The sequence below is a fragment of the Bacteroides fragilis NCTC 9343 genome, assembly GCF_000025985.1.
GTDB lineage: Bacteria > Bacteroidota > Bacteroidia > Bacteroidales > Bacteroidaceae > Bacteroides > Bacteroides fragilis.
The window spans coordinates 1557128-1787813 of sequence record NC_003228.3 but is presented as its reverse complement, the minus strand read 5'-3'; the positions used below and the strand labels follow the sequence as shown (position 1 = coordinate 1787813).

The window sequence follows — 230686 nt, the reverse complement described above, 5'->3', positions numbered from 1 at the left end:
GCAACATATATATCTTTTTATTCATATTATTCATACCATTAATTTTTTTGTTCTTAATTTATAATATAATTTTTGTTTTTCCCCCAAGAAAGGAAAATCTTCCAGTCTGATTCCTGCCGGAAGTGAAGCTGTGGATGCAAAGATAATCATTCTTCCCAAGAATCTCACCCAATTCTCTATTTTTGTAAAATTGATCGTTCCCGAGTGCTGTCTGAACTCCACTGTCCTGTGGCGTGAATAAGCTTCAAGGTTTACTTTCATGTACCTGCTGCCGAAGAGTCTTTGTAGTGACTCGATACTTTCCGCCGATCTGATATCTTCATCGGAGAACCCTCTGAGAGAACGGCAATAGGTATTTCTGTTTCCCCTGCGTGAGGCAGGCATGAACTTGTCTATTTCAGTTTCGGCATGTTTGTAGGAAAGGATTAAGTTCTGCCAAGTTGTAAGATTAAAGTCACCTGCATTAAAATGTACATGGACTCCACAGCTGCTATTTATCTTTACATTGTATGCGTCCAGCACCCAGCATACCCTCTCCAGTACCTCCAAACCCTGCTCACCGCAGAGGATCGGGCTGACCAGCTCAAAAGTATGGCTTCCCTCCAAACTTCCGTCCGTGGTCAGTTTCCAGTTGCTGTTGGTCTCGGCATTACGGCTTCCAATTTCCACAGGGATGCCAGCCTCCCGAAGCGCATCCGTCAAGGTCTGTCTTGGGCAGTTGTAGGCTTCGATCTCAACCCCGAAGCAACGATTAAAAGTATAGTCGGGTTCTGGTCTTAAGACAGTCGCTGTCTGTGAAGCGGGAAGCAGACCCTCGTCCCTCATTCTCTTATAGACGTTCCACACGAAGCCACGGTTTCCACGGGTAAGGAGGTCGGCAATTTCACGGTGTGAAAGTCCGATCAGAAGAAGCTTACGGATTTTTGAGGTTTTTGTTCCACTCTCGGCTAAAATGCGTCTAATTGTTTCATTCATAACTTGTTATCTCCTTTATTATTATATAACAAAGGTAATGATTTTTCTCCGTTCTTGCAAATTCAAGCATGCTCTTTATCAGCATATTAGCTTACTTTCGCTTCTGCTAAAAGTTGTATCCGTCCCACCGGAAACAGGGTGTTTTTTCTTTCATGGGGAGGATTTTTTTGGGGGGCCCGTCGCTCTCCCTTGCAGCCTTCCCACCCTTTTGCGATGTCATGTCTTTTCAGGGGAGGAAGTTCACCGGCAGCCATGCCCCTGCCTGATGTTCCGGGCCTCTCGGAAGCGTCCCGGGCTAAGGGCCGGAGGTCCCTTAGTAAATTCCTGATAAGGAAGAGCAAGAGGAGTTCCCGCACACGGGAACATAAATCAACGCAAAGCGCTGATAATAAACAGGATATTAAAATCTTTGTTAACCGATAATAAACATGTTGTAAACATCATGCTCGTAACATCTTGTTAATAAGCCTTTAAATCGTGTAAACGCATCGTTTACGGAAATTAATAAACCATTGTTTATCAATATATTGCGATGTTTTTGAAAAAATAATAAGTTTACCTTTGGTACTTATTTTTTTATAAATAACTTTGTTTCAAAAAGATAGATGTTAAAATGAAGCAAAAAGGAGTGGAAAAACTGACTTGTTTTCTCAGAGTGTCTCCCAGCGTTAAATATCGGCTTGACATAAACAGCGGTACGCAATCTAACAATGCTTACATCAGCCAGATGATGGAATATTTTGAAGTGTCCGGACTGACCCCGCAACAGATAACCAAGCAGCCGATAGTGCAGATCCAGAAAAGGATGGAGGATGTTATTAAAATACTCAGAAGTTATGAAAGGGATTATTTTAAGCCGGATCGTGAAAAGGAATCGAAAGACGGCAAGTTTGCGGAGGACTATGCCCGGGTGATGAACGAGCTCCGGGATCTGAAAGATGAAAACCGGAAATTGAAGGAAAGGCTGCAGGCGGATGATCTCCATACCCAAGACGCCGCCGTATACCAGGACAAGCTCAAACGGCTGGGCGAGCTGATGAAATACCAGCTCGATCCGGAGAAGTTTCCAAGGATAAAATACAGCGATGATGTAAGAGTCCCCGTCAACACCCTGCAGCTGCTTATCAAGAAGATCAACGAGGAATATGTATTGTAAACCGCATAGGCCGGGAAACACTCCGCAGGTACCGGATAACAAGGGAAAATGCACCCGGCTGGTAGACTACCTGAGTAAGGAGTCCCAGGTCGAGCGTCCCTATTATGACAATTTTTTCTCACAGCAAAAAGATTATGTTATACCCCTGACTGTCAAGAATCATATAGACAACAACCACAGGACCCTGAAAAGCAACGATGACAAATTCTATATGCTTTCCATCAATCCCAGCGGTGACGAACAGAGACATCTGATAGAAAGGGTGACCGGACGGAAGGTCGGGGAGTTCTCGGAACTGACTCCCGGGGAGCAGGAGAGTGTGCTGGCACAGATGAAGAAATTCACCCGCGAATGTATGGATGAATATGCCCGTAACTTCTACCGTGAGAAAATAAAATCAGGGGATGACCTGGTCTGGTACGGCCGTGTGGAAACGGAACGCCACTATAAGAATGATGATCCGGAGGTTAAGGCCGGCAGGGTAAAGGCGGGAGATAAGAAGCCCGGGCTCCAGCTTCATGTACATGTGATCGTTTCCCGCATGGACAGGACGCAGACCGTATCACTCTCCCCGCTGTCAAAAAGCAGGGGAAACCGGCAGATACTTGAAGGCAGGGAAGTCGTGGTAGGTTTTGACCGTTCCCAATGGTCCTCCCGGTGCGCTTCACGCTTCAACCAGTCATATGATTATTTCCCTAATTACTATTCCAGGGATGAAAGCCTGAGGAAGTATTCCGAGAACTGGCAGGCCAAAAACGAACTGAAGAACGAGGCGGTCTCAAAGCTCAAACAGGAAGTTCTCAAAGGGGAGCTGAAGGAAGAAAGACGTCTGTATGCCAACACCTTCCGGATTTACCGGTTTGTGGTAAATCCCAGAAAGGCAATTATTCAGGAACTTAAAAGGCTGGGGACGGATCTTCTTTCCGGAAGGGACCTGTAGCCCCGGCCTGTCCTTACTATTCACATGGGAAAAGGGAGCGTACCTCCTCAAGGATCCTGGCAAAATTCCCGGATATTTCTCCCGGTTCCAGGACCCGGACGTCGGGCAGTGGTTTTTCATCCTTTTCTTTAAACTCCCCGAGCATCACCTTGAAGTATCTGACATTGGCACGGGTGGCGGATCCGATGAACTCTCCCGGCTCGAGATCCGCAAAATCCCTGCCCTGGTAGATATCCTCTTTCTGGGAAGAGATGGTAACGCTCCGGTTCGAACTGCTGCCGCTTTTTCCCGTGCTCCGGGATTTTCTTTCCTTTTCCTCTTTACCGAACATCTGCGGATAATATTTCAGGGCTTCCACATCCTTGGTACGTCCGAAGAACTGGATTCCGAAATTGGCTTCCACGGAGGACCGGTCGAGTTTACCATACAGGGCTTCCAGTTTTGCGCCGGACTGTGTAAGCAGCACAAAGCCGACCTTGTATTCGCGCAAGACCGAAGGCAGCGTCTCAAAGTTCTTGATATTGACTGTTGTCATTTCATCCAGGAAATAGACGAAAGGCACTTTGTTCTGCATGGTGAACTGGCGGGTGGATATGCTCATAAGCATGCCTATCACCGGGGCATAGACCGAATTCTTGGAAAAATTGTTGCTGATGGCGAACAGTTTCGGATCTTCCGGATCGATCAGGTTGAAGTCAAAATCATCCCCTGAAAGGATATAGGCTATCTCTTCATTCTGTGAAATGGTCGACAGGTTGTTACACAGGGTGGAAAGGTAGGATGCCTGGGTCTTTTCGGAACCTTCGGCCTTGAGATACGCGCCGGCCATCATTTCCGCAACGAGGTTCTGCTGCAGGAATATGGACAGCTGCCTGGTAGAGGCGGTCATGATAAAGGCCATGATATGGGGCAGCGTGCAATACTCGGGAAATTCATCCCAAAAGCGGAAGGCTACCCCGCGCAGGATACCCAGCCCCCCGGCCACCCATTCATTCTGCTTTTCCCCCTTGGGAAGCAGTGCGAGCAGGACATCTTCCATGAGCTGCATCAGCTCGGTACGGTCCTTTACCACCTTGAGCGGGTTGAACCGGTATGAACGTTCCGGCTTGTCGAAACTCACGTAGTAAAACTTGTGCGGGTAGCCGTACTTCTTTGTCAGGTTATAGGCCGTCTGCGTGTAGTCCACGTCCTTAAAATCGTAGATGAACCCTGCGAAGCCCAGCCTGATATATTCCTCCAGCAGCCATTTGCCGATACTCTTTGTCTTTCCCGAACCGGCCCCTCCATAGACCAGGAAATTGGAATAATAGTAATAGAATTCCAGATGGCGGTATGGAACCCCGGAAATGACGGGCAACCTGATCGGGGACTTGTTCTCTTTCCGTCCTGAAGGCTTGAGATGTTCCCATGCGGTGGAGAAAGCGAATATGGCCACCGAACCGCAGGCCGGCCATAATGCGTATGCGGGAAAGAACAGGTATGCCATGAAGGTCTCGCCCGCTATGCATATAAGAAAGACAGGCAGGTTGACATACCATTTCCGGTTCAGGGTGCAAACTCCCGTCACCAGGCAGGCCAGTGCCAGAATAATAAGCTTGATATAAGGAATAAGATTCTCCATAACAATTTACTTTAATGATTTACTTCAATAATCTGATTACTTTAATTTGATTGATATACGATTTACTCTTTAAGTATTTACATGTGTCATACTACATTTCCGTCTGGAAAGCCCTGTTCCTGCCCCTGGTTATTTCCAGGCACCTGAGAGTATATCCGGATGGGGCTTTGAACAGCATGAACGGCTTTTCACAACCCGGCAGGCGTGTAGGCTGCCCCCGGAGCAAAGAGATCCACCTGGCGGGAGAGAGTTTCCCGGGATCTACTCCGGATCCGCGGAGAATATCCAGCATCGGCTTCGTGTCATAGGGTATGCCCCCCACATACAGGCTGATTTTGTCTGAGGAAATGGTAAACTCCCTGTTTCCCCAGGAAAAGGAACGCAGGGTCGTATGTCTGCCCTCCTGCAGGGGCCCGTCGAAAGAATCATTCTTATCCATATTCATAATCCAAATCTTATATTTCCATTTCTGCCGTTTTGATACTCCGGAGAGCCGGAGCGGTTATCTTCAGTCCATATCCGGCCGGTTCCTTTACGGCCATAAGCATCCTGCCGTCGGGAAGCGCTATTCCTTTACCGCTGAAAAGAGATTTCCATTCCTCCGGACTGAGGGAGGCCGGCTTCAGCCCGGCCCTCTTCATCTCCTTCAGGAACGGTGTGACATCCCGGACTCCGTCTTTACTTCTGAGAGATCCGGCGGCATATCCGGGGGTAAGCTCAAGTTCTCCTTTCGGGGTCTGTATCTTTTCCGGTATGCGGGTGGCCGCCGTTCTCTTCAGGTTTTCCCGGCTGGCCGCGAGCAGACCCTTCAGCTCCCTGTCATCAACCTCGATGCTGAAACCTAACTTCCGCAGAAGGTTCCTGAAGGCAAGGCGGATCTTGTCCCATACACGGGCATCCGCCCCGCTTTCGGCCATACATGCCAGGTATTCTTCCGTTGCGGTACGTATATCCATTTTTCCCGTACCGGCCAGCCGGATAATCTCCCCGCGCACCTTTTCCCCGCATCCGGCGAAGATGTCATCCAGGAACGCGTCCATATGCTTCCGCCCGGCCAGTCTGCGCAGGCCGTAATGCCCCACTCCTTCGTGCAGCAGGGTACGCTCGATATCCTCCTTGCCGCGCGCTTTGGGCAGGTACAGGCAGATACGGTCCGAAGGGATGTCATACCAGCCCCTTATATCCTTCCCGCCCGCAATAAGGGCACGTACTTTGGGAGAATCCACCTCGCCGATGGAATGGATGATGTTCACGGGGATGTGCTGTTTGCGGGCCAGGAAAACGGCATGGCGGGAGAGTTCCGCCATCCGTTCATCCCCGGAAAGGAAAACCTGCCCGCTTGCTGTACAGGCAGGAGTGAAGGCTCCCGTCCCACCCGCAAGCCGGAACCGTACACCTTTAATTTCCGACGCCAGTTTCACAGCCTCGTTTCTCGAGGATTCATCCTTGGGTTTATAAACAAACACTTGCAGCCCGCTTTCACGGACCGCTTTGGAAACGTCTTCACTTACATTCTCCGGCACGACCGCTGCTACAAATTCATTCAAATAGACCGGACGCTCGAATTTGGTTTCAAAATACATGGCGGGATATTCATTTTGTATGGCATCAACCATCTCTTTAAGTTGCCGTACATCCTCCCCGGTAAGTTCCACCCCGTACTCACGTTTGGCAAAACTCCCGGGATCAGGTTTCAACGCGATATCCTCCACACGGTAAAGGCCGGTATCATCAAAGGTGCCACCGCCCGGGTTAAGCTTGATTCCCAGATCAAAGTAGACCTCCTGCCATTTGTCCCTGAATGCCTCCAGATCACTATGGTCAGTGGTCAGTCTTCCCTTCTGCCGGCGAATACCGTCCAGTGTGCCGACCGGCTTCATAAGAGCGGCCGCGAATTCAGAGAAGGAACCTCCCCAGCCGGTTGCAGCGGCCAGGCCCTGCCGTTTCATTAACCCGGAGACATTCTCCAGGGTATGGGGAAGGTAGATCCTGGCACCATCCGGAGTATAACCTTTGAAAAGTACCTCCTTGATACCATATTTGTCCGCAAGGCTTTCCTTCCACTCCGCATACTGCCTGCTCAGCGCTTCCGATCCGTTGATCTTATCCAAGGCATCCTGCAGGGTATGGTAGGTATCAACACTGCCGGCCTGGCGGATATCTGCCTTCACCCTGTCATAGAAGTCTTGTACGGAACTGTATTCATAGCCCCTTTCTTCTATATCATTCAGCTTCTGGACCGCTTTTCTGTAAGCCAAACCTTTTTGTTTTTGTTCCGGGAACGCTTGTATTTTATCCTGTAATACCCGTTTCCTTGTTTCGATATAATCTTTAAATTTTGTTTGATCACCACCGAAATTCTCTTCTATATAAACCTCCAACAGGGCCGTGTTGCGTTCATCATAGTCATCGAGCGCGTCGATGGCGGATATCCGGTTCCGCAGATGTTCCCCAAAGAGCGGCTCTATCTTCCTGAATTCGGGTGCCTCGCCTCTTTCATATAAAAACTGATAAGCGAACGCACTCCCCTCGTCGCGCCCGTCCATGTAGCTGTTCCAGGCACTGCGTACATTCGGTTGCATCTCTTGTGGCAGCCTGGAAATGGCATCCCGGACACGCCCGCTACCGTCACCGGAAAACTGCCTTTCTATTTGCGGATAGACGGGGGTCCACGCGTCCCCGCTGAATGTTCCGGCATTCCTTCCGGTACGTTTGTCAATCATGGAAGAAGGGAGTATCAGGGAAATCTCCCCGTATCCTTCATGTGACTGCCTGGCTATATCAATCACGGCGGCACTGGGATTGGCAAGCCCTCCAAGCTTCAAGGCTTTAAGCAGCTTCTCCTCACTGATATTATGCAGGCCCACCAAAGATTTGCCGCCGTCATTTTCTTTGACCTCACGAAAGAGTATATCACCATTCTCTTTTTTGAACGCTTCCATTACTTTTTCATCAGCGGCATTCAATGCCGCAACGGCTTCTTCTTTCATCTTCCTGAGTGTTTTGTCTTTTTTCATTGCCTCCCTCTCCTTCAGTCCTTCCGGAGATCTTGTCTGTGCGGAAACGGTCGTTTGTGTAGGATAATTCTCTGCGATATAATCAAGAATCCTGTCCTGCCATTCCTGTTCCGTATCCTCCAGCTTCTCACGGAGGGCAGCTAAGACGGCAGGAATATTGTCATTGCGGACCGTTTCCGTTTTCATACTCCTGTAACCGGTAAAGGAAGCGGGGACGCCATGATGGACTTCCCGGAAACGTATGTCGTTGTTGCCCGGTGAAAAAACACCTGTGTTCCGTTCGGAATATAAATATTTACCGGATGCCTTTAATTGGTTTGGAGCGAATACCGCCATATATTGAACACCTTCATCCAAGGCATGGATGGCGTCATATCCTCGTGACCGGATGATTTCCTGCATGGAAGGTGTCTCAACCACACGCCATGAATTTCCCCCTTCCAATATCTTTTCCGCCTCTTTCCGGGAAACGGGAACTTCCATGCCAAGATAGAAATCATAGGCCGTGAGCTGTCCTTCTAATGCGTCCAGGATATCTTTTACGGCATTTGGATTCTTTACGTCAAACGGTTGCCTGGCATTGACGAAGAGGTCATACACATAACTGTCTGTGGTCCACTGTTCCCTTCCGTCTTCACTGTCCGGGATACTCATGCTGCGCGTTTCACCGATACTTCTGGCTTTTTCTTCCGTCAAAGAGGTAAAGATCAGTCCATTGTATGCACCACCCCTGAACGTATGGAAAGGTGCGTTAATTGTTTGAATCTCCCAATCATCGGCAATTCTGAATTTACTCCTGTCAGCCGCCTGATCCCGTGAAATCGGAGTGCCATGATACACCACCAGAGGCTCCCCATTGGCATCTCTGACCTTGGATGCTTCATCCGGATTGTTCTCCCAATCCCCGAACCACTCCCTGAATGCCCGGGTACGTACCTGTGCCCACTGCTTTTTATTCAGGTTGGTTGCCTGTCCGTTCGGAGCTTTCATGTAACTGCCTTCCGCCTTACTGCGGGCTATGATTGCCTGCTCCTCGGTTGTGAAAAGATGTTCGGATATCTGTTTCATCCCATGAAAGAATAAGTATGTTACTTGATTGGTCATTAAAGAGAAATACTTGTTTACTTAAGCAGGACTCAAGTAAACAAGTAAATTCAAAAAACATGTTTTTATCGGTCGTACATTGGTACGTTACATATCGGCACTGGCCTGCCGGGTAAGGCTGTTGACCGTATTCACAGCTTTTACCGCATACCCGACCGGAGTCTTGGTAAGCATGAAAGAGGCTCCCTTTGCGGCCGGCTTGGACGCTCCGGATATAAGGGAGGGTTGTATGGCCTTTCCATTCATCAGGGAGTGCCACTCTTCGGCTTTCATGGCTTCCACCTTGACTCCCTTCCCGCGAAGATCCTTGAGGATGCTCTCCACGTTGCACCCTTTCTTTTCGGGGACGGCGGATGAATTGAATTCCTCAAAGGCCTTGATAAGTCTTTGCTCCCTGTCCTTACCCTGTGGGAGTTCCCGGATTTCCCGGAGCTCCTTATCCAGTTTGGTTATTGCCGTCTTAACCTGCCTGGCGGAAGGTTTTCGCGTGGATTGCGTACTCTGTTCGGTCTTTTTTCTGGGTGTGCGCCGTGTTGCGGAAGATTCCGGCGCTTCGGATGACGGCTCCGCTTCCCGGTCCGCCGGCTTCTCCTGCTTCTCCAGCTTCAGCCCGTACATCTCTTCGGCCTGTTTCCTGACTGCCTCTGAAGGAGAGCTGATAAGCGCAGCCGCCTCCCTGTCGGCATGCAGGACGGAGAACTGGACTTTCTCCGTAGGATTTTCAATATACCGTATATTCAATGGATTGCTTCTGACGGCAGCCAGTTGTACCACCTCCGAGGGTTCGGACACATACCTGATGGTTTCTCCTTTGGCTTGGACTGCCGCCAACTGTACGGTATCTGCCGGGGACTTGATGTGCCGCAGGGTATCCGCGTTGCCTTGAATAGCCATATGCTGTACTTTCACCGTAGGTGATTCAATGTGGCGGATGTATTCAGGGTTCTTCTGGACCGCCGCCAGTTGTACCTTCTCGGCCGGTTCTTTGATGGAGGCGATATGTGCCGGATCTTTCAGGACAGCCATTAACTGTACCTTTACCGCAGGCTTGCTTATCAGGGAGATACATTCAGCCCTCCTTTCAACGGCTGTCAATTGTGCTTTTTCCGTTGGATTGGAAATAAAGCCGATGTAGGCCGGCCTGCTCCTGATAACGGAGAGCTGCACCCTCTCACCGGGCGAAGCGATGAAATGAATATTGTGTGGTGCATTCCTGACTGCGGCGAGCTGTACTTTTTCCACCGGCTTGTCTATAAAGCAGATGACACTTTTATCCCTCCGGATGGCGGCCATCTGGACCCGTATGGAAGGATTCTCGATCATACTGATGGCACGCGGATTGCGGAGGACGGCCCGCATATCCCGGCTGAACAATGCGGCCAGGCGTTCTAAAATGGTAGGCATGGCGATTAGTTTTTAATGGGTTTGACTTCATCCAGGAATTTCTCAATGGCGGCTCCGCTTGATCTTCCATCGGCTTTATCCTTCTTCATCTGCAGTATCAACTCCCTTGCCGCATTCAGGACACCCGGCACGGGAAGAAGTTCCGCTTTGAGCATCCGTTCCACGGCCATGAAGCAGGCGGCAGGTGCGGGAGTATCTACAAGCAGGATGCTTTCCGGGCAGGCGATAACCGCCGCAAGCTGCACCTTTTCTCCCGCAAGCGGCAAGCTGGCGATCAGCTCAGGTTTCTTCTGTACGGCAGCCATCTGCTGCTTCAGGGAAGGATTCTCAATTTTCAGGATCATGTCTGGATCGTCCAGGATCCTCTCGGTCAGGATCCGGTCCGAGGACCGGTTGTTTTCATTCAACATAACATGGTTTGTTTGGGGTTATACATTTATGATTTCGGGGACAAGATACGGCAGTTCGTTGCAATTATATTGCGACATACGTTTTTTCTCAGGAAAGAAGCATTTTTATCGTTAGAACAGTTTTCTGTAATTGGCTGATAATAAAAAATGCCTGAGCCTATCCGGCCGGACACAAAAAAACGGCAAGGTACTGAACCTACTGCCTAATGTTATTTTTTATGGTATCTTTTTATTATTCTACAATTCGCGATCGTTTTCCCAAACTGTTGTGGATCCTAGATTGAATCATATTCTATATAAAAATGTAATATATATATTGTTATAAGAAAAAAATTTGTGATCGCCCCCAATGATTGGAATCGCAACAGCTTCAATTGTCAGCTGCTTGATATCACCGAATAATAAACAATAGGGAAAAGGCATATACATGTAAACGTTTTTAGGGGGTAATACTACTTTCCTCTAGTTAAGAATGAATACTGAAAGAAATATGCAGTCAGATTGTTACTTTTGCAAAAAAAAACTATTTTTGCGAATTGTTTATCTTAAAAATACATAGAATGTCGACACATGGTAGCCTTTCGGAAGTGGAACGATTCAATCTTTTGTATAAAAGTTCGTTTAATAAGGTTTGCAACTTTGCATGCTTTTATGTGCGCAATAAGCAAGCTTCTGAAGACATCACTATGGACGCCTTCCTGCAACTGCTCGAAACCATGAAGGTGGAATCGGTTGATAACCCCATGGCTCTCCTTATCACCATCGTGAAACATAAATCGTTGGATTATCTCAAAACACAAGTACGACGGGAAGATACCAAAGATGATCTTATACAATGGAAACAGCGCGAACTAGCTATCCGAATCTCAAACTTGGAAGGCTGTAATCCCAGCTATATTTTCTCACAGGAAATCAAATCTATCGTAATGAAAACCCTCAACCAATTACCGGAACAAACCAAAAAGGTATTCATTATGAACCGCTTTGAAAATAAATCGGGAAAGGAAATTGCCCAAACTCTGGGCATCTCGGTCAAAGGGGTAGATTATCACATGAACAAGGCCCTTAAAGAACTTCGTGCTGCCCTCAAAGACTACCTCCCTATCTTAACTTGGCTCTGTTTTATGAACCCAATCAATAAGGGATGAATTTCTTAATAGAAGTTAATTTCCTGAATCAACACTAGGGAATCCCTTCCTTCAGTCGCCATTATTACAAACGATAAAGAATTATGGACGACGAATTATTAATAGCTTATTTTAAAGGAGAGGTTTCGGATGAAGAAACTCAACGAATTACTGAATGGATAGAAGCGGAGATAGAACACCAGCGTTACTACCAACAGCTTTGCCGTCTGTTTGAAATGAGTTACTGGATTGAGGACATGTCCGAACAAACAGAAGTTGCCCTCCCCAAAAAAGCTAAAATCCTCCCGTGGAAACATTATGCCATATCTTTCATGAAGGTAGCGGCTATCTTCGTGCTGGGCTTTGCCCTGCACTTCTTCTTGAACCGGCAGACAACAACAACCCACCACGAACTACAACACCAAATCCATGTACCAACTGGACAGCATGTAGAAATAATGCTGGCCGACGGATCCAAGGTATGGCTGAACTCCGGCAGTACCCTGACCTTCCCCTCGAAATTTAACGGAAAAAAACGCCTGGTAGAACTTGACGGTGAAGGATTCTTCGAAGTAAAATCCGACAAGGAGCATCCCTTTATCGTTTCTACTTCTAAATATCAAGTAAAAGCGGTAGGTACTTCCTTTAATGTATACGACTATCAGGATTCTCCTCAATTTGAAGCGGCCCTATTGAACGGTAAAGTGGAAGTCACTACTAATGCAAAAAAATCATCGGCCGTAATTCTTACCCCCAACCAGCGTGCAGCGCTATGCCAAGGAGTATTGAAGGTCAAACCGATTGAAAATACTAACAATTATCTGTGGCGCAAAGGGATACTCTATTTTAACGAACCTCTGTTGGAAGTGTTCGACAAACTGCAAGAATACTATGATGTTGAATTCCAAATCAGAAATACTTCTTTAACCAGAAAATCACCCTACTGCACCGGTAAGTTCCGTGCCAAAGATGGACTGGAACACATCATACGAGTGCTGAAAGAAACCAATCATTTTGACTATCAAATTGATTACGAAAATAAAAAAATTATCATCTTATAAATTGTGTAACTTATAAATTATAAAATGCCTATGTAAAACACCCTATTGTAGCGTAACGTAAGGCGGTTCCGAAAATAATACCGCCCGTGGCTTGAAGCCATCTGATCTTAAACAAAATACTAATGATTAAATTAAAGTAAATTATGGATTTTAATTCCTACAAAAAAGTTATTTCAAACTGTAACCATATCGTTAAAGTTGGTATGGTTTCGGCTTATGCTCTTTTTTTAGGCGTAAATACTGCCCTGGCGAGTGTAACCGAGTACATGGATCAAAAAGTATCCCTTAAGACACAGAATTATACCATTGAATCTGTGATTCAACAAGTTGAGAAACAAACGGATTATTTGTTTGTATATGACAAGAACGATGTGGACGTAAAACGCACCGTATATGTAAATGGAAGCAATACCGATGTAATAGAGCTGCTGAAAGGCATCTTTGACAACACCGATATTGATTGCAAGGTGCTAGGTAACAATATAACTCTCTCTAAAATTACTAACGTAGCGACTAGAATTGCTCAACAAGACAAGAAAACAGCCAAAGGTAACGTTATCGATTCTACTGGTGAACCGGTAATCGGTGCTTCAGTAGTAGAGCAAGGTACTACCAACGGCACTGTGACCGACATCAACGGTAACTTTACACTGAATTTGAGTACCCCAAATGCCAAAATTGAAATTTCTTTCATCGGCTACAAAACTCAGGTACTGACTGCACAATTTGGCAAACAGATGGCTGTAAAGCTGGTGGACGATACCGAATTACTGGACGAAGTTGTTGTAGTAGGTTACGGTTCGCAGAAGAAAGTTAACATGACCGGCGCTGTTGCTACGATTGACTCTAAATCATTGGCTTCTAGACCAATATCCAATATATCTCAGGGATTGCAAGGTTTAGCACCGGGTGTAACTGTAACCAATGCCGGCGGTCAGCCAGGTCAGGATACCGGTAAAATTCTAATCCGTGGTTTGGGTTCATTCAATGCTTCTTCTCCGATGGTTTTGATTGACGGTGTAGAAGGCGATATGAACGTGGTTGACCCGAGCGATATCGAAAGCATCTCTGTATTGAAGGATGCTTCTTCAGCTGCCATCTACGGTTCTAAAGCTGCTAACGGTGTAATCTTGATTACTACCAAGCGCGGACAGAGTGGTAAACCCAAATTGACTTACAGTGCTTTGTTCGGATGGTCAAAACCTGCCGATTTGATGGACCGTACCAACTCTGCTGAATTGGCTGAATTGACCAATGAAGCTGAATACTGGGATGCCATCTCTCAAGGCGCTTCTTCTGAACAAGCTGAAAAGAGAAAACCCTACACTCAAGAAGACATCCGTAAATATGCCGAGGGTTCTGACCCATACGGTCATCCCAACACTGACTGGTACGACTTGTTCTATACCGGCTCTGGTTTCATGAACCGCCATAACATAGGTATGGACGGTGGTTCTGAATGGGCGAAGTATAGAGCTTCCCTGGGTTATGTAAAACAAGAAGGTATCGTTGAAAACGCTTCTAACAGACAGTTCAATGTTCGTACCAACTTAGATCTGAAGCTGACTGAACGCTTGAAATCAAGAATCAATCTGGACTTCGCTAATACATTGATGAAAGAGCCTACTGACCCGATTTCTTGGTCAGACGGTGCTGCTTATCAAGTATTCAGACAAGTAAACCGTATCTCTCCGATGGTTCCTTACAAAAATGAAGATGGTACTTATGGTGCCATTGCCGATGGTAACCCCATTGCATTCCAAGACTTGGGTTCTACCGGTGATACAGACAAAGATTACTTGAATGCTTTCGCTGAATTTTCATACGATATCTGGGACGGTTTGAAAATTACCGCCAACGGTTCTTATAACATAGTGAACAAGAGTTACAAGCTGTACAGAAAAGACTTGCAATATAATGCAAACAAATACGACGGTCCAATCCGCCTGACTAAGAGCCACACTAAGGAAATCCGCAGACAAGGTGATATCTTGTTGAACTACGACAAGACCTTCGCCCAGAAGCACACCGTAAACACTTTGGCTGGTTTCCACACAGAACTCTATTCTTATGAATATGATGATGCTTACAGACAAAACTTCCCGTCATCAGACGTAACTGATATGAATGGTGGTTCAGTAGTAGGTATGAGAAACTCTGGTTATACTCGTGAACTAGCAATGAATTCTGTATTCGGCCGCTTGAAATACAACTACATGGACAAATATCTGTTCGAAGCTAACGCGAGAGGTGACGGTTCTTCCCGTTTTGCAGAAGGCAACCGTTGGGGATGGTTCCCCTCATTCTCAGGTGCTTGGCGCGTAACTAACGAAGATTTTATACAAGGTACTGCTTTCAACGAAGTAGTAACCGACATGAAAGTAAGAGGTTCTTGGGGAATGCTCGGTAACCAACAGATTGGTAACGACTACTATCCGTACATCAATACATATGCTACCAACGCGAAATATCCATTCGACAACAAGGTAAGCGGTGGTGCAGTACAAACTGAAAATAAAATCCAGGATATCTCTTGGGAAAAGACTACTACTTGGGGTGCAGCTGTAGACATGACTTTATTCAACGAACTGCAGGTCACTTTGGAATACTACAACAGAAAGACAACTGGTATCTTGATGCAGGTAAATGTACCGAATACTTATGGGTATCCTGGTTACTGGGACAATGTGGGAGCTATGAGAAACCAAGGACTTGAGGTTTCTTTGGCTTGGCATAAAACACTGGGTGGAGTTCAGCTGAACTTTGGCGGTAACTTTACTTACAACAAGAACGAAATTTTATCACTGGGTAATGTAGACGTTCAGAAAGATGCCCGTACTATTCGCATGGTAGGTAAGGAATTTAATGCCTTCTATGGTTACAAATCAGACGGTATCTTCCAAAGCAAGGAAGAAATAGCAAATGCTCCGAAATACACAATGATAAGCAACGACCGTTTAATTCCTGGTGATATCAAATTGGTAGACATAAACGGAGATGGTGAAATCAACCCTGATGATAAGGTAATCTTGAGCTCAGAAAACCCGAAATATACTTTCGCATTCAATCTGGGTGCCAGATGGAAAATGTTTGACATCAACTTGTTCTTCCAAGGTGCCGCTGGCGTATCACGCTACTTCACTGATGAATTCTACGGTGAATTTAACGGTGACTCTGGTCATCCTTCAAATCACTGGTTAGGCCGCTGGACCCCGGAAAACCCAACCAACAAATGGCCTAGAGCTTCTAAATTCAGAACATATAACTTGCCGGAAACTACCTGTTCAGACTTCTGGTTGGTAAATACCAACTACTTGCGTCTGAAAGATATCCAAGTTGGTTTCAATGTTCCTAAAGAATGGCTGCAAGCTGTACGCTTGGGATCTGCTAGAATTTACTATAGCGGTACTAACCTGCTTACATTCAGCAAGACTCCTCAAGGTATCGACCCTGAAGCTCCGGCAGGATGGGGTGCATACTATCCGCACGTGAAGACTCACTCTATTGGTATTAATATTACATTATAATTTAGCAACTATGAGAAATATATATTTGTCACTTATTTCAGGTCTCTTATTCACAGCTTGTTCGCTGGATAGAGTGCCGTACGATGCCTTATCTACCGCTACTTTCCCAAAAACAGAAGCAGATGTAGAAATGTTAGCTGTAGGTTGTTATGATGACTATGCCAACCAAGATTATACTATATACAATGACGTGTTCAGTGATAACGGTTATTGTGCCATCAATACTAACTGGGCTGTTTTTGCCAATGGTACAGCTACTCATGCCGTTCCAGGCATCAACTGGTATAACTACACTCTAATTACCCGTTGTAACAACTTCTTGCATCAGGTTACTACCAAAGAAATTCATTTCAATGATCCCAGACGTTTGGAAGTGTTGAAAAACGAAGTTCGCTTTCTACGGGCTTGGCGTTACTACATGATGGTAACTGCATATGGTGACATCCCCTTGGTTACAGAAGTGGTTCCTTCTTTGGAAGATGCCAAACTGCCGGCTACTCCAGAAACTGATGTAGTGGAATTCATCCTTGATGAACTAAATGACATCACCAAAGACGGAGCACTGGACGTAAGTCCAAAACAGAAAGGAAGAATTACACGCGGTGCTGCTTTGGCCTTGAAGGTAAGATTGTGTCTGTTCTACAAAAAGTATGATGAAGTGATTGACGCTGCCAATGAAATCAAGAGCTTGGGTGTGTATAATCTGTACCAAGAAGGTGAAGTTCCTTACTCTGAATTGTTCAAAGAAGCCAATGAAGACAACTGCGAAATCATTCTGGCTGTAAAGAAAGTAATGAACGACTACAAAAACCAAACCATCATTGAATTCTGTAACGTAATCGATGGCGGTTGGTCGGCATTCGTACCCATCCAATCTCTGATTGATGCATATGAAATGAAGGATGGTCTGACAATCGAAGAAGCTCAGGCTAAAGGTGAGTATAATCCAGAACATCCTTACAAAGATAGAGATCCTCGTTTCTATGCTACAATCCTTTACTCGGGTGCTGATTGGATGGATAACAAGGGTAGAAAGAGAATCTATAATACGCTGGACAGAAACATTAACGGTGAACCTAACAAAGATCATCGTCTTGATTCTAGAAATGCTTCTCAAACTAGCTATTCTATCTGTAAATACATGAAACCACTGACTCAATATTCAGATATAAACAACACTGGTCTGGATATGATTGTGTTCCGTTATGCTGAAATCCTACTCTCAAAGGCTGAAGCTATGATTGAAAAGAATACAGACCTTTCGGGTGCTACTGACTTGATTGACCTGATCAGAGAAAGAGCTGGCATGCCAAAAGTAGACAGAGCAAAATATAATACACAAGCTAAACTGAGAGAATTGCTCAGAAGAGAGCGCCGTGTAGAATTTGCTTTCGAGGGCTTGAGAAGAGATGATATCATCCGTTGGGACATTGCCAAGGACGTACTGAATGGTCCAATCTATGCTTCTAACCAAGGTACCGTAGATATGGATACAAGCATTCCCCAAGAGGAGCGTGCTACAATTTTCCAAGGTGAAAAGAACCAGGTGGTACTCGAGATCCGTAAATTCAGGAACCGTTACATGCCGATTCCACAAGCTGAATTGGATAAGAACCCGAACTTGAAACAAACTAACTTCAAAATATAATTTTATTAAGTAGTCCTAATATTTGTTGGGTCCCTATGCTATGATGGATGCTTGGTGTCGTCATCGAGTATAGGGACTTACTTTTTAATTGTATACCATGAGAAAAATATCAATTTTAATTGCGGCTTTAACCCTCAGCATAAGCCTGAAACCACTTGCCGCTCAGAATAAAAAGGTTTTTATCATCGATAAACAGACCGTCTATCAAGAAATAGACAACTTCAGCGCCTCAGACGCTTGGCGCTGCGCCTTCATTGGTAAAAACTGGCCTCAAGAGAAAAAAGAAAAAATTGCCGACTTACTATTCAAACGTGAATTTGACGAAAAAGGTAACCCCATCGGTATGGCCTTGACTAACTGGCGCGTAAACATCGGAGCCGGAAGCTACGAAAACCGTGAAGCAAAGGAGGTGGATAACTCCTGGAACCGTACCGAATGTTTCCTCTCACCCGATGGTAAATATGACTTTACCAAACAAGCTGGACAACAATGGTTCATGAAAGCGGCCCGTGAACGAGGCATGAACAACTTTCTGTTTTTCACGAACTCAGCTCCCTACTTTATGACTCGTAGTGCTTCTACAGTTTCTACTGACCAAGATTGCATCAATCTGCAAAATGATAAATTCGATGACTTTGCCCGTTTCTTGGTGAAGAGTGCCCAACATTTCCGTGAACAAGGCTTTCACGTAAATTACATCAGCCCGAACAATGAGCCAAACGGGCAATGGCATGCCAATTCCTTCCAAGAAGGCAGCTTTGCCACCAAAGCCGACCTTTACCGCATGGTAGAAGAATTGGATAAAGCAATCAGCGAAGCTCAAATCGACACAAAAATTCTAATTCCAGAAGTAGGTGACATGAAATATCTATTTGAAATTGATTCGATAGCTAAAACTCCAGATGATATCATCCACTCTATGTTCTACAAAGACGGACAATACAGCGTGCTGAAGTTCAAAAACCTGTTTAACTGTGTAGCAGCACACGACTATTGGTCGGCCTACCCCGCTACCTTGCTGGTGGATATACGTAACCGAATTCACAAAGAGCTCTCAGCCAACGGTCACAACACCAAATTTTGGGCATCAGAATACTGCATTCTGGAAAAGAATGAAGAAATTACTATGCCAGCCTCTCCGGAACGCAGCATTAACCTAGGCTTGTATGTAGCCCGCATCATCCACAATGATCTAACTTTGGCAAATGCTTCGGCTTGGCAATGGTGGACTGCCGTATCACTAGGCGAGGATGTGCCCATTCAGCTATTGCCACTTGAAGGTTCAAACGGATTGTCACTACAATATGACGGTGAAATCTCTACCACCAAAATGCTGTGGACTACTGCCAACTACAGTTTCTTTGTACGTCCGGGTATGAAACGTATCGCCATAAAACCTACCTATAAGATAAGTGACTTGGAAGCCGCTACTTCACTGATGATTTCATCGTATACTGATGGGAAAGAAGTGGTGACCGTAGCCATCAACTATTCAAAGGAAAATCAGGTGATTAGCCTAAACTGTGACCATGCCCAAAAAGGAAAAGTTTATCTGACCACCATCGACAAGAATCTGCGATACATGGGTGAACAACCGCTGAAAAAGTTGCAGCTGCCAGCACGTTCGGTAGCTACCATTGTAGTCGAAGACAACTAATTAAACCCGTTGGCGGAATTAACTTAGTATATATTTAACTCTGCCAACGGGTATCTTAAATAAAATAGAATAATAAAAACGAACTCTATTGATCTGTAAATTGGCCATTCCAAACGGAGAGCCACAGAAAAAAGAATAATTCAAAAGATTGGATAATCAATGCACTAAAGAGAAAAATAAAAGATAAATAATTAATTTTACATATTAACTTTTAATCATTTCTTTTGTATACTTGTGAAATCTCATACCTAAAAATACATAATAAAAGCCTATTGTTTATTTTTATCTTTTCTTTATTAGTTCTTGTAACAAAAACTCTTTAAATGAGAATGTAGCTCAATAAGAAGAAGCTAAGTTTTCTATTTCTAAAGGTGATAATTACAGAAGCTATCAAACAACTTTTTTCTTCTCACACATCCCAAACGCTCTCCCTTGAAAGTAGGACATTATTAGACGAATATAATTTCACAAAATCCATGATAGCAAATCTTTTGGATAAACAAGAAAAACTCTACCTTGTACCCTCTACTAAAAAGGAAAATGAACTTTTAGCAGGGATTATCCTTAATGATGAAATTATTTATCTACTAAAATTTTCAAAGGCATCTGATAACATTTATACTCTTTACAACGAAACAAACGAACCTATATGCGATGTCAAATATGATTTTGAAAAACAAAATATAGTTATTATTAGCAACTATGGAAATGATGCTATCCCCCCTACAACACAAGTTGGTACAGTTTTGTTTGTAATATAGGCATTGGATCGCTGCAGGTGCACTTGTGGCACCAACAATGAGAGCCAGTGTTGGTATGGTTGTATATAAGGTATTAGTACAGATGTTGATGTGCTAATAGCTACTTTTTTATTCAAGTCGCTTCAAATATAAAAAATGAAAAACAAACAATTAAAATAAAAAGCGATATTGATTATATTGGATTCTATCGTTTTTTTACACTATCTACATTGCAATACCTATTTCCAGAACATAAATTATCTCTGTTCTCCAACTCATAGTCAATACCGACTTCCTATTCCGCCTGCACCACTCCTGTTAAAGGATCAGTAGCTATTTTATCACTTTCATTTCCACCGGTTGCTCCTTCGTTTCATCCAAAGGATCCGCTTGATATTTTACATTGTCGAAATTTATCGTTTTCAAATCAATGCAACGGATGTTGCTGTTGTACATGGTACGATAATAAACCTTCTGGTCCCGTATATCGCACGCAACGGTAAACTGGGTGGCACTCGGTACATTGGCTGACGCCTTTCCCCAGGGCTGTTCACTACCCGTCGGAATATCAAAGTTGTTCAGAATATGGAACGCTTGGAACACACTTCCTTTTGCATCGGGTTGTTGTGGTGCCGTAAGTTGGAAAAAGGTGGCACGCACAAAACGGGATGGAGGTGTAAAATCACCGGGAAGTCCCAGCAGACCACTGCCATGCCCGAAAGACTTCGGCTCCAACGGCCCGAAGTTATGTTCAGGTAACGTGCCCGGTTGTAGGTTGATGTAATTGTTCAGATTGGTCCAATGCCATTCAAGACCCGGTGAATTGGTTAACACGCCCAATGGATTGTCGTAGAAGTTCATCATTTCATTTACAATCTCCAACACCACCTGTCTTCCGGATGCTTCGGTAAAGCGCCAATGCACCGTGGACGAACGGGGATCAATATTGATGACACGCACCTGCGAAAGGGCCTCCTTCACTTCATCTACCGTGCTGCATTCTGCCAGCACATATGATACCAACTGAAAATCCGCAAGACTCTTGTCCCTCTGTGCCGCATCATAAACAGGATACCTACCATAGTTCGGAAAATAGTATAATCCGGCGGAAAGTCCCTTTTCGTTCATGCCCTCCACCACAAATTCCTTCTGCTCTACCGCCAGGCCCACAAAGCCATGCTTTGCCCTGAACTTAAGTCCATCCATACCGGAGGGAGTCAGTGACTGCAACTCTTGAGCGCGCGGCACAACCACATACATACAGTTCATTACACTTTCCGCCCATTCAATGGTACGTGCGACAACGGTTGCACCATCCTTGCTCTTCAAGGTAATACCCGTACAGGCTCCCGCCGGTATTTGCGGAACGCTACATAAAACTGACATCAATAATGCTGATAATTTTGTATTCATACTTTCTATTTTAATGGTCGTTTATGGTAGTGTAACACATTCCATTCCCGAAAGGTTGATTACAATAGAGAGTAATTATTCATTTTAAACAGACAGGGAGATATGAATATATTTTCCTTAAATGGCAGCATACAGCAGAAAAATGCAAGGAAGAGGACATATCCCCAAGGAATAGACCACTCTAAATATTACATTTGAGTATTATTTGTAAAAGCTGGTTTTACAAACTTATCTTTTGTCGTGGTGAATTTTACCAGTGGTGAGATACGAATATCAAAATTAGATGTCTGAATATCACGAGGTGTTACTGCCCGACCACAGATAGGGCCCATAAAACTGTCATCTGTAATTAGTTATTTACAATAAAAGGTGACAAAATTGAATCAAATTGCTCTTCTGTATATTCCAACCCTGTGTGGACTGTATACGTCATTTGTTGCTTTCGTTGTGCTGCAACATAGCCAATCTGCTAACCACAGAACTGTATACATGGCAAATGGTAAAGAGAATGTCAAGCGTAACCGTATGAAAGGGTCGGACAAGACAAAGTACTAATTTTACGATATGTACAAAACGGAAGCTGGCAGGTACGGTAATTGAAGCGTGTTTGTTGCCAGCATGAAACGGCAGGGTGTAGAAGTGCATTTCAGGCACATGGAACAGAGCAATAAGCTACAGGACATCGTATTCACTATGGACAGCTACCATTTCAATGGTTCCAAAGTGGGCAGGCGTTTCAGTTATTCTAAGTTTGGTACAACTCTTTTTTCGTGGGCTGTACCGCCTCTGTTTGCCAGTGGAAGCCTCTGCTGCCGGATATGAGTTTATTTCCATATGATATGTCTCTTTGGCTGTACTTCTTGCGACATGCCCAAAAACAGCGGTCCCCGTCTACATCCGGAGTATCCGCTGGAGAAGAATTCAAGGTGGAGTATAGGGCTTTCTCAGGCCGCCCTTGGCAGGTCTTTGTAGAGCATGATATCGGTATAGGAGGAGTTGTAATTCATCCGTGCGGTAAGTGTGGACCGGCCGGCTCCCTTGAAAGGATTACCGATCCCGGGATGCTCTTCCATCCAGCGGCAAAAATCCAGTATGGGGGATTTCCCGGAAGTGAAATAGACAAACGGGTGTCCTTTCAGTACCAGCAGGACATCCAGGTAATCCGCCAGCTTCCAGTCCATCTTGTATGTACTGATATCCGTTCCCATATAGGGGGGATCAACCAGGAATACCACTCCCGGAAACACCCCGTATGTGTCTGCCAGTTCCTTATAGTCGTAGCAGACTACCTCAAGCCCGTCCAGATAGCCGTCACACCGGTAGTCAGACTGGCGTATCTTGTTATAAAAATACAATCCTTCAAGTTCCTCCATGTTTTGTGCGTATTTTCCGGAAAACAGTAGGGAAGTAGAGAGGGTAAGATAGTCCACGAAACCGGTTGTCTCCTCCAGCCTGATGCGTTCAAGGAAAGCCTCGCGCATTTTTCCGGTAATCTTCTGATGGCGGGGATATATCCCGACTATTTTACGGAGATCTCTCAGCAGGGTATTGGTCCGGTCAATGTTTTCCAAACGCTCGCGGTAGTTGTCATGGTCATTGTATATGACCACCGCATCCGGCCTTTCACGTTTGGTAATGTGTGATAGCAGGCCGGAGCCGCCGAACAGGTCGACAAATATCGTTTTGTCATCAAAATGTTTCAGGATCTTTTTGAATTCCGATACGAACATGCGCTTCTGCCCCACGAAAGGGAGCGGAGCACGGGAGTAAGTCTTTTCCTTTTTCATAATCATTTTGTCGTGTAATATATGTGTTTGTATTTCCGGGCAGCAAAATTCTTCAGTTTTTCCCATGAAAACAAAAAACGGACGGCATTTATACTGCATGGAACGTACACTCCTTTTTGAATCTTCCGACGATTTCATAGATCTTCCGTTCACAGACGCCGTGCCGGATGGAGAGAACGGCGACGCAGTACGTCACCTTATCACCCTGCCGGCGCATCTGTTCATACTCCTTGTACAGGTCGATATATTTATAGTCATCCGGTTTGAAACCCATGCGGGTCAGACGTTCCAGTAGTTCTCTATTAAAATTTAAAATCTCAAATAGTGTCATAGCGAATATTTTTTTATCTTTGCAAAGCCAATCATTCATATACAGATAAAAGCGCATCCCGCGACAAGGGTATTTACCCCCGGTCGTGCGGTGATGCGCATCTGTATGTTAACGAGTGATTGGCGTTGCTTTTTAACAGGCCGGGGGCTTTTTCTTGAACTGCCCACAGTGAATTCCCTGATCTGGAAATCCCCGAAACTCCTGTCCGTATATGACCTGATGTCTTTTGCGCCCGCAAGATAAGACAGAAAGTCGCAATTTTATTGCGATGTAGCTTTTCCCATGAAAGAAATACGTTATTTAACCAAGTATTCTACTTAAAAGAGTATATTACTAATATAGCATAATACATCACATATACATTGTTACTATTAAAGTATTATACTATTAAATGTATTTAAATATAAATACTATTAAAGTAAAACATGACAAAAAGTTTGGTCAGCTCCCCAAAAACAGTTACATTTGCAGGGTAATAATCAAGGAGGTGCAAACGTATGAAAACAATTACAACGGCATGTGTGAACCATAAGGGAGGTGTCGCAAAGACAACCTCGCTGCTGAACCTGGCAGCCGGGATCGCACGGATGTATAAGAAAAGGGTCTGCATTATCGATGCGGATCCGCAGGCGAATACGACAATGGCAGCGTTCGGGGAGGAAATGGCAAGCCTTCCCCGGGAGGTTCTGCTCGAGAGTGCGCTACAGGACTGTATGCAGGACACTCCGCCGGAGTTAAAGCCGCAAAAGTGGCTGGAGAAGGTGGACATACTGCCGGCCTCCCTGGATCTGGCGGCTACGGAAGTGATCATGTACACCACACCCGGAAGGGAATTCCTTTTCAGGGAAATAGTAAAGGGGCTGGAAGAGAAGTATGACCACATACTTATCGACTGTCCCCCATCATTGGGGATCATCACGCAAAACGCGCTGATGGCAAGCGATTACGTGATCATACCTACGGACGGAAATTACTTCGCCATGAAAGGAATTGAAAAGATACACTATATCATCGGCCTGCTCAAAAGGAAGCTGGGAGCCGATGTCCGGGTACTCGGATACTTTATGACCAAGTACAATGCCAGGAGAAAGCTGGATGTGGATATCAGGGAGAGTCTGGTAAGAAGTTTGGGAGATGGTGTCTTTGAAACGGTAATACGAAGCAATGTTGCCCTGGGAGAGGCACAATACAAGGCACAGAGCATATTTGACTATGCGCCTTCGTCAAACGGGGCTGATGACTACAGGGAGCTGGTCAAGGAGTTCCTGGGCAGAATTAAAAAAATAAATAAATAGAAGAAAGGCAGGATTATGAAAGACTTTACATCGAAAGGAATATCCCTGGAAAACATGGTGGGAGAAACCCCGGGAAAAGAAAAAGGTATGACAGGAAAAACATCACCCAAAACGAACCAGACCGTCGCGCTGACGGAAGATCTGAAATGGGAGTTACGGACGTTCGCTTCGGACCATCGCTGCAGGGGAGTCAAGACACTGCTTGAAACGATGATAGAATGTTTCGTCAGGGAAGACGGTACGCTTGACCGGGATAAGCTGGAGAGATTCTGGCGGGAATACGTTAAGAAGTAAAATTTGAAAACGCATAAAGAAGTAATTTCAAATAAAAGTAAAACACTGGGTTTTGTAAAAAGTAAAATAATGAAAATATTTAGATATATATTGCTCGCCTCGCTAACCTGCACGCTTTTCTCATGCGGCCCGGATGAACTGATACCGGAATCCGTGCCACCGGTGGTGAATCCCGGGGATAAGGACGAGCCGGGTGAAGAACCGGAAGAGCCGGAAGAGCCTGAAAAGATACAGTTAGCCATCACGGCATCGTTGCAGGACATGCAGCAGACCAGGGGAATCATAGAGGCTTTTGCTCCCGGGCATGAAATGGGAGTGTTTATCAGCACAGACCGGACGGATGAAGCGGCAGGTACAAAGAATGCCTCCTATCTCTTTGACGGGAAGGTATGGAATGCCGGGCAAGATGTACCGGTGGAAGCGGATGCCGATGTGGTGGCCTACCTGCCATACGATAAGGGAGTGACCGATTTCAAGAGCGTGCCTTTCGACCTGGCGGATCAGAATGACATCCTGTACGGAACGGCCAAAGTGACCAAAGATGTACCGACGGCCAGCCTGATGATGCAACACGCCATGACACTGGTACGTGTGCGGCTGATGAAAAACGAATATATGGGCACCGGGCTTGTCTCGGATATGACATTCGCCGGTGTATTGACATCAGGAACAGTCGACGCCCTGACCGGAGCGGTTACGAAAGATTATAATCACGGCCGGGGTTCGGTAAAAGTCGGAGGAAACTATATGCTCAATGACGAAAGTCCCGTCATTGTCGATGCCATCATGATCCCAAGGGCAGCGTATGACGAACAGGCCTCCGTCAGTTTTGTCATTGACGGGCAAAAGCACACATATGCCTTCCCGGTACAGCATGAATGGAAAGCCGGCATGAAATACACCTACACCCTGAAAATGACAGGAAACTACAATGCGCCGGTCAACAAGGAGCAGGTGGATATCGACGTCGAATATTGGGGACAGTATGGCAAGACCGATGATATTGTACTCAATCCGAATCCGGAAGATTACGAGTTTACCATCTGGCCCAATTATACGGAGTACGGATATGACTGCTACCAGAATGAAGGCAAGGTATTCGGGACATTCTATTACCCTTGGTGCGGCACTTCGGAAGGTGAACTGCGTTTCGTGTTCATGAAACAGGGTACGAATGAAATTGTGGAAAAATTCCAGCCGATTGACATCAAGACGAATGGTGGATGGGGTGGCAAGCGCATCCAGTGCTACGTCACATCCGCGCCGGGAACATACCAGCTTGTTCCGTTGTTCCGCAGGAAAGGAGAAACCATGTGGTGTAGGGCGGCGGGTTATGATTACGGCAGTATGGATCAGGAGTGGCTCTATGAAGTCAAAGCACCCGCACCGGATGACCTGCCGGCATTGCGCATGATGGAGGTGGAGGGACAGGGATTTACCTCAATTCTTGCATATCCTGTCCCTGACGATACTTCATGGAATCTGGTATATACTTTATCCAATAAGGGAGAAAAAGCCCTGAGGGGCGAAATAAAAGCGGTCTGGGAGAGGGAATTCAAGCTGAAGTCTAACTCGTACCGACCGAGCAACAAAAAAGAAGGTGCTATTAATGACGATGAATGGAGAGATGAAATAGGCAGTGTATCGGTTAATGTTCCGGTAGGAACCCGTTTTTGGAAGGGAATTATGAGTTGCCAGTTTCCGGTAAAACGGTTAGCCCCGATGTATTTTACAGGAAGCGAATGGGTGAAGTATGCAGGTCCTATTGTACACTTGTATTGGAAAGCCGAAGGCTCAAACGAATGGATATTGCTTCGTTGTGATGCTGACTATCTGTTCAATCGTAATTACGGTGAAGGATATATTTGGGATGAAACGACAAATTCTATATCTATTATCCCCAAAAGTTGGTAACAAAAATAGTTATGACTATATTTACAACAGATAATCAACTGAAGTAAGCAAAATATAATGTAATTCATTTGGCATAAAATGAATTTAAGGTGGAGAAGTCCCCGCTGCAGTGATGCACCGGGGCTTCATTATTTATGATGATTTATGGCATGGCACTCTTTTACTTAAAGAGAGTGCGTCAAAACTTACCTTTTATGCCTTCTATCGTCGTTGCAACCTCCTGTCTTGCTATTTACTACTTCCAGGCGGCCGGTACAGCACTGTAATTAGAGGCCTTATTGCAATTTTTCGCAAATGCATTATAAGTCTTTATTTTGGGATAGAGGGAGGTATTCCACATTTCCGGCAAAGATGTTATCCAGGAACAGTTCTCAAAGCAGGAGGATACATTTTCAATCGCCCTGCAATTCTCAAAAACATTACCGGGTACAGTAGTAACATGGGACTGCCGGAAAGTTCCCCTGAAAAAAGTCGCCTTTACGCATTTTGCGAATAAACGTTCGGGGACCGTACTTATGTTCAGCAGCTCAAAAGTGGAAGCAAACTCTTGCGCATTTACGCAATCATCAAACAATCCTGCCGGAATTGATAAAATATTAGGTATAGCCGAGAAGGTAGAATTAAACTTTACGGCAGAGGAACATCCCCTGAATGTATTGGCAGGAATAGAATTTAGGGCTGTGTAATGGAATGCTAAAGAGAAATCAGTGCATTTATCAAAGCCTTCAAACAATCCATTATAAATGGTATGCAAATTTGTACATTGATCAAAAATATTAGCGCAGGTTGTCACTCTTCCTTTACAACTTTCAAACAAATCACATTTTATGCTTTCCAATGATTTCATTCCGCTAAAAGCATTCTCCAGTGACGTTACACAACTTATATCAATCGTGTTCTTTAAAATAGACTTTGCCGGACAGGGATTTGTATACTGAAGATCACTGTTACGTGTACCTCTGAATGAAAAAGCAGTAGCAGCCGGTCCCTTGATTGTAACAGTGTACTCCCCATCTGCTGAGTATGTATGGTAACTGCCTGGATATTGGGTATATCCGGGAGCACGAAGGTCTACCTCTTGGGCTACTGTACCATCTCCATAATCGATAATATAAGGACCGGAACCCAGAACCGGCATCGGTACAATTTTATTTGCACTGGCACGTACGGTAAATACCAACTCTGCGCCGGATTTAAAGTTTGCAGTAATCGTACTGTTATCATTATGCAAGGTTGCGGTGGTAGCCGGGCTGCCAGGATTCTCAATCGTTACATCACCCTCTGTGATCGTCCAACCGGCAAATTCGTACCCGCTATCCGGGGTGGCCGTAATACTGATCGCTTTTTCCACCCGGTAGCTGTTTGTGCCGGCTGGGGATACCGAGCCTCCGGTTCCGGTATTCACAGTCAGATTACGTTTCTTTTCTTTGAATCCACAGCGGAAAGTATGATCTTCACCCTTCAATTTTACATCAAAAGTAGATGATCCTGATTGTGCATAATCATATCTGTGGAGTTCGTTTTCCGGACCGCCATAGAAATAATTAACTTCATAGCCAGCATCAGGATGGGCTGCCACTTTAGGTTGAGCATCTCCATTATACAGCCCCGCTCCGGTTGCATACCCTCCTTCAAACTCCACTTTCCCGTCCGAGGATCTGGTTACCGGGCCTATCATCCCTTCTCCCTCGATGATGATACGCGTATCACCGGTCGGGGTCGGTTTGTTGTTATCCAACTCCTGTTCCGCCACTTCTTTCTGGCAGCCTGTAAACATGGCCACCATTGCGGCCAACAGTAAAAATCTTACTTTCTTCATAATGAATCGTTTTTTTAATGTTTGTTATAATTGTATATATCGTCCTCTTTTTCGTGAGGCTTATCCAATACATCGGCATCGATACGGGCTTCAACCGTTGCATGTAGTACGAAGTTATTTCCAAAGTAATACGTATTACGCCTCCTGCTGAACCTTATCTCGGCTCCCATCAGGCGGAGCTCCTCCAGATAATTGTTGATTGTCCGCCTGCTTACCCGCAGCAAGGAGGCCAGTTCGTCCAGGCTTCCGGTCCTTTCCATCCGGATCAGCCGGTACACCCGGTTGATCCTCTCTATATAGCTGATAACTGAAAGGGTGGTCATAATTCATCCTCCTGTCCGGTTGATTCCAGGAACTTGCGGAAATATCTCTCTTCCAGGTACAGGCATTTCATCAGCTCCGCTTTTCCTTCCCGTTCATACTTCTGCCGCAGCAGGGGAAAATCCGTCGAATAGAGGTACCATCTGATCAACCCTTTCGCCTTACTGTCGAGAACCGTCGTATCCGTCCCTTCCATCGCGTATTCCAGGGAAAAGAAATACAGGTTCTTCAGTCCGTATTTCTCAAGGAAGGCAAGGTCTTTCGGGCAGGCCTTCAGCCCGTCCAATGCGATACACTTCAGTACCAGCTGTTCTATTTCCTGTTCAATCGTCATAGCCATACCAGTATGGTTTTATAGGTTTACCGTTTTTTCTGATTTCATAATGCAGGTGGTAGCCCGTACTCTTTCCCGTGCTTCCCGCAAACGCGATTACAGCCCCTCTGTCGACTTTTTGACCTTCGGTGGTGTAATACGCGGCCAGGTGAGCGTACAGCGTCTCAAAGCCGTAGGAATGGCGTATAATGACGCATCTTCCGTATCCACCCTTCCTTCCCGCGAAAGAAACCGTTCCCGAGGCGGTGGCGTACACCGGGGCTGCCAGCCCTACGGCCATGTCAATTCCCGAATGGAAACTGCGTTTGCCGGTTATGGGATGAATCCGGATGCCGAAGCCGCTACTCTTCCTGAACCTGTCTTTCAGGGGACAGGTGAGCGGAATCCTGTCGGACACTCCGTACCGGGAGAGTATATCCCGGTAGCTTTCCAGTGTCTCCAGGCGTTCGCACCTTTCCAGTGCCTTGTCGAGTAGTTCCTTTCCGCCGTTTGATCCATTGAAGGGGAGACAGGAAAGCAATAGGGCCAGCAGTAGTTTCATCGGGCTATCCTCCTTAATATTTTGTCGGCTTCATCCTCCGTTTCCTGTTGCTTTCTGCTTCTGAATACCTCCTCCGCTGTCAGCAGCGACTTGTTCTTCAGCTTGTACAGGAAGTGCCGGCCGCCGTTCCTCTCCTGGATCTCGATGATAAGCCGTTTCTTATCCGGGATGGTGAACTTGTTCATGGCCACAGTGAATGTCCGGCTCTCATGCGCCGGTATCTCTTCCGGATAATCGAAAGTGAACAGGATGTTCTGCTCGAGCTGCTGCACCGCCGTTTTTTTGCGGATCTTGGCATCCTGGATATAGAAGCGCATGAAATCCGTCGTATAGCCGATCTGTGTACGGTTTGTCAGTGTCATGCGTAGCAGCAGGACATCCCCGTCGATGAAGATGTTTCCGACTTCGAACTCCATGCCGGAATTCTTGTCCCTGAGTCCCAGATCCAGCGGGGTACGTTTCGCGACAGCCTCCCTGATCCTTTCCTTCTGCCCGTAAGAGCGTTCCTTCTCGTCAAGTATGGCCACCCTCTGGGTATCCTCCTTGTCGATGACGAAGCTGAAACGCTCCGGAGCGGGCACATAGCGCAGGTCGAAAGTGTAGAACTTTCCCCCTTCAAGTACGACCGATATGTTCGTATCCTCCTTATAGGGCTGGACGGCTTTTACGGCCAGGATATTATCCACCCCCTCGGCCTTGTCCACCTCCACGTTCGTGCTTCCGTAATCGACGTAGGTGATACCGGCAGGGAAGATCAGGAACAGCTGCTTTTCTTTTCCTACCGGCAGCGTATGCGGTGTGGGGGCTTCTCCGCCTATACGCACATAACTCTGGGCCGGATGTGCGTTGTAGCTGATGGAGTACGAATAGAACTTTGTGTCGGCCGTTACCACCGACAGGGTTGTTTCCCCCGGGAAGTTCTCTTCCGCCGCTTTCAGGCGTATGATCCCTGGGCAATTGACCACTTTCTCACCGATGACGTAATCCCCTCCGATGCTGTAATACTTCACTTCGGTAGGGAAGATCAGGTGCAAGGTCTTTTCATACCCGATCTGCAGGGGGACTGCGGTGAGTTCCTCGATCTTCTGCGCTCTCCCTGAAAGGAAAAACAGCAGAAGCAGGGTGGTGATGTAAATTGGTTTATAGTTCATATTTTTTTAAGATTTTGTTTTTAATTATTTTGTCCGTTAGAGTTATTACAAAGTTTTATTACTTTTGTACCCTGTTAAGTATTCATCATAAAGACAACCTTATGCCGATAAATTATAACCAACTGCTGAAATCTTTAGAGATTGGTTCTGATCATTTCAAAGTTTTTATTTGCTTTCTATGCAGCACTTTAGTGTTATATCCTTTATTATTTGTCAGTCTTCCCTTTTTAAGGGATATCTCCATATATCAGCAGTTACTGTTTGTATCAGGGTGTTCAGTCATATATACAGGCTTGGGAATACTATTTTCAGCACCCGCGATTAAATATCCAGGAATGTTTTATTTGCCGATACTGGTATTGGGATGTATCAGCGTTGTCTTTTATATCAAGAAAGTCCTCCAATCTTCTGATTCTATGTTAATCATGTTACTGATTTTACTGATTTCAACCTACTCTTGTCTTTTCGTTGGAGGAATCATTGCAGTTGTAGTTAAAACCAAGAAATCAAAGAAATCAAAGCCTATTCCTAAAAAAGAAATATCCCATTAATATTTTTCATTCTGGAGTTTTATTGTTAAATATTGTTACTATAAACACCACAAACACAAGGCACATTACAATCATCAGGAAATCTCCATATTCACTCTTCATGAAGTCAATGATTCTACTTATAAATTCTTCCATTGTATAATTTTTGTTTTTAGTTGTTGTTTACTTTTCAGGTTCCGGACCATTATCCGGGACTTTTTCTTCTCCATCCACAGATGCCTTTTCATCACTTCTTTGCCCTGACTGTTCGTGGCGTGAAGCATAAAGAGGGGCTATCATTATAAGTATATATGCAATTCCCATTATAATGCAGCATAATATCCGGCTCAGGTAATCCACTTTTTCCCAAATAGTTTCCATATCACATCGTTTTTAAATTCTTTATTTGATCAAACTCTTTCAGGAGCCGGGCAGCATCTGCCATCATCGGACAGCCCCGACAGGCTCTTTCCTTCCTCACTCTTTCGGTTGCCTGAGCAGTATGCGGTAGTTGGTCTTGATTGTCACCTTTACCTTCCGGATATTCTTGCTTGCCGCCGACTTGGTGGCGTTGATGACGCTGTTGGCCGCGCCTGCCACGAGCTGGCTTCCCATATCGAATCCTCCGGAGATATTGGTGTTCGCGCCGCTTATTCCCGCCGCTCCGGCTTCCTGTGCTGTCTCCGCCTTCACATTGCCCGGTACATAGATTCCTTGTATTGCGTCCTCGGAATAGACCTGCTTTTGAAAGGGAAGTATGTTTCCACCCAGGTTTACCGAGGTGATCTTTACCAGGACGCGCTCCCCGTCGATGCCCGTCACCTCCCCGAATACGGGAGTCCCTTTACGGATGCGCTGCCCGTCATCGGTCAGGCAATTCTCGGCCAGCTGCATCTTAAGGGTGGAACCGACCATAACGGTCTGTGTGGAGTGTACGAACGCCTTGATGGCATTCCTCTCTTCCTGCCTCACGAGCCGGACCGTGTTGAATCCCCTGCGGGCCGGTGCCCGGGGCACACTATCCATGGCTTTGCGCTGCTCGGGCCGTACTTCCTCTTCCTTCTTTTCCTGCAAGGCAGGTTTTTCCTTTCCCCTGGAAGCAACCGGCTGTTGTACCGGGACCGTAATTCCCGCTCCGAGCTCCCGCTCGTTATCCCGGATCAGCTCCTGTATGCGCCGGATCTCCCTTTCATTCCCGGCCGTATCCGCAGGCTCCTCCGTTACCGGGTCGAAACCTGAAAGGGAAGCGGATTTGCTTGTGTTCTCTTTCCCGACTTTCTGGAGCATGTCATCCAGAGTAAAGCTATCCTTGATCCGGGTTCTGAGGATCACCTCACCCGTTTCCGGCTCCTTGCTCCCAGAGGCCGGCAGGCTGGCGATGAATGCCCACACCAGCAGGACAACTACAATCCCCAAGCCCGCCAGTATGGCTATTCTGCTTTTCCCGTCCCGTGTCATAAGAGCTCGTATTGTTGGTCATAGGTACGGAAGAAGAAACCGGACGTATTTTCCGGAAAGCGCGGAGTGGCATGGATAGCGGTACCCTCACTCACAATCCGTACTTTCCTGATGTCATCGCCATTAATAATGCTCAGGATGGAGGAGAACCTGACATGGTACTCCTCACCGTCGGCGCGTATGTCGATGATCTTTTCAAACTCCGTCTTGTAGACAACCCCGAGTTCCAGCGCATCGCCATAGGCACGGTCCGCCTGGTATTTGGCAAATACGGTATTTGCGTCCGGCTTATTGACCAGGAACAGGGCACGGGCACGGTTCTCCTGAAGGGAGAGCCTGTCGAAGCTGTTCAGGAAATAGGCCGTGCGGCGGCAGTGACCTTTCAGGAGGCTTTCATACAAGAGGTCCTGCTGCATGGACTTGAAATGGACGAACTCCCCGCCTTCGTTGACCACCAGGATCTTGTTCATCGCATTGTTCACCACGCTGTGCGCGAAGAACAGGACCATCGCGATGGTCACCCCGCAGAAAATGAATACCAGCCTGGTGCGCAGCGTATAGCTCTTCCTGGCTTCGGCCAGGCCGGAGAAATCCTTGAGTATGCTTTGTATATTGAGTATGCTTTTGGTTGCTTTCATGAAAGTTTCATTATATAATTTATAACCATTTGTTTACTGTGGCCTTTACCGTGCCGAGCATCGTAAGCTTGAGCAGGAAAGAAAAAATGACCATCAGCAGCACCGACCAGGACCTTTGCAGGACATAGTTCGTGACGATCAGGTCCGAGAAAACGCTGGCAAGGATAAACCCCGGATAGAGCATGTAGCATCCCAGCATCTGCTTGACCCATGTGTAGAAGGAACTGCGTGTGTCCTTATTGTACAGGCAGGCTATCGCTATGGGAGAAATGATCTCGAGCAGGAGCAGTATCAGGTAACGGGTACAGAGGAACAGCAGCATGATGTAATCGTAGGCCACTCCGAAGAGACTGCCTATCGTTCCCGAGATAAGGGACCATTTCAGGGTATCGAGCCCGTTGACGGCTATGTCGGTGATGTCCCCGTTCATCAGCTCGTCCAGCATGGCACTGATCGGATCTTTCCAGATATTGTGCGGGTTATATACCCCACCGTTGGCGAGTGACTTCATCAGCTCGTCGGCGCCATAGGCCAGCACCGTCTCGAGCGTTCCCAGCAGCACGGGCATGATGCAGATCAGGCCTATGCAGAAGATGTACTCCCGTCCCAGCTCGTAGAAGTGCTTGGCGTTGAAGCCTTTTCCCTCATTGATCATCTCCTTGATAATTCCCACGAGCTTGAAGACGAAAGTCGTTATGACAAACCCGGCGACAAGCGCGTAGAACCCTTCTATGACTACCATACCCTTTATCTGCAGGTACGCGGCGTTCAGATTTCCGTATGCTTCTTCCATTCCTCTTACCTCAATGCCCTTTTGAGCCGTTCGTACTGGTTTATTACCTGGGAGATCCTGGCTATTTTCCTTTCCTCCTCAAGGGTCTGTTTCTCTATGTTCTGCAGGGTGGACAACCGCTCGGCGTCATTCATCCTCACGCTTGTGGAGAGGATCGTTCTCGACAGCTGTATCAGGCGCCTGTTACCGGCCATGATCTGTTCAATACTGCCGGTGAGTGTCTGCAGTGTCGAGGAGTTCAGCTGCTTCCCGCTGAGCAGATCGACGCATTTTTGGGAGAGCCTTGCCTGGCGTTCGATAATATACCGGGTCGTCTCACAGTCCGACACCACGGAGTTGACCTTGCGCATCATGTCCAGGCTCTCGTCCAGCAGCTTCTTCTGCTGCTGAAGGTAACCGACCTGCTTTTGCAGTTCCTTGAAGTTCTTAAGGTTCTGGCTTAAATTGCCGGCATCCGTCACGGCCCATTGTGCCGATGCGGTGGCTGCCGTCATCATCACGATTAAGGATAAAAATAATTTCTTCATACGTTTCTTGTTTTAATGTTCGTTTATATATTCTTCGATGGCCTCCTGCATGGACTTTCCGCTGCCGGTTTTGTCCTCGAGGTCCGACCAGATCTCGCCTTCCGTCTGGAAAGCGAGGAACTTCTCCCTGGAGAACTCCAGGCGGGTAACCGTCGCGTAATTCTCACCCATGCGCATGAAGCATTCCGAGTAGGGACGGGAACAGGAGAAGTTGTTCCGCATGGATTTCATCAGGGCTATCTGCCCGGCCTGCGTCAGCTTGAATTTGTCAATGATGCTCCGGTAGATGACCTCCTTGGTAGGCAATACGAACAGCATGTCCGTGTTGCCGATGATGTTTTTCGTGTTCTCGTCATCGGGCAGCTGGTCAGGGGTCTGTACAATGGTATATACGGCCCCGTTCTCCTTGCGGATCTTCTGGTAGCAGAAGGCCACGGAGCTGTGTATGCCGCTGCCTGTGGCCGTATCCACCATCTGCGCGGTTTCGGCATACTCGTCGAAAATCAGTATGCCGCGCTTTCTCCTGTCACTGAGCAGCTTTTTCTGGATGACGGTGAATATCATGCTCATGACCAGGTTTGAAAGGAACCTGTCCTGCTTGATCCGCGTAAGCTCGAACACGATGAACTTCTTTCCGGAGAAATCGATCTTCATATCCTTGCAGACATTCTCATACCGCTGCCCGGGCATGAATTCCCCGCAGTTCAGTTTGAAAGACTCAATGGTGAAATACGTACCGGGGATATGTTTTCTCTCGAGGATCTCATTGTAATTGTCTATGACGTAATTATAGAAACTCTCAAAGTTATGCCCTTGCCGGACATGTTCGTAATAGTCCTGGATAAACCGTGTCAGGGCGACTTCCTTCTCCGACTCGTCCTTGGTGAACATGTGCTTCCAGTATCGCTGTACGATGCCGGAGAGCGTTTCCAGGTCATTATTGTCCGGTTCCCCTCCCTGCAGGTCAAACGGGTTGATCCCCAGGGGAGTCTTGCCGTCATAGTCCACATGCAGGGAGATATCCGGATAGAGCTTGCACAGCTGGCTGAATGAGTTTCCGAACTCCACGACGATGGTCGTATAGTCCTGCTCGATCAGCTGCTGCGTAAAATTCAGGGTGAAGGCTGATTTTCCCCCGCCCGTGCCGGCAATGACCATCCCGTTTCGGGCATTCACCCTTTTTTTCGCCGCGTCCCAGATATCCTTTCGCAGGGGCACCTGGTACATCCTGTCATGCACGTAGATCCCTTCGGCGTCATTGCTGAACTTGCTGCACTGGAGAAAGAAACAGAGCGCTATGGGCAGGGTGGTGAGGAAAAGATATTCCACCGGCATCAGGCTGATCTGTCCGGGGACACAGGCGAAGTGCATCCTTGCCAGGTTCCCGTAGCCCGGTATGTAATATTTGAACCGGTTCAGGTTCAATATTTCCCTGATCCTTTTGTCAGCCTTCTCCAGTTCGGTATCCGACCCGTCGAAGACACAGACCGAAAAGAAGGAGCGCACCAGCATCTGGTTCTCCTCGAGGATCTCTGTCTGGAGCTTGTCCAGCTCTTTAAATTCCCTTTCGATGCCCTTGTTCATGGAAGAATTGCTCCCGTAAATGTCTATGTTGCGTGCGATCCGGGAGCGCAGCCTCTCGTTTCCCTCGAAATAGATGACCTGGTTGACGATGTGGTTGTAGGGAAGGTACATGCCTAACTGTTCCATCAGGGGATGGTACAGTTGTGAAGCGGCCGGTGGCAGCGACTCGTCCCTGACATAGGACTCGATGTTTCCTTCCGGAAGGAAGGTCTCGTCGCACACCGCATAGCAGCGCGCATGGTTCTTTCCCACATGCAGGCTCCCGTCGACGTGTATATCCACCACGGCGTCCGTATCACCGAACAGGCCGGAGTATGCGCGGGTGAATCCGGATATCCCTTCACAGGACATGGGCAGCACCGAGTTCCCGCGCATGTTCTGCAGGATGCTCACCGCATTGTCCACCCCTTCGAGAAAGGCTTCCAGCTTTCTGTAGTCTTCCCTGTGCAGATGTTCCTTATAGGCCAGGGGTGAGGATACATACGCCTTTTCCAGGCTTTTCAGCCCTGCAAGTACAAAGTGCAGGATACAGGTGTGGTCGATGTACAGGCGTCCTTCAAAGTGGCGCGCGTCGGCACGGTCCAGGAAAGAGCCGGTGCCTTTGCCCGGGTGGTACTCTTTTTTAAGGAACACGTCCTGTTTGTGTACGTAGGTACCGTCGGGCATGTGCCTGAAGGCTTCCCGGTACATCCCGTCCCTTTCGTCGATCTCTTCCGGGGAAAGGGAATAGCACTCCGGCTGCCGGAGCTCGAACGGGATACATATGCTGCCGCTCCGGGTCAGGATCACGCTTTGTCCATCGGACTCGCTGATAATGTCAAGTATGCTGTATGCCTCTTCCTCTTTCATCTTGTTTCTTCTTCAGAAGTTGTCTGTTTATGGTTAAGTTACTCACGGTCATGCCGTACTTCGATTCCCTGAATTTCGTTGGCCGTGCCTTTTTCCTGAGTTTGTGCCCCAGTACCGGCAGCAGCGGCAGCGAGACCGAAAGGACCAGTAACGTCAGGGTCCAGTCACCGGTCATGATGCCTGTACGGACACTCAGGAAAAGCAGGACAAGCGCGGCGGCACAGCATCCCACAAAAATCCAGTAGTCCGATGAAAGGAAGCCCCGTATCATGCAGGGGCTTTCCAGTCCTTTCCTGACAGTGTACCTCATATGGTCAGTTTAATGCCGGATATCGCGGCTTTGGCCGCTGTTATCACGACTCCCGCAAGCAGGGAGAAACCCACATACCAGCCCAGGGCAAACAGGCCGTCCCTGCGTGTTCCCCGGTTCTCCTTGTCGATGATGTTATCCAACTGCTGGACCACCCCTAAGGCAAGCCCCACAAGCATACAGGCCAAAAAAATCGGCAGGGTGTAACCGTCCAGGATCTGGTTCATCGCGCCGCGGGCATCCTGTGCATATCCGCGCAGGGTGGACGCAAATAAAAAAGCGGACAGTAGAAATTTTCTTTTCATGATGGTTGCTTATTTTAGGGTTGTATGGTTCCGGTATAGTCTCCTCCCGTTTCCCAGGGACGGGCACTCACACCGGAGAGCATGAGTACCCCTTCCTTGCTCAGGGTCAACGCGTAATCGTATCTTTTACCGGCTTCAAAGGTGTTTGCCGGAAGATACCAGTCATAGGTCCGGTCCAGGTAGCGGATCTGCGCTTTCCTCTCTTCAAGCCTGCCTGGCAGGAGCAGCAGGATGTTCTCCTTGGAAGAAACGGTGCCGCTTCCCTCGTTTACGGACAATGTACCGCCTGTAAGGTCGTATGTGGCCTCTGTCGGTACGGCTTCCACATTCAGGCTGCACGCCCGGCTCCCGTCCACGGTAAAGGCCAGCAGGGAGAGCAGGTGCTTCATTTCGATACTCGCCCGGCGGTTCTGCCAGTCCAGACGCACTTCATCCGATGCCAGGTAATCCGTCTGGGGACTCAGGCTGACAGCCACTTCCTTTCCCGGGATACTCCGGAACGGGGAGAAAGCGAACAGCCGGCAGGTTTTCTGGGTAAGCGTCACCTGCGGAAAATTCCAGCTCTCCCCATAGGTCACATGCAGCGGATTGCTGACACCGGTATATGAGCCTCCCGTTTCATCGAGCAGCGCCATGCCGAAGTCCTTTACCGGAACATGGCCCGTATCCGTACCGGCACTGCGGCTGAAACAGTTTTCTATCTCAAGTCCCACCTCTCCTGTCCCGGGGAGGGAATCTTCTTTGCCGGAACAGCCCGTAAGGGCCGCCGGCAAAAGAAACATGACTATGTGTTTATACACTTTTATTTTCATTTTTTGCTATTCGTTTAATTAAGGATTGATATCAATTGAAGTTTTACCCTTCTGTCTGACGGTCAGTGTCAGTGTCTTTCCGCTTTCCGCCTGTGTAAGGGTCACGCTTCCGCTGCGGATCTCCTTGGTCGGATTCTCGTCATAGCTGACCGAGCTTCCCGATACGTGAATCCAGCTGTCACCCGATGCGCTCCAGGAAAGGTCCTTCCGGCTGTTACCCGCTATCTTATAGCTTGTAATGCTCAATGTAAATGAGCCTGAGCCTGCTTCCACGCGTTCACTGTGGGTCGTGCTTCCGTCCCCATAGCTGAAATAGTAGCTGACCGGAGCTGCTTCCTGACTGATGGTGACCGTTGCGGAACTACCGCCATGACTTGCCGTAAATACGCAGCTGCGCGTGGATGCCGTATTGTTCTCCGATACGCTCACCGTATTACCTGAAAGGAAAAATCCCTCCGTACCTCCGCTGATAGAGGGTGAGCCTCCCTGGAGAGTCTCTTTAACCCCATTGACGAATACGTCCCGTGAGGCGCCCGCACTGAGCGTCGAAGTCCCCCCTTTCCAAGAAATGGCGGAAGGATTGGCCGTCAGGGTAACTCTCCAGGATCCGTAATTCCGGTATTTGGGCTCGAGGGTACGGTCCGCAAGCACCTCAAAGCTGTATTGTGCGGTACCGGATACAATCCTTCCCCCTTCATACCAGCCGGCAAACTCATAGCCCGGCTTCACGCTCGCCGACACCGTACAGTTACTTCCCGTATTGTACAGTCCCGCACCTGTGGTGGTTCCTCCGGGTGCATAATCCAGGATGGTGACCTGTTTTTTGTAGTCCATCCGGTAATTATGTATTTTCCCCTCTTCGGTAACCATGTCGGAGGTTCCGCGTAGCTTTATGGGAGTGGTTCCCGTAAGGGACACATAGTTGGAGGAGGTCGTAAGCCTTTGTGCGGGGATGGTTACCCGAAACACTGTGGTTCCTCCCGCCTCCGAGTACTTGTACATCGTACAGTTTCCCTTGCTTTCATCCGTGCTGATTCCCCCGGTAAGAAGATTGAAACGGCTTGTACGTTTCACATTCTCCATCGTGGCTTCCCTCACACCGTCATTTCTATCGATCCTGACCTCTACGGTCGACATCCTGTGTTTGAAATTCAGTGGGACCGTGTAGTCCCGGATAGGATCGGTATAGGTCGCTGTCATGAAGTCCGCGGAAATCCAGCCCGCCTTTTCGTTCTGGTTGCCGGCGGTATGGGAGATCCCGGTTATATCGGTCTGCCCTGTCTTGAAAGGGTAATACACATAAAAATCAAAGTCGGTTCCTACCGTTACTATGATATTGTCCGCTTCCGCCTCCGGCTTGAATTTCTGTCCGTCATACGTATACTTGTTGTTCACCGCCCAGTACACGCCGGTCTTCGGTTCGATGGCGAATACGCCTATGGCATCGCCTGTCTCGAAACTGCCTTCCTGGCTGCTCCGCGTTTCCCCTTGCCCGGTCATGGCGGTAAATGTCACGATCCCGCTGCCCGGAATGGTTTCCTGCGGCCCGGTATCTTCCCGGCTGCAGGAAAAGGACAACAGCAGAAGGAGACTGCAGACAATCGTTGTTATTGCTCTTACCATTATTCTCTTTTTTATGGGGGAACCGGAAGGCTCCCCCGCGGGTTAGTAATCTATTTGACCGGAACAAGGGTGATGTCTTCTTCAGTGGAAGTCCAGCCTTCTATGGTTACCGACTGTCCGTTCTCTCCTCCGATCTCCGCATCGTTGGAACGCATGGTGATCGAGTAGATGTATCTCTTTCCCGCCTCCCAGGTGATTTGCGGGATGGCATAGGTATAGGTTGCACCGTCGATCACCACTTCAAGCGACACCTCGCCCGCGGCCAGCGTCATCGGATAAATGGCTGCGGCATAATCCACCGCCTGCTGTCCCTGTGCCGGAACGGTCGTGTTCGGGCTCCAGGTCAGCTCCGTGCTGGTAGGTTGGAACGTAATTTTTCCCCCGTCGTTCAGGTTCATGGTTCCGGTAGTGGCGAACTTGGCACCTGTCGCCTTGAGTTTGGCCGAGGTCAGGTTTCCGTCGTTATGGTACTCGGGTGAAACTTTCAGCCGCACGACAAACTGTGAAAGCGCATGCTTCATCGGAATCCTGGCATCGGTCTCGATTACGGATACCTGGTTAGTGCTTTTGCCCCACATGTAATCAACGGAGGTACCAACATTGATAGGAACCGGTATTTTGGTACCGTCCGTCACGGCCTGGTTATACGGATAATAGGCCCATATGGTGGCCTTGTCTACCAGCAGGTACACCGGGCTGGCCTGTGACCAGCCGTTCGCCTGCCTGGTCGACTTGTTGTTCTGGGCATCATAACGCGGGTAGGCGTCTCCCCAGCCGCTGGACTTGTACATGAACAGGCCCAGCGCGTCGCCTGCCGCCCAATCTGTCTTGGGATCGAAACCGGCCCTTGTTTCGGTGCTTTCGGAACTTACGGTAGGTACGATATTCAGCTGTGCCCCCGAATGCTCGCCGTCCGTCACTTGCCCATTAAAAATTTCTTCACTGTTGCTGCATGAAGCCAGCAGGCCTGCGGCCATTACCGCTGAAAGAAAAAAACTTGTTTTCATTTTCATCTGAAAAAAATAAATAATTAATTATAGTTTGGTAATTCTGTTTCCGGGATATCCTCCCAATCCGGAATGACAACCGGTTCTCCTATGGTCAGTTCCTTGCCGATGTGCAGGTCCAGTTCCAGAGAAAGTTCATCGCTGTCAAATCCCCGGAGATACGGGGTCAGGTCCACCTTCTGCTCTTCGTTGAATACCGAATCCTTCCCGTCCATTTCAATCTTTACCGAAAGGATATTCTCCGCTGCGGGGTTGAACCCGAAAGCGTACAGGCTTGTCTTCCACCGGTCGGTTTCCGGTTTACGCGAGAACAGGCTTGTGACACTTGCGTTTCCTGTCCTTTCCCGGGAGACAAGGTACCGGCCGGTGGAAATACCGGTGAGGGTACCTTGCAGGCCGGCCAGGGGAGTGATATTACCCGAGACGTTGATCTGGATATTCAGCCGTTGGACGAATGCGGACGGTGTTATGGGAACGCGCTTGGGCCTCTGGTACTCCAGGCGCTGGCTGAAACCGGCCGAACAGCAGAACTTCTGCACGCCGGAAATGTATACCTCGCCCTCCAGAGTATCTGTCCGTGCCATAAGGCGGGCCTCGTGATAATCCCGGATGTCGCTCACTTCATAATTCCCGGTATAAAATAGGAATTGGTATTCACCCTGTGGAATGCTTTGGCGCAGGGTATCCTGCGTAAATGTCATCTGTTCCCCGGAAGGAATATCCATACCGGAAGGGAATGCTATGATGTGCCTTTCCTCCGGTACGGGAGGTGTTTCCCGGATCCCGCTGAAATCACACCAGGCGACCAGCTCCCCGTTCCTGATACAGAAATCCTCGTTGAACTCGCAGCCGCTGAGAACGGCCGCAAGGACTGTAAAAGATATGAATCTGTTAGTATAGTTCATCTTTATATAAATTATAAGTTACTATCAGTTTGTTGATCTCCGGATCGAGCTTGCCCCTCCAGATCTTGGAGTCATCCTGGTCACAGGACCTGACATACATCTTCAGGGCTTCTTTCTCCCGTCCCAGACGGCTGTAGAGGATAGAGAGCAGGTAGTTCCTGTCAGAGGTATCCGGCTGTTTGAGCATGACATCCAGGGCACGGCTGTCATAGCCTAAGGACATCAGGCAGACCGCCGTATTGTAGTCCTCCCCGTAGGACTCTTCCAGCATGGACAGCGCCTGCTTGTATTGCCTGTTCTCGATCAGGCTGACCGCGTGCATGTAGGTACTGTCGATGACCGGCATCACAATCGTATCCTGGATCATATCCCGGCGGTGGAGGTGGAAATTGAATTCCACACAGCGCAGCAGCGGATAATACCTTTCCCGGATGCGTTTGTAGTCGGAAGCATATTCGCGCAGGGCATGTTCCCGGCTGTCGGGATTCTTCGTCTCTTTCAGGATACGTAAAATGCCGGCCTTGTTTGCCAGGCTGTCATCTGAAAGGACCAGTTCGTGCAGCCTGCTCCAATCCTCACCGGTCCAGCGCGGGCGGAAAAGCGTATCGACCCCTTCCCGGTCTTCCGTGCGTGCAGCAAGGTATTTCTTCAGTGCCAGCGCACGTTCCCTGGAAAGGAAAAGGTTCATTTCGGAACTGCCCTCGGGGGATGAAGTGGCCGTCATGCGGATGCTGTCTATGAGGAACTCTCCCGTATAATTGATTCCACGGATGGTCTCGAACACCTTGTCGATCTCAGCCTTGTTGTTCCCGGTCTTTTCATCGAACCCGGTACTTCCGCTCTTATAGGTCACATAGGCCCGCAGGCTGACTTCATCCTTGCGGGTGATGATCTTCTTCCTGTAACGCGGCGTGCGGTCGAGGAACTGCACCATGCTGGAGATATAATAGGTGATCGTGTCCGATGGCGGAAGCTGGGTCCGTACCTCGTCCCTGGAGAGGATCTGTCCGTCAAGCGTCAGCTCTATCTTCTTCGTGTTTTCGGTGGCGGGAAGCTCCTGCTTGTAATAATACACGAAGTTGCTGCCTTGCCTGATGACCGTATCCAGGCGTGCGGGTTCATAAGGAAACCGCACATACTTTTCATAGACCTCACTGGCTTGCTCCTTTCTTTTCTGGTTCTCGGCTATCTTCTTGTAATCGGTAAAGCGTTCCGTTATGGCCGCCGAATCTTCCGGGGTGATGCTTCTCGTGCGGATTTTATAATTACCTTCGGCAAACATCTTCCATTTGGAAGGAATGTATTTGCCGTCTATTTCCCGGCGCATCCAATAGGCGGGAAGGTACTCCAGGATGGAATTGTATCCGGCAATGGCCTGCCGGTTACGTTCCATCTTGTAGTTGAACAGTGCGAACCGGGCATTGGTCTTGTCTGACCAGTCGACCCAGCGCTCCTTGGCGATGACCTCGTGCTTCCAGGCCTGGAAGTATTCCTCCTCCAGCTCGGCCAGTGCCTTCTTGTAGCCTTTGCTGTCGAGCAGTTTCTGCATATACAGGCTGTCGGGTATGATGGAGTTCATAAAGGCCCGGTAACGCATGTACCCTTTTTCCTGCATTTTGGCAAAGTCGGCCCCTGAAAGGAAGATCTTGTCCAGGTACAGGGTGTCGGACGGTTTATAGGCTACGGGAGTGAGCTGGACCTGCCACTTGTTGTTGATCAGCTCACCGGGAACCGTTACGAGAAAGTCCAGGTTGATCTTTCCGTTTCTCTCGGCTACCTGTTTGCTCTTTGCCATGACAGTAACTTCCGAGAGTTCGATCAGGGTCATATTTTCGCCCGTGACACTGTCATGGGATACCTGTTTGACCAGGTGTTCTTCACCTTTGTCATCCGTCCAGGCAATTTGACCGGGCAGCTGTTTGCCGGTATCCGCAACCGTCTCCTTCATCTGCGGCTGAGAGATACGTACGCGTGCCAGACGGCGCTCGGTGGTGCATGAAATCAGTAATCCGCAGAAAACAAAAGGTATGATACGTCTCGTCTTTCTCATTTTCTTAAAAGTTAGAACAGGTACACCAGATTCACCGCTGCACGGGTGGGAAGGAAATGCCAGCCATAATTTTTGGATACAAGGTCGCCACAGCGCTTACACAGGTACTTGTCATGGCCCAGCCATACCGCACCGGTACCGACTTCCCACTCAACGTTCCAGTGCGTACTGAGCTGGTAGGCTTTGCCTATGCTCACGCCCACACCGTAGCCTTCACCTTCATAGCGGTACCTGCTGCCGAAGAGGTTGCCCACACTGTATGTACCGGCGGTGCCGTGCATGCCGATAAATGGCCCCATATAGCTCTCGAGCAGCCAGTAGCGTACACCCGGAGCGACATATAGGTTACGGAACTGCCGGTTCTTGCTGAAGCGGAACGGGTTATACTGCACGGGCAGGTGAAGCGACCATTTACGGCCCAGGGTCATGGATGCCTCCAGGTTCAGGTTGGTCGTAGCCAGACCCAGGACATTGGTACGCAGGGAATAGGACTGGGCCGATACTCCCAGAGTGAAGGCAAGCAGGCTTCCCAAAAGAAATGATCTCTTTTTCATGCCGGCTGTTCCTCCTTTTGCTTAATGACAGTCACTTCCCAGGCTGTCAGCGTATTGAACCAGCGGTTCTCCCACTGGCGGGCGGAGATGTCAAACCGTACGTGTACGGTCATACCTACCTCGACGGCGTACCGCTCGATGTTGGCGTTCATCAGCTGCAGGCATACGCTCTGCGGTTTGCTCTCTTCTGTCTCCAGAACGAATTCCCGGCTTTTCCATTCATTGCCGGTAGTCTTGCCGATCCCGTCCTTGACGGGAAGTACGGCGATGATTTTTCCTCGTATTTCCATTTTTATCAATATTGGGTTTTTAATGGTCTGTTTATTTTCGCACTCCCTCCGGCAGGCTGTCACAGCTTACCGCAGGGCTGCGAAAAGGAAAGGATACACCCTGACTGTTTTATTTGAGATGAAAGAATGAATGTGTCACTTTAAACAGGGGTATCCTGATTCTATATATTACTGGTTTTTAGATCGCTGTTTTATATTTGGCCGGCACGCCTATTCTTTCCATACGGCCAGAAAACGCCTGTACCGTTCCCGGGCCCTGGCTTCGTCGATAACCTCCATTTCTATAACCTTGCAACCCTCTGACCTTTCTCCGGTCTCTTTATGAAAGGAACCGCAGGAAATTGGGATGCTTAGCGGGTAGAAATAGGTTTCGAAGCTCTCCTGCCTGTTCAGGAACCGGTCGGATAGCAATACGTATTCAATGAGATTCTCCCTGCCACCGTGCATGACCTTCCCGAATTGCCCGATTATCAGCTTGTCGGGAGAATATGGAATGTAGTCGGCCTTTCCGGCTTCTTCATTTAGTTCGGCATATAGATCAGCCTTAAGATCATCCGGCGGAAGATCCTCTTTTTTATCAGGCATGACCGCACCTGTCCTGTCCCCGATTGGCTTGCCTATTGCTGTCGCGGGCTTTCTGCGGGTTCTTATCCGCATATATATAATGTAGGGCAGAACGACAGTTAAACCGCCTATGCAGCCACAAATGATGGTTTCTATGATATTCATCTTTTTATTTATTAATTAACTTCATGTATTTAATTTATAATCTATATTTGTATCCTAATATTTAATGTTTTTGTCAGCTTGGTCTGGGAAGATAAAGCTATGTATTGTTTGTTTTGTTTGTGTAGTCTCCGGTTGTTAAGCGTAATGGCCGGAGATTTTTCTGTGTTTATTTTATTCATATTTTTCACATTCATATTTTGCTTCTCTGATTTCTTTTTCATATCAGGAACACCAATAGTAGGGCTGATATAAATCCGGTGAACTTACACGTATCACATAAATGGATTTGAATCATTCCTTATCAGTTTCTATCCTTGGTACAAAGCAGGTATGTGCCATAAACGAAAGGAAAACATATACTCAGTAAGAGGAGTATCCGGCTTCCTATGGAAGGGGTGGAGGACAGGACCTCCGCTCTTGCGGCGAATCCGCAAAGCTGTACTGTCCCATGTATCCAAAAAAATATTCCTAAGCATTTACGGCTCATAATCATCTTATAAAAGAGGCTGTTCCCCTTCTTTCGGGGGATGCCCTTGTTTTTGTCACAATCTTGTTCCTTCATTTTTTCAATCATTTGTTTTTTCTTTCCGGGGGAAACGGAGATATTTTCTCAGGATATAACCGCAGTTCTTTGACAGGCGCAGGCGGAAGGTCTCCTCACAGGGTAGTACCTCCAGTGTTACCACTACGGGTGAGTCCTGCCAGGTGATCTTGGGGAATACCTCCCGGAGTGCCCCTTGGGAAACCTGCAGGGCCTCCTCCCCGTTCCAGATCCCCGCATCCCTTTCGGGCTTGTAGGTAAAAAGATGCCCCGTGCCGGCATAGTCCACGGCATACCAGTATGTGCCCTTCATTCTTTACCTCCTGTCTTTTCCCCGAGAAAGAAACCGGTTCCTTCTCCCAGCAGGTTTCTGACTTTCGTAATCGAAATAATACATATCAGGTTATCCGGCTTGCCTTTCACGTGGATGATCCATTGGATGCTATCCCTGCCGCTTGCCGCATCCAGATGCAGGGGTTGTGTACGAGGATACTTGGCGTCAAGCTCCACGATCCGGCAGTGGAGCTCCTCTTTCAGGTCATCCAGGACCTCCCTGTTCTTTATCAGGCTGTCCTTGAGCTGCAAGACATATTCCTGGAGCTCGCTTCCCTTCCGGTTCACCGATGCGTATGTCTGTATGTAATGTATGAAATACATATGGCTGTTATTTAATGGGTTCCTGTCTTTTATCCTGTATCTCCATTCTCCGCGTGATACGTCTACGGTTTATATGTCTCAGACAGACCGTCAGTAAGATCAGGACTGCGATAACCGTAAATCCGGCCGGCACAAGAGGGGATCGTTTCAGATTAAACGCAAAGGGTGCCGTCAATATTCCGAAAACCGAAACGAGGGAAACTGCAAACAGAAGCAGCCCGAAGACGGAATTCACGAGTCTTTCCTTTTGGATCATTCCCTCTATGGAACTGTCCCGGAGATACTTCCCGCCGGGCAGTATTTCCTCAAAGAGGATGGACTGGTTGTACCTGCAGCGCAGCTCTCCTCCTGAGACTGTCTTGAAAAAGCACACTGCACTCCCCACAAAAGGGGTATCTCCATTAAAGGAGATATGAAATGTGACCACTACGTTCCGTAGCTCTTGGTTCATTCGGGAGATTGTATCGGAGCACTCCCGGCTTTTGGCTTCCAGAAAAGAGCGGAAGTCGGGGGTTGACAAGGCATACTTCCAGATACGCCGGCTTACTTTCCGGGAGAACCTGTACACTTTCGTGCTGTCCTCGGGCATGTTTTCGTTGCGGTATGTGTAAATAGTCTGTATGTTATATGTAATTTCCATTCCTGTTCACTTGATGCATTATTCTATTTCTTCGCCCCATAACTCCACGTCAGTGGGGGCATGTCTGATTTGGTATCCCATCCATAAGATGACCGGGATATACAGGACGGTAAGCGGTATCCATACTGTCATCATACATTTCCTCCGTTTATTTGCCGGTGCAGGCTGATACTCCGTCCGTCATCCATTCCGGAGTGGTAAGCCGAATAGTCCGTCTTTGTCTGTCTGGGCTGTACTTTGGCAATGCGCGTCCCGATTGTTTCCAGGTATCTCTCGATAAGAGCGTTATGGCAATGCACCAGGGCGGTTTCACGTACTTCCTCCGCCGGAGCGCACCGGAGCGCTTCAAACTGGTCTCTTAGTCCCGGTGTCACGCCTTCGAGGTACGAACGTATATACTTCTTCCTGTACTTCTCGGTACGGTAATATCCCCGTTTGGTCGATACATACTCCATGTGCCTTTTATCTGCCAGCCGGCGGAAAGCGGTGCGTAGATAATCATACAGCACGGTTACGGCTGCAATATTCTCCTGCGTACCCACAATCAGCATGTCGGTGGTTCCCCGGTAACGGAGCATCCGGCAGTAATTGTATTCGCACAATACGCGCAGCAGGTCACGCTTCCAGTAGTTGCCGAAGCTGTCCTTATAGCTGATCGCTCCGGATTCCCTGATTTCAAACACCGTCTCCGGCCGCTTTTCGTTCACGTCAAGCAGGGAAAGGTTATATTCCTTCAGAAGCCGTTTCACATGGGTGGCGGCAGCTTTGGCCTCGCCTTCCGAGGTGGTCGATTCCTTCAGGCGTATCAGTTTCCGGATACGTTCCAGGATCTTGTCCGGTATGTCATTTTCCTGTTTCATTATTCTGTTTTGTTATCGGTTCGTAAATCCGGCCGGTTAAATGTTCCGTTTTCCGGCTCTTCACATTTCCCGCCCGCTTGCCGGGCACTTGATTTTCTGCAAAAACTCGTTGAAGTCATTGCATGACGGATACAGGCGTTCCGCCTCGTTCACCAATACCGTGTCCTTGGGAAGGAAATGCCGCATCTTTCTCAGGGCCTCGCGTCCCGGAGCATCGTTATCCAGGAAAGCGTGTACCTTTTCATACCTTGAAAGAAAATCCTTTGACCGCTCAACGATGGAGGTGGAATTCAGGACGCACAGGTCCAGCTTTCCCAGTGCCGGCATCTCGGGATGCTCTTTCGCGTATTGCTTGAAACTCAGCAGGTCGAAGAACCCTTCAAAAACGGCACAGGACCTGTTGCCTGCGGCCAGGCCGGTAATATCCTTGGCGGCGGCACATCCCTTGAACATGCTGTTACGCAGTTCGAAACCTCCGTGGTCGTTGGCGAAGCCCAGCGCGTATTTCTCGCGGGGATTCTTCTCGAAGCAGTAATGCACCTCCACGCAGTGTTCACGGACGATATCCGCGTCGATGCCCCGTGAAGCGGCATAATCAAGCAGATGCCCGTTTTCCACCGGAATGATTTTCAGGAGAGTCATCCCGGAGGCTTTCTGCGCCGTTACCGGTACCGGCCTTGGCTGCGGAATCATGCCGGAGGAAAAGCCCAGTCCTTCGATCTCTTTCATAGCCTGTGGGAAAGAGCAGTTCTGGATGCGCATGACCAGATCCACAACCCTGCCGTGGCTGCTGTCTCCGAAGTCATACCAGCGGTTCTCGTTCCTGAAAACCTTGAAGCTCGGAGAGCTGTCGCAGCGGAAAGGGGAGCGGTACATGTCGTATCCCCCGTACCGCCGGGAAGGTTCGTAACCGTAGCGGGAAAGAATATCTTCCAAGGGGATTGAATTGGCTTCCTGTGATGTCATAAGCATATAATTGTTATAGTTCTCAAAGAATTCACTCTTCAGGCTCTCCAGGACAAATCACCTGTAGCGATAAAAACATTGCCGTAAAAAATGCCATTATGGAAGGCACATACAACCAGAATATTGTCGGACTGAGCCCGAAAAGCGGGACAACAGCAAATCTGGCAAGCAGAAAAAGCAGAATCGCTGCCAACATGAAGTACCTTCCTTCTTTCATGGCACGGGAGACGGATTCCTGCGTTTTTCCGAAGAGTTCCTCCAGATAATTTCTGAATTCCGTCCCGGGAAAGGCACAATATTCATACCGGCAAATATAACCCGGAAATAAACTCTTGTACCGGTAGAAACTGATACTGACTACCGGGTCCCCGGTATCCCTTGCATCCACCCGCAGAACGGCATATACCCTGGCAAGTCTTTCGTCACCTCCGGACTCCCGAATGTTCCTTGTGAAGAATTCCGGAAAGTCCGGCTGACAGACCACTGACTGCCATACCTTCTCCAGACTTCCATCCGACAGATAGATGTTTCCGGAAGGAAAGTTGCAACTTCCCCTGAGTATTTCGACTTGTATTTCTTTGAATTCCATATGATTAATCTTTTGATATTTATGCTGAGACAGCCCTCCGCATCCGACTCAGGAGGAACATGGTGGGGCTTTTGATCTTTTTGTTTCCCCAGGTCTCCTTCAGAGCTGTATCCAGTACCAAGGGTGCAACGGAGGCAAGCTGGAGGATTTCCTGCTGGTCCTTCACCGGAACGCCCAGGAGCTCGAGGGTTTTACGCCGGGTGCGCAGGATCTCCTCCTGTTGCCTGGCACGCTCTTCACTTCCGTGCTCGGCATTATACTTGGCTATATAGTTCTTAATCAGGGGATACAGGTAATTTTCCTTGGTCAGTTGGAAATTGCTCTGCTCCATGTCACGGATCGCCTTTTCGATAGGGAAATCCGGATAACGGCTTTTCAGGAGCCGTACCCATTGGATGATGTTGGAATCCACACCCAGGTATTGGAGCTTCCCTGAAAGAGAGTTTCTCTCCTCCTCCCTCTCCGGAGTGTAGCCTCCCTCTCTGGAGGGGTTTGGGGAGGATATATTTTCTTTTATTTTATTTTGTGGTCTATTTTCGCGAATTATTCCCGATTCTTCGCGAACTACCCCGGCGGAGCTTTCCGGTTCTTGCAGCCTGCGTTTAAAATCCGCAATGGCTTGCATCAGTTCCGTATCCTTCTCTTTTTCGCCACTCCGCGCGGGTTCCGCAACAGGTGCCGTATGCGTGGCGGGACAGGGAGCGGCAACCTGCGGGGAAGAGGTGGCGGCCGGGGCAGCCGCGTTCAAAAGCAGGTAGTCATCCGAGATGGAAGGCTTGCGGTGGATAGACTTGCAGATGCCCATATACCTGTTCTGTATCTCCTCGCTGGTAAGAACCTGACGGCTCCGCCAAAGCCCTTTGTCGAAAAGCCCCAGCTCGGCGCAATAGTCGACAATACCCGCGATGCGTTGCTCGTCCATGCGGGAATAGTCCGAGACGTCGAACAGGCCGTCGGAGTCCATGATCATGTAATAGCCTTCCACGCGGTGGATCTCGTTCACGATGAAATGGAACACGGCCCAGCCCTCCATCCCGAATTTATTTTTGAGTCTCTTGACTTTGGGGTCATAAAAATGATCGGTATCGAACCCGTAATAGGTGAAACCTTTTTTAGCTGTTCTTGGCATAAACTTATGTATTTATTAGTGGATAATAACCTTATGAATCAACTGGCCGAAAGAGCGAACTCCTCCTGGATATAGCCCATGCCGCATAACTTGAGGTAGTCCTGCTGGATGGCGGCCGAAGTCAGTACTCCGTGCTTCCTGTACAGTTCGTCATTGAACAGGCCGACCTGTACGCAACCGTCCACGATCCGGGTAATGTCTTCCAAAGAGGCATTCCAGTAAGAGGCAACCGCACGCGCGGTCTCCTCACACCAGGGAAGGAAATACTCCCCCTTGTAGAGGGCCTCACTCACCAGATAACGGTAGATGCTGTATCCACCGAATCCGTAAGTACGCGTCAGTCTCCTGACTTTCATATCAGAAAATTGCGAAGTGCTGATCTCATAAGAGGGACGGACCTCGCACCCATGCCGCTGTGCATGTCCCGAAAGAGAGCGGCAGGTACCGGTTTGACGTTGGGTATTCATATATTTAGTTTTAATTATTGTTTCTCTCCATGAAATAAGAGGATAGCCCTCTGTATTTTCAATAGCCATTCAGGGAGGTTGGTTTTTGCGTCTGCCCATCCATTTTTTTATCTGCTTTCTGAGTGTTCAGGCCCAATATCCGCCGAAACGGTTGTGCCCTGTTACTACCTCTGATTTCAGTTGTCGGCGACGAAACTTGTTGATTGAACGTTTCGCGTGCTTCCTGCCTGATGGATTACAATGTTTCTTATCAAGTCGGCACTGGCGACAATGGCAAATGCCTATTCCGGTATGTGATTCTTTCATTAATCGCTCTTTTTATCACATTTATTAATCGGAATCCTCACTTCTTTCCCATACCACGAACACCAATAGTAAGGCTGAAACAGATTAGGTGAATGTGTACAATACTTACACATCTCACATAAATGGATCTGAGTCATTTCTATTCGGTTAGGAATTAAGTTTTGATAAAATAAAATCAGCTAATTCTTGCGTCTCTTTTTCGGTTTCTTGTTTTTGAACTTGACAAATGAACCTCTTTATATTAAAGAAAGTACCATCAAATGAACCTTCAATGATATAAGTGCCTTTACGGTCTGTCTCTTTTACAAATTTGGTTTTCATTTCTGTATGGTTATTAGCTATTTGACTACTATCTTGTTATTGCTTGTTGGCACGATAATCATAGAACCGTCATCCGTTTTAGACCATGATATTTTGTTTATGCTTATCCCTCCATACCCTTCTTTTACAGACAGTTCCAAAGATCCTCGTCTGATTTTTAAAGAGGTTACTTCTTCCCATTGCAGGGTGAATTCGTTAAATATTTCCATAATGTTCCTTTCTGTACCGTTTTGAAAGTTACTCTATAGCTTTTTTTATTGCTGCTTTAGCTGCATCAATCTCTTTGGTGGCAAAAGAATAAATTGCCTGATCATTATAATCAAACCGTTCCAGCATACCCTGTAATGCTCTCAGTAATTCGGGGGCAGCAGCCATTAACTTAGCTCTCTCTCGTTGCTTTTTAGTCCCATTCTCATGCCCTCCAAGTGGAAAAGCGACCATAGCTAACGGAAATTCTACAGGTGTGTCTTCTTTTATGAAGATTACACCATCGGGATAATTGGGAGTAATTGTCTCGACCGTTTTCCATTTTACTAAATCTTCTTTTTCATTCATTGTATATTCCGCTATAATGTTTGCTATATTAAAAATGTGTACACGAAGATTCGGGTTCCGTCATAAACGACAGGACCGGAATGGAAGATGGTGTTTCTTCCGGATAAACTGCACGTAATTGTGCACAGTCTTATCACAGACTTTTGGAAAATCAGGATAATGTTCTTTTAAATAGTCGTGGACACGACTGCTGGAAGTGGAAGGAAAGGTGAAGAGTAAGGATACGACGGCCTGCTCATAATTCTGCAGCTTGCACCGGCGTGACTCCTGATACTTCCGGAATAGTTCATCGGAACTCAAAGACTGCAGACGTTTGACCGTATCGCGGGAAACACCAAGACGCTCTGCTGTTCTCGTAATATTGACTCCCCGAGAACGAAGATCAATGATATTACTCCATAAAGTGTATTTTTTCCTTAAATTTTCCGTATCCATAACCTATTAAATAGACTTCGTAATTGGTGTATGTCCGATTACGAATGTTTGATACGGCTAAGGTACTACTCACACCATTATAGAAGTTACTAGCACCTGTTATGTATGGGATTCCATTTTCTTCTGAATTATACCTGTCAGGAGTCAAATCCCTACCAGACAATAGAGTTATAACACTTGAAAGTCTACACCAGCTCCACGATTGTGGAATTTCAAAAGGAATCTCATCTGATATATCAATCTCAGATTTGCCCACCCTCTCATAATACTTGTTATCGTCACCTTTATAGATAACGGAATCGGTCAAGATTGCCTTCTTTAGTTTGCCCTCTTTTACGAGACGTTCTTTCTCTTTGTGAATCTCGGCAAGCAGTTTGTCAGCAGTTCCTTCCTCTGCAATTTGTGGTACTAATTTACCTCTGATAGCTTCTTGAAGAATAGATTTAGATAACAATATATTGATTTCGTCATTTATTTGATTTTGTACTTTTTGTACTTTTGAATACTTTTCTACCAATGGTAATACTTCAGACAACTTTAACGAGATACATTTTTGTTCCTTGAAAGGTGGAATAGGTATCAGCAATTTTCTAATAGTCTCCATTGATAGGCTTGGTTGAGCTGTGGATTTCTTGATTGCATTTACTCCTCTTTGACCGCAAGGACTCATTAGCGCAAAAACTGCATAATCTAAAAAAATGCTATCATCAAGTGGTTCTATTTTTGCAACATTTGGAGCTAAGTGATTTTTTCTTTCAGCAGGAAAAATGCAAGTATCACCTATACCTGCACCAATAAATGTCATTAACAAACATTTTTTGTTCAAAGCACTTCTTTTTAACTGATTTGATAACATTTCAGAAATAGCTTCATTCTTATTTTCCTCAAAAAATCCCATACGAACATTTTGAGCACGCACTATTGGAATGGGGTTAAATGCAGATATGGCTTCTTTAGTAAAAAACTTTGTGTACTCAAATCCAGCCAGCTTCGTAACAAAAAAAATATTACCCACCCGTTCCCATTCCCATCCATTCGGAATCTCAAACGGAATCTCCTCATCAATGCACTTAACCTCACCTGTAGCAATAATCTTCTCATAATAGGAATTATCGTCACCACGGTAAATGATTGATTCGTTCTTATCTTTCTTGATTTTTTTCTCCTTAACCAGCTTAGCTTTCTCTTCTCTAATATGTTCCAAAAGCACCGATGCCGGTTCGTCATTAGGGTCCTGCTGTACAAGTTTTCCCTGTATCGCCCATTGGAGTATGCTGTTCTTTAATTGCTTTCCGTTCATTGTTCGTAATCCTCTTCTTGTATTCCTTATTCACCCTTGCTCATGGCATTGGCTATATCTATTTTTAATTCCTCGTCATAGTCTTTACTCATCATAAAGCTATTAACGATGCGTAGCAGCAAATCTTGGTCAATATTGGATGCTGCCACATGATAAATGATAGACTCCAATGTACGCATACAAATGCAAGCTTGCCAGTAGTAGTTATTCTTATGTAAGAAATATGCACCCAAAGTCAGTGCAATACGCTTATTCCCATCGTTGAAGAAGTGCCCCGAACAGAATCTATACATCAGATAGGTTAGCTTGTCGGCAAAGGTTGGATAGTATAAATCATTCTGCACAAAATCAAGCGCAGCACGTATCCCACCTTCATCACGCACTCCTTCAAAGCCACCATCGCTGGCATCAATCATTTTGCCATAGATGTTTAAAGCTTCATCGTAGTCTATGTAAATAATCTCCTTACTCATCTTCCGCCTGCTTCAAGCGTTTAAGCACATCTTTGTTGTCAGCTAAGATATGGTCAAAATCAATAGACTGATCACCAATGAACCGTTCAAACTCTTCGGGTGTGACAGCTTGCAGGTATTCCGCTATATTGCCGTGATATGCTTCTCGAAAACTGAAATCTCTTGATGTCATTTTTGTTCTGGCATCATTCAGATAAGGCTTTTGCATGGGATGCTCGGCAAGCTCTTCTACAATATGCTCAACTTCATATATGGTAAGCATTCTACCGCCATTCTCCTTAAAGCGTTCACTGATGGCTGCACCCACGCCATTCTCGAATGAAGAGATAACCAATAGTACCTCTGCATATAAAGTGTGCCGGACATTGTCTTTTAAATCGAGCTTCAATATCTCCCTGTATTCCTTTGCATTTTCTTTAAAAACAGCTTTGTAGATAAAATCTGTAATCTGAGAATACTTGTATGTGGGGTGTCCATCCACATATTGATTGATGGCGGAAGTGAGGTTTTTACGATAATTCTCTTCTGTTATTGCAGCAGGAAGATAGTTTATATCCCTACGGTTAATGTATTTTGTTCCACCACCCGTTTTTTCATTGATAGTGACAATTACAAAATCCAAAATAAGGCTGCGGACTTTCTTGGCTTGCTCACTTTCTGTAAGCAGCATACCCATATTTAAGAATGAGCGGAAATTAAATAATCCGAGCTGAGTCGTTTTGCTCCCGACATTTATGACGGGAGCAAATTGTAATTTCAACTCTTTCAAATGTTTACCCTTACATAAAACATAACCATTAGCCGATAATTCATCTGAATATTTTTCTAAATAGCGTTCTATTGTCCGCTCTTCTACTTCATAAAAATCTGCAACCATTTTTTTTGTAAAGCGGTATTCCCCCTCAAAGAGTATTCCTTCAATATCAAGATGCTTCTGCACTTTACTAACCGCAAAACGGTTGTTAAGCACATTCTGTCTTTCAATATTCGAAATTGTTAAATCTTTCATATCACTCTACAATTATCAGTTACACGATTTTATATCTATGCCGAGAATCTTTTGAATCTCAGAAAGTGTTTTGTCTATTTCATAGTCAAGTGCGGCACGTTTCTCAAAATATTGTTTGAGCAATTCTGCCGGAGGCAATATCTCTTCTTCTTCCTTCGGAAATTTGCATTGGTCAAAATTGCAATTCAAATCAAGCAACTGTTGAGCAGTAAACACACGGCTCTTTTCTCCTGTTTCACTACTGACAATCTCTTTCCTGTCATTCCACCATTCCTGAATGGGCAGAGTGTGCTCAACCTTCATCGGCTTGTTTTTTGAGAAGTGCTTGTACCCCTCCGGCATATCAAGACGATAAAACCATGTTTCTTTGGTCTTGAATCCTTCTTCACAACCCTCTGCTTCTTCATTGTTAAAGAAGAGGATATTGGTAGCAATAGATGTATATGGAGAGAATATAGAACCCGGCAAACGAATGATGGTATGCAAATTGAACTTGCGTAGAAGATTCTCTTTAAGCGCAAGTTTTGCTCCGTCCGTACCAAACAAAAAACCGTCAGGAATAATCACACCACATCTGCCACCTGCTTTAAGACGGTACATGATAAGTGCGATAAACAAATCAGCAGTTTCACTTGAACGGTAGCGCAATGGAAAGTTGTTCTTTACGCTATCTTCCGTACTGCCTCCGTATGGAGGATTCATACCGATAACATCAACCTTATCGGTTTCCTTGAAATCCGTTACGTTTGTTCCAAGCGAATCACAGTTAGCTATGTTTGGTGCCTCAATATCGTGAAGCAGCAAGTTTGTGATGCTCAAAAGATAGGGTAACGGCTTCCATTCTTGACCAACAACTGCATTTTGCAGTTTTTCTCCATCTTCGGCTGAACGTACACTCTTTCCCATATAATTGAGGGCAGAGGTAAGGAAGCCCCCTGTACCACTGGTAAAGTCACCAAAGGTCTCACCCAACTTCGGGTCAAGCATCATTACAATAAAATCAGTCAAAGCACGTGGAGTATAGAACTCACCTGCGTTCCCTGCCGATTGCAGGTCTTTCAATATCCCTTCGTAAATATCTCCGAATGTGTGACGGTCGTCAGCATCATCAAATTCAATCTCATTTACAATATTGACTACTTGACGCAAAAGCGTTCCATTCTTCATATACTGGTTCAAATCGGCAAATGTTTCCTGGACAATACTCTTAGCTCGTGGTGTGTTGGCATCTACGGGAAGATTTTTCAATGCAGGAAATAGCTTTTCATTGACGAAGGAAAGTAGAGCTTCACCTGTTAATGCTTCGCCGTCTTTCTCATCTACCGCCCAATTACGCCAACGCAAATCTTTGGGAATAATAGATTGATATGTTTTACTCTCTCTGGATGCTTTGTATTCCCATGTTTCTTCTTGAGTGTCGTAAACTTTCAAGAAGATCATCCAAGTCATTTGCTCAATTCTCTGTGCGTCACCATTGATACCTGCATCCTGACGCATGATATTCCGGATTCGCTTTATAATGTTATTTACTGCCATTTTTATGCCAATTTATATATCTGATACTCTAATTCTCTGATAGCTTGCTCATAACCGGCAATGCCACCAAATAGTTTTATAATTTTAGTTGGTTTTCCTATGCTATTGAATGGAGGTATCTCCAAGATGTTTGCTTTTTCAAAGTCGAGAATACCATTCTCTGCATATTTTTCAAGAAGAGCCTCCAACACTTCACGTGCTTTACCTTCATATTTTCCGAAGTAGTTACACTTCTTCACATTATTTGCTCTCTCTTTCCTTGTTAATGGAGGCTGGTCAAACGCAACGTGACATATCACATCGAATATGTCGGCATCCTTTAATGCCGGATTTGCTTCACGGACAGCGTCTATCAGGATGGCATACTCCTTTAATTCATCCATTATAGCTTGCTTGCGTTCAGCTTCTGTCCACGTCTGTATGAAATCATTCAGACTTTGGTAATGACGCAATAATTGCGTTCTTGCGAATGATTGAATACTTTCTGTTCTCATCGTCTTGCCATCTTCGCCTAACACAGATACTATCTCATGGGCAATACGGATATCCTTTCCATTGATAATATATTTTTCATGAGGCTCGGAAACTACGGTTGATGGACCATCAATTATTTTATATGGTTTGGGCTTTTTACCACCTCCCTTAGGAGGTTCAGGATCACCATCGAATGTAGGGTCTTTGAATTTTGCAGTAGCATTGCGGAAATCAAGGATTTCCAAATGCCACTTTCCCTTATCTTTTCTGAGTCGTGTACCACGCCCTATAATTTGCTTAAATTCAGTCATAGACCCAATTTCTTTGTCTATGACGATTAAGCCACAGGTTTTACAGTCCACACCAGTAGAAAGAAGTTCGGAGGTGGTTACAATCACTGGATAAGGCTCATCCACACTAATAAAGTTATCCAATTGTTTCTTACCCTCCTTATCTTCACCGACAATGCGTGTTACATAGTAAGGTGATTTCTTGCACAAATCGCTATTCATATTGATAAGCAAAGTTCGCATTTCTGCTGCTTCCTCAATATCAGAACAGAATACAATCGTTTTTGTCATACGACCGATGTCATGCAGCATTTTGGTAATTCTGTTTGCTACAACCTTGCGTCTTAACTTAATAGCAAGGTCACGCCCTATATTTTGTCTTTGATATAATTTCTGCTCAATCTCCTTACCTAACAAATCTATCTCACCCTCTTCAGGAGTCCAGCCTTGCAGGTCAACGTTGATAAAGTCAGCAGTAACCCTATACGGAGCCAAAAAGCCATCGTTGATACCTTGAAGTAGCGAGTAGGTATACACAGGTTCACCGAAATAATCAAGGTTATTCGCCCCTTCATCGGCTTTAGGAGTAGCTGTCATACCTATTTGAGTAGCCGTATTGAAATATTCCAAAACTTTGCGCCATGCTGAATCGTCCTTGGCACTTCCTCGGTGACACTCATCAACTATAATCAAGTCAAAGAAGTTTGGCCGAACTTCCAAGAAGGGGTCGGGCCTACCTTCTTTTCCAACCAACTGATGATACAGAGCCATATACATCTCATACGATGAATCAATTTTTTCTTCACCCTCTCCAACTGAAGTTATCTTAGTCATAAACTTCTTGAATGGCTTGAAATCCTGAGTCATAGTTTGGTCTATAAGGATATTGCGATCTGCAAGATAAAGGATTTTCTTCTTTGCTCCACTCTTATGGAGCCTATGGATTATCTGGAATGCCGTAAAAGTCTTACCCGTACCGGTAGCCATTACCACAAGTACACGTTGTTGCCCTTTTGCTATGGCTTCAACAGTGCGGTCAACGGCTATACGTTGGTAATATCTTGGCTCATGACTATGGGCATCATAGTAGAATGGGGTCTCTATAATATTAAGTTCATCAGGAGTATAGTTTTTGGATGCAAGATAACGGTTGTACAGCTCCTCTTCTGTCGGGAAGTCTTCTAACTTAATCTCAGTTTCTTTACCTGTGATAAAGTCATGTTCCAAGAAAGCATCACCATTACTGGAGTATGCAAATTTCAAGTCAAGGATTAAAGCATAATCCATAGCTTGCTGCATACCACTTCCAACAGTGTGCTTGTTGTCTTTTGCTTCAACCACTGCGATAGGTTTACCGTTGTGGTACAATAGATAATCAGCCTTTTTACCCTCTGCTACTGAGTGCTGGTTGCCAACAACAAGTACTCGACCGTCCGTAAAATAGTATTCTTCACGCATATTTATGCTTACTGCCCACCCTTTTTGTTGAAGTGCAGGAGTAATTAACAGAGTGCGTATCTCTTGTTCTTTAAGTTTTTTCTTGTTTACCTCCATGACAATAAGTTGTTTATGATTTGTTACTGCTGACAATCAAATCTTTTACATCAATATTAAGTTAAGGGCATTGCCTATGTCGTTGAGTGTCTTAATATCCGGTTGAACTGAATTACTACACCATTTACTCACAATGCAGTTGGATTTCCTAATTTGTCCTGCAAGCCATTTTCCTATTTTCTGTTGTTCTGCAAGTACTACTTTCAGTCTATTCAAATTAGCTATAGGGTAAAATGTTTTAATCAGAGAGCAAATTTATATAATTTATCTGATAGTGAAGCAACTTCCGATAATAATAAATTATTAGGAAGTAAAAATCTGGCTTAATTCCGGCTAAAACATGAGATTTTACAGATAGAAGAAGAAAAATTATGGATACAAAATAATTTTTCAAGGGTGGTTTTACAGAAGGACTACCCATTTTTTACACTTACTGTAATATTACTTATGTCAAAATTGATAATTCCAGATAACATATCTGACATACTTATAGTATCATTATTAAAATTAACTAATTATTCCGATTAAGTTATCTTTGAAGGATTGGCAAGCCACCTTATTCACAGAGACTAGACTGTAATGGATGGTGAACTACATATCGACACGTTCCCCAACTTAACTCCGGTCTGAGCAAAAGAGAGAACTAACAGAGAAACAGCCGAACTTCTTGCACGAAAAAGAACGGTGTTATAAAACAGAAGCCCACTCTTTCTTCACGACCTTCTATAATCTGAACTGGAATGCAAATGGTAAAATATCGGCGGAAGAAGTAGCCAACAGAGTAAATAGCACCCTTGAAAAGCATCTTGTAAATGAAGAAAAGTTCGGTGTAAACAATGTATTGCAAAAGAATTTTATAGTCGAACAAAAGCAAAAATAATAGACTTGGTTTGGTTATACCAGCACTTTCTTTAACAATAGAAGGCATGTCTATTATAAAATAGGGAATCTAAACGAACCGCTGAAAAGAGTATTAAAGTTCTCCATGACTATGTATAAAAGATTCGGACAAATCCGATTATTGGCGCATTATTGTAAAAGCATAAACAAAGGAATAGTCCTATGATAATATTTATACCAACGTGAATCCGATATAGCCACTCAAAACAGTTTCCCCCTTTACAAACTCATATTCTCTAAGCTACATCCTAATAACTACGAGAGGCAAATTTCATTTTCTGAACTAATCATCAAATCATACTTCGATACTATTTGCCTAATGCCCTCTGATCTTTCATAGTCTGGAAATACTTCTATCTACATAAACTGTCATAGCTTACATTCATAGTTACAACAAAGAATATCTCTCTGTATATCAAAAAACTTATCAAAGGTACCCTTTCATCATTACTCTATCTCCGATTTCCTATCTTCATCAGCACCAGCCCAATAACAATCCAGACCATCTCCCGCACCCGCGTAATCAGAGCGGCAAATACCCCATATGCTCCGGACAAAGACAAGCCGGCTACCGCCAGGGCAAAGCCTCCTTCCCTACCCCCTAATTGCATGGGAAGAAAGAAAAGCAGATTGGCCAGTAGGGAAGAGAAAGCGACGATCAGGATGCAACCGACAAAACTGACATCCGTAGTCAATACATTCAGAATCAACCAGACTTCGAGACACCCCACTATGCGAGCGGTATACTCTAAACCCAATGCCAAATAAAAGGTACTTTTTCGCTGTTGATGAAGCAGAGCTATCTGACTGTCTATAGTCTCCAGTTTTTCTTTATGAAGTTCCGCGAAGCGGACTGCACGCTTCTTCAAAAAAGGGATATGACTACCCAGACGTACGCATGCCACAGCCATACCGTTCCGGTAGCCTTTGATAAAAAGAGTGACAAGTAAGAGGCAGAAGAGTGTGGTCAACCCCAAGACAATGCCCATCCCCCAACCGACCGGATAAAAAAAGACATAAATCAATACCGAGCTGAGCCAGAAACAGAAATGCGAAAAGATATGCATCATCACATACAGGATGACCGAAGATGTGGCACACTCCACTCCGACATAGGGGGTAAGCTCCATAATCCGGTAGGGCTCCCCTCCCATCAGTCCCACGGGAGTGACATAATTCAACGCAAAACCGGAAACCGTGAATTTATAGAGCCGGGCGAACGACAATGAATTCACCGGACCGCTACTACGAAGAATGATATACCACGAAAGGGTATTAATCAGATAAATAAAAAGCCAAAGGACCAGAACCAGCGGCAGATAAAATCCGGCACGCCGCAGGTTGTCCAGCAGCTCATCATAGGACACATCGAAAGTGAACAGCATGATGATGACGGCCAGGATGCCAAAGGCCAAAAACAAATTACGAAATTTATTCTTCAAAACAATATACAATTTAACGCATCAAAGATAACGTTAATAATGTATACAATGATACAAGAATAGATCGTTTAACAAAACACTTTCTTGCACAGGCTGTTTTTAATGAGAAATTAAACCTAAACAAATTAACTATGGATTGGATTGTACATCAACTTAGGGTACACCCCGAGCTGGCTATCTTCCTGACCCTTTTTGTGGGCTTTTGGATTGGAAAAATCAAAATCGGAAAGTTCAGCCTGGGAGTTGTAACAAGCGTATTGCTGGTAGGAGTCCTTGTCGGACAACTCGACATCACCGTCGACGGACCTATCAAATCTGTTTTCTTTCTGCTTTTTCTTTTCGCCATCGGCTATAAGGTCGGTCCTCAGTTTTTCCGCGGACTGAAAAAGGACGGACTCCCTCAAATGGGGTTTGCCGCCATCATGTGTGTATTCTGCCTGATCATCCCTTGGATACTGGCTAAGATTATGGGGTATAATGTAGGTGAGGCTGCCGGATTACTGGCCGGATCGCAAACCATCTCTGCCGTAATCGGCGTGGCCGGAGACACGATTAACGAACTGAACATCTCTCCGGAAACCAAAGAAGCATATAATAACATTATCCCGGTGTCGTATGCCGTAACTTACATCTTCGGTACGGCCGGCTCTGCATGGGTATTGGGTTCACTCGGCCCGCGACTGCTGGGAGGACTCGATAAAGTGAAAGCTGCCTGCAAAGAACTGGAAGCCAAAATGGGAAATAACGAAGCGGATCAACCCGGATTCATGGCAGCCGCCCGCCCCGTCACTTTCCGTGCTTATAAAATAGCCAACGACTGGTTTGGTGACGGCAAACGGGTGTCAGATCTTGAAAGTTATTTTCAGGAAAACGATAAACGCCTGTTTGTGGAACGGGTGCGCCAGGCAGGAGTCATCGTAAAAGAGGTTAGTCCGACTTTTGTACTGAAGAAAGGCGACGAGGTGGTGCTGAGCGGCCGGCGCGAGTATGTGATCGGTGAAGAGGACTGGATCGGTCCTGAAGTATTGGACCCGCAGTTGCTGGACTTCCCTGCCGAGGTATTACCCGTTATGGTCACCCGCAAAACGGTTGCCGGAGAAAAAGTCAGCACCATCCGGGCCCTGAAATTTATGCACGGTGTCAGCATTCGCCGCATCAAACGGGCAGGTATCGACATACCGGTATTGGCCCAGACCGTGGTCGACGCCGGTGACATGGTGGAACTGGTGGGTACCAAACATGAAGTGGATGCGGCAGCCAAACAGCTGGGATATGCCGACCGGCCGACCAACCAGACAGACATGATCTTTGTCGGACTGGGCATTTTGATAGGAGGACTGATCGGCGCACTCAGCATTCACATGGGAGGAGTCCCCATCAGCCTCAGCACCAGCGGAGGAGCCTTGATCGGCGGATTATTCTTCGGATGGCTACGCAGCAAACACCCTACTTTCGGACGTATTCCCGAACCCGCTCTCTGGATACTGGACAACGTGGGACTGAACATGTTTATTGCCGTTGTGGGCATTGCTGCAGGTCCCAGCTTCGTGCAAGGGTTCAAGGAAGTGGGTTTAAGCCTGTTCATCGTAGGCGCACTGGCCACTTCCATTCCTCTGATAGCAGGCATACTGATGGCAAAATATATCTTTAAATTCCATCCGGCACTGGTATTGGGATGCACAGCCGGCGCACGTACCACTACGGCTGCATTAGGAGCCATCCAGGAAGCCGTTGAAAGCGAAACTCCTGCTTTGGGATATACTGTGACGTATGCTGTCGGGAATACTCTTCTGATTATCTGGGGAGTAGTGATCGTATTACTTATGTAGAAACAGATTTTTAATATTAACTAAACATAACTCTTGATATAATGATGAAAAGTAATGAAAACAACGGAGCAGTAACTAAAAGTTTTGCTAAAAAGATGGAGAGCATCAGTCCTTTCGAATTGAAGAACAAACTGATTGAAATGGCTGACGAGAGCATCAAGAAGATAGCCCACACCATGCTGAATGCCGGACGTGGAAATCCGAACTGGATTGCTACCACTCCGCGCGAAGCGTTCTTCCTTTTAGGTAAATTCGGACTGGAAGAGTGTAGGCGTGTGATGTACCTGCCGGAAGGAATAGCCGGTATTCCGCAAAAAGACGGAATTGCCGCCCGCTTTGAGACTTTCCTCAAGACCAACCACAGCCAGCCGGGGGCAGAGCTGTTGAAAGGGACGTATCAATACATGTTGCTGGAACATGCCGCCGACCCGGATACCCTTGTCCACGAATGGGCGGAAGGAGTGGTAGGCGATCAGTATCCGGTGCCGGACCGCATTCTGCAATTTACCGAAATGATTGTGCAAGACTATCTGGCACAGGAGATGTGCGACCGTCGTCCGCCGAAAGGCAAATACGATTTGTTTGCCACCGAAGGCGGAACAGCAGCCATGTGCTACGTTTTCGACTCTCTGCAAGAAAACTTCCTGCTCAATAAAGGGGATGGAATCGCCTTGATGGTACCTGTCTTCACTCCTTATATTGAAATTCCTCAATTGAGACGCTATGAATTTAACGTTACGGAAATATCTGCGGATCAGATGACGACAGACGGATTGCACACCTGGCAATACAAAGACGAAGATATAGACCGCCTGAGGAACCCGCAGATCAAGGCACTCTTCATTACCAATCCCAGTAACCCGCCCAGTTATACACTGAGTCCCGAGACTGCCGCACGGATTGTAGATATCGTGAAAAAAGACAATCCGAACCTGATGATTATTACAGATGACGTATACGGAACATTCAGTCCGCATTTCCGCTCACTGATGGCCGAATTACCACAAAACACTTTGTGTGTCTACTCTTTCTCCAAATATTTCGGAGCCACGGGATGGAGGGATGCCGTGATCGCTCTGCACGAAGAGAATATCTTCGACCGGATGATAGCCCACCTGCCGGAAGAGCAGAAGACAATTCTCAATAAGCGTTACTCCAGTCTGACTCTTACACCCGAGAAACTGAAATTCATCGACCGCATGGTGGCTGACAGCCGCCAGGTAGCTCTGAACCACACCGCCGGATTATCGCTGCCACAACAGACGCAAATGAGCCTGTTTGCTTCTTTCGCCATTCTGGATAAGGAAAACCGGTATAAAAACAAAATGCAGGAGATTATCCGGCGTCGCTTGAAAGCCCTGTGGGATAACACCGGATTCTCACTCGTAGACGATCCGCTGCGTGTAGGTTACTACAGCGAAATAGATATGCTGGTATGGGCCAAGATATTCTATGGAGAAGAATTTGTCAGTTATCTGAAGAAAACTTACAGCCCGCTGGATGTTGTTTTCCGCCTGGCCAACGAAACCTCACTGGTATTGCTTAACGGAGGAGGTTTTGCCGGACCGGAATGGAGCGTACGTGTATCACTGGCTAACCTGAATGAAAAGGATTATGTGAAAATAGGTCAGGGAATCAAACGGATACTGGATGAATATGCCGTGAAATGGCAGGAATCACGGAAATAGAATCCTGAATCTTGTCAGTCCGTCGGCGTATGTACGCAATGAAAACGTGCAGCCATGACGGCTCAGAACTTCGCGAATAAAAATCAAGCCGATACCTTGTCCGTTGGGTTTGGTAGAAAAGAAGGGACTGAAGAGTTTTGCTTCAGTCTCTTTTGATATACCGGGTCCGTTATCCACCACTTCGATAGCTGTAGGCAATGAAGTACGAATGATGATCTGCCCGTCCTGTCCGATACTCTCGGCTGCATTCTTAATAATATTTACCAATACTTGTTCAAACAGAGACGCATCCAGCTTCACATCGTCCAGAGATTCGTCACATATCAGTTGCAACCGGATGTTCCGGTCATTGCACATCCCTTCCATAAAGCGCTTGCAGGTAAATGCAAGGTCATTCAGGTTGGTCGGAGTAAAACGGGGCTCGGGAATCTTCACCACATCGGCAAAGCGGGTAATGAAATGGCTCATAGAAAAACAACGCTCGGTACATACGCGCATCACATCGCAAATATCCTCCATACCTTCCGACTCGGACAATGCCTGCTCTACCGTATCCAATGTGGAAGTGATGCCCGCTGTTGTATTATTCACCTCATGCGCAATCATACGGATCACTTTCTCGTATGCCTTCTTTTCAGCTTTCATCACTTCATCGGTCAATCCTTCCATCAGATAGAAAGGATGCTGGAAGCCGCGGTCCACAAATGAAGAGTGGGTGCATTTATAGATACTCGAGTCGTTCAGCCGGACGGTGCTGGTTTCTCCATTCGGAATGGCGGCCAATTCCAAGGCAAGCGGAGAATCGATTTCCGACAATTTCCTGCCCTCGGCTTCTTCCGGACGGACTCCCATCATCTTCATCGCCATGGGGTTGAGTTGAGATACCTCTTCGTCCAGCGTCATGATAATAACGCCCATGGGGGAAGCATTAATCATCAGGTCGAGAAAATGATTCTGTTCTCGCAAGCGCAGCCGTTCGTTTTTCAGTTGTTCCATCATGCGATTGAAAACATTTACCACACGGTCGGCCTCCTGCTGCCCCACATGGCTTAACCGGCTACTGAAGTCCTGTTCTCTGAGAAGTTCCATACCACTGCCGATGGTGTTCATCGGTTTCACGATTTTCCGGTAAAACAAAATAAGATACAGCATCAGGAGCAGCATCAATGCTTCGGCAATATAGAGATACTTCACGACAACGGTTTCGGATATATAAATCAGAAAACCCATGATAGCGACCAAGAAGAAAACAAGTATGAAGAAGAATCCCTTTACTGACATGTGATTGATGATTAACGATTAACGGACCATGATAAGCAACGGGTTACTTATCACCGATATCATATTTCTCCAAACGGCGATACAATGCTGCACGACTGATGCCCAATGCGGTAGCCACCTGGCTGAGATTTCCTTTATAGCGTTCCAGTGCCTGAAGAATCGTTTGCTTTTCAATTTCATCCAAGGTCATTCCCGCAAATGAAGAAGAAGTTGCCACACTTTCGTCATGACGTTGGTATTGGTTCTCGAAATCGATTGCATCCAACACTTCCTTCCCGCTGACCAAAATCGTACGTTCTACCAGGTTCTTCAATTCACGGATATTGCCCGGAAAAGGTAAACGGCTCAGGAAGTTCAACGCATCCGACGAGAATTCTGTACGGGGCAGATTGTTAATCTCCGCCTGACGGTCGGCAAAGTGTCTGGCAAGCAATGGTATATCTTCTCTGCGTTCTCTCAGTGCAGGCAGTTTTACGGTTATCAGGTTGATACGATAGAACAGGTCTTCACGAAAAGTGTGTTCGCTCACCATCTTACTCAGGTCGGCATTCGTAGCCGAAACCACCCGGATATCCGTCTTACGCGGGCGACTGTCTCCCAACACCTCAAAGGTCTAGTCCTGCAATACCCGCAGCAGCTTTACCTGGCACGACGGATCGAGATCCCCGATTTCATCCAAAAAAATAGTTCCTTTGTTCGCCATTTCAAAACGCCCCATACGGTCGGCAGTGGCATCTGTAAACGCACCTTTTTTATGACCGAACATTTCACTTTCGAAAAGGCTCTGCGAAATTCCTCCCAGATTGACTTTTACAAAAGGCTGGCGGACACGTTGGCTATTGATATGGATGGCTTCGGCTATCAGTTCTTTACCCGTTCCGCTTTCACCCGTGATCAATACGGGAGCATTGGTAGGAGCAATACGTGCTACCGTATTCAATACCTCCATCAACTCACGGCTTTTGCCTATGATATGGCTCCGGTTGAGTGTTCCGCTTTGCTCTTGCGGAGTGTCTTTGGGAGTGGCAGTCAGTTCGAGTGCCGTCTCGATGCGCTGCAACAGAGCAGCGTTATTCCAGGGTTTCGTGATAAAGTCGAATGCACCGGCCTGCATCCCTTGTACAGCCAACTGTATACTGCCCCAGGCAGTCATCAGAATGACCGGGACATCGGGACGAAAAACCTTTACTTGTTTTAAAAGCGTCAATCCTTCTTCACCGGAAGTGGAAAGTGTAAAATTCATATCCATCAGGATCAGAGAAGGAGCTTCCGAACGAACTACTTCCATCGCCTCACGCGGGCCGGTCACTGCAATTACCTGATAACCGGCGCGTTTCAGCATAAAACTCAGGGAAGAGCGGACCCCGCTATCATCATCTATAATTAAAAGCATAGGCATCAATTTTTGAGTTGCAAAACTACTCTTTTTTGGTTTAAAACCAAAGGTACGTTGGTTTAAAAGGTAAGACCTCTTGGTTTAAAACCAAAGAGGCGTTGGTCTGAAACCAACAGCCCTCCTGTTTAAAAAGAACAAACACACAATTATTTTTTTACAATATCTTCAAAATCAGCTTCCAGGGGAGTATTGTTTTGGAAATCCCACAACGTCAGGCTACGGAGTTGATAATAGTAATACCAATACCAGTACAGTTCGTTGATATGTTTTTGGCGCGCATCGTCTTTCGAGTTCTGGGCGTCGTTCAGATCGAGTGTATTGATCTTACCGATCAGGAATGTTTCGACACTCGTCTTATAGCGCTGTTGCGCAATCTTATCGGCCTCATTGGCTATGGAAAGCTGCTGTGCCTGATTGTTGAAATGCTCGACCAGCAGGAAGATGTCCTGATCGAAATCCATCTGTTCCTTCTTTATCTTGGACAGGGTAACGTCCCGGTTACTCTTGGCTACCCTCACTTTTCCACGGCGTTTGCCCCAGTCGAGGATTGGAATTTTAACACCGACCTCAACCACCTGATTGTCTAGCAAATTGTGATAGGCAGGAGATAAGTCTTTATTCAGTCCCGTATAACCTACATTGGCAAAAAGATCGACGCTCCTGAGATTTCCCCGGGCTGTTGCAACTTCATATTCGGCCTCTAACTGACGACGACGAATATTGTGGGCAAACGAATTGCGTTCCAGTGCTTTGTTCAGCACTTGGTTGTATTCCATCTTTAGGTTGGGAGCCGATTCCGGTACCACAGGTTCCAGTATCAGGTCGTTTCCTATGGCCAGGAAAGAGCGCAAACGGAACATATGGGCATTGAGATTGCTTTCTGCATCCGTCACGGCAGCCCGGGCTTTCAGGGCGGCAAGCTTCAGTTGCAGAAGTTCATTTTCTGAGATTTGACCCATTTTTCGTTTAGCCCCGGCCACCTCGTACAAACGGTCGGCATTCACCTGATTCTGTCGGGCAGTGCCCAGTGTCTCCTTTGCCGACAGCAAATTGAAGAAGTAAGTGATCGCATTCATGGTCACCGTCTCCGTCGCAGTAATAAAAGCGGCTTTCGCCTCTTCGTAACGCACCGGTTCGATACGGCGGTTCCACTTCAGGTTGTTTACTCCGAAAATGGGCTGAGTCAGTTGAAGGGCGATAGGGACAGACATGAACTGCCGGCTTCCTCCGGAACCTAACTGTTTCATAAAGTCGAGTGAAGAGGACAATGAAACTTTACCTCCCGTAAACCAGATGTTCTGGTCGATAGACAAAGCACCGTTCAATCCTAACTTATTACTGCGGACAAACGAGTAAGAGCCGTCTTCATTCTGATAACTGTTATACTGCTTGCTGTAACTGGGCAATGTACCGCTGAAATTTACTTCCGGAAGAAGATCGGCGCGAAACGTGCGGTACTCCCAATAAGCTGTCTTCAGCTCATTCAGAGCTACTGCTGCATCTACAGACTGTGTTCGTGCCAGTGCAATGGCTTCATTCAAGGTGATTTCCTGCGTTTCCTGCGCACTCAGCGCCAACGAGCAAAATGCAAAAGCAGAAAGTAGAAAGTATCGTTTCATATAATATTCGTTTATTTACCGGCTGAAAAGCAAACCCCGTGCCAAAAGTGAATACCGGGAAAACGGGAACACGAAACAAGGAGCAATGAGTAAGGGAGGTTGAGGGAGTAAAAGGGAAAATAAACGGGAAAAGAGAAAGGGTATAGGGAAAGAAACGATGGATGCAAAATAGGAAAAACGATAATGGAGCAGCCTCTTTCGGACGGGTAACCACGCTGTAAATGAACAGAAAAGAGAGGGATACACCCTCCGGTGAAAGGTAGCGGCTACTGATCTTTTAGCATCAGGAACATCCACCGTCCGTTCCCTCCGTTCACCGCTCTTCATTCATCGTTCATCGCTTATCGTTCACCACTCATCATTCACTGTTTATCGTTCACCGCTTATCGTCCATCGTTCTTTCTGCTGTCCGAAAATGAACAGTTTGTTCGGAGACGGACGTCCTCCGGTATCATTATTCGCAAATATCCGGAAGGCGGACAGTGAAACGGGTTCCGTGCCCTTCTTCTGAAGTGACGGTAATCGTCCCGTTCAGACGTCCTACGATAGTCTGGCAAATACTCAGTCCGAGCCCCGCACCCTGAGTAAAGCTATCTACCTTATAGAAACGTTCAAAGATATGCCTCAATCCATCTTCCGAAATACCTTTTCCGGTGTCTTCGACAAAAAGAGAAGTGTAGCCGGGTTCTTCTTCGGTATATCCGAATGTAATCGAACCTTGGGTCGTAAACTTAACGGCATTGTTGATCAAGTTGTTTACCACTTGTTGGAGGCGGACATTATCCGTCACCAGATACTTTTTGCTATTCTCCGGCAACTTCAGCACCAGCTGCACTCCCGGAGGCATATTCAAACGCTGTGAATCGTATACATTCTTCATCAATAACGGAAGATTGTGACCGGCAAACTGAAAATCCATTGTGCCGGATTCTATACGGGACAAATCGAGAATATCATTGATAAGTGCCAGCAACAGTCCGCAATTCTTATTGATAGTCTCTATAAATAGCTTAACCTCTTCTTCGGTAAACCCGCTGGTATCGCTCAACAAATCAGAGAAACCTACAATCGCATTCAGCGGCGTACGTATCTCATGACTCATATTGGCAAGGAAAGCCGATTTCAATTTATCCGCCTGAAGTGCTTTATCACGCGCTGCGGTTAATTCCTCTTCGGTTGTCTTATAGCGTTGTATACTCTGGCATACTCCCAAAATACTGTAGGGCGTATCTGTTGTCAATCCTGCAAGCACCGACGTCCGATATTCCCACCACTCATAATTACCGTCACCACTAAGCTGACGGAAACTCATACGCGTACTCTGACTGAGGCCCGCCAGTGCCCGGTTGAAAATCTCATATGCCGATTCCTGATCGTCCGGATGAATCATCCGGTCCATCTCGCCACGTGAAATGGTAGTCTTATTTTCCGCAAAACCAAAACGTGTCAGAAAGCCCGCAGGGAAAGTAAACAGGCCGGTGCGGATATTATATTGCCAAGGGTAGATAGAACTCTCGTCTACCGCCATACTGAAAAAACGCTTCTGCATCTCTTCATCCGATATATTACGGGCAGAGAGAGCCATTCCCGTAATTTTTCCATGTGCACGGATAGGAACAACCTCTCCTGAAACCGGGAAATAACTTCCACTGTGCACCTCTTGCATAAATGAATTTTCCGGAATGACTACGCTGCTTTCTTCAGTCACCACTTGCTTGAGCATAGGACGGAGAATCTCTTTACCATTATTGTAGATCTTAAAAATACTGCCTGCCGGCAAGCCTTCGTAAGGTCGAGCGGCTTCATCTTTGGGCAAATGCAGCATCTTCAATAAAGAACGATTGGTAAAATGAATACGGAAATCGGTGTCGTAAGTGATCACACCATCACGGATGGAATGAAACACATTATCAAATTCATCACGTTGGGCCACCAACCGGTTTTGTATCAGCAGGCGGGTCTGGGCATGGATGCGACGGCGGGATTCACGACGGTTTATACGATACAACCACACTATCAGGAACACCAGTAAAGCCAATATCGAACTATACAACAAGATGTACAGCATACGATATTTCTCCATGTATGGCTCGTTAATAATGGTTCCGCCGATAGCACTCGCCTGCTTGGGATCTACCTTAAAAAACACAAGCTGCTTGAAATCGTACATAAACTTCAAAGGAGATTCAATGATTCCCACTTCCGAGGGAGATTTGCCACGCAGCACATCGGCGGCCGTCCGCCCTACTTCATGCGCCGAAGCATACGAATCGGCATCATACGCGCCAAAGGCACCATTAGTCAACGCAAGGTTCTCGCACGAAAAGAAAGGCGCTTTTGAGTTACGACCGATAAAGGACATAAAAGACGACCACTTAGGAGCGATGATCAATGTCTTATGTGTATTGCGGGGATAGCAGGTAGAAGCAATAATTTTATTGGTTGTATCGGTCTGCGAATTATAAAAGGTCACCGTATATTCCGGATGCTCCTCCACAAAGCCTTCCCATTCGTTCATAAAATCATCTTTCCCTTTCGAACTCAGCAGGCTGTTGTCGGAGATACAGACCACCTCCGTCCGGGTAGGAAAAAGGCGACTCGCCTGCCTCAGTAATTCTCCGAAATCGGGATTCGCCGTATATCCACACACATTGGGTAACGAATCGATCAGGCTGCCTTCCGGATATTTTATATTAAAAAAGACAACGGGCAACTGCAAGGCTAACGAGTCTCCGCATGTCAGTAAAGTATGAAAAGCCTCATCACTGACGGTAACAATCAAGTCTGTTCCCCTTTCACGGGCCCGTTCGCAAAAACGACGCATAATCAGCTTTTCGGATTGATAAGTCCAGAAATTGGCATCCAGAAATTCGGTTGTAATATTCACTTTCAATCCCGATTCACCGAAACCGTCCTTCAACCCCCGGACCAAGTCATTATGCCAAGGTGTTTCCGGAGCATACGACTGAACGAAGAGAACATTATAAATACGTTCCGCAGCAGTGGAAAATCCCGGGAGTAATAAGAAGACAGATATAAGAAATATAGTATATAATCGTTTGTTCATAGCAAAAATCTGCGTTGTATCAGGATTGTGAACGCAAATATACGTTATAATCTTGAAAACAACGCAGATAGATGATAAAATATTGCGATAAGCTTTTATTCTTCGTGCAATGCCTCCGCCGGCTGGATTTTCATAGACTGACGGGCCGGGAACCAGATACCTGCCAGGATCATCAGTGCCATCAACAGTAACGTGATGCCTTCGCACAACATAAAGCGACCGACAGAAAAAGTAGAAAAGTACCACGAAGGTGTCAGTTCACTCTTTGCGATATAGAAATCGACACCAATAGCCAACGGAGTAACCAGAAGAAGCATCAGCCAACCTTCGCTCAGCAAACGAAAGAATACGCTTTGCTTACTCCCTCCTACTGCCATCATCAGCGCCATCTCACCTTTACGCTGCTGGGTGCGGAACCAGAATGTTCCCAATAGCCCCAGAAAAATATTGAGCAGCAAAAAGCCCATACCTACCAGATAGTTACGTAAAGTATTCACATCGTCCAACTGGAACGTATGCCGTATGTCCCGGAATGAACTTACCTTAGTCAGAAAAAGATTGCCCACCCGATACTGGGAGGGGGCATCCTTCATCAATTGTTCGGCAAAGGCGGCAGATTCGTTTTTGTTCGTACGCAAACAGATTTCATTGCCCGAAGCCAACCGATTCTCCGGTAACAAGATGACTGCGGACCGGCTATAAGCACCGGAGGAAAAATCATCATAACGGACCACTTGGAGCGCTGCCACCAATTTGGATAAATGGGCAGTATCCTGATCCAGACAAAACTCTTTGCCTACATAGTCTTTCAGATCAATCTTATAACGTGACTCGAACACATTACGCGATACCATAAAAGTACCCTCCTTCAACAGAGCAGCTAATTGTTCCGGAGTTTCTCCGTTAGCTCCCTGATAACGGAAAACACGGAAGAAGTCGGGCGTCACCCAACGACGGATGTTGTACTTGCTCTCCATGGTATCCAGGCGTACGTCCATCCCACTGTTACTTCCGTTGTACGGGAAAGAATTTTGCGACATACTCACCGCCTCGACTCCGGGACGACGACGAAGGCGATCCAGTAACTCACGCATATCTGCATGTGCTTCCTCATCCGTACGGTTGGCTATGTAGTCGGGACTTTTCTCTGTCAGGTAATCGAACTCCACCCGATAGGTATTCTCAATATCGAACCCGCGAGGTTCAAAATAGGTATAAAGGGTGACAAACATATAATCGACTACATACCAAAGCACAATGCTTACCAGCAGCAGTTCTATGAACAGCCAGGAGTTAGAGCGCCGTTCGTTTACTATTTGTTTCAACAGTTTCTTATTCATCGTTTGTGTAGTGTTTAGTTAAGCTTTCCGCTAAGAGCATTTATAATAGACATCCGCGATGCCCTCCAGGCCGGCCATCCACTACTCAGCAGATTCAGTGCCAAACAGAAAAGTAATGCATAAATAAAAGTAGAAAATTTAAAAAGCATTTTCCACTCGATAACCGGAGCCGTGTTAAGGTACATCAATCTGCTATCGGCAAAAAGCGTACCTCCCCAACAATAAGATATGATCAGACAGAACAACAGTCCGACCACTCCGGCCATCAAAGTCAGTACCAGATTCTCGGCAACAATTTGCCCCATCACTCCCCCACGGGTAGCTCCGAACGAACGCCGTACACCGATCTCGGCAACGCGTTGTCTCAAACGGCTATGGGTCATCGAGCTCAGATTGATGGCAGGTACCAGTAACAGAATCAAAAATATAATGACTTGCTGACGAAAATAGGCTGCCATATCCGGCTGCACATTTGCCCACTTATGCTGCGACATCGTCAGTTGGTCATCCGGCTGCCCACGGTAGAAAACAAAATAATCACCCAACCCGGCGTTATAAGCCAAGCGGCGACGTTCGCACTCTGCACGGATAGCTTCGAAGTCGGAAGAACTGCGGGCCAGGATCACAACCCGCATCACTCCCATAATCCCGTCACACCAGGTATTGTCTCCTCCCGTAATATGGGTCGATGAATATGGAACCCAAATCTGTGCATAGGCTGTCGAAGCCATTGAAGACACATCTTTCACCACTCCGCTTATCCGGTAGACCGCATCATTCACCAAGATCTCCTTACCGGACACCTGATGGGACGTACCGAAAAGAAGACGTGCGACACTCTCTGTTATAACAGCTACCGGAAGCCCGGATTTTACTTCCGCATCCGAATAAGGCTTACCGTCTATAAACGAAAAGTCGAATATCCTCCAGAAAGCTCCATCGGTCTCGAGGGCATCGATCCCCGTACGTACACCACGGGGCAAAGCTACCTGCATAGTTTCGGGTATCGTATAGATACTGACTTCCTCGGCCGTCGTTAATCCTTCAAAACATCCTTTTGCTGTCTGCAGCCCCATCGGACCGTTACTCGATCCGTCATCACTCCAGTTTTTGTTGCTCGTGCTCATCTGTTTGACATGCAATAGCCGGTTACGGTTACTCTCCGGAGCAAAAGGGGTGGTTTTTATTTGCTGTTGCATGACCACTACCATAATCAGGCAAATGGTCAAAGCAGTGCCCAACACACTAATCGTAGTCAGCAAGGGCTGCTGTCTGAGTTGTGCAAGGGCCTGCTTGAAATATTGTTTAATCATTTTGTGCTTGTTACTATTTTCCTATTTTCAGTCCACCGGTATTGACACCGCCAACCCCGTTTCTTGATATTTTTGCGGTACCGGCTTTACCATTCAGGGTCATGCTTCCCACTCCATTGGCTTGGGCTTCCAATGCGTCACAATCAACCTTGACATTTACACAGCCCACTCCATCCAGTTTCACCGTGAAATCCTTACACTTCAAATTGTCGATATTAACATCTCCAACTCCTGAAAGGATCAGGTCGAAGCGCCTTGACCGAAGTGGTTCCCGGCAATTAAAGCTACCCACGCCTTGCAACTTCACATTGTCCAGATTGGGAGCCGTAATATACAATTTTATGTGTTTGGAATTATTGTTGTTTTTTTGATATCCGATCACTAAAACACCATTTTTCACAACTGTAGTAGTTTGGGATACGTATTCTTGCGGCCCCTCTATCCGGACGGAACAACGGTCGGACTGAGTGAAAAAAATATCTCCGACAGCCTCCAGTCGGATCATGGAGAAATCGGCAACTTTACGGTTACCGACAGCCAAGGTTTTATCTTCGGTAGTTTTACCACATTGGCAATCGGCACTGCATTGAGCTTGCACCGTATAACCGATGGCTCCCAGGAAAAGAGCCAAAGCTACGAGTATAATTTTTGCTTTCATTGTACTTTGTATTATTTATTGCACTTGACGTCCGTCGAAGAAGCGGATGGTGCGAGAGGTTTGTTTGGCCTGTTCTTCATTGTGAGTAACCATTACGATGGTACGTCCGTCTTCCTTATTCAGGCGATGAAGCAGTTCCATTACTTCGGCACCCATCTTAGAATCCAGGTTACCGGTAGGTTCGTCGGCAAGGATAATCTCGGGATTACCGATGATGGCACGGGCAATGGCAACACGCTGGCACTGACCACCGGAAAGCTGTGTCGGGAAATGACGCATACGATGGCTCAAACCCACCTTCTCGAGAACCTCCTGCGCCAACTTTCTACGCTCGGACGAACTGACACGACGGTAGAGTAACGGAAGCTCCACATTGTCCAGTACGTTGAGTGAGTTGATCAGGTGGAAAGACTGGAAAACGAAACCCAGTGTCTTATTACGGAAAGCAGCCAATTCTTTGTCTTTCATGCCTTCTGTATGTGTACCGTTTATTTCGATCGTACCCGTCGTAGGAGCATCCAGCAATCCCATGATGTTCAACAAAGTAGATTTACCACAACCCGAAGGGCCCATGATACTCAGAAACTCACCACGGTCGACTGTCAGATTCACGTTTTCGAGCGCTACTGTTTCAATCTCGTTTGTACGATAGATTTTAGAAAGAGAAGTTAATGTAATCATCACTTATAGTTTTAAATATTTCTTTTATTAGATTCTTGTTCAAATGATATGCCAAAAAATTAATTCCTTTAAATACAACCGCTTATGTTCCCAACGAGGTGTCCGATAATGAACACTCTGCCCGTAAATGAACTCGGGAGTGTCCCTCAACAGACATGCTTATTCTTCGTGCAGTGCTTCTGCAGGCTGAATACGCATGACCTGACGGGCAGGTATACAAATCCCGATGACGATCATGACAACTATCGACACAAACGTCATAGCCTGCACAATCAGGAAACGGGTGACGGTAACAACCGGCATCGTATCGGTCAGCAAATCCATAAAGGCAAGATTCAGACTTATGACAGCAGCCGGCACCGTGGCCAGTATTAATAATAAAACCCCTTCACCGATCAGCAAACTTCTGAGGTTCGCACGGGTAGATCCCAAAGCCAGCCGAAGTCCCATCTCCGAACGCCGTTGCTGTGTCCGTATCCAAAATGTACCGATCACTCCCATCAGAATGTTCAGCAAGAAGAAGCCTAAAGCGGCAATCCGGGTTTTCACATCATTTATCTTCCCGTTGCTGCGGTAATAGTTCTCACGAAGATCGTCAAAAGAGGTAATATCCAGAAGATAAAAATTACCGACCCGAAGCTGTCCTTCATATCTTTACGGAAACGGGACGGAAAGTCCACACCATCCGCATCCGGACGGACACGCACACAAAACTCCGCATTATTCCCCCTCCACCCTAACAAAGCAGCCTCCGAATGACATTCGATATAAGTAGGGTAAAGCGGATAAAAATCATCAAAGCGGATGGTATTGCATATACCGCGAATGGTATGTGTCGGTTCTGTCTCGCCCCAATTCTTCACTCCTTTACCCAGTGCATCGGTTCCCTTAGCGGAAAACTCACGTTCGGTTTCGGCAGAAATGATCCATGTGTTTTCCTGAGTAGCCGCCTGTACAAGTGACTCGGTTTTTCCCTGCTTGTCAGTGATGCGGAATACCCGGAAATAATCGGGTGATACATTATACACATATCCGTGTACCCAAGTGGTATCTATCCCCCTTGAACCGCTGGAACTGTTTTGATTGTAAGGATGCGAACCAATACTCAGCGATACGGCCTCTACTCCCGGATAAGCCCTGAGGCGCGAAAGGATGGAGAACCATTGTTCTATCTTCAAGCTATCAGTATCACCGGGTTTATATTCCTTTCCTCCGGGAGGTATCGAAGCTAGTTTTACCCGATAAACGTGCTCGGTATCAAAACCGAGCGGAGTGGCATACAATCTTCCGGTTACGTACAGATAGTCCATTACATAGAACAGGCAGACTGAGACAATCATCAGTTCAAACCACAACCAGGCGTTGACAGAGCGCTGGGCCCATATCTGTTTCAATAAATGTTTTATCATGATTTCTTCTATTTAATGGCATTGACAATGTTGGTGCGCGATACACGAATGGCTGGAATTCCCGCACTCAGCAGATTCATCAACAAGCAGAACAATAACGCACAAACAAATACAAACGGTTGAATGACCATACCTGCGGATACTTGAGTGTCCACTCCATAATACCCCGACATAGAAGTATTGAGCAACCAGTCACGCATGCATAGCACGGCTATGTACGACAAGATCAGTCCCAATACACCTCCCATCAATGTAACAACCAGATTCTCGGCGAGCACCTGCCGGAGAAGTTCTCCACGAGTGGCACCGAAAGCACGTCGCACACCGATCTCTTCCATCCGCCGGCGCATACGCGAAAGTGTGATACCGCTCAGGTTAATGGCAGGCACCAACAACAGGATGGTAATCACTACGATATAAATCAGAACCAACCGCGATGTATCCGGATCATCAAACGGATTATCACGGGCCAAAGACATCAGGCGGGTGTCGGGCGCACCTCCAAGCAACAATTTCAGTTCTTTCTGATTGGCGTTCATACGGTCTACATTCTGTTGTGCCTCGGCTCGAACTACATCCGGATCGGCCCCCTTGGGTACCAGGATATAACATGAATATCCTCCTTGCAGACCCTCGCTGACACTACGTTCATAATCCGGCAATGCCGTATAAGGGGCCCAAGCCTCGGCATAAGCAGCCTCGGCCAATACCGACACATCGGCCACTACTCCACAGACGGTATAATCGACAAATCCTAATGAAATGATACGTCCCACCGCATTGTCGATGCCAAACAGACGACGAGCCAACGAGCGGGTCACTACCAGTTTCTTCTCGCCGGACACAAATTCCTGCCCGTAAGGTTTACCATGCAGAAAGCGGAAACCAAATACACGCCAAAAATTATCATCCGTATAACTGACCGCACACTTCCCTTCCCGGGTTCCGTCGGGAGTAGCCGCCAAAGACGTCATGCTGTAGTGCACGGCGCTCACCGCTTCCGCCGTAGTCATTGGATAGAAACATTCTTTAATGGTACGCAGTGATAACTGATTCCCCATATTCCATCCTTTATCATCTATTTTCTGAGCAATCGTCATCTCGATCGATAAGGTACGGTCGCGATTTATCTCCGGTTCATAGTTGGCTGTTCTTGCTTGATAGATAAGTACAATGCACATTATCATGGCAATGGCCAGTGCCGTACCAATAATGGCAATAACACTCAGCAACTTATTCTGCTGAAGAAGAACAAGTGACTGCTTAAAGTATTGCTTAATCATAAGCTCTTTTTATTAGATTGTATTTTGCATTCCTTTATTGCTTACTGTACCTGACGTCCGTCGAAAAACCGGACGGTACGTGAAGTCTGTCCGGCCTGTTCCTCATTGTGAGTTACCATTACGATGGTGCGTCCGTCTTCTTTATTCAGGCGATGAAGCAATTCCATCACCTCGGCACCCATCTTAGAGTCCAGGTTACCGGTAGGTTCGTCGGCAAGGATGATCTCAGGATTACCGATAATGGCACGGGCAATGGCAACGCGCTGGCACTGACCGCCGGAAAGCTGTGTCGGAAAATGACGCATGCGATGACTCAAACCGACCTTCTCAAGAACCTCTTGTGCCAGTTTACGACGTTCGGAAGAAGCTATATGACGATACAACAAGGGAAGTTCCACATTATCCATTACGTTAAGTGAATTTATCAGATGGAAGGACTGGAATACAAAACCAAGCGTTTTATTACGGAAAGCGGCCAGTTCTTTATCTTTCATACCCTCTGTATGTGTACCGTTTATCTCTATTGTCCCTGCGGTAGGGGCATCAAGCAAACCCATAATGTTCAGTAAAGTCGATTTGCCACAACCGGAAGGTCCCATAATGCTAAGAAATTCACCACGATCAACTTTCAGGTTGACATTCTCAAGGGCTACTGTTTCAATCTCGTTTGTACGATAGATTTTAGAAAGAGAGGTTAATGTAATCATAACTTTAGTTTATTTAGATGTTTCATTTTGTTCTATATCGATTCCACACAGACGAGATAGAATCAAATGGTATGCCAAACAGATAACTTCCTCATAAATCGTATATTAAGCAGAGAGTTGGGTGTCCGAAAATGAACATACTGCCCGTTGGTGAACTAAAAGTTCTATTAATTTCGGGTACATTGGCAGGAAAAACGCCGACGATACAACCCTAATTACGGATATTTTTACCCCTATTCCTGTTTTAATCTCCTCACCCATACTACATATAATGAAAATTCTTACATTTGTCACAGAATAAACAACCAGATGTCCTATGGAAGAAGTAATCAAGCTCAACTCGGTAGACCAGTATAATAAAATGTATGGTCTCGAGACATTGCACCCTTTGGTAACGGTAGTCGACTTGTCGAAAGCCACAGTGTTTCCCACACATTTCACTCTCAATTATGGATTATACGCTCTGTTCCTGAAACAGACAAAGTGTGGCGATCTGCGTTACGGACGGCAAATGTATGACTATCAGGAAGGCACAGTGACAAGTTTCGCACCGGGACAAGTAGTCGAAGTAAAGCTAAACGATGGTGTACGCCCAATGTCACACGGAATACTTTTCCATCCCGACCTTATCCGCGGCACGTCTTTGGGACAGGAAATCAAGCACTACTCGTTCTTTTCATACGCATCGAATGAAGCCCTGCATCTTTCGGACGACGAGAAAAAGATTTTTCAGGATTGCCTTGACAAGGTACAACAGGAGTTGTCCCGTCCGATAGACAAGCATAGCAAGCGCCTGATCGCAAGAAATATCGAATTGTTATTGGATTATTGCATGCGTTTCTACGAACGTCAGTTCGTGACACGTTCGAAAGTGAACAAAGATGTATTGATGAAGTTCGAAGACCTACTCGATGTCTATTTCCAAAGTGAACAATCGCCAAACGAAAAATTGCCCACAGTTAAATATTTCGCAGACAAGGTAAACCTGTCATCCAACTATTTCGGCGATCTGATTAAAAAGGAAACCGGAAAGACCGCTCAGGAATACATTCAGGGAAAAATAATCAATATAGCCAAAGAAAGGATATTGGCTTCGGAAAAAACTGTCAGTGAAATCGCTTATGAACTGGGATTCCAATATCCGCAACATTTCACACGGATATTTAAAAAGGTGGTCGGCTGTACACCGACAGAATATAGGGTCATTCAGGTATGACAACTCCACCGGGCTATGAAACGTATTTCTAAATATACCGAAAACGTCTTTCACTACGGATCGGCAGATTGCACGGAGAAGAAATGATAGATCGTCTACATGATATATCGGTGCAATCTGCCGATCCGTGGTGAATTTTAAGTTTGATTACTCGTCCCGCAAAGCATCCGCAGGATTCATCCGGGCAGCTTTCGACACCGGGATGTAAGTAGCCACAAACGAAACAGCCAGGATCAAAATATATGAAATGGCTGATACAATAAGGAAGTGTAACACCGGACGATTCTGTATATAATCCGGATTCGGATCATCCGGCGGAAATGCAAAACCATTGAGATATACAACTTGGAATTGCGCCAAGGCTCCTATTACAAATGCAATAGTAACCATCCACCAGGCCTCCAGAAGAAATTGCCGGATCAACCGATGGCGAGTAGACCCCATCGTCATGTAAATTCCCATTTCCTCCCGCCGTGAGTTGCAACGTAACCAAAAAGTACCGCCCATCCCCAAGAACACACAGAGTAGAAAAAATGAAGCAAGGATGATCTGCAAACGGATAGTGCCCGTAGTTCCCATATAATACTCAAAGTGTTTACTCACCGTTTCAAAATCCGTGAGTGACGCCAGATAATAGTTTCCGATCTGCATCCGCGGACGCATCTCACGCTTAAAAGTCTCGGTGAAAGCTGGTGATGCCAGTCCGTCACGTACGCGGAAGCAGATGCGGGCCGCTCCCGGAAGATGGATTAATTCAGAAGTAGCTTTGAATACCAACGGACCGGGCTGACTGATACTCCTGATTTGCAAGGGATCGATTACAGCAGTCAACGGAGATTTACGGGTACTGTCTCCCCAATGTATCCATTTGTTCTGCGGATACTTTTCACCGAACAGTTTTTCGGCAACGTCAGGAGTCAGATAGATTCCCTGTTCTCCTTCCGCAAGCACCGGAGGTATTTCTCCCGTCCGGGCATCATGTATCCGGAAGACTCCAAAATAGTCGGTGCCGGAAAGAAATGTCATCTGCTGTATATTTGCAAAGATCGTATCATTGAAAAGCTGTCCTCCATTCCAGGTACCGCTTTGCGGATATGAATTGAAAAAGCTGACAGTCACATCAGAGACTCCCGGATAGCGGCGTACCTGATCTACAATACGCATAAAATCAACCTGTTTCAATGAGTCCGAATCCAACTCCGGATTATATCTGGTATGATTGGCAGAGTATGCACCTATGCTCAGCAAGTAAGTATCAGTGAGGTCGTAATTGTCAGGCAATGCCTTGTCGGACAATAATACGTACACAGGGTCGACTACTCCCCATAAGAAATAAGTCACAACCACCAGTTCGCCCAGAATCCATCCGTTGGCAGCACGCTGGTTCCACAGTTGGCGGAGTATCATCATCAGGTTCATAGCTATTTATCTTTTATCGTTAAGCGAATATACAATATCTTTCTTCAAAGCATGTAGGGCCGGAATCAAAGCCGACAGCACATTCAGTATCAAGCTGACCAGAAATGTAATGCCTATCACCACAGGATTCAGCAACATACCGGGAGTTAAGAAACTGTCAACTCCCTCGGGTATCACATCCGAATATGCACTTAGCAGGTCGGGTAACCAATTACGCCCGCAATAGACAATCAGATACGAAAGTAATAAGCCCAACAACCCTCCAAGCCCCGTAAGAAACAGATTCTCCCAAAAGACCTGCATCAGGAGCGAAGCTTTGGAGGCCCCGAAAGCCTTACGTATACCCATTTCAGAAAGCTGACGTTTCATCCGCGAAGCGATCATTCCTGCCAGATTCAGTGCAGGAACAAAAAGCAAAGCCAGCAGGATAGTCCCATACGTCCGTATCAGTTTTCCCCAATCGGGTGCCGAATTACAATATTCATAAAAAGTGCTTTTCCAATAAGATACGGGCTGTCCATATAAATCGACCTTGTACTTTTTCTGAGAGAAATTGTATTTACGGAACGCATCCCGCACTTCCCCGGCAACCTTATCTTTCGAACCGACAGAGGGTGCCAACATATAAACACTCAGATTTCCAATCAACTCATAACTACCCTCTTTCTCCTCTACGACCTCAGCATCTACCGTCAGCGGCAACCAGATGTCGGCATACGTAGCAGGAGTAATGAAGGACACATCTTTAACCACGCCACACACTTGATATTCGTCCGAGTCGAGAACAAAGGTACGGCCCACCGGAGCATTATCTCCGTAAAGCCGGCGAGCCAACGTTACGGAAATAACGGCTTTGCGCAATCCGGAATCAAAATCAGCCCGGGTGAACGGCTTACCATCTACAAAAGCGAAGCTGAAAACTTTCCAGAATCCGGCATCTACCAGTTTCACCTGTACCTCTTTCAGATCTTTACTCTCCGGCAGTTCAAGCAGCGATGTAGTATGCCCGTCCAAAGAACACCCCACAGCCTCGGCACTCTTTAGCGGATAATAGAAGCGTTTCACCGTCTGAAAAGATACATTCGAACTGAACCAGTTATTTTCATCGCCTTGCTCTATCGCAGTCATCCCTTTACTCACCAGGATTCGGTTCCGGTTCTCTTCGGGGTAGACCGGTGCCATCTTGATGTAATAAATGATCACCAAGCTCATGGTCATGGCAATGCCTAATCCTGTACCAAGCACGTACACACTGCTGAACAAAGGATTTTGTTTCAGCAGTTGCCAGGCTTGTTTGAAATAAAGTTTAATCATACTGTCTTATGGGTTTAACGAGTGATCATTCGTCACGCAGCGCATCTACCGGACTGATACGGCTAAGTTTATGTGCCGGCATCCAGATTCCGATGGAAACTACAATCAGCAGCAAGAGATATACGATCAGAGTAACCGCCGTAAAATGCAGGCCGAAGTGGTTGATCCAGTAAGCAGGCATTGCCTCTTCCGCACTGTTACAGGTAGTATAAAGTCCGTCCCTCAATGCGTATTGCAAATAGAGTAAACAGCCGGTCAACGTACCCAATGTGGTCAGTATCCAACCCTCGTATAACAGCAGGCGGGTGATGTGTGAAGGAGTACCGCCGAAAGAAAGCATGATGCCCACCTCTTCACGGCGTGAACGGGTCTGCATCCAGAAAGTTCCTGCTACTCCCAGGCAAAGGTTCACTAAAAAGAAGATACCCAAAGCCAGGTTCAGACGATACTGATTGGTGATACCCTCGGAAAATTCATGCTGCTCCTGAATGTCGCTAAACGACTGCACTGACTTCACATAATAGTTACCGACTGTCAACTCCTTATTCATCCACTCACGGAAGTGATGCAAGAAAACCTTCTCCGACAAATGATCGTCTATACGCAAAGCTATCAGCGGAATATAATAGTACATATAATCAGGAAACTCTTCATACACATATAACTCTATGGGCATGGGCTGCATATAACTCCGGTAGCGAACAGGAGCTATCACTCCCCCCACCCGGTAGTCTTCCTCGTCCCCGTTTCCAAGGCGGCGTCCGTAAAGCGGTTTTCCGTCTTTCAGCCGTTGTGAGATATCCGCTGTCAGCACCGATTCGGTCCACAGGAAATCACGGTTATCCAATTGTTCGGCCGTCATACCCTCGGCTCCCTCCATCCCCATGGTTCGGAAATAATCGGTATGAGGTATAAAGGCAAGACGGAGAGTGCGGACCGGAATGGTATCGAACATCGTGTTGCCGTTGCTTATGGAAAGTGCCGAAGGATACTGTTCGTTCAAGATGAAAGTAGTATACTTGACTCCCTCGTAGTGTTTGAGTTTATTGAGCAACCGTTCGAAATTGGCTTTACGCGCCAATGTATCATTCTCTTCGGCACGGAATTGCTCCGACCCGGCAGGGTATGAAGCCAACTGAAGCAGGAAAAGGTGATCGGGACGATAGCCTTCCGGCAAATTCCGGTCATGTGTCAGCACCACCAACGGATCAACAATCACCCATGTGACAATCGATACCAATATTAATTCGGCCAGCAACCATCCGTTCTTCCGGCGGCGGGCCCAGAGGTTTTTCATTATTAGTCGTATCATATTTTATTTCTTTTCGTTTAGTGAATCAATAATATCTTTGTGCAACGAACGCCATGTGGGCCACCATGCGGAAAGCAGGTTCAGTATCAAACAAAAAGCAAACGTTACGCAAAACATCAAAGGACTGAACAGCATTTGCGGATTGATAGCCACATCGACTCCGTCGGATATGACTGTCGGATATTTGTCAAACAGACTAAACACCCAATTGCGCCCCAGCACAAGCAGTCCCCACGAAACAATAAGTCCCATCAATCCACCGATACAGGTAAGAAGCAGATTCTCCCATAACACCTGGTTCAACAATTGTTTCCGGTTGGCTCCAAACGCTTTTCGTATCCCCATTTCCGCCAGGCGATCGTCCATACGGCTGGATATCATGCCACTCAGGTTGATGGCAGGCACCAGCAACAACGCCAAAAGCGCCCCTCCATACAGTTTAATGACCGATGCCCAGTCAATCTCGTTCGTATTGCCCTCTCTGAACCATGTCTGCCAATACGGATCCGGTTGATGAAAGATATCTACTGTATACTCTTTCTGGGAAGTATTGTATTTACGCACCAGTTCGTTGACTTCCGCATAAAGTTTCGGCATATCTTCTTTCTGACGAACCTTGAAGTAAACGACATAAGTACCGACCTTATGACTTCCATCATTGTTTTTGTCGTATCCCGGCAAACAAGAATACGGCATATAGATTTGTCCGTAAGATGCCGGCAACAGATAACTACCCTCACGTACCACACCGACCACTTTGGATTCCTTAAAGTCTTGCTTAAACGTCTGCCCTACCACATCGGTCCTGCCGAAAATGCGGCGGGCCATCCGGTCAGAAAGTACTACATTACGAATCCCACTGGCTAAATCGGCCTCCGAGAAAGGCTTCCCATCCAGAAATTCAAACTCGAACAACCGAAAAAAATTAGGATCGGTATACTTTACCAGAGCCGGTATTTGCTCGCCTCCCCCGGCCGGTTGTATATAAGATCCCTTCCGGGTCAGAAAGTGTTCGTTTACAGCGGTAACCAGCTCCGCCGATTGCAATGGATAGAACCAGTCTTTCAGCATTTCATAAGAACAGGAATATGAATTTCCCCCTCCTTTGACATGCATGGCGCTTACCCCTTTCATCCGCATCGTCAGCGAACGGTTCACTTCCGGATAGATAGGAGCTATTTTAATATAATACACGATGGCAATGATCATTGTCATGGCAATGGCAAGCCCCGTGCCCAGCACATAGAGGCTACTGAACAGTTTGTTCTGCCGGATCAGCATCCACGATTGTTTTAAATAAAGTTTTATCATAATATGTAATTTTAATAGTTATTCATAATGCAACGCTTCGGCCGGCTGCAACTTCATGGCCCGGCGGGCAGGCAACCTGGTGCCCAGTGCAATGATCAGTCCCATAAGCAGCAGCACCCCACCAAAACTGACCGCAAAGCGCCACCAAGTGAAAGAGAGATTATATAAATCGGGAATCTCCATGTGTACCATATTGAATATGACAACCAATACCAACGGAACCACCGTGGTGAGCAATAGCCACCCCTCGGCAGTAAAGAACCACCCTACCCGCCGGCGCGTACTGCCGAGTGCCATCCGCAGGCCGGTCTCGCAGCGCCGTTGCTCGATGCGCAGCCAGAATGTTCCCGTTATACCGAAAAGTACATTGAGCAGGATGAAGACAGACAGCAGGAGGTTGATACTGATCTTTCGCCATTCGTATTGCAGACGATCACTGCGCTGTTGCTTCATATCTTCCATGCCGGTTATGTAGAGATTGTTTTCCGTCAACTGATTCTTCATACGGTTGAGAAAATGTCCCATCTGTTCCGATGTCAGTTCTTCTTTCATTCGGACGGTAACCTCCATATTAGATGCTCCGGTAGCATTTACCTGGCGTTCCAGTTCCTTGGGCCACATCGTAAAGAAAAGTTCGGGTTCCGGCTTTACAAATTCTGTAATGCGCACCGGAGCTGTTACCGCCGCAATATGAATCTCCCGCGTACTGCCCGGATAACGCACCTTCTGTCCTACTGCCGATTGTGAGCCGAAAAAATCTTTCTCCAACGCAGGAGTTATAAAATACGACAACTGTTTCTGAGTCAGCAGTTCGCTAAGCGGTTTCCCCTCACGGCTCTTGATGCGGAATACATCATAGAATTCCGCAGAAACGATATATTGATGATAAGATTGCTCTTTGAACTTGCTGCTGTCGGCTGTACAGGGCATGATCTGTGTCCAGGAGTTGCCACCGGAATAGGGTGAAGAGTAGAAAGCAACGCAAGCATTATCCACCTCCGGTGCACGACGCAAGCGTTCAAGGATTTTGGCCAATGCCTCCCCTTCGGTTTGAGTCTGGGTGGTGTCATTGACATACTCGTCGGCATCCTCGGGATACACATCGAACGAAAGCTTCCAGCAGTTCGTGATATCATATCCCATCGGACGGGTATAAGAATACAACTGTACCACAAACATATCTACCAAGTACCACAGTGCCACGAATACGACCAGAAGTTCCATCCATATCCAGCCGTTCAAGCGACGTTGGTTCCATATCATTTTAAATATTTGCTTTATCATCATGGGTCTTTGCTTTTAAAAATTATTCCACATCATGCAACGCTTCCGTAATAGGCATCCGCGAAGCTCGCCAGGCAGGAATCGCAGCACTCAGCAGATTCAATATCAACGTAAAAAAGAAAGCTGCCACAAAAGTGAGAGGCTGTATCAGCATGTCGTGCGTCAGCGAAACATCTCCCGAAAAGAAAAGCGATTTGCAGAGTGACAGCAAGCCGAATGACAGCAGCAACCCGATCAGGCCACCCATGCAAGAGGTCAGTAAATTTTCGATCACCACTTGTTCTACCAACGAGAACGAACATGCGCCAAACGCTTTACGAACTCCAATCTCGCTACGGCGTTTGCGAAACTGTGTCAGGGTTATACCTATTATATTAAGGGCTGGCAACAACAAAAGAAAAAGGATCACCGCACCGGTCGATTTCAACCATTCGCCCACGGTTCCCTCACTGAAGCCATTCGTGCCCAATACAGCCTGCCATTGAGTGAAAGGAGAATGCATATAATCCAGCTTCGTACCGGTGAGCGAAGCATTGAAAGTTGACTGTAACTTCAACATCTCACGGCGGATGGCCTCAAAGTCGGACCGGGAACGCGATAGAATGCAAGCCTGAAACTCTCCGGTAGTACCTTCACAATAAGAGATATTGTCTTTCAATAAAGAAGCGTTGGCGGTATAGGGTATCCACACATCACCATAGGAACTTTCGGCAGCCCGACTGACCTCTTTCACCACACCACATATCCGGTAATCGGCATAATTCATACGCAAAGTTTGTCCCACTGCCTCAACAGTACCGAACAGTCTGCGCGCCAGCTTGTCAGAAATGACTGCCTTGCGTATGCCCGACTCCCAATCGGTATGTGTAAAAGGACCGCCGGCCAAGAAAGTAAAATCGAAAACCTTCCAAAAACCGTCATCGGTAAACTTGATAGCATATTTATCGTAAAACTGCTGTCCGTGTACGTTGACCGGAAGATCTCCGGAAGTAAAAGCAGTCACTGCCTCGGGAGTCTGCAAAGGATAAAGGCATTCGCGCACAACCTTATGGCTCATACCACCGTTGTTGATGGGATGACCGTCACTCCCACATGCCTGCAGACTGCTCACAAACAGAATCCGATATCGGTTAGACTCGGGTGCATACGCAGAAAAATTTACTTGGTAGACAAGATAAATAAGCATCACGGCCGCCACCGACAAAGCTGTACCCGCAATAGAGATACCATTTACGAAACGGTTCTCCTTCAGCAAGTTATAGGATTGTTTGAGATAAATTGTTATCATAATTTTGCATATTAAAAGGCACACGGCTTACCTTTTAAACCAAGACCTCGTTGGTTTAAAACCAACAGGCCTTTAGTTTAAAATCTAAGGGGGCTTCATTCAAAAGATATTTCAGGAGTATTATTTCACTTTCAGTTTATTCTTATTTTTGTAGTTCGTCATGTCGCTGACTACTACCTTGTCGCCCGGGTTCAATCCGCTCACCACTTCTACAAATTCAAAGTTGGAGTCGCCCAACTGGATTTTACGTTTTACGATTTCATCATCCGAAGTCATCACAAACAGATCGTACTCGCCCCGGCCTACGTAATAAGAAGCATTGGCTATGCGCAGCACATCTTCCTTCACAGCGTTCATCACGTATACATCGGTCTTAAGTCCCGAACGCAACCGCTTGTTGTTGTCCTCTTTCAATTGCACGGAGAATGAAATAACCCCATTCTTCGAAAGTGGGGTGACACTGCTCACGATTCCCTCGAGTTTCTCGCTGCCTATCTTTACAATGGCTTTGCCACCGGCTGCCACACGGTCACCATAAGTATCGGCTATTTCACCATCCACTTTGAAATGGCTCAGGTCGGAAATAATGGCTACCTGTCCGCCTTGCGGAATCTGGGCTCCGATCTGGTTGTTGATGTAAGTAAGGATGGCTTTGCGCGGCGAACGAATCTGGGCATCGTCCAGGGTACGCTTCATTTCGGCAAGTCCTTTACGGAACATATTGAGATCGAGTTCAAGAACCTTCAGGTCAGCGGCTGCTATTTGCTTTTCGTTGGTGTATTGCTGTTTAAGCTGTTCCAGTTCAAGGCGGGAAGTATTGTAGCTCAGTTCGGCCTGGCGCACCTTGTCGGTCGTACCGGCTCCAAGGCTGTCCAGATACTGTTCATTGCGAAGTTCCACTTTCATCCGGGCAAGTTTCATTTCCGACACTTTGATCTGCATCGCCATATCGCTCAGTTTGGTCTGGCTGTTCACTTTTGCCTGATCGAGCTTATAACGTTTCATTTCTTCTTCGTCCAGCAGCTTTTTATAGTCGGTTTCCGTACTCTGCAAGTCGAGTTTCAAGATGGGCGTACCTACATCTACACTATCACCGCCTTTTCTATACACCTCCACGATGCGGGTATTGATCGGTGAATTGATGATCTCTTCAAAAGCAGGCACCACTTTGCCCGAAGCACTGACACTGACTTCAATCGTACCCTTATCGACGGTAGAAAACACAAGGTCCTTTTTCTGCACGCCTGTACGCAACAACGAAATCAGCACGCTGATACCTATTATCCCGACGATACCGATAGCCGAAAAACGGATAATCTTTTTATTACGCTCTTTATTGCGCACCTCTTTAGGAATTTCTCTGTCCATATATAGTTAATTATAAATTTGCACTGTTCTTTATGCCTCTATATTCAAACCTTGTGCCAAAAAAGGAAAGCATTGAGTTTCAAGGGAAAAAAAAGAAAGAGGGTGTCCGATAATGAACACCCTGTACAGTTTCGTAACAAGCAGTACTCCCTTTTTCCGATAACCGATTGTAAGTCCGGCAAGAAAAGACCATGATCCGGGTGTAGCCATCCGACGGAAAGGGTGTAGCCCCGACGGCAAAAGGGTGTAACCATCCGTGAGGGAAGGCTACACCCTTTTATTGTCAACGTATTTCTGATATGCTCCGCAGCCGGAAGTGAAGCCTATCTCAGCCTCAGCCTGTCTCCCACTTCAGGAATATAATCTCCGTCCTTGCGGTTCATCTTGTACAGGTTCTTCAGCCGGATGGCAAATTTCTGCGAAATGGTATGCATGGAGTCTCCGTCTTTTACGATATAGACCGTATAAGGTTTGGATGCCCGCTTTTTCTTCTCTTTCAGATAGATAATGTCACCGCTCATCAAAGTATAGTCACGCTGCAGATCGTTGTACTTCACCAGCTTCTTCCAGCGGATATCGAACTCTTTGGCCAGCGACTTAAAGGTATCCCCGTCACGGGCTACGATATAAGCGATGCCGTTTGCTATGTAAACCTGATGCGGATTGAGCACCGTCGGTTCACTCTTCGACGAACTCCATCCCCCCTTACGGTCATATTTATAGAGGTCGTAATCTTCAATGATCGTTATCAGACGGTTGGCATACGAAGGATCGGTGGCATATCCGGCCTTTTTCAAACCACGCGCCCACCCCTTATAATCGGTTATCTTCAGTTTAAAAAGGAATGCATAGCGGGCTCCGCGCTTCAGGAATGCAGAATGGTCCTCGTACGAGTCGCGGGGATTGCGGTACGCACGAAAACACTCGTTACGGGCATCGTCGTCATGACGAACGGTACGCCCATTCCAATTACTGCCACACTTGATGCCGAAGTGATTATTACTTTTACGAGCCAACGTACTCATGCCCGCACCACTCTCAAGCAATCCCTGAGCCAGTGTGATACTGGCAGGTATCTTATGCTCTTTCATTTGCTGCACGGCCAGGGCACTATACTTATTTATATAATCTACGTAACGGGAATTCCTGCGCTGCGCCTGGGCACCTGCAGCAAAAGCAAGGACTGTAACTATGGCAATCAGCCTGAGGAGTTTGCTATTCATCTATTATTTGTGTATCTTAAGTTATGCGGCACAAAAATCATAAAAATAATTGGGATTATCAATCTCTTTTCTAACTTTGTAACATGATTTGTAGAACTATAAACCACCTACGCACATGAAAGACCTGACTATTACCTCTGTAATCAAAGTATATGAATATGATGAACTCAATGATACAGACCGTGCCTTATTGGATGACGCCATCGAGGCAACCCGGCGCAGCTATGCACCTTATTCGCACTTTTCGGTAGGAGCGGCAGCACTGCTGGCCAACGGTGTGGTAGTGACAGGAACCAATCAGGAGAATGCGGCCTATCCGTCCGGACTCTGTGCCGAACGCACCACGCTATTTTATGCCAACTCGCAGTATCCCGACCAAGCTGTGGTGACACTTGCCATCGCTGCACGTACCGAGAAGGACTTTATCGACACTCCTATCCCGCCCTGCGGTGCTTGTCGCCAGGTGATTCTGGAAACAGAGAAACGATATAAACAGCCCATCCGTATATTGCTTTATGGCAAGAAGTGTATCTACGAAGTACAAAGCATCGGACATTTATTACCCCTGTCATTTGACGCATCAGCCATGGAGGATTGATTATGATAAGAACTTACCAGACCAAACTGAAAGGTATGCTGGCACTGACTACCAGCTATCACACCGAAAAGAGCCTGCAGAAAGAAAAGAGTTTATATAAATTCATCTGGGTACGCAAAGGAAGCATCACCCTCGAGATAGACCATCAGGAAGTGATACTGGCCGAGAACGAGGTCATCTCCCTTTCCAACCTCCAGCACCTGGAATTTCTCTCGATCGACGGAGAGTACCTGACGGTTCTGTTCAACAGTAACTTCTATTGCATTTACGGCAATGACCACGAAGTGTCATGCAGCGGATTCCTGTTCAACGGTTCTTCGCATGTCGTTCGTTTCATGCTCAACGAATCGGAACGGAGGTCGATGGAAGACGTAGTGGGATTGCTGGACCGTGAATTCACCGTGTCGGACAACCTTCAGGAAGAAATGCTCCGCATCCTGCTCAAACGTTTCATTATCCAAAGCACGCGTATTGCCCGCCAACGACTGAACATTACCCAGGAAAAAGAATACAGCTTCGAAATCATCCGCCAGTATTATAACCTGGTGGACGAACACTTCCGGACCAAGAAACAGGTACAGGACTATGCCGATTTGTTGCACAAATCGCCCAAAACCCTTTCAAACATCTTTTCTTCCTGCAAATTGCCGTCACCTCTGCGAGTCATCCACGAACGGGTGGAAGCGGAAGCCAAGCGACTCCTTTTATATAGTAATAAGAGTTCGAAGGAGATTGCCGACATCCTGGGATTCGAAGACCAATCTTCCTTCAGCCGTTTCTTTAAAAATATGACCGGAGAAAGCCCCGTACAATACCGAAATTCGGTAGAAGGGAAGAATTGACAATTCATACGGCGATATTGCTATTTCGCACCGATGGGAAAACCCTGATCTTTGCATCAGAAAGTTAAACCCATAAAAAGAAATAGCATGAAAGAGAAATTTATCACTCTGCTCACAGTAGCATCCGGTCTGAAAGGTTTCGGACTAAAGTTTATCCGCGTAGCCATCCTCGTTGTTTTCGTATGGATCGGCGGTTTGAAGTATTTTCATTACGAAGCCGACGGCATTGTTCCGTTCGTAGCCAACAGCCCGTTTATGAGTTTCTTCTATGCCAAAGACGCACCCGAGTATAAAGAGCACAAAAACCCCGAAGGCGCCTATGTCCCCGCCAACCGTGAATGGCACGAAGCGAACAGGACCTACACGTTCTCTTACGGACTGGGAGCTCTGATTATGTCCATCGGAATTCTGGTTTTCTTAGGCATCTTCTTCCCCAAAGTGGCACTTGTAGGCGACACACTGGCCATCATCATGACGCTTGGCACTCTCTCCTTCCTGGTGACTACTCCCGAAGTCTGGGTTCCGAACCTGGGAAGCGGAGAATACGGCTTCCCCTTACTGTCCGGTGCCGGACGTCTGGTTATTAAAGATATCGTAATTCTGGCGAGCGCCGTTACCCTACTCTCCGACTCCTCACAGCGTGTACTGAATTCATTGAAGAAAGCCGACTGGGAAAAGCGAAACAAATAAGGGTTGCGGAATGTTATAAACTTACATAAAGATACATCCTAAAAGTAATAAGAATTATGAAACAATATGATGCCATTATTATCGGTTTCGGCAAAGGAGGCAAAACACTGACTGCCGAATTAGCCAAACGCGGCTGGAAGGTCGCACTGATTGAACGTTCCGCCATGATGTATGGAGGTACCTGTCCCAATATAGCTTGCGTACCCACCAAGCGGCTTATCCACGAAGCCGAAAAGGTGAGTTGGCTCTATCCTACCGATTACGAGAAGCAGGCTGAGGCTTACAAAGCTGCCATAGCACGCAAGAACGAGATGACAGCAGCTTCAAGGGGCAATATGTTCAATAAACTGAGCAGCCTTCCCAACGTGACCATCTATACCGGAATGGCATCGTTCGTTTCAAAGGATGTAGTGAAAGTAACCCTCCCCGACGAAGTGATCGAACTTCAGGGAAAGAAGATTTTCATTAATACCGGCTCTACCAGCATTATACCGGCCATTGACGGGCTGAAAGACAGCAAGCGGGTATATACCAGCACCTCACTGATGGAACTGGACGTATTGCCACGCCATCTGATCATTGTGGGCGGCGGCTACATCGGCCTGGAGTTTGCCTCGATGTACGCAAGCTTCGGCAGTAAAGTGACCGTACTCGAAGGAGGCAATAAGTTTATTGCCCGCGAAGACCGTGATATAGCAGATGCCGTTAAGGAGACACTCGAAAAGAAAGGGATAGAAATCCGCCTCAATGCCCGTGCCCAATCCATACAAGACACAGCCGACGGCGTGACGCTGACTTACACGGATACAGCCGACGGAAAGCCTGTCACTATAGAAGGCGACGCCATCCTGGTAGCCACAGGACGTAAACCGATGACCGAAGGTCTGAATCTTCAGGCGGCCGGAGTCGAAGTAGACAGTCACGGAGCTATCGTCGTAAACGGTTATCTGCATACCACTGCCCCGAACATCTGGGCAATGGGTGATGTAAAAGGCGGATTGCAGTTTACTTATATTTCGCTGGATGATTACCGGATTATCCGGGATGACCTTTTCGGCAACAAAGAACGCACGGCCGACGACCGCAATCCGGTGGCATACTCGGTATTTATAGACCCGCCTCTCTCACACGTCGGACTGACTGAGGAAGAAGCCATCAAACGGGGATATTCCTTCAAGGTGTCACGCCTTCCGGCCTCCGCACTGCCGCGTGCACGCACGCTGCAACAGACTGACGGCATACTGAAAGCCATCGTTGACAGCCATTCGGGACGTATTATGGGTTGTACACTGTTCTGTGCCGAATCTTCCGAAGTCATCAATGTGGTAAACATGGCAATGAAGACAGGACAGCATTATACTTTCCTTCGCGATTTCATCTTTACCCATCCGAGTATGGGCGAGGGACTGAACGATTTGTTTTCAATAGATTAGTTTAAAACCTCTGTTTTACACGATTCAGGACAACCTTTTCATTTGGAGAGGGGAGAAATATCCGATTTCTTCCCTCTCTTTTTTGCAGTTACCGGAATATCCTCTATCTTTGCGACCTAATTTCATACTTATACCCATGAGAATATCTAAGTAAGACAACACTTCCGGTAAACATCACTTTTCTCAATATGCTTCTTTTCATTCACTGTTAAGCATCACGAATCCGTGTTGTTCAGCCTCTATTGTGTTTGTCTGTCCCCTCCCTGCTTCCCACAAAATCAACAGCAAGTATTTACTTTCAAAACAATAGACCGCCATGTGTATTCAAGTACAACAAATCACCTATATCCATCCAGACAAAGAAGTTCTCTTCCGGAATCTCAGTTTCACCGTCGGCAAAGGCCGGCAATTGGCCCTGATCGGCAACAATGGGTGCGGCAAATCGACATTGCTGCAAATCATGGCCGGAAAATTACAACCGTCTTCGGGGAACGTGCTCCGCCCCGACGACCTCTATTATGTGCCTCAACACTTCGGGCAATATGATGAAATGAGCATTGCCCAAGCCCTCGGGATAGACCGGAAGCAGAAAGCACTTCATGAAATTTTGAACGGAAATGCCTCCATCGATCATTTCAACATCCTCGATGACGACTGGAATATCGAAGAAAAAGCCTTAGCCGCCCTCAACGGCTGGGGACTCGGAAACAGGTCCCTTTCCGAATCCATGCACACACTGAGCGGTGGAGAAAAGACGCGGGTCTTCCTGGCTGGTCTGGAACTGCAAGCGCCTTCCGCCGTATTGATGGACGAACCGACCAATCACCTTGACAACCAAGGACGCAACCGACTGTACGAATGGGTAAAGAAATGCCGTTCCACCCTGATCGTTGTCAGTCACGACCGCACTCTGCTCAACAGGCTTCCCGAAACCTGTGAACTGAGCCGGAACGCACTTGTGTGTTACGGAGGCAATTACGAATTCTACAAGCAGCAGAAAGAACTGCAACAGAACGCCCTGCAACAACAACTGAACGAGAAAGAAAAAGAACTCCGCCAAATACGGAAACTGGCACGCGAAGTAGCCGAACGAAAAGAAAAGCAGAATATACGGAGCGAAAAATCAGTACCTAAAAAAGGCATCTCCCGCATGGCGGTTCACACCCTGAAGGACCGGGCAGAAAAAAGTACCACCAAACTGGCGGATATCCATCAGAATAAGTCAGAGAAACTGACCAGCGAACGTAGCCTGATACGCAACAGGCTGGCCGAAAAAACTTTGCTTAAAACCGACTTCCATGCTTCCGCCTTACATACGGGAAAAACATTGCTGACTGCCCATAAAATAAACTTTTCTTATGGAAATTCGCCTTTATGGGAGGTTCCACTCTGCTTTCAACTGAAGAGTGGCGACCGGATACGAATCGAAGGAGACAATGGAAGCGGCAAAACGACTTTATTGAAATTGGTTACGGGTGACCTATTGCCAACATCGGGTACACTGGAACGCGCCGGGTTCAGTTATGTCTATCTGAATCAGGAATATTCCATCATCTGCAACCAGCTGACGGTGCTTCAACAAGCAGAATCATTCAATGTACGTGCCCTGCCGGAGCACGAAATAAAAATCAGGTTGAATCGATTTCTCTTCCCGGCAACGAGCTGGGATCAACCTTGCATCCAACTCAGTGGAGGCGAAAAAATGCGACTCGCTTTCTGCTGCCTGATGATTAGTAACAACACGCCCGACCTCTTTATCCTGGACGAGCCTACCAACAATCTGGATATACAAAGTATCGAAATCATCACAGCTACCGTTCGGAACTATACGGGCAGTGTACTGCTTGTATCACATGATGAATATTTTGTAAAGGAAACCGGCATCAGAAAGAGTATCTTTTTATAATTTTGCACCGTTTAAAAAGAATAATCCCAAAATGATAAATACAGAAACCAACTACCGGTGGTTCATCTTTTACCAAGATCAGTTACTGTTGGAAAAGAACGACAATGCTTTTTCCATCCCCACGGGCAAGAATGCCCCTGTCACCACTTCGGAAGGAATAACCGTACACACCATCACCACGGCAACGGGCATGGTATGCAAAGCTTTCTACACAGACTCTCCGATAGCCGAAACTCCGGAATACGTGCAGATAGGATTGCGCGCTTCTTATGATTACTTGTCGCCGGAACACTATCAGGCCGCAGGCAAGGTTCACGAAATTCTCTACTGGGACCGCAGCAACCGTTTCTGCCCCACTTGTGGAACTCCGCTGGTACAGAAAGAACCCATTATGAAGAAATGCCCGAATTGTGGCAGAGAAATCTATCCGGTCATCTCAACAGCCATCCTGGTATTGGTGCGCAAAGAAGACTCCCTGTTATTGGTACATGCCCGCAACTTTAAAGGTACTTTCAATAGCCTGGTAGCCGGATTCCTCGAAACAGGCGAGACATTGGAAGAGTGTGTGGCAAGGGAAGTAAAAGAAGAAACCGGGCTCGATGTGAAAAACATCCGTTATTTCGGCAGTCAGCCTTGGCCTTATCCGAGCGGACTGATGGTGGGATTTATCGCCGACTACGCCGGTGGTGACATCCACCTGCAAGATGACGAGCTCAGCTCCGGGAACTTCTATACCAGGGATCACTTGCCGGAACTTCCCCGCAAACTCAGCCTGGCACGTAAGATGATCGACTGGTGGATCGCACAACAGTAAAAACAGAACAAGCTACGGAAGGTACACCTACCACAAACGAACAACCAGGGACGAATCGAAAAGAAACCCGTCCTCAGGATCATAAACCTGTGTACCTGTCCGTAGCTTGTATTTGATTACAAAACTTCTATTCGAAGATCGTCAACTCTTCCAGCCCCAGCTTCTCTTCCCAGTCACTGATAGTCATCTGGCAAAGATCGGCCGGTTTCATATCGGCAGGAATAGCATTTTGCGCCATATAAACGGCAGGAGTGCACGACAGGGCACAACCTACCTGACCGGGTTCTACAAATGTATATTTATAACCGATGTAAATACGGTCGTAGATCACATCCTGATCTTCACCGCAAAGGGCAATACTGTTGGTCGCTTTACGGAGTATACCTTCCAGAAAACCGATGGCTTCACCTTCTGTTGTCGAATCGTCTCCATAAGTACCTGCATCCTTTACAAACAGGCAAGCTCCTTTACTACGGTCTTTCAGAATGGCCAGGCCGATTACAGACCATACCCATACAGGACCGCATGCCACAACTTTTCTGCTACCTCCCGGTACGTAAGCTCCCGGAAGTACAGGGAAACGGCGCTCTTTGGCACGGCCGAACAGACGTTCGGTTGCCTCCAGCAACGGACGGATATTATAAACAGGGATATCCGCTCCTTCGGGTTGCGCCTGCATGTAGATAGGCATCTCTTTCCTTTTGGCAATGTCATCGTGCATCGCCAGGTCAAATCCCCAGATGGCTCCATTCTGTCCGCAAAAAGACGAGGCTTTCATCAGGTTGACTTGCCCGAGATACGCATCGTTCTTCTCACAACGATCCTTCGCTACAATCCTTTCGGTTATTGCATCGAGGTCTTTCACGTCGACTGTGCCGACTGACAATTTCATAGTCGAAATATATCCTTCACCACCCACAACGCCGGGATTTAAATATCCCATGCAAAATTCTTTACTTGGCCCTATAGCCTGACTAATCACATTAGAGGCATCATACCGGATGCCGGACACAAGATCTTTCATACGTTTTTAAGTTTAGATGTTGCAGTAAGAACAATATATCCTCAAGAATGATTGCCCCCTACTCCCTAAAGAAAGCAAAAGAAGACGAAGAAGATAAAATGTTAAAAGAGGTGAGGTTACCAATTGGGCAAGTGCAAACAGATATCCCATTAACCTGTCTGTTATTCAAAGAGTACGTTCCACGCAATGATCAGCTTAAAAACCGATAGTTTGTCCTATAGATAATATCACATTAAGATTGAAGCTGATTAAAAAGCAAACAAATCGGGACCATCCGGTTCAAATCGTTCTTTATCATTATGGATCAGGGAAAGGTAAAAAGGAGAAAATACGCAAGTTGTATTTCTCAACCGACACGGAATTAAAAAGTTTCTGTGAAAGAACTTTTGCACAACTGCTTTCTCCTGCAACGATTTATTTCCGTATTGGACATTCAGCCCTGTTTAGGAAATAAATCGAAAGCAATGGAAAGACAGAATTAAATTTGCGGTATAAGTGCCTGTTAAATATTTAATGAACCAAGATAATTTCAATCCGTTTTACCGAAAATATAGACCTTACATTGATATGGGGCCAGTTTTACTATCAGTTCCTTTGAATCACTACCACTCTTTGTCAAATGGTTGTCCAAACAGTATATCTGCTCGAATGATAAATCGGCAATCGTATTTTCATTCAATATCACAGTTTGCGGAGAGCTTGCCCGGTTAAAGCAAGCCACAGCTTTACGTCCATCTGCCAACGGCTTTACCCAAATATCATAATGATCCGAACGAATGCTGCGTTCTGCCTGCCTACCTAACACATCCTGATTAATGGCTATTAAATCAGGATCCAACAAGATTTTTAATGTACTATCATTCATATTCCGTACATCGTTTCCGGAAAGTAAAGGAGAAGCCATCATACACCACAGGCTAAAATGGGATTTATATTGTTCCTGAGTACATCCTTCCGACTCATAACCAATACTCATACTCTTTCCATCTATTCCGACCACTAACATATCCGGATCATTCCAACCGGATGGACCGGCATATTCACTCAGAGGAGCATTGATTTCAAGGATATTCAATATACCATGTAATCCACCAACACGATTTCCATCCCGATACCAAATGTCACCGATATCTCCTGATACTCTCCATAAATGTCCCCCCACTTGCTTCGCCCATTTCCAAGGTTCACGCTGTCCCCACTCACACACTGAATAGACAATCGAACGATTGGTAGCCCGTAGTGCCCTTCCCATTTTCGCATATCGCTCCATGGCTTCTACCCTATCTACAGGAGCATTGCAATAGTCATATTTCAACAAGTCAACTCCCCAAGAGGCAAAATCTTTTGCATCTGTTTCTTCATATCCGTAGCTACCGCAAACGCCGCCACAAGTTTTTTCGGCGGCATCCGAATAAATTCCCAATTTAAACCCACGCTCGTGCAGATAATCAGCTACATATTTTATCCCACGTGGAAACTTAGTTTTATCAATCTGCAGATGTCCGTCAGCCCCCCGTTCCGGCAACTGCCAAAAGTCATCTATATTGATATAGGAATATCCTAAATCACGCATTCCGTTCGTTATCATCGCATCCGCCGTTTGCAAGACCAATTCTTCTGTCAGATGCTGTCCGAAAGTATTCCAACTGTTCCAGCCCATTGGAGGAGTTAATAATAATTCATCACCAATGCGGATGACCAATTGTTTCACACTTACACCTAATGCATTCTCAGCCTTCAGGGTTACGGTATAATCTCCTTTGGAAGTCATGACTCCACTAATAATGCCAGTCTTGGAATCCAGTTCCAGTCCTTCGGGGAGTTTTTCCGCACTCCACTGCATCGGTCGCTGACCGGAAGTCGGAATATAAAAGATAAATGGAGTTGAAGGATAATTACCTATGATATGAGGAGAATTGATACGTGGTTTCCCTTCAAATACTTTTAAAACAACATCTCCGGCAAAAACAGAAGGAATGGCTGTCCATAAAGCTAAAAAGAGTAAAAATGCAATGAAATAGGGTTTGTTCATAGTTCTTCTTTTATTAATTTCACTAAATAATATAATAACAGATGAAGGAAAATATTATTACATATCTTCCTTCATCATTTCAATCAGTAATCCGAATAACCTCAATCGTTATTCTTATTTCACAAAATCCGTAATCTTTATTGTCCACTCTCTTTTCGTACCGTCGGCAGCAGTCACCTGATATTTAAACTCTTTAGCTGAAAAATCGCCAGGACTACCCAACTTAGGCGCTCCGTTTAAGGGCATAATTCTGGCAGCAGTAGAAAGATCTATATAAGCAATAAGATTACTTAATGATACATTTTGCCTGACAGCATCTGTAAAACTGCCACTGGCCGTTGGAACCGTCAGCTTACAGGTAATCAGATTGTCGTCTTTCGAAATTTGTTTTTCAATGTTGAGTGTTTTAACAGCCATCTGATCCTTAGCCTCATCCCACCAACGGTATTCAAAGTTCAAATTAGTAATTTCAGCCTCATTATAGGCCTCTAAATCATCCAATCCTGATTTCAGGCACGATGAAACGGTACCTATTAGAAATAGTAACAAAACAGTATTTATAAGTTTCTTCATATTCGTAATACTTTAATTATTAGACGTCCAGCATTTTTCTACTACCACCCCTCGTTCTGGTCCAGATTTGGATTCAGATCACGTTGTCCTTGAGGTACAGGGAACAAATAATGTTTCTTGGTAAAAGTACGCTCATTATCACTTTGGTAAATGGGTATCGGAATTATCTCAAAAGATTTTCCATCAGGAGCTATTTTCATGAACTTCTGTTCAACTGTCAGTTCCGGAACAACCTCCAGACCGTCGGCCTTACCCCAACGAAGTACACTCCAGTATCGGTCGCCTTCACTGACCAGTTCTATACGGCGTTCACGTTTATACTCTTTCCAGGTATCTTCCAGTGATAAGGATTTTTGCAATTCCGGCAAACCGCCATGAGTTACCCTCGTCCTATTGATATAGTCAATAGCCGTTTCCTTATCACCTTGGCGCAACTTTATTTCCGCATAATTCAGATAAGAGCGTCCCAAACGTAACAAAGTATAATGATAATCCGTTTTTTCCGAGTTCAGCAAACGTTTGGCTTCATAAACGCATTTCCGATAAACATATCCTGATACCGGCATTCCCCAGAATTCTGTCGTTTTAGAAGTATAATAAAGATTACCTCCCTCACGAAGCCACACCCTATTAGCGAAATAAGAACATCCGTCGTAAACGATAGAAGCTTTGAATCGTTTATCACGATTCTTGTAAATAGCATCTTCAACCGTCCCTCCGTCAACCAGGAATTTCTTATAATAAGAAGTCTGGTCCCACTCTTTGGCTTTTCCATCCTCATCAACTACAAGATAATCATTTACCAAATCAACAGAAGGAAATCTTTGCGGCCAACCTGCCATCTCCTCTACCAAGGGATACTTTGCCTGCACATCGGCAATCAATTTAGAGGGATCAATATTAGGTACCAGTCTCTGCATCCACGTATCTGAAAAGTTCGTATTTTCAGCACTTCTCCATTGTGCCAGGATTATCTCGCTCGAAGCCAATGAATGATCGTAATCATTGAACATACCGGCGTAGTTACCATCCAGTGAGTATTTGTCCAGTGCAAACAGATCTTCACAGGCCTTTGCCGCTATCCGGTAATACTCCTCCTGTCCATTCTCAATATATGCAGCCCCATGCAAAGCTGCTTCTCCCAACAATGCGTAGGCAACACCGCGTGACAATGCACCGGACGGAGCATCTACAGGCAGATCAGGAGCAGCCTCCCTGAGGTCGTTCAGTATGAAATCATAAGTTTCTTTCACTGTAGCCGTACGAGGGAATTTCATATCCGCTTCCGGATCAATAAGTTCTTTTACTAACATTAGTTTACCGAACAAGCGGGCACGCGTAAAATAAATCATAGCACGTATCGTCTTAGCCTGTGCTATAAAATTAGCCTTTTCCGCATTCGTAAAGGGTGCTTCCGGAACACGTGCCAACACCATATTGCAACGACGGATATCTTCATACTTATTCCATCCGGCATCATAATAACGGTCTATCAATTCTGCATTCACATCCCGCCCATCTTCCATGATAGCTTCATTATCCGTCCAATTGTCTTTCCAAACCATCATATTCGTAGCATTTGCCAACGCAGTATAAATGAATGCTTGTGTCAGGTCAGTACTTTTCCACACATCATTTTCCGAATATTTGTCAAGCGGTCCCTTGTCCAATATATCACTGCAGGAAAAGGCGACCAAGGCAAATAGTATAATTACAAATAAATTCTTTATCTTATTCATATGTATTCCTCCCTATTAAAAACCTATTGTTACACCAATTGAATAAACTCTTTGTACAGGATAGCCGTCGCCGCTGGTACTTGATGTTTCCGGATCGAAAAATTTGCTAACACCTGAAATAGTGAAAAGATTACTACCACTCAGATTCACACGACACGTCTGCAACCAGTCACATTTTTTCAGGTATTTATATTTAAAGTCATAGCTCAACTGCAAATCCTTCAGACGAAGATATGATGCATTCCGCATCCAGAAAGTCGATCCTGCCTTATTATTATTTCCGTTTACACCGGAACTGATCGAAATTCTAGGAAAATCCGCACCTGTATTGTCCGGTCTCCAATAATTCAACTGGTTTTCATAATACAGGTATTTTCCTTCACCTGACTGATAACGATTGCCAAAAGTCATGTAGCGTTCACCTGTCCCATAAAGTAAACCGGACAAAGTGAATCCTTCATAACCCAAAGAAAAATCAAAGGCATAAGTAAAGTGAGGCATTGTCGGCTTTCCGATACGTACCTGGTCTTCACCGTCTATTTTACCATCACCGTTCACATCCGTATAACCAATGTCTCCGAGCTTAGTTTGGGTAGATCCCAATCTTCGGGGAGAGTTCAGGATATCCTCTTTGTTTTGATAAAGTCCTGTATCTATGTATCCCAACCCATAGTAATCGGTCTGATGTGTTTGACGTTTGTAAGGATTCATCAAGTCAGATAATGCTTCATCCGCTTTCACTTTCCACAGGCTATTAAAGTAGGTCATATTGAACCCTACTTCATAAGTGAATTTACGCGGAGTCGTATCTGACCAGCGCATTGTCAACTCCACACCTTCGCGACGTTGTTCGCTATTCGATTTTATTTGTGGTAAAGGTTTACCCAAAGGAGTTGTATAACGGTCTCCCGGACTCATCAAACCACCTTTGGTTACGTAATAGAAATAATCAAAGGTACCTTTCAAGCGATTGTTGAAGAAAGCCATATCCAATCCCAGGTTAAAGGAATTCACCTGATACCAGCTCAGCAGTTCCGGAGACACCAAAGCCCCTTCACTAAATCCTGATTGCAGTTTTCCCCCAATCACTATTTTTTTCTCATCCAGACTATAGGTAGAAAGATAGCCGAAACGATTTACTCCATTTTCCGTACCGGTCTGTCCATAAGAAGCGCGTAGCTTGAGCAAATCGAATACATGTTGATCCCACTCTTTGAAGAAAGGTTCTTCACTGATGGCCCACGCCACCGCTCCGGAGGGGAAGAATCCCCAACGATGTCCTGGAGTGAAGTTATCCGATCCATCGTAACGGAAACTACCTTCCACGATATACCGATTCATAAAGTCATATTTCAAACGACCTACCAATCCCATACGTCCTCCTTCATCCGAATTGCCGCCATTCTGCTGCGTATCTGCTGCACCGGCAAATAGCTGGTCCACAACCGTAGATAAGTATTCCCCACGATATGCATTAAAATTCCATCCAGTATTTTCTGCAACATTATAAACGAATTTAGCATCAATCGTATGCTTTTCGGCAAAAGTTTTCACATAAGCGGCACTTACTTCGAAATTGTAGGACTCTCCCCAATAGCCTTCTTCATTCAATGTCGGTTTACCTATTGGATATACAGCTCCATCTGCGTAATACTGAGGAGCCTTGGTACTGAATTTCTTCACATGTGAGTCGTTCAGACGATAGTTGAACATAGCACCCAAGGTTAACTCCTTTAACCAAGGCAATGTCCAGTCTGCAGCCACTTGGGTATTTATGAATTTGCCATAGTTCCTGTTATATCCCGAACGCTTGTCCATTTCCGCCAACGGATGGTCGGTAACTGCGGCATAAGTACCATCCTTATTGTAAGCCGGATTCAGCGGAGACTGGTTATAAAGATCTTCCCAGATCTTTGCCGCTGAGAAAGAGGGGTATTCCTTTTTTTCATAAGCTCCGTTCAGATTCAGGCTGACCTTCAGACCAATCTTATCAAAAGTCGTGTTAACATTACTGCGAACTGTATAGCGGTCATAGTTCAATGCATTCGAAGTATAGATACTACCTTGATTGAGCATACCCAGAGAAATATAGTAATTCACCTTATTGCCGCTTCCACTCAATGATACCGTATGCTTGTATTGAGGAGCAACAGTTTTCAATCCTTCTCCCAGCCAATCTGTATCGGCGTGTCCGGATGTATAAGGATCTGACTGATTTTTAATGATATCCAATACTTCCTGATTAAAAGGTAAATCTGCCTCGTCCAAACCATCATTGATACCGGCAAGCATTTGGTTGTAAGCATAGTCATAACCACGAGTCTTTTTCAGTAATTTGGTAGGTTGGCTGAATTCAGCATTAAACGTATAATTCACCGCTGTCTTTCCCTTACCTCCCTGTTTGGTTTTCACCATCACGATACCATTGGCAGCCCGTGAACCGTAAACAGCCAGAGATGCTGCATCCTTTAGAATTGAAAGGCTTTCGATATCATTCGGATTCAACGTATTGAAATCCCAAGCATCGGAAATAACACCATCTATGACATAGACAGGTGCGCCACCGCCACGGATCGAGATAGAAGGAGCAGATCCCGGTTCACCACCTGATGATTGTACAATAACACCTGTTGCACGTCCGGCCAGTGAAGCTGCTACACTATTAAATGGCAAGTCCTGTAGTTTCTCACCTTTCACGGCTGTAACAGCAGACGCCATCTTGCGTGTAGAAGTAGTACCATAACCAATTACAACGACTTCGTCCAACATTTTATTATCCTCAGACAACACCACATGGATCTGTTTTTGCCCAGCTATGGGAACTTTCGTATCCAAATAGCCTATGTAACTGATAACAAGCACATCCTTTGGAGCAACCTCCAAGATAAAATTACCATCGAGATCAGTAATAGTTCCTTTATCTGTACCTTGTATTTTGACATTCGCTCCAATAATAGCCTCTCCTGTCTTATCGACAACTTTTCCGGTTATCTTTTTAGTTTGCTGTTGCTGAACGGCGGACGAGCTATTGTGAACTTCTTCTACTTTTTTTTCTAATATAATATGCGAACCTTCCAATTTATATTCAATACCAGTGTTCTGTAATATTTGATCCAATACCTTTGAAACCGTCTGCTTATTTGCCTTAATAGTAACTAGCTTATTTACATTTATCTGACTATTATAAATAAAAAGATAATCCGTCTGACTCTCTATCTCCTCTAGGACCTTATTGAGTCCTACATTATCCATGGCAAAACTAACTCTTGTATTTTGAGAATAGGAATTTCCGGCATATAAAGAAAAAACACATGCCATCAATAGGAACAATGTAATTCTCATAATTCTAAAAAAATGTTTTATTTGGGGATTTTTAGGGTAATATGACCCCGACAAAGTGTTATTTTTCATACCTTTGTATAGATTTTAAATTGATACATTTTTAATAAAAAATTGTGTTGATTTCTTATGCCGATAGGTGCGGGAACACCTATCGGCATTCTCAATAGGTTAACTTAGATCATTTTTCATAGGCATTTCGCTTTTAAGAATTAATACTTTATTTTATATAGATAATTTGTTTTTCATTATCTTTCTCATATTGGAAATCTATATTTTTTTGTAAGATACGAAGCGCATAATCTATTCCGTCGGTTTGTCTGAATTTCCCCGTAAAATTAATCTGCAATACATTTTTATTCTCTATCACTATTTTCACTCCGTAATACTTTTCAAAGTCTTTCATAATATTAGGAAAAGATTCGTCAGAGAAACAGATAAGCCCTTCTTTCCATCGATAAGGATTATAATCTTCCACTTTAGTCATTACAAACCGTCCTTTTTCTAATGACAATTTATGATCAGGCTTTAATATTACTGTTTGCGATGAATCTGCTTTCAAAGTGACCTTTACACTGCCATGCATCAATGTAGTTTCAAATTTTTCTGTTTCCGGATATGCATCCACATTAAACTTCGTACCTAATACTTCGATGCTATAAGCATCTGTGTGCACTATAAACGGTCTGCTTTTATTCTTTTTCACATCAAAATAAGCTTCTCCTTTTAGTATAACGAAACGCTCCCGGCTGTTAAAAGAAGTCGGATATTGTATCGTTGTACATGCATTTAACCAAACATTACTACCATCGGGTAATGTGACATTGGTTCTTTGTCCTTCAGGAACAGAAATCGTACTCATTGCCACTGAATCCAGACCGGCTTTATACTCCTGATAGAAATAACTAAGCAGAAATGTCAATATTACAGTCATGGCAATTTTCAGCCACTCTATTTTTTTATAATGTGTAAAATTGAAAAAAGAGGTTTTCTTTACCGGAAGCGGATTATTAAGCATCAAGGCATCAAAAATTTTACGTTCCCTATAGAAGGCGCGCTCGTTTTCGTCTGATGCTTCTACCCAAGCCTTGACCCTTTGTCCTTCTTCTATAGAAACCTTTCCTTTATAAAAATTATATAGTAAATCTTTGTCCATGACAATGTATTAATGTCCCTTTATGTATAAGGCACTTCATGGGAAAGGTATCCTAGTGAAATTTCATCAAAAAATAAAGAAATAATGGAAAATAATCTTTTAGGTTAATCTGTAATGCCTTTAAAGCTTTACAAATATGAAAGTCTACACCTTTGGTTGTCATATTCATTAAAGCAGCAATCTCCTTATACGATTTGTTTTCATAACGGCTTAAAATAAATATTTTGCGTGTACGTTCCGGCAGTTTATCCAAAGTTTGCTGAATCAACTCTTGCATCTCTTTGACTAAAAGTTCATAAGGTTCGCAAGCATCTAAAGAAACGATACGTGCATTGAGTTCCCACTCAATATATTTTCTAATATTTTCAGAATGTTCTTCCCGTATCTGCAAATGACGAAGATAATTAAGACTTTTGTTTTTTATGATGGTAAGTATATATGCAGGAATATTGGATACTTCAGATAAAGTATTTCTGTTTTCCCAATAATAAATTAACGCCTCTGTTGTTATATCTTCCGCTACATCCCAATCTCTGACATAGGTATTAGCAAAATTCAAAAAACGTGTCTGATAATCATTATATAGCTGATTAAAAGACATTTTATCTTTCGGATTAGTCTTAATATGCATTACATAGGATTAAAAGGTTCTAAAAATATTTTCATAAACATCGCACAAGACTCCTTCATTTCGTTGTGTATCTTTGACGTGCGAAGGTCACAAATTAATTATTAAACAAAGAACATTTAAAAAGATTTTAATATATAATATTATATATTATGATAGTAAAATGGCTAATTATCATTTATAATTTGCAAAAAACTTTACTTATACACTATCAACACATTAACCACTTTTTTAGGATGGAGGATACATACTCGTGAAAAAACAGATTTATACTCACTGACGGAGAAGGCCATACTTCTATTAGTTATATTCTAATAGATCTTCTGAACCTAGACTGATTCAGCATCAAGGATAAAGTGCAAATAAGAGTTCATATTCTAAAGTAATGTTATGAATATATCAGCACCTCAAGTCGCAAAGTTATATAAGTGTCTCAGGCAATATCTCTAAGTTAAAGACCTTTGGACTACGACTAAAAGTACCGTAAAAATATAGAAATAGAACTTCAGCCGAATAAATAAAATACAAAGAAGAAAGTATAATTAAAAAACAATTCACAGCACATCCCTCTATGACAGTACCCAAGTAATTGACTGTCGGTTTGCATTCGATGGAAAAAATAAGTTCTCGCCAGGTCCTGAGAACTATTTATCCAGGAAAACGACAGTGATCGTTTCCCTGTCACTCTCCCTATCATTGTAGAAACGGGAAAAATCAGCACGCGGATAGGAGACATTGTCCAGGTGGAAGGCACTGCACAGGTCCTCGGCTTTTTAGAGAATAGCCCCAAAAGAAATGCCCCATCCAATGAAGAACAAGGCATTCCAATAATATTATGGATACATTTATATGATGCTAAGTATCCGTCAAAAGAGTATTTAAAATAGCTCCTTTAAATACCCAGTGACTTCTTCACTGCTTCTACTTTTTCAGTAGCTTCTGCATCGGCAGTAGCAAAACAGTTGCGGCATCCCATCTCACCTTTCACTTCGATATAGAATTTGATCTTCGGCTCCGTTCCTGACGGACGAACAGATACTTTTCCACCGTCTTCTGTGAAATATTGCAGTACATTCGATGATTCCGGCATATCGATGTCAGTCACATGGCCCGCTGCGTCGGTTTGTTTCAGAGTCTTGTAATCTTTCGACAGAACCACTTTCGAACCACCCAACTCTTTCGGAGGGTTAGCACGGAAATTCTCCATCATGGCTTTAATCTCTTCCGCACCGCTCTTACCCGGTTTCACAACGTTTACAGTAAATTCCTTAGAGAATCCATATTCAACGTAGATGTCCATCAGCAACTGATACAGAGTCTTTCCGTTATCCTTGGCCCAAGCAGCCACTTCGGCAATCAGGCAGCAAGCAGAAACAGCGTCTTTATCACGAACAAAGTCCTCAGCCAGAAAGCCATAGCTTTCTTCACCACCGCCGATGTATTTCTTCTTGCCTTCACGCAAACGAATTTCACGGGCAATCCATTTGAAACCGGTGTAGCAATCGAGCATCTCAATGTGATTCTTATCGGCAATCTTCTTGATCAGTTCGGTAGTAACGATAGTTTTCACACAAAATTCATTACCGGTCATTTTGCCCAGTTTGTTATATTGAGTGATGATGTAATAAAGATACATCAGACAAGTCTGGTTACCATTAATCAATACCCATTCGCCTTTATCGTTCTTACAAGCGATACCTACGCGGTCGGCATCCGGGTCGGAAGCCATTACAAGGTCGGCATCAATTTCTTTAGCCAGATTAAGAGCCATCGTCAAAGCTTCCGCATTCTCCGGATTCGGAGAGACAACTGTCGGGAAGTTACCGTCCTTAATCATCTGCTCGGGCACGGTATATACGTTCTCGAATCCCCACATCTTCAGTGCACGCGGAATCAGCATCATGCCTGTACCGTGGATCGGAGTGTATACAATCTTCATATCTTTATGGCGGGCGATCGCTTCAGGATCGATAGAAACAGTCTTCACCATATCCAGATATATCTTATCGACATCTTCTCCGATGATCTGAATCAGATCCGGGTTACCCTGGAACTTGATATCGGCAGCAGAAGCAATCTTATTCACTTCATCGATAATGCCCTTATCGTGCGGAGCCAGTACTTGCGCACCGTCGTCCCAATAAGCCTTATAACCGTTGTATTCTTTCGGGTTGTGTGAAGCAGTCAGGATAATGCCGCTCTGGCAACCGAGATGACGGATGGCAAAAGACATCTCCGGAGTGGGACGCATCTCTTCGAACAAATATACCTTAATGCCATTGGCCGAGAAAATATCCGCAGAGATCTTGGCAAACAGAGAACTGTTGTTACGGCAATCGTATCCGACTACAACCGAAATCTGTTTCATATCTTTAAAGTTTGCGTTCAGATAGTTAGAGAGTCCCTGGGTAGCAGCTCCGACAGTATAGATGTTCATACGATTGGTACCTACGCCCATGATCCCACGGAGTCCGCCCGTACCAAACTCGAGATCTTTGTAAAAGGCCTCGATCAATTCTGTCTTATCTTCGTTCTCCAGCATGCGTTTCACTTCAGCCTGAGTTTCGGCATCATACGCCGGGGTCAGCCACTTTTCGGCTTTCTCAGTCACCTGTTTGATTAGTTCTTCATTCCCCATGGTTCTATCTATATTTTAGAGATTAATAATTAGTTTATTTAAAATACAAATGTAAAAGAATAAGTTTGAAATTCCTATCTTTTAATCAGAAAACTCTTTGGAAGCGATTATTCGGTTACCTTATAGCGTTCTCCTGTTTGCTTCACATACTCTTCAAGGAATTCCTTTGAATAGCCCGGACGTACCACGCCTGCGGGTTGACCAATGGCATTACGCTCGAACTTGCCGTCCTTCATCTTACGGATGACACCATCATTGTACTTCACAATGATAAATTCGCCCAAGCGTTTCCAAGTATTGAAAGTGCTTTGCGCTGTCATGTCGGTATAGTTGGTCAGAAACTTCACAGCCGTTTCCGGATTCTTCTCGTACAACTTAACAGCAGCTGCTTCAATACCTTCCTGTGCCTCGTTGAAGGTGGTTTCAAGTTCGTTCTGCGTAGCACGTACATCGCCGATCATCAAATCGTAGCGGGGATATACCATGTTGGCCACCCAGTTGAAAATCCAAAAAGCGGAGTTCCAGGAGAAGGTGATGTAATCGGCACCGTCTACACGCGTATAGCATACCGGAGCTTTGGTAGTACAACAATATACGGGAGTGAAAACAGTCATGTTGGCATCATCCGTACCAAACCAAAGCACACCGCCTACAGCATCGGGAAGATTGGCACGCATCTGAGCCACAAAAACGAAACCGCTCTGTTGTGTAGAGATGGGACGCTCATTGAAATACTCCTGGTCGCCTACCTTGAAAGTCAGCGGAGAGAGGCGGTAAGGTGTTTTATAAGGTCCGGCACCAAAATCATTGCTGATGTCGAGGGCGGTTCCTTCATAATGGTCGCGCATGGCATTCTTTACATCCTGAACGGAGAGTTTGCGTTTCGGCTTTACGAACAGAGGCATAGGGTCATTGGTCTTTCCTTGGATATAAGGCAGATAGGCTTCACCTTGGTCGGTAAACATATTGAAGTAGCTCCACACACGGGCTTCACAGAAACGGCGGGCACCGAAATCGAGCGGTGCATAAGCATCGGCAAAGCTGAAGTCTTTGTTCACACCGCTGAAATATCCTTTTTCGCGGGCAAAAGAAATAACGTCATTAGAATACATGCAGTTGGCCTTGTCAGCCATATCGAACTGATGGATGCGCGACTGGTTGGCATGTGCCGAAATGCAGTCGTCCGGCACTCGGACAGCTACCCATACGGCTCCCCGGATGCCGGGACCTTTACCTATCATCTCCATAATCCATATTTCATTGGGATCGGCAATGGTGAACGACTCGCCACTGCTGTAATATCCGTATTCCTGCACCAGTTCAGTCATCACCTTGATGGCTTCACGGGCAGTACGCGAACGTTGCAACCCCACGTAAATCAGGCTTCCGTAGTCGATAATTCCCAACGTATCCACCAATTCGGGACGGCCTCCAAAAGTCGTCTCACCGATGGTTACCTGAAACTCGTTCATATTACCGATTACATTATAAGTCTGGCGTGCCTGTTCGATCTGTCCCAGATATTTGCCGGTATCCCATTCGTGAATATCCATCATGGTGCCTTTGGGATATGTGGCTGCCGGATAGTGATACAGCTCGCCAAAAAGTCCGTACGAGTCGGCCGAATAGGAAACGATGGTTGAACCGTCAGTAGACGCATTCTTGCCGACAATTAAGTTAGTACAGGCGAAGGTTTCCGCCACTGCCGCAGTCAGAAGAGCGGCAAAGAGAAAGATTCTTTTCATATAATAAATTATTAATACATTGTCTTTATTCTGTCTTTATCCGGAAAGCTACCAGACAAAGGTGTCTCGAACCGTTGTTTCGTTTCCGCAATCGTCTGTCGCAGTCATTACTACAGTGTGACGTACCCCCTTCTTGACATGCTTAGGATCGAGCTTACACTCCCAATGGGATTTGGTCAAGTTGGGACGTCCGAACAAGGCAAATTTTCCATCGATAGTTCCACGATAGGCACGGATGCCGGTTTCTTTGTCCTTCAACCTGTAAACGACCTTCCCATTACGGCCCCAGGTATTCTTACCTACCGGGGTAATTTCGGGGGGCACTGTGTCTACAGCAACCGTATAAGTTCCCAATTCACGGATTCGGGTCTTCATAAATCCATCCTCGTAAGTACCTCCGGCACTGTACATACTTCCTTTGGGAGTGACACGTGCCACATAATACTTGGTGCTGTCGGCAACCGGCTGACGTCGGAGACCGATACGCAACTCACATTCCCCGTGCAACGGCACTTTCTCGTCATTCAACTGATAAGTATAGGCTATCGCCCCACTATCGGAATGCACTTCGTAGTTGAGAGGCACATTATCGTATAACATTCCCCGGGGAACGGTAAGGGTCAATCCGGGTTCTTGCAGAAAGTTCGTCTTATCCCAGGCAAAGAAATATTTCTCCCGATGCCCGAGCGGCTGAATCGGCTGTCTCTTTCCACGCACCGTAAAACGGTAGCGGGAAGTATTGCCGAAAGCATCCTTCAATTCGTATTCGAACTTATAGTCCCGCTCTTCATCAATGGTGACCAGTCCCCGGTTGTCGTTCGAAGCCCGAAGCATGCGGAGCGTATTGCCCGGATCAATAAACGACTTCATATATTGTCCGCAGGTCCAAGAGTTTATCATCCGGTTTTCATCCTGTGAAAAACGGTCGACCACACTGCGGAACACTTCCGTACCGTCCACTCTAAGCACAACGGTATGCACTCCATAACGGTTGTGCACACCATCCATATAATCGTAGGCCTTGATGCCCGACCCGATCACTCCCCATGCCTCGATGGGACGCGCTGTGTTTATCGGGAAGCTCTGCCGTTCCGGGCTCCCTCCCACTACCCCACTTCCCGGCTGTGGAAACAGCATGATTCCTTCTGCCCGCGGAGCGGTGTTATCTTTTATTTTCGACTTGAAAAAGGGCATCGGATCAATCGATTCACCGGTAGCGGTCTCCATCACATCCAGATGCAGATGCGGACCGAATGAATAACCGGTATTACCGCTCCAGGCTATTTGCTGCCCGGCCTTCACCGGATATTCACCCGGCTCGGGAACAATCTCGACTTCCCAATCTTCTTTTTCATATTGCAGTTTCTCCACTCTCCGGGCAATATCGGGCATGAAACCGCTCAAGTGTCGGTTGATTGTCGTATAACCGTTGTTATACACCACATCGAGTACATGTCCCGACCCATTGGTGACGCGAATACGGGAAATATATCCGTCGGCGAGCGCACGTACCGGTTTGCCAATGACACCCTGAGTCTTGAAATCGAGCCCTCCATGAAAATGGTTAGCCCGGATTTCTCCGAAGTTGCCGCTCAGAGTCAGTGTAAAGTCAAATGGAGAAACAAAAGTAGCCTGCTTCACATCTTGTGAATGTCCCTGAATGCTGCAGGCAAGCATCAAGGCAACTATATACTGTTTCATGTAGTTTGCTTAAAAATGGAATCTTTGCAAAAATACATCATTCCTGCCATATTAGAAAACAGAAGGGTGGATTTTATTCCTATCCGCCACCCTACTATCATTCTGCTGTAAAACATCCCTACATGGATAACAACGTAAGCAGAATTTTCCTACATTGTGCCATGTTTAACCCTTAATAGAGTAACGTTATGATTATCGGAGTACCTAAGGAGATTAAGAACAACGAGAACCGTGTGGGCATGACGCCCTCGGGAGTCGCCGAGTTAGTGAAACGCGGGCATACTGTATACATACAGCACACCGCAGGAGAGAACAGTGGTTTTCAGGACGAGGCATATACAGCCGTAGGAGCACAAATACTGCCCACTATGGAAGAGACATACGCTATGGCCCAGATGATAGTAAAAGTAAAAGAACCTATCGCACCGGAGTACAGACTGATCCGCAAAGGACAGTTGTTGTTCACTTATTTCCATTTCGCTTCCGATAGAGAGTTGACTCTTGCCATGATAGAGAACGGCTCGGTCTGCCTGGCTTACGAAACAGTGGAAAAAGCCGACCATTCTCTCCCGCTGCTGATACCTATGAGTGAAGTAGCAGGACGCATGGCCATACAGGAAGGTGCCCGTTTTCTGGAAAAGCCACAAGGTGGAAAAGGCATTTTGCCGGGTGGTGTACCGGGGGTAAAGCCGGCAAAAGTGTTAATCCTGGGTGGAGGGATCGTAGGTAGTAATGCGGCCCAGATGGCAGCCGGATTGGGAGCCGATGTCACAATTGCAGACATCAACCTGAGCCGTCTTCGCTACCTGAGCGAGACGTTACCGAAAAATGTAAAAACACTATACGCCTCGGAAGTGAGGCTGAAAAAAGAGTTGCCGGACGTGGATCTTGTAGTAGGTTCGGTACTGATTCCGGGAGACAAGGCTCCGCACCTGATCACCCGTGATATGCTGAAAATGATGCAACCGGGTACGGTATTGGTAGATGTAGCCATCGACCAGGGAGGATGTTTCGAGACTTCGCATCCCACAACTCATAGTGAACCGACGTATGTAGTCGATGGAATCGTACATTATGCTGTAGCCAATATTCCGGGGGCAGTGCCTTACACCTCTACATTGGCATTGACCAACGCCACTCTGCCCTATGTCATAGCATTGGCAAACAAAGGATGGAGAAAGGCATGCAAGGAAGATCCGGCGCTGGCTTTAGGTCTGAATGTGGTAGAAGGGAAAGTGGTATATCGAGCGATAGCCGATGTATTCGGCCTGAAATACGAGCAATTGAACTTAGAATAAAAGAGTTTCACCACGGAGTAACAGAGGGTTAAGCGTCATTATTCTACCCTGTGATTACCCCGTGGTGAAATCCGCAGTGCTTCTCCCGGCACTGTTTATAACCCGGCAGAACGTATCTTGTCCGAAGCCCTCCGGTATCCTTCTAAAAGTTCTTTCATCACTTCGTCCACACTTTGTCTACGGCGGAACAGGGCAGCAACCTGTCCTATCTCGAGTTCTCCTTCCTCCAGGTCTCCTTCAAAGATTCCTTTCTTGGCACGACCTCTACCCAACAGTTCACGAAGTTCCTCGGCAGAAGCCCCCCGTCCTTCAGCGGCCTCTACCCTATCACGAAACGAATTGGTCACAAGCCGGGTCGGTGCGAGTTTTTTGAGCAATAATTTGGTATCGCCTTCGTTCAGCCGCAAGCAATACTCTTTAAAAATGTCGCTTGCCGAACTTTCATCCGTCAAAGCAAAACGGGTGCCCATCTGAACTCCTTCGGCTCCCAACGCCATCAGGGCAAAAATCGCCTCTCCCGTACCAATGCCTCCGGCTGCAATCAAAGGTAAAGTGGTGGCTTCACGCACTGCCGGAATCAGGCAAAGAGTTGTAGTCTCTTCCCGCCCGTTATGTCCGCCGGCTTCAAATCCTTCAGCCACTATGGCATCGACTCCCGCCTCTTCACATTTCATGGCAAATTTGGAGGAAGAAACGACATGTGCCACTGTGATGCCGCGCTCTTTCAACCATCCGGTCCACGTTTTCGGATTTCCGGCGGAGGTAAATACGATTTTGACGCCTTCCTCCACCACGATGTTCATGATTTCCTCTATCTGTGGGTACATCAACGGAATATTTACCCCGAAAGGTTTGTCGGTAGCCGCCCGGCATTTACGAATATGTTCACGCAAAACGTCGGGATACATCGAACCGGAGCCTATCAGTCCCAGACCACCGGCATTACTGACAGCCGAAGCAAGCTTCCAGCCGCTACACCACACCATACCTCCCTGAATAATGGGATACTGAATACCGAAAAGAGAAGAAATTCTGTTCATAGTTATATCGTTTTTTGAAAAAGGAACAAGGATACCTTTGTTTATCTTTTAACAAATTCAGTGCACAATCGGTTCAGGAAGCAGCACTGTTGTTGAATCGCCATAAGCCTTCAGCACCTCCAACGTGCGCGATCTCCGGTTGCGTCCCTTCTTGTCCCAGAAGTCCTTTGTAAAAATGGTCATTAAATCAAGTCCGCCAATCGTACCTCCATTCACGGTCACGCCGCTTTTTCCAAGTTTCATGGCAGAGGTATGTACCATGCTCTGCGTAGGCACCATCATTCCATTGGCACGTTCGCCAAACAGATTATGCCTCAATCCACTGGAACGTATCTCTTCGTATGAACTGCGTATACCTTTATCATATACATTCTTAGCCCAGTTGGAAGGAACCGTCTGATACAACTCGACAAACGGATCTCCCCTCCATGTATCGGCATCTACCCGAATCTTCTTTTGATAAATAGGATCCCAATTATATTTGGTATTGGCCGTATAGGGACGGAGGGTCAGCACCACCTTCTTCTTTTCAAGTACCTGCGGAAGCGTTTCATCCAATCTCAGACCGGGCCGTTCCTTCGACATTTTAGGAACAGTCGGCGAACTGTTGAAATCAATCTGTTTCACAGCATCCATATTCAGCTTAATATCCTCTTTGCCATTCAGGATGCGCTGCAGATTCACCGAATCTTTCGCGGTCCATTGGGCATGAAGGGTCACTGCCATCCCTAAAGACAGCATCAGAAAGACAATACGTTTCATCTGATTTAATTTTTTACCACCAACGGTATCCGCTTCCGCAAAGGGGCTCGTCAAAGCATGCGTCGATGGTCCATGCCGTACGAGGATACTGTCTGTTTTCCCACCAGCGACGGTATCGGGCAGCAGCATCGAGCAACTCTTCATCAGTCAGGAAATAGATACCTTCATAGTTCTCGGCATTGGCTCTCACCATTTTGCAGCCAAACGAAGCATAATGACCTAACCGGATGGTTTCCACAATCCACAACATACATTCACCCAAGCGGACCTTGCCACTATAATAAGCAGACACCGGCGGAAGCGGAAAAGAAGTGATCAAAGTCAGATCTTCGGCATAATTGAGCAATGTCGGAATATCCTTCTCCGTAAATTTAGGTACTTCTACAAAGCCCTTCGGACTCTTGGTATTATAATTTCCCGCTTTGAGTTGCCTTACGAAAAGGTCTACATCGGGGTTGTTGTAATCTAATGTCTCTTCGCTGCAACTTACGCAAGTAAGCAATGACAGAACAAGTGTGAGCAGCATTAAAAATGTTTTTTTCATAACATCCGTACTAAATGGTTAATAGGTCATACGCAGACCGCAAATCAGGTTAAAATTCGTAGGCCTCGCCGAACGTACTGTTTCCAGTTTGGAGTCTGTCTTGAAATGGTGCGTTACTCCCGGTTCGGCAAATAAAGCCAGTTTATCATTAATCTTATAATTCATTCCTACGCCCGCAGTCAGAGCCAGCTGCACAGGTTCATTCTTAAAACTGTTATCCGGCGCTCCCGCTATGCACTTATCTGCAACTCCGCCTACCGAAGCATATAGATCAAATTTGGGAGTTTCCGCCAGCGTCACATTCAGTTTTACGGGAATTCCCAGATAATGCAGATTCTGTTCGGCACGCAGGTTTGAATACAATAAACCGGTTTCGACAGCTAAATGTTTATTTATTTTTTTCTCTACCGTCAGTCCGGCAGTTACGGGCATCTTGTACTTACCGTTAGCGGCAGGCAAAGCGGTACCCACAGCAGCTTTCACAGCCCATGTCCTCGATTTGTCCGCCACAACTGTGTGATCGTCCGGCCGGGGTCCATCAGCAGAACTTACCAAAGCCCCACCTTCTCCACCAGCTTGCCAATAACTTTTGTCCGGATGATTATTTTGTCTCCTGCGTGTAGTCGTAGAAGAGAAACTGAATGACATGGAGACCGTAACCGATACCGAATCATCTTCCTCTCCCGATGATTGTGCCAAAACACCGGAACGCTTGGGAGCCGGTTTACCCAAAAACGGTTCGGAGCGCATAGGGGTAAAATCCTGTTTCACCACGTCTCCATCCAGATGTGTTGTATTTCCGCTGACAACCGCCACTTGGGTAAAAGCTTCTTCTATCTCCGCTTTCGGAGAGAAGAACCAGAAAGCAGCCGACGAAGCAGCCAATACCAGCAGTACGGAAGCTGCTGCCGCTACACGAAAGAAAACTACTTTCCGGTGATGGCTGCGCACCATCATCTCAGAATTCAGTTCTTCCCAGAAACCGTCCCGCACGGTCATTTCGGCATTTCCCAGACGGGAACGGAACAGATCGGTTATTTCATCATTTTCTTTCTTCATGGTTTCTATATTCTTTAATCCTTTTTGCTAATAAAAACTTGGCCCGGTGCAACTGCGAAGTGGATGAATGCTCTTTGATACCCAGCATATCGGCTATCTCTTTGTGCGACTTCTCTTCAAACACATAAAGGTTGAAAACCGTCCGGCACCCATCGGGCAGATCTGCGACGAACTTCATCAACTGTTCTTCGGAAATTCGCCCTGCCTCCCCTCCTTCCGGAAGGTCGGGGATGTCAGGTAGCTGTTCCTCGTGTACCTCCAACTGACTAACCCGCTTTTGCCTTCGCAGGTAATCCAGTGCCTGAGTCACCATCACCCGGGTCACCCACGTTCCGAGCGAAGCCTCGCCACGAAACGAAAAGTTGGTGAATATTTTGATGAAACCGTCATGCAGTACATCGTGCGCCGCTTCCATATCGCCCGTATAGCGGAAACATACCGCCAGCATTTGCCTCGAGTATAGGGTATAAAGTTCCTTCCGAGCCGAATCCTTTCCTGCCCGACAGCCCTTTATCAGTTCTATCTCGTTTTCCAATGTCAATTGCCTTTTTAAAATCGAACGTATGTCTGCGTCGTTTGTCTATTAGACGCAAGGATGCAGCGAATGCTGCAAACGAAAATGAAAAAAGAAGTTAAAATAATCGTTTTAACGATCAAGGTCCTCAAACGATCGACCGTGAACGATGAATGTGATCTGCGATGAAGTGTTTTTTTCAAACAATAAACGATGAACAACTTGCAGCCTCAACGCACAATTTGTCCACCGTTCATCATTACTTGTTAAAGATCATTCATCGTTTGGAAATCAGCATGCCTTGAAACTCATATCGAGTCCTTTCACCGAATGGGTAAGGGCACCAACTGAAATAAAGTCTACACCACACTCGGCATAGTCGCGAAGCGTATCGAACGTGATGCCGCCCGACGATTCGGTTTCATACTTTCCGCCGATCATCTCAACAGCCTTCTTTGTATTTTCGGGAGTAAAGTTATCGAGCATGATGCGGTCTACTCCGCCGATGCTCAATACTTGCCGGAGTTCATCGAAGTTGCGCACCTCGATTTCGATCTTGAGATCTTTTCCTTTCTCCTTGCAATACTCCTTGGCACGGTTGATAGCTTTATCAATGCCACCGGCAAAGTCCACATGATTGTCTTTCAGGAGAATCATATCGAAAAGTCCGATACGGTGATTCACGCCGCCGCCAATCTTTACCGCCGCTTTTTCAAGCATACGGAGTCCGGGAGTAGTCTTGCGGGTATCCAGCACACGTGTTTTCGTGCCTTCCAACTGCTTCACGTATTTGCGTGTCATAGTGGCAATACCGCTCATGCGCTGCATCACGTTCAGCATCAGACGTTCTGTCTGGAGCAGAGACTGAATCTTACCTTCCACAATCATTGCCACATCACCCGGTTTCACTTCGGCACCATCGTTAATAAATACCTCGACTTTCATCGTCGGGTCGAAACGGTGGAATATTTCTTTGGCAATTTCGATGCCGGCCAACACGCCTGCTTCTTTGATTAAAAGTTTCGATTTTCCCATTGCAGTGGCGGGAATACAGGAAAGTGTTGTGTGGTCGCCATCACCTATGTCTTCGGCAAAGGCCAGATCGATCAGTCTGTCTATTAACTCATTCATTGGTTTTATCTATTCTTATTTGATTTATTAAATATTTGTTCTGTACTCTGCGGAAGAAGCAGTTTATCCGGAAATTGCCGTTGGCAGTGGTCAGGGTACCGATAATAAAACTCGATTCATCCCGCTTACCTTCATGGTTTACATTAAAACCACTGACCTTATTGCTACTGAAAAAAGCGGCAAGTGTTCCTTCAGCTGCCTGCCTGTCTACACTCTCCGAGCGATTCTGAATCACCAGATTCACCTTCTCTCCCAAATACCTGTTCAGCTCTTGGGAGTTTCCTTTCTTAAACGCAACGACCACGCCCACCGGTATGTCCTGTGCGAAGAGCGAAGTTACAGCGAATACGAGTCCGGCCATCCATAAAAGTACCCGTTTTTTCATAATCACAAGTATTATCGATACGCAAAGGTAAGTATTTAATGCTAAAAACAATATTTTTTTCTTATTTTTGTGCAATAAACAAGAGTTTGCACTTGAATGAAAACAACCCTTATCGTCGTAGGACGGACTGTAGAGCAGCATTATATCACTGCAATCAACGATTACATAGAGCGTACCAAACACTTCATTTCTTTCGATATGGAGGTGATTCCAGAATTGAAAAATACGAAAAGCCTGACACCCGAGCAACAGAAAGAGAAGGAAGGCGAACTGATAGCCAAAGCCCTTCAGCCGGGAGACGTGGTTGTGTTGCTGGACGAACACGGAAAAGAGATGCGGTCGGTGGAGTTTGCCCGCTGGATGGAGAAGAAGTTGGTAAACGTCAACAAACGCCTGGTATTTATTATAGGAGGACCTTATGGCTTTTCACAAAAGGTATATGACGCGGCACACGAAAAGATATCCATGTCAAAAATGACTTTTTCGCACCAGATGATCCGCCTGATCTTTGTAGAACAGATATACAGGGCCATGACCATACTGAACGGCGGACCCTATCACCATGAATAGGGTCATCCCCTATTCATGATTCATCAACCGGTGGATTGCCATCTCTTCGTATTTCGTCCCCGGACGACCGTAATTGGCATACGGATAAATCGAAATGCCGCCACGAGGGGTGAAGATGCCGGTCACTTCAATGTATTTAGGATCCATCAGGCGGATCAGATCTTTCATGATTATGTTTACGCAGTCTTCGTGAAAGGCACCGTGATTGCGGAAACTGAACAGATAAAGTTTGAGGCTCTTACTCTCCACCATCTTCACATCGGGCAGGTAGCTGATACGTATTTCCGCAAAATCCGGCTGTCCGGTTATGGGGCATAGGCTGGTAAACTCCGGACAGTTGAAACGTACCCAGTAATCATTCTCAGGATGTTTGTTATCGAAGGCTTCCAATACCTCGGGAGCATAATCCTGCTTATATTCGGTCTTTCTTCCCAACAAAGAAAGCTGCTCTTTCAATTCGGTCATAATCTATTAATAATTAACGGTTTCTTTTACTTAAATACTCTTCCAGTCCCTGTTTGCGTAACTTACATGCCGGACAATGTCCGCATCCGTCGGCGGGAATCCCGTTGTAACAGGTCAGTGTCTCGTTCCGCACAAGATCGAACACACCGAGTTCGTCCGCCAGCGCCCAGGTTTCGGCTTTATCGATCCACATCAACGGAGTGTGAATGACGAACTGTTCATCCATCGCCAGGTTCAAGGTGACATTCAGCGACTTGATGAACGAATCCCGGCAATCGGGATAACCGCTATAATCGGTCTGTGAAACTCCCGTAACCAGATGGAAAGCTCCCTGCTCACGAGCAAAGACAGCGGCAATGCTCAGGAAAAACAGGTTGCGTCCCGGCACAAAAGTATTCGGAAATGAATCTTTGGGCTTGTCTTCGTCCATCGAGATACTGGTATCTGTCAATGAATTGCTGCCAAGGCTTCCGATAAAAGAGGTATCCATTACATGAAATTCCACTCCTGCCCTTTCGGCTATTCCCCGGGCCAACTCCACTTCGTGTGCATGCTTCTGCCCGTACAGGAAACTGAGCGCATATACTTTCTTAAAGTGTTTCTTCGCCCAGAAGAGACACGTTGTCGAATCCTGTCCACCACTGAACAGGACTACTGCTGAATCATTTTTCATCATTTATATTCTTGAAAATGTTGTTTTAAATTCTCCTATCAGATATCCTTTACCTTCAGTACATTGTAGGAGATGTCCGTATCGTAGACATCGCTTCCGTCAATTCGCTTAACGGCTTTCACGACACGGATGGTAATCGGAAGAATAATCACTTCGTAGAGAGACTTCAGTACGATTTGAGTACCCATCATCACCAGCAGTTCCGGCCAGGCAATCAGTCCTCCGAATGCTATGGGGAAGAAAATCAGTGAGTCGGCAGTTTCTCCCACCATCGTCGACCAAATGGCACGGGAGGAAAAGTTACGTCCGCCACTGGCCACTTTCATTTTACTCATGACGTAGGCATTGAGGAACGAACCGACCAGAAAAGCCAGCAGACTGGCTACTACGATACGGGGGGCCATGCCGAATACAAAATCAAAATGCTGTTCGCCTTCCCAGAAAGGGGCCGCCGGCAATGCCACGGCAATCAGTCCGAGGGCTACTACAAAGAAGTTCATGGCAAAGCCACTCCAGATAATCAAACGGGCTTTTTTGAACCCCCATACTTCGGCTATACAGTCGTTGATAATGTAAGAGATGGGAAATACCAGCAATCCGGCAGTAACAGTGATACTGCCTACCTGAATAACTTTGGTTTCAAGAAGATTGGCTGCAATCAGGCAAACATTGAACAGAATGCCGAGCAACATGAAGGGTACGGATACTTTTTCTTTCATAATTCCTGTTTTTTACGTGGTGTTCTAGAATACACGACCGTTATTCACGGCATCATACGTTTTCGGGCGGCAAAGGTAACAATTCTTTTTTAATCGACAAAATAACAATATATGTAACGGGGCATTACATATATTGTTATCGGAATAACATATAATGTAATGCCCCGTCAGAATAGGACATCATACAATGATCACTTAACGTGCCTAAACCGTTATCCTTTACGAGAAATCTTTCAAATCCTGCTGCAATCTTTTACGGATCAGGAACAGACGGCTCTTGATAGTCCCTACCGGTAAATCCATCTTCTCGGCTATCTCACGATACTTGAACCCAGCCACGAACATCATAAAAGGCTTCTTCAGGTCTTCGGGAACGGCATTAATCACTTTGTAGAGCTCCTTCAGGTCGTAGATCGTCTCAAACCGGTTCCCTTCCTCGCCTTCCGTCATGGTTTGTGCATAGAGATTATAAGTAGAGTCGGTCATGTCTACTTCGCGCAATGACTTACGGTAATTATTGATAAAGATATTGCGCATGATGGTATACATCCATCCCTTGAAATTCTGGGTATGCACAAATTTCTCTTTGTTGTCCAATGCCTTCAACAGACAATCCTGTACCAGATCATTGGCCGACTCCCTGTCGGCAGTCAATTTATACGCAAAATGCTCCAGTTCGGGCTGCATAGCCACTATCTTATGGGTAATATTCATCTTTTCCATTGCTCTTTTTCCTTTCTAATTATCGAATATGCAAAGATTCGCATTTTAAACGGTCTATGCTATAGCAATTCTTCCGCATAATTTGGCGATTTTTCCCTCGCCCCCTCAACCATTTCCCATTTAAGTTGTTCAATAGGGCAATTCACCTAAAACTTAACTTATAATGAAAACATTTTTTAGATCTGTAGCTATGCTACTCGGACTGGGACTCTTGCCTGTAGCGGCACATGCCCAGAAAAAAGTAATCATCGAAGATGAAGAACCGAACTCCGTGATGTTTGTATCGACAAACAAAGCCGGAGACGAGATTATCCGGATAATGAACGAAACACGCCTCCCGCGTTTCCACGAACCGAAGGCTCCACGCTTTGTACTGACCGACCGACAAGGAAAATTCGCACTGGGTATTGGTGGATATGTCCGGGCAACTGCCGAATATGACTTCGGAGGTATTGTGAAGGATGTGGATTTCTATCCGGCACTGATCCCCAACAAAGGTTCTGCCGACCGTGCCCGCAACCAGTTCCAGATGGATATCAGCACTTCCACCCTCTTCCTGAAGCTGGTGGGACATACCAAACGTTTAGGGGATTTCGTTGTTTACACCGCTGCAAACTTCCGTGGAGACGGAAAAACCTTCGAACTGCAAAATGCTTATGCCACCTTCCTCGGCTTTACCCTGGGATACAGTTATGGTAACTTTATGGACCTGGCCGCCCTACCGCCCACCATCGACTTCGCCGGCCCTAACGGCTCAGCTTTCTATCGTACCACCCAATTGAGCTACATGTGTGACAAACTGAAAAATTGGAAATTCGGCGTCGGTGTCGAAATGCCTTCGGTAGACGGTACCACGAACCAGTATCTTACCATCAACACCCAGCGTATGCCGGACTTTACCGCTTCAGCACAGTATAACTGGAATGCCAACAGCCACCTGAAACTGGCCGCCATCGTACGCAGCATGACTTACTCGAGTTCTGTGGACAACAAGGCACATTCAAAAGCCGGATACGGCCTTCAGGCTTCGACTTCCTTCAACGTAACTCCGAAATGGCAGGTATACGGACAGGTGAATTACGGAAAAGGAATCGGACAATATCTGAATGATTTGAGTAACCTGAATGTGGATATCGTTCCCAATCCGGAGAAAGAAGGGCGTATGCAGACGCTCCCCATGTTGGGATGGTTCGCCGGGCTGCAATATAACATCAGCAAAAACGTCTTTGTATCGGGCACTTACAGTCTGTCACGTCTTTATTCGGAACATACCTATCCGAGCGACGAGCCCGATATGTACCGGAAAGGCCAATACCTGGTAGCCAACCTGTTCTGGAATGTAACCAGCAACTTGCAGGTAGGTGCCGAATATCTAAGGGGCTGGCGCACAGACTTCAGCAGCAATACCCGCCATGCCAACCGTATGAATGCATTGGTACAATATTCGTTCTAACTTTTTATAAATCTCTCCGAACTCTAACGTAAAAAAAGTCTAAGGACGAACCTTGCCCCGTCTCTGTTGTTACCCTACGGAGATGGGGCTAAAAATAAAATTTCACCACACAGGGATTATCATCTTCCACCCTTTTACTCAGCACCCGATATTCTTCCTCGGGAAGGATACTTTTATAATTCTCCAGCTCTTCTGTCGGAACGATACAAAGCATAAAATCCTCGGTTAACACTTCCGGATCGATTCGGATACCCTCTCGTGTCTTCTCAAAATAGAAGACAGCTCCATCCTTTTTACGATAAAAAAGATTTGTGTATTTCCATTTGGGCTTGGATGCCAAGCTGAGCAATTGAGCATAATAGTACTTTCCGTTTTGGTACTGATTGGTGAAATTAAAGGCTATTTTACCGGTTTCACGATATTCGTTCAGCCGCCTGTCCTCCTCCCTGCGTGTGTCCGGATTCGAATTGAAATGATATTGTGCTATATTTATATTCTGTTCTCCCATATCCCAGCGATAGGCTACACGGAAGCTATCGCTCGTAAGTTCGTAGACCTCTTCATAAAAAGCGGGAGCAAAGTAAGCTTTGCCCTGATAGGAATAGAACATATCCCTACAAGCCCAGTTCAACCAGAAATCATCGGACTAGAACTCATTGATCAACTTCGCCGAATCGGCATCCAACCGCATGATACAAGCCCCGTCATCCTTGTTCTGCGCCGACCACGTCAGCAGATCGCCATCCGGAGTCAGTCCAATCTCCTGAAAGTTCATTTTCTGCGGCAATATCTTTCTGTCTATAAACGAACCATCCAAACGATAGGTATACATCGATCCGAAAGGAGATAACATATATACCCGGTTCCGCTGCTCACTAATAACGGCATCATAAACCTGTGAATATTCACCGGGACCCTGTCCTACTCGCCCGATAGAACGAAGGTAGTTCCCCTTCTTGTCAAAAGCCATCAACGTGATATGCCTGAAGGTGGGATAATCCTGAGTCAATATATAAGTAGTATCCCCGGAAACCCGTACTCTCAAGATTCTGGCCAGCAGACAACTGTCCGAAGTTTCCAACGGAATCACTTCAACTTTAGAAAAGAAATCGGAAACAGAAACAGGAGTTTCCTTCAACTCTACTTTCAGAACATCGGGCTCTTCCACAGAGGGAGTCCGATTACAAGAGCTGCAAACAAAGCTCAGAGCAACGAGGAAAAGAATAAATGTGTTTTTCATATCTTGCGGGATTAGAAAAACAAAGATAAATTTAATTAAGCAGTATATCAAAAAAAGGGACCGGATAATTTAGTCTATCCGATCCCTTTTTGAGGTTTATATAAATAAAGATTAGCCTATAAGGGTTGCATCAGAACTTATAGTCGAGACCGATACCGAACACTTTGTTGGTACGGGTGAAGACATCTTTTCCGGCGATTCCGGTACCCCCATAGTTAGGAGTCTCTTTTGTATATTTATCGTAATCGGTCCAGAAATAAGCGACATTCAATTTCAGGTTCTTCGCAATATCGAATCCGGCACCGAAACCGTATGAATAAGAGCTGACTGCAAAACTCATATCACTCTGATAATTATCACCCACACCATATTTGGTACGTTGCATACCGGCACTTACCTGAGCCCATTTACACACATCCCATTCGATACCTCCCAGATACTCGTTGGTACCCTGTTTGATGAAATGCTGTTTGCCCATAGTCTGACCGGTCACAGGATCTTTAGCATCGGCCATACGTGCATTGGTATCGAAGAAATGATGATAGCCAACTGAAGCACGAAGTACAGGAAGAATTTCATAAGAAACACCTACTGTCAGCAGAGCCGGAATGTCATGCGGAGTATTTACCCCATTCGCAAACAGTCCTGTATTATCTATACGGGTCTTGTTCTCTACATTCAATTTGGTGTTAAACTCGTATTTCACACCGATGTTCCATTTATTCATCTTAAAGTCCAGACCCAGAATAGGAGTTACTCCCCAACCGGTTTGGTCACAATCCAGTTCTTTATCGGCCGTCAGTCCGGCAACCTTGGTTGCTTCTTTTGCAATGGCATCATATTTTGCATAATTAGCCAGATCATTTGCAGCCAGATAAGCATCTGCGGCTGTTCTGGCCTGCTTGGCATAATCACTGAAATACTTATTCACGTTTACCATTTCTCCACCACCGATGTTAGCCTCAATGTTACGAATGTGTCCTTCGTAACCATTGCTTACGTAGTTCATACGCACACCGGCAAATGCAGACAAGTAATCTGTGATTCTATATGTGGCACCCAGCTGAAGGCCAAAAATCATTTGCTTACCACGCATGTAGCTGTCAACAGAGTATTTATTGGTTCCATTAAAAATGTTAATCGGCAGAACACCTTTATCCACCATTTCATTGCCCGCAGCTACCAACATGCCGGGTACTACAGATACCAATGACTCAAATGAACCCAGCCCTTCATTAAAAGTAGCCTTACCGCCACCACCGGTTACCGCAAAATTCCCCGAAAATGCCCACTTATCCTTCTTATATACTGCAAATACACTGGGAATGAACGGAGCCGAAGCTTCTCCTTTATATACTTTGGTAGCGTTTCCTCCAAACCCTGCAAACGGAGCGAAAGTAGAAGTGATAGTTCTTGTCTGGAACGCACTCTGTCCGTTGAGTGACAAGTGAAAGCCGTTTTCCATGAAAGCCACACCCGCCGGATTGGAATATACCGCGTCAATTTGTGTAGAAGCATCACGAGCCAACATTCTCAAAAACAATACGTGCTGATTGGTATTCGTCAGGAGACCTCCCGCAAAAGTTGAAGTTGAAACGATTAGCAACCCGATGCTAATCAAGAATAATTTTCTCATCTAAATCTTTTTTAAGTTATTTCGGGCGCAAAGGTACAATAATATTGCACATGACGAATATTTTTGTGCACCTAATTTCCATTTCACAAACAAATTAATTGAAAACACAAACTGTTTCTACTGAAACGAATAAGAATCCGGAGAAAGAAATGCCGCCCCCGGACACAAACATTACTCTCCCCATAAACGTTCTATTATTATAGAATGTAAAATAAGAAAATTATGGCATATACAATCGCATTTTTTGGTACCAAACCTTATGATGAAGCTTCCTTCAACGAGAAAAACAAGGAATTCGGATTCGAACTCCGATTTTTCAAAGGTCATCTGAACCGACACAACGTATTGCTGACTCAGGGAGTGGATGCCGTCTGCATCTTTGTCAACGATACCGCAGATGCCGAAGTAATCAGAACAATGGCTGCCAACGGAGTAAAACTACTCGCCCTTCGTTGTGCTGGTTATAATAATGTAGACTTGAAAGCTGCAGCCGACAACGGTGTAACCGTTGTTCGTGTTCCTGCCTATTCTCCATACGCAGTAGCCGAATATACAGTGGCACTGATGCTCTCGCTCAACCGGAAAATTCCACGGGCATCATGGCGCACCCGGGATGGAAACTTTTCACTGCACGGACTGTTAGGCTTCGATATGCATGGAAAGACAGCCGGTATCATCGGTACGGGAAAGATAGCCAAAATACTGATACATATATTAAAAGGGTTCGGCATGAACATACTGGCGTATGACCTTTATCCGGATTACAACTTTGCCAGAGAGAATCAAATAGTATACACCACACTCGACGAGTTGTATCACAGTTCGGACATCATCTCACTACACTGCCCCCTCACGGAGCAGACCAAGTATCTGATCAACGACTACTCCATCAGTAAGATGAAAGACGGCGTAATGATCATCAACACCGGCCGTGGACAACTGATCCACACCAATGCACTGATCGAGGGACTGAAAAATAAAAAGATCGGTTCGGCCGGACTGGATGTATATGAAGAGGAGAGCGAGTACTTCTATGAAGACAAATCGGACCGTATCATCGACGACGATGTACTGGCACGATTGCTGTCGTTCAATAATGTAATCGTAACCTCCCATCAGGCTTTCTTTACCCGTGAAGCGCTGGCCAACATCGCAGCAACGACTCTGGAGAATATACGGGATTTCAAAAATCAGAAGCCTTTGGTGAACGAAGTCAAGTTGAGCAATGCCTAAAGGCATCAAAAAGAAGCTTCGGTTGCAATAGTGCCACCGCTTCCTGCGAAAGAAGCGGCAGACCTTATTAGGTTTGCCCGAACTTTAACGTATAATGTCCGGGATGGCTGTTCATCAATCATTCCTTTTCTTAGACGAAAAATATAATTGACTCATAACTATTTCTTTTTAAATCAAGTTCCTACTCTATTATGGATTTTCGGTTCCTCTGTTCAGAGTCAACACTCTATAATACTCTCTAATATGGGTTCTCCTCTCAGCGGAGCATAAATAGTGACTTTGGCAAAACCATACTTGGGCTCGCGGATTAGTGATTCAGTCATACAGATGAAGCGGTAGTTATATCCGCTTACCAATTGCTTGGCAACCAGAAGCGGAGTATAGTCCACACCCTTCAATGTCATGCAAGTACGGAATATCTCTTTCTCCTGATCCGTCAACGGTTTGAATTCTCCCCAGCCCCCTATTATCGGGTTCGCTTTCTCCGAAGTAACCACCTCATAAGAGAATACATCTTCGTAAAGCACTTCCTCAGAGTCACGGTAATAGGCAAACTGAATCTCTACCTGCCCCGGCTGTAAAAACCGGAAGATAAAAGACTGTACAGACGTTCCTCCCGGAGTATCGGCATCTTCTGACAATTCCTCTACAAGGGCAACTCCGCCGGTCAGGCGTACTAAAGCGTAACGATAACCAGTACCTGCTTGTGAGGTACGTTTGATGGTGATTGTATCACCCACTTTGAATACTTTTTCAATCATAACAATACGTGTTTTTTGAAAGATTAATTCATTAAGAAAGGTTTTCTAATGGTCTGATATGCCGATCAGCCTTATCGAGAATAATCTGCCGAGAGAGACCTCCCGGCAGATTGGGTACTGTACATCACCTAAACCAGTTTCGTTGATGTGGTTCAAAGGTAGAAGGAAGGATTTTCAAATCAAAACATTTCGAGTAGGTTATTCTCTCATTTTTTCACTTTGAGTCTCTCATTTTTTCACTTGTCCTCAGTAATATTCTTATTATTAATATGTTGTACCCCCACCTGAAAATCTGTCGGAGTCACTCCAAACTTTCCCGAAAAGAGGCGATAAAGAGATTGAGTCGACATGCCACACTCCTGGGCTATCGTATCTACTGTATAATCGGGGTGGTTCTTTAACATCTTAGCCGCATACTCCAAACGAAGATTATTAATATACTTCGAAAAGCTCATTCCCGCATACTGCTTGAAAAGAGGAGCAAATTTATTTTTGGGAATATAGATTGTCTTGATCAGTTCCTCCCTCGAAAAGTCCGGCTGAAGATAGAGCTGACGGCTAATGATCTCGTGTTCCAACTTGTCGAACAATATCCTATCGTGTATGTCATTTCCATCTCCGGCTTGAGGTTCCGGAACAACAGTTGTTTCCGCTTTCCCGTCCTTATCGGTTGATAGCGATCCCCCACCTGCGGACATCCTTAAATTCTGCTCCCTCTCCAATTGCTCTTTCAGAATAAGATTCTCCTCCTTTTTCCGATACAATTCTTCTTTATGTATCAGCAAATCTTCGATAGTGCCTACCATCGCCTTATTTTTGCGACGTATAATCCGGTTATGCCGTATCGTCCGCCACAAAAGCACACCCAACAGAAAAACGATACAGAGGGTAAATACCAATAAGAGATTCCTCTTTTGCATATCAGCCGCCTGCTGCTGGATGAACAAATCCTTTTCATTCGTTTCATAAACAGCTGCCAATTCCAATGCCGCACTTTTTTGTTCACGATTCTTAATGCTGTCGCGCAACACAGCCAACTGCTCAAAATATCTTGCAGCAGTACGGTAATCGCCCTTATCACGATAAGCCCATCCAAGAGATCTCTTGATCGTAGTCATGTAATAGTTCACCGTATCCCCCCGCATGATATACATCTTCTCACGGGCGGCATTCATCCGGATCACTTGGTCATACATCTTCCTGTCGAACAAATAAGGCATAATCAGGTAATCGTCACGGTCATATTCCTCACTTTCCGCCAGGAATTTCCGGTAGTAACGTTCGGCCTCTTCCGCCTGCCCCAACCGAAAAAGAACGACAGCATAATGGGCATACATTGCTTTTTTCTCCTTTGCACTCAACCCCTCCATCGGAGTTTCACTGCCGGTCTCTTCGGTCACCACCTTTTCCAACGCAGCCAGTGTCCTGAGAGCCTCCTCATTACGCCTGTCCGACTTCTGGAATATCAGTAAAGTGTTGTAATCATAACGCAGATTATCGTATTTATACCGATAGTCCGTCTTTGACATCATTTCAATCGCCTGTTCCAGATATTCATATCCCTTCTCCTTATTACCCTGATAATACAGCATTTTACCCATATTGAACAAAGCAACGGACTGCATGGCTTTATCCCCGCACTGCTCTGCCCTTTTTAAAAGTAAATAGACATACAGCGATTTTTTATTTTCATTATGCAAACAGTCGTAACAAGAGATCATGCGATGCACCTGTTCCATATAGTTCTTATCATTATTGCGCACCGAGTCACTGTCCAAAGCACGCTTATAGAACTTCAACGCCTTATAATATTGGCCAACATTGAAATATAAATCACCTTCCACCACATCCATCCGGAACATGGAAAGAGATTTCCGCTTTCTCAATTGTTCCATAACCTGCTGTGCCTTATCAAAATCGGAGAAAGTATATTTATATACGTTATCATCCGTTATCAAGCTGTCCGGCAAAGAGAGTATTTCGGCACAAACAGCCCCCGGAAACATCAATAAACGGAAAAGTAGTAACAGAATAACATACAATAACTTTCTCATATCTCTTATCTATTGGCTAATTTTAGAAGCACAAAAATAAGACAATGATATTGACAACAAAATTTTTCCTATCTCTTATTTACCGAACGTATTCAACTCTTTTCTGTTTGCCGGCTTTCAGAGAGTTGTCCATTTCTTTTCTATTTCCTTATTATAGCTTCTGATTCCTATAAAAAATGAACGTCTCAAACCATTTACATCCCCCGATTGTTTGGTTTATAAAATCTATTTATAAAAGAAAGGATATACATCATGAAAAAAGTAGTTCACCGCTCAGATACCCGCGGACGATCCGTATATGACTGGCTCGACAGCCATCACAGTTTCAGCTTTGACGAATATTACAATCCCGAACGGGTTCATTTCGGTGCTCTGAGGGTACTGAACGATGACCGGGTAGCCCCGGGTGAAGGTTTTCAGACCCATCCCCATAAAAATATGGAAATCGTCTCCATACCTTTAAAGGGTCTTCTGGCACATGGCGACAGTAAAAAGAACAGTCGTACCATTACTGTAGGCGATATTCAGGTGATGAGTGCCGGTACAGGCATTTATCATAGCGAGATGAACGGCAGCAAATCGGAACCGGTGGAATTTCTGCAAATATGGATCATACCGAAAGAACGGAACACTCATCCCCTCTATCAGGATTATGACATCCGGGGATTACTGAAAAAAGACGAACTGGCCTTCATACTATCACCTGACGGAAGTACACCTGCCAAACTATTGCAGGACACCTGGTTCTCGATGGGTGAGATAGGAGCCGGAAAGACAGTTGAATATACACTGCATGGGACGGATATGGGAGTCTACGTTTTCCTGATCGAAGGAGAAGTAAAGATAGATGATGTGATCCTGACTCGCCGCGACGGATTGGGAATATCCGAAATCAAGAATTTTGAGATAGAAACTCTGAAAGACTCTAAAATACTACTGATAGAAGTACCGATGTAAATTTAAAGTAATCGCTTATGTCAACCGATCATGTATCCACACATCCCGACTCCCCTCTTCACGGAAACGGGATCGGGAGTGAGGCTATCAACCTCGCTGCCATCCGGCAGGAGTACACCAAAGGCGGGCTGAAGGAAGGAGATCTTCCCGACAACCCGCTTTCTCTTTTCAACCGATGGCTCCACGAAGCTATCGATGCACAGGTAGACGAACCTACTGCCATGCTGGTAGGCACCGTATCTCCCGAAGGGCAACCATCGACCCGTACCGTACTGCTAAAGGATTTGCATGATGGAAAGTTTATCTTTTATACCAATTACGAAAGCCGGAAAGGTACCCATCTGGCAAAGAATCCGTATATTTCCCTCTCTTTCGTTTGGCACGCGCTGGAAAGGCAGGTACACATTGAAGGCATTGCCTCAAAAGTTCCTGCCGGAGAGTCTGATACCTATTTCCGCCAACGTCCCTACAAAAGCCGTATAGGAGCACGCATCTCTCCTCAAAGCCGTCCGTTGAAAAGCCGGATGCAACTGATTCGCAATTTCGTTGCAGAAGCAGCCCGATGGGTAGGCAGAGAAGTAGAGCGCCCCGCACACTGGGGAGGATATGCCGTCACTCCGCATCGGATCGAGTTCTGGCAAGGTAGGGCAAACCGGCTTCACGATCGCTTTCTATATTCCCTTCAACCGGACGGAAGCTGGCAGAAAGAGAGGCTTGCTCCCTGATATTTCCGGTTATTGTACTTGCGCAACCAACAAATAATACGTAATATTGCATCCATAAAATACATCCGCCTATGATTCTGGATTATATATACCACAGCGGGTTCGCCATCGAAGCAGAAGGTGTAACCCTTATCATTGATTATTACAAAGACTCTTCAGAAACGGAACTGAATAAAGGAATCGTGCACGACCGTCTGCTCCAACGTCCCGGAAAACTGTATGTGCTTGCCTCACATTTCCATCCCGACCACTTCAACCGGGAAGTACTGACATGGAAAGAGCAACGTCCGGATATCATCTATATCTTCTCAAAAGACATTCTGAAACACCATCGAGCACAGAAAGAAGATGCGATCTATATTAATAAAGGTGAGGAATACGAAGATGATATGCTACGTATTCAGGCATTCGGTTCTACGGATGTGGGCATCTCCTTTCTGATCCATCTGCAAGGCAAGAGCATTTTTCATGCCGGTGACCTGAACAACTGGCATTGGAGCGAAGAATCTACCGAACAAGAGATACGCAAAGCAGAAGGAGACTTCCTGGCAGAAATAAAATATCTTCAGGCAGCAGTTCCGACCATCGACCTGGTAATGTTTCCCGTAGACCGCCGAATGGGAAAAGATTACATGAAAGGAGCCCAACAATTCATCGAACGAATAAAAACTACTATATTTGTACCCATGCACTTTAGCGAAGACTACGAAGGAGGCAATGCCTTCCGATCTATAGCCGAAGCCGGCGGATGCCGTTTCATAACCATCACCCACCGGGGCGAAAGCTTTGATATATAACTAAATAAAACATACAATTATGAACAAACTGACACAAATTTTCCTCGTGTTATTTATGATTTGCCTGCCCGTGACGCTTTGGGCAGACAATGACAAAGATGATGATGACAGCAGATACCTTGCAGGCGCCGTGCCCGAAGTTGACGGACGGGTAGTTTTCAGCCGCGAATTCAGTATCCCCGGTATGTCGCAAGACGAAATCTATGAACGGATGCTCAAGTGGCTTGACGGACGCATGGCCCAGAACAAAAACAATAGCCGGGTGGTATATAAAGAAAAAGGAGTCATCGCCGCAGCCGGTGAAGAGTGGTTGGTATTCAGTTCTACCGCCCTTTCTCTGGACCGCACCTGGCTGACATACCAAGTCACCGTAAACTGCCAGCCCCAAAAGTGTACAATGGAGGTAGAGAAAATCCGATACACCTATCGTGAAAAAGAAAAATATGCGGCCGAAGAATGGATCACCGATAAATACGCTCTAAACAAAGCGAAAACGAAAATGGTACGTGGTCTAGCCAAATGGCGCAGAAAGACAGTCAACTTTGCCGACAACCTCTTTGAAGAAGCTGCAAAGGCACTGAGTCAGAAACCTATGGAAGCAAAAGCAGAAACCACTCCGAAAAAGCCTGCCGTAGTAACCGCTCCGAAAGTCGTGGTTATCGGTGATAATCAAGAGACTGGAAAAGTAGAAAAAGCAGCAGAACTTACCCCTGCAATTCCCGTTACCTCTCCAAGCACGATGTCGGGTTATAAAGAAGTAGCCCCCGACCAGGTTCCTGCCAATGCCATTCAGATGGGTGCAGGCCGACTGGTGATTGCTATCGGTTCTGATCCTTTCAATATGACCATGATGACAGCCAACGCCGGAGGATCCATAGGAAAAATTTCGGGAAGTCCTGTTGTATTCAGTATCCTTTCTCCCGACCAGCCTTACGAACAGTTGGAGAAAGCAGAAACATACAGCATACGCTTCTATCCTACCGGACAAAAAGAACCGTCCGTCATACTGGAATGTCAGAAACTACCGGCCCCGACACCTATGGAAGGACAGCCCAGAACTTATGCAGGTAAAATAACCAAAGCATTTATGAAATAAATCAGTCACCACAGGTTACACAGATTGAGTTTTGACCGGATCATTGCCATAAATCATCCGTGTAACCTGTGGTGTAAACTTTATAAGCTCTATTTTAATCTAAAAAACAAACTTAGAAACAATGGAAATAAAAAGTAGATTTGACCACTTCAATATCAATGTGACTGATCTGGAACGTAGCATTGCTTTCTACGAAAAAGCATTGGGATTGAAAGAACATCACCGGAAAGAGGCAGCCGACGGCTCTTTTATCCTGGTATATCTCACAGATAACACCACCGGTTTTTTATTGGAACTCACCTGGCTGCGAGACCATACCGAAGCCTATGAATTGGGAGAGAACGAAAGTCATCTTTGCTTCCGTGTAGCGGGAGATTATGATGCCGTACGCCAATATCACAAAGAAATGGACTGCGTATGCTTTGAGAATACTTCCATGGGGCTCTATTTCATCAATGATCCGGATGACTACTGGATTGAAATATTACCGGAACGACTTTAAAACGAATAACGATGAACGATAAACAGGCTGTGCGTTGATATCGCAGTGAGTTTATCGTTCATCGTTATTCGTTATTTACCGTTTATGTCTGTTCGCCCTCTTTCTCCGGATCTCAGCTTTCATCTTGGCAGCTCCGGAACCGTGAGTTCCCTTTATATAGGTTGTTTTCTTCGCTTTTGTTTTCACTTTATTTTCATCTTTCTTCGGGCCTTCTTTCTTTCCTTTAAAGACAATTCCACCCATAATCGCATCTTCTAAGCTCATAATCTTTCCTTTCTTATTCTATATTTTCCGTGGACAAAGATACTCTTTTTCTGTGAATTCCCTATCTTTGCCCGCTGTAACAACTAAAAACCAATCAATGAATACATCCCTGCTCCCGGCAGAAAAAGACCCCATGGGTGCTGCCATAGCCGATTTTTATCATCGCCAAAAAGCAGACAGATTACGCGTATTTTCTTCTCAGTTCGATGAAGACGAAATACCCGTCAAACAACTTTTCCGCAAAGCCGGACAAATGCCTCTACTCGAACGCACAGCCCTCGCAATGGCTACCGGAACAATACTCGACGTAGGTGCCGGAAGCGGTTGCCACGCTCTTGCCCTTCAAGAGAGCGGTAAAGAAGTTTCCGCCATCGACATCTCCCCTTTATCCGTCGAAGTGATGAAACTGCGGGGAGTGAAAGATGCCCGCCAAGTCAATCTGTTCGACGAACGCTTTGCCGCGACTTTCGATACCATCCTTATGTTGATGAACGGTTCCGGCATTATCGGACGTTTGGAGAATATGCCTCTCTTCTTCCGCAAGATGAAACAATTACTCCGCCCGGATGGTTGCATCCTGATGGATTCGAGTGACCTCCGCTATCTGTTCGAAGATGAAGACGGCAGCTTCCTGATCGACCTGGCAGGAGATTATTATGGAGAAATTGACTTCCGCATGCAATATAAAGATATTCAAGGCGATCCTTTCGACTGGCTGTATATCGACTTCCAGACCCTCAGCGCCTATGCTGCCGACAATGGCTTCAAGGCCGAAATGATAAAAGAGGGTAAGCACTATGACTATCTGGCCCGGCTGACTGTTGCCTTATAAACAGGAGGGAATGTTTCCAATAAACCGTCCCTCCCTAAAAGACTAAAACGGAAACAGTAGCGGCAATACGAACACCATTACCACGCCCATAATGATCTGAAGCGGCAGACCTACTTTTACGTAATCCATAAACGTATAGCGTCCTGCCGGCATCACCAACGCATTAGGCGGCGTGGAGAAAGGTGAAGCAAAACACATACTTGCCGCCACTGTCACGGCAAACAGGAACGGATAAGGGCTCAGCCCCAACTGTACGGCCGAGTGAAGAGCGATAGGAGCAAGCAGCACAGCAGTGGCCGTATTGCTGATAAACATTGTCATCAGCGAAGTTGTGAAGTAAATACCTGCCAACAAAGCAAAAGGGCCATAAGCTCCCAGCCCATTCACCAACGATTGCGACACCACCTCCGAAGCTCCGGTTTTCTCCAATGCCAATGACATGGGCAGCATACCCGCTATCAGCACAATACTCTCCCAGTTGATTGTTTTATAAGCTTCTTCCACATTGCGGAAACATCCAGTCAGTACCATCAGCAGTGCCGCTACAATTACGGCCGTCACAGGAGCCACCGGAATAAAGTCAAACATCATGGTTACAATCATACCCAACATGATCAGTGCCGCTACCGGTGCTTTATGATTCAGGGTTACTTTGGCCGCTTCAGCCAACGGCTGCCCCAGAACGACCCACTGTGACTGATCCTCACCAAGCCTGGCTATGTTTGCCCAACTTCCCTGCACCAGCAAGATATCTCCCGAATGCATCTTTTCATCCTTCAGATTCTTCAGCAGATAGTCACGCTTACGCTGAATACCCAATATATTGATGCTATAATTCTCCCTGAATCCGGAAGCTTTCACCGGTTTGTTTATCAGATTAGCGGTAGGCAGTAACAGAATTTCAGCAATGCCTATCTCCTGAAAATCGAATCCCTCGTCCGTATCATGCAGACTCCCCTCGGTCTTATGTGTATCCAATAAAGACAGACGGTTCTCACCTGCAAAGCGTTTTACATTTTCAAATTCTCCTAATACATAAAGAATATCTTCCGCCTCAATCAGAGTTCCGGCTTCTGCCATCTCCTGCTTTTTTGTCTTGAAGAAGTGCCGGGACGAAACCGAACGGCGGCGAACCTCCAAAATCGTCACATGATACCTCTGCGGAATCCCTAGCTCCTGTATGGTCTTACCTACAAAACCGGAAGACTCTTCAACCTCCACCCGATAAAGGTTCTGTGATAACTGGTATTCACCCGCCAACTCCTGAAGCGACTTATTCTTGCGCTTTCCCCGTGCCTCTTTATCACTTTTCTTCGTCAGGAAGATCTTACTCAGCGGAATCAGCACAATCAGCCCGACAGTGACACACACCAAGCCTACAGGAGTAAAAGTGAAGAAAGAGAGACGTTCATAGCCGGCTTCAATCAAGGCATTTTGTATCACAAGGTTGGGCGGTGTACCAATCAATGTCATCATCCCACCCATACTACTGGCAAAAGCAAGAGGCATCAGCAAACGGCTTACATTGATATTGGCACTCATGGCCATACTGACCACAATAGGCAGCATCAACGCCACCGTTCCCGTATTGCTGACAAAAGCGCCGATGGCAGCCGTCACCAATATAATCAGGATAAAAAGTTTCAGTTCGCTTGTTCCGGCAAATTTCAGGATACGGCTGCTGATCATCTTTGCCAGCCCCGTCTGAAAGATGGCACCACCTACTACAAACAGGCCGACCATCATAATAACAACAGAATTAGAAAATCCTGAAAGCGCCTCCTCCGGAGTGAGGATATTGAAAAGGATTAATAATACCAGCGCACACAACGCCACTAAGTCGGAACGTACCTTTCCACTCATAAAAAAGACAGCCGACAGTACGAGAATGATAATCGTTATAGCCATAAAATAAAAAGATGGGGTGATCTATGTTAAAAACAGAAAATCACCCCTGCTTGTTCAACTTATTTTTTCAGCATTTCATCTATTTGATCCACCAGTGAGGCAAACTCCTCTTCGTTATATAAACGAGTCAGCTTCACAATCTTACCCTCCCGGTCTATCAGGACATTCCGGGTGATGCCCGATTCACGCAATGCATACTTCGCAAAGATATCCGCTCCCGGATCCAATCCCAACGGATACGTCACCCCTACCGACTTTCCAAATGCGATCACCTTATCGAGAGGTTCGTCACGGTCAATGCCTATCAAAGCAAACTCAGGATTGTTTTTATGCTTCAGCCAGATATCTTTCTCTATAAAAGGCATCTCTTTACGGCATACTCCGCACCAGCTGGCTGTGAACTGCAACATCACCACTTTACCGCGAAGTTCGGAGAGTTTCATCTGCTTTCCGTCGGTCAGAGTAATGGTAAAATCGGGAGCTGACTCTCCCACTTTCACAATATATCCTGTGCTGTCTGCCGCAACACTATCCGTTTTCACCACTACACTATCCGCAACAACAGCTGCTTTATCCGCTTTTCCTTGTCCGGAACATGCTGCCATACCCCAAAGAAGCAATGACAGACCACCTGCATAAAAAAAGTTTTTCTTCATACTTTCCTATAATTAATTGATTTGCAAAAGTAAACAAAGAATCCGACTTATCAAACACTATTTTTATGAAGCATTTTTTTTCAAAGTATTTGCAAGTTTAAAAGTTTTTCCTACCTTTGCACCCGCAAAACAGAAATGACGCCTCTTTAGCTCAGTTGGCCAGAGCACGTGATTTGTAATCTCGGGGTCGTTGGTTCGAATCCGACAAGAGGCTCAATAAAAAAGAAAGGATCGGCAATTGCTGATCCTTTCTTTTTTATTGAATTAACTTCTCTTCGAAACTTCCGTCTACTCCTTATTCTTTCTCACATAATAGGGTACGAAAACAAAAAGAAGAACTTCCCCCAGTTTCCTTAAAAACATACCTAACGAATGATGCTCCAAAATGTCAGAAATATAATTTTAAAATATTCCTTCACCGAACGATTACAGATATATTTCATATTATACCGTATCTTATCGGGCATAATCTGTTCTATATATGCTCTGTCAGGATCCGAAGCCTCTCCAAGAATCATATTTTCATCTACATACTCAATAGAAGCATAATCCGTAATCCCCGGACGTACACTCAATACTTTCTTTTGTTCATCGGTATATAAATCCACATACTTACGAACCTCAGGACGGGGCCCTACCAGACTCATATCTCCTTTCAGTACGTTAAACAACTGAGGCAATTCATCCAATTTATACTTCCGGATCAGGTATCCGGTACGAGTTATTCTCGGATCTCTCCCTCCTACCGTTATCAACCCCTTTTTATCAGCCCCTACACGCATCGAACGAAATTTATAAACATAAAAATCCCCTCCGTACCTTCCCACACGGAGCTGTTTATAGAAACCACCTCCTTTACTTTCGAGACAAATGGCTATATAAAGAAGAAGAAAAACGGGAGAAAGCAGAAGAATTCCCAAAAGGGAAAAAACGATATCAAAAAAACGGATCAAGCAACTTATCTATTTAGTGTTTGTAAATATACTATCGGTTTTCTGCAATTACGGTCGCATAGGCCGCCTTTACGGTTTCAATAATGAAATTCAATTTTTCACTATCCAATTGGGGATATATCGGCAATGATATCTCGCTCTTAAAGTTCTGATAAGCCTGTGGATAATCCTTTATATCATATCCCATCGATTTGAAGAACGACAACATCGGCATCGGTATAAAGTGCACATTGACAGCCACTTCACTTTTAGCGATTTCATCAATCATCCGGTCGCGTTGTTCTTCGGTAAAGTCCTTAATACGCAAAGCATAAATGTGATAAGAGCTTTCCTTTTCCCCATCCACAGAAGGCGGAACGATGGCCCAGTCACAAGCCGAAAAAGCATCGCTATAAGCATTAAACACCCGCTTTCGTTCTTTCAGCAATTCCGGATATTCTCGTATCTGTGCCAGTCCTATGGCGGCATTTACATCGGCCATATTGATTTTCATCCCGAAACCGACAATATCATAACGCCATCCTCCGGCTTTAGATTTCGAAAAAGCATCCTTGGTCTGGCAGTTCAAGCTTGTCATCCGTAGCTCTTTATACAACTCCGTATTATCGAACGGCTTAGGCAGATTCAGGCAAATGGCCCCACCTTCGGCAGTAGTCACATTTTTCACGGCATGAAGTGAAAAGATAGCCACATCAGTTTCACAACCGGTACGCTGACGGCTACTGTAACGTGCTCCCAAAGAGTGGGCAGCATCATTCATCACCAAGATGCGTCCCAATTTTTCTTGCACAGGAGATTCCGAACGGAACAGTTTTACCATTTCTGGTTCCTGCACCAGTGCCATGATTCTTTCATAATCGCAGGGAAAACCAGCAATATCTACGGGTATAATCGCCTTTGTTTTAGGAGTAATAGCTTTACGAACAGCCTCCACCGAAATATTAAAATCAGTTCCGGAATCCACCATTACCGGTTTGGCTCCGGCATGGAGCACAGCCAATGCCGTTGCACTGTAAGTATAGGCAGGAACAATCACTTCATCGCCCTCCTTCACTCCCAGCCAACGCAACATCATAATAGCTCCTGATGTCCAGGAATTGACACAAAGCACTTCTTTTGCTCCTGAGAAAGATTTAATTTCTTCCTCCAAAGCCTTCACTTTCGGACCGGATGTGATCCAACCGGAACGTAACGAATCAACGACTTCGTTGATGACCGCCTCGTCAATATAAGGTGGTGAAAAAGGTATTTTCATGAGTTTATGTTTTATAAGAAAAGTAAAATCAACGTACTGTTTTATAGATTATGTCAAGAATAGATTTAGGCATTAATTTGGCCATAGCATATAGCAATGCATAACAATCTTCCTTCCATCCGAACCCTAACATTCTATTAACACGATGACGTAAAGTATAAATAGATTTTGCATGTTTCCACCCCCGCCTTCTTTCAAAGAAGTTTGAATCCAATCTAAACTTAAACAGATATTCGGGTACATTGGCAAATTTACATCCACTTTTAAAACCTTTAGCCCACATCATAGTATCTTCTCCAAAGTAGGTGTCTTCGGGATATAAACCAGCTTTCTCAAAATATGAACGTCGAAACATCACAGTAGGATGAATCATACAATCCCGCTTTTTAAACAGTTCCAAACATTCTTCATGAGTTATCGGCATTTTTTTTCGAAAATATTCTTTTCCGTCATCATCAATTTCTATTGCCCAAGTACCAAGGCAATCAATATCCGGATGTGAATTCATAAATGCGATCTGCTTCACAAAACGTTCCGGCATGGAAATATCATCAGCATCCATACGAGCAATATATTCGTATTCTTTTGTAAGAACGATATTCAATAATTCATTTAGTGCATGAGCCAATCCTCTATTTTGTTCTTGCTTAAATATATAAAGTGAGTTTTGATCAAATGAGTCTAAGAAATGCACAATATCAATCGAAACAGGACCATCACAATATAAATAAATATCACAAGTAACATTTTCTTGATTCAACAAACTTTGTAAGGATTGCTTTATTTTAGAAAGCGAATCATTTTTGTAGATAGAAGAAATGACAGCCAATTTCATTTATGTAAAAGATTTAAATATATTCTTTCGAGATATTCACTCTCTAAATGTATATCATATCCTGATTCACATATTTCTTTAGACGTATCTTTCCTGATAAAAGTTTTATCTTCAAACAACTTCCAAACAACTTCAGCCCAAGTTGAAGGATCTCGATTGAGATTAAGATAACTTATATTATTCGTTATCTTTGTTTCCAAAGTAATACGATCCGAAACGACACATCTTAAACCAGAAGCTTGCGCTTCAATCAGAGTCACTGGTAGACCTTCAAAAAAAGAAGGAAAAATTAAAAAATCCATAGCTTGTAATAATTCTGATATATCAGTTCTCCGACCTAAAAAGCACACATACTTCTGCAATCTTTTTAATTTTACTTTTTCCTCTATTTCACTTCTAAGTTGGCCATCCCCTACTAACAGCAACTTAACATTGTCATTAATATTCAATAATTCTTCCAATATATCTATTAAAAAACCATGATTCTTTTCTTTCGTAAAGTTACCGATATGCCCCAACAGTAAACAGTCATTCTCTATTTTCAACTCAACTCTAACTCTCTCTCTAACAGTTGCATTATAAATAAATTTTTTAGAAAAAATTGCATTATGAATAATATAAACTTTTTCAAGTCTCTTTTTTCCAAAAAGGAATTCAGCAGCTTTGTATCCACATGCAAAATAAGTGTTTGCTAAATATATTGTAGGAAATTGCAAAAAATAATTTCTAATGGACCTTATTTTTTTACTAGAATATTTTGTACTGTGACTATGTAAAATCCTTATCCGTATTCCATATATCTTTGCAAATAAAAGGTCTAATACTCCTGTATTAGCACTATGTACATGAATTATATCATATTTTTTTGCATTTCTCTTATAAAAACAGAAAATCACCTTTAAATATAAAAATAAATATTTCAAATGATATGAAGGGAATACAACAATATCGCTACCTAATTTTCTCACATAATTATCAAAATCTCCAATATTACTATCGGCAGAAAACACATATGTAAAATGGAATTTATTTAAATCAATAGAAGTGTTTATATTTTTCAATAAAGCACCAATTCCTCCAACAGGTCTAGTCCCTACAATATGCAGTATTTCAATGGGCTTTCCATCCCTCATGACATCATAAATTTATTACATATATTAATTAATCGATCTCTATATTCTACAAAATCAATTTTATTCTTAAAAGAAGAATCTCGTTTAAATAGTCCATCAAAAAAATTGGAAGTAACATTTTCCCCCTTCACAGTTATCACATTAAATAGAGATTCAAGTCCCCCTAATCGACAAGTGCTCTTCTTGCTTTCTGATAGATTTCTAATATAAACCACAGGGGTCTCAAAGCCTAAGCAAGGAAGAGCACAGTGGATTCTAGAAGTTATCACATATTGAGCTGAGGCCATTTTAGTTAATAATTCATCAGCCCGAGCAAATCTTTCTGATTCAGAAGAATATTCATTAGACATATTAAATTGTGTTATAAATATTGCATTGTATAATACGTCAGGAACTACTAGCTTTCTCAAAAGCAAATAAGACTTGGTTATTAACAATAAACGTCCTATTCCTACTTTGGATATATTAATAGTAAATCTATTATTCTTTTTATAATTTCTAAGAATCTTTAGCACAGGCTTCATATAAAAAACAGTTTGTACAACAGCTTTCATTATTTCAAAAAAATTATTCCCATTAGGCATGTATGAAAGTGGATCAACAATGTATATCCCCTCACGTTTTCCATTATATTTATAAGTTTTACCCAAAGTAGTAGTAAGACATCCCGAAAAATAAGCATTAACACCTTTTCCTTTTAAAATATTCATTGTATGATAATCGCGGCACCCTATGGGTTCATACTTTTTTAAATACTTAATACTATCATGTGACAAAAAGCGACTTTCTGCAGAAGAATTGATATGTAATGCAACAAATAATGGATAAACCTGAGATGAAGGAGGCCAATTATATGGTTTATAAGTCATCCAAGCATTCATTATGACTTTTGCAGGTTCCCCTTTATACAACTTTAATTCATCACGATTGAAAAATATATAATTATCATCATCAAAAAATTGTTTAGCGGCGATACTCTGAATATAATCACCAATATTTATGGTTTTAATATCTCCATATGTTAATAATATCTTCCTCATATATATAATATTAAAATTTGATTTTGGCATTAAACAAACAAGTTAAGAAACAAAATATAGACATGAAAATAATAGAATTAATGGTCCCCCCATCTAGTAATACCTGGGAAAAAGTTCCAATATAAAGTAACAAATTTAAGGTAGATTGTTTTCGTAAAAAATAATCAAACAATAACTCTGCAACGAAAAAAACAAATATCATATTAATTATAGCCCCATATATTCCCCAATTAGCGTACCCTTCTGCCACCAAACCAGGTTGAGCATAATCTGCACCAATCATATTTGCTGAAATTAATGGAAGGCTTACATAATCAAAACCTAATATAGGTGCAAAGCTCTTTACATATGTAATTCCCCATAAATATCCTTTCTGGTCAATATAATCTATTATATTCCCCCCCAAATGTGACCAAATATCAAAAATACGATATGTTTGCCTAGATAACCAATTTTGCAATAATTGCGGCTCACTTAATACTTCAAACATATCATTGAAAGTATAGTTTCCATCAAAATTTGCATTTAACTTCATCATCTCTGAAATGATACCATACAAAATCGCTAAAGAACAAAACAATAGAAAAAAGCCAATAACTTTATAACTTATTTTTTCTTTTCTTGAAAATAGCAATCCATTATTCAAAAACCAAATTAAAATAAAAGGGAACACATATTGAACGAATATAAACCGAGAAAATAATTGCGAAATAAGGATCAATACCGATGCAATAAAACCAATAATAAATACTACTATTTTCCTTGTAAAAGGATATTTCCAAATAGAAATGATAAAATAACTTGTAAAAGGAACTAGAATTGTAGCATAGGACCTATTCCCTAATATCCATATAGGCAACAAGATTATAAAAAATGCCATCATTATTTTTCGAGCTTCTTGTCTTGTAGGCATGTATACCCATACTTTCTGCTCAATAGAAATTTTATCAATACATAAAAGATAAATATAAATAACAGTTGAAACAAAAATAAAAATAAGAAAGTATAAAGTGTAATGATCATTTGGTACACAAATATTAGGAAACCTCTGTATCAAATTCTGTATGTGAGAATTGTAAATAATTGCATATGGACCTACATTTTGAGCTAAAAAAGCCAAAAAGAAATAGACCAAATAACCTAGTGTTACTATTTTTACTTTTCTTTGATATACATTTGTTACTAATAAAAAGACAAAAAACGAAATTATAAATAACAATACTCGAGAAAGATTACTCCAATCAGAACTCGCTAAATTATAAACAAATACTATAAAAGATATAGCCTTAATAATAAAGAAAGAAGTACTAGTCATTTAATTAATAGGTAGCTCCATTTTTTTTACGAAAGCAATCATAAAAGCCACGAAAAACAGATATTAAGTGTTTCATCTTATTATCATATAAAAAAATAGATAAATAAATCTGATGAACAAATTGATAAATATATTTAATATATAAAAACCTATTTTTCTTATCCAATAATAAATTAAGTGACTCATATACTAAATGAAAATTCCGACATGCATAATAAGTATACATTGGGCTAACGCTACGATCCGATGATCTTCTAGCACGAACCATGATAGCATCAGATACTAAAATTACGTTGGTATAAAAACTAGCTGCAAACCCATATATTGTATCATCTTCCGCTATAAAAAAACGCTTATCAGGAAATCCTATTTTATTAACAATGCTTTTCGAAACAAACATCCCTTCAAAACAGCCTACATTAATAGCACAAAACTTTTTACCATTATTAAATGATTTTTCTTGCCAATAACCAAATTTACTATAAGTAATTGGATCCAACCATTGTTCAAAATTTACTTCTACATCATCCGAATAATACCTACGTGGTTGGATACATTGAGAAATACTCGTCCACCCTAAGAGTTTTTCCAAACAATCTATATTAGGAAAAACATCATCATCCATCATCCAAATCCAATCTGCCTCATTCTCATATGCATATTTTACCCCCGTTTCGAATCCACCAGCCCCACCAGAATTAGATTGATTTATTAATGTTATATTTTTCTCCTGTTCTAACCATTCTTTTGTTCCATCAGTAGAGCCATTATTTACTATAACTATACTATCTAATTGACGTGTCTGTCTTTTAAGTAAATCTATGACCTTTTTTAGTAATGCTAAACGATTATAGGTCACAACTACAGCAAATATCTTCATAAGTCACTATTTATAACTTTTTCCACAATCACATTCATATCATAATACTTATACTCAGCTAATCTCCCTCCAAACAAAACATTCTTCTCTCTATCGACCAATTTCTTATACTCCAAATACAAAGAATTATTCCTCTCATCATTAACAGGATAAAAGGGTTCACTACCATCTTTCCATTCCGAAGAATATTCTTTGGAAATTACGGTTTTGGGCTGTGTTCCAAATTCAAAATGTTTATGCTCTATAATACGAGTATAAGGCACTTCCCTTTCAGTATAATTCACAACTGCATTCCCTTGATAATTCTCACAATCAAGCACTTGTGTTTCAAATTCAACAGTACGATATTCCAATCTCCCAAATTGATAATTATAATATTCATCAATTTTGCCAGTAAATAGAATTTTATCCGCAAGACCTTTAAAATATTCTTTATTTTGAAAAAAGTCTGTATTTGTTCTAACTTCAATACCATCTAATAAACCATTTATCAATTTATTATAGCCACCAACAGGAATCCCCTGATATTTATCATTAAAGTAATTATTATCAAAAGTAAATCTGACAGGTAAACGCTTGATTATAAAAGCAGGAAGTTCAGTTGCTTTCCGCCCCCACTGTTTCTCAGTATATCCTTTTATCAATATTTCATAAATATCCTTTCCTACTAAAGAGATAGCCTGTTCTTCTAGATTCTTCGGCGTAAGAATCCCCGCTTCTCTCCTTTGCTCTTCTATCTTCATTTTTGCTTCCTCTGGAGTTTTTGTCCCCCATAAAGCATAAAAAGTATTCATATTAAAAGGTAAATTATATAATTTGCCTTTATAATTGGCAATAGGGGAATTAGTATAGCGGTTAAATTCCACTATGGCATTTACAAAGTCCCAAACCTCTTTATTAGAAGTATGAAAAATATGTGCACCATATTTGTGTACATTTATACCCTCAATATTTTCGCAATAAATATTTCCTCCATTGTGTGGACGTTTGTCAATAAGCAAACATTTTTTCCCATTCCGTTGCGCTTTATATGCAAAAACAGAACCATAAAGTCCGGCTCCGACAATTAGATAGTCATATTTTTTTTTCATTGTTTAAATATTGAAAGTAATAATTTCTTTAGTTGTAATGCGAGGGTATCTTTTATCATTAATAAATATGCGTAATAAACAATAACAGATAACAGTATACCTATCAATAAATAATTTACTTCATGTAAAGGGAAGACAAACAAAAAAGCTAATAGAATAGATATCACTATAGAACCTATTAGATAGTGTAAATTCTGCTTGGAGAGAATATTTATAGGTAAATATTTTCTTCCCAGCAAAATCATTATAACCGTTACCATAAATTCTGCGATAACAGTCCCAAGCGCCGCTCCATACTGCCCATATTGGGGTATTAGTAAATAGTTTATAAGGAGATTTATACATGCTCCTACCATAGTAGATATAATTACGTACTTTTCTCTCCCTTGCGGATACAATATTTGCATTCCAATAATTCCAGATAATCCAATAAATAAAACAATAGGTGCAACTAATTTTAATGTCAAAATAGAAGGTTCAAAACCATTTCCACAAAAAATATGTATAATAGGTGCTGCCATAAAAATAAGTCCCACACTCATAGGAAGACTTAAAGCAATTGTAAAACTAGCAGCTTTATTTGCCAATAATTGGAATTCTTCTTTTTGACCATTAGTTATCATATTACTAAAACGAGGTAATAAAACAGCTCCTAATGAAGAAACTATACCCAAAATAGCTTTTGTAAGTCGAGTAGCAGCAGCATAATAACCAACTGATTCTTCATTTTTAAGAAATCCAAGCATCACAGAATCAAGATTCACATAAATACTTATAACCAAATTTAATATAAAAATTTTAAGTGCAGGTATTAAATGCCTCAACAGATTCAAACGCTTAAATTCGCCTTTACTAAGTTTTATATATTTACGTAATCGAAAAAAATTAAATATATTATTACCAACAGTACCAATAACTAATATTCCAGCATAATAAAACAGATCTTGCTTGGTCTTAACAAAGATAAATAAGGCCACTAAAGATAGTATCCTTACAAATAAGGAACGTAAAGTTATGTATTTAAAATCTTCAATTGCCTGATAAAACCATGCAACTCCTATCGTGTTAAAAAATAAAGTTGTACTTAACAAAAAGAAAAGAGAAGCATCTATTTCTATTTTGGCAACGGTCTTAGCAAGTATAAAAACAACTATATATCCGACTAAAGTCAAAATAGCATGAAGCAATAGTATTTCGATTGTTGTTCTACTTCTTAATTCCTTATTATCCCTTATTCTTGCAATTTCTCTAACGGCATACAAAGGGATTCCCAAAGCAGTACAAAGAGAGACATAGTCAATTATGGATTGGAAAAATTGTACTTGCCCTATACCATCTGCCATTAATATACGTGAAGCATAGGGAAAAGTTATTAGTGGAAATAATAGCCCAGTAATTGTAGTACTTAGATTCAGTAGGAAGTTATTCTTTATTGATTGTCCCATTATTATCTAAGTTCATATTCATAAAACCTTTAAAAGAAGGTAGAAAATTCATCCTAAAAAAGACTCTTCAATCTTCTACCTCGCTACACGGATACCGATTATCTTCCATTGTCTGCAATGTCTCCATCACTTCCAATTCTTCTTCTGAAAGTGCCCTATTTTTCCAGCTATCCATTATTTGATGTGCTTCTTGTGCTAAATCCTCCTCGAATACCTCGCCATAGCAATAAGTCAGCAATTGGCATTTCAATAGAGAAGCGGGAAGATGGTCCAATACGGCAAAAGAGCGATCTAAAATGCTTTGTATCTTAGATTCTTTGTCGCCATCATTGTAAATGGTAGCATTATAGCCCATTAACAGGGACAGACAAATCGCTGCTTCTTCCTCGGATGTGGCACCTTTCATAGAGAAAAGGGCTTCGGACAAGCGAAAAACTTCGGTGTTCAGTTGACGGAAATGATCGGTATAGATGGGAGAACCATCCATACCCAAATAAAGCAACTCACGGGCAATGTGTTGCAGATTTTGGACTTGATTCATATAATTTTGAAATTACGAATTACGCTGAAAGAATACGAAGGTAACTTTTAGGTACTTTGACGCTGGCAGAAAGAACTCCGTGGATACGAATCACTACGTAAGTACGGTTGGCAAGGCTGGACAATTCGCCCTCAATGCCACAAAACTCTCCTTTGACGACCTGCACTTTTGTACCAACGGTAAGGGGAAGATCATCAAAAGTTACATTTTCCGGAGCTAAATCCATCACAAACTTGAAATCTTCCATCTGTTTGTTGGGAACGATCAACAAAGTATGGGTATAGAGATCCTTCATATAATAAAGAGGAACATGATCATCCTTCGTGATAGACCAAGCACGGTCTTTCGTGGTCCGGACAAAAATAAGATTCTTGATAACAGGAACTTCTACCCTACGACGACGATATTTCAGTTGACGGATGACAAATTGTGTTGGAAGAAAGTATTCTATTCCAAGCTTTTCTAAAGCATTGCGAACAGAAAACTCCTGGTCCTTCTTTGTCCGAGCGGCAAACCAATACTCCTGTTGTTCAGACATTTATTAGTGGATATTAAAAGTCGAGAGGTTACTTTCGGGTGCGCTACGCGGTTTGGACGAGACATCTTTTCCCATTCAAACCGTAAGAATTTCCGAAACTATTTTTAGTGGTAAAACGAATGAAATTGTTTCAAAAAACGTTCGTTTATAAACACAAAGGTAAGGCACATTTTTATAACAACAAAATATTTTTATAAATAAATTGAGTTTTTCTTTCTTTATCTATTTTAGTGTACTGATTATAAGAGTATTATATACATGAAATAGAATCTTTATATATGTGTTTTTTCTATAAGAACATGATTTTTAGAAAAGGTCGAAAAAAGGTGTTCCAAAAGACGAACGTTTTTTGAAACACCCCTCCCCTTTTCTTCCATCTACTTTATATTACGTATCTGTTTGTAGTCCAATAGGTAAGTACCCTAGCCTCCTATCATTTACACAAAAAAATTTCTCCTTACGCGCGAGACGACACCTACTTTAGAAAACAGGTTCTTCGTCAGGTTTGGTGGTAAGTTTTCTTTTACTCATGGAATCTAATTCAGTTTTCGGAAGTGCAAGCCCTCGTTTATAGTTGACAAAAAAGCAAGTATCCCGGCTTTCGCCCGAAGTGTCCATTCGTGAGGTGAAGAAGCGAATATTAGACTAAACTATCTGAAAATCAACATCTTTAAAAAGTAAGATTTCTGTCTTCAAAAGCTTTGTTTTAACACAGAGTTAAAGCTTGTTCTTTGGATGTGAATAAGAAGTTCTTTAAATGCAAAAGACTTGTTATTTGCGCACAAGAACCTGAACGAACCTGCAAAAAGCGTTAACAATGTTAATTGAAAAAAGGTACAAAGATGAAGATACCGGTTCAGACGGCGTAAACTCACTTCCGAAACTTAAGTTATCTTATTCAGCCTGTGTCTGTTTTTTCTTATAAAAGCAAACAAAAAGGACAATTATCAACTTGGAGATAAAGAATTTACCACCAAATTTAATTTAAATAGGCTATAAATAGTAATATGGAAAAAGTGAAAATCGGAGAAAACTCCAGAAAAGTATGACGAATACTTATACATGCAAGAAAAGTCTCTGTGAAAGAACTTTGCAGCTTGACCTGCCTGAATATAGACGATGTAATGCTTGCTGTCGGATGGTTGGCAAAAGAGAACAGTTCTTTTTATCGAAAAGAAAGCAGATTCTTTTTATGTCAGCGACGGTTCTGAGTATTACTTCTGCTTCGGATAGGACATGCAGATGAAAGAATGAGGGTGTGTCGAAACTCGTATTCACCACAGATTGCTCTGTGGTGAGTCATGACACACTCTCGCCGTTCTTTATTCTCCTTTTGCCTTCATCAGTTTCCCGGCTTTGAGGTCAATGTAGTAAAGCATTCCCCGGGCTATCTCCATGCGCCCGATCTCCTTACCCGGAAACTCGGCCAGCACTCCGAGCAGGTCTCCTGTCTCCGGATCATAACGCTGTATTTTCCCACTCTTCTGTACCGACATCAGTAATTCGCCTCCGTAGGCAAGCAGTCCGAGCGGTTGAATATCATCGTACTTAAACACGGCATCGGAAGTGATATGTGTCTCTTCACCGAACACGATCTCCATTTTCGACGGAGTGAACACTTGCACACTCTTGTTGTACCAGTCGGTCAGATACATACGCCCGTCATACTCTGCCATACCATGGATACGGGCCTGATAGTCATATCCGACTCCTTCGGGCACTTTCACCTTTCCGATCCAGGGAACCCGGAACGCAGGTTCGGTAACGGCTTCATAAATCCAATAGCCGCGAATGGTATTTTTATCACGCACCATCAGTCTCTCGCCACACTCACGAAGTCCGTAGCAATGGGTCATGCTATAAATATCGTCTCCCCACTTTCCGTCTGAACGCCCGATGGCATTGACAAACTGAAGGGTGCGACGGTCAAAAATATTAATACGGGAGTTGTACATACCCACAAAGATATAACGGTCAGAAACAGCCATGTCGCCTATCTCGGCATTAAAGGTCTCTTTGACACCTTTCCGTACCCATGAATCGATACGTCCGATCAGTTCGCCTGTCGTCAGGTTCAGCAACAGCACGGAACGGTCAGCGGCATTGGTATTGGCAACAAACAAAGTGTCCCCCTTGACCCGTACGGACCGGGGAGTGAAATTGGCCGGAAGCACTCCGGGAACAACCACTTCGCCGGCATCTGTAAAGGTGGTGTAAACCGGCTCTTGGGGAGAAGTACTGCCCTTATCCGAAGGTTCTTCGTCCTTGGAACAGGATATACACAGGGCAGATATCAATAATAACAGATATAAAAATTTCAAATTCATGCTTGATTGTTTTCTCACCACAGACGACACAGAAAGTTTTCTTCTCTTAAACCGTCATCCGGATATAGAGGAGTGTACAAACCTGCATAATCTGCAGCGAATCGTAATTATTCATTTTTTTAGTCCAGCTCGGATATTTCAACAAACATAACTTTCCCCTGTATCAGCCGGGGAGCATTGGCATTGCGTCCTGCAAGATAGAATGTATCATTATGGAACAAGAGGCGTCCGGGAGTTCCCAGCCCCACTCCTCCGGCAAAGGATGAATAAGAGCCGAGCTCTTTCCCGGTACGGAGGTCTACTCTCACGATGCAGTTATTTGCGCAGACAACATACATTTCGTTCTGAAAGAATCCCATACTGAGCGGTTTGTTCGGCATGCGGTAAGAGCGCAAAAAGCGTACCGGCTCTCCCTTGACCGCCACGGTGGCGGGATCGATCACCAGGATGCGTGAGGTTTCGTAGTCGGACACATAGATCAAGCCTTCATGCCGCGCGACGGACTCAAGATTAAAACCGTTATTAGAAGACGTACTGTCCGTATTCTGAGCAAAGACAGGAACCTTAAAACGATTTTCAGGCGTACAATCTGAAATCTGCACCACTTTAATCTTCTGTTTGTCACGGATGAACAATTTATCACCGGCCACTTCGGCCGCTTCGCATTGCAACAGAGAACTCGACTGCCATCCGGTACGCCCGATGGTGGTCACATACGAATAATCGTTCCGTCGGAACAGGTCGATCCGGGATGAACGGTTCACCACAAAGATGTAATCGCTGCTGACCGCCACATCCATCACCTGATTGTCGAACTTCTCGTTTTTCCCGTTGTAGGTCCAGCCGGTCAGCGAATAAAGCAACTCCCCGGTCGAAGCGCGTACCACCCACACACCGTCAGAACCTTCGGCACGGTTGGCAATGAAAAGAGTATCTCCCGAACGCCGCATTCCCACCGGATTGTAATTTTGGGTCCCCACTCCGACAAAGGCGGCATCCAGCTCTTTATCGAAAGTCAATGTAAGGATGGAGTCGGTCGTGAAACTGAATCCGGGGGCACTATTTTTATCGCATGCGGCAAAGGTGAGCAGCAGGACTGCCAGTACCGTCAGTATGTTATGTCTCTTCATCATAGCTCTATGTCGGGATTGTCGGCATCGTTGATGCCGGGATTATAATCATTGTAACTCTTAAAGGGATTGATGATATAAGGCAGCATGCGGTGCTTCATCATGTAGCGATACACTTTCGGTACTATTTCATCGGGCACCGACCCGTAACACAGGCTGCTGGAATGACCATAGCCCAGACAGTGGCCTAGCTCGTGAATCCAGACATGAAGCACCCAGTTGCAATCGATTGCCACCCGGTTCTGGTAGAAGAATCCGGCCAGATATTCTTCACGCAATCCCAAAGCATTTCCTCCACCGAGCCCGGCGATACCGGAACCGGTAACCACTCCGAACACAAGACTTTGTTTATTGAGAATCGAATTCAGTAGCCCTTCACGGTCGATCTCTTTTCCTGCATCATTGTGAATGCTACCTTTGTAGTTCATCAATGAATCACGAAAAATTTCGGAACTGAACATGACAGCCATATTCACCGCCGATGTGGCATAGTAGCGGGCTGCATTTGCTGTCATGACTCCCCAGTTTCCACTGCCGTACTTTCCCATCTGGATACGGGTTTTCATCTTGATGGTCTTCAGCATATCGAATACGGAGTCGTTGCACGAAAGCAGCAATTCATACTGGTCGGGCGACAGCAGTGCCAGATTATTCACACGGACAGGCTTTCCACTCTTCGAAGCGTAGACGGCCTCTCCCATTTTCAATGGAGAATCAAGTTTGATGTTATAAAAACCGGGGACTTCCTCAAATTGCATCAATTGGATGGTGTCACGCAAATGGGGCATCGTCAGCCAAAGGGAGACTTCCTTGAAATCGTGCGCCATGCCGTTGAACAGCCGGAGCTTTCCATCCGCCATCGAAACATTAAAGGGGTTATTCACATAGAAGGCACGATCGGCGGAAACAATCTCGTCCACGCTTTCGCCATCTTCAAACATCTGTTCTCCCTGATCGAGAAACTCTTGTGCCGTCATCTTCGTCAAAGCAGGCGGAGTGCCAAAAGCATCGAGAATATCGGCTGTATCATCATCCTGACAGGCACACAGCGAGAATGCCAGAAGCGAGATACACAGAATTTGCTTTCTGTTCATAGTGTAGGGTTTATTCATTTTGAGGGCGCAAAGATAATATAAAAAATATTTTTCCCACAAAAAGATTCTTCCGGATAATCGGAGCGAAACATCGCTAATCGCATACCCGATTACCACACAGGCTTTTGGGCAGAAACGGTTTATAATAAAAAAACGGCCGATCTGCCAAATCCATAAATGATTCTTTGTAAATTTGCACATAGTTATTAGATAAACATTATGAAGAAACTCTTTTTATGGGCACTGTCAGCTTTGTTAACCCTTCCGGCAGCGGCTCAAGACTTCGTCCCCGAAGCCTCGTTTTACGGCGAAAACTACTGGACACCCGACACACTGGGTAACCATCGCGCCATTGTTTCCGTGAACACTCCCGCCTCCGTAGCGGAAGCTTATATCCCCTGGCGCAGACGTGACGCCAATCCCGAACAAAAAGGGATTATTGTGATCAATGTATCTACCGGCAAAGCGGTAGACAATGTACTTCCGGTGGAAATCAACCGTGAATACGGACGCATCCGATTTGACGCAAGCGGAAATGCCGGAGATTATTATGTGTACTACCTCCCCTACCACACCTCGGGAGGGCCCTATCCGAAAGTAAACTATCCTCAGCAACCGGATAAGGCGGATCCGCAATGGAAAGCAACCTGTAAAGCCACTCCGGCCGGAAAGGCGGTACAAGCCAAGCTGGTACGTTTCGAATCGCTGGGCAGTTTCAACAGCTTCTATCCGATGGAAATCATCGCCACAGCACAGGAGAAGCAGGCATTGATCGATGCTAACAGCAACAAGCCTTTCCTGCTGTTGCCCGAAGACCGTAAATATCCCATTCGCATGTTCGATGATCTGTCATACCGCCAGGTGACGCAAGGAGCCACAGGCGAGTTTTTCGGTGAAGCGGATCTGAACGAATACTATGTGCTGCAACTGGGACTGTGGGCATTCAAGAATCCGGTGAACGGAGTCAAAGTAACCTTTACCGACCTGAAAGGAAAGAACGGAAGTATACCTGCATCAGCTCTTACGTGTTTCAACACGGAAGGAACCGACTGGCTGGGACGCCCGATACATCCGGAGGTAAACGTCGGCAAAGGCCGTGTACAACCTTTATGGATCGGCATCCAGATGCCGGAACATGCCGGCAGAGGGATCTACCGGGGCACGGTCACCGTGAGCGACCTGAGCGGTGCTTCACAGGAAGTGAACATAGCCATTAACCTGTCGGACAACGTACTGGTAGACAAAGGAGACGGAGACTTGTGGCGTTTGTCACGTTTGCGCTGGCTGAATTCACAGTATGCAGTCAATAACCGGCCGGTGAAGCCATTCATTCCGATAAAGGTGGCAGACCGTACAATCAGCGTGCTGGGACGCAGCGTCACTGCCGGCGAACTGGGACTGCCGGCTTCCATCCAGAGTTACTTCACCGAAGAGATGACTTCCATAGGCAAAGAACCCAAAGACATTCTGTCACAACCGATGGAATTTGTCATTCGCCAGAATGGAAAGCCACTGCCCGTCACCATCACTTCACCGCTAAAGTTCGGCAAGAAGGAAGACGGAACGGTAAGCTGGACCGCTACCGGAAAAGCAGGGGCACTGGACATAACAGTACTTGCAAGTATGGAATTCGATGGTTTCATGAATTATCAGATCAAAGTAAAGGCTGCCGAAAATACATCGGTAGACGATATAGCCCTGTTAACTTCCATGCCGGCAACAACGGCCAAATATCGTTTGGGAATGGGTTATGAAGGCTCACTGCGCCCGAAAAGCGACCAATGGAAATGGAATGTGGAGCGGAATCAGGAAGGTTTCTGGTTTGGCGATGTAAACGCCGGCATGCAATGCCTGTTCCGTGCAGAGAACTATCGCCGTCCACTAAACACAAACTTCTACAAAATGCAACCGTTGAACATGCCTCCATCCTGGTTTAACGACGGTAAAGGCGGCATCAGCTATAAAGAGAAAGGAAACCAGGTAGACATCAAGACATACAGTGGCAGCCGTACCCTCCAAAAGGGCGAAGAGCTGAACTTCGACTTCTTGGTACTGGTAACTCCCTTCAAGCCCATCGACACGATGAAGCAATGGACCGACCACTACTACCACGGATACCAGCCTGCCGAGAAACTGAAAGAGGGCGACGCACACGCCTACCAGGCTGTAGACGTTGTGGGAGAAACAGGAGCAAACGTTATCAACCTGCATCACGGCAATGCGGTGAATCCGCATATCAACTATCCTTTCTTCCGCCCTGCCTTCATGAAGCAGTACGTAGACGAATCGCATGCCAAAGGATATAAAGTGAAAATATACTATACGGTACGCGAACTGACGAACCATGCACCGGAGCTGTTTGCCCTGAAGAGCCTTGGACACGAAATCTTCTCACCGGGCAAGGGAGGAGGCTATGCCTGGCTACAGGAACATCTGGACGGCGACTACATCGGAGCCTGGTTTGTAGATGCTTACAAGGATGCGGCAATCGTGAACACCGGCATTTCGCGCTGGCACAACTTCTATGTGGAAGGACTGAACTGGCTGACAAAAAATGTCGGCATCGACGGAGTCTATATCGATGACTTGGCTTTCGATCGTAACACGATGAAACGCATCCGCCGGGTACTGGAAAGTAACCGTCCCGATCCGCGCATCGATGTCCATTCAGCCAATCAGTTCAATCCGGCCGACGGTTACATCAACAGCATATTCCTTTACATGGAACACATGCCTTACCTGGACCGCCTTTGGTTTGGAGAATACTTTAAATACGAAAAGTCACCGGAATACTGGCTGACAGACGTATCGGGTATCCCCTTCGGCATGATGAGCGAAATGTTGCAGGATGGCGGCAATCCTTACCGGGGCATGCTGTACGGGATGACCGCACGCGAACCGATGGAATCCGTCCCCTCACAACTCTGGAAGGTGTGGGATGCATTCGGCATAAAAGACAGCCGCATGATGGGCTATTGGGTATCCTACAATCCAGTGAAGACAGGACGCAATGACATTCTGGCAACCTCGTTTGTGAAAGATGGCAAAGTAATGATTGCCATTGCCAGTTGGGCAAAAAAAGACAGTGATATAAAACTGCAGATAGATTGGGAGAAACTGGGCATTGACGCTGATAAAGCCAGGCTGACGGCTCCTGACATCAAAGGTTTCCAGGAAGGATTCGGCCTGTCGCCAAAAGATAAAATAAAAGTTCCCAAAGACAAAGGATTCATCTTTATTCTGGAATAAAAGTAGATACATGGATGGGGGCGTGCCGAAAATGCTGACCAGGCGGGAAAGTACATCCCGGCACACCTCCATTTTTAAACTGACTCAGTCTAATTTTCGAAGCTAATATATAAAAAAACAGACATATTAGAAGAATCCACAAGATTGACAAAATTCACTTGCAGCCAATGCTACGACCTCAGGTTCAATTGTAAAAAACAAAATTTTCCGGTATCGGATTTTCTTTCTTTTCCTCGTCATCCTCACGCTGAGAAGCAGTTAACAGTAATACTCCATAGTCCGTGTCATTATCAGTCTATTGTTGTTGATATTATATAAAAAATGTTTTTGATTCTGAGCATAAGTCCACACTGCAAGTCCTGCTCTTTATCATACTTAGATAGATGCCTTAGTAATTCTCAATAATAACATTCCCGAATATATCTTTTTTAATAATTTGCTTTTTCCCATGATTATCTTCGATTATTTTATTACCGAATATATCTGTCTTAATGGTCTTTTTATAACCTTTATTATTTTCAATGACAGTATTTCCAAAGATATCTTTTTTGATGCTTTTCCTATTACCACGATTGTCCTCAATGACAGTATCTCCAAAGATGTCTTTCTTAATGGTTTTCCTATTACCGCAATTGTTCTCAATGACAGTATCTCCAAAAATGTCTTTCTTGATAGTTTTCCTATTACCGCGATTGTCCTCAATGACAGTATCTCCAAAAATGTCTTTCCTGATAGTTTTCCTATTACCGCGATTGTCCTCAATGACAGTATCTCCAAAGATATCTTTCTTAATGGTTTTCCTATTACCGTGATTGTCCTCAATGACAGTATCTCCAAAGATGTCTTTCTTGATGGTTTTCTTTCCTTGATTAGTTACCGAATGTCCATGATTATTTCCGATAGAATTTGCACCATAACTTCCTGTTATCCGAGGGATCAGAATAAACTGAACTGTAAATAGAATAAATAAAATCTTTTTCATGATGTTTTTTTTAGGTTTGCAACAAAAGTAAAGCAGGAAAATCATACCTGATCTGTGAATTCTATAATTACTTATAGGGAAAAACCTAAATTTATATGGATTTAAACGGTAAGAACTTATAAAGTACCCCAATTCGCACATCAAAAATCAAGCATCTATACCACTAAAATCAGTACATATCGGGACATCCACTCCAGAGTGAATACTAAAATAATCTGCAAGTAACGTTTGGCAATAAGAAAACAATCAGCACATGCAAATAGCATAAGCATAAATAGAGTTTTTTTTCTTGGAAAAGCTGAAATAAGAACTGGTACCTATATAGATAAAGTGGATGGTAAAAAAAATATTATTTTTTCGGCTCTGCATAAACGATATAACGTGCAGAGTCTTCTTCATCAAGTAACAAGACCGCATTGGTATTATCCGTCACCCATTATAACACACGGATAAGCATTCGGATATTCTTTTTGCTCAGAAAACAAATCGTTATACAGTCGAAATATCTTTTGTTTATCCTTCTTATCTTCATAAGTAGGTTGTGAATAGAGTAAGCAGAGGTAATTGTAAAGTGAATTGTAGCTATGACTCATGCATAATAAAATAATCCCTCAAAATTTAGGGACGATCCCGAATTCAGATATGATCCTTTACTCCCTTTTCTTTAAGAGGTTCCTGGCGTTTTTTTAAAATTTCCCTAATATCATTGATTATCAAGGAAATTAGCAAATACAGTTCTTACATTCGACTAAATTAGTCTTGATTTAAATTATATATCTATTTCTTTAATGCGTTCCAACTGCCTATTTAGAAAGTAGTCAGAATACCTAGTGTAATCCCCCGTTTCATAAAATCGAATCAACCCTTTCCTGTAATTCAAAATATCAGCATCTTTTGCTGAATATACAGGAATAATATCAGCATTCATCATGACAACACTTTCTATCATGCGAGAAGTTCTTTTATTCCCATCTATAAAAGGTTGCAGCCGTGCAATATTACAATGTAAGAAAACTGCCTTTTCCAATGGATTAGTATAAACGTCTTGCTCATATAATATCTCTCCCAATTTACTTTTTATTTCTTGCAAATCTTTTGGAGGAGCATAATCAGTACCGCTGATCCTAACTGCACGTGTCCTTAAAAAGCCTGATTCCTCATTAGAAACCAAACCTGTGGAAATAGATTGATGAAGTCTGAAAAGAGTACGTTCATCTATAATCTCCTTATTTTTCTCTTGATGAATATATTCCAGTTCGGAAATGAATGTATTATATAGATTTTTCAGCATTTTAGCATCTTCATATTTTTTTTCGGAAGTGATGCCGTCCTTAAGTAATGCTTCTGTTTCAACATAGGTATAGGTATTACCCTCTATTCTCCCCGAATAATAGCACCATACAACAGCCAAGTCTTTTATCTCGCTTGAGTAAAGTTCCGACAATTTAGCCAAAGGGCTTTCAAGAATGAATGTTGCTTTTTGGCATTGTTCCTTATTGAAGATATGTTTCATATATCCTATCTATTGCTTAAAAGAGAGATTTTATTTCTCGATTTCATTATTATGCAAAACTACTAAAAAGTACTTAGATACAGCACACTTCCATTATAAAAGTTCTATTCTTAACACCCACCTCTAAGTTTTTGGCACACGCCACATCCTTGTCTATATAATCAGTAAAAATCTTTCCCAATCTTAACGCATAATAACACACGGCCTTTATATCCGGGAATTGCTTGAACAGGATTCCAGCCCTCCGTTTTTGGCTGTCCGTCCACTTGCCCGGTGCCTTGAACAGCAGATACCGGCTTCTAGCCAACAATTGCCTAAGAGTATCCCCGTTGCTAAAGACCTCCGGCTCATAGCTTTCTCTCTTTGCCCTGGCCTCTTTTCCAATCGTGACTATAGGTCTGACCTGTTTCAGGATCTTCCCAACGACGACGTTTGATACGAAGGTATACTGTCTTGCCGCGAATGGGGAAGTCTTGTACTTCTATTTCCGGAAAGAAGCCTTTGGAATGAAGATGTAAATGGGAGTATTTTTCAGGAATCGAAGACTTTTCCTCAAGGAAGAGGATGAAGCAAGTTACTCAGGAGACATGATTGACTAAATCAAAGTAAGCGAGTATGCCTGAAGGGAGGAACATAGTCAAGATTTTTACGGTGAGCCCCTTCTAATCCTAAAAAGAAAAAACTCTTGTAACATATACTGAAATTCAGTTAGTTACAAGAGTTTTTTAAGAGGTTCCTGGCGGATTCGAACCGCCGTACACGGTTTTGCAGACCGCTGACTAAGCCACTCATCCAAGGAACCTTGTTTCTCGTTTGCGGTTGCAAAGGTAGTACAAATTTTGAAACTACCAAACTATCTGCAACAATTTTTCTTTGTATTCTTTTTCTTGGACGAGCACTCCTTCTGCTTCTTTTCCATCATATCCTTTAATTCACAGCCACTTGCACAACTCGCACAAGGGTTATCATTTTCCTTCACACGACGAAAAAAAAGATAAATACCATAAAGAATACGGGCTACGCACAATACAATCAGTAGCCCGACTACCCATTCCTGCCAATTCATAAAAACATTCCTCCTATCTGATAGACGGCAAATGAAACAAGCCATGCCAACGCCGTGGTATATCCTGCCGTGAAGATAGCCCACTTCCAACTACCGGATTCCTGCTTGATGGCTACCAACGTGGCAATGCACGGGAAGTAGATTAACACAAACAGCATATAGCTAAATGCCGCAAGCGGTGTAATCGGAATTCGTTCGGCCAAACTGACTACATCGGCATCGGCATCATTTGTATAGAGTACGCCAAGTGTACTTACCACCAATTCTTTGGCACCGACACCGGAGAGCAAACCGATACTCAGCTTCCAGTCGAAGCCCAACGGTTTGAGCACAGGCTCCACTGCCTGACCGATTTGACCAATATAAGAATTTTCCTGCTGTTCTGCCTGGGTAGGATAAGCATCGTGATCGGGATAATACCCCAAGAACCAGATAATGATAGAAGCAATCATGATGATTCCTCCCATCTTTTTGAGGTATTGCGCACCTTTCTCCCATGTATGGCGGAAGATGGATTTCATGGTCGGCATACGATAAGGAGGGAGCTCCATCACAAACGGAGTATCATCCCCTTTGACCAGAAAACGACTGAACAGACGCGCCATGATAACTGCCAATGCAATGCCGATAGCATAAATAGCCAATAGGACCAAGCTACCATTCTTTGGGAAAAAAGCACCGACCAATAACAAATAGATAGGCAAACGGGCACTACATGACATCAATGGATTAACAAGCATGGTAATCAAACGGCTCTTTCGGTTTTCAATAGTACGCGAAGCCATAATAGCAGGTACATTACAACCGAAACCCATAATCAAAGGAATGAACGACTTGCCATGCAACCCCATCTTGTGCATGATCTTATCCATAATAAAAGCTGCACGAGCCATATAGCCCGAATCCTCCATCAAAGAAATACAAAAATATAATATCAGGATATTAGGCAAAAAGACGATAACTCCTCCTACTCCACCAATAATACCATCAATCATCAGATCCTTCAGCGGACCTTCAGACATATTATCCCTGATCAGATTCCCCAGTGCCTCAACGAGCCATTCGATACCCATCATCGGATATTCACCGATCACAAAGGTACCTTCGAACATCAGATACATAAAAAGAAAGAAGATGGGATATCCCCAAATGCGATGGGTTACAATAGAGTCGAGCACCTTGGTTGTCTGTTCCTGCTCCAGGTGGTTATCGGTAAAAGTCTCTTTCAGAGCACCACTGATAAAACCATATTTGGCATCAGTCAAAGCCGACTCACTATCTTCATTCATCGTCTCCTGAATGCGACGGGCTGCTTTATCCCGCTTCTTTTCTACTTCCACAGCATTGGGCAGAGTATGAATAAAACGTTCTATTTCCGGATCATTCTCCAATAACTTGATAGCAAGATAACGAGTAGAATACTTGTGACGGATAAACTCGTTCTTCGAAATCTCCTCTTTCACTGCATCAATGGCTTTCTCCAAATCGGGTCCATGATTGATATGAATATGGCGGAACACTTTACCCACCGGTTCTTTGCCATGGGTATAATCAGCCGGATGTTCACCATGGTCTTTAAAATTGGGTAAGGACTGGTGCCAATCCATAATTTCCTTTGCCACCTCCGGATGTATATGCCCTTTTTTATCAATAAAGTCGGCACCTTCATAAAGGTTGATGACTACATGAAAAAGACGGTCCACACCGATATTCCTTTTACAGACAGTAGGCACCATCGGAACTCCGAACAACTTTCCTAACAGGAGATAGTCAAGCGTATTACCACTGGCTTCCAGTTCATCATACATGTTAAGAGCCACTACCATACGTACATTCATATCAATAAGCTGGGTAGTGAGATAGAGGTTACGCTCCAGATTTGAAGAATCAACCACATTGATAATCACATCAGGTGTCTCGTCGATAATATGACGGCGCACATAAATTTCTTCGGGAGTATAGGCAGACAAAGAATAAGTACCCGGCAAATCAACTATTTTGAAGTGATAACCCTGGAAATCAAAATACCCTTCTTTAGCATCTACCGTCACACCACTATAATTACCCACATGTTCGTGAGCACCTGAAGCCAGATTGAAGAGAGACGTTTTACCGCAATTCGGGTTACCGACCAACGCCACATTAATCGTGCGTCGCTTTCCAAGAGCAACCCGTTTCAAGTCTTCCTCCTTCACATCGATATCTTCAGTAAGCCCCTGATGATAAGCAGCCTCCTGTGTTTGTGACTTTGCCTCCTGCTCGCTGATAATCTCAATCATATCAGCCTCCTGTCGTCGCAGAGAGATTTCATAACCCATTATTTTGTATTTGATCGGGTCTTTCAATGGAGCATTAAGCAATACTTCTACGGTTTTACCTTTGATAAAGCCCATCTCCACAATTCGTTTACGGAAGCCACCGTGTCCCAAAACTTTTACAATGACTCCTTTCTCACCTGTTTTTAATTCGGACAATCGCATAGTGTGTGTACCTCAAAATTTTCCGCAAAGATAATTCATAACTTTGGGGCATGCAAATTATTTAGATTGTTTTTAAATAAGGAAGATTTCTTATCATTATTAGCAAAACTATTATCTTTGCAATATGATACAAAATAGAGTAGCACAATACATCGAAAAAGAGAAGCTGTTTTGTCTGAATGACAAGGTATTGGTGACATTAAGCGGAGGGGCCGACTCTGTGGCATTGCTACGTCTCCTGCTATCAATGGGGTATACCTGCGAAGCTGCTCACTGCAATTTCCATTTGCGGGATAAAGAATCGGACAGAGACGAAGCTTTTGTGCGCCGATTATGCCATGAATCAGGGGTTCTTTTACACATAGAACATTTCGATACAACCCAATACGCCGCAAAGAAACATATTTCTATTGAGATGGCTGCCCGGGAATTACGTTATGAATGGTTCGAAACGCTTAGGAGACAACGTGAAGCCAGTGTTATCGCAACAGCGCATCATAAAGATGACAGTGTAGAAACCGTATTGTTGAACCTGATTCGCGGTACGGGTATCAACGGATTACTCGGAATTCGTCCACGAAACGGTAACATTGTTCGCCCTTTACTTTGCCTGAGTCGCGAAGAAATAATAGCCTATCTGCAATATATCGACCAAGATTACGTAACGGACAGCACCAATCTTTTGGATGAATATACCCGGAATAAGATTCGTTTAAACTTATTGCCCCTGATGAAAGAGATCAATCCATCGGTGAAAGAGAGTATCATCCGCACTACCAACTATCTGAATGACGCAGCAACTTTATACAATCAAAGTATAGGGGAGGCGCGTAAACGTATATTGACCCCCGAAGGCATCCGGATAGAAGCCTTGCTGCAAGAACCGGTACCCGAAGCCATTTTATTCGAAGTATTACACCCGCTAGGATTCAACACGACCCAAATAGATAATATAAGGCAAACGCTCGACGGACAACCAGGAAAAACCTTCCTTGGTAAAGGATGGAGAGTCATAAAAGACCGTGACCTGTTATTAATCGAAGAAGATACAACTGCAGAAAAGTCCCAGCCACCTTTCCGGTTAGTTATGGAAGAGTACGATTATACTTCTGAATTTATAATTCCAAAAGATAAAAACACGGCTTGTTTCGATGCTGACAAAATAAATAAAACATGGGAGATACGCAAGTGGAAACCAGGAGATGTTTTTATACCTTTCGGAATGACCGGTAAAAAACATGTCAGTGACTACCTGACGGATAAAAAATTCTCTTTGAGTGAAAAAGAAAAGCAATGGGTATTATGCTTTGGAGAACAAATAGCCTGGCTGATAGGAGAACGTACGGATAACCGATTTAAGGTAAACGAGAACACAAAGCGGGTAATAATAGTCCGAATCGTTTCCGAACATTCAGATTTTATTGAGGAATAACCTAAAGATACGAAGCATAAATTTGAGGGTGCAAATAGTAAACTCTTTATAGGATAAATTGTATCTTTGTGAATATAAACCTTGAAAATATATGATTGATCTGGCCTGTAAACTTCCGATAGAGATACAGATGTAATAATATCTGCGATTTGACTGACAGATGGAAGCTGGTTAAAGCCTAAAGTGAAATTCAGTACAGAGTAAAGAAATATAAATCATTGGTTGACAAAATAATAATAAACTAAACGCTTATTTGCTATGAAAGGAAAAAAGAATCTTTTAATTCTATTCTCCTGTGTTCTTACAGTAATTATCGCAGGACTGTTCGCTTGCACACGCAGCGCAAAAGAAATTATTCCGTCATCGGAATATGCTCCTTATGTCAATGCTTATACAGGTGGAGTCATTTCTCAATCTTCTCCCATACGAATCGAACTGACTCAAGATCAACCAATGGTAGACCTTAACAATGAACTGAAAGACTGTCCGTTCAGTTTTACTCCATCGTTAAAAGGCAAAGCTTATTGGGTGAGTAATAACACCATCGAATTTCTTCCGGAAGAAGGAGAACTAAAGCCGGGCAAGTTATATCAAGGCTCGTTCCAACTAGGCGATTTTGTCGAAGTGGATAGCAAATTGAAAGTTTTCGATTTCTCTTTCCGGGTACAAGAAAGTAATTTCACACTGCATACCGCTCCATTGGAAATAGCCTCTTCTTCACCCGATAAGGTAACCGTAAAGGGAGAAATCCGTTTTAGTGATAAAATGACTAAAGAACAAGTTGAAAAAATACTTTCCACTAACGGTACCTCTACAATCACCATAGGATCCACATCTAATCCATTAGAATATAGTTTCATTATCAGTAATATCCAAAGAAAAGAACAGGATTACGATCTTAAAATTACAGCAGACGGGGAACCTGTCGGAATGGACAGGAAACAAAGTGAGTCCATTACGATTCCTGCCAAAGACAGCTTCCGTTTCCTTTCCGCCGAACGTATCAGTCAGCCTGAGAACGGGATACAAATCGTCTTCTCTGATCCGGTTTCTGATACTCAGGATTTAAAAGGTCTAATCGAAATACCCGAGATTCCATCCTATATTTTCCAGATTACGGATAATAAGGTAAATGTTTATTTTGAAGCCGGTCATCTCAGTAAACTGACCCTGAAAATACATGAAGGAGTGAAAAACAATCAAGGCAAAGCATTGGGCGGTTCCCATTCTATCTCTTTCAGCGAACTGAACCTGAAACCTCAAGTCGAAATATCTTCTGCAGGTGCCATCATTCCCGATTCAAAAAATCTTGTAATTCCTTTCCGGGCTGTCAGTCTGTATGCTGTAGACCTACGGGTTATCCGCATTTTTGAGAACAATGTGCTAATGTTTATGCAAAATAACTCACTGTCCTCGGCCAACGAACTAAGACGATCGGGAAGACTGGTTTATAAAAAGACACTGTTTTTGGGTAAAGATCCTTCAAAAGATCTCCATAAATGGGAAAACTATTCCATCGACCTGGCAGGCCTGATTCATCAGGAACCGGGTGCTATTTATCGTGTTATCCTATCCTTCAAGCAGGAATATTCGGCTTATCCTTGCGGCAGTGGTGAGAATCCGAAAATGCAATTTTCCGAAGAAACCGAATCTCTGACCAAGGTCAAATCTGATATCCTTTCGGAAGAAGATGAAGCCGTCTGGGACAAACCGGAAACATATTATTACTTCAGCGGGAATGAAAATGCCGACTGGAGCCAATATCGATGGGATGAACGGGATAATCCCTGCCATCCGTCCTATTATATGACGTCCGACCGGATAGCAGCTTGTAACGTACTGGCTTCCAACATAGGTATGATCGTAAAACGTAATTCGATGAACAAACTTTGGATAGCCGTAAGCAATATTCTGGACACCAAACCGGTAGAAAAAGCTAAAGTCATTGTCTACAACTTCCAGTTACAGCCTATCGGAGAAGCATTGACAGATGCGGAAGGTTTTGCAATAATAGAAACGAAAGGAACACCTTTTATTGTAGTGGCAGAATCGGAAAAACAGAAAGCTTATGTAAAAGTAGCCGATGGAGAAGAGCAGTCTACCAGTCGTTTTGATGTAGGCGGCAAAGACATCCAAAAAGGCTTGAAAGGATTTGTATACGGTGAAAGAGGTGTATGGCGACCAGGAGACACCTTGCATATCTCGTTTGTTCTGGAGGACCGTAACAAACGTATTCCGGATAAACATCCCGTAACTTTGGAGCTTTACAATCCAAGAGGACAATTTTACAGTAAACAAATTTCAACCAATGGGCTGAATGGTTTCTATGCATTCAAGGTCCCGACACAACCGGAAGATCCCACCGGATTATGGAACGCTTATGTAAAAGTAGGAGGTACCGCTTTCCACAAATCACTCCGTGTGGAGACCATAAAGCCGAACCGTCTGAAAATAAACCTGAAACTGCCCGGAGAGATTCTGAAAGCTGCGGATAAAGAAGTACAAGCACATCTTTCATCAGCTTGGCTGACCGGAGCAACGGCATCGCGTCTGAAAGCAAAAGTCGAAATGTCTCTGTCGAAAGTCAATACACAATTCAAGAACTACGAGACATACATCTTTAATAATCCGGCAACAGAATTCACATCAATAAGAACCGATATTTTCAACGGTACCCTGGATGAAAATGGTAATACCGGGTTCATGCTGAAACTTCCGACCTCTGAGAATGCTCCGGGAATGCTTCGTGCCAATATCACGACTCAGGTATTCGAACCGGGCGGAGATGCCAGTATCCAGACTCTGTCAGTTCCCTACTCTCCTTTCCCGTCATACGTGGGTATCAATCTGAACCAGCCACAAGGCAGATATATCGAAACAGACAAAGAGCATATTTTTGATATCGTAACGGTCAACTCCGACGGAAAGCCGATAAATCGTTCCGGTCTGGAATACAAAATATACCGCATCAGTTGGAGTTGGTGGTGGGAAAACGACAACGAATCATTTGAAACATACATCAACAGCAGTTCCATCACCCCCGTAGCTACGGGAAGACTCAACACAACAGGCGGCAAAGGACAATTCAGTTTCAAAGTGAATTATCCGGATTGGGGACGCTATTTGGTTTACGTCAAAGACCGTGAAAGCGGACATGCTACAGGAGGTACCATCTACGTGGACTGGCCTGACTGGCGAGGGCGTTCTAATAAGAGTGACCCGAGTGGCATCAAAATGTTATCTTTTTCCATTGACAAAGACTCTTACGAACCGGGAGAAACCGTAACAGCCATATTACCGGCATCTGCCGGTGGAAGGGCCCTGGTTACACTCGAAAACGGTTCGTCTGTAATTCAACGGGAATGGATCGAGGTATCAGGGAAAGAAGACACTAAATATCAATTTAAGGTAACCCCTGAAATGGCTCCGAATGTTTATCTCCATATCAGCTTGCTACAGCCCCATGCACAGACGGTGAACGATCTTCCTATCCGGATGTACGGCATTATGCCGGTATTCGTGACCGACAAGCAAACCGTTCTTGAACCGCAAATCAAGATGCCGGAAGTACTTCGTCCCGAACAGGCATTCAACCTTACCATAAACGAGAAGCATGGCAGGCCGATGACATATACACTTGCCATTGTAGATGACGGTCTATTAGACTTGACCAATTTCAAGACACCGGATCCCTGGAATAATTTTTATGCCCGCGAAGCATTGGGAATCCGTACGTGGGATATGTACGACGATGTATTAGGAGCCACGGCAGGAAGCTATGGATCAATGTTCAGCACAGGTGGTGACGAGACACTGAAGCCATCGGACCCAAAAGCGAACCGCTTCAAACCTGTTGTGAAATTTATCGGTCCTTTCAGTATCGGTAAGGGGAAAAGCCGTACGCACCAAATCACTTTACCCATGTATGTAGGTTCTGTCCGTGCTATGGTAGTAGCAGGTCAGGACGGAGCATACGGAAATGCCGAAAAGACAGTTCCGGTACGTACCCCTTTGATGATTCTTTCAACATTGCCACGAGTTTTGAGCACCAATGAAGAGATTGAAGTACCAGTCAACGTATTTGCATTGGAAAACAATGTAAAGAACGTCAACGTATCCATACAAGCTTCCGGTGCAGGAACACAAGTGACAGGTAACAAGCAACAAACGCTTACCTTCACTCAAACGGGTGACCGCCTGATCTTTTTCAAGTTAAAGACAGGTACGAAAACCGGAAAAGCCACCATTCATCTTACTGCCAACGGAAACGGACAAAACACCAAAGAGACCATTGAGATAGAGGTTCGTAATCCGAATCCGGTGGTCACCCTGCGTGAAAGCCAATGGGTGGAAACCGGAAAGAGCGAAGAACTCAATTATCAGTTAAGCAGTGGCTCGGAAGGAAACAGTATACAGCTCGAAGTCTCACGTATTCCGTCTGTCGACATCAGCCGCCGTTTTGACTTTCTCTACAATTATCAGCACAACTGTACGGAACAATTAACCTCTAAAGCTCTCCCTTTGCTATTTATCAGCCAGTTCAAAACAGTAGACAACGAAGAATCGGAAAAGATAAAAGTCAATGTACAGGAAGCTATCCGTCAGTTATACGGACGCCAGCTACCGAACGGAGGTTTCGTTTATTGGCCCGGAAATGCCTCGGCAGACGAGTGGATCACCTCCTATGCCGGTATGTTCCTGGTACTGGCACAAGAAAAGGGTTATGCAGTAAACAGTAATGTACTGAACAAATGGAAACGTTTCCAACGGGCAGCAGCCCAAAACTGGCAACCCGTTGCCCAAGAACAGAGCTGGTGGTATTGGCAGGCAGATTTCCAGCAGGCCTTCCGCCTCTATACATTGGCCATGGCCGGAGCACCAGAACATGGAGCAATGAACCGCATGAAAGAACTGCCTACACTTTCGCAACAAGCCAAATGGCGTTTGGCAGCCGCTTATGCACTCAACGGTAAAGAAAAAGCAGCCGGCGAACTGGTATTCAGTGCAAAAACGACTGTAGAACCCTATTCATCGAATAATTATGTATATGGTTCATCCGACCGGGACGAAGCAATGATACTTGAAACGCTATTGCTAATGAATCGTCAGCGCGAAGCCATGGAACAAGCTAAAATCGTTTCACATAATCTGACAAGAGAGACGTGGTTCAGTACACAGTCCACCGCTTTCTCACTGATGGCAATGGGACGTCTGGCAGAAAAGTTGTCCGGCACATTGGATTTCAGTTGGACACTGAACGGAAAACAGCAACCGGCAGTAAAATCAGCAAAAGCAGTATACGAGACACTTATTTCCACTTCATCACGTGAAGGAAAGGTAATTCTGAAAAACAATGGAAAAGGAGCTTTGAATGCAGACCTGATCACACGGACCCAATTACTGAACGACACACTGCCTCCGATAGCCAATAACCTGCGGATAAGTGTAAAGTACGTTGATAATAACGGTTCACCGATAGATACGCATTCTCTGCATCAAGGAACAAATTTTATGGCAGTGGTAACTGTTGCCAATACCAGCGGTACAACCGATTATACAAATCTGGCATTAACACACATCATCCCTGCCGGATGGGAGATTTTCAATGAACGAATGACAGGACAGATTAGCACTTCTGCTCCTTATAGCTATCAGGATATCCGCGATGACCGGATACTGACTTACTTTAATTTGCAACAGGGACAAGCCAAAACATTTACCGTCCGGTTGCAGGCAACGTATTCCGGTGACTTTGTCATGCCGGCCATCCAGTGTGAAGCGATGTATGATGCCAATGTACAGGCAAGGACACAGGCAGGCAGAACTAAAGTTGTCAGACAAAGCATCGAATAAGAAAACTGATGAATCAGATTCTTAAGCCACACAATCTTCCCCCCTCCTTTCAAGGGAGGGGGTGGAAGATAAGTATCAAAAGTTGGTGGAAACCTGCCCTTTTCCTCCTTCTTGTCCTGTATATATTTTGCCTTCCCAGCCAATTATTCACCTCCCCTTATTCTACCGTCGTAACAGACCGGAACGGTGAACTTCTCGGTGCCCGTATCGCCACGGATGGACAATGGCGTTTTCCCCCGCGCGACAATATTCCCGAGAAAGTTGCCACTTGCCTGATTGAATTCGAGGATCGCCAGTTCTACCATCATTGGGGAGTCAATCCTTTGGCAATAGGCAGAGCCGTAGTTCAAAACCTCAAGCACAAACGTATCGTCAGCGGAGGAAGTACCCTTACCATGCAGACCATTCGGTTGGCTCGGAACAAGCCGCGTACATTCAAGGAAAAGCTGATTGAAATGGTATGGGCCACCCGTTTGGAATTTCGTAAATCTAAGAAAGAGATACTGTCACTTTACATTTCACATGCCCCCTTCGGAGGAAACGTAGTAGGACTGGATGCGGCCGCCTGGCGATACTTCGGACATTCGGCTGAAGAACTATCATGGGCAGAATCGGCCATGTTGGCTGTACTCCCCAACTCACCCGCCATGATCCATCTTTCGAAAAGTCGGCAAGCACTCCTCGATAAACGGAACCGACTATTGACACACCTGCATAAAAAAGGAATTTTGGATACTTCGACATATGAACTGGCCATCAGTGAACCACTTCCGCAGGAACCTTTACCTCTTCCACACATAGCGCCTCACCTGACAGACTATTTCTATCAAACCCGAAATGGAAAATACTCCGTATCGACCATCGACAGAGGTATACAGACTCAAATTGAAAGTTTGGTAGAACGATGGAACAGTGAATTCAAACGGAGTGACATCCGTAATCTGGCGATTCTTGTGATTGACATCCGGACGAATCAGGCGATAGCCTATTGTGGCAATGTACATTTCGACAAAGAGCAGAGCGGCAACCAAGTAGATGTCATCCGGTCGCCACGGAGTACCGGCAGTATTCTCAAGCCTTTTCTTTATTATGCCATGCTACAAGAAGGAGAAATTCTCCCAAATACTTTGTTGCCGGACATTCCCGTCAACATCAATGGGTTCACTCCACAAAATTTTAATCTGCAATTTGAAGGAGCCGTACCGGCCTCGGAAGCCATTGCACGCTCTCTTAACATACCTTCGGTAACAATGCTGCAACGTTACGGGGTACCTAAGTTCCACAGTTTCCTGAAACAAATCGGACTGACTACCCTGAACCGTCCCTCAAGCCATTACGGACTTTCTCTGATTCTGGGAGGTGCAGAAGCCACGTTATGGGATATCACTTCGGCCTATGCCAACATGGGACGCAGCCTCAACCGGTTACCTCAATTCCCGTGTACACTCCTCCTGTCGGATTCCACCTCCGTTCATCGTCCATCGTTCCAATCCGGAGCCGTCTGGCAGACTTTTGATGCAATAAAAGAAGTGAACCGACCGGAAGAAATAGACTGGCGTACCATTCCTTCCATGCAAACCATTGCCTGGAAAACCGGTACCAGTTATGGTTTCCGGGATGCCTGGGCAGTGGGTGTAACTCCTAAATATGCAGTGGGTGTATGGGTAGGGAATGCTACGGGTGAGGGAAAACCCGGGTTGGTTGGTGCCCGTACGGCAGGCCCTGTCCTGTTCGATGTATTCAACCTGCTCCCTTCTTCTCCCTGGTTCGAACGTCCTCAGGGCGAACTGGTTGAAGCAGAAATTTGTCGGCAGTCCGGCCATCTGAAAGGACGATTCTGTGAAGAAACAGATACTTTGCTGATCCTTCCGGCAGGTCTCAAAACAGAAGCTTGCCCTTATCATCACCCGGTCACCTTATCGGCAAATGAACGGTTCCGAATATACGAGAATTGTGCCAATAGCGAACCGGTTGTCCGCCGTAACTGGTTTACCCTTCCTCCCGTATGGGAATGGTATTATAAGCAACATCACCCGGAATATCGTCCTCTCCCTCCCTTTAAATCAGGATGTGGAGAAGACCGGTTCCAACCGATGCAATTTATTTATCCGCCAATGGGAGCCCGTATCCATCTGCCCAAACAGATGGATGGCAGCAAAGGGCAGTTGACTGTCGAACTGGTTCACAGTCATCCGAATACAACCATCTACTGGCATCTGGACGAGACATACCTGACGCAAACGCAGGACTTCCACAAACTTTCTCTCCGTCCGTCCCCCGGCAAACACTCCCTGACGGCAGTGGATGACGAGGGAAATACAATTTCGACAACGTTCTTTGTGGAATAGCCTCTAAAATGATAACTTTGTGCCATGAAACAGATTTTGAAAGAAAACGGCGGACTACCGGCTTCGATTCTTTGGACACTTGCTATTGTTGCAGGTATATCGGTAGCCAATCTGTACTATAACCAGCCTTTACTGAACATGATCCGCCATGAATTGGGTGTTTCGGAGTTCGAAACAAACCTGATTGCCATGGTAACGCAGATCGGATATGCCCTCGGACTATTGTTTATCGTCCCCTTAGGCGATTTGTATCAGCGAAAGCGGATCATTCTCACCAGCTTCTCCATATTAATCGTTTCGTTGCTGGTGATCGCGATGGCCCCCAACATCCACGTCATCCTGTGTGCCTCGCTCCTCACCGGCATCTGTTCGGTGATGCCACAAATATTCATCCCGATAGCTTCCCAGTTCTCACGTCCGGAAAACAAAGGGAGAAATGTAGGAATCGTCGTATCGGGACTACTGACCGGCATTTTGGCCTCACGTGTAGTCAGCGGGTTTATAGGAGAACTGTTTGGTTGGCGTGAGATGTATTACATCGCTGCCGGCATGATGCTGATATGTGGTATGGTAGTCATGCGGGTATTACCGGACATACGCCCGAACTTTCAGGGCAAATACAGCGACTTAATGAAGTCTTTGCTTTCACTGCTGAAGCAGTATCCCGAGCTCCGCATCTTTTCAGTCCGCGCCGCACTTGCTTTCGGTTCATTTCTGGCCATGTGGTCATGTCTGGCTTTTAAAATGGGAAGTGCCCCCTTCTACGCTGACAGCCACATCATCGGTATGTTAGGATTGTGCGGCATTGCCGGCGCCTTATCAGCCTCTCTTGTAGGTAAGTATGTACGGAAAGTGGGAGTCAGACGATTCAATTTCATCGGATGCGGACTGATCTTATCAGCTTGGTTGCTTCTCTTTATCGGAGAGAACTCCTATTGGGGAATCGTTGCCGGTATCATCATCATCGATATCGGCATGCAATGTATCCAATTGAGCAATCAGACCCGTATCTTCGAACTCTGTCCGAGTGCTTCGAACCGCATTAATACTATTTTTATGACAACTTACTTCATAGGAGCCTCCACCGGGACATTTCTGGCAGGAACTTTCTGGCAGGCATTCGGTTGGCATGGAGTCATAGGCACAGGAGTGGCCTTGACTACCGGCTCACTGCTGATTACCTTTTTTTCAAAACGATAATCCGAATAGTAACAAAAGTTGTTATATAAATCATGAAGTACGGAGTAAACAGACAAGTGTTATTAATCACAGCCGGCATCGTCTGGATAGTGGCGGGAGCTAATATTCTCCGGATTGGTATTGTCACCTGGCTTAATGACTCACAATATTGGCTTTTTAAGGTAGGCGAAGCCACAGTTGTTTTCCTGCTCTTTTTTGTCCTTGTCTTCCGAAAGCTCTACTACAAACACACTCGCCGGATTGAGCAAAAGAAAAAAGAGAAAAATTGCCCCTTTTCTTTCTTCGATGCAAAGGGATGGATCGTCATGTGTTTCATGATAGCAATGGGAATCACCATCCGGACATTACACCTGTTGCCCGACACTTTCATTTCGGTATTTTACACCGGACTCTCACTGGCACTTATGTTCACAGGCACATTATTTATACGCTACTGGTGGCGCAGAAGACCACATACTTAGTACCCATGCAAGAGCTCTCTCCGCTCGTTTTTCACAGAGGTCGCCCCCAGAACAGCAGGGAAAGCCGAAGGGAATAAAAGACCTAATGCCACATAAACTACCCTCCCTATAGAGAAAGCTCAAATATCAGTTAGTATTTCCGGACAGTTATTAAACTCCATACCGCCAATTACCACGTATTTCTGAACGGCTGAAATCAACAGGCTCTCAGAAAAAAGGAGCATTGCCTATTCTTAATGTGGCTAAAGAACTTTTAAATATCCCGACTCAACTTCATGAAATAAATGACATTTGCGCCATTTATTGTATCTTTGCAAAATTAAAAGTGATGAAGATGGACTTGAAGAAAGAAGTGAAGGAAGAGTTTATCCGTTTCCAACGAAATGAGAAAACCGAAAGTATCGTATACGAACGACTGGCCTCTATTGAAAAAGACGAATCGAACCGCAAAGTATTACGTCTGATCTCAGCAGAAGAAAAAGCGCACTATGCCACACTGAAGAAATATACGGAAACCGACGTTGCACCAGACAAGTTGCGTATAGCCAAATATTACTGGCTGGCAAGAATCCTGGGTATTACATTTGCCATTAAACTGATGGAGTCAAGTGAAGAGAATGCACATCATGATTATGCCAAATATACAGATTATCCGGACCTCCGGCAATTGGCCAATGAAGAAGAAGTTCATGAACAGAAATTAATCGGGCTAATCAACGAAGAACGACTTGAATATATGGGTTCGGTAGTGCTCGGTCTGAATGATGCTTTGGTGGAATTTACCGGGGCATTGGCGGGATTCACTCTGGCCTTGAGTGACTCCAGGCTGATAGCCCTGACGGGAAGCATCACGGGGATTGCCGCAGCTTTATCAATGGCTTCTTCCGAATATCTCTCGACCAAATCGGAAGGAGGAGAAACGAAACATCCCATAAAGGCCGCCATCTATACGGGTATTGCTTATATCATCACGGTAGTGGCGCTGGTTGCTCCCTTCATATTGATCGAAAATGTACTGATAGCTTTGGGAGTAATGCTGGCCATGGCTTTGGTAATCATTGCATTATTTAATTATTACTATTCGGTAGCACGCGGAGAAAGTTTCCGCAAAAGATTCACCGAGATGGCAGTACTTAGTTTCAGCGTAGCCGGCATTAGCTTTCTGATAGGCTATGCACTGAAAACATTTACAGGAATAGACGCTTAAACATAAAAAAGGAAAAGAAGAATCATGAAAAAAGCCCCCTCACCTCTTGTTTCTCTGATCCCTCTGGTCGTATTGGTTATCATGCTATTTGCCACCATACGTACCTTTGGCAGCGATGCACTCAGCGGAGGTAGCCAAGTGTCCCTGCTGACTACAACAGCCGTTTGCATACTGATCGGTATGGGATTCTACAAAATAGGCTGGAAAGACTTTGAACTGGCTATCACAAACAACATTACAGGCGTATCTACCGCCCTAATCATTCTGCTGATTATCGGCGCATTGAGCGGTGCATGGATGATAAGCGGTGTGGTCCCCACATTGATTTATTACGGAGTGCAAATCATACATCCCAGTTTTTTCCTGACCTCTACCTGCATTATCTGTGCCTTGGTATCGGTTATGACCGGAAGCTCCTGGACTACGATTGCTACCATCGGAATCGCTTTAATGGGCATTGGCAAAGCACAGGGATTCGAAGAAGGCTGGATAGCCGGAGCCATTATTTCGGGCGCATACTTCGGAGATAAAATCTCTCCATTATCGGATACGACAATATTAGCAGCCTCAGTTACCGATACTCCCCTCTTCAGACATATCCGCTATATGTTGATAACTACCGTACCTTCACTAATCATTACCTTGGTTATCTTTACAGTAGCCGGATTGTCACACAATGCCGGAAGCACAGAACATATAGCCGAATTCTCGGCCGCACTGGCAGGAAAGTTCCACATTACACCATGGCTGCTGATTGTACCGGTAGTTACAGGTGTACTGATTGCTTGGCGGGTACCTTCCGTCATCACCTTATTTCTGTCGGCGGCATTGGCAGGGGCATTCGCCGTATTCTTCCAACCCGACCTGTTACAGGAAATATCCGGTTTGCAAAATTCCGAAGGCACACAGTCCATCTTCAAAGGACTGATGATGACTCTTTATGGAGGGACCAGTCTACAGACAAGCAATGAAGCACTCACCGAACTGGTGGCTACCCGGGGTATGGCAGGCATGATGAATACGGTATGGCTTATTATCTGTGCGATGTGTTTCGGCGGGGCTATGACTGCCGGCGGCATGTTAGGAAGTATCACTTCCGTATTTGTCCGCTTCATGAAAAATACAGTCAGCATGGTGGCCTCTACGGTTTGCTCTGGTATTTTCCTGAACCTCGCCACAGCCGATCAGTATATTAGCATTATCCTGACCGGAAACATGTTCCGGGATATTTATGAAAAGAAAGGTTATGAAAGCTGTTTGCTCAGTCGAACCACGGAAGATTCTGTTACAGTGACCTCCGTATTAATACCATGGAACACCTGCGGAATGACGCAAGCTACGATACTGAGTGTTCCTACACTGGTTTATCTTCCCTATTGCTTCTTCAACATTATCAGTCCGTTAATGAGCATTACGATTGCTGCCATCGGATATAAAATTGTGAGACGCAAGTGAACAATCTGAAAAGGGAGTTGTTCTTGGAATAAACGAACAACAGTTTTAAACCTAAACAAAAAAAAGTTATGAAAAAGTTTATTGCATTAGTAGCATTAGTATTAGTAAGTGCATCGACTTTAATGTATGCACAAGAGTCACAAAGAGACATACGCCGCGCTGACCGTAAAGCACAAAGAGACGCAGAAAGAGCCAGACTGAAAGCTGAGGAACAAGCTGCCGACCAAGTGGCCTATCAGCAAGCCGTACAGGCTATCAAAGACAAACAGTTTGTACTGGAAGCCGATCAGGTAATCTTCAAACGCGGCCAGACAGCTTTCGTATCGTCCAACACTAACTTTGTAATGTTGAACGGACAGAGAGCAACCGTACAGGTAGCGTTCAATACTCCGTATCCCGGCCCTAACGGAATTGGCGGTGTAACAGTGGACGGAACCACTTCGGATGTAAAAGTGACTACCGACAAACGAGGCAATGTGAACTGCAACTTCAGCGTACAAGGTATCGGTATCTCGGCACAAGTCTTTATCACATTGACAAACGGAGGCAACAACGCCACTGTGACCATTAATCCGAACTTCAACTCCAATACATTAACGTTGAGCGGCAACCTTGTTCCGCTGAACCAGTCGGATGTATTTAAAGGCCGTTCATGGTAATAAGAGTGACGAGACTCTATTTAAGCTCGTAACTAATTCACATAACTCCGCTGCAAATCGCACAAAAAGTGTACATTTGCAACGGAGTTTTTTTATGGACAGATTATGAGAGAATATATCATCGCAGATAATCAGGACATCACGAAAGCAGGAATGATGTTTCTGTTAAGCAAGCAAAAAGAGGTAAGCTTGTTGCTGGAAGCCGACAATAAGATGGAGTTGGTCCAGTTGTTGCGCATTCATCCGCAAGCGGTGGTTATTTTAGACTATACACTATTTGATTTTTCCGGTGCAGATGAATTGATCATCCTTCAGGAACGATTCAAAGAATCAGACTGGTTATTGTTTTCGGATGAATTGAGCATCGGATTTCTGAGGCAGGTATTGTTCAGCAGCAATGCTTTCGGAGTCGTGCTGAAAGACAACTCCAAAGAAGAGATAATGTCGGCCCTGCAATGCGCATCACGAAAAGAGCGCTTTATCTGCAATCATGTAAGCAATCTGTTATTATCGGGAAGTGGAAATGTAAACACTGCTTCAGCCGTGCACACTTTCGTACCGCAGGAAGACCGTCTGCTCACACCGACGGAAAAAATAATCTTAAAAGAAATAGCTTCCGGCAAAACGACCAAAGAAATAGCGGCAGAGAAGCATCTGAGTTTTCATACCATCAACAGTCACCGAAAAAATATATTCCGCAAACTGGGAGTGAACAATGTGCACGAGGCTACCAAATATGCCATGCGGGCAGGCATTGTGGATCTGGCGGAATATTATATCTAAAGCAGAAGAGCGTACCGAAAATCAACCCAAATACACCGATTCATACAGACCTCGAGCAGCGACCGATTATTAAGCCGCATCTCTGTACAAACCGGTGTCATCTGAAGGAGCTTTCGTTATATTCTTATCCTATTTCTCCACTCCCGAAACAAACCCGGGATTCGGCGTCATAAATCACGCCAAACTGTCCCGGTGCAATTCCCTGTAATTTTTCGGAAGAAATAATCCGGTATCCCTCTTCGTCATGTAGCAAACGGCCTTTGATAAACTCAGGTGTATGCCGGATCTTAAATGTTACTTCCTCCTCGCCTGTCGAGCCTTCCCACGGGTTATCTGTAATAAAATTGAAGTCTTTCATCCTGAATTCATAACCATACTGCTGCTCGGCATCATAACCGTGGGAGACGTAAATAATGTTATCCTGAATATCCTTCTTCACAACGAACCAGGGTCCTCCTCCCAATCCCAATCCTTTTCGCTGGCCAATGGTATGAAACCAATAGCCGCGATGAGTACCAATCTTCTTACCTGTTTCAAATTCGATCACCGCCCCCTCTTTTTCTCCCAGAAAGCGACGGACAAAATCGTTATAATTTATCTTGCCCAAAAAGCAAATTCCCTGACTATCCTTCCGACGGGCACTGGGCAATCCGGCCTGCAACGCTATCTCACGCACTTCATGCTTCATCAGCCCACCTATCGGAAACAACAATTTCGAAACCTGCAAATAGTCAATCTGGGCCAGGAAATCAGTCTGATCTTTTATCGGGTCCTTGGCTGTACCCAGCCAGGTTTTCCCGCCTAGTTGCAAGGTCGTAGCATAATGTCCGGTTGCCGTAAGATCGAAATCTTTTCCGACCTGCTGCTCGAAACAGCCAAACTTAATCAGCTTGTTACACATCACATCCGGATTCGGAGTCTGCCCCTTCCGTATCTTTTCTATGGCATAAGCAGCCACATTATCCCAGTATTCCCGATGTAAATCGACAACCTCCAGTGCTAAACCGTAGCGTCGGGCTATGGCAGTAGACAGTTCTATATCCTCTTCGGCAGAACAGTCCATGTATTCCGCCCCATCCATACCTATTTTGATGTAAAACAGTGTAGGCTTGTAGCCCTGCTCACAAAGCAGATGTACAACAACCGAACTGTCCACTCCTCCCGATAATAATGCTGCTATATCCATTTTTTTAAATTTTCTCTAATGCCTGACGTAAGTCATCAATAATGTCCTCAATATGCTCCGTACCTATCGAAAGTCTGACCGTTCCGGGTTTAATCCCCTGTTCCTCCAGCTCCTGCGCATTCAACTGCGAGTGTGTGGTAGTGCCCGGATGAATCACCAGCGACTTCACATCGGCCACATTGGCCAGCAAAGAGAATATCTGCAGACTATCGATAAACTTCTGCGCTTCCTCCGTTCCTCCCTTTACCTCGAAAGTGAAGATAGAACCTGCCCCGCCAGGAAAATAACGTTGATAGATGGCATGATCCGGATGACCGGGCAATGATGGATGATTAACAGCCGCTACCTTCGGATGGTTCACCAGAAAATCAATAACCTTCAAAGCATTGGCCACATGCCGTTCTACACGCAAAGACAAAGTCTCCAACCCTTGCAGCAAGATAAAAGCATTGAACGGGCTGATGGCAGCACCCGTATCGCGCAGCAACACGGCACGTATACGGACAATGTAGGCAGCAGCCCCGGCAGCATCGACAAACCGTACCCCATGATAACTTGCATCCGGCTCGGTCAGTTGCGGGAATTTACCGGAAGCAACCCAGTCAAATTTACCGGAATCGACAATAACTCCTCCCAACGAACTGCCGTGTCCGCCAATGAATTTTGTGGCAGAATGTACCACAATGTCTGCCCCGTGCTCAATGGGACGGATAAGGTAAGGCGTACCGAAAGTATTATCCACAATCAGCGGAATCCGATATTTATGGGCAATGGCAGCTACGGCATCCATATCGATAATATTGGAATTGGGGTTTCCCAGAGTTTCAATGAATATCGCCTTTGTATTTTCACGAATCGCCCGTTCGAAATTAAAAAGATCGGACGGATCTACAAAAGTGGTCGTTACTCCATAAGCAGGCAGAGTATGCGCCAGCAAGTTATATGTGCCCCCATAAATGGTCTTGGCAGCCACAATATGATCACCGGAACGGGTGATATTCTCGATAGCATAGGTCACGGCAGCAGCTCCGGAAGCCACGGCAAGCCCACCTACTCCCCCTTCAAGTGCTGCGATGCGTTCCTCCAATACTCCCTGAGTGGAATTGGTCAGTCGTCCATAAATATTCCCAGGGTCTTGCAATCCAAATCGTGCGGCGGCATGGGCCGAATCCCGGAACACATAGGAAGTTGTCTGATAAATAGGTACGGCACGCGCATCGGTTGCCGGGTCGGGAGTCTCCTGTCCAACATGGAGTTGTAAAGTCTCAAAATGTAATTTTTTCGTTTCCATTTGCTATCTATATTTAGAGTTCATTGTCAGTGTCCAATCTTTATATGTGGCAAAGATAGAGGAATCCGGTATGGAAAGAAATCGCACATTGAAGGCATTTTTATACCACAATCGTGGTAGATAGAGCAGGTTATTAACTACATTTGCAGGCAAATAAAACATTATTGATATGAATAAACTTCTATACTGTTTCTTTTTATCATTTTCTGTCATGGCTACCTCGGCATGTACCGATGATAAGGAAGAACGGGAATTTCCTCCGGCCCCCGATTTCAGCCTGATGATCCTGAAAGAGAATCTGCACAGTAACGGAGGCGACGTATTACGCACCGATACTTATGTATACGATAACAATAAACTAACGACCCATACCACATTACAGGAGTTCTACGGGCAGAGCCTGACCCACGAAACGACTCTCTCCTACTCCGGTAACGAAGTGACATTGGCAGATGAAAACGGAAATACCGCCATTTATATCTTAGGAAGTGCGGGATATGCCACCGAATGTACTTACAAATTGTCCGACCAGGTCAGAAAGTACACCTTCACCTATTCCGGTGAATATCTTACCCGGATCGATGAAGAAATAAACAGTACGCCTTATTCTTCCGTAGAGTTGGCATACGACGACAACGGGAATTTAAGCCATATCATTGCCAATGGCTTGCAAACCAATTATCAGGCGGGAAATACGGAGAACCTGTATCAGCTCCCTTGCCTGCAAGTTTGCGAAACTTACCCCCTGTCTTTCCACAACGACGCTATTTATGCCGGACTGTTGGGCCGTCAGTCCAAACACCTGATTATCGGCAACACTCCGGAAGAAAACAAAGAGGAGTATACAAAATACACTTATGAACTGGATGAAAACGAAAAGCCAACCGGAATCATCGCTAAGACCACTTCTACAGGTACTGTGATCGACATAAACGGTGATGCATACGATGAAACAAAAACAGACACGAGAACCATCGGCATCACCATCGAATAAGGGGAACGACTTCAATCCTGCCTCCACGAAGTAGTAATGTAATGCCCCATAACAATATATGTTATTTCGATTACATATATTGTTATGGGGCATTACATATATTGGCATTTTCCTTACAAACAATTCCTCCCCGGACTCACCGGCACCTCTCCGGATGCCATACGCCGAGGGAGGAACGGGACGTATAATCCCATGATGCTCCTTATCACTCGCTCTTTACTCTCCGGCAAAGAACTTGCTGAAGAAAAGAATCTGATAATCAATGGAATTATTCCAGTATTTTCCATTGTGTTCACCGGGACGGGTAATAAAATCATGATCTATCTTGCGGCCCAACAACCGATCGTGAAAGTCTTTGTTCACATTCAGAAAAAAATCATCCTCACCGCAATCTATAATTAAAGCAAGATCACCATTCTGAATCTTGTCGAGTTGATTGACTACCGTATGTTCATCCCATATTCTTTTATTTGAGGCCAGTTCACCCAACTGCTTGTTCATGCTCCAGTTTTTGGGGAAAGGACGGATATCGACACCTCCGCTGGTGCTTCCTGCCGCTCCAAACACGTCTTTATGGCGAATACCTAACCACATTGCCCCATGTCCTCCCATGCTGAGACCGGTAATGGCACGTCCCTTCCGATCAGCAATCGTTTTATAATTACGGTCAATGTAGTTCACTAACTCTGAAGAAACAAACGTTTCATATCGGTACGCCGGATTCTTGGGGCTGTCCCAGTACCAACTGTCTTTGCCATCGGGACACACAAAAATGATCCCTTTTTCATCTGCTATTTCCGGCAAGTTCGGTTTTATCTGAATCCAGGTCTTAGCATGACCGCCATACCCATGCAACAAGTAAAGTACCGGACAAGCCGCTGCATTTTTTCCCAAAGCAACATCAGGGGTCACTACCAACACCTGCACCTCCTTATTCATAGAGGGACTCTTCACCATCAGCGTATCTACCCTTGCGGCACTAAGCGGCAATACAAATAAAAGCAGACAAGCCAAAAATAAATTTCTTCTTTTCATTTTTAATCTATGTTTTTTAGAGTTTGTCTTTTCAATCTTTCTCTTCCAAAGCAGAAGGGTTGAATTCCGTAACCGGCTTTTCGAAAGCTTTCCCACAATGGTCGCAGATATATTCCCAATGATTGCCTCCGGGCGGGACAGTAGCCAGCATAGAAACAATGGCAGCGCTGACAGCCCTCACACGATGCTCCTTTTTAAGAACAAACTTAATCCGGTCCGAACCGCAGAAAGGACAAAACTTCTGTTCTTCGGGTATCATCTGATTCTGCCTCAGCAACTGCATGGCTGCTTCATAATCGCAATCCGCCACCAAGACATCCACTCCTGAGATGTCATGGACAAAACCCCGCAACAAGGTCGACATATTTTCATTATGTAATAGAGAATCAATACCTTCATTAGCAAGTGCTCCCTGTATAATATGAGCTTGAAAGGCATCATCGCAAGTAATCAGTTTTACGGTTTTCATCTTTTCTATTTAAAACTTTCCCACAAAAATAGCAGATAAAAACGAGAGACGAAACCATTTTTATATAACTTTGCACAGAATTCACAAAGTATATCGAACCGGGCCAATGAAGAAAAATGTTTTGCTCCTGTTGTTACTCGGCCTGCTCACCACAGTCAGTGCGCAACCGACACACCGAATAAAGGGAACTGTGATTGACAAAGCCAGTCGTCAACCGCTGGAATTTATCAATGTACTGGTCTTAGGGCTGGGACGCGGAGGAGTGACAGATGCCGAAGGGCACTTCAACATCGGAGAAGTCCCTCCGGGCATTTATCGTCTGCAGGCGTCTGCTGTAGGATACAAAACCATACTCACCCCCGAATATATCGTCTCTACTAAAGATCTCACCATCCAAATAGAAACAGAAGAAAACCTGACCGAATTAGAAGGAGTCACGGTTACTGCTTCTCCTTTCCGAAGAGACCCGGAGAGTCCTGTAGGGCTACGTATCATCGGATTGCAGGAAATCGAGAAAAGCCCCGGAGCCAACCGGGATATCTCACGTATTGTCCAATCTTATCCGGGCGTTGCCTTCTCCCCTGCCGGATATCGAAATGACCTGATCGTACGCGGAGGATCTCCTTCCGAAAACCGTTTCTATCTGGATGGAGTAGAAATTCCCAATATTAATCATTTCAGCACTCAAGGGGCCTCGGGAGGTCCGGTGGGCATCATCAACGCAGACTTGATTCGTGAAGTCAATTTCTATACGGGAGCTTTTCCGACCGACAGAGGGAATGCCATGAGTTCGGTACTCGACTTTAAGCTTCGGGACGGAGATATGGAACGCAATTCATTAAAAGCAACTTTAGGAGCCTCGGAAGTCTCGTTAGCATCGAACGGACATATAGGAAAGAAGACATCTTATCTGGTTTCGGTGCGTCAGTCATACCTCCAGTTTTTATTTGACATGTTGGGGTTACCTTTCCTGCCAACTTTCACCGACGCACAATTTAAACTGAAAACTCGCTTCAATGCCAACAACGAGTTGACAATACTCGGGCTCGGAGGAATCGATAACATGAAACTGAATACCAAGCTGGATGGAGAAAAAGCGGAATACATATTGAGTTACCTGCCCAAGATACAGCAGGAGACTTTTACACTGGGAGCCGTATACCGTCACTATGCAGGCATACATGTACAATCTGTAGTCGTCAGCCACAGTTACCTGAACAACCGCAATACCAAATATCTGAATAATGACGAAAGCAGTGCGGACAACTTATCCCTGAAGTTGCGCTCAGTGGAACAGGAGACCAAATTCCGGATAGAGAACACCTCGACTTTCGGTAATTGGAAAATTAATTTCGGAGCCAATCTGGATTATTCCCAATACACCAACACCACCTTTCAACGAGTGTATATTGATGAAGGCAGGACGTTTGATTATCACACATATCTGGGTATGTGGCGTTGGGGCATATTCGGAACCATCAACTATGCAACTACCGATGAACGATTCACTGCCTCACTCGGCGTACGGACCGATGCCAACAACTTTTCTTCCGGCATGAAAGGGATGGGCGACCAACTCTCACCCCGCCTGTCACTATCATACCGGCTGACAGACGGATTATATTTAAGTGGAAATGCAGGACTATATTATCAGCTCCCGCCTTATACCGGATTGGGATTTAAAGATAACAATGGAGCATGGGTCAACAAATACCTCCGTTACATGAGCGTCAGTCAAGAAAGTCTCGGCCTGAGTTGGCATCCGGGAAATACATTCGAACTGTCTGCCGAAGGTTTTTACAAACAATATGATAAAATACCGTTCTCCATCGCAGACGGCATCCCCCTGGCTTGCAAAGGCAATGACTACGGAGTCATCGGAAACGAAGCCTTGTCCTCTACCGCCCAAGGACGTGCATACGGCATAGAAATATTAATGAAATGGCTGATAGCTAAAAAACTGAATCTGGCATCCTCGTTCACCCTGTTCAAAAGCGAATACCGCAACAACAAACAATCGGAGTACATCGCTTCCGCTTGGGACAACCGGTACATTTTCAATATGAGTGGAACTTATAACTTTCCACACAACTGGAGCCTGGGCATGAAAATCAGCTGTATAGGAGGAGCACCCTATACCCCTTATGATGTGGAAAAATCATCTCTTGTTACGGCATGGAATGCACAGGGACGTCCATACTATGACTACACAAAGTACAATACCGGACGCTTGCCCGCCTTCGGCCAACTGGATGTACGAGTGGACAAAACATTTTATCTGAAACGCTGTATGTTGGGATTCTACATCGATTTGCAGAATGTGACAAACAGCAAATTCAAGCAACCGGATATCCTGATGAGTACAGGCGTTATCGAAAATCCATCCGCCCCCATGGCAGAACAGCGCTACAAAATGAAATACATAACCCAGAAAAGCGGAACATTAATGCCAACCTTGGGTATCACATTTGAATATTAAATCTCGAAACAACTATATTATTAACTATAAAAACTCACAAAATGAAAAAAAGAATTGTTTTTATTGCGGCACTTTTATGCGGAATGTGCTTCACGACAGCATCCGCACAGTTCAAAATCGGTGGAAAGAAAATCAATGTAGGCAAAGTGGTACAAGCCGGTAGCGACGCAGCGAAAGCCATCACCTTGTCCGATTCGGACATCGCAGCCATGAGCAAAGAATACATGCAATGGATGGACACCCACAATCCGCTGACCGCAGCCGACAGCGAATACGGCAAACGCCTGGAGAAACTGACCGGACATATCAAAGAAGTAGACGGACTGAAAGTGAATTTCGGAGTATATGAGGTTGTCGACGTGAATGCTTTTGCCTGTGGTGACGGCAGTGTCCGCATCTGTGCCGGATTGATGGATATTATGACGGACGATGAAGTGATGGCAGTTGTCGGACATGAGATCGGTCACGTGATTCATACAGACTCTAAAGATGCCATGAAGAGTGCATATCTTCGTTCGGCAGTAAAGAATGCTGCAGGAGCAGCCAGCTCTACCGTTTCCAAACTGACTGATTCGGAACTGGGAGCTATGGCAGAAGCATTAGCCGGTGCCCAATATTCTCAGAAGCAAGAGAGCGAAGCCGATGATTATGGTTTCGAATTCAGCATCAAACATAACATTGATCCGTATGCAATGTACAATGCTCTGAACAAACTACTGGAACTCTCAGCCGAGGCCCCCAAAGAGTCTAAATTCCAGAAAATGTTCTCTTCACACCCCGATACAGCCAAACGTGTAGCACGCGCCAAAGAAAAAGCAGACAACTATACTAAGAACAAGTAAGTTCGAGAACCACAAAACTGAGTTTAACCGAGGCCGGATCCCAATATATGAGGTCCGGCCTCGGTATTTTTGAAAAAATTCATTAATAATTCCGATAGTTTTTGCGTGAGTCCGTACTTTGGTGTAATTTGCGGTCATGAAACTATTCAAACTTATATGGAATTCTTAGTAATTATTCTTTTACTCGTACTGAATGGCATTTTTGCCATGTACGAGATTGCCTTAGTATCCTCAAGTAAAGCACGTCTGGAAACCCTGGTCAGCAAAGGGAACAAATCTGCCCGGGGAGTATTGAAACAATTGGAAGAACCCGAAAAATTTCTTTCTACCATTCAGATTGGTATCACGCTGATCGGTATCGTATCGGGTGCTTTCGGTGGAGTAGCCATTGCCGATGATGTGACTCCGCTCTTTGCCATGATACCGGGAGCCGAAGTCTATGCAAAGGACCTGGCCATGATCACAACCGTAATCGTCATTACCTACCTGTCACTGATTATCGGTGAGCTTGTACCCAAATCCATCGCTCTCAGCAATCCCGAGCGCTATGCAACCTTGCTGAGTCCCGTCATGATTCTGCTGACCAAGATTTCATTCCCTTTTGTCTGGTTGCTCAGCATTTCCACCCGCCTGCTCAACAAACTGATCGGTCTGAAAAGCGAAGAACGCCTGATGACTCAGGAAGAACTGAAAATGATTCTTCACCAAAGCTCGGAGCAGGGTGTGATTGACAAAGAAGAAACCGAAATGCTACGTGATGTCTTTCGCTTTTCGGATAAACGTGCCAACGAACTGATGACTCACCGACGTGATCTGGTGGTGCTACATACGACTGACAGCAAAGAGAAAGTGCTTCAGATCATCGACAACGAGCATTTCAGTAAATACCTCCTGATTGATGACGACACCGACGAAATAGCAGGTGTGGTTTCTGTGAAAGATATCATACTGATGATAGGTAGCGAACAGGAATTCAACCTTAGAGAAATCGCACGTCCCGCCTTGTTTATACCCGAAAGTTTATACGCTAAAAAAGTTTTAGAGCTATTTAAGAAGAACAAAAATAAGTTCGGAGTTGTTGTAAACGAGTATGGCAGCACAGAGGGAATCATTACCCTGCATGACTTGACCGAAAGTATCTTTGGAGACATTCTGGAAGAGGACGATACGGAAGAAGAGGAAATCGTTCGCCGACAGGACGGCTCCTTGTTGGTAGAGGCTTCAATGAATATCGGAGATTTTATGGAAGAGATGGGAATACTCTCTTATGATGATATCGAATCGGAAGACTTTACAACTTTAGGCGGATTGGCTATGTTCCTGATAGGACGTATTCCCAAAGCCGGAGATATATTCACTTACAAAAACCTTCAGTTCGAAGTAGTGGATATGGACCGTGGAAGAGTCGATAAGCTGTTGGTTATTAAGAGAGAAGAGGAGGAATAGCAACTCACTTTTTATATTAATTTAAAGCACTTAACAATGAAAAAAGTAATTATGTTAGCAGCCGTCGTTGCTGCATTGGTATCCTGCCAATCAAAAGGAACGAAAGCTGAAGAAGCAGTCGCAGACAGTCTGGCAGTAGCTATGGAACCCACAATGGAAGAAACCCAGGTATATGAAGGTGTGCTTCCTGCTGCTGACGGTCCGGGTATCCGTTACGTGTTAACTTTGAACACACTGGCGAACGCAACCGATACAACGTATACACTGGACGTCACTTATCTGGATGCTGAAGGTAAAGGCAAAGACAAGACTTTTACTTCTAAAGGAAAGCCGGTAAAAGTGGAGAAAACCGTCAAAGATAAAAAGAAAACGGCCATCAAACTGAATCCGAGTGACGGAAGTGAACCTGTTTATTTCGTAATTGCCAATGATACTACCCTGACACTGGCTGATGACAGCCTGGAAGTATCGGAAAGCGATCTGAATTACAACATTATCCGTGTAAAGTAACGCCGAATTAGCTTAAACTTACAAAAACAAAAGCCACGCTGTACATATTGACAGTGTGGCTTTTCTTGTTTTATCGGCCCAGAAATTATTTCGTCAGTTTCTCAAAATATGGCAAACGTTCAAGGGGAACATCTATTGTCATTGTCCGCGGCCCTTTAAACACCTTGCCCCGATCATCTTTCCATCTACCCTTTGGCAACATTACGGTACGGCTTGTTCCGGATGTCAGCATCGGAGCTACCAGATATTTATCCCCCAGCATAAACTGGTCTTTGCAATCGATGAATCCCTGGTGAGGATACTGATATTCCATGTGGCGAACAATGGGTTCACCGGTCTTTGACGCATGTTTTGCCAACTCCAAAATATAATCTCCCATTTGCTGGTGAAGATGGGCATACTTCGCACAAATAGCCACATTCTCTTTACTGAGAATACGCCAAGGAGCTACCGAGAATTGCATCATTGGCATCAGGGCATGCACCTGGCACGAACGTACAATAAGTTCTTCATCAAATTTCTTCACATTCAGAAAAGCTCCGAATTGTCCTCCGCCTACCATATCGGGACAAGTATAATAATGCCCCAACAATCCGGCAGCAGTCATATCGGGAATCAATAACTGAGTCGCACGCCAAGAATAATCTTTATCACCCAGCCGCTGTACCAATGCCTGGCCACCCAACTTCCAAGATGCACGCAATTCATTGTAAGGAAAACTCAAACCTATCTCAGCCCATTTTTCCATAAAAGTATTCACATTGGCATTCTTATCATGAAAAGTATACTCTCCTGTCATATAAGCTACGTCTCCACCATCAAACTTAAATCCGTCGATACCATATTTTTCTTGATTGGCTTTTAACTGTTCCTTCAGATAATTCATAGCCTCCGGATTTGTGGTATCATAACAGGCACTGTAACCATTCCACCAATGAATAATGGCCGTGCGCCCGTTTTTATCTTTCAACAAATATCCTTTTGCTTCCAATTCACGGAATTCGGGACTATCGGGCGAAACATAGGGAGCCACCCACAACATCACCTTGAATCCCATCCGGTGCAACTCGTCTGTCATCCCTTTCGGATCCGGAAACCTCTCGGTTTTGAAGTCAAAGTTACCATAATATCTCTGCCAGTTATCATCTACCATAAACACCCCCTGAGGAAATCCGTTCTCCACAGCTTTATGGGCATAATTCATAATGTCTTCCTGATTTTGATCATACATCAGCTCAATCCAGGTATTATATTGCGGAAGAGAAAAGAAAGTAGGTTCCGGAATCTTTCCCGAAGGTGGAAAATGTTTAGCCGATGCAGCCAGCAAAGCCTCTTTCAGCGTAGTTCCGGCCTTCACCGGCTCTATCTTTTCCGAGTCTGAATAAATAATCAGCTGCCCATCCTTTACTTCAAAACAAAACGGATTTTCGGCCCAGATATACCTGCCCTCCGAAGAAAGCATGAACGGCACTACTTGGTTGTTCATATTATTGCGTGACATGTCTTGCATCCGCAAGTGATCATTGAATGGCATTTGATTTCCTAAAGCCACGAATCCACCCCACCATCTTTCATTTTGCAGGGGTTCGATCACTGTTTTCAATTTTTCCTGTGCGACTGCACCGAGCAGCAGCACGAATGTCACGAGAAATAGTAAAGTCGCTTTTCGTTTCATGATAGTTAGATTAATAATTAAAATTCTCAAGGGGCAAAAATAGATAAAAAAGAAAGAACAGATCATCTATCGGCAAAGAATTATTATTTCCGGACTGTAGCTTCCCGCATAAAAACAGAATCTAAATTTTCCGATTCCAAATTCTTGTCCGAATTTTGCATATTACAAGCACGCACCTGTTCAAATCTCCCTTGCCTATTTTTCATCGATCGCAGCCACGGTGGTTTAGAGAAGCTTTTATCTTTTTCACCGGAACTTTCGGAATCCAACAGGCCCTAAATAATTATTTTCGCAGCCACAATTCAGAAAAGAATAGAAAAAAGATTCTTTCATTATATTTTTTTCTATCTTTATCAGACAGTTACACATACAATCTAAAAAAAGATGGAACAAACATTTAAAGCGCGAAATCCCCAATTAGGAGTTTGGTTGTTCGCCATAGGTATAATAGCATGCATTGCGATCAGTTTCATAACTATACAAGCAATCTGGATAGGTACCGCATGTATAGGTCCCAGTGCAACCATCTATTTTTCACAAACATCCTGCAAATACATTGTCAAGAAAAACGGAGATTTACAAATAGTAAATGACTTCTTCCGCCAAAAACGAACATTCAGTCATATCACCGATGTTACGTATACTCGCCATGCCTTGGGCATGCAGAAAATAAAGATCAGACACGCCACCGGGTTTGTCATGATAGATCCCCAATCACCCCGGGAACTGATAAAAGCCCTGCAAAAGACGAATCCTGATGTAAGAGTAAAGAACTTTATTTAAGACAGGACTCACAACGGAAAAACCAATCTCCCATCTAACCCAAGATACGAAATGAAAACACCTAAAACATTAAAGGTACATTTGCTATTATACCTGTTTTGCCTGAGTGTATCTGCACAAACCACGGACAGTATTGTCCAAAAACTAAGCCAATACGCCTACCTGATCGATAATTTTTCCAAATATATCCCTCAAGAGAAGGTTTACATGCAATTTGACAATACCAGTTATTACCAAGGTGATAATATCTGGTTTAAATGTTTCCTGGTCACTTCCGACCTGCATCCGGCCACTGACCTGAGCAAGACTTTATATGTCGAATTATTAAATCCCGGTGGTGAAGTTATCGACAAACGGACATTAAAAATAGAAAACGGACAATGCCACGGAGATTTCACACTAGGCCAACTCCCGTTTTATTCAGGATTTTATGAAATTCGTGCCTACACAAAATATATGCTGAATTTTGGAGGAGATATCATTTTCTCAAGACTGTTGCCGGTTTTCGACAAACCTAAGGCAGAAGGCGACTTTACGGAAAAAGAGATGCGGAAATATGCGACAGGAAACTACCCGCTGGAGCGTCCCAAACCGACAAAAGGTAAAAAAGTAAATTTAAAGTTCTTCCCCGAAGGTGGAAATCTGGTTCGGGGGATAGAATCCGAAGTGGCTTTTGAAGCGACAGATACCTATGGAAACCCCATTACCCTCACCGGTATTGTTATTAACGAAGAAAAACAAGAAACAGCCCGTTTCAATGTAACACATGATGGACGGGGAATTTTCAATTACACGCCCACGGGAGAGAAACAAAAAGCAATAGTCGAATTTAATGGCAAAAAGCACCAGTTCAATATGCCGGAAGCCTTACCGGAAGGATATATATTACATGCCGACAATTTATCATACACAGACAGCATTGAAATAGCAGTGCAAAAGAATTCCAATACCCCCTCCGACGTATTGGGACTGGCAGTCATCAGCGGAGGCAAACTATACAAATTCTGCCTGATCGATGTCGAAGGTAATGAAACGATTCGCTTCAAAATAGATAAAAGTAAATTAGTACCCGGAGTTTCCCGAATCGCGTTATTCAACAGTAACGGAGAGGTCCTATCGGATCGTTTGATATTTACCTATCCCAAAGAGCAATTATCCGTTCAGGTACAGGCAGACAAAGAGACATACGACCCTTACGAATTGGTAAACCTTGAATTCACCCTGACCGGAAAAGAAAAGATTCCGGTACAAACCCCATTTGCCCTATCTGTGAGAGACGGCATGAATGAAGTAGAATCAGGGCACAATATGTTGACCGATCTTTTATTAATGTCCGAAATAAAAGGATATGTCAACAATCCCCAATATTATTTCAAATCCCGGGACGATACACGCCGCAAGGCAATCGATCTCTTATTAAGAGTGCAGGGATGGCGCCGCTACTCTTGGAAACAAATGACAGGAATTGAGTCTCTTGACCTTAAATACGGACCGGAGCAAGGTATCGAAACGCGAGGGCAGGTTGTCTCTTTCGTCCGGCAACTTCCCAAGCCTAACGTAGAAGTGTCCTGCTTCCTGAAGAAACGCGGGGAGAATGAGGAAAACAGCAGTTTCATCGAAGCCATCACTACAGATAGTTTAGGACACTTCTCACTAATATCCGATATATATGGAAAATGGGACTTGATATTGGCAGTTACAGTCAATAGAAAAAAGAAAGATTACCGTATTTTATTGGATAGGCTATTCAGTCCTGCCCCCCGAAAATATCATTATGCGGATATGCAGGTAAGCATTGCCAATGCAGAAAAAGAGAAAGAACTTATGCCCGAAGTGGAAACCACTCCCCTACCTGAAGAGGATATCGAAACCTTCTTTGCCGCTTACGCAGATTCGCTGGCAAAGACAGGTAACCATGAAAAGAACTACCGTTTAAAAGAGGTAACTATCAAAGCCAAAAAGAGAACCAAAGAAAAAGAGATATATGAAAGCCGTTCGAAATCGATTGCTTATTATGATGTACATTCCGAACTGGACGACATAAAAGACAGTGGAAAATTTATTGGTGACGACATACACGAACTTATGATGAACATGAATAAAAATTTCAGTCCTGTTTCAGGACGAAATTACCTGTATTATAAAAGTAAAATGCCACTTTTCGTAATCAACTATGAACGCACCCGGCATACAGAAATGGATTATAATAAATACAAATATATAAGACTCGAAGCCATTAAATCGATTTATATCACTGAAAATCTATCTACGATTTGCCAGTATGCAGATCCGCGATTGACCCCGTTCGATGTATCCGACTTATACAGTTGTGCCGTACTGATCGAAACATATCCGGAAGGTAAGATACCGACAGAAGCAGGGAAAGGTGTCCGAAAAACATGGCTCGACGGTTACAGCCAAGTTAAAGAATTCTATCACCCCAATTATTCTGTGCTCCCTCCTGTCCCCGACTATCGTCGTACATTATACTGGAATCCGTCTGTCACTCCGGATAAGGAGGGAAAAGCACATATCCGGTTCTATAATAACAGTAGATGCCGGAAACTGAAAATAAGTGCAGAAACTATCACAACGAATGGATTAATCGGTACCTACGGGAATTGATAAAAAACGGGAATCTCCCGAAAGAATACAGAGAAAATACAGTTTTCATTTTTCCTTTCGCCTGTTTTTACTTTTCCCAATATGGATAGTTGCCATCATCCGTGGGGAGGACATTCAGAAGTTTACTAAAAAAGGTGGCATACGGAATAACCGCGAAGCCACCTTTCTTTTACTTTCCAGCCTATCTAGCCACTATCAACTGGACACCAATAGCAAATATAAAATAAGCTACATAGCAGAGTATGGAAACGCCCAGGGAAACAAGCAGTTGTTTCATAAAAGACTTTTCCTGCCGCATATGATTATAATTGAACGTAGCACCCATGATGCCGAACAAGGCTCCAATCAACCCACCTAGAAAGACAAGTAACACAGGCAGACCGCCCACTATGTATTCGCGGATAGATAGCCGTTCCTCCAGATCGATTTTCTGTCCGCGGAACACAGCGACATGGACAAAATCAAAACCATAGACAACCTTTATTTCTTCTTTTTCCCCATTGGTGTTAATCACATAATATTTCGGATTGAATCGTCCTTGTTTTTTGATCTCTCTTCCGTCTTGGTATAAACGTTGATTAAAAGGACCGTATTTCAACTTTAAATCACCTTGTACACCTTCCAATGTAAAATTCAACTCTTTTGCCATACTATTTATTTTAGAATTAAGTCTATTTACAAAGATAGACAAAAGCTTTGATTTTCATCACTCATAAATTATTTAATTTAACGTGAATACGATATAATTCATCAATCTGTTATCTTAAAAAAATAGGAATACAGCAATAAAATCATTTAAGTTAGAATATTCAATCATAAGATTTAACAACTTACCACTATAGTCACCGAAGATAAAGTTAGTATTCATTTCATAGCCAACACGCTATCAGCCATTACCGTTTATTGTCTCTTTAAAAAACAACCAGCCATTGGTGTAAATTTCACAAATGACGACAACTGAAAATCTTTTAAATAATGTCGACCTCAGGTCAATTACTGATATATAGAAAAAAGTAAAAAAGAATGTAGTATAATGAATTAGAGGATAGCAAAACACTGAAATAAAGGAATAGCCCGACTATATATCTTACAAAAGGAATACAAAAAATAGAACCTTGCTTTGATTTATAAACTTTGATAATGTGTGTCGCTCCTTAAAAAGTAACGTTCAAGCCAACGGTCTATATAAGAGGCCTCAACTATTGCATTTACAACTAGACACCGACGGTGTGGTAATGACATCTGCTCAAGTAGCGGAACAAATAAAATCGATTTTCCCACTATTCTACATATAAGGTAGGTCCTCAAGGGTTATCATTGATCTACGTTGCTCCTCGTTCTTTATTATGCAGACTGATATGTTATATACTAAAAAAAGAAAGTCCTTGAATTATTGAAATTCAAGGACTTATAACTTTGTTTTTTTGTTTTCAGCGGAGAGACAGGGATTCGAACCCCGGGTACCTCGCAGTACAACGGTTTTCAAGACCGCCGCAATCGACCACTCTGCCACCTCTCCAGAACTACGGTTAAGTAGTGCTTTTCTCTTAAAGCGCTGCAAAGGTACGAATCATTTTTTAACTTGCAAATTATTCCGCAAAAAAATATTAGAAAAGTATATTTGAAAGTAATAACCGCCCTCTGGCTTCTCCCCATAAATAGGTATTTTTATGCTATTCAACATAAAATAGGACCCTTTTATATACCTAAACCGAAAAAAGGTTGTAAATTTGCGCGCTCTAAAGGATAACTAACCACTAACTGATTAATTTTATGGAACTGAATAAGACCTTTAAAGATGGACTTTGGAGCAAAGAAATCAATGTAAGGGATTTCGTTAGTAACAACATCACTCCTTATGAAGGGGATGCTTCTTTCCTGCAAGGACCTACCGAACGCACCAAAGCTGTCTGGAATCACTGTCTCAAAGCTCTCGAAGAAGAGAGAAACAATAATGGTATTCGTGCACTCGACTACACAACTGTATCTACTATAACCTCTCACCCTGCCGGCTACATCGATAAAGAGAACGAACTGATCGTCGGACTACAGACCGATCAGGTGTTAAAACGTGCCATCAAACCGTTTGGCGGAATCAATGTGGTTATGAAAGCTTGCCGTGAAAACGGAGTGGAAGTAGATGACAGAGTTAAGGATATCTTCACTCACTATCGCAAGACTCACAATGATGGGGTATTCGATGTGTATACCGAAGAAATTCGTTCGTTCCGTTCATTGGGATTCCTTACCGGACTTCCCGACAACTATGCACGCGGACGTATCATCGGTGATTATCGCCGCCTGGCTCTCTATGGTCTTGACCGTCTGATAGAAGCTAAAAAAGAAGATCTGCATAATCTGACAGGTCCTATGACTGAAGCCCGCATTCGTCTTCGTGAAGAAGTAGCCGAGCAAATCAAGGCCCTGAAAGAGATTAAAGTATTGGGCGAATATTATGGTTTGGATCTGAGCCGACCGGCATATACCGCACAGGAAGCTGTACAATGGGTGTATATGGCTTATCTGGCTGCCGTAAAAGAGCAGGATGGTGCTGCCATGTCACTGGGTAATGTATCTTCATTCCTCGACATCTATCTTGAATATGAATTAAGCCAGGGTACGATAACCGAAACATTCGCTCAGGAACTGATCGACCAATTCGTTATCAAACTCCGTATGGTACGCCACTTGCGTATGCAGTCGTACAACGATATTTTTGCGGGTGATCCCACATGGGTGACCGAATCTATCGGTGGACGTTTCAATGATGGACGTACCAAAGTTACTAAAACTTCTTTCCGCTTCTTGCAGACACTTTATAACTTAGGCCCGTCACCGGAACCTAACATGACTGTACTATGGAGCCCTGAGTTACCCGAAGGTTTCAAAGCATTCTGTGCACAAGTATCTATCGACACTTCTTCCGTACAATACGAAAACGACGACCTGATGCGTGAAGTCCGTCAATCGGATGACTACGGAATCGCTTGTTGTGTTTCATATCAGGAAATCGGAAAGCAGATTCAGTTCTTCGGCGCACGTGCCAACCTTGCCAAAGCCCTGCTACTGGCTATCAACGGAGGACGTTGCGAAAATACAGGTACAGTTATGGTAAAAGACATCCCTGTATTGACCGGTGAAACACTGAAGTTCGAAGAAGTAATGGCCAACTATAAGAAAGTATTGATACAAATTGCACGTGTATACAACGAAGCAATGAATATCATACATTACATGCACGATAAGTATTACTACGAAAAGGCGCAGATGGCTTTCGTGGATACTGATCCCCGCATTAACCTCGCTTATGGTGTAGCCGGACTCTCAATCGCCATCGATTCACTGTCCGCCATCAAATATGCACATGTGAAAGCCCGTCGCAACGACATCGGACTGACGGAGGGATTCGATATCGAAGGTGCTTTCCCTTGTTTCGGTAATGACGATGACCGTGTAGACCACCTGGGTGTGGACCTGGTATATTTCTTTAGCGAAGAATTAAAGAAACTCCCCGTATATAAGAATGCCCGTCCTACCCTTTCGCTGCTGACTATCACTTCGAACGTAATGTATGGCAAGAAGACCGGTGCCACTCCTGACGGACGCGCCAAAGGCATTGCCTTTGCTCCCGGTGCCAACCCCATGCACGGACGTGATAAAAATGGTGCAATCGCCTCACTGAGTTCTGTAGCCAAGTTGCGTTATCGCGACTCACAGGATGGTATCAGCAATACATTCTCAATCGTTCCCAAATCATTGGGAGCAACACAAGAAGACCGTATCGACAATCTGGTGACCATGATGGACGGATATTTTACAAAAGGCGCACACCACCTGAACGTAAACGTGCTGAACCGGGAAATGTTGCAGGATGCGATGGAACATCCCGAAAAGTATCCGCAACTGACTATCCGTGTCTCAGGATATGCCGTTAATTTCGTGAAATTGAGCCGCGAACATCAGTTGGAAGTAATCAGCCGCAGTTTTCACGAAAGAATGTAATTGAATGATAAACGTACACTCATACGAGTCAATGGGAACATTCGACGGGCCGGGTCTCCGGCTCGTCGTTTTCCTTCAAGGGTGTAACTTCCGTTGCCTCTATTGTGCCAATCCGGACACAATTGAAGCCAAAGGAGGGACAGCAACCGACCCTGAGGAAATAGTTCGCATGGCCGTCAGTCAGAAAGCTTTCTTCGGTAAAAAGGGAGGTATCACCTTTTCCGGCGGAGAGCCTACTTTTCAAGCTAAATCGCTTATCCCACTTTTTAAAAGACTAAAGGAAAAAGGAATCCATATTTGCCTTGATACCAATGGCGGGCTATGGAACAATGATGTAGAGGAACTATTGGAATTGACTGATCTGGTTTTATTAGATATCAAAGAATTTAATCCGGAACATCATCAGTCTTTAACCGGAAGAAGCAACGAGCAGACCCTGAAAACCGCAGCCTGGCTTGAAACCAATCATAAACCATTCTGGTTGCGATACGTATTAGTGCCCGGCTACAGTGACTTCGAAGACGATATCCGGCAGCTGGGAGAGCATCTTGGAACGTACCAGATGATTCAGCGTGTAGAAATATTGCCTTACCACACCTTGGGTGTTCACAAATATGAAGCAATGAACAAAGAATATATGCTGAAAGGAGTGAAAGAGAATACTCCGGAGCAGATAGAAAAGGCTGAAAAACTATTCAGGCAATACTTCCGGACCGTACAAGTAAATTGACTTATATAAGTGTCGAAATTCGTATTCGCCACAGATTACACGAATTTACACAGATAAAGATTCATTGGCAATCAACAGATTAAGTTCATTCTGCGGTGAATTATGACGACTGCACTTATTTATAATTTTGTAAGTCACGATATAAAAGTCTCCCTGTTCTTGCCTTAATTCATTACAATACAAGGCAAGAACAGGGAGATAATGTAACCGGCATATTTTTTGCCATCCTACTTTAATAAGTGAATCGCAATCCTGCCTGCAAGTTAAAGTTACAAGGCCTTTCTTTTCGGATGGTTTGTACTTTGGAGCCATCATCAAAGAAATACGAAACTCCCGGTTCCACATATAGGCCGACATGATCTGTCGCATTGAATTGCGCTCCCACGGCACCGGCTACAGAAAATTGCAAAGGCTTCACATTCACCTTATCATCCGCCAACTTTCCATAAACACACTTTTCAACCATTCCTCCGGCAGATACATAGAGTGTAAAATATTTCTTTTCCAGAAAATTCCAGTTTCCACGTACAGGAATACCTATATAATGCAATTTCTGACTCTGCATCTTGGTATCCCCCTGCCGTTTGATGTCAGAAGACAACAACGTATAAGTCAATCCCGTCTCTACAGAGAAACCTTTGGGAAGAGACTTACGTACAGACAGTCCGAAGCTAACCGGCTGATGATGTTCATAATCCACCACGGCAGTTGTATTGGACTTCAGGTAAGGGACTCCTTCTTCAAATATAACTTCCTGATCGGCAGGAATACTCACAGCTCCATTCATGATCGTCATCAAGTCGACCCTGTTAGTCATCGGACGGGGCGCAAAATTTTCGGAACCATTTGTCGGAAGTCCACCTCCATTACCGATACCCACTCCCATCGACCATTTACCACCACGTTTAGCAGAAGAGTCTCCGATAGGCAACTGATACTTGTCTTTACCGGACGGTCGCCGCGCTTCTTTCCTCTTTGGAGGCTGCGCCGTCGCACTTTCTTTTTTCTCGATTGCAGCAATTGCTTCCTGTTGCGGCTCAGATCTCTTTTCCTCCGTCACTGCCTCCGGTCGCTTCTCTACCAGGGAGGATACCTCCGGAACAATCACCGGATCAGTATTCTTTGCCAAATAGCCCGAAACAGGGTTAATACTCGTCGTTCCTACCGGCTTAACTGGTTCGGATACAGCTACCTGTACATCCGGCAAGGCAGGTTCCGGCAATACATCCGGGTTGACAGCCAGTGAAGGAGCCGTTGCATAACGGATTTCATCAGCTACCGGACTATTCAGAAAATACAAACTGACAGCAGTCGTTAGCACCAATACCACAGCTGCCGCAGCAACCGCCCACCGGCGATACGGATATATTCGTTTTTCGGTTACAGGCATCAGTTCCCTTTCCAGTCGTTCCCAACCGGAAGCAGGCATCGGCTCCGAATAATCTTCGAGCTTATCCTTGAATGCTTTAATCCATTTTTCGTCTTCTTTCATCATTCTATTTCATTTTTGAAATCCAAGGTTCACCTCAGTATCTGTAAATACATGTCAACCATTGGTCACCAACCATTCTTTCACTTTCTTTGCCAATACACTTTTTGCGCGAAAAAGCTGTGAGGCAGAAGATTTTTCATTAATCCCCAACATCTGTGCGATTTCCTTGTGCGACTTATCTTCAAAGGTGTATAAATTGAATACGGTACGATATCCGGCGGGGAGTTCATTAATAAATTGCATCAGCACTTTCTGTGGTATTGCTTCAACAGCCGAAGCATCCGGTTCTTCATACGTTTCGGGAACTTCATCCAGTGCCGTGGTCTGGTTCATCACGTCGTTCTTTCTTAAGAACTGTAAAGCCGTATTCACCATTACACGCTCCATCCATGCTCTCAGAGAGCCTTCACCCCGCCAGGTAAACTTGTCGAAGGAGTCGAAAATCTTCAGGAAACCGTCGTGTACCAAGTCTTGTGCCATGTCCCTGTCTCCGGCATAACGAAGACAGACACCAAGCATGCGCCCTGCGTATTGCTCATAAAGTTCTTTGCGGGCACGATTATCTCCCTGCCTGCAACGTTCCGACAGCTCTAATTCATTCATTCTCCTAAACACGTGTTTACCTTCATAAATGCAGCAAAGATAGAAATACTGCACAGAGAGAACAACTCTTTTATCACTTTTGTTTCTTTAACATTTTAGGATGCAATATTTCATCACTTCCTGCATTTTCTCAATACAATAAAGAATAAATCTCAATGGATAAATAGGATAAAACCAACAAGAAACTTATGAAGAAATTTAATTTAATAACTTTTGCCGTCATCCTGATGTTATTGCCCATTTTACAGTCATGTCTGGACGATGCCAACAACGACGAGTGGGTCACTTGTCCTCCGGGTGGAATATTAGCCATCGGCACAATGAAGATTCCCAATGCGGACACTCCAAGGGACTTTTTCATTGCGTTGGACAATGGAGACAATGTACTTCCGGCAGATACGGCCGATATACGCAACAGGAAATACACTGTTGCAGAAGGTCAAAGAGTCTTCGTTGGCTATCTGCAGATGGGAAAAGAGAAGCCCGGATATGAGAACGGTAAAATATTCACGATAGAAGATATATTGACGAAAGAGATCATTCCACTGACGGAAGCTACAGCAGACAGCATTGGAGACGACCGTATCAACGTCACAGCGCATGCACTTACGAAAGATTATCTGACCATCGAATATCAATATCTGGGCAGCATGAATGAAAATAAAAAACACATGCTGAACTTGGTACAAAACGAAATAACAGGTCCCATAAAAGATGACGGATATATCTATCTGGAGTTCCGGCATAATGCCTTTAATGACTCCCCCAATCAATTGGGTTCGAGCCTTGTTTCTTTCAAGCTGGATAGTATAGCCGAGCAATTGGCGACAGCCAAAGGAATAAAACTCCGTGTGAACACCATTTATGACAATATACAGTATGTCACAATAGATATCAACGAAGACAAAAACTTAAAAATAAAATCATTTCATTCTCAATAAAACAACAAGAAACACCTACACAATCAGGCAAAACGAGTAATAATTCTGATACATAAAAGAAATAAGGCGGCGATGTTTGTGAAAAATATCGCCGTCGTTTTTGTATTATACCAGACACTGAACGGCCTGCAGGGTAAGCATCTCCTTGGGAACCGCCGCCTGAATCTCCTCTTTCAAAACCTGCAGCAGACTGGTGCGGATGAAGTCTTTCCGGGTCACCAGGACAATCTGACGGGTAGGCCGCGGGATAGCAAACGGACGGACCAGTTCTTTCTGCTCTTCGCTCAATTGCATCACTGCCAGTTCAGGAATAAACGTAATCCCCTTACCACTCTCCACCATATGCATAAAGGTTTCCATACTACCCAGCCGATACGCCATTTGGCTGATCTTAACCGCTTCCATCTGACAAAAACGAACCAACTGATCGCGGAAGCAATGCCCTTCGTCAAGAAGCCAAAGCCGTTCCCCTGTCACATCGGACGTACGAATCACATCGTGCTTGAACAACGGTTCCTTCTTTGAGACATAGCCCAGGAATTGCTCGTAGAATAAGGTCTCTTCCGTTAATGCGGCATCATCCAGCATGCTGGCAATGATAGCAGCATCCGCTTCACCGGTCAGCAGAGCCTTGCGAATGTCGGGCGTCTTCATCTCCATCACCCGTATATCAAGATCCGGGTATTTCTCCATCAGTTGCGGAAAGAAACGGGGCAGAAGATAAGGTGCAATCGTCGGTAACACTGCCAATCGGAATGTACCCGACAGGGAGTGCTGTTCTTCGCTAATGATCTCCTTGACACAGATAACTTCCGAAAGAATCTTACGGGCCTGTTCCAGCACTTTCTTACCAATGGCAGTAGGGCAAACCGGTGTCATGCTACGGTCGAACAGTTTCACCCCCAATTCGTCTTCCAGCTTTTGGATCATTGCACTCAAAGTAGGTTGCGTCACCCGGCAATACTCGGCAGCTTTAGCAAAATGCCGGAACTGGTCCACAGCCAGAATATATTCCAATTGTTGTATAGTCATCGTTCTCTGATTTATTAAAGATATAGAATCTATCAATGCAAAGATAGAAATTTTCAGTTTGACACGAATCATTTTGTGCCGTATCTTTGTTCCAGATAAAAAGAAGAAATATAGTATTAACTCAAAAAAAACAATATCATTATGAAGACTTTAAATTATACACATTTGGAAGAAAAAGGAGCTAACACCATCGTACTGTCATTACAGCAACTGCTTGCCGATTTTCAGATTCATTATGCAAACCTGAGAGGATTTCACTGGAACATCAAAGGACACGGTTTCTTCGTACTGCACAGCAAGTTTGAAGATTTATATAATGGAGCCGCCGAAAAGGTGGACGAAATAGCCGAACGTATACTGATGCTGGGAGGAACTCCCGCCAATAAATACAGTGACTATCTGAAGATGGCGCAGATCAAGGAAGTGGACGGAGTGAATAAGGCCGACGACGCTCTGAATCATATTCTCGAAACTTACGGGCATCTGATTGCGGAAGAACGTAAAATCCTGTCTCTCGCCTCTTCACACAACGACGAAGTAACAGTGGCCATGATGAGCGACTACCTGAAAGAACAGGAAAAGATGGTTTGGATGCTGACTGCATACAACGGATAACAGCCGAAAGGGTGTAGCCATCTGACCGAAAAGGTGTAGCCATACAAGCAAAAGGGTGTAGCCATCCCGGCGGGATAGCTACACCCTTTCTGTTTTATTCGATTCAGATGATACTTGTACGTTTGGTAAATTCAATAATCTCCGGAATGTATCCGAATGCGAGCCCGGTCACTGTATCCGCACACCCATAATAGATGGCAATCCGTCCGGTCTCCGAATCATGAAGCGCCGCGCATGGGAAACAGACATTAGGCACATCACCCATACATTCGTAATCCTTCTGAGGTGAAATCAGATAAGGCCCCGAACGGAATTTTACTTTCCAGGGCTGATCGATGTCAAGCAGTGCCGAACCAAAACTATACACAAAACCGTTGCAGGAAGCCAATACACCATGATAGATCAGTAACCAGCCTTCCGAGGTTTCAATCGGGATAGGCCCTGCACCGATCTTGGTACACTGCCAGGCACTGTCTTCGAACGGAGCCGGCGACATAACATGACGATGACGTCCCCAAAACTCCATATCGGGAGACTCGCTATAGAAAATATCTCCAAAAGGAGTATGCCCATTATCACTCGGGCGACTCAACATCGCAAAACGACCGTTTATCTTACGAGGGAACAAGACTCCATTCCGATTGAAAGGAATAAAGGCATTCTCCAACTGGTGAAAAGTAACAAAATCATAGGTGTAGGCCACACCGATAGTAGGACCATGATAGCCATTACACCAGGTCACATAGTAGCGGTCTTCGATAAAGCAAACCCGTGGGTCATATCCATAGACCCAGGTTCCAACCTCAGCGTCATCACATTGAAACTTTAACGGTTCTTCGTTGATATCCCAATGAACAGCATCCTTGCTGAATCCCACATGCAAACGCATGCGACGATTAGTATCATCACAACGGAACACCCCTGCATAGCCATCCTTAAACGGAACTACGGCACTGTTGAATATACTGTTTGAAGTAGGGAGCAAGTCGCGCGGAATAATCGGATTGGCCGAACAACGCCACACTACATCTTTACATCCTGCCGGACGTTCTTCCCAAGGCATAGCCGGCAAAGCAGCACCTGCAATTTTAATTTCTTCCATGATTCGATTAAATTAATATTATGTATATATCTTGTTTATATTGAAAATCTCTTTTTATTTCTTCTTTCCGTCCGGATATGTGAAAGGTACCAGCCAAGTCACGATAAAAGCCGGTATGGTAGCGATAAGTACCCAGATAAAGAAATCGCGATAACCCAGCCAATCGCTCAGGTATCCGCTCATCATTCCGGGAAGCATCACCCCCAGATTCATAATACCGGTAGCAAAAGCATAATGTGCCATCTGATGTTTGCCGGGAGCCACTTGCTGCATCATAAAGAGCATCAATCCGACAAAACCAAACCCGTAACCCAAGTATTCAGACACAATGGCCATACCAATAATCCATAGATCGGAAGGCTGGTAAAGGGCTAACAGGAAATATACCAAGAACGGAATATTAAAAGCGCAACATAAAGAAAACAAAGTCTTCCGAAGTCCGAAAGCCGAAATGTAATAACCGGCCAAAAGCGAACCGAGAATAAAAGCTCCCGCTCCGAACGTACCATATACCAGTCCGATATCCTGAGTGCTGAGTCCCAATCCACCATCCGCAACCGACGCTTTCAGGAACAACGGTACAATCTTGATGGCATATCCTTCGGCAAACCGGTACAAAATGATAAAGACAATGTAGAAAGCAATATGTTTTTTTTGGAAAAAAGAGCGGATGACTTCCCAAAGCATATTCAATGCGTCACTCATCGTATTCACTTCACCGGAAGCGCCTCCTCCCGAAGGCAAAATCCGGATGTGGTAAAGACCGATCAGAATCATAATACCCGCACACATCAACATGACAATCATCCAGGCATGTACCACTCCAAATTCATCCTTCAGCATACCTGCCAGCCAAACCAAGCCTCCGTTGGCAAGTATCTTGGCCAGATTATAAAAAGCTCCCTGCCAACCGATATACTTGGCTTGCTGGGTAGCAGTCAGTTCAGTCAGGTATACTCCGTCACCCGCAATGTCATGAGTCGCACCACTGAGAGCAATGATCCCCATCAGAGCGATGGCATAACGAAAAAAGTCGGGCAGCGGCAGCGAAAGTGCTACCAATGCAAATGCCAGTCCGGTAATGATTTCCGTAGCGACAACAAAGTATTTTTTCGTTTTAAACATTTCCAGAAACGGACTCCATAAAGGCTTCAATGTCCAGGGAAGCATAATAAGAGAAGTCCAGAAAGCAATCTGTGCATTCGACACTTCCATATCGGAAAACATAAGGACAGAAACCATCGAAAGGGCCACAAACGGCAATCCCATAGCAAAGTAAACAGTAGGCACCCAACATACAGGGCTTATCGGCTTTTTATTCATCAGTTAGTTTTTTATAATAATTCCATCGGTTAACAATTCCAGTAAGCAAAGATAGGGGATATTAAAAACATAACCCAAGATTACGACAAGAAGTTGCTTTCATTATTTAATAATACAACTCACCCGGGAAAACTACTAACCTCTATCACCCTTTTTTTATTAAACTTTATCAATACAATACACGCAAAGAAGCACCGAAGACTTTCATCCCCGATGCCTCTCGCCCCTTATCTACAATCTAAACACCTCTATTGCTTCACATATAAATTTATCTCAGCAAACCCGGTATAATTATCCGGAGTCAGACAGTTTATTCTGAATTCCTTTACATTCGGGATAGGTGGTTCGATGGCCGCATATTGCGGATCAGCCCCTTTAAAATTTCTGAAAGTCAAGACTCTCGGGTAAGTAACCCACTCGGTTTCACCCTCTTTCCGAACCTTAATCTCAGCACTTCTCAGGTTATAACCCGATCCGTAGGCACTCTGTTTAGTGACCGAAAATCCGGTTAAGGTAACAGGCCGGTCCAGTACCGTATTCCACCAACACTCTCCGGCATTAGCCACTCCCCATGTAAACCAAGTAGTATTTATCTCACCGTCAATAGCCAGATGTGCACCATATTTGGCATCATCATCGGCATAAACATTACTGCAACTTACACTCCACGCACTTCGATCTACAGCGGACCAATTCCCGGGTTTCGTATAACTGGTATAAAGCACGCTGGTATAAATCCGGATATAAACCGTCTTCATAGATGTACTGACAGCCTGTTCGTCCATGCCCGTAACTCCTTTAAGCGTCACGGGAAGCACATATCCGTCAGGATTAGTCAACTTTTCTATATTCTTCAAAACGACCTGAAAAGATGAATCGGCCACTGTCTGTCCCGTTTTTAAGACAACTTCACTTGTTTCAATGGTATAATTATCTTGGGGCAACAACTTACATTTCGTCTTATTGGCAGAATTGTAAGTATCCACTTTCAGCGTATCTACTCCCAAAGCGGCAGTGACATCCCGCGTAACCGGCTGTACGGCACACAATTGTATTTCAAAATCAGAACGGTCGGCAGTAGAGGAATTGCTCACACAATCCACCACTACCGCAGCACCCATTTCGGCCCCCGGTGCAACTCCCGTTCTGATATATATCTTTTGATATTTGTCCATTTCATCATCATCGTTGCTGCACGAAGCCAACGATACAAAGCCTGTTATCAGGCAGATTAAGGTCACAAAATTCAAATGTCTATTCATATCTTATCTTCTTTTTACATAGTTATTGCTTATCAAAACGAACATGCTCTTTCCAGACAAGAGTTCCTCCTGCCACCAAATCGTATCCGTGTCCGGTACAGTCGGCAAAGGCATTTCCTTTACCTTCATCCATTTTCCAATAGCCTATCAGGTTCGGATCGGCGGGTTTCACGGCAAAATACATGTTGGACTGAATTTGCGTCTGGCTGATTGCGCTCTTCCAAAGACGCACCTGGGCCATCTGACAATTGTTGCGGAAGTAACTACCGCTCGAAACCATGTTCATCTTGTCGAATCTAACCGGGCCACCCTTTGTCTGCAGAGTCACGTCGAGCACTCCGTTGATATAAATCGACAATAACCCGGAAGAATTATAAACGAAGGCCAGATGATACCACTTATTCTTCTCAAACAAAGTCACCGTATTGACCTGACTTCCAAGTGTCTTCACCTGTAATGAATTATAAGGGATCATAGCGTCACCGAAACGGATATAAACCTCGTGGTCGCTGCTGCCCGAATTAAATATAGCCTGATTATTAATATCGAATCCGTCCATCTGTACCCAAGCCTCGAGTGACCATTCATTGGTTGTCACTCCCCACAATTCGTCCTTGGCGGGCTTCACGGCATTGGTCGTATTCATAAACGGTACAGACTGTATCAGCGGCTTATCCAGCAAAATGATAAACTTCGACGAAAGCCCGATTGTGGACACCGGTCCCTGAATTTCTGTGAGAGATACCGGAATAGCATACAATTCTCCGTTTTCGTTTGAATAAGGTTTCACTCTAAACTCACTGGGGATTGCGCTAACATCGCCTGCCGCTATCTTTATCTCTTTGTCATAAGTAAAATACTGCTCGGGAAGGACTTCGTACGAAGTTTCATTAGCTTCATTGTACTCTTTAAGAATAGAAGGATCTACCGTCAGGACAGCAGTCACATTTTCGGTTACAGGCTGTCCCACACGTACGGTCAGAGTAGTTGTTGTTACATTTTCAGGATCAACGGTAACCTTTGCCGAACCATTCTCGGATGCTTCATTCAAATAAATCGCATTGTCGATAACCTGGTAATCGGCATTGTTGCATCCTGCCAGGATCATCGGCAGAACGAAACAGGCAAGCAAATATTGTTTTATTGTTATTCTTTTCATAATCAAATTCTTTAAAGTCATTTTACAGCAGGATTCATTATTCTGATTGCTTCACGCAGGTACTTATATTCGATGTCGCCCGGATAGTCATATTCCATGTGATAGGTGCCTACTCCACCCTTCCGTACCTGTTTTCCGTCAATAGTCGGAGTCCAGCGTGCCATGCCGGCAAGTGCTCTCATTTTGTTTCCGTAACGATCTACATAATCACCTCCTCCTGTCGGAGCATAAGATTCGAAATTCTCCGTAACGATGTACATATTAGCCACTTTCTCCGGAGGAAGTATTCCTTTAAAGTTGGCAATCGTACCAGCCAGACGTCTGTCAAGATTAGCATCGGAATTACCCGCAAGGTTAGAGTATGCCTGCACAATGAAATAGTCAAAGTAAGGCCCGGTTTCCGGATGAATACTTTGAGGCTCGCCATCAATCACAAGTAACCGTCCCGTACCTGATTTAGGTCCGATTCTTTCTCCCAGTGCTTTCACGAAAGTGAGCATATTCTCGGGATAACTTGCCAAGTTTCCGGGAGAACCATAATTAGGTTCATAATCGATGTCGAAACCATCGTATCCATACTTATCAATGGAGTCACAAATAGCATTCGCATATTTTCTGATGGCACCGTCGATAGCTTCCTGATCACCATCCTTCCAGCCCCAGTACTCCTTATAATTCTCTTTATGCTCTTCCGGAGTCAACTGATCGCCTACATTAGCCACGATAAAACACATTAAGGCGCGTGTACCCTTCTGTTCTTTCACCTTCTTTTTGTCCAACATCCGGGCCTCATCAAGATTTTTCCAGTTACCCCAAATCGAAACGAAGTCCACACTATCGGGAAGCCCCATCAGACTGCCCACCATCGAAGCCCCGACACCCGTCCAGCCTCCAAACCAACCGAATGCAACCGAATGCTCCGAACGTTTATATGCTCTCAGATTCTCGTAATAATCATTTCCCGGCATTTCAAAAAAGTCTTCCGCTTCAGGTTTGGTCCAGTCACTGCAACCCCAAAGCATGCTGACGAACAATGCAAAAACTACTATATTTAAATATCTCTTTTTCATTTTCTTTTCTCTTTATTAGCTTAAACATCAATTCTTTTTAGCCCACCAAAGATCGGTAGCTCCGGTATCCGGACCACCCAACATTGAAACGGCAGCCGAAACATTGGCTGAATTTCCCTGTTTTTCGGACAAAGGAAAAGGTAAACGCCGCAATTGCCGATTGGTGTCGATCACTCCATTACTCAAATTGCTGACAGATGGAAACACTTCCGGATAACCTGTGCGCCGATAGTCGGCCCAACCCTCAAAGCCCAGAGGGAAGTTAGCAATCCATTTCTGAGTAATGATCCGCTCCAGTTTCTCTTCCGTCGAAGCACCTTCGTTCCAGGCAATCGTGATCTTGGTTTTCGGTGTATAATTACATTTAGCCGGGTTTACCGGATCGACAAAAGGTTCAGGCACAGCCACTGCATTGGCCAGATATTCGTCTGCCCCGCTCACTTTCCGTTGGTCGAATGATAGCTTAACGCCTTGCTCGTAGAAGTCACGGGCACTACCTCCCATATCCCAACCACGCAGGGCGCCTTCAGCACGCAAAAAGGCGGTTTCAGCCGCACAAAACATCAACATGTCGTCTTTCTGTTCGTAATTGGGCATGGAATATCCCGAATAAGTTGCCGGCTTCACTCCTTCCAACCCTGACCGCATACCCATATACGGGCTATCGCCTCCCAACTTGGAGGTGGTGAAATAGACTGCACTGCGAGGATCGGAATATCCTTTCATATAACTGGCTATAGTGGCATTGATACGGATCTCTCCCCAACTGGAGGCCACCAGCCAAAGAGGATTGGGCTCGGCACCTACACCGACATACGCGTTATTATCGTTCGTATCTATCAGTCCGCGGGTGCTCTTTACCGCTTCTTCGGCTTTCGTACGGGCAAGTTCGGGGGACACATTACTGATGCGGACAGCCAAACGCAGTTTAAGTGAATTAGCAAAACGCATCCATTTATTATAATCACCATTATAGACCGGATCATAACCCTCCAACGGTTTCAGTCCCCCCACTTCATCTACAAATTCACCCAACATCTGTATTGCATAATCCAGATCTTCAAACATATGTTTATACACATCTTCCTGGCTATCGTAGGCAACAGCCGTTTTACCATTGGCCACCTGGCTGTAGGGAATGGGACCGTAACAATCGGTTACACGCAACATTGTATTCACACGAAGGAGTTTTGCCATCGCCCAATAGTGGCCTTTTCCACCTGTCGCAGTCTCCAACTTGAAGTAATTGGAATAGAATTTTTCAAAGGGTGTGTTGAAAGGAATCTGATTCCAGGATTCCGTCTGATTAAAAGTATTGAAGTTGGACCCACCCCATGAGTTGGCCATCGTAAGATAACCACTGAAAGGTCCGGCTACCATTTGATCGATCATCTGATTGTCATTCTGCTGTACATTGATTCCGGTAGTAATCATGGTTGCAAACAGCATGGGCGGATTGAGTGAATGGGGTTCATAGGGATTGGTATTATACTCCTCAAAATTATCGGTACAGCAGCACAGGAAAGGTGTGACAGCTGCGGCCAAAACTATATTTAATATTTTCTTTTTCATGATCGACTGGTTTTAAAATTGAAATTTGACATTGAAGCCAATATTACGTGTACTCGGTTGCATAAAGTAATCTACTCCCTGATAGAAGTTACTGGTAGTGGAAGGTGTCATTTCGGGATCGAACGGTGCTTTACAATAAATCATCCAAAGATTCTTCCCTACGATACCTGCCGTTATGCCTACTTTATTATTAAACCATTTACGAGGTAACGTGTAGCTTAGGTTCAGTTCGGACAATCGTATGTTCGTTGCACTATAAGTATAGTACTGTCCCAACCCTCCGGTAGAACCACCGATGGTCTGATAATAAGATTTGGCATCTACAAATCCGTTATTGATCCACACTCCTCCGGCATCGCGAGCGTCGGCTGTAGCTTTGGACACACCATAATAATCAAGTATACCCTGAGTGTTCGAGACGCACAATCCACCGACACGAGCAGTCAGAACCACTCCCAGATTGATGCCCTTATAAGAGAATGTATTGCTGAATCCCATGTTGAAATCAGGATTCATCGTACCAATTTTCTTCGGTTCGGCATAATCCTGCACTCCAACTTTGCCTGTCTGAGAATCTACCCAGATATTACCGTTACCGTCTGTACGCAACCCTTTATCCACATAGAGGTCTCCCATTGTTCCGCCCTCTCTCAATATAACTCTGGGGCCATATCCGTCGGCACCCAGCACAGCCATACGCAGTTCGGGCATATCGATAATTTCACCGGTTATCGGATTCGTAGCACCGCTGGCAAGACGTTTCACTTTATTACGATTCATCGTATAAGTCAGACTACTGTTCCAGCTAAAGTCTCCCCATGTATTATTGTATCCTAACGCCAACTCCAAACCGTAGTTCTGAATATTACCCGTTTGTACAATGGCCGAAGAATAACCACTCGACGATGCCAAAGTGATATTAAAGGTCTGGTTATAGGTATTCGAATGATAGTAAGTAGCATCTATACTGAAATGATTCCACAGTCTGGCATTCAAACCGATCTCCCACGAACGGGTATCTTCCGGCTTCAAGTTGGTGGCAGGCAGAGTGGTTGAAGATCCCCACTGATGGGATTGTTCATTGAACTCAAAACCCGGATTCGATAAATAACGTTCAAAAGATGAAGCCACAGAACTGTATGAGCCACGTAGCTTTGCATAAGAAATAAACTCGGGCAACCGGAACATCTCGGATAAAACGACAGAACCTCCGATGGAAGGATAAAAGAATGAAGAATGCTTGGTAAATGCAAGTTGGGACTCCCAGTCATTTCGTCCGGTCAGGGTCAGATATGCCATGCTCCGCCATCCCAATTCTATATTGGCAAATACACCCTGAGATTGGTCATGATATCCGAACTGTTTAGGTTTATAATTGCTTTCATAATTGATGTTTCTCACTGTAAAGAAGTTAGGTATCCCTGCCAAATCACCTTCATTCCCCATTTGTTCGTAAACCAAATCCTTGATAGACGCACCGATATTGGCATTCAGCGAGAAGTCCCCTATTCTCTTATCAATGTTTACCATCATATCGGCATACGTATTGCGGTCCGTACGATTTTGATCGGAATAGAAACCATTGGCACCGGCAAAGGTAGTCAGAGTAGATGCATAACGTTCCTGAGTCATGCGAATATCGGAATTATCCACCTTGACACGTCCGGCTACATTGAGCCAATCCGTGAGCTTATAAGTTAAGCTTGCATTAATCATGTAGCGCTTCTTTTCTGTCTTGCGGTTCATGCGTTTCATAATCCAATATGGATTTTGCAAACTTAATCCCTGATGTCCGTAAGGCCAAAACTGTACGTTCACTCCACGGCTTTCGCTATATCGTTCGAACATACGGATCTCCTCAAAATTGTCGTTACGGGGAAAGAGGTAGAGTGCCGGCAGCGGGTTGAAGTATTGTCCCTGTGCCGTTATATTCTTGTCATTCTGAATGATATAGCTGGCACCTACATCCAGAGTCAGCCTATCTTTCAGGAAAGTGGCCGTATTCCGGATAGAGAAATTGTAGCGGCTATAACTGTTATTAGGCAAAATACCTGTCGCATTGGTTGTTGAAGCCGACGCATAGGTCTGGTTTTTCTTTGTTCCGGTCGAAAAAGAAATAGCGTTAATTACATTCACTCCGGTATTAAAGAAACGGGAAGGATCATAGCTTTGCTTGGTTTTATTGCCCCAGCTTGCAAATTCTCCCGGATTGTTTCCATACCGGTTTTGCATCTCCGGCATCATGTATGCGTCAGAGAACATCGTATTATTGCTGACAGTCAGAGTTGTCTTTTCGGCAGATCCTTTCTTGGTATTGATCAATACGACTCCATTGGCAGCCGCATTACCATACAAAGCTGCCGCAGAAGGACCGGTCAGCATATTGATACTTTCAATATCATCCGGGTTAAGATCCGCTACTCCGTCCGAACCGCTTTGGGTGGCAAAAGAACCTTCACTCTTACCAAAGCTTACATTGAACATCGGAATACCGTCAATTACATAAAGAGCATTATTATCTTTCGTAATGGACTTGGTACCGCGCATCACGACTCTCGAAGCAGAACCAACTCCACCGGCTGAGTTATTGATTGTTACTCCGGCAACTTTACCTTGCAAAGAGTTGATAAAATTGGCATCCTTCACTGTATTGATAGCATCACCACCTACTTGCTGTACGTTGTAACTCAACGCCTTTTGCGCCCGCTTGATACCTAAGGCAGTCACTACCACTTCGTCAAGCACTTCTGCGTCTTCTTTCATAACAATCTTCAAAGGCTTGGAGTCTGTCACCGTAATGGCCTGCGGAGCATAACCGATATAGGAGATCTCAATAACATCTCCTTTCGCAACCGGCAAGGAGAAGTGCCCGTTCATATCGGTAATGGTCCCGTTCGATGTTCCTTTCACCAGAATACTCACTCCGATCAGTGGTTCGCCTTTGGCATCCGAAATATTTCCTGTAACCGTAACTTTCTCCTGTTGAATCGAATGGTTCTTATCAGTGGTCGAAAGAATAAGATGTTTGTTCATAATAGAATAGGAAAGTCCCGTCCCACGAAGCAGACGGTTCATGACCGTCGTGATATTTTCGTTAGAAGCCTTGATAGAAACAGGTTGAGTGGGGTTAACATCCCCGGTGTTATACACAATAGATAATGAGGTTTGACGTCCTATTTCATTCAGGACACTGCCCAAAGAGGCTTTGGTAAAGTCGATATTCACCCGTATATCTTGCGCTGAAGCAAAGATAAAAGCAGGCATCGACAATAGAAAAAATAGCAAGTACTGAAACTTGTGTTTCACTGATTTCTTCATCTTGTTCTTTTTTTTAATTAGAAAATGTTTTTAGGTAAAATTGAAAGGTTTAGCATAAAGGATCGCTAATACATGTTAAGGTTGGTTTTAAATTAAGGGTCATTATTCATCACTACAGATTTTTAGGTTAACTATATCTCTTTTCTGTTAATAGTACATTTCAACTTATAAACATACTAAATCAAGAAGCGGATTTTTTCGAAAAAAGAATAAAAAAAGAATAAGAATACAGATCAGAAGATAAAAAAAGGGAACTATTTCTTTACAGAAACAGCCCCCTCTTCGTGATTTAGGTTATAAAATATTTTTGTTATCTATTCGTCTTAGGAGTCAATATTATATTGTTATCCTCACATTTATAATCGAAACGTTTGGTAAGAGCGAGTATAGAAAGAATTTGTCTTATATCATCGTCCGTACTAAAAGTACAGGTAAAACGGTCTTTTTGCAGTTGTGCATCCGAAATAATGAAATGAACATCAAAATGTTTTTCAAGACACTGCACTATTTCCTGAAGTGTGGCCTGTTCGAATTTCAGTTTTCCGTTAATCCATAGCAATACATCTCCCGGACGGTTGGCTTCTGTAAGCATGGGTTGCATCGTACGGGTATCCACACTCAGCATCTGTCCCGGCTTCAACAAAATACCTTCCTCTTCAGACTGCCCCGGCAATTGGACTTTTACTGATCCCTTCAATAAAGTGGTCACCACCTTTTCTTCGGACGGACGTGCCCGGACATTGAATTTTGTACCGAGCACGCAAGTCCTGACATCATTACTATTAACAACAAAGGGTTTTGTCTTATTACGTGATACCTCAAAATAAGCCTCACCACTCAAGTCGACCTGTCTTTCCCGCTTCCAGAAAGAAGGCTTATAGACGATCTGTGTTGAAGCATTCAACCATACTTTCGTTCCATCCGGTAAAACTGCCTGTGCCCGCTGCCCTGATTCGGTAGCAAAAATATATCCTGCCGACTTTCCGGAGGAAATCCAGTATAGGGCACCGACAGACACCAACAGACCGCACAGGAAAGCTGCCAAAGGCATCGCGTAACGTTTCCATTTTGATACATGTATTCTATGCACTGATTTTTTCTCTGACTCTTTGTGCTTTATCCGGTCCTTCAAAACGCTTAGTGAATTTTCGGTGTCCACACCATCCATTGCCACCTTACGTTCACCGACAAAAAGCATATAATAAAGTTGGTCCAGTTGTTTTTTGTGTTCTGCAGAAGCATGATACCATGCCTCCACTTCCAGACACTCTTCGGCATCTGATTCTCCTTTCAGATAGTTCAGTAGTTTTGTTTCATCCATTGTTTTAACCAAATCTTTAATACCTATATCATACACTGTTACGTATAATACAGTTCAGAAAACAAAGTTACTAAATAAAACACAAACTTTTTTTTCTTCAGAAAATCATTTTGTAGGTAGCAAAAATTTAGCTACGTTTGTTCGCTAATAACAATGGAGAGAAGAATGGCACAGACTCTGACTAACCTAAACATAAATGATAATAATGCCGTTATATCAGCCCTGCGAGAAGGGGATGAAGAGGTGTTTGATCATATCTACCGTTACTATTTTCGTGGATTATGCGCCTTTTGCTCTCAATATGTCACTCTGAGCGAATCGGAAGAAATCGTGCAGGATACTATGATGTGGCTATGGGAAAACAGAAAAACCCTTATACCGGAACTTACTTTAAAGACTCTTCTCTTTACTATCGTCAAGAACAAAGCGCTTAATAAAATCTCTCATTTTGAAATAAAACGCAAGGTGCATCAGGAAATTGCGGAAAAATATGAAACGGAGTTCTCTTCACCTGACTTTTACCTGGAAAACGAACTATTCAGATTGTACGAAGAGGCTTTAAGAAAACTACCGGCCGAATTTCGCCAGGCATACGAAATGAATCGAAGTCTTCAAATGACTCATAAAGAAATTGCGGAGAAACTGAACGTCTCTCCGCAAACAATCAATTATCGTATAGGGCAAGCCCTGAAAATATTACGGTCCGAACTAAAGGATTATCTCCCGCTGATCATGTTGTTTTTATTTCTGCAAGGGCATAAATGAAATAGCTTGTCCGCCACCGGCTGCCATACGGATATTCAACGTATCGTCTGCAGTCACCTCCTGTTCCGTAATCTGATACTCTGTCGGATTGGTTTTCCAATCAGCTTTCTCACCATCAGCATAGATGATTGCTTTATAGGTCTTCCCCTTCTCTAAAAAATCAAGACTGACAGGCAAGACCCGCGGTTCTTCATTCGTAGAGGCACCCAGGAAATAATTCTGTTTAGCCTTCCGTACCACTGCTACAAACTCTCCCGGCTCACCGGCCAATGCCCTCGATTCGTCACAATCAGGATCGAAATCACGGAAGAACCGGAAGGCAGGATGCCCTTCATAGTGCTCGATCATATCAGATGCCATTTGTAACGGAGAATATAAAATCACCCAATTAGCCAACTGCTTGGCCAATGTTGTATTGACGCGACTATTGCCCTTATCCTGATCATTCCACTTCTGACGTTTAGGAGAATCTTTCGTCTGTGTAAACAAAATATCAAAAGTACCCGGAGTATAGTCCATCGGACCACCCAATAAGCGGGTAAACGGCAACATTTCATGATGTGAAGGAGGATTACCTTCGCTCCAGGCATTCCACTCCATACCGCGGGCGCCTTCACGTGTCATCATATTGGGCCAGGTACGTCGTATACCGGTATCTTTGATAGGTTCGTGCGCATCAAGAGTCATACGATAACGGGCAGCCGTCTCAACCACTTTTTGATAATGGTTCACTCCATATTGTCCATGATGTGAATGTCCGTCAGGAAAAGCACCGGCATAACCTGTTTTCAGAATATGAATGCCCTTATCGGTATACCACTTGATTGCCTTCTCCATCTGGCGCTCGTAGTTGGGAATGTTTCCACCGGTTTCATGATGTCCGATGATCTGAACATTCTTTTCACGTGCATAACGAGTTATTTCATCCATATCAAAGTCGGCATAAGGTTTAGTAAAGTCAAAACTCTGCATACCTCCCCAACTTTCCCATCCTTCGTTCCACCCCTCAAACAACACACCTTCGATGTTATTGGCATGAGCAAAATCAATGTATTTCTTGGCATTGGCGGTTGTAGCGCCATGCCGATCGTCCATCTTCCAGGTTTCCACTCCCAGATGCATCCCCCACCAGACACCGACATATTTCATCGGCTTGATCCAGTCGGTGGTATCCAGTTTACAAGGTTCATTCAGGTTAAGGATCAACGACGAATTAATCAGTCCGACAGCTTGCGGAGCGATCTGAATGGTACGCCATGCAGTGGTAAAACGATTCTCTTTACGAGCTTTAATTCCATCAGGCCATGAGGCAAGTTCGGATTTCAGAGTATTTTCACCATCCTTCTTCAAAGTCATTTCCGGAAAATCATAAAGAGCAGCTTCATGAATGCTGCCATACACCCCTCCGGATGTTTTGAAAGTGAAAGGAGTATTGGCATTCTCCACTTCACTGATCTTCTGTTTCGAGTACAGCAATTCATAAGTCTCGAAACTGGCAGGAATAGACCAAGAGGTCCCGTCTTCATGAAAGCGGAAAGCAGTCAGTTCATCGGTGATCAACAAAGAGTCGACACCGGGCACCTCATACTCGTAACGAAAGGCTACACCATCATCAAATGCACGAAAACGAAGAGTCAATTCCACATTAGCGGCATTTTTCAGAAGAACCGCCATTTCATTATAATGATTCCGGTTCGTTTTATTCTCTCCCCAAGGCTGCGTCCAGATCTCGTCTTTATCGGTAAAGACAGTGTTCACCACACGAAATCCCCGATTAAGATCGATTCCGTCTTTCGCTTCGAAACCGAGCGGAGAGTTATCCAATAAAAGGGTATCGTTGACAGTCACCCGATACATCATCTTTCCATCGGTATCCGCAGTAAAAGCCACTTTGATATGTCCGTCCGGAGAGGCTAATTCCGTCTTCGGAACACAACTATAAAAGCCCATCAGCATCAAGGCGATGAGTAATATATGCAAAATCTGTTTCATGGTTACAATTCGTTTATACGGTTTAGAATTCCAAATCAGCCAGATGTGCATTATGATCGGACAAATAGGTGGAATCTGTAATCGCAGAAGAAATAATCTCTGCATCTGCCACCTTGATTTGCGGAGTTACGAAAATGAAATCGATCTTTTCCCGTTCGCCCACAGGTACTCTTCCGAAATCATGGAAAGTATAGTTCTCACCGGACTGTTTCCCGGCTATCTTCCATGCATCTTTCAAGACAAACTCATTGGATGTGATCGTTTTGTAAGCTTCCCACTCTTCAGAAACATTAAAGTCTCCGGTCATCATAGCAGGATGTGTACCGGCTATTTCTTTTATCTTATCAATAATAAGCAGGGCACTGTTACGACGAGCTTCCGTACCAACGTGGTCAAAATGGGTGTTTAACATCAGAAACTCTTTTCCGGTAGTTTTATCCTTTAATTTAGCCCAAGTAGCCACGCGGGTACACGCGGCATCCCAACCAAGTTTGCCGATACTATCCGGATGTTCGGAAAGCCAGAATGTATTACTGTCTAACAAATCATATTTATCTTTCCGATAGAATACAGGAGCATATTCCCCCTGAGTCTTTCCATCCTCGCGTCCCACACCTACATAGGCATAATCGGGCAGGCCGGACAACAGGTCTTTCAACTGATGATTCAGTACTTCCTGCATTCCCAGCACATCGGGATGTTTCTCACGGATAAATTCACAGACCTTCTCTTTACGATACTTCCAGGAATTCAAACTGTCGCCCGGATTATCATAGCGGATATTAAAGGTCGCCACACGAACATGGGTAATCGGATTAGAACTGCAACCCGCCAAAAGCAGGGTAATAAAAACTCCGATAAAAAAGCAAATCTTATTCATTAGTTTATATGTGTTGGTTATTAAATTTAAAGCTATTTCGTATATGATACAACTAAAGAAGAAAAAACACTTAGCGATCTGTCCGATAAGTGAGGGCAAGTTGCCGGCAAGCGGCACGATTGATCTTTCCCGTTTCCGTCAAGGGTATAGCCCCGACTGACAAAATCATCTTGGGTAACTGATATTTAGACAGAAGCTCCTTCATCTTTGTTTCCGGTAACTCTGCATTTGCCCCCTTCTCTACCAAAAGCACAACCGCCTCTCCTAATCTGGCATCGGGAACAGAAGTGATTGCAAAAGGAACTCTCATCCAGGGACGAAGTATCTCTTCTATCTGCTCTGCCTGTACTTTGATACCTCCGGTATTGATGGTATTATCCTTCCTGCCCAAAATAGAGAAGCTGCCATCGGAATAAATCTCCGCAACATCATTTGTCACCAAAGTGGTATCACAAACCAATGGAGCATCGATCACCAATGTATGTTCGGACGAAAGAGAAAGCCGCACCGAAGGAAAAGGCCGGTACAACATACTCGCATCCGGTCCGTTCAACCGTCTTAAAGCAATATGTGAAAGGGTTTCTGTCATGCCATACGTAGAATAAACCTTAACCGGTAATTGCCGTATTTCAGCTTCCAACCCTGCATCTATTGCCCCTCCGCCTATAATAAGAATATCGGTCCGGCAGAGCCTCTCTTTTTCTGCCGATACCTGCAGTGTGTTGTAAACCTGCAACGGCACCATAGCGGCAAAGCGAAGCGGTATGTCCACGTCCGCCATCGGATGCCCGGAAGGAGTCCGGATAACCAGATTCAACCCTGCCACCAATGCCCGGACCACCACCATCTTCCCGGCAATATATTGCAAAGGCATACACAACAATACGCTATCTCCTTGTCGAAGTCCCAGAAACTCACAAGTCAGCCGGGCACTTTGCATCATCTGCTCCTTACGGACCTTCAGCAGTTTGGGAGTCCCGGTAGAACCGGAAGTTTTCACTGTCAGATAAGGAGAATCACTGAACCACTCTTCCAGAAACCGGTAAAGTTCGTACAAAAATCCCGATGCCTCCTCCGTGTGACAAGCCACCAGCCTTTTCACGTCCTCCTTGGAAAGCACACTGCCTTCCAACATTAGGTGTTGTTCTTCTCTATTAAATATCATGTGCCGACTCCTCTTATTTGCAAAACCATAAACAATCTTTTCGAATCTCGAGGGGCATCTCGACATTGTCCGTAAACAGTAGCCCGGTACCTAATCCTTGTGGCAACGGATTCCGGAAAGTCGCACACCATTGGGCTATGGCATTCAGACCGATATTCGACTCCAGCGCAGATGTGATCCACCATCCGATATGTTGCTTTTCCGCTTCTGCAATCCATTCGTTGCCACCACTGATCCCGCCATGCAGAGATGGTTTCAGTATGATATACCGGGGGTGGATAGCCGCCAGCAATTCCCGTTTTCTTTCAAGGGCATTGCAACCTATCAGTTCTTCGTCCAAAGCAATAGGAAGCGGGGACTCAGCCGCCAGACGGGCCATTTCCTCCCACTGCCCGGCCCGGATAGGCTGCTCTATGGAATGTAGGTCCAATTCGGCCAACCGATTCAGTTTATCCATAGCATCGGCAGGTGAGAAAGCTCCATTGGCATCCACTCTCAACTCTATTTCTCTGGCGGAATAGTGAGCACGGATATGTCTCAACAGGGCTAATTCTTCTTCAAAGTTTATCGCACCGATTTTTAGTTTGATACAGCGATATCCCGCCTGCATCTTGACTTCGATCTGTTGCAGCATTCTGTCAAAACTTCCCATCCAGATAAGTCCGTTAATAGGTATACCGACTTCTCCGCGCGAAAAAGGAGTATCCCATAATGCCCAGCTCTGTGTTTCGTAATGGCGCAGTGCTGTCTCGAGTCCGAACAGAATAGAAGGATACCCACGTAAAGATTCTATATCCAGTTCTCCCGTTTGTTCCAGTCGCTGACAGGCACTCCGAAGCACCTGTTCATAATCCGGCAAGTCATCACAACTCAGTTTGGGTAACGGAGCACACTCTCCTACTCCGACACGTCCCGGACACTCTATGGAAGAAAGATGGATATACCAGACATTCCGGGTAGTATAAGAACCACGCGAAGTTCCCGCAGGTTGCTTGAAATGAAGAACGCGTGGAATAATGTTGATTGTATACATAAAAATGATATAAAGAAAAGGCCTCCCATCAAGAAGGCCTCTGTCTGCTTATGGAAATTTAGGATATTGTTTAAAGTCCGGTTTACGCTTCTCCAGAAAAGCATTCTTGCCTTCCTGTGCTTCATCGGTAAGGTAATAAAGCAGAGTGGCATCACCTGCCAGTTCCTGAATACCGGCTTGACCGTCGAGTTCGGCATTCAGACCGGCTTTAATCATGCGGAGTGCCAACGGACTAAGCTGCATCATCTCCTCCGCCCACTGAACATACTCGTCTTCCAGTTTATCCAGCGGTACCACTTTATTGACCAGCCCCATATCCAGAGCCTCCTGCGCATTATACTTGCGACAAAGGAACCAGATCTCACGGGCCTTCTTCTGTCCCACAACGCGGGCAAGATAAGATGATCCGAAGCCGGCATCGAAACTACCTACACGAGGACCTGTCTGTCCGAAGATCGCATTTTCGGAAGCAATAGAGAGATCGCATACGACATGCAACACGTGTCCGCCTCCGATGGCAAATCCGTTAACGGCAGCAATAACCGGTTTCGGAATCGAACGGATTTGTTTTTGCACATCCAGTACACTCAGGCGGGGCACTCCGTCTTTACCGATGTATCCGCCACGGCCCTTTACGTTCTGGTCGCCTCCCGAACAGAAGGCCTTATCGCCTGCACCGGTCAATACCACAACATTGATATCGGGCTCTTCACGACAGATGCGCATCGCATCGCTCATTTCGCCTGTTGTAGTAGGGGTGAAAGCATTCCGGTAACGTTCGCGATTGATCGTAATACGGGCAATGCCGTTATAGTAATCAAACAGAATATCTTCGTATTCTTTAATAGGAGTCCATTCTCTTTTAGTTTCCATTTCTATTTATTTTGATGATTATTATTTCAGTAATTCCTGTACTTTCTTTTGCAGTTCGGGTGTATGTACATTGGGCGTGTTCAATAAAGCAATTGCAAAATTATCCGCCAGCACCTCTTCCGGATCTATGACATATCCGGTGTTCCGCCCTACTTTATCAAAGAAGTCGGTCGCTTTCTGTAATGGATAAATCACTGTCTTCCCACTCTCCCGGAGAGGCTTGAACGACTCGTCCAACGGAATCAGCCCCACATTGATATACTGATAGAACTTACCCGTGGTATAGGGTCTGTTGGTATAGATAATCATAGTGCAGTTCTGTGGCTTACCGTCAATGGTAAAAGTCGCATAACTATCGCAACGACTGACATCGGGATTGGAGATACGGCTTTTCCGTATATCTTCGGGGAACTCAATCTCTTTGGGCAGGATGTTGAAGTCGATAGCTCTGTACAGTTTCTTTTTGAATCCGGGATTGAGACGTGTCAGGATGTGGAAAGTTTCATGCACCAGCAGGCGTGTGTGAGAAGCTTCAGTCCCCCGCTGAAAAGTAGCGTCCGTCAATGCGATCCAGTTACTGCGTGTGTATCCTCCCGCCCCTCCTTCGTCTTTCATTGTTGTCTTTACCAGCACAATCTCTTTCGGAAATGGAATCCGATAGCCGTATTTACGAATCGTATCATTCAGGTTCTTCCTGATCTGCTCGATCTGCTGCGCTTCTTCCGCTGTCCATTCACGCACTTCACGAACGGCCAGGCTGACGAGGTCTTCTCTTTTGCCTTCAGGATTTTCAAGTCGTGCAGCGATGTCAAACGGACTCCAATTAGCCGTATAAGAATCTTTGGCCGCTATCAGGCGTTTTGCTTCTCCGGCAGAAGCCAACCGAAAATTGATTGTATCTGCCCTGGCTGCCGATTCCTCCGATACGTATCTCTCGGGAAACATGGCTTGAGCTTTCTCCACAAACAGGGAAGCTGACAAAAGTAGCATCCCACAAAATAGGTTCATCTTGTGCTTAGTCATCATATTAGTTTTTTAGTTGGTGATAGTAGTCTTTCAATATCCGTGCATCTTTATTTTTATTGGTGAAAACCTCCATAATGACAGGTTGAGTCAGTAACTCGGGTTGAGTGAAAGTTTTCATGGCTTCGTCCAACTGTTTTTCATCCTGCACTTCCTGATAGAGGAATCCCCGTTCTTCGGCCCATCCCTTGGCAGACGTCTTATGCACGGCAGTCACAAAGCGATGGGAAGTACCGGACATTTCAAGTCCCGGCAAAGTATGAAAAATCTCCCCTCCCCCATTATTCAAAAGCAGAATACGGAGGTTACTTCCAAAGTGATTGTTCCACAGGGCATTCATATCATAGAAAAAGCTCAGATCACCAATGACCACAAAGTTCAACTTCTTCGAAGCGGCAGCATAACCGATCGCTGTGGAAAGGGAACCTTCAATGCCGCTCGTACCCCGGTTGCAACAAACCTCTACCGTATCGGGAAGCGAATAAAGCTGGGCATAACGCACGGCGGAACTATTGGCCAGATGCAAAGCACACGAAGCAGGCAACGCCTGAATGAGTGATCCGATAGCAGACATTTCGGAATAAGGCAACTCCGGTCGGGGAAGCTCCTTGCAGAAGTTCTCCCATTGCCGGGGATATTCCGGTGTACGGTTATCCAGCAGAAAAGCTATCTTCTCCATAAATTCAAATGGGTCCATCTCGATAATCGTAGTCAATGCCCCTTGGAACAGATCGATCACTTCACCATCCGGCGACACATGCCAATGCTCTTTGGGCGGATGCTGGCGAAGATACTTTTTCATTCGTTTAGAGACGATATGCCCCCCGTAAGTGATCACCAATTCGGGAATCATCTTCTCTTGCATCTCGGGTGACATGGCATAGAGGGCTGCATCGAAGTTCCGGATCGGGATGCCCGGAACGGTCTGATTGCCTAAATGCTCCGTGAACCAGGCAAACTGCTTGTAGAGCATCTTTGAATATTTCTTTTCGAACAGATAAATCAGGTTCATCTGGCCGACGATCATCATACGGCGGTTGTATTTATTGAGGCGATCGATCAAGCCGTCATAGTCGCGATCATAAACATTCAGTCCTTGATAACGTGTGATGACACGTACTTCGGGAAGTGACTCTGCCGTAAACTGGAACAAGGGTTCGGAAACCGGCACGTTGATGTGCACAGGGCCTTTACCATGATGATTCAGTTCAAGCAATGCTTCGTTCAGCAAGCGGTTGCAGTACCATTCATCCTCGTCCGTATGTATTTCGGGCAGATCGACAGACTTCTTCACCAATGACCGGAAAACACCCGGCTGAGGTAAAGTCTGTCCGTCCATCTGGTTGATCCAGGCGGCAGGACGATCGGCGGAAATAACTACTAAAGATACTTTCTGGTAGTAGGCCTCTGCTATGGCAGGATGCAAATTCAACAAAGCCGTGCCCGATGTGCAACAAACAGCGGCAGGAGTTCCGCCCTGTAAAGCAAGCCCGATAGCAAAAAAGCCGGCACTCCGCTCGTCTGTTACCGAGTAACAAGTGAAGTCGGGATGTCCGGCAAGTGTATGTACAATCGGTGCATTCCGGCTTCCGGGACATAAAACGACTTTCGTCACCCCATGTGCACGGAGCAACGCTACCAACTGCAATATGTTTTTCTTATCTGAATACATCGCTTTATATATTATTTTATTTAGGAGTTCAAGTTCTGCATGGTCTGCATCTTCTTTTCCGTCTCCTGAAACTCATCATCCAACTCGGAAGAGGCCAGCAGGCCGCCTCCAGCATACAATGTCAACGAATCTTCTTTCACATTCATACAGCGTAAGTTGACATACAGGTCCGTTCTCCCTTCCGGCCTCAACCAGCCTATAAATCCGGAATAATAGCTGCGGTCATAGCCTTCATTGTCAAGGATAAACCGGTAAGCTTCTTCTTTTGGCAATCCGCATACGGCGGGAGTGGGATGCAACAGCTTCAATAAATCTCCCAACCTCTGACTGTCGTTCAGCGAGAAGTGGAAATCCGTTTTCAGGTGAGACAATGCCCCGGCAAAAGCCGGATAAGGTCCTTTCTCTGTCGGAGAAATCCCCAACGAGCGGAGTTGTTTACGAATATATGCCGCCACATACTCCTGCTCCTCCCGGTTCTTTTCATCCCATTGTTGCGGAAGCTCACCATTCTGTAAAGACTGGGTTCCTGCCAACGCTACCGTATTCCATTCTCCTTTCTCACCCGATAAAATGATTTCCGGAGTACTGCCCATCCACACCCCGGTTTGCGGAGTATAGCAAAGATAGACATACGAATAGATGTAACGCCTGCAAGCCCGGTAGAAAGCCGCTGCGGGAGAGAATCCCGGCTCTCTCCTCACCGTCATTCTGCGGGATAGTACCAACTTATCAAAAGTACGTTCCCTCAAAGCCCTGATAAAGACATCGAAACAAGCCTCATAGGCTTTCTTCGCTCCGAGTGACCGGTCGCTTCGGAGCTGTTGCCCGTACGATGCCGCATCGTCCCCCTGTGCAGGGGTATGCAAGTTTCCGGCGCAGGAAGGAATCTCATGACAATCCGGCCGGATCAATATGATAGGACATTGCGGAGTGACCCGGAAAGGGGCGATGACAAAGCCTGTCCGACCATTCAAATCTTCCATTTTCCGGATAAGGTGTACTTCTCCGCAAGTCTGCATCAGAAAGTGAGGTTCCTCTTCGCCCGGATTACGATACATTGCGAAGCTCCTTCCCTGACGGATCAATTCATCTATAATCTCACAATTATTTGTTTCTTCTAACGTCATCTCTTCTTTAATATACTATTCACTACCCGTATGGAAGACACCAACTTGTCCGTCGACGTAAATACGTCTACATTCCAGACATGTGATGAACGTCCTTTGTGGATAATGGTACCGACGGCACGTACGGTATCTCCCTCGTGGGCAGATGACATGTGGTTACCGCTGACCTGCATACCAACCACAATCTCGTCGGGCTGGCAGAGAATCATCGAACCCAGTCCGGCAACAGTCTCGGCCAGTGCCAACGTGGCACCTCCGTGCAGAATGCCGAAAGGCTGACGGGTCCGCTCGTCTACCGGCATAGTAGCCTCTACCCGGTCTTCGGAAGCATAGGTATATTGAATGCCCAGATTTCCCATTAAGGCATGACGTGCACGCTCGTTCAATTGGTCGAGAGGAATCTCTGCCGGACGAATCTCAGAAAGAATCGCTTTTTCTACGGCAAGAGCAACTCCGTCTTCTTCATTCGAAGCCGTCACCACATCGGCACATACCTTTACCGAATCCTGAGCATTGCCCATGGCGATACCCAATCCGGCAAACTGGATCATGGAAACATCGCAAACGCCATCACCGATAACAATGATTTCTTCCGGAGTGATATCCAAATGGGAAAGCAAGGCTCCCAACGAAGTTGATTTGTCAATGCCACATGGCAGGACTTCCAGGAAATAGGGTTCCGACCGGAATACATCGAGCGCTCCGTTCAAACGTTTTTTCCAATGTTCTTCCAATCCGATAAGCGCCTCTTCGTCATCACTGACCAACATACATTTGGAAGGAGCAAAATCAACGGCAACCGAAAATTCGGGTTCTTCAATCAACTCCATCCGATTGAGGAATGCTTCCTGAAGAATGTGTTCATTATCTGCCTGATCAGCAATCATTCGGTCTTCGGTGTAAGTAAAGATTGCAAATCCGTTCTTACGGGCTTTCTTCTCCAGATAAGGCAACATTTCGGGGTTAATACGCCGTTCGAGCAATACTTCCCCATTTTTGGCATTAATGACCTGTGCGCCGTTATAGGACAGGATGTATCCGCCATAGTTACCCAGCTCCAGTTTCTTTGCCAAAGGCAAAATCCCATAAGTGGGCCGACCGGAGGCCAAAACAATATGTACTCCCATCTGCTGTACTTTTAACAAAGTGGCAAGGGTA

General features: G+C 44.8%; 192 protein-coding genes, 3 tRNA genes and 5 pseudogenes (2 of these 200 cut by a window edge). 58 read left to right on the top strand and 142 right to left on the bottom strand.

Translation table 11 applies throughout. The features are described from left to right. Together BF9343_RS07025 and BF9343_RS07020 are read right to left on the bottom strand one after the other, a co-directional pair. On the bottom strand, window positions 1-34 hold the beginning of the coding sequence (locus BF9343_RS07025) for a hypothetical protein (RefSeq protein WP_009292199.1). Its footprint begins 212 nt before the window's first position; the window shows 34 of its 246 coding nt (coding positions 1-34); its start codon is at window positions 32-34; its stop codon lies off the left edge, out of view. Next, entirely contained in the window at window positions 31-975 is a 945-nt protein-coding gene (locus tag BF9343_RS07020) for an amidoligase family protein (protein ID WP_010992535.1), read from the bottom strand. The genes BF9343_RS07025 and BF9343_RS07020 overlap by 4 nt, the downstream gene beginning before the upstream one ends. A gap of 613 nt (window positions 976-1588) precedes the next feature. On the opposite strand from BF9343_RS07020, the gene bfmA reads away from it, so the two are divergent. Both bfmA and bfmB read left to right on the top strand, forming a co-directional pair. Then, a complete protein-coding gene (gene bfmA / locus BF9343_RS07015) occupies window positions 1589-2131 on the top strand; it encodes a pathogenicity island mobilization protein BfmA (protein ID WP_010992533.1) in 543 nt (180 codons plus the stop codon). After that, window positions 2121-3071, top strand: a complete 951-nt coding sequence (bfmB, locus tag BF9343_RS07010) for a pathogenicity island mobilization protein BfmB (protein WP_010992532.1) — start codon at window positions 2121-2123, stop codon at window positions 3069-3071. The genes bfmA and bfmB overlap by 11 nt, the downstream gene beginning before the upstream one ends. A 16-nt stretch (window positions 3072-3087) precedes the next feature. Here bfmB and bfmC read toward each other — a convergent pair whose 3' ends face one another. From bfmC to BF9343_RS06985, 5 genes are all read right to left on the bottom strand, one after another. Next, on the bottom strand, window positions 3088-4692 hold the full coding sequence (gene bfmC / locus BF9343_RS07005; RefSeq protein ID WP_010992531.1) for a pathogenicity island mobilization protein BfmC: 1605 nt from the start codon (window positions 4690-4692) through the stop codon (window positions 3088-3090). A 91-nt stretch (window positions 4693-4783) separates the two neighbouring features. Then, window positions 4784-5137: a hypothetical protein gene (locus tag BF9343_RS07000; protein ID WP_009292204.1), complete on the bottom strand. Its 354-nt coding sequence runs from the start codon at window positions 5135-5137 to the stop codon at window positions 4784-4786. Between the two features lie 10 nt (window positions 5138-5147). Then, window positions 5148-8777 carry an ADP-ribosyltransferase-containing protein gene (locus BF9343_RS06995; RefSeq protein WP_407637906.1) on the bottom strand — a complete coding sequence of 1210 codons (3630 nt, stop codon included), beginning with the start codon at window positions 8775-8777 and terminating at the stop codon, window positions 5148-5150. Window positions 8778-8900: 123 nt separating this feature from the next. Beyond that, on the bottom strand, window positions 8901-10217 hold the full coding sequence (locus BF9343_RS06990; protein ID WP_010992529.1) for a hypothetical protein: 1317 nt from the start codon (window positions 10215-10217) through the stop codon (window positions 8901-8903). 5 nt (window positions 10218-10222) lie between these two features. After that, window positions 10223-10627 carry a hypothetical protein gene (locus BF9343_RS06985; RefSeq protein WP_010992528.1) on the bottom strand — a complete coding sequence of 135 codons (405 nt, stop codon included), beginning with the start codon at window positions 10625-10627 and terminating at the stop codon, window positions 10223-10225. A gap of 560 nt (window positions 10628-11187) precedes the next feature. On the opposite strand from BF9343_RS06985, the gene BF9343_RS06980 reads away from it, so the two are divergent. The 6 genes from BF9343_RS06980 (at window position 11188) to BF9343_RS06955 (ending at window position 20408) form a co-directional block, all read left to right on the top strand. Continuing rightward, on the top strand, window positions 11188-11775 hold the full coding sequence (locus BF9343_RS06980; RefSeq protein ID WP_010992527.1) for an RNA polymerase sigma-70 factor: 588 nt from the start codon (window positions 11188-11190) through the stop codon (window positions 11773-11775). 83 nt (window positions 11776-11858) lie between these two features. Further along, window positions 11859-12815: a FecR domain-containing protein gene (locus tag BF9343_RS06975; RefSeq protein ID WP_010992526.1), complete on the top strand. Its 957-nt coding sequence runs from the start codon at window positions 11859-11861 to the stop codon at window positions 12813-12815. Window positions 12816-12958: 143 nt separating this feature from the next. Beyond that, on the top strand, window positions 12959-16342 hold the full coding sequence (locus BF9343_RS06970; protein ID WP_010992525.1) for a SusC/RagA family TonB-linked outer membrane protein: 3384 nt from the start codon (window positions 12959-12961) through the stop codon (window positions 16340-16342). 10 nt (window positions 16343-16352) lie between these two features. After that, window positions 16353-17990 (top strand): RagB/SusD family nutrient uptake outer membrane protein, encoded by a 1638-nt coding sequence (locus tag BF9343_RS06965; protein ID WP_010992524.1) that lies wholly within the window; start codon window positions 16353-16355, stop codon window positions 17988-17990. Window positions 17991-18087: 97 nt separating this feature from the next. Continuing rightward, the gene (locus BF9343_RS06960) at window positions 18088-19647 is read left to right on the top strand and encodes a glycoside hydrolase (RefSeq protein ID WP_032536377.1); all 1560 of its coding nucleotides are present in this window, start codon (window positions 18088-18090) and stop codon (window positions 19645-19647) included. A 476-nt stretch (window positions 19648-20123) separates the two neighbouring features. Further along, the gene (locus tag BF9343_RS06955; protein WP_005797283.1) at window positions 20124-20408 is read left to right on the top strand and encodes a hypothetical protein; all 285 of its coding nucleotides are present in this window, start codon (window positions 20124-20126) and stop codon (window positions 20406-20408) included. A 312-nt stretch (window positions 20409-20720) separates the two neighbouring features. On the opposite strand, the gene BF9343_RS06950 is transcribed toward BF9343_RS06955, so the two are convergent. Then, window positions 20721-21800: a linear amide C-N hydrolase gene (locus BF9343_RS06950; RefSeq protein ID WP_005797284.1), complete on the bottom strand. Its 1080-nt coding sequence runs from the start codon at window positions 21798-21800 to the stop codon at window positions 20721-20723. Between the two features lie 654 nt (window positions 21801-22454). Between BF9343_RS06950 and BF9343_RS06945 the strand changes: the two genes are divergently transcribed. Next, window positions 22455-22622, top strand: a complete 168-nt coding sequence (locus BF9343_RS06945; RefSeq protein ID WP_155268081.1) for a hypothetical protein — start codon at window positions 22455-22457, stop codon at window positions 22620-22622. 122 nt (window positions 22623-22744) lie between these two features. Here BF9343_RS06945 and BF9343_RS06940 read toward each other — a convergent pair whose 3' ends face one another. Further along, the gene (locus tag BF9343_RS06940) at window positions 22745-23686 is read right to left on the bottom strand and encodes a DNA adenine methylase (RefSeq protein ID WP_005797286.1); all 942 of its coding nucleotides are present in this window, start codon (window positions 23684-23686) and stop codon (window positions 22745-22747) included. After that, the gene (locus BF9343_RS06935) at window positions 23676-23918 is read right to left on the bottom strand and encodes a hypothetical protein (RefSeq protein ID WP_005797288.1); all 243 of its coding nucleotides are present in this window, start codon (window positions 23916-23918) and stop codon (window positions 23676-23678) included. Before BF9343_RS06935 ends, BF9343_RS06940 begins: the two co-directional genes overlap by 11 nt. Before the next feature lie 497 nt (window positions 23919-24415). On the opposite strand from BF9343_RS06935, the gene BF9343_RS06930 reads away from it, so the two are divergent. The 3 genes from BF9343_RS06930 (at window position 24416) to BF9343_RS06920 (ending at window position 27421) form a co-directional block, all read left to right on the top strand. Beyond that, window positions 24416-25213, top strand: coding sequence for a ParA family protein (locus BF9343_RS06930; RefSeq protein WP_010992516.1), 798 nt, complete (start codon window positions 24416-24418; stop codon window positions 25211-25213). Window positions 25214-25228: 15 nt separating this feature from the next. Further along, a complete protein-coding gene (locus tag BF9343_RS06925; protein ID WP_009292216.1) occupies window positions 25229-25507 on the top strand; it encodes a hypothetical protein in 279 nt (92 codons plus the stop codon). Between the two features lie 69 nt (window positions 25508-25576). After that, window positions 25577-27421, top strand: coding sequence for a fimbrillin family protein (locus BF9343_RS06920; protein WP_005800318.1), 1845 nt, complete (start codon window positions 25577-25579; stop codon window positions 27419-27421). Between the two features lie 235 nt (window positions 27422-27656). Here BF9343_RS06920 and BF9343_RS06915 read toward each other — a convergent pair whose 3' ends face one another. From BF9343_RS06915 to traN, 5 genes are read right to left on the bottom strand one after another with little or no spacing between them, the layout of a single operon-like run. Further along, window positions 27657-29240 carry an InlB B-repeat-containing protein gene (locus tag BF9343_RS06915; RefSeq protein ID WP_005800320.1) on the bottom strand — a complete coding sequence of 528 codons (1584 nt, stop codon included), beginning with the start codon at window positions 29238-29240 and terminating at the stop codon, window positions 27657-27659. 14 nt (window positions 29241-29254) lie between these two features. After that, window positions 29255-29563 carry an HTH domain-containing protein gene (locus BF9343_RS06910; RefSeq protein ID WP_005800321.1) on the bottom strand — a complete coding sequence of 103 codons (309 nt, stop codon included), beginning with the start codon at window positions 29561-29563 and terminating at the stop codon, window positions 29255-29257. Beyond that, window positions 29560-29901, bottom strand: coding sequence for a hypothetical protein (locus BF9343_RS06905; protein ID WP_010992514.1), 342 nt, complete (start codon window positions 29899-29901; stop codon window positions 29560-29562). The genes BF9343_RS06910 and BF9343_RS06905 overlap by 4 nt, the downstream gene beginning before the upstream one ends. Continuing rightward, window positions 29885-30436 carry a M23 family metallopeptidase gene (locus BF9343_RS24170; RefSeq protein ID WP_005800324.1) on the bottom strand — a complete coding sequence of 184 codons (552 nt, stop codon included), beginning with the start codon at window positions 30434-30436 and terminating at the stop codon, window positions 29885-29887. Before BF9343_RS24170 ends, BF9343_RS06905 begins: the two co-directional genes overlap by 17 nt. Further along, window positions 30433-31587: a conjugative transposon protein TraN gene (gene traN / locus BF9343_RS06895; RefSeq protein WP_005800326.1), complete on the bottom strand. Its 1155-nt coding sequence runs from the start codon at window positions 31585-31587 to the stop codon at window positions 30433-30435. The genes BF9343_RS24170 and traN overlap by 4 nt, the downstream gene beginning before the upstream one ends. Before the next feature lie 101 nt (window positions 31588-31688). On the opposite strand from traN, the gene BF9343_RS06890 reads away from it, so the two are divergent. Continuing rightward, window positions 31689-32138 (top strand): hypothetical protein, encoded by a 450-nt coding sequence (locus BF9343_RS06890; RefSeq protein ID WP_005800328.1) that lies wholly within the window; start codon window positions 31689-31691, stop codon window positions 32136-32138. Between the two features lie 162 nt (window positions 32139-32300). Here BF9343_RS06890 and BF9343_RS06885 read toward each other — a convergent pair whose 3' ends face one another. From BF9343_RS06885 to hsdR, 32 genes are all read right to left on the bottom strand, one after another. Next, window positions 32301-32498 carry a hypothetical protein gene (locus BF9343_RS06885; protein ID WP_005800331.1) on the bottom strand — a complete coding sequence of 66 codons (198 nt, stop codon included), beginning with the start codon at window positions 32496-32498 and terminating at the stop codon, window positions 32301-32303. Between the two features lie 96 nt (window positions 32499-32594). Then, complete coding sequence (traM, locus tag BF9343_RS06880) at window positions 32595-33575, bottom strand: conjugative transposon protein TraM (RefSeq protein WP_010992511.1); 981 nt, start codon at window positions 33573-33575, stop codon at window positions 32595-32597. Beyond that, window positions 33572-34213 (bottom strand): membrane protein, encoded by a 642-nt coding sequence (locus BF9343_RS06875; RefSeq protein ID WP_010992510.1) that lies wholly within the window; start codon window positions 34211-34213, stop codon window positions 33572-33574. The genes traM and BF9343_RS06875 overlap by 4 nt, the downstream gene beginning before the upstream one ends. Window positions 34214-34232: 19 nt before the next feature. Further along, window positions 34233-35006: a hypothetical protein gene (locus tag BF9343_RS06870; RefSeq protein WP_032556712.1), complete on the bottom strand. Its 774-nt coding sequence runs from the start codon at window positions 35004-35006 to the stop codon at window positions 34233-34235. A gap of 5 nt (window positions 35007-35011) precedes the next feature. After that, window positions 35012-35533 (bottom strand): hypothetical protein, encoded by a 522-nt coding sequence (locus BF9343_RS06865; protein WP_005818211.1) that lies wholly within the window; start codon window positions 35531-35533, stop codon window positions 35012-35014. 12 nt (window positions 35534-35545) lie between these two features. Next, entirely contained in the window at window positions 35546-37966 is a 2421-nt protein-coding gene (locus BF9343_RS06860) for a TraG/VirB4 family ATPase (RefSeq protein WP_032556711.1), read from the bottom strand. A 306-nt stretch (window positions 37967-38272) separates the two neighbouring features. Beyond that, a complete protein-coding gene (locus BF9343_RS06850) occupies window positions 38273-38581 on the bottom strand; it encodes a hypothetical protein (protein ID WP_010992507.1) in 309 nt (102 codons plus the stop codon). A 14-nt stretch (window positions 38582-38595) separates the two neighbouring features. Continuing rightward, window positions 38596-39393 carry a fimbrillin family protein gene (locus BF9343_RS06845; protein ID WP_010992506.1) on the bottom strand — a complete coding sequence of 266 codons (798 nt, stop codon included), beginning with the start codon at window positions 39391-39393 and terminating at the stop codon, window positions 38596-38598. 18 nt (window positions 39394-39411) lie between these two features. Further along, window positions 39412-41016 carry a fimbrillin family protein gene (locus BF9343_RS06840; protein WP_005800344.1) on the bottom strand — a complete coding sequence of 535 codons (1605 nt, stop codon included), beginning with the start codon at window positions 41014-41016 and terminating at the stop codon, window positions 39412-39414. Between the two features lie 50 nt (window positions 41017-41066). Next, complete coding sequence (locus BF9343_RS06835; protein ID WP_005800345.1) at window positions 41067-42029, bottom strand: fimbrillin family protein; 963 nt, start codon at window positions 42027-42029, stop codon at window positions 41067-41069. A 17-nt stretch (window positions 42030-42046) separates the two neighbouring features. After that, window positions 42047-42928, bottom strand: a complete 882-nt coding sequence (locus tag BF9343_RS06830) for a hypothetical protein (RefSeq protein ID WP_009292239.1) — start codon at window positions 42926-42928, stop codon at window positions 42047-42049. Beyond that, window positions 42915-44978, bottom strand: coding sequence for a hypothetical protein (locus BF9343_RS06825; protein WP_010992505.1), 2064 nt, complete (start codon window positions 44976-44978; stop codon window positions 42915-42917). The genes BF9343_RS06830 and BF9343_RS06825 overlap by 14 nt, the downstream gene beginning before the upstream one ends. A gap of 11 nt (window positions 44979-44989) precedes the next feature. Further along, complete coding sequence (locus BF9343_RS06820) at window positions 44990-45532, bottom strand: DUF3575 domain-containing protein (protein ID WP_010992504.1); 543 nt, start codon at window positions 45530-45532, stop codon at window positions 44990-44992. Then, window positions 45529-45822, bottom strand: coding sequence for a DUF3127 domain-containing protein (locus BF9343_RS06815; RefSeq protein ID WP_010992503.1), 294 nt, complete (start codon window positions 45820-45822; stop codon window positions 45529-45531). Before BF9343_RS06815 ends, BF9343_RS06820 begins: the two co-directional genes overlap by 4 nt. A 210-nt stretch (window positions 45823-46032) precedes the next feature. Next, a complete protein-coding gene (locus BF9343_RS06810) occupies window positions 46033-46551 on the bottom strand; it encodes a hypothetical protein (RefSeq protein WP_010992502.1) in 519 nt (172 codons plus the stop codon). Window positions 46552-47117: 566 nt separating this feature from the next. Continuing rightward, complete coding sequence (locus tag BF9343_RS06795; RefSeq protein WP_005797343.1) at window positions 47118-47405, bottom strand: hypothetical protein; 288 nt, start codon at window positions 47403-47405, stop codon at window positions 47118-47120. Further along, complete coding sequence (locus BF9343_RS06790) at window positions 47402-47749, bottom strand: hypothetical protein (protein ID WP_010992499.1); 348 nt, start codon at window positions 47747-47749, stop codon at window positions 47402-47404. Before BF9343_RS06790 ends, BF9343_RS06795 begins: the two co-directional genes overlap by 4 nt. A gap of 7 nt (window positions 47750-47756) precedes the next feature. Beyond that, the gene (locus tag BF9343_RS06785; RefSeq protein ID WP_010992498.1) at window positions 47757-48389 is read right to left on the bottom strand and encodes a hypothetical protein; all 633 of its coding nucleotides are present in this window, start codon (window positions 48387-48389) and stop codon (window positions 47757-47759) included. Between the two features lie 131 nt (window positions 48390-48520). After that, complete coding sequence (locus BF9343_RS06780; protein WP_010992497.1) at window positions 48521-49249, bottom strand: DUF2786 domain-containing protein; 729 nt, start codon at window positions 49247-49249, stop codon at window positions 48521-48523. Window positions 49250-49309: 60 nt separating this feature from the next. Continuing rightward, window positions 49310-50215, bottom strand: coding sequence for a toprim domain-containing protein (locus BF9343_RS06775; RefSeq protein WP_032573680.1), 906 nt, complete (start codon window positions 50213-50215; stop codon window positions 49310-49312). Between the two features lie 31 nt (window positions 50216-50246). After that, window positions 50247-50804 carry a hypothetical protein gene (locus BF9343_RS06770; RefSeq protein WP_010992495.1) on the bottom strand — a complete coding sequence of 186 codons (558 nt, stop codon included), beginning with the start codon at window positions 50802-50804 and terminating at the stop codon, window positions 50247-50249. Window positions 50805-50823: 19 nt separating this feature from the next. Then, window positions 50824-51933, bottom strand: coding sequence for a DUF4373 domain-containing protein (locus BF9343_RS06765; protein WP_010992494.1), 1110 nt, complete (start codon window positions 51931-51933; stop codon window positions 50824-50826). Between the two features lie 38 nt (window positions 51934-51971). Next, a complete protein-coding gene (locus BF9343_RS06760; RefSeq protein ID WP_010992493.1) occupies window positions 51972-52469 on the bottom strand; it encodes a DUF4373 domain-containing protein in 498 nt (165 codons plus the stop codon). 57 nt (window positions 52470-52526) lie between these two features. Then, window positions 52527-52706 (bottom strand): hypothetical protein, encoded by a 180-nt coding sequence (locus BF9343_RS22305; RefSeq protein WP_077687882.1) that lies wholly within the window; start codon window positions 52704-52706, stop codon window positions 52527-52529. 147 nt (window positions 52707-52853) lie between these two features. Continuing rightward, window positions 52854-53027 carry a hypothetical protein gene (locus tag BF9343_RS23610; protein ID WP_010992492.1) on the bottom strand — a complete coding sequence of 58 codons (174 nt, stop codon included), beginning with the start codon at window positions 53025-53027 and terminating at the stop codon, window positions 52854-52856. Between the two features lie 17 nt (window positions 53028-53044). Further along, a complete protein-coding gene (locus tag BF9343_RS06755; RefSeq protein ID WP_032573682.1) occupies window positions 53045-53236 on the bottom strand; it encodes a hypothetical protein in 192 nt (63 codons plus the stop codon). A 28-nt stretch (window positions 53237-53264) separates the two neighbouring features. Then, a complete protein-coding gene (locus tag BF9343_RS06750; RefSeq protein WP_024264290.1) occupies window positions 53265-53582 on the bottom strand; it encodes a hypothetical protein in 318 nt (105 codons plus the stop codon). 391 nt (window positions 53583-53973) lie between these two features. Then, window positions 53974-55317, bottom strand: coding sequence for a restriction endonuclease subunit S (locus BF9343_RS06745; RefSeq protein WP_010992490.1), 1344 nt, complete (start codon window positions 55315-55317; stop codon window positions 53974-53976). Between the two features lie 26 nt (window positions 55318-55343). Beyond that, window positions 55344-55790: a Fic family protein gene (locus BF9343_RS06740; protein ID WP_010992489.1), complete on the bottom strand. Its 447-nt coding sequence runs from the start codon at window positions 55788-55790 to the stop codon at window positions 55344-55346. After that, the gene (locus BF9343_RS06735; protein ID WP_010992488.1) at window positions 55783-56799 is read right to left on the bottom strand and encodes a hypothetical protein; all 1017 of its coding nucleotides are present in this window, start codon (window positions 56797-56799) and stop codon (window positions 55783-55785) included. Before BF9343_RS06735 ends, BF9343_RS06740 begins: the two co-directional genes overlap by 8 nt. Window positions 56800-56814: 15 nt before the next feature. Beyond that, entirely contained in the window at window positions 56815-58335 is a 1521-nt protein-coding gene (locus BF9343_RS06730) for a class I SAM-dependent DNA methyltransferase (RefSeq protein ID WP_010992487.1), read from the bottom strand. Between the two features lie 2 nt (window positions 58336-58337). Beyond that, complete coding sequence (gene hsdR, locus BF9343_RS06725; protein ID WP_032575138.1) at window positions 58338-60653, bottom strand: EcoAI/FtnUII family type I restriction enzme subunit R; 2316 nt, start codon at window positions 60651-60653, stop codon at window positions 58338-58340. A 501-nt stretch (window positions 60654-61154) separates the two neighbouring features. Between hsdR and BF9343_RS22295 the strand changes: the two are divergent. Continuing rightward, window positions 61155-61488: pseudogene (locus BF9343_RS22295) on the top strand (AAA family ATPase); the annotation flags it as partial. Window positions 61489-62005: 517 nt separating this feature from the next. Here BF9343_RS22295 and BF9343_RS06710 read toward each other — a convergent pair. Next, window positions 62006-62995 carry a lysylphosphatidylglycerol synthase transmembrane domain-containing protein gene (locus BF9343_RS06710; RefSeq protein WP_032575152.1) on the bottom strand — a complete coding sequence of 330 codons (990 nt, stop codon included), beginning with the start codon at window positions 62993-62995 and terminating at the stop codon, window positions 62006-62008. A 131-nt stretch (window positions 62996-63126) separates the two neighbouring features. Between BF9343_RS06710 and aspT the strand changes: the two genes are divergently transcribed. Beyond that, entirely contained in the window at window positions 63127-64824 is a 1698-nt protein-coding gene (gene aspT / locus BF9343_RS06705; RefSeq protein ID WP_010992484.1) for an aspartate-alanine antiporter, read from the top strand. Between the two features lie 41 nt (window positions 64825-64865). Next, the gene (aspD, locus tag BF9343_RS06700; protein ID WP_005795269.1) at window positions 64866-66512 is read left to right on the top strand and encodes an aspartate 4-decarboxylase; all 1647 of its coding nucleotides are present in this window, start codon (window positions 64866-64868) and stop codon (window positions 66510-66512) included. Here aspD and BF9343_RS06695 read toward each other — a convergent pair. The 11 genes and pseudogenes from BF9343_RS06695 to BF9343_RS06645 form a co-directional block, all read right to left on the bottom strand. Next, on the bottom strand, window positions 66501-67793 hold the full coding sequence (locus tag BF9343_RS06695) for a sensor histidine kinase (RefSeq protein WP_005786305.1): 1293 nt from the start codon (window positions 67791-67793) through the stop codon (window positions 66501-66503). The genes aspD and BF9343_RS06695 overlap by 12 nt on opposite strands. A gap of 43 nt (window positions 67794-67836) precedes the next feature. Further along, a pseudogene (locus BF9343_RS06690) lies at window positions 67837-69186 on the bottom strand (sigma-54-dependent transcriptional regulator). A gap of 149 nt (window positions 69187-69335) precedes the next feature. Beyond that, the gene (locus BF9343_RS06685) at window positions 69336-70808 is read right to left on the bottom strand and encodes a TolC family protein (RefSeq protein WP_005795271.1); all 1473 of its coding nucleotides are present in this window, start codon (window positions 70806-70808) and stop codon (window positions 69336-69338) included. Window positions 70809-71262: 454 nt separating this feature from the next. Continuing rightward, complete coding sequence (locus BF9343_RS06680) at window positions 71263-73875, bottom strand: sensor histidine kinase (protein ID WP_005795272.1); 2613 nt, start codon at window positions 73873-73875, stop codon at window positions 71263-71265. Window positions 73876-73970: 95 nt separating this feature from the next. Further along, on the bottom strand, window positions 73971-75215 hold the full coding sequence (locus BF9343_RS06675; RefSeq protein ID WP_005800742.1) for an FtsX-like permease family protein: 1245 nt from the start codon (window positions 75213-75215) through the stop codon (window positions 73971-73973). A 14-nt stretch (window positions 75216-75229) separates the two neighbouring features. Beyond that, complete coding sequence (locus tag BF9343_RS06670; protein ID WP_005816640.1) at window positions 75230-76528, bottom strand: ABC transporter permease; 1299 nt, start codon at window positions 76526-76528, stop codon at window positions 75230-75232. Between the two features lie 13 nt (window positions 76529-76541). Further along, entirely contained in the window at window positions 76542-77186 is a 645-nt protein-coding gene (locus BF9343_RS06665; protein ID WP_005786293.1) for a head GIN domain-containing protein, read from the bottom strand. Between the two features lie 15 nt (window positions 77187-77201). Further along, complete coding sequence (locus tag BF9343_RS06660; RefSeq protein WP_005786290.1) at window positions 77202-77867, bottom strand: ABC transporter ATP-binding protein; 666 nt, start codon at window positions 77865-77867, stop codon at window positions 77202-77204. 159 nt (window positions 77868-78026) lie between these two features. After that, window positions 78027-79276 (bottom strand): annotated as a pseudogene (locus BF9343_RS06655) (FtsX-like permease family protein). An 8-nt stretch (window positions 79277-79284) separates the two neighbouring features. Next, the gene (locus BF9343_RS06650) at window positions 79285-80559 is read right to left on the bottom strand and encodes an ABC transporter permease (RefSeq protein ID WP_010992481.1); all 1275 of its coding nucleotides are present in this window, start codon (window positions 80557-80559) and stop codon (window positions 79285-79287) included. Between the two features lie 41 nt (window positions 80560-80600). Next, window positions 80601-81266, bottom strand: a complete 666-nt coding sequence (locus tag BF9343_RS06645; protein WP_005786282.1) for an ABC transporter ATP-binding protein — start codon at window positions 81264-81266, stop codon at window positions 80601-80603. Window positions 81267-81582: 316 nt separating this feature from the next. On the opposite strand from BF9343_RS06645, the gene BF9343_RS06640 reads away from it, so the two are divergent. After that, entirely contained in the window at window positions 81583-82482 is a 900-nt protein-coding gene (locus tag BF9343_RS06640) for a helix-turn-helix domain-containing protein (RefSeq protein WP_005786279.1), read from the top strand. A gap of 147 nt (window positions 82483-82629) precedes the next feature. Here the strand turns inward: BF9343_RS06640 and BF9343_RS06635 are convergent, their stop codons facing one another. The 8 genes from BF9343_RS06635 to BF9343_RS06595 form a co-directional block, all read right to left on the bottom strand. Further along, the gene (locus BF9343_RS06635) at window positions 82630-83901 is read right to left on the bottom strand and encodes an ABC transporter permease (protein WP_010992480.1); all 1272 of its coding nucleotides are present in this window, start codon (window positions 83899-83901) and stop codon (window positions 82630-82632) included. A 6-nt stretch (window positions 83902-83907) separates the two neighbouring features. Then, the gene (locus BF9343_RS06630) at window positions 83908-85215 is read right to left on the bottom strand and encodes an ABC transporter permease (RefSeq protein ID WP_010992479.1); all 1308 of its coding nucleotides are present in this window, start codon (window positions 85213-85215) and stop codon (window positions 83908-83910) included. A gap of 25 nt (window positions 85216-85240) precedes the next feature. After that, the gene (locus BF9343_RS06625; RefSeq protein WP_005786271.1) at window positions 85241-86527 is read right to left on the bottom strand and encodes an ABC transporter permease; all 1287 of its coding nucleotides are present in this window, start codon (window positions 86525-86527) and stop codon (window positions 85241-85243) included. A 3-nt stretch (window positions 86528-86530) separates the two neighbouring features. After that, window positions 86531-87838: an ABC transporter permease gene (locus BF9343_RS06620; RefSeq protein WP_005816631.1), complete on the bottom strand. Its 1308-nt coding sequence runs from the start codon at window positions 87836-87838 to the stop codon at window positions 86531-86533. 18 nt (window positions 87839-87856) lie between these two features. Then, window positions 87857-89125 (bottom strand): ABC transporter permease, encoded by a 1269-nt coding sequence (locus BF9343_RS06615; RefSeq protein WP_010992477.1) that lies wholly within the window; start codon window positions 89123-89125, stop codon window positions 87857-87859. A gap of 19 nt (window positions 89126-89144) precedes the next feature. Then, entirely contained in the window at window positions 89145-90410 is a 1266-nt protein-coding gene (locus tag BF9343_RS06610) for an ABC transporter permease (protein ID WP_010992476.1), read from the bottom strand. A 120-nt stretch (window positions 90411-90530) separates the two neighbouring features. Further along, window positions 90531-91778, bottom strand: a complete 1248-nt coding sequence (locus BF9343_RS06605) for an efflux RND transporter periplasmic adaptor subunit (protein ID WP_005786261.1) — start codon at window positions 91776-91778, stop codon at window positions 90531-90533. A 323-nt stretch (window positions 91779-92101) separates the two neighbouring features. Further along, window positions 92102-93001 carry a glucosaminidase domain-containing protein gene (locus BF9343_RS06595; protein WP_005786259.1) on the bottom strand — a complete coding sequence of 300 codons (900 nt, stop codon included), beginning with the start codon at window positions 92999-93001 and terminating at the stop codon, window positions 92102-92104. Between the two features lie 115 nt (window positions 93002-93116). Here BF9343_RS06595 and BF9343_RS06590 point away from each other — a divergent pair, with 115 nt between their 5' ends. The 6 genes from BF9343_RS06590 (at window position 93117) to nudC (ending at window position 99284) form a co-directional block, all read left to right on the top strand. After that, window positions 93117-93599 carry a cytidine deaminase gene (locus BF9343_RS06590; RefSeq protein WP_005816623.1) on the top strand — a complete coding sequence of 161 codons (483 nt, stop codon included), beginning with the start codon at window positions 93117-93119 and terminating at the stop codon, window positions 93597-93599. Window positions 93600-93601: 2 nt separating this feature from the next. Further along, on the top strand, window positions 93602-94441 hold the full coding sequence (locus tag BF9343_RS06585) for an AraC family transcriptional regulator (RefSeq protein ID WP_008768221.1): 840 nt from the start codon (window positions 93602-93604) through the stop codon (window positions 94439-94441). An 87-nt stretch (window positions 94442-94528) separates the two neighbouring features. Next, a complete protein-coding gene (locus BF9343_RS06580) occupies window positions 94529-95131 on the top strand; it encodes a DUF417 family protein (protein ID WP_005786253.1) in 603 nt (200 codons plus the stop codon). 56 nt (window positions 95132-95187) lie between these two features. Then, complete coding sequence (locus BF9343_RS06575) at window positions 95188-96564, top strand: FAD-dependent oxidoreductase (RefSeq protein ID WP_010992472.1); 1377 nt, start codon at window positions 95188-95190, stop codon at window positions 96562-96564. A gap of 316 nt (window positions 96565-96880) precedes the next feature. Next, window positions 96881-98470: an ABC-F family ATP-binding cassette domain-containing protein gene (locus BF9343_RS06570; protein ID WP_010992471.1), complete on the top strand. Its 1590-nt coding sequence runs from the start codon at window positions 96881-96883 to the stop codon at window positions 98468-98470. A 31-nt stretch (window positions 98471-98501) separates the two neighbouring features. Continuing rightward, window positions 98502-99284 (top strand): NAD(+) diphosphatase, encoded by a 783-nt coding sequence (nudC, locus tag BF9343_RS06565; protein ID WP_005800766.1) that lies wholly within the window; start codon window positions 98502-98504, stop codon window positions 99282-99284. Window positions 99285-99411: 127 nt separating this feature from the next. On the opposite strand, the gene BF9343_RS06560 is transcribed toward nudC, so the two are convergent. The 10 genes from BF9343_RS06560 to BF9343_RS06510 all read right to left on the bottom strand — a co-directional run bounded on the left by BF9343_RS06560 (window position 99412) and on the right by BF9343_RS06510 (window position 115859). Then, window positions 99412-100308: a histidine decarboxylase, pyruvoyl type gene (locus BF9343_RS06560; protein WP_005786245.1), complete on the bottom strand. Its 897-nt coding sequence runs from the start codon at window positions 100306-100308 to the stop codon at window positions 99412-99414. Window positions 100309-100837: 529 nt separating this feature from the next. Next, window positions 100838-102340: a putative Ig domain-containing protein gene (locus tag BF9343_RS06550; RefSeq protein ID WP_010992469.1), complete on the bottom strand. Its 1503-nt coding sequence runs from the start codon at window positions 102338-102340 to the stop codon at window positions 100838-100840. Between the two features lie 114 nt (window positions 102341-102454). Beyond that, the gene (locus BF9343_RS06545; protein ID WP_005800770.1) at window positions 102455-102913 is read right to left on the bottom strand and encodes a DUF5018-related domain-containing protein; all 459 of its coding nucleotides are present in this window, start codon (window positions 102911-102913) and stop codon (window positions 102455-102457) included. 41 nt (window positions 102914-102954) lie between these two features. Then, a complete protein-coding gene (locus BF9343_RS06540) occupies window positions 102955-104652 on the bottom strand; it encodes a RagB/SusD family nutrient uptake outer membrane protein (RefSeq protein ID WP_005816613.1) in 1698 nt (565 codons plus the stop codon). Window positions 104653-104667: 15 nt separating this feature from the next. Further along, a complete protein-coding gene (locus tag BF9343_RS06535) occupies window positions 104668-108063 on the bottom strand; it encodes a TonB-dependent receptor (protein ID WP_010992467.1) in 3396 nt (1131 codons plus the stop codon). A gap of 148 nt (window positions 108064-108211) precedes the next feature. Beyond that, a complete protein-coding gene (locus BF9343_RS06530) occupies window positions 108212-109147 on the bottom strand; it encodes a FecR family protein (protein WP_005816609.1) in 936 nt (311 codons plus the stop codon). Between the two features lie 52 nt (window positions 109148-109199). After that, window positions 109200-109778 carry an RNA polymerase sigma-70 factor gene (locus BF9343_RS06525; RefSeq protein ID WP_005786232.1) on the bottom strand — a complete coding sequence of 193 codons (579 nt, stop codon included), beginning with the start codon at window positions 109776-109778 and terminating at the stop codon, window positions 109200-109202. A gap of 889 nt (window positions 109779-110667) precedes the next feature. Beyond that, entirely contained in the window at window positions 110668-112413 is a 1746-nt protein-coding gene (locus tag BF9343_RS06520; protein WP_005816606.1) for a phospho-sugar mutase, read from the bottom strand. Between the two features lie 107 nt (window positions 112414-112520). After that, window positions 112521-114158, bottom strand: a complete 1638-nt coding sequence (locus BF9343_RS06515; protein WP_010992465.1) for a C69 family dipeptidase — start codon at window positions 114156-114158, stop codon at window positions 112521-112523. Between the two features lie 48 nt (window positions 114159-114206). Next, the gene (locus BF9343_RS06510; protein WP_010992464.1) at window positions 114207-115859 is read right to left on the bottom strand and encodes a M23 family metallopeptidase; all 1653 of its coding nucleotides are present in this window, start codon (window positions 115857-115859) and stop codon (window positions 114207-114209) included. A gap of 188 nt (window positions 115860-116047) precedes the next feature. Between BF9343_RS06510 and ald the strand changes: the two genes are divergently transcribed. Further along, window positions 116048-117157, top strand: a complete 1110-nt coding sequence (gene ald, locus BF9343_RS06505; RefSeq protein ID WP_005795308.1) for an alanine dehydrogenase — start codon at window positions 116048-116050, stop codon at window positions 117155-117157. A 95-nt stretch (window positions 117158-117252) separates the two neighbouring features. Here ald and BF9343_RS06500 read toward each other — a convergent pair whose 3' ends face one another. The 7 genes from BF9343_RS06500 to BF9343_RS06470 form a co-directional block, all read right to left on the bottom strand. Beyond that, window positions 117253-118197, bottom strand: coding sequence for an NAD(P)H-dependent flavin oxidoreductase (locus BF9343_RS06500; RefSeq protein WP_005795310.1), 945 nt, complete (start codon window positions 118195-118197; stop codon window positions 117253-117255). Between the two features lie 57 nt (window positions 118198-118254). Further along, window positions 118255-118959: a DUF4858 domain-containing protein gene (locus BF9343_RS06495; protein WP_005786220.1), complete on the bottom strand. Its 705-nt coding sequence runs from the start codon at window positions 118957-118959 to the stop codon at window positions 118255-118257. 13 nt (window positions 118960-118972) lie between these two features. After that, the gene (locus BF9343_RS06490; protein WP_010992463.1) at window positions 118973-119485 is read right to left on the bottom strand and encodes a DUF4943 family protein; all 513 of its coding nucleotides are present in this window, start codon (window positions 119483-119485) and stop codon (window positions 118973-118975) included. A 36-nt stretch (window positions 119486-119521) separates the two neighbouring features. Then, on the bottom strand, window positions 119522-120562 hold the full coding sequence (locus BF9343_RS06485) for a porin family protein (protein ID WP_010992462.1): 1041 nt from the start codon (window positions 120560-120562) through the stop codon (window positions 119522-119524). Continuing rightward, on the bottom strand, window positions 120546-121097 hold the full coding sequence (locus BF9343_RS06480; protein WP_005786214.1) for an RNA polymerase sigma factor: 552 nt from the start codon (window positions 121095-121097) through the stop codon (window positions 120546-120548). Before BF9343_RS06480 ends, BF9343_RS06485 begins: the two co-directional genes overlap by 17 nt. Window positions 121098-121367: 270 nt before the next feature. Continuing rightward, complete coding sequence (gene nadC / locus BF9343_RS06475) at window positions 121368-122207, bottom strand: carboxylating nicotinate-nucleotide diphosphorylase (RefSeq protein WP_005786213.1); 840 nt, start codon at window positions 122205-122207, stop codon at window positions 121368-121370. Then, window positions 122200-122592, bottom strand: a complete 393-nt coding sequence (locus BF9343_RS06470) for a DUF4783 domain-containing protein (protein ID WP_005786212.1) — start codon at window positions 122590-122592, stop codon at window positions 122200-122202. The genes nadC and BF9343_RS06470 overlap by 8 nt, the downstream gene beginning before the upstream one ends. 96 nt (window positions 122593-122688) lie before the next feature. Between BF9343_RS06470 and rlmH the strand changes: the two genes are divergently transcribed. Further along, on the top strand, window positions 122689-123162 hold the full coding sequence (rlmH, locus tag BF9343_RS06465; RefSeq protein WP_005786211.1) for a 23S rRNA (pseudouridine(1915)-N(3))-methyltransferase RlmH: 474 nt from the start codon (window positions 122689-122691) through the stop codon (window positions 123160-123162). Window positions 123163-123171: 9 nt separating this feature from the next. Here the strand turns inward: rlmH and queF are convergent, their stop codons facing one another. The 4 genes from queF to BF9343_RS06445 form a co-directional block, all read right to left on the bottom strand. After that, the gene (gene queF, locus BF9343_RS06460; protein WP_005800786.1) at window positions 123172-123627 is read right to left on the bottom strand and encodes a preQ(1) synthase; all 456 of its coding nucleotides are present in this window, start codon (window positions 123625-123627) and stop codon (window positions 123172-123174) included. Between the two features lie 13 nt (window positions 123628-123640). Beyond that, the gene (gene queC / locus BF9343_RS06455) at window positions 123641-124300 is read right to left on the bottom strand and encodes a 7-cyano-7-deazaguanine synthase QueC (RefSeq protein WP_005786207.1); all 660 of its coding nucleotides are present in this window, start codon (window positions 124298-124300) and stop codon (window positions 123641-123643) included. Window positions 124301-124338: 38 nt separating this feature from the next. Beyond that, window positions 124339-125019 (bottom strand): queuosine precursor transporter, encoded by a 681-nt coding sequence (locus BF9343_RS06450; protein ID WP_010992460.1) that lies wholly within the window; start codon window positions 125017-125019, stop codon window positions 124339-124341. Between the two features lie 219 nt (window positions 125020-125238). Beyond that, window positions 125239-125742, bottom strand: coding sequence for an RNA polymerase sigma factor (locus BF9343_RS06445; protein ID WP_005786203.1), 504 nt, complete (start codon window positions 125740-125742; stop codon window positions 125239-125241). Between the two features lie 163 nt (window positions 125743-125905). On the opposite strand from BF9343_RS06445, the gene BF9343_RS06440 reads away from it, so the two are divergent. Beyond that, window positions 125906-127195 carry a DcaP family trimeric outer membrane transporter gene (locus BF9343_RS06440; protein ID WP_005786201.1) on the top strand — a complete coding sequence of 430 codons (1290 nt, stop codon included), beginning with the start codon at window positions 125906-125908 and terminating at the stop codon, window positions 127193-127195. Between the two features lie 88 nt (window positions 127196-127283). Here BF9343_RS06440 and BF9343_RS06435 read toward each other — a convergent pair. Then, window positions 127284-128435 (bottom strand): annotated as a pseudogene (locus BF9343_RS06435) (6-bladed beta-propeller). A gap of 130 nt (window positions 128436-128565) precedes the next feature. After that, a complete protein-coding gene (locus tag BF9343_RS06430) occupies window positions 128566-130071 on the bottom strand; it encodes an OmpP1/FadL family transporter (protein WP_005795325.1) in 1506 nt (501 codons plus the stop codon). 222 nt (window positions 130072-130293) lie between these two features. On the opposite strand from BF9343_RS06430, the gene BF9343_RS06425 reads away from it, so the two are divergent. Next, window positions 130294-131304, top strand: coding sequence for a 2-hydroxyacid dehydrogenase (locus tag BF9343_RS06425; protein ID WP_005795327.1), 1011 nt, complete (start codon window positions 130294-130296; stop codon window positions 131302-131304). Window positions 131305-131522: 218 nt separating this feature from the next. Here BF9343_RS06425 and BF9343_RS06420 read toward each other — a convergent pair whose 3' ends face one another. Together BF9343_RS06420 and BF9343_RS06415 are read right to left on the bottom strand one after the other, a co-directional pair. Continuing rightward, window positions 131523-132065: a protease inhibitor I42 family protein gene (locus BF9343_RS06420; protein WP_010992459.1), complete on the bottom strand. Its 543-nt coding sequence runs from the start codon at window positions 132063-132065 to the stop codon at window positions 131523-131525. A 236-nt stretch (window positions 132066-132301) separates the two neighbouring features. Beyond that, the gene (locus tag BF9343_RS06415) at window positions 132302-134119 is read right to left on the bottom strand and encodes a helix-turn-helix domain-containing protein (RefSeq protein WP_010992458.1); all 1818 of its coding nucleotides are present in this window, start codon (window positions 134117-134119) and stop codon (window positions 132302-132304) included. Between the two features lie 252 nt (window positions 134120-134371). Here BF9343_RS06415 and BF9343_RS06410 point away from each other — a divergent pair, with 252 nt between their 5' ends. The 5 genes from BF9343_RS06410 (at window position 134372) to BF9343_RS06390 (ending at window position 138196) form a co-directional block, all read left to right on the top strand. Further along, window positions 134372-135076, top strand: coding sequence for a pirin family protein (locus BF9343_RS06410; RefSeq protein WP_005795331.1), 705 nt, complete (start codon window positions 134372-134374; stop codon window positions 135074-135076). A 17-nt stretch (window positions 135077-135093) separates the two neighbouring features. Beyond that, the gene (gene pdxH, locus BF9343_RS06405) at window positions 135094-135801 is read left to right on the top strand and encodes a pyridoxamine 5'-phosphate oxidase (RefSeq protein WP_005786189.1); all 708 of its coding nucleotides are present in this window, start codon (window positions 135094-135096) and stop codon (window positions 135799-135801) included. Between the two features lie 71 nt (window positions 135802-135872). After that, the gene (locus tag BF9343_RS06400) at window positions 135873-136598 is read left to right on the top strand and encodes an MBL fold metallo-hydrolase (protein ID WP_005786188.1); all 726 of its coding nucleotides are present in this window, start codon (window positions 135873-135875) and stop codon (window positions 136596-136598) included. Between the two features lie 19 nt (window positions 136599-136617). Then, complete coding sequence (locus tag BF9343_RS06395) at window positions 136618-137694, top strand: DUF4468 domain-containing protein (protein ID WP_010992457.1); 1077 nt, start codon at window positions 136618-136620, stop codon at window positions 137692-137694. 121 nt (window positions 137695-137815) lie between these two features. Continuing rightward, complete coding sequence (locus BF9343_RS06390) at window positions 137816-138196, top strand: VOC family protein (protein ID WP_005786184.1); 381 nt, start codon at window positions 137816-137818, stop codon at window positions 138194-138196. 75 nt (window positions 138197-138271) lie between these two features. Here BF9343_RS06390 and BF9343_RS23605 read toward each other — a convergent pair whose 3' ends face one another. After that, window positions 138272-138460 (bottom strand): hypothetical protein, encoded by a 189-nt coding sequence (locus BF9343_RS23605; RefSeq protein WP_005776115.1) that lies wholly within the window; start codon window positions 138458-138460, stop codon window positions 138272-138274. A gap of 97 nt (window positions 138461-138557) precedes the next feature. On the opposite strand from BF9343_RS23605, the gene BF9343_RS06380 reads away from it, so the two are divergent. After that, entirely contained in the window at window positions 138558-139292 is a 735-nt protein-coding gene (locus tag BF9343_RS06380) for a class I SAM-dependent methyltransferase (protein WP_025814726.1), read from the top strand. Window positions 139293-139334: 42 nt separating this feature from the next. On the opposite strand, the gene BF9343_RS06375 is transcribed toward BF9343_RS06380, so the two are convergent. Next, on the bottom strand, window positions 139335-141200 hold the full coding sequence (locus BF9343_RS06375) for an SLC13 family permease (protein ID WP_005786180.1): 1866 nt from the start codon (window positions 141198-141200) through the stop codon (window positions 139335-139337). 59 nt (window positions 141201-141259) lie between these two features. After that, window positions 141260-141856: a TlpA family protein disulfide reductase gene (locus BF9343_RS06370; protein WP_008659169.1), complete on the bottom strand. Its 597-nt coding sequence runs from the start codon at window positions 141854-141856 to the stop codon at window positions 141260-141262. Between the two features lie 140 nt (window positions 141857-141996). Between BF9343_RS06370 and BF9343_RS06365 the strand changes: the two genes are divergently transcribed. Continuing rightward, window positions 141997-142070 (top strand) — tRNA-Thr (locus BF9343_RS06365). A gap of 151 nt (window positions 142071-142221) precedes the next feature. Here the strand turns inward: BF9343_RS06365 and BF9343_RS06360 are convergent. The 11 genes from BF9343_RS06360 to upaY all read right to left on the bottom strand — a co-directional run bounded on the left by BF9343_RS06360 (window position 142222) and on the right by upaY (window position 152882). Continuing rightward, the gene (locus BF9343_RS06360) at window positions 142222-142809 is read right to left on the bottom strand and encodes a sugar transferase (protein WP_005795339.1); all 588 of its coding nucleotides are present in this window, start codon (window positions 142807-142809) and stop codon (window positions 142222-142224) included. A 31-nt stretch (window positions 142810-142840) separates the two neighbouring features. Beyond that, a complete protein-coding gene (locus BF9343_RS06355; RefSeq protein WP_005786175.1) occupies window positions 142841-144064 on the bottom strand; it encodes a DegT/DnrJ/EryC1/StrS aminotransferase family protein in 1224 nt (407 codons plus the stop codon). A 28-nt stretch (window positions 144065-144092) separates the two neighbouring features. Beyond that, complete coding sequence (locus BF9343_RS06350) at window positions 144093-144899, bottom strand: glycosyltransferase (RefSeq protein WP_005786172.1); 807 nt, start codon at window positions 144897-144899, stop codon at window positions 144093-144095. Continuing rightward, a complete protein-coding gene (locus BF9343_RS06345; RefSeq protein WP_005786170.1) occupies window positions 144896-146032 on the bottom strand; it encodes a glycosyltransferase family 1 protein in 1137 nt (378 codons plus the stop codon). Before BF9343_RS06345 ends, BF9343_RS06350 begins: the two co-directional genes overlap by 4 nt. Then, window positions 146029-147072, bottom strand: coding sequence for a polysaccharide pyruvyl transferase family protein (locus BF9343_RS06340; RefSeq protein WP_010992455.1), 1044 nt, complete (start codon window positions 147070-147072; stop codon window positions 146029-146031). Before BF9343_RS06340 ends, BF9343_RS06345 begins: the two co-directional genes overlap by 4 nt. A 10-nt stretch (window positions 147073-147082) precedes the next feature. Next, a complete protein-coding gene (locus BF9343_RS06335; RefSeq protein ID WP_005786168.1) occupies window positions 147083-148387 on the bottom strand; it encodes a DUF6032 family protein in 1305 nt (434 codons plus the stop codon). 4 nt (window positions 148388-148391) lie between these two features. Further along, window positions 148392-149267: a glycosyltransferase family 2 protein gene (locus tag BF9343_RS06330; RefSeq protein WP_005786167.1), complete on the bottom strand. Its 876-nt coding sequence runs from the start codon at window positions 149265-149267 to the stop codon at window positions 148392-148394. Further along, on the bottom strand, window positions 149264-150358 hold the full coding sequence (glf, locus tag BF9343_RS06325) for a UDP-galactopyranose mutase (RefSeq protein WP_005786166.1): 1095 nt from the start codon (window positions 150356-150358) through the stop codon (window positions 149264-149266). The genes BF9343_RS06330 and glf overlap by 4 nt, the downstream gene beginning before the upstream one ends. Beyond that, window positions 150355-151803: a flippase gene (locus tag BF9343_RS06320; RefSeq protein ID WP_005786165.1), complete on the bottom strand. Its 1449-nt coding sequence runs from the start codon at window positions 151801-151803 to the stop codon at window positions 150355-150357. The genes glf and BF9343_RS06320 overlap by 4 nt, the downstream gene beginning before the upstream one ends. 67 nt (window positions 151804-151870) lie before the next feature. Next, window positions 151871-152344 carry a UpxZ family transcription anti-terminator antagonist gene (locus BF9343_RS06315; protein ID WP_005800814.1) on the bottom strand — a complete coding sequence of 158 codons (474 nt, stop codon included), beginning with the start codon at window positions 152342-152344 and terminating at the stop codon, window positions 151871-151873. Window positions 152345-152363: 19 nt separating this feature from the next. Further along, window positions 152364-152882, bottom strand: coding sequence for a capsular polysaccharide transcription antiterminator UpaY (gene upaY / locus BF9343_RS06310; protein WP_005786163.1), 519 nt, complete (start codon window positions 152880-152882; stop codon window positions 152364-152366). 737 nt (window positions 152883-153619) lie between these two features. On the opposite strand from upaY, the pseudogene BF9343_RS24160 reads away from it, so the two are divergent. Both BF9343_RS24160 and BF9343_RS23890 read left to right on the top strand, forming a co-directional pair. Continuing rightward, a pseudogene (locus BF9343_RS24160) lies at window positions 153620-153807 on the top strand (hypothetical protein). Between the two features lie 154 nt (window positions 153808-153961). Continuing rightward, window positions 153962-154093 carry a winged helix-turn-helix domain-containing protein gene (locus BF9343_RS23890; RefSeq protein ID WP_229729471.1) on the top strand — a complete coding sequence of 44 codons (132 nt, stop codon included), beginning with the start codon at window positions 153962-153964 and terminating at the stop codon, window positions 154091-154093. A 111-nt stretch (window positions 154094-154204) separates the two neighbouring features. Here BF9343_RS23890 and BF9343_RS06305 read toward each other — a convergent pair whose 3' ends face one another. The 3 genes from BF9343_RS06305 to BF9343_RS06295 form a co-directional block, all read right to left on the bottom strand. Beyond that, window positions 154205-155209, bottom strand: coding sequence for an NHL repeat-containing protein (locus BF9343_RS06305; RefSeq protein WP_005800815.1), 1005 nt, complete (start codon window positions 155207-155209; stop codon window positions 154205-154207). 119 nt (window positions 155210-155328) lie between these two features. Next, entirely contained in the window at window positions 155329-156342 is a 1014-nt protein-coding gene (locus tag BF9343_RS06300; protein ID WP_005786157.1) for an NHL repeat-containing protein, read from the bottom strand. Beyond that, window positions 156339-157634 carry a hypothetical protein gene (locus BF9343_RS06295; RefSeq protein ID WP_005795374.1) on the bottom strand — a complete coding sequence of 432 codons (1296 nt, stop codon included), beginning with the start codon at window positions 157632-157634 and terminating at the stop codon, window positions 156339-156341. Before BF9343_RS06295 ends, BF9343_RS06300 begins: the two co-directional genes overlap by 4 nt. Before the next feature lie 18 nt (window positions 157635-157652). Here BF9343_RS06295 and BF9343_RS06290 point away from each other — a divergent pair, with 18 nt between their 5' ends. Further along, window positions 157653-160682: a glycoside hydrolase domain-containing protein gene (locus tag BF9343_RS06290; RefSeq protein WP_010992452.1), complete on the top strand. Its 3030-nt coding sequence runs from the start codon at window positions 157653-157655 to the stop codon at window positions 160680-160682. Window positions 160683-161070: 388 nt separating this feature from the next. Here the strand turns inward: BF9343_RS06290 and BF9343_RS06285 are convergent, their stop codons facing one another. From BF9343_RS06285 to feoB, 6 genes are all read right to left on the bottom strand, one after another. Further along, a complete protein-coding gene (locus BF9343_RS06285) occupies window positions 161071-161805 on the bottom strand; it encodes a hypothetical protein (protein ID WP_077687854.1) in 735 nt (244 codons plus the stop codon). A gap of 628 nt (window positions 161806-162433) precedes the next feature. Beyond that, window positions 162434-163177, bottom strand: a complete 744-nt coding sequence (locus tag BF9343_RS06280) for a Fic family protein (protein WP_010992449.1) — start codon at window positions 163175-163177, stop codon at window positions 162434-162436. A gap of 347 nt (window positions 163178-163524) precedes the next feature. Next, window positions 163525-163716: an ISAon1 family transposase N-terminal region protein gene (locus tag BF9343_RS24285; RefSeq protein WP_423231168.1), complete on the bottom strand. Its 192-nt coding sequence runs from the start codon at window positions 163714-163716 to the stop codon at window positions 163525-163527. A 191-nt stretch (window positions 163717-163907) separates the two neighbouring features. Then, window positions 163908-163979, bottom strand: a tRNA-Cys gene (locus BF9343_RS06275). 51 nt (window positions 163980-164030) lie between these two features. After that, window positions 164031-164243, bottom strand: coding sequence for a hypothetical protein (locus BF9343_RS06270; protein WP_005786141.1), 213 nt, complete (start codon window positions 164241-164243; stop codon window positions 164031-164033). Beyond that, window positions 164240-166723, bottom strand: a complete 2484-nt coding sequence (gene feoB / locus BF9343_RS06265; protein WP_005795491.1) for a ferrous iron transport protein B — start codon at window positions 166721-166723, stop codon at window positions 164240-164242. Before feoB ends, BF9343_RS06270 begins: the two co-directional genes overlap by 4 nt. Window positions 166724-166847: 124 nt before the next feature. On the opposite strand from feoB, the gene tilS reads away from it, so the two are divergent. The 9 genes from tilS (at window position 166848) to BF9343_RS06220 (ending at window position 182121) form a co-directional block, all read left to right on the top strand. Next, window positions 166848-168155 carry a tRNA lysidine(34) synthetase TilS gene (gene tilS, locus BF9343_RS06260; RefSeq protein ID WP_010992447.1) on the top strand — a complete coding sequence of 436 codons (1308 nt, stop codon included), beginning with the start codon at window positions 166848-166850 and terminating at the stop codon, window positions 168153-168155. 258 nt (window positions 168156-168413) lie between these two features. After that, complete coding sequence (locus BF9343_RS06255; RefSeq protein WP_010992446.1) at window positions 168414-174008, top strand: alpha-2-macroglobulin family protein; 5595 nt, start codon at window positions 168414-168416, stop codon at window positions 174006-174008. Between the two features lie 8 nt (window positions 174009-174016). Next, window positions 174017-176356 carry a penicillin-binding protein 1C gene (gene pbpC / locus BF9343_RS06250; RefSeq protein WP_010992445.1) on the top strand — a complete coding sequence of 780 codons (2340 nt, stop codon included), beginning with the start codon at window positions 174017-174019 and terminating at the stop codon, window positions 176354-176356. A gap of 24 nt (window positions 176357-176380) precedes the next feature. Continuing rightward, a complete protein-coding gene (locus BF9343_RS06245) occupies window positions 176381-177556 on the top strand; it encodes an MFS transporter (protein WP_005786133.1) in 1176 nt (391 codons plus the stop codon). A gap of 32 nt (window positions 177557-177588) precedes the next feature. Beyond that, on the top strand, window positions 177589-178017 hold the full coding sequence (locus tag BF9343_RS06240; protein ID WP_005800831.1) for a hypothetical protein: 429 nt from the start codon (window positions 177589-177591) through the stop codon (window positions 178015-178017). Window positions 178018-178351: 334 nt separating this feature from the next. Continuing rightward, entirely contained in the window at window positions 178352-179224 is an 873-nt protein-coding gene (locus tag BF9343_RS06235; RefSeq protein ID WP_005786129.1) for a VIT1/CCC1 transporter family protein, read from the top strand. Window positions 179225-179248: 24 nt separating this feature from the next. Beyond that, on the top strand, window positions 179249-180679 hold the full coding sequence (locus tag BF9343_RS06230; protein WP_010992442.1) for a Na+/H+ antiporter NhaC family protein: 1431 nt from the start codon (window positions 179249-179251) through the stop codon (window positions 180677-180679). Between the two features lie 68 nt (window positions 180680-180747). Next, complete coding sequence (locus tag BF9343_RS06225) at window positions 180748-181338, top strand: DUF4251 domain-containing protein (RefSeq protein WP_005786125.1); 591 nt, start codon at window positions 180748-180750, stop codon at window positions 181336-181338. Between the two features lie 105 nt (window positions 181339-181443). Next, a complete protein-coding gene (locus BF9343_RS06220) occupies window positions 181444-182121 on the top strand; it encodes a LuxR C-terminal-related transcriptional regulator (protein WP_005786122.1) in 678 nt (225 codons plus the stop codon). A gap of 124 nt (window positions 182122-182245) precedes the next feature. Here the strand turns inward: BF9343_RS06220 and mnmA are convergent, their stop codons facing one another. Both mnmA and BF9343_RS06210 read right to left on the bottom strand, forming a co-directional pair. After that, window positions 182246-183307, bottom strand: coding sequence for a tRNA 2-thiouridine(34) synthase MnmA (mnmA, locus tag BF9343_RS06215; RefSeq protein ID WP_005800832.1), 1062 nt, complete (start codon window positions 183305-183307; stop codon window positions 182246-182248). 4 nt (window positions 183308-183311) lie between these two features. Next, complete coding sequence (locus BF9343_RS06210) at window positions 183312-184598, bottom strand: O-acetylhomoserine aminocarboxypropyltransferase/cysteine synthase family protein (protein ID WP_010992441.1); 1287 nt, start codon at window positions 184596-184598, stop codon at window positions 183312-183314. Window positions 184599-184767: 169 nt separating this feature from the next. On the opposite strand from BF9343_RS06210, the gene BF9343_RS06205 reads away from it, so the two are divergent. Beyond that, window positions 184768-185592: a DUF4595 domain-containing protein gene (locus BF9343_RS06205; protein WP_041926189.1), complete on the top strand. Its 825-nt coding sequence runs from the start codon at window positions 184768-184770 to the stop codon at window positions 185590-185592. A gap of 216 nt (window positions 185593-185808) precedes the next feature. On the opposite strand, the gene BF9343_RS06200 is transcribed toward BF9343_RS06205, so the two are convergent. After that, complete coding sequence (locus tag BF9343_RS06200; protein ID WP_005786111.1) at window positions 185809-186627, bottom strand: alpha/beta hydrolase; 819 nt, start codon at window positions 186625-186627, stop codon at window positions 185809-185811. Window positions 186628-186658: 31 nt separating this feature from the next. Then, complete coding sequence (locus tag BF9343_RS06195) at window positions 186659-187096, bottom strand: putative signal transducing protein (protein ID WP_005786108.1); 438 nt, start codon at window positions 187094-187096, stop codon at window positions 186659-186661. A 106-nt stretch (window positions 187097-187202) separates the two neighbouring features. Here BF9343_RS06195 and BF9343_RS06190 point away from each other — a divergent pair, with 106 nt between their 5' ends. From BF9343_RS06190 to BF9343_RS06175, 4 genes are all read left to right on the top strand, one after another. After that, on the top strand, window positions 187203-189575 hold the full coding sequence (locus tag BF9343_RS06190; RefSeq protein ID WP_032570140.1) for a TonB-dependent receptor: 2373 nt from the start codon (window positions 187203-187205) through the stop codon (window positions 189573-189575). A 41-nt stretch (window positions 189576-189616) separates the two neighbouring features. Next, window positions 189617-190417, top strand: coding sequence for a M48 family metallopeptidase (locus BF9343_RS06185; protein ID WP_005786103.1), 801 nt, complete (start codon window positions 189617-189619; stop codon window positions 190415-190417). A gap of 156 nt (window positions 190418-190573) precedes the next feature. Continuing rightward, on the top strand, window positions 190574-191863 hold the full coding sequence (locus tag BF9343_RS06180; protein ID WP_005786101.1) for a hemolysin family protein: 1290 nt from the start codon (window positions 190574-190576) through the stop codon (window positions 191861-191863). A gap of 36 nt (window positions 191864-191899) precedes the next feature. After that, complete coding sequence (locus BF9343_RS06175; RefSeq protein ID WP_005786100.1) at window positions 191900-192373, top strand: copper resistance protein NlpE N-terminal domain-containing protein; 474 nt, start codon at window positions 191900-191902, stop codon at window positions 192371-192373. A gap of 85 nt (window positions 192374-192458) precedes the next feature. On the opposite strand, the gene BF9343_RS06170 is transcribed toward BF9343_RS06175, so the two are convergent. Beyond that, the gene (locus BF9343_RS06170) at window positions 192459-194114 is read right to left on the bottom strand and encodes a glycoside hydrolase family 31 protein (protein ID WP_005800839.1); all 1656 of its coding nucleotides are present in this window, start codon (window positions 194112-194114) and stop codon (window positions 192459-192461) included. A 318-nt stretch (window positions 194115-194432) separates the two neighbouring features. On the opposite strand from BF9343_RS06170, the gene BF9343_RS06160 reads away from it, so the two are divergent. Then, the gene (locus BF9343_RS06160; protein WP_005786097.1) at window positions 194433-194831 is read left to right on the top strand and encodes a PH domain-containing protein; all 399 of its coding nucleotides are present in this window, start codon (window positions 194433-194435) and stop codon (window positions 194829-194831) included. Between the two features lie 51 nt (window positions 194832-194882). Beyond that, entirely contained in the window at window positions 194883-197456 is a 2574-nt protein-coding gene (locus BF9343_RS06155) for a hypothetical protein (RefSeq protein ID WP_010992435.1), read from the top strand. A gap of 181 nt (window positions 197457-197637) precedes the next feature. On the opposite strand, the gene BF9343_RS06150 is transcribed toward BF9343_RS06155, so the two are convergent. Continuing rightward, window positions 197638-198105 carry a hypothetical protein gene (locus tag BF9343_RS06150; RefSeq protein ID WP_011202400.1) on the bottom strand — a complete coding sequence of 156 codons (468 nt, stop codon included), beginning with the start codon at window positions 198103-198105 and terminating at the stop codon, window positions 197638-197640. 785 nt (window positions 198106-198890) lie between these two features. Beyond that, a tRNA-Ser gene (locus BF9343_RS06145) sits at window positions 198891-198975 on the bottom strand. 254 nt (window positions 198976-199229) lie between these two features. Between BF9343_RS06145 and pflB the strand changes: the two genes are divergently transcribed. Next, window positions 199230-201458 carry a formate C-acetyltransferase gene (pflB, locus tag BF9343_RS06140; protein ID WP_005786073.1) on the top strand — a complete coding sequence of 743 codons (2229 nt, stop codon included), beginning with the start codon at window positions 199230-199232 and terminating at the stop codon, window positions 201456-201458. A gap of 4 nt (window positions 201459-201462) precedes the next feature. Further along, window positions 201463-202188, top strand: coding sequence for a pyruvate formate-lyase-activating protein (gene pflA, locus BF9343_RS06135; protein WP_010992431.1), 726 nt, complete (start codon window positions 201463-201465; stop codon window positions 202186-202188). 232 nt (window positions 202189-202420) lie between these two features. Here pflA and BF9343_RS06130 read toward each other — a convergent pair whose 3' ends face one another. Beyond that, the gene (locus BF9343_RS06130) at window positions 202421-203680 is read right to left on the bottom strand and encodes an outer membrane beta-barrel protein (protein ID WP_011202363.1); all 1260 of its coding nucleotides are present in this window, start codon (window positions 203678-203680) and stop codon (window positions 202421-202423) included. Window positions 203681-203734: 54 nt separating this feature from the next. Beyond that, window positions 203735-204283: an RNA polymerase sigma factor gene (locus BF9343_RS06125; RefSeq protein ID WP_005786067.1), complete on the bottom strand. Its 549-nt coding sequence runs from the start codon at window positions 204281-204283 to the stop codon at window positions 203735-203737. 188 nt (window positions 204284-204471) lie between these two features. On the opposite strand from BF9343_RS06125, the gene BF9343_RS06120 reads away from it, so the two are divergent. Continuing rightward, window positions 204472-205224, top strand: coding sequence for a NigD1/NigD2 family lipoprotein (locus BF9343_RS06120; RefSeq protein WP_005786065.1), 753 nt, complete (start codon window positions 204472-204474; stop codon window positions 205222-205224). A gap of 105 nt (window positions 205225-205329) precedes the next feature. Here BF9343_RS06120 and BF9343_RS06115 read toward each other — a convergent pair whose 3' ends face one another. Then, on the bottom strand, window positions 205330-206256 hold the full coding sequence (locus tag BF9343_RS06115; protein ID WP_005816458.1) for a hydrogen peroxide-inducible genes activator: 927 nt from the start codon (window positions 206254-206256) through the stop codon (window positions 205330-205332). Between the two features lie 141 nt (window positions 206257-206397). Between BF9343_RS06115 and BF9343_RS06110 the strand changes: the two genes are divergently transcribed. Then, complete coding sequence (locus BF9343_RS06110) at window positions 206398-206871, top strand: Dps family protein (RefSeq protein ID WP_005786060.1); 474 nt, start codon at window positions 206398-206400, stop codon at window positions 206869-206871. Between the two features lie 103 nt (window positions 206872-206974). Here BF9343_RS06110 and BF9343_RS06105 read toward each other — a convergent pair whose 3' ends face one another. From BF9343_RS06105 to BF9343_RS06070, 8 genes are all read right to left on the bottom strand, one after another. Then, window positions 206975-207973 (bottom strand): glycoside hydrolase family 130 protein, encoded by a 999-nt coding sequence (locus BF9343_RS06105; protein ID WP_005786056.1) that lies wholly within the window; start codon window positions 207971-207973, stop codon window positions 206975-206977. 54 nt (window positions 207974-208027) lie between these two features. After that, window positions 208028-209296: an MFS transporter gene (locus tag BF9343_RS06100; protein WP_005786054.1), complete on the bottom strand. Its 1269-nt coding sequence runs from the start codon at window positions 209294-209296 to the stop codon at window positions 208028-208030. 248 nt (window positions 209297-209544) lie between these two features. Continuing rightward, window positions 209545-210558: a BT_3987 domain-containing protein gene (locus tag BF9343_RS06095; protein ID WP_005800908.1), complete on the bottom strand. Its 1014-nt coding sequence runs from the start codon at window positions 210556-210558 to the stop codon at window positions 209545-209547. A gap of 22 nt (window positions 210559-210580) precedes the next feature. Then, window positions 210581-211717: a DUF1735 and LamG domain-containing protein gene (locus BF9343_RS06090; protein ID WP_041926311.1), complete on the bottom strand. Its 1137-nt coding sequence runs from the start codon at window positions 211715-211717 to the stop codon at window positions 210581-210583. A gap of 17 nt (window positions 211718-211734) precedes the next feature. Beyond that, window positions 211735-212787 (bottom strand): glycoside hydrolase family 18, encoded by a 1053-nt coding sequence (locus tag BF9343_RS06085; protein ID WP_005786048.1) that lies wholly within the window; start codon window positions 212785-212787, stop codon window positions 211735-211737. A gap of 27 nt (window positions 212788-212814) precedes the next feature. After that, window positions 212815-214359 (bottom strand): SusD/RagB family nutrient-binding outer membrane lipoprotein, encoded by a 1545-nt coding sequence (locus tag BF9343_RS06080; protein ID WP_005786046.1) that lies wholly within the window; start codon window positions 214357-214359, stop codon window positions 212815-212817. 12 nt (window positions 214360-214371) lie between these two features. Further along, complete coding sequence (locus BF9343_RS06075; RefSeq protein WP_005786045.1) at window positions 214372-217677, bottom strand: SusC/RagA family TonB-linked outer membrane protein; 3306 nt, start codon at window positions 217675-217677, stop codon at window positions 214372-214374. A 310-nt stretch (window positions 217678-217987) separates the two neighbouring features. Continuing rightward, on the bottom strand, window positions 217988-218998 hold the full coding sequence (locus BF9343_RS06070) for a FecR domain-containing protein (RefSeq protein WP_005786042.1): 1011 nt from the start codon (window positions 218996-218998) through the stop codon (window positions 217988-217990). A gap of 165 nt (window positions 218999-219163) precedes the next feature. Here BF9343_RS06070 and BF9343_RS06065 point away from each other — a divergent pair, with 165 nt between their 5' ends. Further along, window positions 219164-219763, top strand: a complete 600-nt coding sequence (locus BF9343_RS06065; RefSeq protein WP_005786040.1) for an RNA polymerase sigma-70 factor — start codon at window positions 219164-219166, stop codon at window positions 219761-219763. Here BF9343_RS06065 and BF9343_RS06060 read toward each other — a convergent pair. The 9 genes from BF9343_RS06060 to BF9343_RS06020 all read right to left on the bottom strand — a co-directional run. Then, entirely contained in the window at window positions 219740-221755 is a 2016-nt protein-coding gene (locus tag BF9343_RS06060) for a glycoside hydrolase family 97 protein (protein ID WP_010992427.1), read from the bottom strand. The two genes, BF9343_RS06065 and BF9343_RS06060, sit on opposite strands and share 24 nt — an antisense overlap. Window positions 221756-221777: 22 nt before the next feature. Then, window positions 221778-222635: an endonuclease/exonuclease/phosphatase family protein gene (locus BF9343_RS06055; protein ID WP_005786038.1), complete on the bottom strand. Its 858-nt coding sequence runs from the start codon at window positions 222633-222635 to the stop codon at window positions 221778-221780. A gap of 70 nt (window positions 222636-222705) precedes the next feature. Next, entirely contained in the window at window positions 222706-223800 is a 1095-nt protein-coding gene (locus BF9343_RS06050) for an AMP-binding protein (RefSeq protein ID WP_010992426.1), read from the bottom strand. A gap of 13 nt (window positions 223801-223813) precedes the next feature. Then, the gene (locus BF9343_RS06045) at window positions 223814-224833 is read right to left on the bottom strand and encodes an o-succinylbenzoate synthase (RefSeq protein ID WP_005786033.1); all 1020 of its coding nucleotides are present in this window, start codon (window positions 224831-224833) and stop codon (window positions 223814-223816) included. Window positions 224834-224881: 48 nt separating this feature from the next. Next, entirely contained in the window at window positions 224882-225706 is an 825-nt protein-coding gene (menB, locus tag BF9343_RS06040; RefSeq protein WP_005795543.1) for a 1,4-dihydroxy-2-naphthoyl-CoA synthase, read from the bottom strand. A 21-nt stretch (window positions 225707-225727) separates the two neighbouring features. Further along, window positions 225728-226732, bottom strand: coding sequence for a hypothetical protein (locus BF9343_RS06035; RefSeq protein WP_032556328.1), 1005 nt, complete (start codon window positions 226730-226732; stop codon window positions 225728-225730). A 1-nt stretch (window position 226733) separates the two neighbouring features. After that, a complete protein-coding gene (menD, locus tag BF9343_RS06030; RefSeq protein WP_005786027.1) occupies window positions 226734-228401 on the bottom strand; it encodes a 2-succinyl-5-enolpyruvyl-6-hydroxy-3-cyclohexene-1-carboxylic-acid synthase in 1668 nt (555 codons plus the stop codon). A 20-nt stretch (window positions 228402-228421) separates the two neighbouring features. Further along, window positions 228422-229528 (bottom strand): isochorismate synthase, encoded by a 1107-nt coding sequence (locus tag BF9343_RS06025; protein WP_005800924.1) that lies wholly within the window; start codon window positions 229526-229528, stop codon window positions 228422-228424. Continuing rightward, window positions 229525-230686 carry the 3' portion of a Cof-type HAD-IIB family hydrolase gene (locus tag BF9343_RS06020; RefSeq protein WP_005786023.1) on the bottom strand. The gene runs 71 nt beyond the window's last position, so the window shows 1162 of its 1233 coding nt (coding positions 72-1233); its start codon lies beyond the right edge, outside the window; its stop codon occupies window positions 229525-229527. Before BF9343_RS06020 ends, BF9343_RS06025 begins: the two co-directional genes overlap by 4 nt.

What these genes read in the sequence shown, in the direction of transcription:
- BF9343_RS06670 (WP_005816640.1), bottom strand. Translation starts at nt 76,528, where the DNA reads ATGATTAAACAATATTTCAAGCAGGCCCTTGCACAACTCAGACAGCAG.
- BF9343_RS06190 (WP_032570140.1), top strand. Translation starts at nt 187,203, where the DNA reads ATGAAGAAAAATGTTTTGCTCCTGTTGTTACTCGGCCTGCTCACCACA.
- BF9343_RS06075 (WP_005786045.1), bottom strand. Translation starts at nt 217,677, where the DNA reads ATGAAGAAATCAGTGAAACACAAGTTTCAGTACTTGCTATTTTTTCTA.
- BF9343_RS06630 (WP_010992479.1), bottom strand. Translation starts at nt 85,215, where the DNA reads ATGATTAAACTTTATTTCAAACAAGCCTGGCAACTGCTGAAACAAAAT.
- BF9343_RS06990 (WP_010992529.1), bottom strand. Translation starts at nt 10,217, where the DNA reads ATGCCTACCATTTTAGAACGCCTGGCCGCATTGTTCAGCCGGGATATG.
- BF9343_RS06920 (WP_005800318.1), top strand. Translation starts at nt 25,577, where the DNA reads ATGAAAATATTTAGATATATATTGCTCGCCTCGCTAACCTGCACGCTT.
- BF9343_RS06225 (WP_005786125.1), top strand. Translation starts at nt 180,748, where the DNA reads ATGAAAAAGTTTATTGCATTAGTAGCATTAGTATTAGTAAGTGCATCG.
- BF9343_RS06180 (WP_005786101.1), top strand. Translation starts at nt 190,574, where the DNA reads ATGGAATTCTTAGTAATTATTCTTTTACTCGTACTGAATGGCATTTTT.
- BF9343_RS06110 (WP_005786060.1), top strand. Translation starts at nt 206,398, where the DNA reads ATGAAGACTTTAAATTATACACATTTGGAAGAAAAAGGAGCTAACACC.
- upaY (WP_005786163.1), bottom strand. Translation starts at nt 152,882, where the DNA reads ATGTCTGAACAACAGGAGTATTGGTTTGCCGCTCGGACAAAGAAGGAC.
- BF9343_RS06070 (WP_005786042.1), bottom strand. Translation starts at nt 218,998, where the DNA reads ATGGATGAAACAAAACTACTGAACTATCTGAAAGGAGAATCAGATGCC.
- BF9343_RS06750 (WP_024264290.1), bottom strand. Translation starts at nt 53,582, where the DNA reads ATGAATGAAAAAGAAGATTTAGTAAAATGGAAAACGGTCGAGACAATT.
- BF9343_RS06790 (WP_010992499.1), bottom strand. Translation starts at nt 47,749, where the DNA reads ATGTATTTCATACATTACATACAGACATACGCATCGGTGAACCGGAAG.
- BF9343_RS06120 (WP_005786065.1), top strand. Translation starts at nt 204,472, where the DNA reads ATGAAGAAATTTAATTTAATAACTTTTGCCGTCATCCTGATGTTATTG.
- BF9343_RS06340 (WP_010992455.1), bottom strand. Translation starts at nt 147,072, where the DNA reads ATGAGGAAGATATTATTAACATATGGAGATATTAAAACCATAAATATT.
- BF9343_RS06825 (WP_010992505.1), bottom strand. Translation starts at nt 44,978, where the DNA reads ATGAGAAAGACGAGACGTATCATACCTTTTGTTTTCTGCGGATTACTG.
- BF9343_RS06170 (WP_005800839.1), bottom strand. Translation starts at nt 194,114, where the DNA reads ATGATCTGTTCTTTCTTTTTTATCTATTTTTGCCCCTTGAGAATTTTA.
- BF9343_RS06080 (WP_005786046.1), bottom strand. Translation starts at nt 214,359, where the DNA reads ATGAAAAAGAAAATATTAAATATAGTTTTGGCCGCAGCTGTCACACCT.
- BF9343_RS06960 (WP_032536377.1), top strand. Translation starts at nt 18,088, where the DNA reads ATGAGAAAAATATCAATTTTAATTGCGGCTTTAACCCTCAGCATAAGC.
- BF9343_RS06650 (WP_010992481.1), bottom strand. Translation starts at nt 80,559, where the DNA reads ATGATTAAGCAATACTTTAAGCAGTCACTTGTTCTTCTTCAGCAGAAT.
- BF9343_RS06200 (WP_005786111.1), bottom strand. Translation starts at nt 186,627, where the DNA reads ATGAAAAGAAGAAATTTATTTTTGGCTTGTCTGCTTTTATTTGTATTG.
- BF9343_RS06950 (WP_005797284.1), bottom strand. Translation starts at nt 21,800, where the DNA reads ATGAATACAAAATTATCAGCATTATTGATGTCAGTTTTATGTAGCGTT.
- BF9343_RS06970 (WP_010992525.1), top strand. Translation starts at nt 12,959, where the DNA reads ATGGATTTTAATTCCTACAAAAAAGTTATTTCAAACTGTAACCATATC.
- BF9343_RS06995 (WP_407637906.1), bottom strand. Translation starts at nt 8,777, where the DNA reads ATGAAACAGATATCCGAACATCTTTTCACAACCGAGGAGCAGGCAATC.
- BF9343_RS06515 (WP_010992465.1), bottom strand. Translation starts at nt 114,158, where the DNA reads ATGAAAAGAATCTTTCTCTTTGCCGCTCTTCTGACTGCGGCAGTGGCG.
- BF9343_RS06930 (WP_010992516.1), top strand. Translation starts at nt 24,416, where the DNA reads ATGAAAACAATTACAACGGCATGTGTGAACCATAAGGGAGGTGTCGCA.
- BF9343_RS06545 (WP_005800770.1), bottom strand. Translation starts at nt 102,913, where the DNA reads ATGAAGAAACTTATAAATACTGTTTTGTTACTATTTCTAATAGGTACC.
- BF9343_RS23610 (WP_010992492.1), bottom strand. Translation starts at nt 53,027, where the DNA reads ATGAAAACCAAATTTGTAAAAGAGACAGACCGTAAAGGCACTTATATC.
- BF9343_RS06485 (WP_010992462.1), bottom strand. Translation starts at nt 120,562, where the DNA reads ATGAAGAAAGAAAATGATGAAATAACCGATCTGTTCCGTTCCCGTCTG.
- tilS (WP_010992447.1), top strand. Translation starts at nt 166,848, where the DNA reads ATGATACAAAATAGAGTAGCACAATACATCGAAAAAGAGAAGCTGTTT.
- BF9343_RS06210 (WP_010992441.1), bottom strand. Translation starts at nt 184,598, where the DNA reads ATGGAAACGAAAAAATTACATTTTGAGACTTTACAACTCCATGTTGGA.
- BF9343_RS06425 (WP_005795327.1), top strand. Translation starts at nt 130,294, where the DNA reads ATGGCATATACAATCGCATTTTTTGGTACCAAACCTTATGATGAAGCT.
- bfmB (WP_010992532.1), top strand. Translation starts at nt 2,121, where the DNA reads ATGTATTGTAAACCGCATAGGCCGGGAAACACTCCGCAGGTACCGGAT.
- BF9343_RS06240 (WP_005800831.1), top strand. Translation starts at nt 177,589, where the DNA reads ATGAAGTACGGAGTAAACAGACAAGTGTTATTAATCACAGCCGGCATC.
- BF9343_RS06890 (WP_005800328.1), top strand. Translation starts at nt 31,689, where the DNA reads ATGCCGATAAATTATAACCAACTGCTGAAATCTTTAGAGATTGGTTCT.
- BF9343_RS06815 (WP_010992503.1), bottom strand. Translation starts at nt 45,822, where the DNA reads ATGGAAATACGAGGAAAAATCATCGCCGTACTTCCCGTCAAGGACGGG.
- BF9343_RS06490 (WP_010992463.1), bottom strand. Translation starts at nt 119,485, where the DNA reads ATGCTGCTCACACTTGTTCTGTCATTGCTTACTTGCGTAAGTTGCAGC.
- BF9343_RS06065 (WP_005786040.1), top strand. Translation starts at nt 219,164, where the DNA reads ATGGCACAGACTCTGACTAACCTAAACATAAATGATAATAATGCCGTT.
- BF9343_RS06875 (WP_010992510.1), bottom strand. Translation starts at nt 34,213, where the DNA reads ATGAAAGCAACCAAAAGCATACTCAATATACAAAGCATACTCAAGGAT.
- BF9343_RS06370 (WP_008659169.1), bottom strand. Translation starts at nt 141,856, where the DNA reads ATGAAGAAAAACTTTTTTTATGCAGGTGGTCTGTCATTGCTTCTTTGG.
- BF9343_RS06620 (WP_005816631.1), bottom strand. Translation starts at nt 87,838, where the DNA reads ATGATAAAACTTTATTTAAAACAATCGTGGATGCTGATCCGGCAGAAC.
- BF9343_RS06785 (WP_010992498.1), bottom strand. Translation starts at nt 48,389, where the DNA reads ATGGAAATTACATATAACATACAGACTATTTACACATACCGCAACGAA.
- BF9343_RS06830 (WP_009292239.1), bottom strand. Translation starts at nt 42,928, where the DNA reads ATGAACTATACTAACAGATTCATATCTTTTACAGTCCTTGCGGCCGTT.
- BF9343_RS06570 (WP_010992471.1), top strand. Translation starts at nt 96,881, where the DNA reads ATGTGTATTCAAGTACAACAAATCACCTATATCCATCCAGACAAAGAA.
- BF9343_RS06430 (WP_005795325.1), bottom strand. Translation starts at nt 130,071, where the DNA reads ATGAGAAAATTATTCTTGATTAGCATCGGGTTGCTAATCGTTTCAACT.
- BF9343_RS06520 (WP_005816606.1), bottom strand. Translation starts at nt 112,413, where the DNA reads ATGGGGAATGAAGAACTAATCAAACAGGTGACTGAGAAAGCCGAAAAG.
- BF9343_RS06235 (WP_005786129.1), top strand. Translation starts at nt 178,352, where the DNA reads ATGGACTTGAAGAAAGAAGTGAAGGAAGAGTTTATCCGTTTCCAACGA.
- BF9343_RS06045 (WP_005786033.1), bottom strand. Translation starts at nt 224,833, where the DNA reads ATGTATACAATCAACATTATTCCACGCGTTCTTCATTTCAAGCAACCT.
- BF9343_RS06925 (WP_009292216.1), top strand. Translation starts at nt 25,229, where the DNA reads ATGAAAGACTTTACATCGAAAGGAATATCCCTGGAAAACATGGTGGGA.
- mnmA (WP_005800832.1), bottom strand. Translation starts at nt 183,307, where the DNA reads ATGGATATAGCAGCATTATTATCGGGAGGAGTGGACAGTTCGGTTGTT.
- BF9343_RS06610 (WP_010992476.1), bottom strand. Translation starts at nt 90,410, where the DNA reads ATGATAACAATTTATCTCAAACAATCCTATAACTTGCTGAAGGAGAAC.
- BF9343_RS06295 (WP_005795374.1), bottom strand. Translation starts at nt 157,634, where the DNA reads ATGTGCAAATTTACAAAGAATCATTTATGGATTTGGCAGATCGGCCGT.
- BF9343_RS06330 (WP_005786167.1), bottom strand. Translation starts at nt 149,267, where the DNA reads ATGAAGATATTTGCTGTAGTTGTGACCTATAATCGTTTAGCATTACTA.
- BF9343_RS06355 (WP_005786175.1), bottom strand. Translation starts at nt 144,064, where the DNA reads ATGAAAATACCTTTTTCACCACCTTATATTGACGAGGCGGTCATCAAC.
- BF9343_RS06245 (WP_005786133.1), top strand. Translation starts at nt 176,381, where the DNA reads ATGAAACAGATTTTGAAAGAAAACGGCGGACTACCGGCTTCGATTCTT.
- BF9343_RS06840 (WP_005800344.1), bottom strand. Translation starts at nt 41,016, where the DNA reads ATGGTAAGAGCAATAACAACGATTGTCTGCAGTCTCCTTCTGCTGTTG.
- BF9343_RS06320 (WP_005786165.1), bottom strand. Translation starts at nt 151,803, where the DNA reads ATGGGACAATCAATAAAGAATAACTTCCTACTGAATCTAAGTACTACA.
- traM (WP_010992511.1), bottom strand. Translation starts at nt 33,575, where the DNA reads ATGACACGGGACGGGAAAAGCAGAATAGCCATACTGGCGGGCTTGGGG.
- glf (WP_005786166.1), bottom strand. Translation starts at nt 150,358, where the DNA reads ATGAAAAAAAAATATGACTATCTAATTGTCGGAGCCGGACTTTATGGT.
- BF9343_RS06560 (WP_005786245.1), bottom strand. Translation starts at nt 100,308, where the DNA reads ATGAAAGATCTTGTGTCCGGCATCCGGTATGATGCCTCTAATGTGATT.
- menD (WP_005786027.1), bottom strand. Translation starts at nt 228,401, where the DNA reads ATGTATTCAGATAAGAAAAACATATTGCAGTTGGTAGCGTTGCTCCGT.
- BF9343_RS06985 (WP_010992528.1), bottom strand. Translation starts at nt 10,627, where the DNA reads ATGTTGAATGAAAACAACCGGTCCTCGGACCGGATCCTGACCGAGAGG.
- BF9343_RS06590 (WP_005816623.1), top strand. Translation starts at nt 93,117, where the DNA reads ATGAAAGACCTGACTATTACCTCTGTAATCAAAGTATATGAATATGAT.
- BF9343_RS06905 (WP_010992514.1), bottom strand. Translation starts at nt 29,901, where the DNA reads ATGGCTATGACGATTGAACAGGAAATAGAACAGCTGGTACTGAAGTGT.
- ald (WP_005795308.1), top strand. Translation starts at nt 116,048, where the DNA reads ATGATTATCGGAGTACCTAAGGAGATTAAGAACAACGAGAACCGTGTG.
- BF9343_RS06345 (WP_005786170.1), bottom strand. Translation starts at nt 146,032, where the DNA reads ATGAGGGATGGAAAGCCCATTGAAATACTGCATATTGTAGGGACTAGA.
- BF9343_RS06205 (WP_041926189.1), top strand. Translation starts at nt 184,768, where the DNA reads ATGAATAAACTTCTATACTGTTTCTTTTTATCATTTTCTGTCATGGCT.
- BF9343_RS06450 (WP_010992460.1), bottom strand. Translation starts at nt 125,019, where the DNA reads ATGAAAGAAAAAGTATCCGTACCCTTCATGTTGCTCGGCATTCTGTTC.
- BF9343_RS06645 (WP_005786282.1), bottom strand. Translation starts at nt 81,266, where the DNA reads ATGATTACATTAACCTCTCTTTCTAAAATCTATCGTACAAACGAGATT.
- BF9343_RS06940 (WP_005797286.1), bottom strand. Translation starts at nt 23,686, where the DNA reads ATGCAGTATAAATGCCGTCCGTTTTTTGTTTTCATGGGAAAAACTGAA.
- BF9343_RS06770 (WP_010992495.1), bottom strand. Translation starts at nt 50,804, where the DNA reads ATGGAATTCAAAGAAATACAAGTCGAAATACTCAGGGGAAGTTGCAAC.
- BF9343_RS06100 (WP_005786054.1), bottom strand. Translation starts at nt 209,296, where the DNA reads ATGAATAAAAAGCCGATAAGCCCTGTATGTTGGGTGCCTACTGTTTAC.
- BF9343_RS06580 (WP_005786253.1), top strand. Translation starts at nt 94,529, where the DNA reads ATGAAAGAGAAATTTATCACTCTGCTCACAGTAGCATCCGGTCTGAAA.
- BF9343_RS06305 (WP_005800815.1), bottom strand. Translation starts at nt 155,209, where the DNA reads ATGAATTTGAAATTTTTATATCTGTTATTATTGATATCTGCCCTGTGT.
- BF9343_RS06440 (WP_005786201.1), top strand. Translation starts at nt 125,906, where the DNA reads ATGAAAACATTTTTTAGATCTGTAGCTATGCTACTCGGACTGGGACTC.
- BF9343_RS06835 (WP_005800345.1), bottom strand. Translation starts at nt 42,029, where the DNA reads ATGAAAATGAAAACAAGTTTTTTTCTTTCAGCGGTAATGGCCGCAGGC.
- BF9343_RS06315 (WP_005800814.1), bottom strand. Translation starts at nt 152,344, where the DNA reads ATGAATCAAGTCCAAAATCTGCAACACATTGCCCGTGAGTTGCTTTAT.
- BF9343_RS06615 (WP_010992477.1), bottom strand. Translation starts at nt 89,125, where the DNA reads ATGATGATAAAGCAAATATTTAAAATGATATGGAACCAACGTCGCTTG.
- BF9343_RS06685 (WP_005795271.1), bottom strand. Translation starts at nt 70,808, where the DNA reads ATGAAACGATACTTTCTACTTTCTGCTTTTGCATTTTGCTCGTTGGCG.
- BF9343_RS23605 (WP_005776115.1), bottom strand. Translation starts at nt 138,460, where the DNA reads ATGAGCTTAGAAGATGCGATTATGGGTGGAATTGTCTTTAAAGGAAAG.
- BF9343_RS06155 (WP_010992435.1), top strand. Translation starts at nt 194,883, where the DNA reads ATGAAAACACCTAAAACATTAAAGGTACATTTGCTATTATACCTGTTT.
- BF9343_RS06055 (WP_005786038.1), bottom strand. Translation starts at nt 222,635, where the DNA reads ATGAATAAGATTTGCTTTTTTATCGGAGTTTTTATTACCCTGCTTTTG.
- BF9343_RS06530 (WP_005816609.1), bottom strand. Translation starts at nt 109,147, where the DNA reads ATGGACAAAGATTTACTATATAATTTTTATAAAGGAAAGGTTTCTATA.
- BF9343_RS06380 (WP_025814726.1), top strand. Translation starts at nt 138,558, where the DNA reads ATGAATACATCCCTGCTCCCGGCAGAAAAAGACCCCATGGGTGCTGCC.
- rlmH (WP_005786211.1), top strand. Translation starts at nt 122,689, where the DNA reads ATGAAAACAACCCTTATCGTCGTAGGACGGACTGTAGAGCAGCATTAT.
- queC (WP_005786207.1), bottom strand. Translation starts at nt 124,300, where the DNA reads ATGAAAAATGATTCAGCAGTAGTCCTGTTCAGTGGTGGACAGGATTCG.
- BF9343_RS06780 (WP_010992497.1), bottom strand. Translation starts at nt 49,249, where the DNA reads ATGAAACAGGAAAATGACATACCGGACAAGATCCTGGAACGTATCCGG.
- menB (WP_005795543.1), bottom strand. Translation starts at nt 225,706, where the DNA reads ATGGAAACTAAAAGAGAATGGACTCCTATTAAAGAATACGAAGATATT.
- BF9343_RS06375 (WP_005786180.1), bottom strand. Translation starts at nt 141,200, where the DNA reads ATGGCTATAACGATTATCATTCTCGTACTGTCGGCTGTCTTTTTTATG.
- BF9343_RS06025 (WP_005800924.1), bottom strand. Translation starts at nt 229,528, where the DNA reads ATGACGTTAGAAGAAACAAATAATTGTGAGATTATAGATGAATTGATC.
- BF9343_RS22305 (WP_077687882.1), bottom strand. Translation starts at nt 52,706, where the DNA reads ATGAAAGAATCACATACCGGAATAGGCATTTGCCATTGTCGCCAGTGC.
- BF9343_RS06540 (WP_005816613.1), bottom strand. Translation starts at nt 104,652, where the DNA reads ATGAATAAGATAAAGAATTTATTTGTAATTATACTATTTGCCTTGGTC.
- BF9343_RS06175 (WP_005786100.1), top strand. Translation starts at nt 191,900, where the DNA reads ATGAAAAAAGTAATTATGTTAGCAGCCGTCGTTGCTGCATTGGTATCC.
- bfmA (WP_010992533.1), top strand. Translation starts at nt 1,589, where the DNA reads ATGAAGCAAAAAGGAGTGGAAAAACTGACTTGTTTTCTCAGAGTGTCT.
- BF9343_RS06585 (WP_008768221.1), top strand. Translation starts at nt 93,602, where the DNA reads ATGATAAGAACTTACCAGACCAAACTGAAAGGTATGCTGGCACTGACT.
- BF9343_RS07020 (WP_010992535.1), bottom strand. Translation starts at nt 975, where the DNA reads ATGAATGAAACAATTAGACGCATTTTAGCCGAGAGTGGAACAAAAACC.
- traN (WP_005800326.1), bottom strand. Translation starts at nt 31,587, where the DNA reads ATGAACTATAAACCAATTTACATCACCACCCTGCTTCTGCTGTTTTTC.
- BF9343_RS06290 (WP_010992452.1), top strand. Translation starts at nt 157,653, where the DNA reads ATGAAGAAACTCTTTTTATGGGCACTGTCAGCTTTGTTAACCCTTCCG.
- BF9343_RS06185 (WP_005786103.1), top strand. Translation starts at nt 189,617, where the DNA reads ATGAAAAAAAGAATTGTTTTTATTGCGGCACTTTTATGCGGAATGTGC.
- feoB (WP_005795491.1), bottom strand. Translation starts at nt 166,723, where the DNA reads ATGCGATTGTCCGAATTAAAAACAGGTGAGAAAGGAGTCATTGTAAAA.
- BF9343_RS06395 (WP_010992457.1), top strand. Translation starts at nt 136,618, where the DNA reads ATGAACAAACTGACACAAATTTTCCTCGTGTTATTTATGATTTGCCTG.
- BF9343_RS06625 (WP_005786271.1), bottom strand. Translation starts at nt 86,527, where the DNA reads ATGATACGACTAATAATGAAAAACCTCTGGGCCCGCCGCCGGAAGAAC.
- BF9343_RS06400 (WP_005786188.1), top strand. Translation starts at nt 135,873, where the DNA reads ATGATTCTGGATTATATATACCACAGCGGGTTCGCCATCGAAGCAGAA.
- pflA (WP_010992431.1), top strand. Translation starts at nt 201,463, where the DNA reads ATGATAAACGTACACTCATACGAGTCAATGGGAACATTCGACGGGCCG.
- BF9343_RS06420 (WP_010992459.1), bottom strand. Translation starts at nt 132,065, where the DNA reads ATGATTGAAAAAGTATTCAAAGTGGGTGATACAATCACCATCAAACGT.
- aspD (WP_005795269.1), top strand. Translation starts at nt 64,866, where the DNA reads ATGATGAAAAGTAATGAAAACAACGGAGCAGTAACTAAAAGTTTTGCT.
- BF9343_RS06575 (WP_010992472.1), top strand. Translation starts at nt 95,188, where the DNA reads ATGAAACAATATGATGCCATTATTATCGGTTTCGGCAAAGGAGGCAAA.
- BF9343_RS06335 (WP_005786168.1), bottom strand. Translation starts at nt 148,387, where the DNA reads ATGACTAGTACTTCTTTCTTTATTATTAAGGCTATATCTTTTATAGTA.
- BF9343_RS06885 (WP_005800331.1), bottom strand. Translation starts at nt 32,498, where the DNA reads ATGGAAACTATTTGGGAAAAAGTGGATTACCTGAGCCGGATATTATGC.
- BF9343_RS06150 (WP_011202400.1), bottom strand. Translation starts at nt 198,105, where the DNA reads ATGGCAAAAGAGTTGAATTTTACATTGGAAGGTGTACAAGGTGATTTA.
- BF9343_RS06870 (WP_032556712.1), bottom strand. Translation starts at nt 35,006, where the DNA reads ATGGAAGAAGCATACGGAAATCTGAACGCCGCGTACCTGCAGATAAAG.
- nudC (WP_005800766.1), top strand. Translation starts at nt 98,502, where the DNA reads ATGATAAATACAGAAACCAACTACCGGTGGTTCATCTTTTACCAAGAT.
- BF9343_RS06955 (WP_005797283.1), top strand. Translation starts at nt 20,124, where the DNA reads ATGATAGCAAATCTTTTGGATAAACAAGAAAAACTCTACCTTGTACCC.
- BF9343_RS06935 (WP_005797288.1), bottom strand. Translation starts at nt 23,918, where the DNA reads ATGACACTATTTGAGATTTTAAATTTTAATAGAGAACTACTGGAACGT.
- BF9343_RS06865 (WP_005818211.1), bottom strand. Translation starts at nt 35,533, where the DNA reads ATGAAGAAATTATTTTTATCCTTAATCGTGATGATGACGGCAGCCACC.
- pbpC (WP_010992445.1), top strand. Translation starts at nt 174,017, where the DNA reads ATGAATCAGATTCTTAAGCCACACAATCTTCCCCCCTCCTTTCAAGGG.
- BF9343_RS06695 (WP_005786305.1), bottom strand. Translation starts at nt 67,793, where the DNA reads ATGTCAGTAAAGGGATTCTTCTTCATACTTGTTTTCTTCTTGGTCGCT.
- BF9343_RS06605 (WP_005786261.1), bottom strand. Translation starts at nt 91,778, where the DNA reads ATGGACAGAGAAATTCCTAAAGAGGTGCGCAATAAAGAGCGTAATAAA.
- BF9343_RS06740 (WP_010992489.1), bottom strand. Translation starts at nt 55,790, where the DNA reads ATGAGTAAGGAGATTATTTACATAGACTACGATGAAGCTTTAAACATC.
- hsdR (WP_032575138.1), bottom strand. Translation starts at nt 60,653, where the DNA reads ATGGAGGTAAACAAGAAAAAACTTAAAGAACAAGAGATACGCACTCTG.
- BF9343_RS06105 (WP_005786056.1), bottom strand. Translation starts at nt 207,973, where the DNA reads ATGGAAGAAATTAAAATTGCAGGTGCTGCTTTGCCGGCTATGCCTTGG.
- BF9343_RS06820 (WP_010992504.1), bottom strand. Translation starts at nt 45,532, where the DNA reads ATGAAAAAGAGATCATTTCTTTTGGGAAGCCTGCTTGCCTTCACTCTG.
- BF9343_RS06975 (WP_010992526.1), top strand. Translation starts at nt 11,859, where the DNA reads ATGGACGACGAATTATTAATAGCTTATTTTAAAGGAGAGGTTTCGGAT.
- BF9343_RS06115 (WP_005816458.1), bottom strand. Translation starts at nt 206,256, where the DNA reads ATGACTATACAACAATTGGAATATATTCTGGCTGTGGACCAGTTCCGG.
- BF9343_RS06085 (WP_005786048.1), bottom strand. Translation starts at nt 212,787, where the DNA reads ATGAAAAAGAGATATTTAAATATAGTAGTTTTTGCATTGTTCGTCAGC.
- BF9343_RS06915 (WP_005800320.1), bottom strand. Translation starts at nt 29,240, where the DNA reads ATGAAGAAAGTAAGATTTTTACTGTTGGCCGCAATGGTGGCCATGTTT.
- BF9343_RS06470 (WP_005786212.1), bottom strand. Translation starts at nt 122,592, where the DNA reads ATGAAAAAACGGGTACTTTTATGGATGGCCGGACTCGTATTCGCTGTA.
- BF9343_RS06525 (WP_005786232.1), bottom strand. Translation starts at nt 109,778, where the DNA reads ATGCATATTAAGACTAATCCGAAAGATAAAATGTCTTTTAATCAGCTA.
- BF9343_RS06270 (WP_005786141.1), bottom strand. Translation starts at nt 164,243, where the DNA reads ATGAATTGGCAGGAATGGGTAGTCGGGCTACTGATTGTATTGTGCGTA.
- BF9343_RS06495 (WP_005786220.1), bottom strand. Translation starts at nt 118,959, where the DNA reads ATGAAACGTATTGTCTTTCTGATGCTGTCTTTAGGGATGGCAGTGACC.
- BF9343_RS06095 (WP_005800908.1), bottom strand. Translation starts at nt 210,558, where the DNA reads ATGAATAGACATTTGAATTTTGTGACCTTAATCTGCCTGATAACAGGC.
- BF9343_RS06760 (WP_010992493.1), bottom strand. Translation starts at nt 52,469, where the DNA reads ATGGCTATTGAAAATACAGAGGGCTATCCTCTTATTTCATGGAGAGAA.
- BF9343_RS06845 (WP_010992506.1), bottom strand. Translation starts at nt 39,393, where the DNA reads ATGAAAATAAAAGTGTATAAACACATAGTCATGTTTCTTTTGCCGGCG.
- BF9343_RS06910 (WP_005800321.1), bottom strand. Translation starts at nt 29,563, where the DNA reads ATGACCACCCTTTCAGTTATCAGCTATATAGAGAGGATCAACCGGGTG.
- BF9343_RS06660 (WP_005786290.1), bottom strand. Translation starts at nt 77,867, where the DNA reads ATGATTACATTAACTTCTCTTTCTAAAATCTATCGTACAAACGAGATT.
- BF9343_RS06640 (WP_005786279.1), top strand. Translation starts at nt 81,583, where the DNA reads ATGGAAGAAGTAATCAAGCTCAACTCGGTAGACCAGTATAATAAAATG.
- BF9343_RS06090 (WP_041926311.1), bottom strand. Translation starts at nt 211,717, where the DNA reads ATGAAAAGAATAACAATAAAACAATATTTGCTTGCCTGTTTCGTTCTG.
- BF9343_RS06665 (WP_005786293.1), bottom strand. Translation starts at nt 77,186, where the DNA reads ATGAAAGCAAAAATTATACTCGTAGCTTTGGCTCTTTTCCTGGGAGCC.
- BF9343_RS06410 (WP_005795331.1), top strand. Translation starts at nt 134,372, where the DNA reads ATGAAAAAAGTAGTTCACCGCTCAGATACCCGCGGACGATCCGTATAT.
- BF9343_RS06300 (WP_005786157.1), bottom strand. Translation starts at nt 156,342, where the DNA reads ATGATGAAGAGACATAACATACTGACGGTACTGGCAGTCCTGCTGCTC.
- BF9343_RS06220 (WP_005786122.1), top strand. Translation starts at nt 181,444, where the DNA reads ATGAGAGAATATATCATCGCAGATAATCAGGACATCACGAAAGCAGGA.
- BF9343_RS06735 (WP_010992488.1), bottom strand. Translation starts at nt 56,799, where the DNA reads ATGAAAGATTTAACAATTTCGAATATTGAAAGACAGAATGTGCTTAAC.
- BF9343_RS06285 (WP_077687854.1), bottom strand. Translation starts at nt 161,805, where the DNA reads ATGTGCGAATTGGGGTACTTTATAAGTTCTTACCGTTTAAATCCATAT.
- BF9343_RS06445 (WP_005786203.1), bottom strand. Translation starts at nt 125,742, where the DNA reads ATGGAAAAGATGAATATTACCCATAAGATAGTGGCTATGCAGCCCGAA.
- aspT (WP_010992484.1), top strand. Translation starts at nt 63,127, where the DNA reads ATGGATTGGATTGTACATCAACTTAGGGTACACCCCGAGCTGGCTATC.
- bfmC (WP_010992531.1), bottom strand. Translation starts at nt 4,692, where the DNA reads ATGGAGAATCTTATTCCTTATATCAAGCTTATTATTCTGGCACTGGCC.
- BF9343_RS06195 (WP_005786108.1), bottom strand. Translation starts at nt 187,096, where the DNA reads ATGAAAACCGTAAAACTGATTACTTGCGATGATGCCTTTCAAGCTCAT.
- BF9343_RS06850 (WP_010992507.1), bottom strand. Translation starts at nt 38,581, where the DNA reads ATGAAAAGAAAATTTCTACTGTCCGCTTTTTTATTTGCGTCCACCCTG.
- BF9343_RS06635 (WP_010992480.1), bottom strand. Translation starts at nt 83,901, where the DNA reads ATGAACCTGATGATGATACTCCGCCAACTGTGGAACCAGCGTGCTGCC.
- BF9343_RS06230 (WP_010992442.1), top strand. Translation starts at nt 179,249, where the DNA reads ATGAAAAAAGCCCCCTCACCTCTTGTTTCTCTGATCCCTCTGGTCGTA.
- BF9343_RS06810 (WP_010992502.1), bottom strand. Translation starts at nt 46,551, where the DNA reads ATGAATATCATAGAAACCATCATTTGTGGCTGCATAGGCGGTTTAACT.
- BF9343_RS06550 (WP_010992469.1), bottom strand. Translation starts at nt 102,340, where the DNA reads ATGAACAAACCCTATTTCATTGCATTTTTACTCTTTTTAGCTTTATGG.
- nadC (WP_005786213.1), bottom strand. Translation starts at nt 122,207, where the DNA reads ATGAATGAGTTAATAGACAGACTGATCGATCTGGCCTTTGCCGAAGAC.
- BF9343_RS06280 (WP_010992449.1), bottom strand. Translation starts at nt 163,177, where the DNA reads ATGAAACATATCTTCAATAAGGAACAATGCCAAAAAGCAACATTCATT.
- BF9343_RS06050 (WP_010992426.1), bottom strand. Translation starts at nt 223,800, where the DNA reads ATGATATTTAATAGAGAAGAACAACACCTAATGTTGGAAGGCAGTGTG.
- BF9343_RS07000 (WP_009292204.1), bottom strand. Translation starts at nt 5,137, where the DNA reads ATGAATATGGATAAGAATGATTCTTTCGACGGGCCCCTGCAGGAGGGC.
- BF9343_RS06730 (WP_010992487.1), bottom strand. Translation starts at nt 58,335, where the DNA reads ATGGCAGTAAATAACATTATAAAGCGAATCCGGAATATCATGCGTCAG.
- BF9343_RS06415 (WP_010992458.1), bottom strand. Translation starts at nt 134,119, where the DNA reads ATGAGAAAGTTATTGTATGTTATTCTGTTACTACTTTTCCGTTTATTG.
- BF9343_RS06680 (WP_005795272.1), bottom strand. Translation starts at nt 73,875, where the DNA reads ATGAACAAACGATTATATACTATATTTCTTATATCTGTCTTCTTATTA.
- BF9343_RS06795 (WP_005797343.1), bottom strand. Translation starts at nt 47,405, where the DNA reads ATGAAGGGCACATACTGGTATGCCGTGGACTATGCCGGCACGGGGCAT.
- pdxH (WP_005786189.1), top strand. Translation starts at nt 135,094, where the DNA reads ATGTCAACCGATCATGTATCCACACATCCCGACTCCCCTCTTCACGGA.
- BF9343_RS06125 (WP_005786067.1), bottom strand. Translation starts at nt 204,283, where the DNA reads ATGAATGAATTAGAGCTGTCGGAACGTTGCAGGCAGGGAGATAATCGT.
- BF9343_RS06035 (WP_032556328.1), bottom strand. Translation starts at nt 226,732, where the DNA reads ATGATGACTAAGCACAAGATGAACCTATTTTGTGGGATGCTACTTTTG.
- BF9343_RS06775 (WP_032573680.1), bottom strand. Translation starts at nt 50,215, where the DNA reads ATGACATCACAGGAAGCCAATTCAATCCCCTTGGAAGATATTCTTTCC.
- BF9343_RS06160 (WP_005786097.1), top strand. Translation starts at nt 194,433, where the DNA reads ATGGAACAAACATTTAAAGCGCGAAATCCCCAATTAGGAGTTTGGTTG.
- BF9343_RS06860 (WP_032556711.1), bottom strand. Translation starts at nt 37,966, where the DNA reads ATGAAAGAGGAAGAGGCATACAGCATACTTGACATTATCAGCGAGTCC.
- BF9343_RS06510 (WP_010992464.1), bottom strand. Translation starts at nt 115,859, where the DNA reads ATGAAACAGTATATAGTTGCCTTGATGCTTGCCTGCAGCATTCAGGGA.
- BF9343_RS06595 (WP_005786259.1), bottom strand. Translation starts at nt 93,001, where the DNA reads ATGAATAGCAAACTCCTCAGGCTGATTGCCATAGTTACAGTCCTTGCT.
- BF9343_RS06500 (WP_005795310.1), bottom strand. Translation starts at nt 118,197, where the DNA reads ATGAACAGAATTTCTTCTCTTTTCGGTATTCAGTATCCCATTATTCAG.
- BF9343_RS06945 (WP_155268081.1), top strand. Translation starts at nt 22,455, where the DNA reads ATGGAACAGAGCAATAAGCTACAGGACATCGTATTCACTATGGACAGC.
- pflB (WP_005786073.1), top strand. Translation starts at nt 199,230, where the DNA reads ATGGAACTGAATAAGACCTTTAAAGATGGACTTTGGAGCAAAGAAATC.
- BF9343_RS06060 (WP_010992427.1), bottom strand. Translation starts at nt 221,755, where the DNA reads ATGAAACAGATTTTGCATATATTACTCATCGCCTTGATGCTGATGGGC.
- BF9343_RS06755 (WP_032573682.1), bottom strand. Translation starts at nt 53,236, where the DNA reads ATGGAAATATTTAACGAATTCACCCTGCAATGGGAAGAAGTAACCTCT.
- BF9343_RS06765 (WP_010992494.1), bottom strand. Translation starts at nt 51,933, where the DNA reads ATGCCAAGAACAGCTAAAAAAGGTTTCACCTATTACGGGTTCGATACC.
- BF9343_RS06980 (WP_010992527.1), top strand. Translation starts at nt 11,188, where the DNA reads ATGTCGACACATGGTAGCCTTTCGGAAGTGGAACGATTCAATCTTTTG.
- BF9343_RS06745 (WP_010992490.1), bottom strand. Translation starts at nt 55,317, where the DNA reads ATGAACGGAAAGCAATTAAAGAACAGCATACTCCAATGGGCGATACAG.
- BF9343_RS06255 (WP_010992446.1), top strand. Translation starts at nt 168,414, where the DNA reads ATGAAAGGAAAAAAGAATCTTTTAATTCTATTCTCCTGTGTTCTTACA.
- BF9343_RS06965 (WP_010992524.1), top strand. Translation starts at nt 16,353, where the DNA reads ATGAGAAATATATATTTGTCACTTATTTCAGGTCTCTTATTCACAGCT.
- BF9343_RS06535 (WP_010992467.1), bottom strand. Translation starts at nt 108,063, where the DNA reads ATGAAAAATAACACTTTGTCGGGGTCATATTACCCTAAAAATCCCCAA.
- BF9343_RS24170 (WP_005800324.1), bottom strand. Translation starts at nt 30,436, where the DNA reads ATGAAACTACTGCTGGCCCTATTGCTTTCCTGTCTCCCCTTCAATGGA.
- BF9343_RS06130 (WP_011202363.1), bottom strand. Translation starts at nt 203,680, where the DNA reads ATGAAAGAAGACGAAAAATGGATTAAAGCATTCAAGGATAAGCTCGAA.
- BF9343_RS06675 (WP_005800742.1), bottom strand. Translation starts at nt 75,215, where the DNA reads ATGAATAAGAAACTGTTGAAACAAATAGTAAACGAACGGCGCTCTAAC.
- queF (WP_005800786.1), bottom strand. Translation starts at nt 123,627, where the DNA reads ATGACCGAATTGAAAGAGCAGCTTTCTTTGTTGGGAAGAAAGACCGAA.
- BF9343_RS06390 (WP_005786184.1), top strand. Translation starts at nt 137,816, where the DNA reads ATGGAAATAAAAAGTAGATTTGACCACTTCAATATCAATGTGACTGAT.
- BF9343_RS06350 (WP_005786172.1), bottom strand. Translation starts at nt 144,899, where the DNA reads ATGAAATTGGCTGTCATTTCTTCTATCTACAAAAATGATTCGCTTTCT.